The sequence below is a fragment of the Candidatus Accumulibacter sp. ACC005 genome, from assembly GCF_907163215.1.
Classification (GTDB): domain Bacteria; phylum Pseudomonadota; class Gammaproteobacteria; order Burkholderiales; family Rhodocyclaceae; genus Accumulibacter; species Accumulibacter regalis.
This window is the reverse complement of record NZ_CAJQUB010000012.1, coordinates 114776-345461: the sequence shown is the minus strand read 5'-3', so window position 1 is coordinate 345461 and position 230686 is coordinate 114776. Positions and strand designations below refer to the sequence as shown.

General features: G+C 63.0%; 198 protein-coding genes, 2 tRNA genes and 11 pseudogenes (2 of these 211 cut by a window edge). 93 read left to right on the top strand and 118 right to left on the bottom strand.

What is annotated here, in order from left to right:
* Positions 1-480 carry the 5' portion of a GntR family transcriptional regulator gene (locus tag QZ613_RS15365; RefSeq protein WP_291983113.1) on the bottom strand. 192 nt of this gene lie to the left of the window's left edge, so only the first 480 of its 672 coding nucleotides appear in the window; the start codon lies at positions 478-480; the stop codon falls past the left edge of the window.
* Positions 481-682: 202 nt separating this feature from the next.
* Here QZ613_RS15365 and scpA point away from each other — a divergent pair, with 202 nt between their 5' ends.
* The 4 genes from scpA (at position 683) to accC (ending at position 7514) form a co-directional block, all read left to right on the top strand.
* Positions 683-2851, top strand: coding sequence for a methylmalonyl-CoA mutase (gene scpA, locus QZ613_RS15360; RefSeq protein ID WP_291983111.1), 2169 nt, complete (start codon positions 683-685; stop codon positions 2849-2851).
* A gap of 55 nt (positions 2852-2906) precedes the next feature.
* Complete coding sequence (gene meaB / locus QZ613_RS15355; RefSeq protein ID WP_291983110.1) at positions 2907-3881, top strand: methylmalonyl Co-A mutase-associated GTPase MeaB; 975 nt, start codon at positions 2907-2909, stop codon at positions 3879-3881.
* A gap of 92 nt (positions 3882-3973) precedes the next feature.
* A complete protein-coding gene (locus QZ613_RS15350; RefSeq protein ID WP_043566185.1) occupies positions 3974-5506 on the top strand; it encodes an acyl-CoA carboxylase subunit beta in 1533 nt (510 codons plus the stop codon).
* Positions 5507-5525: 19 nt separating this feature from the next.
* Positions 5526-7514: an acetyl-CoA carboxylase biotin carboxylase subunit gene (gene accC, locus QZ613_RS15345; RefSeq protein ID WP_291983108.1), complete on the top strand. Its 1989-nt coding sequence runs from the start codon at positions 5526-5528 to the stop codon at positions 7512-7514.
* A 267-nt stretch (positions 7515-7781) separates the two neighbouring features.
* On the opposite strand, the gene QZ613_RS15340 is transcribed toward accC, so the two are convergent.
* From QZ613_RS15340 to polA, 10 genes are all read right to left on the bottom strand, one after another.
* On the bottom strand, positions 7782-8243 hold the full coding sequence (locus tag QZ613_RS15340; RefSeq protein WP_291983106.1) for an ion channel: 462 nt from the start codon (positions 8241-8243) through the stop codon (positions 7782-7784).
* A 22-nt stretch (positions 8244-8265) separates the two neighbouring features.
* Positions 8266-9288 carry a DUF2955 domain-containing protein gene (locus tag QZ613_RS15335; RefSeq protein ID WP_291983104.1) on the bottom strand — a complete coding sequence of 341 codons (1023 nt, stop codon included), beginning with the start codon at positions 9286-9288 and terminating at the stop codon, positions 8266-8268.
* A gap of 7 nt (positions 9289-9295) precedes the next feature.
* On the bottom strand, positions 9296-10426 hold the full coding sequence (locus QZ613_RS15330; protein ID WP_291983102.1) for an HlyD family secretion protein: 1131 nt from the start codon (positions 10424-10426) through the stop codon (positions 9296-9298).
* Entirely contained in the window at positions 10423-11988 is a 1566-nt protein-coding gene (locus QZ613_RS15325) for an efflux transporter outer membrane subunit (RefSeq protein WP_291983100.1), read from the bottom strand. Before QZ613_RS15325 ends, QZ613_RS15330 begins: the two co-directional genes overlap by 4 nt.
* Positions 11989-11992: 4 nt before the next feature.
* Positions 11993-13129, bottom strand: coding sequence for an AI-2E family transporter (locus QZ613_RS15320; RefSeq protein WP_043566193.1), 1137 nt, complete (start codon positions 13127-13129; stop codon positions 11993-11995).
* 387 nt (positions 13130-13516) lie between these two features.
* A complete protein-coding gene (locus QZ613_RS15315; RefSeq protein ID WP_042331811.1) occupies positions 13517-14029 on the bottom strand; it encodes a DUF2242 domain-containing protein in 513 nt (170 codons plus the stop codon).
* On the bottom strand, positions 14029-14235 hold the full coding sequence (locus tag QZ613_RS15310; RefSeq protein WP_042331813.1) for a hypothetical protein: 207 nt from the start codon (positions 14233-14235) through the stop codon (positions 14029-14031). The genes QZ613_RS15315 and QZ613_RS15310 overlap by 1 nt, the downstream gene beginning before the upstream one ends.
* A gap of 53 nt (positions 14236-14288) precedes the next feature.
* Positions 14289-14969 carry a glutathione S-transferase family protein gene (locus tag QZ613_RS15305; RefSeq protein WP_043566274.1) on the bottom strand — a complete coding sequence of 227 codons (681 nt, stop codon included), beginning with the start codon at positions 14967-14969 and terminating at the stop codon, positions 14289-14291.
* 75 nt (positions 14970-15044) lie between these two features.
* Complete coding sequence (locus tag QZ613_RS15300; protein ID WP_291900702.1) at positions 15045-16442, bottom strand: glutamate decarboxylase; 1398 nt, start codon at positions 16440-16442, stop codon at positions 15045-15047.
* 118 nt (positions 16443-16560) lie between these two features.
* Positions 16561-19320, bottom strand: a complete 2760-nt coding sequence (gene polA, locus QZ613_RS15295; RefSeq protein WP_291900698.1) for a DNA polymerase I — start codon at positions 19318-19320, stop codon at positions 16561-16563.
* Positions 19321-19558: 238 nt separating this feature from the next.
* Between polA and QZ613_RS15290 the strand changes: the two genes are divergently transcribed.
* From QZ613_RS15290 to QZ613_RS15245, 10 genes are all read left to right on the top strand, one after another.
* On the top strand, positions 19559-19927 hold the full coding sequence (locus QZ613_RS15290; protein WP_291868718.1) for a DUF2782 domain-containing protein: 369 nt from the start codon (positions 19559-19561) through the stop codon (positions 19925-19927).
* A gap of 81 nt (positions 19928-20008) precedes the next feature.
* Complete coding sequence (locus tag QZ613_RS15285; RefSeq protein ID WP_043566202.1) at positions 20009-20974, top strand: homoserine kinase; 966 nt, start codon at positions 20009-20011, stop codon at positions 20972-20974.
* A 36-nt stretch (positions 20975-21010) separates the two neighbouring features.
* Complete coding sequence (locus QZ613_RS15280) at positions 21011-21748, top strand: BPSS1780 family membrane protein (protein WP_291868721.1); 738 nt, start codon at positions 21011-21013, stop codon at positions 21746-21748.
* Positions 21749-21764: 16 nt separating this feature from the next.
* Positions 21765-22547, top strand: coding sequence for a BPSS1780 family membrane protein (locus QZ613_RS15275; protein ID WP_043566205.1), 783 nt, complete (start codon positions 21765-21767; stop codon positions 22545-22547).
* On the top strand, positions 22540-23214 hold the full coding sequence (nadD, locus tag QZ613_RS15270; RefSeq protein ID WP_291900693.1) for a nicotinate-nucleotide adenylyltransferase: 675 nt from the start codon (positions 22540-22542) through the stop codon (positions 23212-23214). The genes QZ613_RS15275 and nadD overlap by 8 nt, the downstream gene beginning before the upstream one ends.
* A 7-nt stretch (positions 23215-23221) precedes the next feature.
* A complete protein-coding gene (gene rsfS / locus QZ613_RS15265) occupies positions 23222-23605 on the top strand; it encodes a ribosome silencing factor (protein ID WP_043566210.1) in 384 nt (127 codons plus the stop codon).
* A complete protein-coding gene (gene rlmH, locus QZ613_RS15260; protein ID WP_043566212.1) occupies positions 23602-24072 on the top strand; it encodes a 23S rRNA (pseudouridine(1915)-N(3))-methyltransferase RlmH in 471 nt (156 codons plus the stop codon). The genes rsfS and rlmH overlap by 4 nt, the downstream gene beginning before the upstream one ends.
* On the top strand, positions 24072-24695 hold the full coding sequence (locus QZ613_RS15255) for a Maf family protein (RefSeq protein ID WP_043566215.1): 624 nt from the start codon (positions 24072-24074) through the stop codon (positions 24693-24695). The genes rlmH and QZ613_RS15255 overlap by 1 nt, the downstream gene beginning before the upstream one ends.
* Positions 24696-24744: 49 nt before the next feature.
* Positions 24745-25407, top strand: coding sequence for a response regulator (locus tag QZ613_RS15250; RefSeq protein WP_043566217.1), 663 nt, complete (start codon positions 24745-24747; stop codon positions 25405-25407).
* Positions 25407-26798, top strand: coding sequence for an ATP-binding protein (locus QZ613_RS15245; protein ID WP_043566221.1), 1392 nt, complete (start codon positions 25407-25409; stop codon positions 26796-26798). Before QZ613_RS15250 ends, QZ613_RS15245 begins: the two co-directional genes overlap by 1 nt.
* Before the next feature lie 45 nt (positions 26799-26843).
* Here the strand turns inward: QZ613_RS15245 and ubiB are convergent, their stop codons facing one another.
* On the bottom strand, positions 26844-28391 hold the full coding sequence (gene ubiB, locus QZ613_RS15240; RefSeq protein ID WP_043566223.1) for a ubiquinone biosynthesis regulatory protein kinase UbiB: 1548 nt from the start codon (positions 28389-28391) through the stop codon (positions 26844-26846).
* 138 nt (positions 28392-28529) lie between these two features.
* Here ubiB and argS point away from each other — a divergent pair, with 138 nt between their 5' ends.
* The 6 genes from argS to QZ613_RS15210 all read left to right on the top strand — a co-directional run bounded on the left by argS (position 28530) and on the right by QZ613_RS15210 (position 37886).
* Positions 28530-30314 carry an arginine--tRNA ligase gene (gene argS, locus QZ613_RS15235; protein ID WP_291983097.1) on the top strand — a complete coding sequence of 595 codons (1785 nt, stop codon included), beginning with the start codon at positions 28530-28532 and terminating at the stop codon, positions 30312-30314.
* Positions 30315-30347: 33 nt separating this feature from the next.
* Positions 30348-31091, top strand: coding sequence for an SPOR domain-containing protein (locus tag QZ613_RS15230; protein WP_291900690.1), 744 nt, complete (start codon positions 30348-30350; stop codon positions 31089-31091).
* A gap of 63 nt (positions 31092-31154) precedes the next feature.
* Complete coding sequence (locus QZ613_RS15225; RefSeq protein ID WP_291983095.1) at positions 31155-31802, top strand: thiol:disulfide interchange protein DsbA/DsbL; 648 nt, start codon at positions 31155-31157, stop codon at positions 31800-31802.
* Positions 31803-31815: 13 nt separating this feature from the next.
* Entirely contained in the window at positions 31816-32616 is an 801-nt protein-coding gene (locus QZ613_RS15220; RefSeq protein ID WP_291983093.1) for an SDR family oxidoreductase, read from the top strand.
* 118 nt (positions 32617-32734) lie between these two features.
* On the top strand, positions 32735-33871 hold the full coding sequence (locus QZ613_RS15215; RefSeq protein WP_043566238.1) for an FIST N-terminal domain-containing protein: 1137 nt from the start codon (positions 32735-32737) through the stop codon (positions 33869-33871).
* A gap of 76 nt (positions 33872-33947) precedes the next feature.
* A complete protein-coding gene (locus tag QZ613_RS15210; RefSeq protein WP_291983091.1) occupies positions 33948-37886 on the top strand; it encodes a PAS domain S-box protein in 3939 nt (1312 codons plus the stop codon).
* 61 nt (positions 37887-37947) lie between these two features.
* Here QZ613_RS15210 and QZ613_RS15205 read toward each other — a convergent pair whose 3' ends face one another.
* Positions 37948-38673 (bottom strand): SDR family NAD(P)-dependent oxidoreductase, encoded by a 726-nt coding sequence (locus tag QZ613_RS15205; RefSeq protein WP_043569352.1) that lies wholly within the window; start codon positions 38671-38673, stop codon positions 37948-37950.
* A 36-nt stretch (positions 38674-38709) separates the two neighbouring features.
* Here QZ613_RS15205 and QZ613_RS15200 point away from each other — a divergent pair, with 36 nt between their 5' ends.
* The 5 genes from QZ613_RS15200 to QZ613_RS15180 all read left to right on the top strand — a co-directional run bounded on the left by QZ613_RS15200 (position 38710) and on the right by QZ613_RS15180 (position 43043).
* The gene (locus QZ613_RS15200; RefSeq protein ID WP_043569350.1) at positions 38710-39531 is read left to right on the top strand and encodes a helical backbone metal receptor; all 822 of its coding nucleotides are present in this window, start codon (positions 38710-38712) and stop codon (positions 39529-39531) included.
* Positions 39532-39638: 107 nt separating this feature from the next.
* Entirely contained in the window at positions 39639-40652 is a 1014-nt protein-coding gene (locus QZ613_RS15195) for a peptidase U32 family protein (protein WP_043569349.1), read from the top strand.
* A gap of 14 nt (positions 40653-40666) precedes the next feature.
* Positions 40667-41587, top strand: coding sequence for a U32 family peptidase (locus QZ613_RS15190; RefSeq protein ID WP_291983089.1), 921 nt, complete (start codon positions 40667-40669; stop codon positions 41585-41587).
* Positions 41584-42036, top strand: a complete 453-nt coding sequence (locus tag QZ613_RS15185) for an SCP2 sterol-binding domain-containing protein (RefSeq protein ID WP_043569348.1) — start codon at positions 41584-41586, stop codon at positions 42034-42036. The genes QZ613_RS15190 and QZ613_RS15185 overlap by 4 nt, the downstream gene beginning before the upstream one ends.
* A gap of 20 nt (positions 42037-42056) precedes the next feature.
* A complete protein-coding gene (locus tag QZ613_RS15180) occupies positions 42057-43043 on the top strand; it encodes a DMT family transporter (protein WP_291900675.1) in 987 nt (328 codons plus the stop codon).
* A gap of 55 nt (positions 43044-43098) precedes the next feature.
* Here QZ613_RS15180 and QZ613_RS15175 read toward each other — a convergent pair whose 3' ends face one another.
* Both QZ613_RS15175 and crcB read right to left on the bottom strand, forming a co-directional pair.
* Positions 43099-43452 carry a DUF190 domain-containing protein gene (locus QZ613_RS15175; RefSeq protein WP_291900672.1) on the bottom strand — a complete coding sequence of 118 codons (354 nt, stop codon included), beginning with the start codon at positions 43450-43452 and terminating at the stop codon, positions 43099-43101.
* A 46-nt stretch (positions 43453-43498) separates the two neighbouring features.
* Entirely contained in the window at positions 43499-43885 is a 387-nt protein-coding gene (crcB, locus tag QZ613_RS15170; RefSeq protein WP_291866174.1) for a fluoride efflux transporter CrcB, read from the bottom strand.
* A gap of 332 nt (positions 43886-44217) precedes the next feature.
* Between crcB and QZ613_RS15165 the strand changes: the two genes are divergently transcribed.
* Positions 44218-44844 (top strand): hypothetical protein, encoded by a 627-nt coding sequence (locus QZ613_RS15165; RefSeq protein WP_291983087.1) that lies wholly within the window; start codon positions 44218-44220, stop codon positions 44842-44844.
* A 172-nt stretch (positions 44845-45016) separates the two neighbouring features.
* Here QZ613_RS15165 and QZ613_RS15160 read toward each other — a convergent pair whose 3' ends face one another.
* The 5 genes from QZ613_RS15160 to QZ613_RS15140 are packed head-to-tail and all read right to left on the bottom strand — an operon-like array spanning position 45017 to position 50199.
* The gene (locus tag QZ613_RS15160; RefSeq protein WP_043569341.1) at positions 45017-45523 is read right to left on the bottom strand and encodes a hydrogenase maturation protease; all 507 of its coding nucleotides are present in this window, start codon (positions 45521-45523) and stop codon (positions 45017-45019) included.
* Between the two features lie 19 nt (positions 45524-45542).
* Positions 45543-47024 (bottom strand): Ni/Fe hydrogenase subunit alpha, encoded by a 1482-nt coding sequence (locus QZ613_RS15155; protein ID WP_291983085.1) that lies wholly within the window; start codon positions 47022-47024, stop codon positions 45543-45545.
* A 10-nt stretch (positions 47025-47034) separates the two neighbouring features.
* Positions 47035-47601: an NADP oxidoreductase gene (locus tag QZ613_RS15150; RefSeq protein ID WP_043569337.1), complete on the bottom strand. Its 567-nt coding sequence runs from the start codon at positions 47599-47601 to the stop codon at positions 47035-47037.
* Position 47602: 1 nt separating this feature from the next.
* Positions 47603-48349: a 2Fe-2S iron-sulfur cluster-binding protein gene (locus QZ613_RS15145; RefSeq protein ID WP_291868492.1), complete on the bottom strand. Its 747-nt coding sequence runs from the start codon at positions 48347-48349 to the stop codon at positions 47603-47605.
* Positions 48346-50199 (bottom strand): NAD(P)H-dependent oxidoreductase subunit E, encoded by a 1854-nt coding sequence (locus tag QZ613_RS15140; RefSeq protein WP_291983083.1) that lies wholly within the window; start codon positions 50197-50199, stop codon positions 48346-48348. Before QZ613_RS15140 ends, QZ613_RS15145 begins: the two co-directional genes overlap by 4 nt.
* A gap of 185 nt (positions 50200-50384) precedes the next feature.
* On the opposite strand from QZ613_RS15140, the gene QZ613_RS15135 reads away from it, so the two are divergent.
* From QZ613_RS15135 to QZ613_RS15120, 4 genes are all read left to right on the top strand, one after another.
* Positions 50385-51803, top strand: coding sequence for a bifunctional enoyl-CoA hydratase/phosphate acetyltransferase (locus tag QZ613_RS15135; protein WP_043569330.1), 1419 nt, complete (start codon positions 50385-50387; stop codon positions 51801-51803).
* Between the two features lie 606 nt (positions 51804-52409).
* The gene (locus QZ613_RS15130; RefSeq protein ID WP_043569329.1) at positions 52410-55295 is read left to right on the top strand and encodes an adenosylcobalamin-dependent ribonucleoside-diphosphate reductase; all 2886 of its coding nucleotides are present in this window, start codon (positions 52410-52412) and stop codon (positions 55293-55295) included.
* Positions 55296-55795: 500 nt separating this feature from the next.
* The gene (locus tag QZ613_RS15125) at positions 55796-56395 is read left to right on the top strand and encodes a hypothetical protein (protein ID WP_291983080.1); all 600 of its coding nucleotides are present in this window, start codon (positions 55796-55798) and stop codon (positions 56393-56395) included.
* Positions 56396-56914: 519 nt separating this feature from the next.
* Positions 56915-57979 (top strand): C4-dicarboxylate ABC transporter, encoded by a 1065-nt coding sequence (locus tag QZ613_RS15120; protein WP_291983078.1) that lies wholly within the window; start codon positions 56915-56917, stop codon positions 57977-57979.
* 101 nt (positions 57980-58080) lie between these two features.
* Here the strand turns inward: QZ613_RS15120 and QZ613_RS15115 are convergent.
* Positions 58081-58299 (bottom strand): annotated as a pseudogene (locus tag QZ613_RS15115) (hypothetical protein); the annotation flags it as partial.
* 154 nt (positions 58300-58453) lie between these two features.
* Between QZ613_RS15115 and QZ613_RS15110 the strand changes: the two are divergent.
* Positions 58454-60154, top strand: a complete 1701-nt coding sequence (locus QZ613_RS15110; RefSeq protein ID WP_291983076.1) for an IS1634 family transposase — start codon at positions 58454-58456, stop codon at positions 60152-60154.
* 67 nt (positions 60155-60221) lie between these two features.
* On the opposite strand, the pseudogene QZ613_RS15105 reads toward QZ613_RS15110, so the two are convergent.
* From QZ613_RS15105 to QZ613_RS15095, 3 genes and pseudogenes are all read right to left on the bottom strand, one after another.
* Positions 60222-60581: pseudogene (locus QZ613_RS15105) on the bottom strand (hypothetical protein); the annotation flags it as partial.
* 220 nt (positions 60582-60801) lie between these two features.
* A complete protein-coding gene (locus QZ613_RS15100; RefSeq protein WP_291868705.1) occupies positions 60802-61395 on the bottom strand; it encodes a PEP-CTERM sorting domain-containing protein in 594 nt (197 codons plus the stop codon).
* Positions 61396-61619: 224 nt separating this feature from the next.
* A complete protein-coding gene (locus QZ613_RS15095; RefSeq protein ID WP_291868703.1) occupies positions 61620-61757 on the bottom strand; it encodes a hypothetical protein in 138 nt (45 codons plus the stop codon).
* Between the two features lie 527 nt (positions 61758-62284).
* Here QZ613_RS15095 and djlA point away from each other — a divergent pair.
* Both djlA and QZ613_RS15085 read left to right on the top strand, forming a co-directional pair.
* Positions 62285-63058: a co-chaperone DjlA gene (djlA, locus tag QZ613_RS15090; RefSeq protein ID WP_043569322.1), complete on the top strand. Its 774-nt coding sequence runs from the start codon at positions 62285-62287 to the stop codon at positions 63056-63058.
* Positions 63059-63180: 122 nt separating this feature from the next.
* Positions 63181-63981 (top strand): class I SAM-dependent methyltransferase, encoded by an 801-nt coding sequence (locus tag QZ613_RS15085; protein WP_291983063.1) that lies wholly within the window; start codon positions 63181-63183, stop codon positions 63979-63981.
* Between the two features lie 30 nt (positions 63982-64011).
* Here the strand turns inward: QZ613_RS15085 and QZ613_RS15080 are convergent, their stop codons facing one another.
* The 4 genes and pseudogenes from QZ613_RS15080 to QZ613_RS15065 form a co-directional block, all read right to left on the bottom strand.
* A complete protein-coding gene (locus QZ613_RS15080) occupies positions 64012-64347 on the bottom strand; it encodes a cytochrome c (RefSeq protein WP_291983061.1) in 336 nt (111 codons plus the stop codon).
* A 10-nt stretch (positions 64348-64357) separates the two neighbouring features.
* Positions 64358-64534: pseudogene (locus tag QZ613_RS15075) on the bottom strand (cytochrome c); the annotation flags it as partial.
* A gap of 311 nt (positions 64535-64845) precedes the next feature.
* On the bottom strand, positions 64846-65586 hold the full coding sequence (locus tag QZ613_RS15070; RefSeq protein ID WP_291983074.1) for a tyrosine-type recombinase/integrase: 741 nt from the start codon (positions 65584-65586) through the stop codon (positions 64846-64848).
* Between the two features lie 177 nt (positions 65587-65763).
* A complete protein-coding gene (locus tag QZ613_RS15065) occupies positions 65764-66096 on the bottom strand; it encodes a hypothetical protein (protein WP_291983073.1) in 333 nt (110 codons plus the stop codon).
* Positions 66097-66272: 176 nt separating this feature from the next.
* Here QZ613_RS15065 and QZ613_RS15060 point away from each other — a divergent pair.
* A pseudogene (locus QZ613_RS15060) lies at positions 66273-66491 on the top strand (transposase domain-containing protein); the annotation flags it as partial.
* 130 nt (positions 66492-66621) lie between these two features.
* A complete protein-coding gene (locus tag QZ613_RS15055) occupies positions 66622-66798 on the top strand; it encodes a hypothetical protein (RefSeq protein ID WP_291983071.1) in 177 nt (58 codons plus the stop codon).
* A 147-nt stretch (positions 66799-66945) separates the two neighbouring features.
* On the opposite strand, the gene QZ613_RS15050 is transcribed toward QZ613_RS15055, so the two are convergent.
* A complete protein-coding gene (locus QZ613_RS15050; protein WP_291981530.1) occupies positions 66946-68199 on the bottom strand; it encodes a transposase in 1254 nt (417 codons plus the stop codon).
* A 438-nt stretch (positions 68200-68637) separates the two neighbouring features.
* On the opposite strand from QZ613_RS15050, the gene QZ613_RS15045 reads away from it, so the two are divergent.
* Complete coding sequence (locus QZ613_RS15045; protein ID WP_291983069.1) at positions 68638-69750, top strand: hypothetical protein; 1113 nt, start codon at positions 68638-68640, stop codon at positions 69748-69750.
* Between the two features lie 283 nt (positions 69751-70033).
* Here the strand turns inward: QZ613_RS15045 and QZ613_RS21225 are convergent, their stop codons facing one another.
* Positions 70034-70177 carry a group II intron maturase-specific domain-containing protein gene (locus QZ613_RS21225; RefSeq protein WP_366144473.1) on the bottom strand — a complete coding sequence of 48 codons (144 nt, stop codon included), beginning with the start codon at positions 70175-70177 and terminating at the stop codon, positions 70034-70036.
* 538 nt (positions 70178-70715) lie between these two features.
* Here QZ613_RS21225 and QZ613_RS15040 point away from each other — a divergent pair.
* From QZ613_RS15040 to QZ613_RS15030, 3 genes are all read left to right on the top strand, one after another.
* Positions 70716-72437, top strand: coding sequence for a DUF2235 domain-containing protein (locus QZ613_RS15040; protein WP_291983067.1), 1722 nt, complete (start codon positions 70716-70718; stop codon positions 72435-72437).
* A 585-nt stretch (positions 72438-73022) separates the two neighbouring features.
* Positions 73023-73601, top strand: coding sequence for a hypothetical protein (locus QZ613_RS15035; protein WP_291983065.1), 579 nt, complete (start codon positions 73023-73025; stop codon positions 73599-73601).
* A 278-nt stretch (positions 73602-73879) separates the two neighbouring features.
* Positions 73880-74680, top strand: coding sequence for a class I SAM-dependent methyltransferase (locus QZ613_RS15030; RefSeq protein ID WP_291983063.1), 801 nt, complete (start codon positions 73880-73882; stop codon positions 74678-74680).
* 30 nt (positions 74681-74710) lie between these two features.
* Here QZ613_RS15030 and QZ613_RS15025 read toward each other — a convergent pair whose 3' ends face one another.
* From QZ613_RS15025 to QZ613_RS15010, 4 genes are all read right to left on the bottom strand, one after another.
* Entirely contained in the window at positions 74711-75046 is a 336-nt protein-coding gene (locus QZ613_RS15025) for a cytochrome c (RefSeq protein ID WP_291983061.1), read from the bottom strand.
* Positions 75047-75056: 10 nt separating this feature from the next.
* A complete protein-coding gene (locus QZ613_RS15020; RefSeq protein ID WP_291900631.1) occupies positions 75057-75377 on the bottom strand; it encodes a c-type cytochrome in 321 nt (106 codons plus the stop codon).
* 316 nt (positions 75378-75693) lie between these two features.
* Complete coding sequence (locus QZ613_RS15015; RefSeq protein ID WP_291983060.1) at positions 75694-77445, bottom strand: DUF389 domain-containing protein; 1752 nt, start codon at positions 77443-77445, stop codon at positions 75694-75696.
* Between the two features lie 16 nt (positions 77446-77461).
* Positions 77462-77989 (bottom strand): hypothetical protein, encoded by a 528-nt coding sequence (locus tag QZ613_RS15010; RefSeq protein ID WP_291983058.1) that lies wholly within the window; start codon positions 77987-77989, stop codon positions 77462-77464.
* A gap of 544 nt (positions 77990-78533) precedes the next feature.
* Here QZ613_RS15010 and QZ613_RS15005 point away from each other — a divergent pair.
* The gene (locus QZ613_RS15005) at positions 78534-80198 is read left to right on the top strand and encodes an NAD-binding protein (protein ID WP_291900623.1); all 1665 of its coding nucleotides are present in this window, start codon (positions 78534-78536) and stop codon (positions 80196-80198) included.
* Positions 80199-80250: 52 nt separating this feature from the next.
* Here the strand turns inward: QZ613_RS15005 and QZ613_RS15000 are convergent.
* Both QZ613_RS15000 and QZ613_RS14995 read right to left on the bottom strand, forming a co-directional pair.
* A tRNA-Phe gene (locus QZ613_RS15000) sits at positions 80251-80326 on the bottom strand.
* Between the two features lie 173 nt (positions 80327-80499).
* The gene (locus QZ613_RS14995) at positions 80500-81360 is read right to left on the bottom strand and encodes a PEP-CTERM sorting domain-containing protein (RefSeq protein ID WP_291983056.1); all 861 of its coding nucleotides are present in this window, start codon (positions 81358-81360) and stop codon (positions 80500-80502) included.
* A 328-nt stretch (positions 81361-81688) separates the two neighbouring features.
* Between QZ613_RS14995 and QZ613_RS14990 the strand changes: the two genes are divergently transcribed.
* Positions 81689-83857, top strand: coding sequence for an exonuclease domain-containing protein (locus tag QZ613_RS14990; protein WP_291983054.1), 2169 nt, complete (start codon positions 81689-81691; stop codon positions 83855-83857).
* A 68-nt stretch (positions 83858-83925) separates the two neighbouring features.
* On the opposite strand, the gene glmS is transcribed toward QZ613_RS14990, so the two are convergent.
* The 4 genes and pseudogenes from glmS to QZ613_RS14970 form a co-directional block, all read right to left on the bottom strand.
* The gene (gene glmS / locus QZ613_RS14985; RefSeq protein WP_043569183.1) at positions 83926-85755 is read right to left on the bottom strand and encodes a glutamine--fructose-6-phosphate transaminase (isomerizing); all 1830 of its coding nucleotides are present in this window, start codon (positions 85753-85755) and stop codon (positions 83926-83928) included.
* 7 nt (positions 85756-85762) lie between these two features.
* Positions 85763-87122 (bottom strand): annotated as a pseudogene (gene glmU / locus QZ613_RS14980) (bifunctional UDP-N-acetylglucosamine diphosphorylase/glucosamine-1-phosphate N-acetyltransferase GlmU).
* 260 nt (positions 87123-87382) lie between these two features.
* Positions 87383-88825 (bottom strand): glutamate synthase subunit beta, encoded by a 1443-nt coding sequence (locus QZ613_RS14975; RefSeq protein WP_043569186.1) that lies wholly within the window; start codon positions 88823-88825, stop codon positions 87383-87385.
* A 2-nt stretch (positions 88826-88827) separates the two neighbouring features.
* Entirely contained in the window at positions 88828-93507 is a 4680-nt protein-coding gene (locus QZ613_RS14970) for a glutamate synthase-related protein (protein WP_291983052.1), read from the bottom strand.
* A 680-nt stretch (positions 93508-94187) separates the two neighbouring features.
* On the opposite strand from QZ613_RS14970, the gene QZ613_RS14965 reads away from it, so the two are divergent.
* The 3 genes from QZ613_RS14965 (at position 94188) to QZ613_RS14955 (ending at position 97853) form a co-directional block, all read left to right on the top strand.
* Positions 94188-95777, top strand: a complete 1590-nt coding sequence (locus QZ613_RS14965; RefSeq protein ID WP_043569187.1) for a Re/Si-specific NAD(P)(+) transhydrogenase subunit alpha — start codon at positions 94188-94190, stop codon at positions 95775-95777.
* Positions 95778-95789: 12 nt separating this feature from the next.
* Entirely contained in the window at positions 95790-97205 is a 1416-nt protein-coding gene (gene pntB, locus QZ613_RS14960) for a Re/Si-specific NAD(P)(+) transhydrogenase subunit beta (protein ID WP_291983050.1), read from the top strand.
* A 186-nt stretch (positions 97206-97391) separates the two neighbouring features.
* Positions 97392-97853 (top strand): CBS domain-containing protein, encoded by a 462-nt coding sequence (locus tag QZ613_RS14955; RefSeq protein WP_043569188.1) that lies wholly within the window; start codon positions 97392-97394, stop codon positions 97851-97853.
* 66 nt (positions 97854-97919) lie between these two features.
* Here QZ613_RS14955 and QZ613_RS14950 read toward each other — a convergent pair whose 3' ends face one another.
* The 8 genes from QZ613_RS14950 to QZ613_RS14915 form a co-directional block, all read right to left on the bottom strand.
* Positions 97920-99041 carry a deoxyguanosinetriphosphate triphosphohydrolase gene (locus QZ613_RS14950; protein WP_043569189.1) on the bottom strand — a complete coding sequence of 374 codons (1122 nt, stop codon included), beginning with the start codon at positions 99039-99041 and terminating at the stop codon, positions 97920-97922.
* Complete coding sequence (gene aroB, locus QZ613_RS14945) at positions 99034-100122, bottom strand: 3-dehydroquinate synthase (protein ID WP_043569190.1); 1089 nt, start codon at positions 100120-100122, stop codon at positions 99034-99036. The genes QZ613_RS14950 and aroB overlap by 8 nt, the downstream gene beginning before the upstream one ends.
* Positions 100110-100601, bottom strand: coding sequence for a shikimate kinase (locus QZ613_RS14940; RefSeq protein ID WP_043569233.1), 492 nt, complete (start codon positions 100599-100601; stop codon positions 100110-100112). The genes aroB and QZ613_RS14940 overlap by 13 nt, the downstream gene beginning before the upstream one ends.
* Positions 100602-100734: 133 nt before the next feature.
* Positions 100735-102792, bottom strand: a complete 2058-nt coding sequence (pilQ, locus tag QZ613_RS14935) for a type IV pilus secretin family protein (protein WP_043569191.1) — start codon at positions 102790-102792, stop codon at positions 100735-100737.
* On the bottom strand, positions 102793-103308 hold the full coding sequence (locus QZ613_RS14930) for a pilus assembly protein PilP (RefSeq protein WP_043569192.1): 516 nt from the start codon (positions 103306-103308) through the stop codon (positions 102793-102795).
* Positions 103305-103982 carry a type 4a pilus biogenesis protein PilO gene (locus QZ613_RS14925; RefSeq protein WP_043569194.1) on the bottom strand — a complete coding sequence of 226 codons (678 nt, stop codon included), beginning with the start codon at positions 103980-103982 and terminating at the stop codon, positions 103305-103307. The genes QZ613_RS14930 and QZ613_RS14925 overlap by 4 nt, the downstream gene beginning before the upstream one ends.
* Positions 103979-104545: a PilN domain-containing protein gene (locus QZ613_RS14920; RefSeq protein WP_043569196.1), complete on the bottom strand. Its 567-nt coding sequence runs from the start codon at positions 104543-104545 to the stop codon at positions 103979-103981. Before QZ613_RS14920 ends, QZ613_RS14925 begins: the two co-directional genes overlap by 4 nt.
* On the bottom strand, positions 104542-105621 hold the full coding sequence (locus QZ613_RS14915; RefSeq protein ID WP_291863392.1) for a pilus assembly protein PilM: 1080 nt from the start codon (positions 105619-105621) through the stop codon (positions 104542-104544). The genes QZ613_RS14920 and QZ613_RS14915 overlap by 4 nt, the downstream gene beginning before the upstream one ends.
* A gap of 371 nt (positions 105622-105992) precedes the next feature.
* Between QZ613_RS14915 and QZ613_RS14910 the strand changes: the two genes are divergently transcribed.
* Positions 105993-108284 carry a penicillin-binding protein 1A gene (locus tag QZ613_RS14910; protein WP_291983048.1) on the top strand — a complete coding sequence of 764 codons (2292 nt, stop codon included), beginning with the start codon at positions 105993-105995 and terminating at the stop codon, positions 108282-108284.
* Positions 108285-108290: 6 nt separating this feature from the next.
* Positions 108291-110114, top strand: a complete 1824-nt coding sequence (gene msbA / locus QZ613_RS14905) for a lipid A export permease/ATP-binding protein MsbA (protein WP_043569197.1) — start codon at positions 108291-108293, stop codon at positions 110112-110114.
* 52 nt (positions 110115-110166) lie between these two features.
* Here msbA and QZ613_RS14900 read toward each other — a convergent pair whose 3' ends face one another.
* From QZ613_RS14900 to QZ613_RS14880, 5 genes are read right to left on the bottom strand one after another with little or no spacing between them, the layout of a single operon-like run.
* A complete protein-coding gene (locus QZ613_RS14900) occupies positions 110167-111669 on the bottom strand; it encodes a lipopolysaccharide kinase InaA family protein (RefSeq protein WP_291863388.1) in 1503 nt (500 codons plus the stop codon).
* Complete coding sequence (locus QZ613_RS14895; RefSeq protein ID WP_043569199.1) at positions 111656-112423, bottom strand: lipopolysaccharide kinase InaA family protein; 768 nt, start codon at positions 112421-112423, stop codon at positions 111656-111658. Before QZ613_RS14895 ends, QZ613_RS14900 begins: the two co-directional genes overlap by 14 nt.
* Positions 112420-113244, bottom strand: a complete 825-nt coding sequence (rfaP, locus tag QZ613_RS14890; RefSeq protein ID WP_291863386.1) for a lipopolysaccharide core heptose(I) kinase RfaP — start codon at positions 113242-113244, stop codon at positions 112420-112422. Before rfaP ends, QZ613_RS14895 begins: the two co-directional genes overlap by 4 nt.
* The gene (locus QZ613_RS14885; protein ID WP_043569200.1) at positions 113241-114362 is read right to left on the bottom strand and encodes a glycosyltransferase family 4 protein; all 1122 of its coding nucleotides are present in this window, start codon (positions 114360-114362) and stop codon (positions 113241-113243) included. Before QZ613_RS14885 ends, rfaP begins: the two co-directional genes overlap by 4 nt.
* 52 nt (positions 114363-114414) lie before the next feature.
* Complete coding sequence (locus QZ613_RS14880) at positions 114415-115308, bottom strand: lysophospholipid acyltransferase family protein (RefSeq protein ID WP_043569201.1); 894 nt, start codon at positions 115306-115308, stop codon at positions 114415-114417.
* A gap of 202 nt (positions 115309-115510) precedes the next feature.
* On the opposite strand from QZ613_RS14880, the gene metK reads away from it, so the two are divergent.
* Both metK and QZ613_RS14870 read left to right on the top strand, forming a co-directional pair.
* The gene (gene metK / locus QZ613_RS14875; RefSeq protein ID WP_043569202.1) at positions 115511-116677 is read left to right on the top strand and encodes a methionine adenosyltransferase; all 1167 of its coding nucleotides are present in this window, start codon (positions 115511-115513) and stop codon (positions 116675-116677) included.
* Between the two features lie 109 nt (positions 116678-116786).
* A complete protein-coding gene (locus tag QZ613_RS14870; protein WP_043569203.1) occupies positions 116787-118025 on the top strand; it encodes an HD-GYP domain-containing protein in 1239 nt (412 codons plus the stop codon).
* A 53-nt stretch (positions 118026-118078) separates the two neighbouring features.
* On the opposite strand, the gene QZ613_RS14865 is transcribed toward QZ613_RS14870, so the two are convergent.
* The 7 genes from QZ613_RS14865 to glnA form a co-directional block, all read right to left on the bottom strand.
* Complete coding sequence (locus tag QZ613_RS14865; protein ID WP_043569204.1) at positions 118079-119095, bottom strand: SPFH domain-containing protein; 1017 nt, start codon at positions 119093-119095, stop codon at positions 118079-118081.
* A 97-nt stretch (positions 119096-119192) separates the two neighbouring features.
* The gene (locus QZ613_RS14860) at positions 119193-119918 is read right to left on the bottom strand and encodes a type III pantothenate kinase (protein WP_043569205.1); all 726 of its coding nucleotides are present in this window, start codon (positions 119916-119918) and stop codon (positions 119193-119195) included.
* On the bottom strand, positions 119915-120793 hold the full coding sequence (locus QZ613_RS14855) for a biotin--[acetyl-CoA-carboxylase] ligase (protein ID WP_291863380.1): 879 nt from the start codon (positions 120791-120793) through the stop codon (positions 119915-119917). The genes QZ613_RS14860 and QZ613_RS14855 overlap by 4 nt, the downstream gene beginning before the upstream one ends.
* A 37-nt stretch (positions 120794-120830) precedes the next feature.
* Positions 120831-122267, bottom strand: a complete 1437-nt coding sequence (gene ntrC / locus QZ613_RS14850) for a nitrogen regulation protein NR(I) (protein ID WP_043569206.1) — start codon at positions 122265-122267, stop codon at positions 120831-120833.
* A 60-nt stretch (positions 122268-122327) separates the two neighbouring features.
* Complete coding sequence (glnL, locus tag QZ613_RS14845; RefSeq protein WP_043569207.1) at positions 122328-123401, bottom strand: nitrogen regulation protein NR(II); 1074 nt, start codon at positions 123399-123401, stop codon at positions 122328-122330.
* 38 nt (positions 123402-123439) lie between these two features.
* Positions 123440-123916 carry a DUF4124 domain-containing protein gene (locus QZ613_RS14840; protein ID WP_043569208.1) on the bottom strand — a complete coding sequence of 159 codons (477 nt, stop codon included), beginning with the start codon at positions 123914-123916 and terminating at the stop codon, positions 123440-123442.
* A 179-nt stretch (positions 123917-124095) separates the two neighbouring features.
* Positions 124096-125511, bottom strand: a complete 1416-nt coding sequence (gene glnA / locus QZ613_RS14835; protein ID WP_043569209.1) for a type I glutamate--ammonia ligase — start codon at positions 125509-125511, stop codon at positions 124096-124098.
* Positions 125512-125817: 306 nt separating this feature from the next.
* Between glnA and QZ613_RS14830 the strand changes: the two genes are divergently transcribed.
* Genes QZ613_RS14830 through QZ613_RS14815 form a run of 4 tightly spaced genes read left to right on the top strand, consistent with a single transcriptional unit; the run spans position 125818 to position 128731 of the window.
* Positions 125818-126267: a rhodanese-like domain-containing protein gene (locus QZ613_RS14830; protein ID WP_043569210.1), complete on the top strand. Its 450-nt coding sequence runs from the start codon at positions 125818-125820 to the stop codon at positions 126265-126267.
* A gap of 56 nt (positions 126268-126323) precedes the next feature.
* The gene (gene nadA, locus QZ613_RS14825) at positions 126324-127421 is read left to right on the top strand and encodes a quinolinate synthase NadA (protein ID WP_043569211.1); all 1098 of its coding nucleotides are present in this window, start codon (positions 126324-126326) and stop codon (positions 127419-127421) included.
* Between the two features lie 27 nt (positions 127422-127448).
* On the top strand, positions 127449-127841 hold the full coding sequence (locus QZ613_RS14820; protein ID WP_291863375.1) for an arsenate reductase: 393 nt from the start codon (positions 127449-127451) through the stop codon (positions 127839-127841).
* The gene (locus tag QZ613_RS14815) at positions 127838-128731 is read left to right on the top strand and encodes an Hsp33 family molecular chaperone HslO (RefSeq protein WP_291863373.1); all 894 of its coding nucleotides are present in this window, start codon (positions 127838-127840) and stop codon (positions 128729-128731) included. The genes QZ613_RS14820 and QZ613_RS14815 overlap by 4 nt, the downstream gene beginning before the upstream one ends.
* Before the next feature lie 19 nt (positions 128732-128750).
* On the opposite strand, the gene QZ613_RS14810 is transcribed toward QZ613_RS14815, so the two are convergent.
* Positions 128751-130169: an FAD-binding oxidoreductase gene (locus QZ613_RS14810; protein ID WP_291983045.1), complete on the bottom strand. Its 1419-nt coding sequence runs from the start codon at positions 130167-130169 to the stop codon at positions 128751-128753.
* A 360-nt stretch (positions 130170-130529) separates the two neighbouring features.
* On the opposite strand from QZ613_RS14810, the gene glk reads away from it, so the two are divergent.
* From glk to QZ613_RS14785, 5 genes are read left to right on the top strand one after another with little or no spacing between them, the layout of a single operon-like run.
* The gene (glk, locus tag QZ613_RS14805; RefSeq protein WP_291983043.1) at positions 130530-131561 is read left to right on the top strand and encodes a glucokinase; all 1032 of its coding nucleotides are present in this window, start codon (positions 130530-130532) and stop codon (positions 131559-131561) included.
* Positions 131551-134052 carry a glycogen/starch/alpha-glucan phosphorylase gene (locus QZ613_RS14800; RefSeq protein ID WP_291983041.1) on the top strand — a complete coding sequence of 834 codons (2502 nt, stop codon included), beginning with the start codon at positions 131551-131553 and terminating at the stop codon, positions 134050-134052. The genes glk and QZ613_RS14800 overlap by 11 nt, the downstream gene beginning before the upstream one ends.
* Positions 134049-136232, top strand: a complete 2184-nt coding sequence (gene glgB / locus QZ613_RS14795) for a 1,4-alpha-glucan branching protein GlgB (RefSeq protein ID WP_043569216.1) — start codon at positions 134049-134051, stop codon at positions 136230-136232. The genes QZ613_RS14800 and glgB overlap by 4 nt, the downstream gene beginning before the upstream one ends.
* The gene (gene glgX, locus QZ613_RS14790) at positions 136220-138238 is read left to right on the top strand and encodes a glycogen debranching protein GlgX (RefSeq protein ID WP_043569217.1); all 2019 of its coding nucleotides are present in this window, start codon (positions 136220-136222) and stop codon (positions 138236-138238) included. Before glgB ends, glgX begins: the two co-directional genes overlap by 13 nt.
* Complete coding sequence (locus tag QZ613_RS14785; RefSeq protein WP_291903646.1) at positions 138238-139080, top strand: VCBS repeat-containing protein; 843 nt, start codon at positions 138238-138240, stop codon at positions 139078-139080. The genes glgX and QZ613_RS14785 overlap by 1 nt, the downstream gene beginning before the upstream one ends.
* Positions 139081-139142: 62 nt before the next feature.
* Here the strand turns inward: QZ613_RS14785 and QZ613_RS14780 are convergent, their stop codons facing one another.
* Together QZ613_RS14780 and QZ613_RS14775 are read right to left on the bottom strand one after the other, a co-directional pair.
* Complete coding sequence (locus QZ613_RS14780) at positions 139143-140123, bottom strand: Nudix family hydrolase (RefSeq protein ID WP_291867970.1); 981 nt, start codon at positions 140121-140123, stop codon at positions 139143-139145.
* A gap of 40 nt (positions 140124-140163) precedes the next feature.
* Positions 140164-141120: an ATP-binding protein gene (locus tag QZ613_RS14775; RefSeq protein WP_291867967.1), complete on the bottom strand. Its 957-nt coding sequence runs from the start codon at positions 141118-141120 to the stop codon at positions 140164-140166.
* Positions 141121-141168: 48 nt separating this feature from the next.
* Here QZ613_RS14775 and QZ613_RS14770 point away from each other — a divergent pair, with 48 nt between their 5' ends.
* The 7 genes from QZ613_RS14770 (at position 141169) to QZ613_RS14740 (ending at position 148553) form a co-directional block, all read left to right on the top strand.
* Positions 141169-142419, top strand: coding sequence for a murein transglycosylase A (locus QZ613_RS14770; RefSeq protein ID WP_043569220.1), 1251 nt, complete (start codon positions 141169-141171; stop codon positions 142417-142419).
* A gap of 176 nt (positions 142420-142595) precedes the next feature.
* Positions 142596-143798, top strand: coding sequence for an ammonium transporter (locus QZ613_RS14765; protein ID WP_291983039.1), 1203 nt, complete (start codon positions 142596-142598; stop codon positions 143796-143798).
* Positions 143799-143928: 130 nt separating this feature from the next.
* Positions 143929-144363: a hypothetical protein gene (locus QZ613_RS21220; RefSeq protein ID WP_366144472.1), complete on the top strand. Its 435-nt coding sequence runs from the start codon at positions 143929-143931 to the stop codon at positions 144361-144363.
* A 20-nt stretch (positions 144364-144383) separates the two neighbouring features.
* Positions 144384-146471 (top strand): hypothetical protein, encoded by a 2088-nt coding sequence (locus QZ613_RS14755; protein WP_291983037.1) that lies wholly within the window; start codon positions 144384-144386, stop codon positions 146469-146471.
* A gap of 243 nt (positions 146472-146714) precedes the next feature.
* Positions 146715-147197 (top strand): hypothetical protein, encoded by a 483-nt coding sequence (locus QZ613_RS14750; protein ID WP_291983237.1) that lies wholly within the window; start codon positions 146715-146717, stop codon positions 147195-147197.
* 5 nt (positions 147198-147202) lie between these two features.
* A complete protein-coding gene (locus tag QZ613_RS14745) occupies positions 147203-147775 on the top strand; it encodes a flavodoxin (protein ID WP_043569240.1) in 573 nt (190 codons plus the stop codon).
* Between the two features lie 301 nt (positions 147776-148076).
* A complete protein-coding gene (locus tag QZ613_RS14740) occupies positions 148077-148553 on the top strand; it encodes a VOC family protein (protein ID WP_291903658.1) in 477 nt (158 codons plus the stop codon).
* Positions 148554-148810: 257 nt separating this feature from the next.
* Here the strand turns inward: QZ613_RS14740 and QZ613_RS14735 are convergent, their stop codons facing one another.
* The 3 genes from QZ613_RS14735 to QZ613_RS14725 form a co-directional block, all read right to left on the bottom strand.
* Entirely contained in the window at positions 148811-149446 is a 636-nt protein-coding gene (locus QZ613_RS14735) for a DUF47 family protein (protein WP_043569226.1), read from the bottom strand.
* A gap of 230 nt (positions 149447-149676) precedes the next feature.
* The gene (locus QZ613_RS14730) at positions 149677-150690 is read right to left on the bottom strand and encodes an inorganic phosphate transporter (protein ID WP_043569227.1); all 1014 of its coding nucleotides are present in this window, start codon (positions 150688-150690) and stop codon (positions 149677-149679) included.
* Positions 150691-150703: 13 nt separating this feature from the next.
* On the bottom strand, positions 150704-151342 hold the full coding sequence (locus tag QZ613_RS14725) for a DUF47 family protein (RefSeq protein ID WP_291903661.1): 639 nt from the start codon (positions 151340-151342) through the stop codon (positions 150704-150706).
* Positions 151343-152337: 995 nt separating this feature from the next.
* Between QZ613_RS14725 and QZ613_RS14720 the strand changes: the two genes are divergently transcribed.
* Together QZ613_RS14720 and mepA are read left to right on the top strand one after the other, a co-directional pair.
* Entirely contained in the window at positions 152338-152967 is a 630-nt protein-coding gene (locus tag QZ613_RS14720; protein WP_291867953.1) for a class I SAM-dependent methyltransferase, read from the top strand.
* Between the two features lie 166 nt (positions 152968-153133).
* The gene (mepA, locus tag QZ613_RS14715) at positions 153134-153979 is read left to right on the top strand and encodes a penicillin-insensitive murein endopeptidase (protein ID WP_291983035.1); all 846 of its coding nucleotides are present in this window, start codon (positions 153134-153136) and stop codon (positions 153977-153979) included.
* A gap of 48 nt (positions 153980-154027) precedes the next feature.
* Here the strand turns inward: mepA and QZ613_RS14710 are convergent, their stop codons facing one another.
* From QZ613_RS14710 to QZ613_RS14695, 4 genes are all read right to left on the bottom strand, one after another.
* A complete protein-coding gene (locus QZ613_RS14710) occupies positions 154028-155485 on the bottom strand; it encodes a hypothetical protein (RefSeq protein WP_291983033.1) in 1458 nt (485 codons plus the stop codon).
* Positions 155486-155602: 117 nt separating this feature from the next.
* Entirely contained in the window at positions 155603-155857 is a 255-nt protein-coding gene (locus tag QZ613_RS14705) for an acyl carrier protein (RefSeq protein WP_043569250.1), read from the bottom strand.
* The gene (locus QZ613_RS14700) at positions 155857-157362 is read right to left on the bottom strand and encodes a hypothetical protein (protein WP_291983031.1); all 1506 of its coding nucleotides are present in this window, start codon (positions 157360-157362) and stop codon (positions 155857-155859) included. Before QZ613_RS14700 ends, QZ613_RS14705 begins: the two co-directional genes overlap by 1 nt.
* Positions 157359-158954 (bottom strand): amino acid adenylation domain-containing protein, encoded by a 1596-nt coding sequence (locus QZ613_RS14695; RefSeq protein WP_043569249.1) that lies wholly within the window; start codon positions 158952-158954, stop codon positions 157359-157361. Before QZ613_RS14695 ends, QZ613_RS14700 begins: the two co-directional genes overlap by 4 nt.
* Positions 158955-159293: 339 nt before the next feature.
* On the opposite strand from QZ613_RS14695, the gene QZ613_RS21215 reads away from it, so the two are divergent.
* From QZ613_RS21215 to QZ613_RS14680, 3 genes are read left to right on the top strand one after another with little or no spacing between them, the layout of a single operon-like run.
* Positions 159294-159992 (top strand): Arm DNA-binding domain-containing protein, encoded by a 699-nt coding sequence (locus tag QZ613_RS21215; protein ID WP_366144471.1) that lies wholly within the window; start codon positions 159294-159296, stop codon positions 159990-159992.
* 16 nt (positions 159993-160008) lie between these two features.
* Positions 160009-160275, top strand: a complete 267-nt coding sequence (locus tag QZ613_RS14685; RefSeq protein ID WP_043569248.1) for a type II toxin-antitoxin system prevent-host-death family antitoxin — start codon at positions 160009-160011, stop codon at positions 160273-160275.
* Positions 160272-160703: a type II toxin-antitoxin system VapC family toxin gene (locus tag QZ613_RS14680; RefSeq protein ID WP_043569247.1), complete on the top strand. Its 432-nt coding sequence runs from the start codon at positions 160272-160274 to the stop codon at positions 160701-160703. Before QZ613_RS14685 ends, QZ613_RS14680 begins: the two co-directional genes overlap by 4 nt.
* A 181-nt stretch (positions 160704-160884) precedes the next feature.
* Here QZ613_RS14680 and QZ613_RS14675 read toward each other — a convergent pair whose 3' ends face one another.
* Together QZ613_RS14675 and QZ613_RS14670 are read right to left on the bottom strand one after the other, a co-directional pair.
* On the bottom strand, positions 160885-161169 hold the full coding sequence (locus QZ613_RS14675) for a type II toxin-antitoxin system mRNA interferase toxin, RelE/StbE family (RefSeq protein WP_043569246.1): 285 nt from the start codon (positions 161167-161169) through the stop codon (positions 160885-160887).
* On the bottom strand, positions 161166-161444 hold the full coding sequence (locus QZ613_RS14670; protein WP_043569245.1) for a hypothetical protein: 279 nt from the start codon (positions 161442-161444) through the stop codon (positions 161166-161168). Before QZ613_RS14670 ends, QZ613_RS14675 begins: the two co-directional genes overlap by 4 nt.
* 282 nt (positions 161445-161726) lie before the next feature.
* Between QZ613_RS14670 and QZ613_RS14665 the strand changes: the two genes are divergently transcribed.
* The 3 genes from QZ613_RS14665 to QZ613_RS14655 are packed head-to-tail and all read left to right on the top strand — an operon-like array spanning position 161727 to position 163166.
* Entirely contained in the window at positions 161727-162005 is a 279-nt protein-coding gene (locus QZ613_RS14665) for a type II toxin-antitoxin system ParD family antitoxin (RefSeq protein ID WP_291983024.1), read from the top strand.
* 2 nt (positions 162006-162007) lie between these two features.
* Positions 162008-162316 (top strand): type II toxin-antitoxin system RelE/ParE family toxin, encoded by a 309-nt coding sequence (locus QZ613_RS14660; protein WP_291983022.1) that lies wholly within the window; start codon positions 162008-162010, stop codon positions 162314-162316.
* A 13-nt stretch (positions 162317-162329) separates the two neighbouring features.
* Entirely contained in the window at positions 162330-163166 is an 837-nt protein-coding gene (locus tag QZ613_RS14655) for a tyrosine-type recombinase/integrase (RefSeq protein WP_291983226.1), read from the top strand.
* Here QZ613_RS14655 and QZ613_RS14650 read toward each other — a convergent pair.
* Positions 163076-166024 (bottom strand): Tn3 family transposase, encoded by a 2949-nt coding sequence (locus tag QZ613_RS14650; protein WP_291983020.1) that lies wholly within the window; start codon positions 166022-166024, stop codon positions 163076-163078. The two genes, QZ613_RS14655 and QZ613_RS14650, sit on opposite strands and share 91 nt — an antisense overlap.
* A gap of 4 nt (positions 166025-166028) precedes the next feature.
* Complete coding sequence (locus tag QZ613_RS14645) at positions 166029-166619, bottom strand: recombinase family protein (protein WP_291983018.1); 591 nt, start codon at positions 166617-166619, stop codon at positions 166029-166031.
* Positions 166620-166807: 188 nt separating this feature from the next.
* On the opposite strand from QZ613_RS14645, the gene QZ613_RS14640 reads away from it, so the two are divergent.
* The 4 genes and pseudogenes from QZ613_RS14640 to QZ613_RS14625 form a co-directional block, all read left to right on the top strand.
* Positions 166808-167185, top strand: a complete 378-nt coding sequence (locus QZ613_RS14640) for a type II toxin-antitoxin system RelE/ParE family toxin (protein WP_043567191.1) — start codon at positions 166808-166810, stop codon at positions 167183-167185.
* Positions 167166-167501, top strand: a complete 336-nt coding sequence (locus QZ613_RS14635) for a helix-turn-helix transcriptional regulator (protein WP_043567189.1) — start codon at positions 167166-167168, stop codon at positions 167499-167501. Before QZ613_RS14640 ends, QZ613_RS14635 begins: the two co-directional genes overlap by 20 nt.
* Positions 167502-167516: 15 nt before the next feature.
* The gene (locus QZ613_RS14630) at positions 167517-167876 is read left to right on the top strand and encodes a transposase (RefSeq protein WP_291983015.1); all 360 of its coding nucleotides are present in this window, start codon (positions 167517-167519) and stop codon (positions 167874-167876) included.
* Positions 167877-168086: 210 nt separating this feature from the next.
* A pseudogene (locus QZ613_RS14625) lies at positions 168087-168323 on the top strand (site-specific integrase); the annotation flags it as partial.
* 74 nt (positions 168324-168397) lie between these two features.
* Here the strand turns inward: QZ613_RS14625 and QZ613_RS14620 are convergent.
* Together QZ613_RS14620 and QZ613_RS14615 are read right to left on the bottom strand one after the other, a co-directional pair.
* Positions 168398-168679 carry a helix-turn-helix domain-containing protein gene (locus QZ613_RS14620; RefSeq protein WP_012806089.1) on the bottom strand — a complete coding sequence of 94 codons (282 nt, stop codon included), beginning with the start codon at positions 168677-168679 and terminating at the stop codon, positions 168398-168400.
* On the bottom strand, positions 168676-169014 hold the full coding sequence (locus QZ613_RS14615) for a type II toxin-antitoxin system RelE/ParE family toxin (RefSeq protein ID WP_291983011.1): 339 nt from the start codon (positions 169012-169014) through the stop codon (positions 168676-168678). Before QZ613_RS14615 ends, QZ613_RS14620 begins: the two co-directional genes overlap by 4 nt.
* Before the next feature lie 405 nt (positions 169015-169419).
* On the opposite strand from QZ613_RS14615, the gene QZ613_RS14610 reads away from it, so the two are divergent.
* A complete protein-coding gene (locus QZ613_RS14610) occupies positions 169420-170073 on the top strand; it encodes a ParA family protein (protein WP_291983010.1) in 654 nt (217 codons plus the stop codon).
* On the top strand, positions 170066-170296 hold the full coding sequence (locus tag QZ613_RS14605) for a hypothetical protein (protein WP_012806092.1): 231 nt from the start codon (positions 170066-170068) through the stop codon (positions 170294-170296). Before QZ613_RS14610 ends, QZ613_RS14605 begins: the two co-directional genes overlap by 8 nt.
* Positions 170297-170331: 35 nt before the next feature.
* Here the strand turns inward: QZ613_RS14605 and QZ613_RS14600 are convergent, their stop codons facing one another.
* Positions 170332-171393 carry a replication initiator protein A gene (locus QZ613_RS14600; protein WP_291983008.1) on the bottom strand — a complete coding sequence of 354 codons (1062 nt, stop codon included), beginning with the start codon at positions 171391-171393 and terminating at the stop codon, positions 170332-170334.
* A 58-nt stretch (positions 171394-171451) separates the two neighbouring features.
* Between QZ613_RS14600 and QZ613_RS14595 the strand changes: the two genes are divergently transcribed.
* The 6 genes from QZ613_RS14595 to QZ613_RS14570 all read left to right on the top strand — a co-directional run bounded on the left by QZ613_RS14595 (position 171452) and on the right by QZ613_RS14570 (position 176949).
* Complete coding sequence (locus QZ613_RS14595) at positions 171452-174418, top strand: Tn3 family transposase (RefSeq protein WP_291983006.1); 2967 nt, start codon at positions 171452-171454, stop codon at positions 174416-174418.
* Between the two features lie 141 nt (positions 174419-174559).
* A complete protein-coding gene (locus QZ613_RS14590; RefSeq protein WP_291983004.1) occupies positions 174560-174820 on the top strand; it encodes a type II toxin-antitoxin system VapB family antitoxin in 261 nt (86 codons plus the stop codon).
* Positions 174814-175203, top strand: a complete 390-nt coding sequence (locus tag QZ613_RS14585; protein WP_291983002.1) for a type II toxin-antitoxin system VapC family toxin — start codon at positions 174814-174816, stop codon at positions 175201-175203. The genes QZ613_RS14590 and QZ613_RS14585 overlap by 7 nt, the downstream gene beginning before the upstream one ends.
* Positions 175197-175775 (top strand): recombinase family protein, encoded by a 579-nt coding sequence (locus QZ613_RS14580; protein ID WP_291983000.1) that lies wholly within the window; start codon positions 175197-175199, stop codon positions 175773-175775. The genes QZ613_RS14585 and QZ613_RS14580 overlap by 7 nt, the downstream gene beginning before the upstream one ends.
* A gap of 155 nt (positions 175776-175930) precedes the next feature.
* A complete protein-coding gene (locus tag QZ613_RS14575; RefSeq protein WP_291982998.1) occupies positions 175931-176521 on the top strand; it encodes a hypothetical protein in 591 nt (196 codons plus the stop codon).
* A gap of 143 nt (positions 176522-176664) precedes the next feature.
* Positions 176665-176949 carry an integration host factor subunit beta gene (locus tag QZ613_RS14570; protein WP_291982996.1) on the top strand — a complete coding sequence of 95 codons (285 nt, stop codon included), beginning with the start codon at positions 176665-176667 and terminating at the stop codon, positions 176947-176949.
* 211 nt (positions 176950-177160) lie between these two features.
* On the opposite strand, the gene QZ613_RS14565 is transcribed toward QZ613_RS14570, so the two are convergent.
* The 6 genes from QZ613_RS14565 to QZ613_RS14545 form a co-directional block, all read right to left on the bottom strand.
* Positions 177161-177763, bottom strand: coding sequence for a hypothetical protein (locus QZ613_RS14565; protein WP_291982994.1), 603 nt, complete (start codon positions 177761-177763; stop codon positions 177161-177163).
* Entirely contained in the window at positions 177763-178563 is an 801-nt protein-coding gene (locus tag QZ613_RS14560; protein ID WP_291982992.1) for a hypothetical protein, read from the bottom strand. The genes QZ613_RS14565 and QZ613_RS14560 overlap by 1 nt, the downstream gene beginning before the upstream one ends.
* A gap of 3 nt (positions 178564-178566) precedes the next feature.
* On the bottom strand, positions 178567-179499 hold the full coding sequence (locus QZ613_RS14555) for a hypothetical protein (RefSeq protein WP_291982989.1): 933 nt from the start codon (positions 179497-179499) through the stop codon (positions 178567-178569).
* On the bottom strand, positions 179472-179960 hold the full coding sequence (locus QZ613_RS14550; protein ID WP_291982987.1) for a hypothetical protein: 489 nt from the start codon (positions 179958-179960) through the stop codon (positions 179472-179474). The genes QZ613_RS14555 and QZ613_RS14550 overlap by 28 nt, the downstream gene beginning before the upstream one ends.
* 234 nt (positions 179961-180194) lie before the next feature.
* Positions 180195-181001: an FRG domain-containing protein gene (locus QZ613_RS21210; RefSeq protein ID WP_366144470.1), complete on the bottom strand. Its 807-nt coding sequence runs from the start codon at positions 180999-181001 to the stop codon at positions 180195-180197.
* 185 nt (positions 181002-181186) lie between these two features.
* Positions 181187-181633, bottom strand: coding sequence for a hypothetical protein (locus QZ613_RS14545; RefSeq protein WP_291982985.1), 447 nt, complete (start codon positions 181631-181633; stop codon positions 181187-181189).
* Between the two features lie 621 nt (positions 181634-182254).
* Here QZ613_RS14545 and QZ613_RS14540 point away from each other — a divergent pair.
* Positions 182255-182662, top strand: a pseudogene (locus QZ613_RS14540) (transposase); the annotation flags it as partial.
* A 477-nt stretch (positions 182663-183139) separates the two neighbouring features.
* Here the strand turns inward: QZ613_RS14540 and QZ613_RS14535 are convergent.
* The 8 genes and pseudogenes from QZ613_RS14535 to QZ613_RS14500 form a co-directional block, all read right to left on the bottom strand.
* A complete protein-coding gene (locus QZ613_RS14535; protein ID WP_291982983.1) occupies positions 183140-183628 on the bottom strand; it encodes a TIR domain-containing protein in 489 nt (162 codons plus the stop codon).
* Positions 183629-183643: 15 nt separating this feature from the next.
* Positions 183644-184258, bottom strand: a complete 615-nt coding sequence (locus QZ613_RS14530) for a hypothetical protein (RefSeq protein ID WP_291982982.1) — start codon at positions 184256-184258, stop codon at positions 183644-183646.
* 3 nt (positions 184259-184261) lie between these two features.
* Positions 184262-184579 (bottom strand): annotated as a pseudogene (locus tag QZ613_RS14525) (toll/interleukin-1 receptor domain-containing protein); the annotation flags it as partial.
* 110 nt (positions 184580-184689) lie between these two features.
* The gene (locus QZ613_RS14520) at positions 184690-186048 is read right to left on the bottom strand and encodes an IS1182 family transposase (RefSeq protein WP_291863770.1); all 1359 of its coding nucleotides are present in this window, start codon (positions 186046-186048) and stop codon (positions 184690-184692) included.
* Between the two features lie 75 nt (positions 186049-186123).
* Positions 186124-186951, bottom strand: a pseudogene (locus tag QZ613_RS14515) (toll/interleukin-1 receptor domain-containing protein); the annotation flags it as partial.
* Positions 186952-186962: 11 nt separating this feature from the next.
* A complete protein-coding gene (locus QZ613_RS14510; protein WP_291982980.1) occupies positions 186963-187472 on the bottom strand; it encodes a toll/interleukin-1 receptor domain-containing protein in 510 nt (169 codons plus the stop codon).
* A gap of 161 nt (positions 187473-187633) precedes the next feature.
* The gene (gene brxL / locus QZ613_RS14505; RefSeq protein WP_291982978.1) at positions 187634-189682 is read right to left on the bottom strand and encodes a BREX system Lon protease-like protein BrxL; all 2049 of its coding nucleotides are present in this window, start codon (positions 189680-189682) and stop codon (positions 187634-187636) included.
* A 3-nt stretch (positions 189683-189685) separates the two neighbouring features.
* Complete coding sequence (locus QZ613_RS14500) at positions 189686-190819, bottom strand: hypothetical protein (protein WP_291982976.1); 1134 nt, start codon at positions 190817-190819, stop codon at positions 189686-189688.
* 770 nt (positions 190820-191589) lie between these two features.
* Here QZ613_RS14500 and istA point away from each other — a divergent pair.
* Both istA and QZ613_RS14490 read left to right on the top strand, forming a co-directional pair.
* A complete protein-coding gene (istA, locus tag QZ613_RS14495; RefSeq protein ID WP_291982975.1) occupies positions 191590-193089 on the top strand; it encodes an IS21 family transposase in 1500 nt (499 codons plus the stop codon).
* Positions 193079-193654: pseudogene (locus tag QZ613_RS14490) on the top strand (ATP-binding protein); the annotation flags it as partial. The gene istA and the pseudogene QZ613_RS14490, both read left to right, overlap by 11 nt.
* A gap of 81 nt (positions 193655-193735) precedes the next feature.
* Here QZ613_RS14490 and QZ613_RS14485 read toward each other — a convergent pair.
* Genes QZ613_RS14485 through QZ613_RS14475 form a run of 3 tightly spaced genes read right to left on the bottom strand, consistent with a single transcriptional unit; the run spans position 193736 to position 196916 of the window.
* Positions 193736-194761 carry a tyrosine-type recombinase/integrase gene (locus QZ613_RS14485; RefSeq protein ID WP_291982973.1) on the bottom strand — a complete coding sequence of 342 codons (1026 nt, stop codon included), beginning with the start codon at positions 194759-194761 and terminating at the stop codon, positions 193736-193738.
* Positions 194758-195669 carry a tyrosine-type recombinase/integrase gene (locus tag QZ613_RS14480; protein WP_291982971.1) on the bottom strand — a complete coding sequence of 304 codons (912 nt, stop codon included), beginning with the start codon at positions 195667-195669 and terminating at the stop codon, positions 194758-194760. The genes QZ613_RS14485 and QZ613_RS14480 overlap by 4 nt, the downstream gene beginning before the upstream one ends.
* Complete coding sequence (locus QZ613_RS14475; protein ID WP_291982970.1) at positions 195663-196916, bottom strand: site-specific integrase; 1254 nt, start codon at positions 196914-196916, stop codon at positions 195663-195665. The genes QZ613_RS14480 and QZ613_RS14475 overlap by 7 nt, the downstream gene beginning before the upstream one ends.
* A gap of 48 nt (positions 196917-196964) precedes the next feature.
* On the opposite strand from QZ613_RS14475, the gene QZ613_RS14470 reads away from it, so the two are divergent.
* Together QZ613_RS14470 and QZ613_RS14465 are read left to right on the top strand one after the other, a co-directional pair.
* On the top strand, positions 196965-197249 hold the full coding sequence (locus QZ613_RS14470) for an ATP-binding protein (protein WP_291982968.1): 285 nt from the start codon (positions 196965-196967) through the stop codon (positions 197247-197249).
* Positions 197246-197458 carry a hypothetical protein gene (locus QZ613_RS14465; protein ID WP_291982967.1) on the top strand — a complete coding sequence of 71 codons (213 nt, stop codon included), beginning with the start codon at positions 197246-197248 and terminating at the stop codon, positions 197456-197458. Before QZ613_RS14470 ends, QZ613_RS14465 begins: the two co-directional genes overlap by 4 nt.
* 128 nt (positions 197459-197586) lie before the next feature.
* On the opposite strand, the gene pglZ is transcribed toward QZ613_RS14465, so the two are convergent.
* From pglZ to QZ613_RS14350, 23 genes and pseudogenes are all read right to left on the bottom strand, one after another.
* Positions 197587-198906 (bottom strand): BREX-1 system phosphatase PglZ type B, encoded by a 1320-nt coding sequence (gene pglZ / locus QZ613_RS14460; protein WP_291982965.1) that lies wholly within the window; start codon positions 198904-198906, stop codon positions 197587-197589.
* Positions 198903-199502: a hypothetical protein gene (locus tag QZ613_RS14455; RefSeq protein ID WP_291982964.1), complete on the bottom strand. Its 600-nt coding sequence runs from the start codon at positions 199500-199502 to the stop codon at positions 198903-198905. The genes pglZ and QZ613_RS14455 overlap by 4 nt, the downstream gene beginning before the upstream one ends.
* On the bottom strand, positions 199499-200794 hold the full coding sequence (locus QZ613_RS14450) for an ATP-binding protein (RefSeq protein WP_291982962.1): 1296 nt from the start codon (positions 200792-200794) through the stop codon (positions 199499-199501). Before QZ613_RS14450 ends, QZ613_RS14455 begins: the two co-directional genes overlap by 4 nt.
* A complete protein-coding gene (locus QZ613_RS14445) occupies positions 200788-202617 on the bottom strand; it encodes a DUF262 domain-containing protein (RefSeq protein WP_291982960.1) in 1830 nt (609 codons plus the stop codon). Before QZ613_RS14445 ends, QZ613_RS14450 begins: the two co-directional genes overlap by 7 nt.
* Positions 202614-203579, bottom strand: a complete 966-nt coding sequence (locus QZ613_RS14440) for a DUF932 domain-containing protein (protein WP_291982958.1) — start codon at positions 203577-203579, stop codon at positions 202614-202616. Before QZ613_RS14440 ends, QZ613_RS14445 begins: the two co-directional genes overlap by 4 nt.
* 4 nt (positions 203580-203583) lie before the next feature.
* Positions 203584-207030, bottom strand: a complete 3447-nt coding sequence (locus QZ613_RS14435) for a DNA methyltransferase (RefSeq protein ID WP_366144469.1) — start codon at positions 207028-207030, stop codon at positions 203584-203586.
* A gap of 13 nt (positions 207031-207043) precedes the next feature.
* Complete coding sequence (brxC, locus tag QZ613_RS14430; RefSeq protein WP_291982956.1) at positions 207044-210493, bottom strand: BREX system P-loop protein BrxC; 3450 nt, start codon at positions 210491-210493, stop codon at positions 207044-207046.
* 18 nt (positions 210494-210511) lie between these two features.
* A complete protein-coding gene (locus QZ613_RS14425; RefSeq protein WP_291982954.1) occupies positions 210512-211063 on the bottom strand; it encodes a BREX protein BrxB domain-containing protein in 552 nt (183 codons plus the stop codon).
* Positions 211050-211862: a hypothetical protein gene (locus QZ613_RS14420; protein WP_291982952.1), complete on the bottom strand. Its 813-nt coding sequence runs from the start codon at positions 211860-211862 to the stop codon at positions 211050-211052. Before QZ613_RS14420 ends, QZ613_RS14425 begins: the two co-directional genes overlap by 14 nt.
* Before the next feature lie 664 nt (positions 211863-212526).
* A complete protein-coding gene (locus QZ613_RS14415; protein ID WP_291982950.1) occupies positions 212527-212817 on the bottom strand; it encodes a DUF3892 domain-containing protein in 291 nt (96 codons plus the stop codon).
* A gap of 181 nt (positions 212818-212998) precedes the next feature.
* Positions 212999-213304, bottom strand: coding sequence for a hypothetical protein (locus QZ613_RS14410; protein WP_291982948.1), 306 nt, complete (start codon positions 213302-213304; stop codon positions 212999-213001).
* 875 nt (positions 213305-214179) lie between these two features.
* Positions 214180-214794, bottom strand: a complete 615-nt coding sequence (locus QZ613_RS14405; protein WP_291982946.1) for a muramidase — start codon at positions 214792-214794, stop codon at positions 214180-214182.
* Between the two features lie 31 nt (positions 214795-214825).
* Positions 214826-215389, bottom strand: a complete 564-nt coding sequence (locus QZ613_RS14400) for a TrbM/KikA/MpfK family conjugal transfer protein (RefSeq protein WP_291982944.1) — start codon at positions 215387-215389, stop codon at positions 214826-214828.
* Entirely contained in the window at positions 215386-217017 is a 1632-nt protein-coding gene (trbL, locus tag QZ613_RS14395) for a P-type conjugative transfer protein TrbL (protein ID WP_291982942.1), read from the bottom strand. Before trbL ends, QZ613_RS14400 begins: the two co-directional genes overlap by 4 nt.
* Before the next feature lie 7 nt (positions 217018-217024).
* Positions 217025-217237, bottom strand: a complete 213-nt coding sequence (gene trbK, locus QZ613_RS14390; protein ID WP_291982940.1) for an entry exclusion lipoprotein TrbK — start codon at positions 217235-217237, stop codon at positions 217025-217027.
* A 12-nt stretch (positions 217238-217249) separates the two neighbouring features.
* A complete protein-coding gene (trbJ, locus tag QZ613_RS14385) occupies positions 217250-218026 on the bottom strand; it encodes a P-type conjugative transfer protein TrbJ (protein ID WP_291982938.1) in 777 nt (258 codons plus the stop codon).
* 21 nt (positions 218027-218047) lie between these two features.
* A complete protein-coding gene (locus QZ613_RS14380; protein WP_291982936.1) occupies positions 218048-219454 on the bottom strand; it encodes a TrbI/VirB10 family protein in 1407 nt (468 codons plus the stop codon).
* A 6-nt stretch (positions 219455-219460) separates the two neighbouring features.
* Positions 219461-219934: a conjugal transfer protein TrbH gene (locus QZ613_RS14375; RefSeq protein WP_291982934.1), complete on the bottom strand. Its 474-nt coding sequence runs from the start codon at positions 219932-219934 to the stop codon at positions 219461-219463.
* A 2-nt stretch (positions 219935-219936) separates the two neighbouring features.
* The gene (gene trbG, locus QZ613_RS14370) at positions 219937-220827 is read right to left on the bottom strand and encodes a P-type conjugative transfer protein TrbG (protein WP_291982932.1); all 891 of its coding nucleotides are present in this window, start codon (positions 220825-220827) and stop codon (positions 219937-219939) included.
* Between the two features lie 13 nt (positions 220828-220840).
* The gene (locus QZ613_RS14365; RefSeq protein ID WP_291982930.1) at positions 220841-221533 is read right to left on the bottom strand and encodes a conjugal transfer protein TrbF; all 693 of its coding nucleotides are present in this window, start codon (positions 221531-221533) and stop codon (positions 220841-220843) included.
* 77 nt (positions 221534-221610) lie between these two features.
* Positions 221611-223446: pseudogene (locus QZ613_RS14360) on the bottom strand (conjugal transfer protein TrbE); the annotation flags it as partial.
* 586 nt (positions 223447-224032) lie between these two features.
* Positions 224033-224290 carry a replication protein RepA gene (locus QZ613_RS21205; protein ID WP_366144468.1) on the bottom strand — a complete coding sequence of 86 codons (258 nt, stop codon included), beginning with the start codon at positions 224288-224290 and terminating at the stop codon, positions 224033-224035.
* Between the two features lie 1179 nt (positions 224291-225469).
* A tRNA-Ser gene (locus tag QZ613_RS14350) sits at positions 225470-225557 on the bottom strand.
* Positions 225558-225756: 199 nt separating this feature from the next.
* Between QZ613_RS14350 and QZ613_RS14345 the strand changes: the two genes are divergently transcribed.
* Positions 225757-226449 carry a Bax inhibitor-1/YccA family protein gene (locus QZ613_RS14345; RefSeq protein WP_043565520.1) on the top strand — a complete coding sequence of 231 codons (693 nt, stop codon included), beginning with the start codon at positions 225757-225759 and terminating at the stop codon, positions 226447-226449.
* Between the two features lie 89 nt (positions 226450-226538).
* On the opposite strand, the gene QZ613_RS14340 is transcribed toward QZ613_RS14345, so the two are convergent.
* Positions 226539-226910 carry an Mth938-like domain-containing protein gene (locus QZ613_RS14340; RefSeq protein ID WP_043565521.1) on the bottom strand — a complete coding sequence of 124 codons (372 nt, stop codon included), beginning with the start codon at positions 226908-226910 and terminating at the stop codon, positions 226539-226541.
* A 145-nt stretch (positions 226911-227055) separates the two neighbouring features.
* Between QZ613_RS14340 and alaC the strand changes: the two genes are divergently transcribed.
* The 3 genes from alaC to QZ613_RS14325 form a co-directional block, all read left to right on the top strand.
* Entirely contained in the window at positions 227056-228273 is a 1218-nt protein-coding gene (gene alaC, locus QZ613_RS14335; RefSeq protein WP_291982925.1) for an alanine transaminase, read from the top strand.
* Positions 228270-229502, top strand: coding sequence for a pyridoxal phosphate-dependent aminotransferase (locus QZ613_RS14330; protein ID WP_291865254.1), 1233 nt, complete (start codon positions 228270-228272; stop codon positions 229500-229502). The genes alaC and QZ613_RS14330 overlap by 4 nt, the downstream gene beginning before the upstream one ends.
* A 93-nt stretch (positions 229503-229595) precedes the next feature.
* Positions 229596-230686: the 5' portion of a homoserine dehydrogenase gene (locus QZ613_RS14325; protein ID WP_291982922.1), read on the top strand. Its footprint extends 220 nt past the window's final position; the window shows 1091 of its 1311 coding nt (coding positions 1-1091); it begins with the start codon at positions 229596-229598; its stop codon lies beyond the right edge, outside the window.

Here is a 230686-nt window from a genome sequence, read left to right as displayed (position 1 = left end):
CACCTTGCGCAGGTCCTGGATCACCTGGCGCAACCTGCGGTTGCCGGACATTTCCTGGATCTGGTAGTGAAACGCCTGGTTGGCCTCGAAAAACCGCGCGATCTCGTTGCTCTCGGCGAACTGCTCCAGTTGCCCGTGCAGCGCATCTAGCCTGTCCAGGTCCTCGGGCTGGGCCCGCGTCGTCGCTTCGAGGGCGCAACGGCCTTCGAGCATGGCCATCAAGGGGAAGATGTCATCGAGATCCTGCTCGGAAACCTCGGTCACAAAGCAGCCACGGCGTGGGCGCAGCGTCACCAGACCTTCGGAGGCCAGCACCTTCAGCGCTTCGCGCAGCGGCGTCCGGCTGATCCCGTAATCGAGCGCCAGCGCCTGCTCGTCGATCCTTGCCCCGGGGAGCAACTCATGCGCAAAGATTCTCTGCCGTAGTCGTTCAGCGACTTCCTGATAGAGGGCAGTCTGGGCGATTTGACTCGGATCCATCGATCTCTTTAATGCCGATTCGTTCAGGGTCTCAGGCGAGACCTTGCTTTCATAATTATGGATACAGTATTATTCGTCGGGCGGGGTGTCAAGCGTTACAGGCATCTGTCAGCCGTTGTGGCTCTCCTGGTCGGTATAATTCTTAGAGTCGTCGGGGGCGACAGCCCCACCCCATTCCTCTGATTCCGTGAAAGGTTCCGTCATGTCCAACGAGAACAATGCTGCACCCGCTGATTCGTCAAATCTCGATGCCTGGAAAAAGGCAGCCGCCAAGGCGCTGCGCGGCGCCGACCTTGAAACACTGAACTGGGTCACTCCTGAAGGAGTGGTCGTCAAGCCGCTGTATACCCGCAAGGATCTGGAAGGCCTGCCCTACACCGATACGCTGCCCGGCCTCGCCCCCTTCGTTCGCGGCCCGCAGGCCACGATGTATACCGGCCGGCCATGGACCATTCGCCAGTACGCCGGCTTCTCCACCGCCGAAGCGTCGAACGCCTTCTATCGCAAGGCGCTGGCCGGCGGCGGCCAGGGTGTCTCGGTGGCCTTCGACCTGGCCACCCACCGTGGCTACGACTCCGACCATCCGCGCGTCACCGGTGACGTCGGCAAGGCTGGCGTGGCAATCGACTCGGTCGAAGACATGAAGATTCTCTTCGACGGCATCCCGCTCGAGAAGATCTCGGTATCGATGACCATGAACGGTGCCGTCCTGCCGATTCTTGCCGGCTACATCGTCGCCGCCGAAGAACAGGGCGTGCCGCAGGACAAGCTCTCGGGGACCATCCAGAACGACATCCTCAAGGAGTTCATGGTCCGCAACACGTACATTTACCCGCCGCAGCCGTCGATGAAGATCATCTCCGACATCATCGGCTACACCGCCCAGCACATGCCGAAGTTCAACTCGATCTCGATTTCGGGTTACCACATGCAGGAAGCCGGTGCGACGCAGGCGCTCGAACTGGCGTTCACCATTGCCGACGGTCGCGACTACGTGCGCACGGCGATCGCCTCCGGCCTGGACGTCGACGCCTTTGCCGGCCGACTTTCGTTCTTCTTTGCCATCGGCATGAACTTCTACCTGGAAGTGGCCAAGCTGCGCGCCGCGCGCCTGCTGTGGTGGAGAGCGATGCAGGAGTTCGAGCCGAAGAATCCCAAGTCGAGCATGTTGCGTACGCACTGCCAGACCTCGGGCTGGTCGCTGACCGAACAGGACCCCTACAACAACGTCGTGCGTACGACCATCGAGGCCATGGCGGCCGTTTTTGGCGGCACGCAGTCGCTGCACACCAACGCCCTTGACGAGGCGATCGCCCTGCCCACCGAGTTCTCGTCACGCATTGCCCGCAACACGCAGCTGGTCATCCAGGAAGAGACGCACATCACCAACGTCATCGACCCGTGGGCCGGCTCGTACATGATGGAGAAACTGACCCAGGACCTCGCCGACGAGGCCTGGAAGATCATCGAAGAAGTCGACAGCATGGGCGGCATGACGCACGCCGTCGAATCGGGCTGGGCGAAGATGAAGATCGAGGGCTGCGCAGCCGACAAGCAGGCGCGCATCGACTCCGGCAAGGACGTCATCGTCGGCGTCAACAAGTACAAGCTGGCGAAGGAAGATGCGCTCGAAATCCGCGACATCGACAACAACGCCGTGCGCGACTCGCAGATCGCCCGCCTCAAGAGCGTCCGCGCCAACCGCGATAGCGAGAAGGTCAATGCAGCGCTCGCCGACCTGACGCGCTGCGCCGAGACCAAGGAAGGCAACCTCCTCGACTTTGCGGTCAAGGCGATGCGCCTGCGCGCTTCGGTGGGCGAGGTTTCCGACGCCCTGGAAAAGATCTACGGACGTTTCCGCGCCACGCAGCAGACCGTCTCTGGCGTCTATGGCGCGGTCGTCGAAGGCATCGCCAGCTGGGAAGCGCTGAAGGCCGAGATCGCCAAGTTCAATGACGACGAAGGCCGGCGGCCGCGCATCATGGTCGCCAAACTCGGTCAGGACGGCCACGACCGTGGCGCCAAGGTGGTGGCTACCGCGTTTGCCGACCTCGGCTTCGACATCGACGTCGGCCCGCTCTTCCAGACCCCGGAAGAAGCGGCGCGGCTGGCGATCGAAAACGACGTCCATGCGGTCGGTGTATCGTCGCTCGCCGCCGGACACAAGACGCTGTTGCCGGCGCTGGTCAAGGCACTCAAGGATCAGGGCGCCGACGACATCATCGTCTTTGCCGGCGGGGTGATCCCGGCGCAGGACTATGACTTCCTGTACAAGTCGGGCGCCAAGGCCATCTTCGGACCGGGAACGCGTATCGAAGATTCGGCGATGACCATCCTCAGCGAGATCCGCAAAGCCCGCGCTTCTGCCTGAACCGGCCCACCCACTGCTGTCAGCCATGGATATGACCCACTCTTCAACCGCTAGTATGGCCACGGCTGACCAGCATCTCGTCGACGGCGTCCTCGCGCGCCGTCGGCGAGCGTTGGCGAAAGCCATCACGCTCGTCGAGTCGACGCGCAATGATCATCAGCGTCGTGCGCGACAGGTGCTCACCGCGCTGCTCCCGCATACCGGACGAACCATCCGCGTCGGCATCTCGGGCGCACCGGGCGCCGGCAAGTCCACCTTTATCGAATCGCTCGGCCTGTACCTGATCGACGCCGGCAAGCGCGTCGCCGTGCTCGCCGTCGACCCGTCGTCGTCGGTCTCCGGCGGCTCGATTCTGGGCGACAAGACGCGCATGGAGTTGCTCTGCCAGCGCGACGAAGCTTTCATCCGCCCCAGCCCCTCGTCGGGTTCGCTGGGCGGGGTTGCCGACAAGACGCGCGAAGCGATGCTCCTTTGCGAAGCCGGCGGCTTCGACGTGATCATCGTCGAGACCGTCGGTGTCGGCCAATCCGAAACCACGGTCGCCGGCATGGTCGATGCATTCGTCCTGCTGCAGCTGCCGAGTCAGGGCGATGACCTGCAGGCCATCAAGAAGGGGATTGTCGAGATTGCCGACCTGATCGTCTTCAACAAGGCCGACATCGACGAACGCGCCGCCGCCGCCGCACGCAGTCAGATGCGCGCCGCGCTGACCATGCTGCGCAGCGCCAGCCCCAACTGGCGGCCGCCGGTGCTCACCTGCAGCGCGCTGGGCAAGCGCGGCATCGCCGAGTTCTGGGGCGAAATCGAGCGCTACCAGCGCCTGATGAGCGAAAGCGGCGAATTCGAACAAAAGCGCCGCCGCCAGGCGGTGGACTGGATGTGGAGCCTGATCGATTCCGGTCTGCGCCGCTACTTCCGCTCGCACCCGAAAGTCCGCGCCGCCCTGCCCGATCTCTTGAGCGACGTCGCCGAGGGGCGGACGACACCCGGAGCGGCAGCGTCACGGCTGCTGACGCAGATGAAGGAATGATTTCCCGAGTCGGATCAGGATAGTCCGACTCGCAAGCGCAGTTCTGATGTTTGAGTAGTTCTGATTGACCCGACCGTTAGGGAGTAGACCTTATGCACGACATTATTCGCCAGCTTGCAGAAAAGCGTGCGGCGGCGCGTCTGGGTGGTGGCCAGAAACGCATCGACAGCCAGCACAGCAAGGGCAAACTGTCCGCCCGCGAGCGCATCGAGCTGTTGCTCGACAGTGGCTCCTTCGAAGAATGGGACATGTTCAAGGAGCACCGATGTCACGACTTCGGCATGGCCGACCAGTCGGTTCCCGGCGACGGGGTGGTGATTGGCTGCGGGACGATCAACGGTCGTCTGATGTTCGTGTTTTCGCAGGACTTCACGGTCTTCGGCGGCTCGCTGTCCGAAGCGCACGCCGAAAAGATCTGCAAGGTCATGGACCACGCGATCAAGGTCGGAGCGCCGGTCATCGGTCTCAACGACTCGGGTGGGGCGCGCATTCAGGAAGGGGTCGCTTCGCTGGCCGGCTACGCCGACGTCTTTCAGCGTAACGTTCTCGCCTCCGGCGTCGTTCCGCAGATTTCGCTGATCATGGGGCCCTGTGCCGGCGGCGCCGTCTATAGCCCGTCGATGACCGACTTCATTTTCATGGTCAAGGACTCGTCGTACATGTTCGTCACCGGCCCGGAAGTGGTCAAGACGGTGACCCATGAAGACGTCACCGCTGAAGAACTGGGCGGCGCCGTCACCCATACCAGCAAGTCCGGCGTCGCCGATCTGGCTTTCGAAAACGACGTCGAAGCGTTGATGATGATGCGCCGCTTCATCAGTTTCCTGCCGTCGAACAACCGCCAGAAACCGCCGCGCCTGCCCTCGCAGGATTCCGCCGACCGCCTCGACTACTCGCTCGACACGCTGGTCCCGGACAACACCAACAAGCCGTACAACATCAAGGAACTGATCATCAAGGTCGCCGATGACGGTGATTTCTTCGAGCTGCAGCGCGAATACGCCAAGAACATCGTCATCGGCTTCGCACGCATGGACGGCTCGACCGTCGGCATCGTCGCCAACCAGCCGCTGATCCTGGCCGGCTGCCTGGACATCAAGAGCTCGATCAAGGCCGCCCGCTTCGTCCGCTACTGCGACGCTTTCAACATTCCGGTGGTGACCTTCGTCGACGTCCCCGGCTTCATGCCCGGCACCGCCCAGGAATACGGCGGCATCATCAAGCACGGCGCCAAGCTGCTCTACGCCTACGCCGAGTGCACGGTGCCGAAAATCACCGTCATCACCCGCAAGGCCTACGGCGGCGCCTACGACGTGATGGCTTCCAAGCACCTGCGCGGCGACGTCAACTTCGCCTGGCCGTCGGCCGAGATCGCGGTCATGGGCCCGAAAGGCGCGGTCGAAATCATTTTCCGCGAGGAGAAGAACGACCCCGCCAAACTCGCCGCGCGCGAAGCCGAATACAAGGAAAAGTTCGCCAACCCCTTCGTCGCCGGAGCACGCGGCTTCATCGACGACGTGATCATGCCGCACGAAACCCGCAAGCGGATTTGCCGCTCGCTGGCCATGCTGCGCGACAAGAAACTGGAAAACCCGTGGCGCAAGCACGGCAACATTCCGCTTTGATCCACGGGGAGAAATAGAGATGTTCAAGAAAATACTGATCGCCAACCGCGGCGAAATTGCCTGCCGGGTCATGAAGACCGCCAAGCAGATGGGTATCCAGACAGTCGCCGTGTATTCCGAAGCCGACAAGGACTCGATGCACGTGCTGATGGCCGACGAAGCAGTGTGTATCGGCCCGGCGCCTTCCAAGGAGTCGTATCTGGTCATCGACAAGATCATCGACGCCTGCAAGCAGACGGGCGCCGAGGCCGTGCACCCCGGCTATGGATTCCTCTCCGAGAACGAGGAATTCTCACGCCGCCTCGAAGACAAAGGCATCACCTTCATCGGCCCGAAGCACTACTCGGTGGCCGCGATGGGCGACAAGATCGCCTCGAAAAAGCTGGCCCTGGAAGCCAAGGTCAACACCATTCCCGGTCACAATGCGGCCATCGAGGACGCCGCCGAAGCCGTTGGCATCGCCCAGAAGATCGGTTATCCGGTAATGATCAAGGCCTCGGCTGGCGGGGGTGGCAAGGGCCTGCGCGTTGCCTATAACGACAAGGAGGCGTCGGAAGGCTTCGACGCCTGCCGCAACGAGGCGCGCAACAGCTTCGGCGACGATCGCGTGTTCATCGAGAAGTTCGTCGACGGACCGCACCATATCGAAATCCAGGTCATCGCCGACTCTTTCGGCAACACCGTCTACCTGCTCGAACGCGAGTGCTCGATTCAGCGCCGGCACCAGAAAGTCATCGAGGAAGCCCCGTCGCCGTTCATCGACGACAGCATCCGCAAGGCCATGGGCGAGCAGGCCGTGGCACTGGCCAAGGCGGTGAAGTACCAGAGCGCGGGCACCGTCGAGTTCGTCGTCGGCTCCGACAAGTCGTTCTACTTCCTGGAAATGAACACCCGTCTGCAGGTCGAGCACCCGGTCACCGAAATGATCACCGGCGTCGATCTTGTCGAGTTGATGATCCGCGTCGCCGCCGGCGAGAAGCTGCCTTTCGTGCAGGAAGACATCAAGCCCAACGGCTGGGCGATCGAGTGCCGGATCAACGCCGAGGACCCCTTCCGCGGCTTCCTGCCCTCGATCGGTCGCCTGGTCAAGTATCGGCCGCCCGAGAGCGTCGACGGACAGGTCCGTGTCGATACCGGTGTCTTCGAGGGCGGCGAGATATCGATGTACTACGACTCGATGATCGCCAAGCTGATCTGCCACGGGGCGACCCGCGAACAGGCCATCGGGCGCATGCGCGACGCGCTGAACGCCTTCGTGATTCGCGGCATTGGCTCGAACATCCCTTTCCAGGCGGCGCTGATGCAGAATCCGCGTTTTCTTTCCGGGATCTTCACCACCGCGTTCATCAGCGAAGAGTTTCCGAACGGCTTCGTCGCCGCCGACGTGGTGCACGACGATCCGGGCCTGCTCGCCGCAGTCGCCGCCTTCGGCCGTCGCCGCTACATCGACCGGGCAGTTCAGGTCAGCGGCCAGATGCCGGGGCACGAGCGCAAGGTTGGCAGTGGCTGGGTGGTGCAGATGGAGGGCAAGGACTACCCGGTGGTGGTCACCTCCATTCCTGGCGGTTACTCGGTGACCTACGGCGCGGATCGCTACGACCTCGTTTCCGACTGGAAATTCGGCGAACTGGTTTTCCGCGGCACCTGTAACGGCACGCCACTGTGCCTGCAACTCGAACGTATCGGCCTGCTCTACCGCGTCGTCCACTTCGGCAAGCAGGTCAAGGCGACGGTAATGACCGCCAATGCCGCCCGCATGCTGGCCCTGATGCCCAAGAAGGTGCCGCCGGATCTCTCCAAGTTCCTGCTCTCACCGATGCCCGGCCTGCTGCGTGAAGTCTCGGTCAAGGCCGGCGAGCAGGTCGCTGCCGGCGAAAAACTCGCCGTCATCGAAGCGATGAAGATGGAGAACGTGCTCAAGGCCGAACGCGATTGCAAGGTCAAGAAAATCGTTGCCACCGCCGGCGAAAGCCTGTCGGTCGATCAGGTGATCATCGAGTTCGAATAGGTCTGAGCCGGCGGCAGTTCGCCAACCTTCGAAGCCCGCCTCCCGGCGGGCTTCTTTCGTTGCGCTGCGCGCATTCTTCACCACCGCGCCTCGCCCACGGTGGTCCGTAGAGGCGCGTGGCGTCAAGCCCTGCTGGCGGAAAATGGATTGCCGGCGCCGGCCGTGATCCGGCTGCACGCTTCTCCGCGGTCGACCGCCCAGAGTCGACGGGCAGGCTCGCGCGCGCTGCGAACGAGCCAGGCGCCGCCAGAAAGGCGCAGTGCAGCCTCATCGGGTAGGCCGTTCGTGCCGATCGTCGTCGCGCGCGAGGTGTACCTTGATAAGGTGCTGCAGGACGGCCATCAGGGCCGCGCTGGTGATACCGAACATCAATACACCGTTGGCCGCCTCCAGTGCCCCCAGCAACTTCCACCGCTCGCTCATGACCACGTCGCCATAACCAAGCGAAGTGTAGTTCACCGCCGAATGGTAGACGGCCTGGTAAAAGGCGTCGAACTCTCCGAGGGCTATGAAGACGCCTCCCCAGAGGGCGATCTGCAGCAGGTTCCCGGCCATCATGATGATCATCACCACCAACAGCGGCCTGACGCCGGCCAGGACGCCATGCCGCGCCAGCTTGCGGGCGGACTGACGCATGTAGTAGCGGACACTCCAGAAGGTCACCGTCGCCTGCAACACCAGGCACACCAGCATCGTCGGCAAACCGATTGCCATATTCATCCAGGTCATGCCCATTCCCCGAGATCAGCTGTCATTGGAAAAACAAGGCCCGCGATCGCGCGGCGCGCCAGCGTTCGAGCGCCCAGACCATCGCCCAGGCGTACAGCGAAACCCCGATGAAGAGTCCGACGCGCACCGCTGACGCCTGCAGGACGGCGCTGCCGTTGGCGCTGTCCTCTACTGCCGGCCCGATCAGGATTATCGTCGTCACCAGCGCGTTGCTCCAGAAAGCCGGCGAAAGCGCGCTCGGCACGACGCGGTAGAGGCGGGCGCCGACCCACAGGGCGGCAGCTGTCATCCACAGCACCAGCATCCACAGGTTCGCCCACAGCGACAGGCCGACCCAAACGGCCAGCGCGATACCGGCCGCGGCCAGCGTCGATCCCACCAGTTCCAGGCCGGCCCTGCGCGTGTCGGTCGAACCCGCCTGCTGGCCCAACTGGGCGCTTTTAATGATCGTCGCCAAATACGACGACGGGTCGGTCAGCGCCAGAACGAACGCTGGCAGAACGACCAGCGTGCCGCGCAGCGCAATCCAGTTCGCCGTCTCGCGGTCAGCCACTGGCGGCGGCTTCTTTGCGGCTGGGCGCGGCGGATCAGGGAAAAACGCGTACGAGACGCCGCCGACCAGGCTGCCGAGGGCGACACCGAGCGCCAGCGCCACGGCGATGGCGGTCACCAGAGCCTGCTCGGCGACACCGGCGACCGGGATCATCGTGAAAGCGACCACGAGCACCATGGTCAGCGGATTGCCGGTGCGGATGCCGACGAAGAACAGACCGTAGAGGATGACGCCGGTCAGCAGAACGCCGGCCAGCGCGTAGTTTTCGAGCAGCGGCACCATCAGCACGCCCACCGAAACGAGTGCCGCAAGCACGGCGGCGATCGCCAACCCCCTGGCCGGCGGCAGCGGCGGACCCGGTTTGGACAGAACCATGACGGCCAGCAGGCAGACGACGTAGGGCAGCGGAAGCGCCGCGCCGTAGGCGACCAGCACGGCGAGGCCGAGGCCGACCGCCAGCCGCAACACCGCCTTGTCTGCCGGGGCAATCATCGGCGCTTCAGTAGAGGTAGGAGAGCAGGCTCATCAGCCGAATGTAGGCCGCGCCGAGCAGGTTCATGATGACGTTGTCACCGCTGTAGACCATCACCTCGGCCTGCCCGCCGGGGCGAACCCGGCCCAGCCGTGCCGCTTCGCCGGCGTCGAACTCGATCGCCACCGGGAAGCGCTGCGCCTGGCGCAGCCAGTCGCGGCTGTTCTCGATCGTCGGCAGCGTCCCCGTAGGCGCCTGCTGGCCCGAGCTGACGCCGCCGCCGACACTACGGACGCGGCCCTTGAGCACCTCGCCGGGGAGCACGTCGAGCACGATCGCCACCGCGTCGCCGGGATCGATGTTGCCGAGATTGTTCTCGGTCATGTCGGCACTGATCCACAGGTCGTGGTTGGCGATCAGGGTCATCGCCGGCGCACCTGCCTGGGCGAAATGGCCGACATCCGTGCGCAGGTCGGTGACCGTGCCGCGGGCCGGGGCGAGCACTTTCGTGCGCGCCAGGTCGAGCTCGGCATTTTCAACCGCCGAGCGTGCGCTGCGCAACTGGGCGTTACCCTCGCCGCTCTCGCCGAGCGCTTCCTGAGCCTTGCGCAGCTCCGCTTCGGCGGCCTTTGCCCGACTGCGTGCCTCGACCCCTGTCGCCTGTGCGACTTCGAGTCGGCGCACCGATATCGCGCCCGGGTCTTCGGCGTAGAGCGCCTCGTGCCGTGCGGCATCCTTTTCCGCCTTGACTTGATTGGCCTGCGCCGCCTGCAGCGAGGCGCGCGCCGCGTCCACCCCCGCCACCGCGGCATTGACCGAACTGCGCACCGATTCCAGGTCCGAGCGGCTGCGCTGCAACGCGATCCGGTATTGCTCCGGATCGATGTCGAACAGCGGCTGGCCGGGCTGCACCTCGTCATTATTCCGCACATGTACCGCCAGCACCTTGCCTGCCACCTCGGCGGCGACAGGCACGACGAAGGCCTGCACGCGCGCCTGCGTGGTATGCGGCGTCAGCCGGTCGGCGACGAAGTACCAGAGCAGGCTGCCGGCGATCAGCGCCAGCACGACGCTCGCGCCGACCCGCGTCGCCTTGCCCGGTTGCGCTTCGGCGTCGGTCGCGGGCGACGGGTCCTGGCTGGGCGATTCCTGGATCATCGTTCTTCCCTCTCCGGTGTGATCTGCGGCGGGGCGGCATCGGGTGGCGGCAGCGGCGCCGCCAGCAGGTCGTGCCACTCGCTGCGCTCGGCCATCGTCCCGCGCGTCGCGTCATCGACCAGTGGCCGGCTGCGCGCCTGCTGCCAGCCACCGCCCATCGCCTTGTATAGCGTGACCAGACTCTGTGCGACATTGCCCATGGCGTTGATCTGCCGCTCCTGCTGGCTAAACAGCGCGCGCTGCGAATCGAGGACGCGCTCGAAGCCGGCCATTCCCTCGCGGTACTGGAGAGTGGCAATATCGAGCGAGCGCCGCGCCGCCTTGACCGCCTCCTCGAGTAGGGGCACCTGGTCGCGGTTGGCGACGAAGCCGGCGGCGGCGTCATCGACTTCGCGCGCCGCCGCGAGCACCGTCCCCTGGTACTGCTCGTAGAGTGCCTGGAAGCGAGCGTCCTGGACCAGCACCTCGTTGCTCAGGCGGCCGTGATCGAAAACGTTCCACAGCAGGCTCGGGCCTATTCCCCAGGCGAGCGTGCGCGGCGCGCCGGACAGCGACGTCGCCGAAACACCGAGCGATCCCACGAGCGCGAGCGACGGGTAGAGGTCGGCGACGCTGACGCCGATCAACGCCGACTGCGCCGCCAGTTGCATCTCCGCTGCGCGCACGTCAGGGCGGCGGCGCAGCATCCCGGCCGGCATGTCGGCGACGACGGCGATCCCGGCCTGCGGGATGCGTTCCCGGCCCTCCGCCATTTCCGGCAGTGGGCCCGGCGGGCGGGCGAGCAGCACGGAGAGTGCGTTTTGCGTCTGGCGCAGGCTGCCCTCCAGTTGCGGGATGGAGGCAAGCGTGCTCAGGTACTGCGACTTCGCCTGCTGCACGTCGAGTTCGGAATCGGTTCCGTGCTTGAACAGCCGCTCGGTGATCTCCAGGCTGCGCTTCTGCAGCGCGGCGTTCTCGCGTGCGATCGTCAGGCGCAACTCGAGGGTGCGGATCGCGGCGTAGTATGAGGCCGTCTGTGCTGCCACCAGAACCTGTAGGTCGTCATACTGGGCGATGCTGGCGAAGTAGGCGGCATCGGCCGCTTCGATGCCGCGCCGGAATCTCCCCCAGAAATCGATTTCCCAGCCAACGCCGACACCGATGCTGTACGCCGTCAGCACGGTGTCCGGCCCGCTGCTCGCCTCGGTTCCAGTGCGCAGCACGGTGCCGGTCAGCTGCTGCTGTTGCGGATAGAGAAGGCTACCGGCGATAGCCAGTTGCGCGCGCGCCTCGAGGATGCGCATGCCGGCTGTACGCGCGCTCGGGTTGGCGCGCTGCGCCTCGGCGACGAGCGCGTCAAGTACCGGGTCGTCGAAATTGCGCCACCATTCATCGCCCGCCGCACGCGGACGCTCGCGCTTTTCCGCCGTCAGCGTCGCCAGCGAACCGCCCGACCAGCCGGCCAGCGCCGGCACCTCGGGCCGCTTGAAGTCGGGCCCGACCGCTGCGCAGCCGCCGAGCAACAGCGCGGCGGCAAGGGCGGGCAGGCGCGGACCGGTCGTGCCGGCGAAGCACCGCCGCATCGGCTCAGGCGGCGGTGGGGGATGAGTCGTTGGCGGCGGCGTGTGGCCGTGTCCGTTCCGGGTTGTCTGCCACCCAGCGCATGAAGATCTGGTAGCCCAGCGCCAGCAGCGTCGCGCCGATGAACATGCCGAGGATACCGGTCGTCGCCATGCCACCGAGCGCGCCGATCAGGATCACCGGCATCGGCGCATCGACGCCACGGCCGAGCATCAGCGGTTTGAGAACGTTGTCGGCCATGCCGCCGACGAACAACAGTACGGAGTAGGCGGCGGCAGCGACCGTACCGTAGTCACCGCTCGCCCAGATCCAGCCGATCACCGGCAGCGTGACGAGCAGCGCCGGCAACTGCGCGATGCCGAGCACAAGGATGACCACGGCCAGCACGCCGGCGAACGGGACGCCGGCGACCATCAGCGAGACGCCGATGATCAGCGCCTGGATACAGGCGATGCCGATGACGCCCGAGGCGACGGCACGCACCGTCGCCGTCGACAGCGCGGTGAACTCCTTGCCGCGGGCCAGCCCGGCGATACGTTCGAAGATCTCCAGCATCGCCTTGGCACCCGCTTCGCCCCAGGCCATCATGATGCCGGCGATGATGAACGAGAATATGAACATCAGCAGGCTGCCGCCGAGGCCGGCGACCATGCCCAGCGCCTTGGTCGCCAGTTCGCCGATCTTGGGCTGCATGGTCTTGACCAGTGCCGGCAGGTCAGCGTGCGCCTGCGACCAGAGCGCATGCGCCTTCTCGCCCACCAACGGCCAGGAGGCCACCCTGTCGGACGGCGCCGGCACCTGGAGCGTGTTGTCGCGCACGCTGTGGACCAGGCCTTGGACCGAATCGCCGAACTGGCTGGCCAGCATGATCGTTGGCGTGATGATGACGGCGACGGCGAGCAGCACGATCAGCGTCGACGCGAGCCCCTGCCTGCCGCCGATTCGGGCGGCGAGCATCTGGTGCAGCGGGTAGATCGTGATCGCCAGGATCAGCGCCCACAGCATCATCGTCATGAATGGCGAGAAGATCTTGTAGCACAGCAATACCAGCGCCAGCACCAGGGCGGCACGGATGAAGACGTCGAGCAGGCGACGTGACAGACGGTCTTCCAGTTCGTGGTCGGGTTCGCGGGGGGCGGTCATCGGGGTTTTCCTTCTCTGCGGCGGTGAACGGGACCGGCAACGCTGATGGCGGCACACCACCCCATGTGGTGGCGGCGTGAATGTAGCACACCGCGGCGCCGCGAGCAGCCGTCAATGGCCGATCCCGTGCCGGCATGCATCGCCACTTGCCGAAGAGCCCTCCCGTATGGCACCCGTGCGCACGAAGTGACGAAACGCCAGCTGGACGCGACGACCTTGTTGCATTGGCGTATTCGAAGAGAGACCGGACTGCTCGGCGACATGCCGGAAACGGGGGGAAAATCCGGGCCCGACGAACCTCTTGCGCAGGTAGACGGTCGGAGTGCGTTCCGCCGCTGGCGGGAGCTTGCAGCGCCCCGCCGAAGGCTAGCCCTTACTTGGCGGGCGCTACCGCTCGCCAGACAGCCCCCGCAGATTGTGCTCCATCAGCGAGAAAAAGCGCTCGTAGAAACGCCCGGCGGGGATCGTTTCACTGCCCACCTTGACCAGCGAGTCACCGGACGCCGTGAGCGGGATCGACAGCGAGCCGATCGCCGCAAGGCCGACGCTCGCCGAGTTCGGGTTCTTCTTGAGCGTGTAACGGTCCTGCACCGCGCTCACGTACGCCGTCGCCAGCTTGCCGCCCGTGCCCACCGGGGCGCAGACGACGTTGAAGACGATCTGCACATGCACCTCGCCCTCGGGCTGGAAGCTCTTGCTGCCGCTGACGAAATCGTGCACCTGCGTGGTCAGCCGGTAGCCCTGGCTAAGCAACGCGCGGCGCGCCGCTTCACAGGTTTCTTCGACGCTGGCGTCGAAGAGCCGCGAGAAGGTCTCGTCGGGTTCGAAACCTTCCTTCTGGTAAACGGCAATGCGGCTCGGCTCGGTCGTGCAGGCGGCCAGCAGAGCGAGCAACGCCATCACGGCCAGTCCTTGGCGAACCCGGGATGGCCGGCGGCACTTTTCCAGCCCGGGTGGTTGTTGCGAGGATTTCCTGCAAGTAGGCATCGCCATTCTCCGGTCGGCGGTAGTGCAAACAGCACATTATTCCAAAGCAATTCGGCGCCAGACTGCCGGCACATGGCGATGAACAGTACGCGCGCTGCGCGCAATTCGACCTCCTGCAAACCCCGCTCCCGCCATGATAGCCGACGCGCCACTGGATTCTCGCCCCACCGTCTCAGGCACGCGTTCGATAGGGCTCCTCGAAGTCCAGGAAGTCGTGCTCGGCCAGCGCATCGGTGGTCCAGGCGACGACAGCGGGGAGCGCCTGCACCTGCTCGACATAATCGTCGATCACCGGCGGAAGCGGTACGCCGTAGGTCACCAGCCGCTTGACCACCGGTGCGAAGAAGGCATCCGCGATGGTGAACCCGCCGAACAGCAGCGGACCACCATGTGCAGCCAGCAGTTCGCTCCACATTTGCACGAGTCGATCGACATCGCCTTGCACGTCCGCCTGCTCACGCAGAATGCGCTGCCCCACCTCGGGCAGGCCGGCCTCGATATTCATCGGGAAGTGGCTGCGCAAGGCGCCGAAACCGGCGTGCATCTCGGCACAGACACTGCGGGCGCGGGCGCGCGCCTGCCGATCGGCGGGCCACAGCTGCCGATCGGGATACTTCTCGGCGACGTACTCGGCGATCGCCAGCGTGTCCCAGACGGCAAAACCTTCATCCACCAGCACCGGCACGCGTCCGGCCGGACTGTGAAGGGCGAGTTCGGTCTTGAAGCGGGAGTCGGGCGTGAAGGAATCGAAGCGAAGCATCACTTCTTCGAACGGAATCTCCGCCTGGCGCAGCAGCACCCACGGGCGCATCGACCAGGACGAGTAGTTCTTGTTGCCGATAAAGAGCTGCATGGACATGGGTAAGATCCTTTCATTGACATGACGATCATGAACGGCGGCCGACACCGGGGGCGAAGCGCGCCTTGCTCAGTGATGGAATCCCGACGCCTCGGCGGCGCTCATTGGCGTCGGCAGCCGGTGTTTGCCGAAGTAATCGATGGCCCGCTGGATGTCCTCCACCAGCAGCGTCGCCAGATCGCGGCTGACGCCGTGACGGACGAGAATCCGCTGGATCACCAGATCCTGACGATTGGCCGGCAGCGCGTACGCGGGCACCTGCCAGCCACGACTGCGCAGGCGATCGGCCAGATCGTAGAGACTGAAGCCCGGATCGACGCCTTCCTTCATCCTCCAGCACAGGGCCGGAATTCCTGCGCCGCGATCACCGCCGTAGATGACCTCGAAAGGCCCTAGCCTGGCGATCCTGGCCGCCAGATAGGTGGCCGTTTCGTAGCAGGCGTTGTGAACCTTGCCGTAGCCCTCCCGGCCGAGACGGAGAAAGTTGTAGTACTGGCAAACGACCTGCCCGCCCGGCCGCGAGAAGTTCAGGGCGATGTCGCGCATGTTGCCGCCCAGGTAGTTCACCCAGAACACCATTTCCTCGGGCAGGTCCGTGGCTTCGCGCCAGATGATCCAGCCGACACCGAGCGGCGACAGTCCGAATTTGTGGCCCGAGGTGTTGATCGACCTGACGCGAGGGAGGCGGAAGTCCCAGACCAGATCCGGCGCGCAAAAGGGCGCGAGAAAACCACCGCTGGCTGCGTCCACATGCATCGGGATGTCCAGGCCCTGCTCGTTCTCCAGCTCGTCGAGCGCGTCGGCAACCGCCTGCACCGGTTCGTACTGGCAGGTGAAGGTCACCCCCAGGGTGGGCACGACGCCGATGGTGTTCTCGTCACAGCGCGCGAGCACTTCGTCGGCAGTCATCAGCAGGCGGTCGCCGTCCAGCGGAATCTCGCGCAGCTCGATGTCCCAGTAGCGAGCGAACTTGTGCCAGCAGATCTGGACCGGCCCGGTGATCAGATTCGGCTTGTCGATCGCCTTGCCCGCCGCTCTGCGTTTGCTCTCCCAGCGCCGCTTCATGGCCATTCCGCCAAGCATCGCCGCTTCGCTCGAACCGGTCGTCGAGCAGCCGACGGTATTCGCCGCCGCCGGCGAGTTCCAGAGGTCGGCGAGCATGTGCACGCAGCGCGCCTCGATTTCGGCGGTCTGCGGATACTCGTCCTTGTCGACCATGTTCTTGTCCATGCACTCGTCCATCAGCTGATGGACTTCGGGCTCGGCCCAGGTCTGGCAGAAGGTCGCCAGATTCTGTCGCGCGTTGCCGTCGAGCATCAGCTCGTCATGGACCACCGAGTAGGCATGGCGGGGATCGTGTTCCACCGCCGGGAAGCGGTACTTCGGCATGCTGACCGACAGGTCGGCCGAGGCGTAGACCTCGTCTTCGAGTTTCTCGCGAACGCTTTCTTTCTCGTGTAGGGGCATGCTTTCCTGCCTTTCGCGGTTGGTGAAGCGGGTTGTCAAGAGACGAAAAAGCGGTCGTTCTCCGCGGCGATCGCCGGCCAGCGGCAGACAGGGCGCTGCCGCGACCGCCGGCCCGGATTCAGTGTGCCTGGTCCCAGTTCGCGCCGACGCCGACGTCGACCAGCAGCGGCACGCGCAGTTTCGCCCAGTCGGTCATCAACCGCGGCAGCTCGCCGCGCACGCGCGCGAGTTCGCCGTCGGGGACTTCGAGAACCAGCTCGTCATGCACCTGCAGCAGCAGGCGCGAGTGCAGCCGCTCGGCGTCGAGCCAGCCCTGGACGACGATCATCGCCGACTTGATCAGGTCCGCCGCCGATCCCTGCATGGGCGCGTTGATCGCCGCCCGCTCGGCGCCCTGGCGCCGAGCGGCCTGACTGGAACGAATTTCCGGGAGCCACAGCCGACGCCCGAAAACGGTGTCCACGTAGCCCTGCGTTCTGGCCATCTCGCGCGTTCTCGCCATGTAGCTGGCGACCCCCGGGTAACGCGCGAAATAGCGCTCGATGTACGCTTGCGCGGCGCTGCGTTCGAGGTCCAGCTGGCGCGCCAGTCCGAAGGCGCTCATGCCGTAGATCAGGCCGAAGTTGATGACCTTGGCGACGCGCCGCTGATCGGGGCCGACGTCGCTCGAGGCGACGCCGAAAATCTCGGCGGCGGTTGCCCGGTGCACGTCTTCCCCCCGCGCAAAGGCTTCCAGCAGGCGCGGGTCCTGCGAGAGATGAGCCATGATGCGCAGCTCGATTTGCGAATAGTCGGCCGAGACGATCGAACTGCCCGCCGGGGCAATGAACGCCGCGCGGATACGCCTTCCTTCGGGAGTGCGCACGGGAATGTTCTGCAGGTTGGGATCGCTCGACGCCAGGCGACCGGTGACCGCCACCGCCTGCGCGTAACTGGTATGCACGCGCCCGGTCTGGCGATTGACCATTTTCGGCAGCTTGTCGGTATAGGTGCCCTTGAGCTTGGCCAGCTGTCGCGACTCGAGAAGGATCTTCGGCAGCGGATAGTCGAGCGCCAGCTCCGAGAGCACTTCTTCGTCGGTCGACGGCGTTCCCGACGGCGTTTTCTTCTTCACTGGCAGTCCCAGCGTACCGAAGAGGATTTCAGCCAGCTGCTTGGGCGAGTTCACATTGAACGGCTGCCCGGCCGCCGCGTGCGCCTGCGCTTCCAGCTCGAGCAGGCGCCTCCCGATCTCGCCACTCTGCGCGGCGAGCAATTGCGCATCGATGAGCACGCCAGTCCGCTCCATGCGGAACAGGATGTCGCGCACCGGCATTTCGATCGTCGCGTAGACGCGCGCCAGACCGGCATCGGCGGTGATCTGCGGATGCAGCCGGGCGTGCAGGCGCAGGCACAGATCGGCGTCCTCGGCAGCGTATTCGGCCGCCTGCTCGATGGCCACCTGGGCAAAGCTGATCTGCCTGGCGCCCTTGCCGCACAGCTCCTCGTAGGGAATCGTCGCCAGCCCGAGATGGCGCGTCGCCAGGCGACCGAGGTCGTGGCCGCGGGCGCCGTCCTTGCCCGACTCGAGGACGTAGGATTGCAGCAGCGTATCGTGCGCGACGCCGGCCAGCGCGATGCCGTGGTTGGCCAGGACGTGCTGGTCGTACTTGAGATTCTGGCCGATCTTGGCGTGCGCAGCCGATTCCAGCCACGGCTTCAGACGCGCCAGGGTCGCCTCGCAGGGCAACTGGTCCGGCCCGCCGGGATAGTGATGGGCAAGCGGCAGGTACGCCGCCTCGCCTTCGGCGACGGCCAGCGAGACGCCGACGATGCGTGCCGCGAAAGGGTCCAGGCTGGTCGTTTCGGTATCCAGGGCGGTCAACGGGCTGGCGCTGATCTTCTCCAGCCAGCGTTCGAAGGCCGCCTCGTCGAGGATCGTTTCGTAGCCTGCACGGTGCGCGTCGTCGGCCAGCAGGTCCGGCTGCGCCGGCGGGGTCAGCGCCGGCGGCAGCGCCCTGCCCGCCGCCGCGCCGCCATCCGGCCCCTCCTGCACCTCACGCAGCCAGGAGCGCATTTCGTAGCGGGCAAACAGCTCGGCCAGACGTTCCCGGTCGACCGGGCGTGGCCCGAGGTCAGTCAGCGCCAACGGCAGGTCGAGGTCGCAGCGAACGGTGACCAGGCGCCGCGCCAGCGGCAGGAAGTCGAGCGCGCGGCGCAGGTTCTGGCCGACAACGCCACCGATATCGGCCGCGGCGGCAATGACGCCGTCGAGCGAGCCGTACTGGCCGAGCCACTTGACCGCCGTCTTGGCGCCGACCTTGTCGACGCCGGGGACGTTGTCGACGCTATCGCCGACCAGCGCCAGGTAATCGACGATGCGCTCGGCGGGAACGCCGAACTTGGCGAGCACGCCGGCTTCGTCGAGCACCTCGTTGCTCATCGTGTTGACCAGCTTCACATGCGGACCGACCAGTTGCGCCAGATCCTTGTCGCCGGTCGACACCACCACGGCGACGCCCTGCGCCGCCGCCTGCTGCGCCAGCGTGCCGATGACGTCGTCCGCCTCGACCCCGTCGACGCTCAGTAGCGGCCAGCCGAGCGCGGCGATGGCGGCATGCAGGGGCTCGATCTGGCAGGCCATGTCGTCGGGCATCGGTGGCCGGTTGGCCTTGTACTGCGGGTACCAGTCGTCGCGGAAGGTCCGCCCCTTGGCGTCGAAGACACAGGCCTTGTAGGCGACGTCCGCGGCCTGGTAGTCGCTTTCCAGTCGGCGCAGCATGTTCAGCACGCCGTGCAGCGCACCGGTCGGCTCGCTGCGCGTCGTGCGCAGGTCGGGCATGGCGTGGAAGGCGCGGTAAAGGTAGGACGATCCGTCGACCAGGAGCAGGGTGGGCATCAGCGGCGAGAGAGCGAAGCGAAAGGGAAGCAAGGCGCAGCGAGGAAAAATCGGCTCTCCGCAGCGCGATGGCTGCGGCAAATCGCTGGCCGGCGATCAAGTGCTGGCAAATCCGCAAGCATTATCGCAGACTTCCGCGCGGCCACCGCGATCAGCGCCGGTGACTTGCCAATCTTGTACTGAGCACGACTTTGGCCGATGATGCTCACCGTTGGCTCAATCACTCGGAAACATGCCCATGCGCCGCATCCAGACCGCCCTCGTCGTGCTCTTCGTACTGTGCACACCCCTCGTCCTGACCTTCGCCGCCCTGCCCGCACTGGCGCAGGACAAAGCCAGCGCGCAGCCCTTGCCGGCAGTCCCGCCACCGCCCCCCGAAATGGCGCCGCTCGACGCCAGCTTCGAGCCCGAGGTGACGATCAAGAAACGCGAAGGCGACACCATCGAGGAACACCGGATCAACGGCAAGCTGTTCAAGATCAAGGTGACCCCCGCACACGGCGTTCCCTACTATCTGATCGACCGCAACGGCGACGGCAACTTCACCCAGACGACGATGGGCTCTGCCGATGTCAGCGTCCCGCAGTGGGTGATCGGCACCTTCTGACGCGCGACGGGTGACCGGCGCTGGCAGGCCCGGGCCTGCCGGCAGCGTCTACCACCACTTTTCACGGCTCGCGGGAACGCCATGTCGGTATTCACCCAGCTGACGACCACGCAGGTGGCCACCTGGCTCGACGCCTACCCCCTGGGAAGCCTTGAAACGCTGACCGGGATCGCCGAAGGCGTGCAGAACTCCAACTTCTTTCTGAGCACCAGCACTGGCGACTACGTGCTGACCATCTTCGAGGAAGTGGCGCCCGACCAGGCCCCGTTCTACATTCGGCTGATGGCCCATCTGGCGGCACACGCCATCCCCTGCCCGGCGCCCGTCGCCAACCGCCGCAACGAGTATCTGACCTGGCTCGGCGGCAAGCCGGCCGTCATCGTCAGCCGGCTTGCCGGGCGCTCCGAACGCGCGCCGAACCTCGCGCAATGCGCCGCGGTCGGCGCCATGCTCGCCGCGCTCCATCTCGCCGCGCGCTCGTTCCCGGCGCCGCAACGGCATCACCGCGACACCGACTGGTGCGCACGCGCGGCAAAGGAAATCGCCCCCTTCCTGGCGGCAGACGACGCCCGCCTGCTCGACGACGAGCTGCGCCATCAACAGGCGGCTCGCCCGGACGAACTCCCGCAAGGGCTGATCCACGCCGATCTTTTTCGCGACAACGTGCTCTTTTCCGGCGATCGCGTCAGCGGCGTGCTCGATTTCTATTTTTCCGGCGTCGACGATCTGCTCTTCGATCTGGCGGTGACCGTCAACGACTGGTGCGTCACCGCCAAGGCAACGCTCGACGGCCAACGCTGCGCGGCGCTGCTCGGCGCCTACGACGCCCGGCGACCGCTGTTGCCTGCGGAACAGGCGGCGTGGCCGACGCTGCTGCGCGCCGCAGCGCTGCGCTTCTGGGTCTCGCGCCTGCACGATCATCACCTGCCGCGCCCTGGCGACCTGGTCGCCCGGCGTGACCCGGACGCCTACCGCAGCATCCTGCAGGCGCGTGTTGCCAGCGGCGACGAGGCTCCCTGGCTTGCCTCGCCCGCCCAGGGCGACTAGCATCTGCATCCTTTTCCCGACCCCCCCACGACAAGCATGCAGGCCTTCCCGATACCCGCGCCGCAGTTCAACGGCGCCAGCCGCCGCGTCGGCGCCGGCAGCGCGCTGAACTGGCTGCAGCAAGGCTGGGCCATGTTCATCGCCAGACCCGGAGCGTGGATGGCGATGACGGTCATTGTCATCGTCATTTATGTTGGGCTGGCGACCGTCCCCCTGATCGGCCCACTCGCCGCCCACCTCCTGGCGCCGGTCCTCGCTGCCGGCATGCTCATCGCGTGCCAGAAGCTGGCACATGAGCAAGACCTGGCCATCAGCGACCTCTTCGCCGGTTTCCAGCAGCACACGTCCGCGCTGCTGACGCTGGGCGTGCTGTATATGCTCGCCATGCTGGCGCTGGCGGTGCTGGCAATGCTGCTCGCCGGCAGCGGCATGGCCGGGGCAATGATCATGCACAGCCCACTTGCCGCCGGTATCGCCTTCGGCGGCGTCGCGCTCGCCGGCCTGCTGTGGCTCCTGCTCTCGGTACCCATCGTGATGGCCATCTGGTTTGCCCCGGCGCTGGTCGTTTTCAACGCCATGGCGCCGGTCGATGCGCTCAAGGCCAGCTTTAACGCCTGCCTCAAGAACATCCTCGTGTTTCTGGTCTATGCTCCGCTGGTCATGGTCCTGTGCTTTTTCGCCACCCTCCCCGTTGGTCTCGGATTCCTGGTCCTTGGACCGGTCCTGGCCGGCTCCGTGTATGCTTCCTATCGTGACATTTTCCTCTCTGCCTGAACGGGCTGACTACAACATGCAAGCACTGACTCTCAACACCGCGCACGGCTGGCGCTGGCTGACCGAAGGCTTCCGGATTTTCCGGAAGAATCACCTGATGCTGACCTTCCTGGTCGTCAGCTACTGGATGCTGATGGCCATCGTGAATGTCATCCCGATGATCGGCACCGTCGTCACCACGCTGTGCATCCCGGCCTTCTCGGTCAGTCTGATGAACGCCTGCCGGAATATCGACAAAGGCGGACCGCTGGGCCCGCAAACGCTGTTCTCGGGGTTTCAGAAGAACCTGCGGGCGCTGATCACCCTGGGCGCCATCTACCTGGCGGCGACGGTCGGCATTCTCGCCGTCTCGTCCCTTGCCGACGACGGCGCGCTGATGCGCCTGATGCTCGCCGGCCACAAGCCCGACGAGGCGGTGCTGGCCAGTGGCGAACTGATGCGGGCACTGCAGGTGGCGCTGATTCTGCTCTGCCCGCTGATCATGGCCTACTGGTATGCGCCGATTCTTGCCAGCTGGCACGGGCTGTCGCCGGGCAAGGCCCTGTTCTTCAGCTTCGTCGCCTGCGCCCGCAACTGGCGCGCCTTCCTCGTCTATTCGCTGGCCATCGTCGTCGCGGCAACGGTCCTCCCGGGGCTGCTCCTCGGCACGCTCGCCGCCCTCCTGCCGGACGGTGCGGCGCTGCTCACGGTCCTGCTGACCGTGGTGTTGATCCTGATTCTCGCGCCAACGCTATTCGCCAGCTTCTACGTCAGCTACCGGGACGTCTTCGTCAGCAGCGACACGGCAAGCGATGCCTGAGAACCCGCGCGAGCGGCCACTGGGAATATTTGGCGGCACTTTCGACCCGGTCCATTTCGGCCACCTGCGGCTCGCCGAAGAAGCCACCGACCAGCTCCAGCTGGCCGGCGTGCGCTGGATTCCGGCCGGCCGGCCGCTGCTCCGCGAAGCCCCCGAGGTGACGGCGCGGCAGCGCCTGACGATGGTCCGCCTGGCCACCGCCGGGAACCCCAGCTTCGACGTCGACGCGGGCGAAGTCGACACCGACGGGCCAAGTTACACGGTGCTCACCCTCGAGCGCCTGCGTCAGGCCAGTCAGTTTGGCCACCAGCGCCCCCTGCTCCTGCTGCTCGGCGCGGACGCCTTCGCCGCCCTGCCCAACTGGTACCGCTGGCGGTCGCTGCTGGAACTGGCGCACATCGGTGTCGCCCATCGCCCAGGCTTTCCGATCGACGCCGCCAGCCTGCCGGCGGCACTGGCCACCTGCTATCGTGAGCGCTTCTGCGCCCAGCCGGCCGATCTGCGCCAAGCGGCCGCCGGCTGCATCGCCACCTTTGCAATGACCCCGCTGGGCATTTCGGCAACGCAGATTCGCCAGCTGCTGGCGCGCGGCAGCAGTCCCCGCTATTTGCTCCCCGATGAAGTCATCGCTTACATTCGCAACCAGAACCTTTACCCGGAGTATTGACTCGCCAATGAAACCTGTGCAGCTGGAAAAACTCGTCGTCGACGCGCTCGAAGACATCAAGGGCCGTGACATCGAGGTCATCAACACCACGCGACTGACCTCGCTCTTCGACGCCATCGTCGTCGCCTGCGGCGACTCCAACCGCCAGGTCAAGGCGCTGGCCCGCAACGTCCAGGAAAAAGCCCGCGAGGGCGGTTTTGAGGTCCTCTCCTGCGAAGGCGAGGAAGCCGGCGAATGGGTACTCGTCGACCTCGGCGATATCGTCGTACACGTCATGCAGCCGGCCATTCGCAGCTACTACAAGCTCGAGGAACTGTGGGGTGGCAAAGGCCCGGAACGGGTGCGCCGGGCAACTTCGGGAACGAAAGAGGCGGCTGCAGGCAAGGAATGAAGCTGGCCATCCTCGCCGTCGGCCACAAGCCGCCCGCCTGGGTCGCTCAAGGCTGTGCCGAATACGTCAAGCGCATGCCGCGCGAACTGCCGCTGGCGATCGTCGAGATCAAGCCCGAAGCGCGCGGCTCGAAAACCCGCGAGCAACTGTTGGCCGCCGAAAAGACCCGCCTGCTGGCGGCGCTGAACGGCTACCCGCGGCTGCTCGTCCTTGACGAGCGCGGTGCCGATCTGACCACCGTGCAGCTTGCCGAACGCCTGCAGGGCTGGATGCGCAGCGGCGGCGCGACGGCTTTGGTGATCGGCGGCGCCGACGGCATCGACGCCGAGATCAAGGAACGGGCCGACGAAACCATCCGCCTGTCGAGTCTGACGCTGCCACACGCACTGGCTCGACTGCTCCTCTGCGAACAGCTCTATCGCGCCATCAGCGTCGTTCGCAATCACCCCTATCACCGGGAGGGCTGATGTCATTCTCTCTACAGCACCGCCGCGTTCACCTGGCGTCACGCAGCCCGCGCCGACGGGAGCTGCTGGCGCAGATCGGCGTCGGTTTCGACACCATCGCCTTCCGCGATGCACAGCGCGGCGACCCCGAACTCGACGAAACGCCGCTGCCTGGCGAGGAAGCAGCGGCCTACGTCGAACGCGTCGCGCGTAACAAGGCCAGCCTCGGCTGGCGCATCGTCAACTGGCGCGGACTGCTCCTGCAGCCGGTGCTGGCCGCCGACACGAGCATCGAAATGGACGGCGAACTGATCGGCAAGCCGCTTGACGTGGACGACGCGCAACGCATCCTGCGCCGCCTTTCCGGGCGCACCCACCGCGTGCTGACCGCCGTCGCGGTGAGCTTCGACGGGCGTAGCGAACTGCTTTGCTCGCTCAGCGAGGTGCGTTTTCGTGAACTCGACGACGACGAGATCGCACGCTACGTGGCCAGCGGCGAACCGATGGACAAGGCCGGCGCCTACGGCATCCAGGGGCGGGCGGCGATGTTCATCGAGCATATCGCCGGCAGCTACACGGGCGTGATGGGTCTGCCGCTGTGCGAAACGGCGCAGCTCCTGAAACGCTTCGGCTACCCGCTCTAGCCGCGCCAGAGCGCGGCGCCGAGGAACGCGAAGAAAGGACACCGCTCCAGTGCGCATCCTGCTCGTCGAAGACGACGCCCTGCTCGGCGACGGCATCCGTGCCGGTCTCAAGCTCGCCGACTACGCGGTCGACTGGGTTCACGACGGCGACGCCGCGCGGCTGGCCCTGCTCGACCACGACTATCAGGCCTGCGTTCTCGATCTCGGTCTGCCCAGGCGCGACGGCCTGGCCGTACTCAGGGAACTGCGCGGACGCGGCAGTCAGCTGCCGGTACTGATTCTCACCGCGCGCGACACCAGTGCCGACAAGATCGCCGGCCTGGACGGCGGCGCCGACGACTACCTCACCAAGCCTTTTGATCTCCCCGAACTGCAGGCACGGCTGCGCGCCCTGATTCGCCGTGCGCGCGGCGCCGCGACGCCGACCCTGGCACACGCCGGAGTACTCCTCGACCCGGCCAGCAAGCGGGTCACCCGAAACGGTCAGCCGATCGCTCTCTCGGCCCGCGAGTACGCGCTGCTGTTGGACCTGCTGCGCCACAGGAACCACATCCGCAGTCGCAGCCAGATCGAGGAAAGCCTCTACGCCTGGGGCGAGGAGACCGGCAGCAATACGGTCGAGGTCCATATCCACAATCTGCGCCGCAAACTCGGCGCCGACTTCATCCGCACGGTGCGCGGCATGGGCTACCAACTGAGCGACGAAGGCTGATGGCCAACGAGCGCCGGGAGACCGGCCTGCACTCGCTGCGCTGGCGCCTGCTCGCCACCGTCGGCGTCGCCGCGCTGCTGGGCCTGGCCATCAGCGGCGTGCTCAGTTACGGACAGGCGCAGCACGAGGCCGAAGAAATGATGGACGGGCATCTGGCGCAATCGGCCAGACTCCTGCTGGCGCTGGTGAGCGACAACGAAGCCCATCTCGCCGAACTGGCGAAGCGCCTGGCGACGGTCAGCAACGAGCACGGCAGTGCCTACGAGCCGCCGCTGGAGTTCCAGATCGGCCGCGCCGACGGCTCGCTGCTGCTGCGCTCGGCGCACGCACCCGACGCACCGCTGTCCGGCACACCCGGCTATAGCGTCATCGAACACGACGGCCTTCCCTGGCGGATGCTGACCCTGGCGGCGAGCGCCGAACCCTCCGACTACCGCGTTCAGGTCGGCCAGTCGATCGCCCTGCGCGACCGTGCCGCGCTCGAGGTTGCCGGCCAGGCGGTGCTGCCGACGGCGCTGATTTCGCCGCTGCTGCTGGTCCTGCTCTACTTCTCGGTACGACGCGGGCTGAAGCCTCTCGACGAGCTCGCCGCCGACGTCGCTTCGCGCTCGCCGGAAAATCTCCGCCCACTGGCCACGGTCGATGCCCCACTCGAAGCGCAACCGCTGCTGCTGGCCCTCAACCGACTTCTGGGCCGGCTGCAAGACACGCTGGACAACGAAAGGCGCTTTACCGCCGACGCCGCGCACGAGTTGCGGACGCCGCTGGCAGCGGTCAGGATTCAGGCGCAGGTCGCCCAGCTGAGCAGGGACGCCGACGATCGTCAGCACGCCCTGACGCAGATTCTGGCGAGCAGCGACCGCGCCACGCGGGTCCTCGAACAACTCCTGCGCCTGGCCCGGCTCGACCCCCTGGGCGGACTTCCCAGCCGACAGGAAATCGACCTCGCCGCCCTGGCGCGACAGCTGTTTGCAGAATGCGGCGAGGGCACTGGCGCGTCGCCCGCGCGCCGTGTTCGCCTGCAGGCCGACGACTCGCCGCTGCTGGTCAGGGGCGACGCCGAGCTGCTGAAAATCGCCCTGCGCAATCTGCTCGATAACGCCTTGCGCTATACGCTGCCGGGCAGCACGATCACCGTCTTCGCCTGCCGCCATGCCGACGCCCTGTCGCTGGGGGTGGCCGACGACGGGCCCGGCGTTGCCGGCGAAGACCTGCCGCGACTGGTCGAACGCTTCTATCGCGGTGGCGATGCGCGCGGCGAAGGAAGCGGCCTCGGTCTGGCCATCGTGCAGCGCATTGCCGAACTGCACGACGCGCACGTGCAGCTGGAGAACCTCGCTGCCGGCGGCTTCACCGCTTCCCTGCGCTGGCCGCTGGCAGACGCGGGCTGAGGGGCAGACCTCGCGCGTCGTCGCTAGCGACCACGCTGGACACGATCAGCCGAGGTGCGGCGCGAAGTACTGGCTCAGCAGCAGCGCCGCCAGGAGCACGACGATGACCGCCAGCAAGCGGTTCTGCTGCCGCTGCGTGCGCACCAGCTTGGCCAGCTGTGGCGCCACATCTGGCGCCTCTGGCCGCGCCAGCGCCTGGTGCACCAGGCGCGGCAGCTGCGGCAGCATGCGCGCCCAGTTGGGCGCTTCCTGCTGCACGCCGCGCTGGAAGGCGCGCCGGCCCACCTGTTCGTTCATCCAGCGCTCGAGGAAGGGCTTGGCGGTTTTCCAGAGGTCGAGATTGGGGTCGAGCTGACGACCGAGGCCTTCGATGTTGAGCAGGGTTTTCTGCAGCATCACCAGCTGCGGTTGAATCTCGACGTTGAAGCGGCGCGAGGTCTGGAAGAGTCGCAGCAGCACGCGGCCGAACGAGATTTCGTGCAGCGGGCGGTCGAAGATCGGTTCGCAGACGGCGCGCACGGCGGCCTCGAACTCGTCGGCGCGGGTATCGGGCGGCGCCCAGCCGGCTTCGATATGCGCCGTCGCAACACGCTTGTAGTCGCGCTGGAAGAAGGCCAGGAAGTTCTGGGCCAGGTAGTTCTTGTCGGAATCGGTCAGCGTCCCGACGATGCCGAAGTCGAGTGCGATGTACCGGCCGTGGTGCGCCGGGTCGGTGGCGATGAAGATGTTGCCCGGATGCATGTCGGCGTGAAAGAAACCGTCGCGGAAAACCTGCGTGAAGAAAATCTCGACGCCCGCGCGCGACAGGGCCGGCAGGTCGACGCCGGCGACGATCAGCGCCCCGGTCTGGCTGATCGGGATGCCACGCATGCGCTCCATGACCATCACCGTCGTCGTGCACTGATCCCAGTACACCTCGGGGACCTGCAGCAGGTGCGAGCCGTGGAAATTGCGCCGCAGCTGCGAGCAGTTGGCCGCTTCACGCATCAGGTCGAGTTCGTCGTAAAGGTACTTGGCGAATTCGGCGACGACCTCGCGCGGCTTCAGCCGCTTGCCGTCCGACCACACGCTTTCGAGCAATCCGGCCAGGGTATCGAGCAGGGCCAGATCGTTGGCGATGACGCTGCGCATTTCCGGACGGAGGACCTTGACCGCCACCTCGTGGCCCCCGTCTTCGGGGCGCAGGCGCGCGAAGTGCACCTGCGCAATCGACGCACTGGCGACCGGTGTCGAGTCGAACTCGGCAAAAACTTCGCTGGCCGGCCGGCCGTAGGCGGCCTCGATCTGCGCCAGCGCCAGCTCGGACGAGAAGGGCGGCACGCGATCCTGCAACTTGGCCAGTTCGTCGGCGATGTCCGGCCGCAACAGGTCGCGGCGGGTCGACAGGACCTGTCCGAACTTGACGAAAATCGGCCCCAGCGCTTCCAGCGCCAGGCGCAGGCGAACCGCCGACGGCGTGTCGAAGCGTCGCCAGAAGTGCAGCGCGCGCGACAGCGCAGCCAGGCGACCACTGGGCTCGTGTTCGAGAATCATCTCGTCGAGGCCGAAGCGGCTGGAAATGCTGAGGATTTTGGCGAGGCGGAAAAGTCGCACGGCGGAGGGGCGCCCGGTGGTCGGCAAAGCAGCGAGTTTACACAGAAACGGGCTGCATCGCGCCGGCTATCGTCGCTGGCCGTGCCTTGGCAACGTATAATCGACGGCTCGATAGAATCGATCACCCGACGCGCCCTGATGAGCCAAGACCTGAAATATCACCTTGCCGAGCTGATGCGTGCCGCGCTGCGCAGCGTTGCACCGGCCGAAGTTGCGAGCAGCGAAATCCACATCGAAAGGCCAAAACAGGCCACACACGGCGATTTCTCGTGCAACCTGGCCATGCAGTTGGCGCGTTCGCTGAAACGCAATCCACGCCAGCTCGCCGAGCTGCTGCTCGCCGAACTGCCGAAGTCGGAGCTGCTCAGCAGCGCCGAAATCGCCGGCGCCGGCTTCATCAACTTTCACCTGCACCCTACTGCCCGCCTCGAAGCGGTGCGCAGCGCGCTCGAAGACGGCCCGGCGTTCGGCCGCTCGTCGGCCGGAAGCAAGGAGAAAGTGCTGGTCGAATTCGTTTCGGCGAACCCGACCGGGCCGCTGCACGTCGGCCACGGCCGCGGCGCAGCCTACGGTGACAGCCTCGGCAAGCTGCTCGCCTTCGCCGGCTGGGACGTGACCAGCGAATACTACGTCAATGACGCCGGCCGGCAGATGGACATTCTCGCCTTGTCGACCTGGTTGCGCTATCTGGAACTCGCCGGCGAGGAAAGCGACACCGACGAGGCGATCGTTTTCCCGAGCAACGCCTACAAGGGCAGCTACGTGACGGAGATGGCGAGGCAGTTGCTGGCGGCCCGCGGCCCGCGCTTCCTGCGTCCGGCGGCCAGCGCCATCGCCGGCACTCCCGGCCTGCCCGACGCGGAGCGCACCGACGCCGAAGCGGCGCAGCAGCGCGAGGCGCATCTCGACGCGCTGATCGCCAATGCCAAGCACCTGCTCGCTGGCGACTGGAAATACGTGCACGACCACGTCCTCACCGAACAGCTCGCCGACTGTCGCAGCGACCTCGAGGAATCCGGCGTGCATTTCGACGTCTGGTTCTCCGAACAATCGCTCTTCGAGACCGGCCTGGTGGCGCGCTGCGTCGAGCAACTCGACAGGGCCGGCCATCTCTACCGCCAGAACGGCGCACGCTGGTTCCGGTCGACCGCTTTCGGCGACGAGAAGGATCGCGTCGTGCAGCGCGAGAACGGCCAGTACACCTACTTCGCGTCGGATATCGCCTATCACGTCAACAAGTACGAGCGTGGTTTCCAGCGGATCATCAACGTCTGGGGGGCCGACCATCACGGCTACATCGCGCGCGTCAAGGGCGCCGTCGCTGCGCTCGGGCTCGATGCACAGCGGCTCGATGTGGCGCTCGTCCAGTTTGCGATACTCTATCGCTCGGGCCGCAAGGCGCAGATGTCCACCCGTTCCGGCGAGTTCGTGACGCTGCGCACGCTACGCGAAGATGTCGGCAACGACGCCTGCCGCTTCTTCTACGTTCTGCGCAAGTCTGACCAGCACCTCGATTTCGACCTTGACCTCGCCAAGAGCCAGTCGAACGAGAACCCGGTCTACTACATTCAGTACGCACACGCCCGCGTCTGCTCGCTGCTGGCCCTCTGGGGAGGCGATCCGGAAACGCTCGCCGGCGCCGACCTTGGCCACCTCGACGGTCCGCACGAGCTGGCCCTGGCCGCCCGCCTGGGCCAATTTCCGGAGACCGTCGAGACCGCCGCCGGTGAGCTGGCACCACACCTGATCGCTTTCTATCTCAAGGATCTGGCCGGCGAATTTCACAGCTACTACAACGCCGAGCGAATGCTGGTCGACGAGCCGGCGCTGCGCGATGCCCGCCTCGCGCTCGCGGCTGCGGTCCGCCAGGTGATTCGCAACGGCATGGCGATTCTCGGCGTCAGCTGCCCGGAATCGATGTAATCAGAGAAACAAAGGACTGGCATGAGTCGTGACATGAAACCCCGCAAGACACCGCCGCAGAGGAAGTCGGGAGGCGGCACCCTGCTTGGATTGTTCATTGGCCTGGTCGTTGGCGTCATCGCTGTCGCTGGCGTGGTCTGGTACGTCAACAAGGTGCCCCTGCCCTTCACCACGACCGGCCAGCAACCGAAGCTGCCACCGCCGGTCACCGACGCGCCACGCCCGGAACCGACGCCCGATATGCCGGCGCTGGCCCCGGCGCCGGTCGCGCTGCCGGGCAAGCCTGGCGACTCGACGGCGCCCGAAAAACCGCGCTTTGACTTCTACAAGATTCTGCCCGGTAACGCCGAAGCGATTCCCGACCCGACGCAGCGCGTTCCCGGTCCGACGGCCAGCATTCCCGCGACCAGCCCGCCCCTGGACGGAAAACCCCTCGAAATCAAGCCGCTGGACGTCCGGCCGGCGGAAGACAAGAAGGCCGAGGAGCGCAAGGCCGAGGAGCGCAAGGCGGAAGACAAGAAACCCGAGGCGGACCCCTTGCTCAAGAAACCCATCTATCTGCAAGCCGGCTCGTTCCAGAGTGTCGCTGAAGCGGACAACCAGAAGGCGCGGCTGGCGTTAATGGGGGTGGAAGCGCGCATTCAACAGGTCATGCTGCAGGACAAGGTGTGGTACCGCGTTCGCCTCGGGCCGTACCCGCGCATGGACGAAGTGAATATTCTGCGCGGTGAGTTGGCCAGGCAAGGTATCGACGCCCGCGTCGTCAAGAAGGACTGAGTCAAGACCCCTGGCGCGCTGACGCTTCCACACTCTCACCCCGCCTACAAGGAGAAACAAACAATGCAAGGACGTATCAGTGGATGGTTTGCCGCGATCACCCTGGCGCTGCTGGCCATGGCCCTGCCCGCCCGCGCCGAACTGGTGGCCGATCGCGATTACGTGGCCATAGTCCCGGCGCAGATCAGCGACAATCCGGCCAAGATCGAAGTGCTCGAGTTCTTCTCCTACGGCTGCCCGCATTGCGCGGACTTTCACCCCCTGGTCAGCAGGTGGGCCGAGGCCCTGCCGAGCGACGTGGTCTTCAAGCGCGTCCCGGTCTCCTTTGGCCGTCCGCAGTGGGCCAGCCTGGCCAGGCTCTATTACGCGCTGGAAGCGAGTGGCGATCTGGCCAAGCTCGACGGTGCCGTATTCCGCGCCCTGCACCAGGAAAACAAGCGCCTCTTTGACGACAAGAGCATCATCGCCTGGGTGACTGCGCAGGGGGTCGATGGCAAGAAGTTCACCGCTGCCTACAACTCGTTCGGGGTTCTCAGCCAGGCCAAGCGTGCCGATCAGATGGCCCAGGCCTACAAGATCCAGGGCGTTCCGGCACTCGCCGTCGCCGGCAGGTATCTCGTTGCCGGCAAGGATCTCAAGGGCTACGGCGACCTGCTGGCATTGACCGACCAGGTGATCGCCAAGGCGCGTAGCGAGCAGCAGAAGAAGTGAGCCAGCCGGCGCGATGAGTGCCCTCGGCGCAGCGCCAGCGCCACCGGTCCGCACGCTGTTCATTACCGGCGCCTCGTCGGGAATCGGCCAGGCACTGGCCGAGTACTACGCCGCGCGGGGCGCGCAGCTCGGCCTTTGCGCGCGCCGCGCGGAAGCCCTTGAGCAGCTCGCCGCACGCTGGCCGGGGCAGGTCCATTGCTACCCGCTTGACGTCACCGACGCGGCTGCCTTGCGCGCCGCCAGCGACGACTTCATGGCCCGTCTCGGCGTTCCCGATATCGTCGTCGCCAACGCCGGCATCTCGGTGGGCACGCTCAGCGAACACGCTGAAGACCTGGATGCCATCCGCCGGGTCATGGACACCAATTTCTTCGGCATGGCGGCGACCTTCTCGCCGTTCATCGGCAACATGCGTCGCGCCGGTGGCGGGCGGCTGGTCGGTGTCGCGTCGGTGGCCGGAATTCGCGGCCTGCCCGGTTCGGAAGCGTACAGCGCGTCGAAAGCGGCGGTGATCACCTATCTCGAAAGCCTGCGTGTCGAACTACGCCCTTCCGGGATCAAGGTGGTGACCCTCTGTCCCGGCTACATCAGGACGGCGATGACCGCAGCCAACCCCTTCCCGATGCCCTTCCTGATGTCCGCCGACGCCGCCGCAGCGCGCTTTGCGCGGGCCATCGACCGCGGCCGCAGCTACGTCGTCGTCCCCTGGCAGATGGGCATCGTCGCCCGCGTTCTGCGGCTACTGCCGAACGCCGTCTATGATCGGCTGATGGTCGGCGCACCGCGCAAACCGCGACAGGCCTCCGGCGAATAGGCGGCGACGTCCCTGCCCGTCGTTCAACAGCCTGTACTGCCTTGCCCAGCAAGCCCGCGCACAGTATTCTGCACGGCTGATTGCTGCGCCTCGGAAAGCGAACCAGGGAGTGTTGCCCATGCAGATTGCTCAGCTCGTCCTGCGCGATGCGACAAACATCACCGACAAGCTGGCCCCGCTGACGCGCCTGCAGCCCGATCTGCTGCTCGCCTTCGGCGCCAGCCACCTGCTCAGCGCCGTGGCCGCGCCACTGGCGGCGACCTTTCCTGCGGCCAGGCGGATCGGCTGCTCGACGGCCGGGGAGATCTCGGCTGCAGGCGTCAGCGACGAAAGCTGCGTGCTGACCGCCATACGCTTCGCCAGCACGCAGCTCGTGCAGGCATCGACCCGACTGAGCGGAATGAACGACTCGCTGGCTGCCGGCCGGCGGCTGGCCACACAGCTGCCACCGGAGGGCCTGCGCGCGGTACTGGTCTTCGCTCAGGGCGTATCCATCAATGGCAGCGCCCTGCTGCTCGGGATTGGCGAAGTCCTGCGCAGCGAACTGCCGGTTGCCGGTGGCCTGGCCGGCGACGGCAATGCTTTTCGCGAGACCTGGGTGCTCGACGACGGCGGCATCCGCCGCGACGGCGTCGTCGCCCTTGGCTTCTACGGCCCGGCGCTGCGCTTCGCACACGGCTCCTTCGGCGGCTGGTCGCCGTTCGGGCCGGCGCGCAAGGTGACGCGCAGCGCGGGTAACCTGCTCCATGAACTCGACGGCGAGCCGGCTCTGGACGTCTACAAGCGCTACCTCGGCGTGCACGCCAGCGGCCTACCCGCGTCAGGCCTGCTCTTCCCGTTTGCGATGCTCGGCAGCGACCACCGCGAGACCGGTCTCATCCGCAGCATCCTCGGCGTCGATGAGCGCGACGGCAGCCTGACGCTGGCCGGCGAGATCGATCCGCATGGCTACCTGAAGCTGATGCACGCCAGCACCGACGCCCTGGTCGGCGGCGCCGAAGCCGCCGCCGAAGCAGTGCAGGCGAGCATCCCCGCGCAGGCGCAGGGACTGGCCCTGCTGGTCAGCTGTGTCGGCCGCAAGCTGGTCATGGGCGGGCGCGTGGAGGAGGAGGTCGAAGCGGTCGGCAGTGTGCTCGGCCCGCAGGCGCTGCTCGCCGGCTTCTATTCCTACGGCGAAATCGGCCCGCTTGCCGCAAGCGGTGCGTGTCGGCTGCACAATCAGACGATGACCGTCACCTGGATCGGTGAGGGCTGAAGGTTGCCCGACCAGGTTTCTCGCCAAGCTCCTGCCCCTCTCCACATCTCCACCTCCTACCCACTCGCCCCCTGGCATGCACAAACTTCTTAACCGGCAAATACGGCGTGTCCTCGCAGTCGACGGGGAGGGCGCAGCGTCGGTCCTTGACGAACTCCGGCAACTGGCCGCAAGTGGCGCCGTCTCGCCGCAGGCTGCGCTCCTGCTCAACGGGCTGGACAGCTTTCTGGCGCAGGTTGACCGTGCCTACGAGCAGAACGATCGGGACCTGGCCCTGCGTACGCGCAGCCTCGACCTGAGCTCGAACGAACTACTGCAGGCGAATGACCGCTTGCGTGACGACCTCGCCAGTCGCGCGCGCGCCATCCACTCCTTGCGCAGCACCGCCGCCGGCCTGCTGCGTGGCGACGACCGCGGACTGCTGCCGGCGGAAGGCGACGATCTTGAATCGCTGTCGACGCTGATGGCCGATCTGGTGCGCCAGCGCGAGCGCGTCGAAGCGCAACTCGCCGACAGCGAAAAGCGCTTCCGTTCGGTCGTCGAAAGCCTCAAGGAAGTGATCTTCAGAACCGACGCCGACGGTTTCTGGACCTACCTCAATCCGGCGTGGCGCGAAATCACCGGCTACGCGGTCGACGAAAGCGTCGGCCGCCAGTCGCTGGCCAGCGTACCGGTCGAAAACCGCGCCTACGCGACGGCGCGCTTTGCGGCACTGGCGCAGGGGAAAATCGACTTTGTCCGCGAGGAAGCGCGTTACCGGACGCGCCACGGTGACGATCGCTGGCTGGAGGTCTTCGCCCGCGCCGAATTCGACGCCGCCGGCAACTTCACCGGCTGCGCCGGAACGCTCAACGACGTCACCGAAAGACGGCTGGCGCTGGAACAGTTGCAGGAGCAGCTGCACCTGGTGCAGGAACTGTTCGAGGTGGTGCCCTTACCGATCTACCTCACCGACACCGGCGGGCATTATCAGCACCTCAACCGCGCGTTCGCCGAGTTCTTCGGCATTGCGCGCGACGAGTGGACCGGGAGAACCGTGCACCACCTCCTCCCGGCCGAACTCTCGCAAGCGCACGCGGAAAAGGATCGCCAGCTCCTGCAAGCAGTCGGCCAGCAGGTCTACGAGGCGCAGGTCGAGTTGCCCGATGGCAGCCGGCGCGACACGATCTTCCACCGGGCGACCCTGACCAAGGCCGGCGGCAGCATCGCCGGCCTGCTTGGCGCGATCGTCGACATCACCGAGCGCAAGGCACAGGAGGCGGCGATATCGAGCGCCGAGTCGCGCCTGCGTCAGATCACCAACAGCGTCCCGGCCGTGGTCTTCCAGTGCGAGATTGGTCCGGCGCGGATTCGCTATACCTTTCTCAGCGAGCGCCTGCACGAAATCCGCGGACTGGAGCGCAGCGCCCTGCTCGCCGATTCCGATCTCGCCACGCGACAGGTCATAGACGCCGACGTGCAACGCGTCGAGCATGGAATCCGCGGCGCGGCGGCGCGCCGTGAGGCCTGGCAGGGCGAGTACCGGATTCGCCTGCCCAACGGCGCGCTGCGCTGGATTCGTGGCGAGATCAACCCGGCGCCCGAGCCGCCGGCGGCGGACGGAGCGCCGATCTTCACCGGCATCTGGCAGGACGTCAGCCTGCTCAAGGAGAGCGATGCGCGCCTGCGCGAAGTGACCGACAACATCCCGGTGGCCGTCTATCAGTACCAGCGCTCGCGCAGCGCGCACGTCTTCCACTTCTTCAGCCGCGCCATCGAGCAGATCTGCGGCGTCCCGGCCGAAGAAGCGATGGCCAGCGCGGACACCCTGTTTGCGCTGGTGCATGCCGACGACCGGCAACGGGTCGAGACGTCGATGGCCACAACGCCCGCCGGTCAGTCGCGCTGGTCGGTCGACTTTCGCCTCGTTCATCGCCAGCACGGCGGCAGCGTCTGGGTACACGGCGAAGCGCAGGGAACGCCGACGGCCAGCGGCGGCATGCTGTGGAACGGTTACCTGGCCGATATTTCAGCCGCCAAGAACGCATCCGAGGAGTTGCGCCGCGCCAAGGAAGGCGCGGAAGCCGCCAACCGCGCCAAGTCCGAGTTTCTGGCCAACATGAGCCACGAGATACGAACGCCCATGAACGGCGTCATCGGCATGACCCATCTCCTCCTCGACGGCGAGCTCAGCGATGAACAGCGCACCTGCATGCAGATCGTCAAGGACTCGTCCGACGCGCTGCTGACGATCATCAACGACATCCTCGACTTCTCCAAGATCGAGGCCGGCAAGCTGGTCGCCGAGCACTGCGCCTTCGATCTCTGGCGCAGCGTTGGCGAGGCACTCAAGTCTCTCGCGCTGCGCGCGCACGACAAGGAACTGGCGCTGATCTGCGACATCGCCCCCACGGTGCCGCGACTGGTGCTCGGCGACGCCGGTCGCCTGCGCCAGGTGTTGCTCAACCTGGTCGGTAACGCGATCAAATTCACCCCCCGCGGGGAGGTGCTGCTGCGCCTGGAAAGCGCAGATCGACACGCTGATGGCGAGCTGGATCTGCACTTCGCGGTGGCCGACAGTGGCATCGGTATTCCCGAAGAAAAACTGGCGACGATTTTCGACCCCTTCGCGCAGGCCGACGGGTCGGTCACCCGCAAGTACGGCGGCACCGGTCTCGGACTGAGCATATCGGCGCGCCTGGCCGAGCTTCTCGGCGGGCGCATCTGGGTCGAAAGCCAGGTCGGTCGTGGCAGCACTTTCCATTTCACGATCCGCTGCGGCGTCGACGGACTCGAGCAGCCAGCGCCACTTCCGCAGCTGACCGACAGACGCATTCTCATCGTCGACCCGCAGCCGCTCAGTCGCGCCGTCGTGACACGCACGCTGCAAGCCGCCGGGGCGGCGGTGAGCGCCGTCGAATCCGGCGCGGCAGCCGTGGCGCGGCTTGCGACAGCGCCAGACTCGGTCGACCTGGCGCTGCTCGACGCCGATCTTCGCGACGGCGACGCGTACGCGCTCGCCGGACGGCTGCGCGCACTCCCCGGCGGCGAGTCGATGCTCCTGTTGATCGTCTCCGCAGCCCCCTGGCAAGGCGACAGCGAGCGTTGCCGGCGCCTCGGAATCGCCGGCCAGCTGGGCAAACCGCTGACCGGCGACGAGCTCCTGCACGCGCTCGCTCGCGCCTTCGACAAGCGCTCGACGGCGACCGCAGCGCGCGCGGACGAGCAGGCGCCGCCTGCTGCAGGACCGTCGCTGGCCGTTTTGCTCGTCGAAGACAACGCCATCAACCAGCAACTGGCGATCAGGCTGCTCGAACGCCGGGGTCACCGCGTCACACTGGTGGAGGACGGCCAGGCCGCCGTTGATCGGCTGCGTGGCGAAAGCTTCGACGTCGTGCTGATGGACATGATGATGCCGATCATGGACGGGCTCGAAGCAACGCGCCGGATCCGCGCGGCCGAAATGGCCGCTGGCAAGCGGCGACAGCCGATCGTCGCGATGACCGCCAACGCCATGCACGGTGACCGGGAAAGCTGCCTCGCCGCCGGCATGGACGATTATCTGGCCAAGCCGATCGACGGCCAGCAACTGCAGCAGTTATTGCTCAAGCATGGCGCCGGCGCGGCCGACGGGGAAGGCATCGGCCCGCGCGCGGCGGCGTCCGGCCCGACCAGCGCCGAGCAGCAGGCGAGCCGTCCTGGCAGCGCCGCCTTCGACTACGGCGCGGCGCTGGCGACGGCCGACCAGGAGACGGTGGCGCTGATCAGCGACCTGTTTCTCGAACATTCGCAGCGTGATATGGACGCACTGCGCCACGCGCTCGCCGAAAGCGAGCGCCGCCGGGCGGCGACGGCCGCCGCCAGCCTCAAGGGAACGCTGGCGATTTTCGGTGCGCGACCCGCCGTCCAGCTGGCGCAGCGCCTGGAACAACGCAGCCCTTTTGGCGAGCCCCCGGAACTCGACGCGCTGGTCGAGCAGCTGGGGAAAGAAATCGAGCGCCTGCGCGCCGCGCTCGGGGCGCCGCCCGGCGCCTGAGCGCGGCGCGGGCATCGGCGTAGCGGGCCGCGCCGGGAAGGTCGCCCGCGCTCGCCCGGCCCTACCAGTCGATCGGCTGGCCGTCGCGAAAGAAGCCGCCGCTCGGACCGTCGTCGGGCAACAGGGCTGCCCAGACGATCCCCTTGGCCCCTTCATCGACGCTACGCGTCGCGTCCTGGCCACCCATCGCCGTCCGACACCAGCCGGGACAGACCGAATTGACCTTGATCGGGCTGTTCTCGAGTTCGGCGGCGGTCAGTCGGGTCAAGGCATTGAGCGCCGCCTTCGACATCCGGTAGGCCGGCCAGGAGCCGCCCATGGCGGACAGTTGCCCCATGGTCGACGAGACGTTGACGATGCGCCCCCAGGCGTTTTCGCGCATCAGCGGGACAATCGCCTGAATCAGCCGCAGCGGCGCCAGCGCATTGCCGGCGTAGGCGGCGGCGGCCAACTCCGGGTCGACGACGAGGACGCTGGCCGCCTGTGGTTGCGCGAAGTCCTTGCGCTCGAGAAACACGCCGGCGTTGTTGACCAGAATATCGGCACGCCCGAACTCGCGGCGCAGGCGTGCCGCGAGGGCCGCGACGGCACCGGCGTCGGTCACGTCGGCGGTGTGTGCGAGGACGTCGTGACCGCTCGCGCACAACTGCCGCGCGGCGTCTTCGATCGCCTCGGCATGGCGGCCAACCATCAGCACCTGGCATCCGGCGGCGGCCAGATCGCGCGCCACCGCCAGGCCAAGCCCGCGTGCGGCGCCGGTAACGACAGCCAGTTTTTGCGTTAGCATCGGCTCCTCCGCTTCTCTCACCTCAAAACGCCAATCATGCAATGGTCTGACGCGATCGGCAAGCAACACGCTCGCTGCGCGGACACCCCGCGCATCGTCTCACTGGTGCCCAGCCTCACCGAACTGCTGGTCGACCTTGGCCTCGCCGAATACCTCGTCGGCCGAACCGGCTTCTGCATTCATCCGCGGCAGATCGTTCGGCGACTGCCGAAAGTCGGCGGCACCAAGGGCTTCTCGATCGACAAGCTGCGCGCCCTGGCGCCGACACACGTGCTCGTCAATATCGACGAGAACCGCCGCGAGGAAGTCGACGCCCTGCACGCGTTCGTGCCGCAGGTGATCGTCACCCACCCACTGACGGTTCGCGACAATCTCGCTCTCTACGAGCTGCTCGGTGGCATCTTCGGCGGCGACCCGCAAGTCGAGGCGCGAAGCAGGGCGCTGGCGGCCGACTTCGAGCGCGAATGGGCCGCCCTCTGCACCCAGACCGGGACCCTGCCGCGACAAAGCGTTCTCTACCTGATCTGGCAGCAGCCCTGGCTCAGCGTCGCCCGCGACACCTATATTTCGCGCATGCTGGCCGCTGCCGGCTGGGATAGCCTGCCGGCAGACAGCGCCCTGCGCTATCCGGAAGTCGATCTGCCGGCACTGGCGCGAGAAGCCGACTGGCTGCTGCTGGCCAGCGAACCGTACGCGTTTCGCGAACGGCACCTGAGGCAGCTGGCCGAGCAGCTGCCGGGCGCACGCGCCACGCTGATCGACGGGGAAATGGTCTCCTGGTATGGCAGCCGGGCGATCCGCGGCCTGGCCTATCTGCGTCACCTGCGTGCCCGCCTGGCGTCATCGCCGCGCAGCTGACCCGCGTTCACCCGAATCCGCCCGAGTTGACCCGAATCAAGGGCCAAAGGCTGGCGCTGACTATACTGGCCAGTTCCCGTCACTGGCCGGCTTCGCCGAGGTTTCGCATGTCGCGCACGCAAGTTCCCGAACTGATTTGCCCCGCTGGCAGCCTGCCGGCACTCAAGGCGGCGGTAGACCACGGCGCCGACGCGGTCTACCTCGGCTACCGCGACGACACCAACGCGCGCAACTTCGCCGGCCTCAATTTCGACCACAAGGCGATGGTCGAAGGTATCCGTTACGCCCACTCGCGCCAGCGCAAGGTATTGATGGCCATCAATACCTTCGCCCAGCCCGGACGCGTCGCCGACTGGCAGCGCGCCGTCGATGGCGCGGCCGATCTCGGCGTCGATGCGGTGATCCTCGCCGACGTCGGCCTGCTCGACTACGCCAGCCGCCGCCACCCCGAGCTGCGTCTGCACCTCTCGGTGCAGGGTTCGGCGACCAGCTACGAAGCGGTCAATTTCGCGCAGCGCGAATTCGGCGTCCGCCGCGCGGTGCTGCCGCGCGTGCTGACGCTGGCGCAGGTCGAGACGGTGATCCGCAACACGCCGGTGGACATCGAGGTTTTCGGTTTCGGCAGCCTGTGCGTGATGAACGAGGGCCGTTGCTGGCTGTCCTCGTACGCCACCGGCGAGTCGCCGAATACCGTCGGCGCGTGTTCGCCGGCGAAGTACGTCAAGTGGGAAAGGTCGCCCGGCGTGATGAGCACGCGCCTGAACGGCATCCTCATCGACCGCTTCGGCGACGACGAGCCGGCCGGTTACCCGACGCTGTGCAAGGGACGCTTCGAAGTCAATGGCGACACCTACTACGCACTCGAGGAACCGACCAGCCTCAACGTCCTCGAAGTGCTGCCGCAGATTGCCGCCATCGGCGTCGCGGCGATCAAGGTCGAGGGGCGGCAGCGCAGTCCGACCTACGTCGCGCAGGTGACGCGCGCCCTGCGCGCAGCGCTCGACGAACTGGCCAGGAGCCCCGGAAGCTTCTCCGTCAAACCCACCTGGCAGGCCGAGCTGGCGCACGTCTCCGAAGGCAGCCAGGTCACGCTCGGCGCCTACAACCGACCGTGGCGCTGAGCGCCGGGATGGCCATGAAACTCTCTCTCGGGCCGCTGCTCTACTTCTGGCCAAAGCACGAAGTCTTCGAGTTCTACGCCGAGATGGCGCACAACCCGGCGATCGACATCATTTACATCGGCGAAGTGGTCTGTTCGCGACGCCAGCAGATTCGTGTCGCCGACTGGCTGGCGCTGGCGCGCGACCTCGCCGACGCGGGCAAGGAAGTCGTCCTTTCCGCGCAGGCGCTGCTCGAATCGGAGGGCGACCTGAAAGCGCTGCGCCGCCTGTGCGCCGAGCTGCGCGAAATCCGCGGCGCTCGCCTCGAAGCCAACGATCTCGGTGCGGTGAATGTCGCCGCCGGCAGCCCTTTCGTCGCCGGACCGCACCTCAACATCTACAACGAAGCGACGCTGGCCACCTTCGCCCGCTACGGCATGCAGCGCTGGGTGCCGCCGCTCGAAGGCGACCGCCGGCTGATCGAGACGCTGCACCACAGCCGCCCGACCGGTGTCGAAACCGAGGTCTTCGCTTTCGGCAAACTGCCGCTGGCGTTTTCCGCGCGTTGCTTCACGGCGCGCTATTACGACCTCAACAAGGACGACTGCCAGTTCAAGTGCCTCGACCACCCCGAGGGGATGACCCTGCGCACGCGCGAAGGACAGCCCTTTCTGGCCATCAACGGCATCCAGACCATGTCCGCACAGACGTACAACCTCTTGCCTCAGGTACCGGAACTGCTCAAGATGGGCGTCGAAGTGCTGCGCATCAGCCCGCAGCCACACGCCATGGCAGCGATCATCGCTGCTTTCGACGCCGCCCGGAACGGGCAGGCATCCGCTCCCGATACCAGCGCCTGGGCCAGTGCAGGCCTGGTCAACGGCTACTGGTTTGGCGACGCCGGTATCGCGCAACACCCGCCGGCTGCCGCCGCAACGAAAGGAATTCATTCATGAGCCAGGGATTCTCGATTCCTCGTTTCAAACTCCCCGCGCTGGTCGCTTCGCTCGGCTCGCGTCTGCCGCAGTGGCCGCACTCGCTGGTTCTGGCGACGGCGCTCAACCTTGCCGCCAGGATCGGCCTGCTGCCGGAAGACAGCCTGGTCCTGCTCGAAGGGCGAACCTTTCTCGTCGAGGTACTCGACGCCGGAGGGCAGGCCAGTTTCACCTATCGCGACGGCCTTTTCCGGCCGTTGTCGACAGTGCCGGAGACGCCTGACCTGGCGTTCAGCGCCAACCTCTCGGCCTTCCTGCAGTTGCTCGCCCGCCAGGAGGACCCGGACACGCTGTTCTTCAACCGTGAGCTGGCGATCGTCGGCGACACCGAACTGGGCCTGGTGATCAAGAACATGCTCGACGCCGTCGAGCTGCCGCAGCTACCCCGCCTGCCGGCTTTTCGCCACTAGACCGACGCCCGCGCGCCGCCATGACCGTGGCCGCCAAGGTCAGTACGACGCGCGCTCGGCCACCGCTGCCCGCCGGCCGCATCGTGGTCGAAGGCGTCGCCTGCGCGCTCGGCGCCGGCCTGCTCTGGGGACTGGTCTTCGTCGTCCCGCTGATGCTGCCCGACTATCCGCCGGCGATGCTCTCTTTCGGCCGCTACCTCGCCTTCGGGGTCATCGCCCTGATGCTGGCGTGCACCGACTGGCCGCGACTGCAGATCCTGCAGCGCCAGGACTGGCAAATGGCCTGCGAACTGGCGCTGGTCGGCAACATTCTCTACTACCTCTTCCTGTCGGCCGCCATCCAGCTCGCCGACGCCCCCTTGCCGACGATGCTCATCGGCACCCTGCCGATCGTCATCGCCATCGCCGCGAATTTCAGTGCCGAGGCGCTGCCGTGGCGCCGCCTGCTGCCATCGCTGCTGGTCATCGCAGCCGGTATCGCGCTGGTGAACAGCCACGAGATGGCACTGCTCGACGACCGGCGCAGCGCGCAGGATTATTTTCTGGGAACGGTCTTCGCCCTGGCGGCGGTCTTCGCCTGGACCTGGTACCCGCTACGCAATTCGCGCTGGCTGCAGCAGCGACCAGCGCTGGCTTCGGGCACCTGGGCCATCGCGCAGGGTCTGGCGACACTGCCGCTGGCGCTGCTCGGCATGGCCGCGGCCGGACTGTATTTCCGCGCCCACGGCGGCTTCGATTTTCCGCTCGGTGCAGACGCCGGGCGCTACGTCGGCCTGATGCTGTTGCTCGGCTTCTGCGCCTCGTGGCTCGGAACGCTGCTCTGGAATCGGGCCAGCCGCTTGCTGCCCGCCGCCCTCGTCGGCCAGCTGATCGTCTTCGAAACGCTGGCCGCCTTCGCCTATGCGTTCATCCTGCGTGGTGCGCTGCCCGGGAGCACGGCGCTGATCGGCATCGCCCTGCTCGTCGGCGGCGTCATCCTCGGCGTGCGCGCCTTCCGCGGCAACTGATCCGCACGCACAGGCGGCACGGGATGGCGGCCTCGCCGCGCGCCGCCCGCGGTCGTCAATCGGCGCTGCCGAGCTCGGGCGGGTCCTTGGCGTCGGGATTGAGCACCCCGAAGTGGGCCGGGAGGCGGACGTAGAAAACCCGGACCTGCGCCTGGCGAATGAGCTCGAACAGGCGCTCGGCCTCTTCCGCGGTGACGACGAACTCGACCTCGATGCTGGTCGTTCCAGCCAGTTCGAAGAAGCTGCCTTCGTGCACGGCATGTGATCGCCCGAAGCCGCCAATCGAGCGGAATGCAGAGCCCCCGCGGACGCCGAGCCGGTTACCCTGGTCGAGCAACCACTCCCAGAGCAGGCGACCGCCGTGCTTGTCGCTTTCGCGCACGTACAACCTCAGGAAAGAGCCTTGCATGCCTGCCTCCGTTGCTCGCGCGCCTGCCGGACGGGCAGCGCACCGTTCACCGCGAACCTTGCGCCCAGACGACGGTGGCCATGCCGGCGAAAGTCATCAGCACCGAGCCGACGACATGCGCCGCGGCCGCAGCGAGCGCCCAGGATAGCCTTCCCTGCTGCAGCAACAGCGTGAGTTCGGCGGAGAAGGTCGAGAAAGTCGTCAGCCCGCCGCAAAAACCGGTGATGATCAGCAACCGCCATTCCGGCGAAATCGCCGGGAACGAGGTGAAGAAAGCCACCGCCAGGCCAATCAGGTAGGCGCCGACGAGGTTGGCGACCAGCGTGCCCGGCGGAACCGTCGGAAACAGGCTGTTGAGCCGGATGCCGAACTGCCAGCGCAAGAGCGCGCCAAGCGCGGCACCGATCGAAATGGCGAGAACTGATTTCCACATACCCTGCCCTGAAAACACACGCCGCTTGCGCAGCGAAGGACGAAACCCCATACCTGCCCGGCGTCGCGGATTCAAGCCGGCATCATCCGCGGCAAACGCCCGTGCCCCCGCCGCGGCAGAACCCCGCGTCCTGCGCGGCCAATATAGCACTGTCGTTCGCGCGCTGCCCAGGCATCGGCCCGATCAGCGCATAGACCCTCCGGCACGCGCGCCACGACGACGGGAAGCGACAGGGCAGTCTAACGCCGCCGGTTCTTGCCTTTCGCGAGCTGCCGCTGTCGGAATTCCTTACAGCGGCCCGCCAAACGAGGCGCACGAGACGGTCCAAGCGATTGAAATCAATAGACATGCCGTTCATGGCGTGGAACTTGCTAAAAGTCCCGTGCGGCGGAGGATCCGCCTTCGCCGGCAGCGGCTACAGCCTGCTGCTGCCAAGCAAGGTCGATCGCGTCAGCGACGAGATCTGTCTCGCCGGTTGCGCGTCGTTCGACGACTTGATCAACAACAACGTGGCGTCGTCCAGTGCGCGCAAGGTCTCGTCCGCTTTCGGCGCCGGAGGCCTGGCCGCCGAGTGGCAGACCGACGCCCATACTGGCCGCCCCGTCGACCCGGGTGATCGTGGGATCCCGGACAGCGGACCGGGCGACGGCGGCGGAACGGTTCACCACAGTCCACGGCGCCGGCCGCATCCTGACTCGTGTAGTGCTGCATTCTTGATGCGACTTTTGGCGACTGCTGAAAGCAGGGCGAAAACCCTGTGGTGGCTGAGATTCGCAGGGTCCATGGCGGGGCGGCCCTCGTCGCCACCCCTTGCGCTCATGCCCCACACACCGTCATTGCGAGGAGGCGAAGAGCCGACGCGGCAATCCAGAGGTTTTGCGCTTCGCGTCGTCGATGCGGCGGACGATAGTAAGACGATGGAACTGGATTGCCGCGTCGGCTGCGCCTCCTCGCAATGACGAGCGGGCTGGCGGGCTGGCGTGTTGCCGCCTTCCCGACGCGACTTTCAGCCAGCCCGACAGGAGCGCGCAATCCCTGCGGTGGCCGGGATGTATACGTACGTTCCATAACGCGTGCAACACTACACTCGCAGGGCGGCGCCTGCCCGTACTCCTGCCCTTACTCCTGCCCTTACTCGCCAGCGCCCAGCCGTGTCAGCCAGACATCGCGCTCGGCGGCACGGCACAGGAACTGCAACAGCTCGAACGCAGCATCGGCGTGGCTGCTGGCCGCCGCGCTCAGGCCTTCGCCAAGGGCGAAGCTTTCGCCGCGCACACAGAGCACGAAGGCCGGCGGCGGCGCTTCGTGATCGATGCGCGGCAGCACCGCCAGCACCGCCTCGGGCGATAGCGCATGCGTGCTCGGACTGGCGGCGCCGGCGCCAGCGGCACGTGCCTGGCGAAAGACATAGGGCGCGGCGGTCTGCTCGCCGGCGTCGATGAACAGCACCAGATGCCGGCCAACGAGGTCCAGCGCGTGCTCGATCTGGAGCTGGAAGTCGCCGATCAGTTCGAAGCCGGCGGCCAGTCCCGCGCCGTCCAGCCAGTTCTGCAAGCGCTCGAGAAGCAGCGGCCCGAGCGCGTCGTCGCCGCGGCTGGGATTGCCGCAGGCGAGAACGAGGACCGGGGGCAGGGGCATCGGCGTTCTTTCGTGGACGTCAGGAGGCGCTGCTCAGGCGCCCGAGCAGCGTCCCCGCCGCATCGCGCAGTTCAAGCTGCAGCGGCATCTTGCCGAGCGCGTGCGTGGCGCACGACAGACAGGGGTCGAAGGCGCGGATGGCGACTTCGATATGGTTGAGCAGGCCTTCCGTAAGCTGGCGACCGTCGAGGTAGCGGCGGGCCACGCGGCGGATCGCTTCGTTCATCGGCTGATTGTTGTGGGTCGTCGACACGATCAGGTTGCAGCTGCTCACCAGATCGTCGTCGTCGACCTGATAGTGATGGATGAGCGTGCCGCGCGGCGCCTCGATGACGCCGATTCCTTCGCGGCCACGCTCGCCGCGGGTGGTCAGCTCGCTGCCGGAAAGGTCGTCGTCGGGCAACAGCTCGGCGATCGTCTCGGCGGCGTGCAGCAGTTCGATCATCCGTGCCCAGTGGTAGGCCAGGGGTGCGTGGATCGGCTTGCCCTGCCCGTAGTCGATGAATTCGCGGCGTTCGGCTTCGGCGAGCGGCGTCGTGATGCGGTCGCAGTTCTGCACCCGTGCCAGTGGCCCGACCTTGTACCAGCCCTGCTGCGGGCCAAGCGCGGCGAGGAAGGGAAATTTCATGTAGCTCCAGGCCTTGACCTCTTCGCGAATCAACTGGTGGTAGTTGGCGACGTCAAAGGCGTCAACGAGAATGCCGCCGTCGGCGTCACGAACGCGCAACTGGCCATCGTAGAAGTCGAGTTCGCCGCCGGCGCCGACCAGCGACAGCATGTGCGAGCGAAAAGCGCCAAAAACATCGTACAGCGCCGGGTCGGCGGCATGCAGACGCTTGACCAGCTGCACCGCGTCGCGGCCCCAGCCGACGATCTGGCCGACGTCGGCGAGCAGGCCGTCGCGTTCCTCGCGGCTCAGCGCGCGATTGACGCCGCCCGGGATCGCACCCGTGCCATGCACCCGCTTGCCCGCCGTCAGGCGGATCACCTCCTGGCCGAACTTGCGCAGGAGCACGCCCTGGCGGGCGATCTCCGGGTAGGCGGCGGCGACGCCGACGATGTTGCGCCGGCCGGCCTCGCTCTCGAAGCCGAAGAGCAGATCAGGCGACGAGAGGTGGAAGAAATGCAGGGCATGCGACTGCAGGATCTGCCCATAGTGCATCAGCCGGCGCAGCTTCTCGGCGCTCGCCGTCAGGCGGCCGGCACCGACGACGTGGTCGAGCGCCTTGGCCGCCGCCAGGTGATGCGAGACCGGGCAGATGCCGCACAGGCGCTGCACCATCACCGGCACCTCCCAGTACGGTCGGCCCTGGATGAACTTCTCGAAGCCGCGGAATTCGACGATGTGCAGGCGAACCTGCTGCACCTGGTCGTTCTCGTCGAGCAGCAGGGTCACCTTGCCGTGCCCTTCGACCCGCGAGACCGGGTCGATGGCCACGCGACGCAGCGTGCCCGCGTCGGCAGCGGCGGTTTCCAGTGCGAAGCCTTGCCCTTGTTGCATCGCTGCGCTCCTAGTCGAAATGCAGCATCGGATGCCCGAGACGTGGCGTGCGCCCGTCGAGAAGGTCGGTGAGGAACTTCCAGATGGCGTCGCCCGACGGCGGGCAGCCGGGGATGAAGTAGTCGATGCGCACGATCTCGTGGATCGGATGCACCTTGTCGAGCGGCAGCGGCAGTTCCGGGTCATTGGGAATCTGCCCGCTGACGACATCCGGCGCCGTCAGGTAGATTTCCTGCAGGCACTGGCCGAGGTCGAGGTGGTTGCGCTGCGCCGGCAAACCGCCATTGACCGCGCAGGCACCGACGGCGATCAGCACCTTGCAGTGGCTGCGGAACTCGCGCAGCACATGGACGTTCTCGGCGTTGCAGATGCCGCCCTCGATCAGGCCGATGTCGCAGGGACCGCAGTGCTTGATGTCGGTCAGTGGCGAGCGGTCGAATTCGACGCGTTCGACGAGTTCGAAGAGCCGCTCGTCGATGTCCAGGAACGACATGTGACAGCCGAAGCAGCCGGCCAGCGACGCGGTCGCCAGGCGCACCTTCCGGCGCCCTTCGCGGTTCCCTGCGACAGCGTCCATCTCAGCCCTCTCCACAGTCTTCGTACGCTTCGCCGGCGCTGCGCGTCGCCAGGCGTTCGACCTGCATGCCGATCGGTTCGACGTCGTAGCGACGCTTGCCGATGGGCACCGCGAAGCCCTCGCGCTTCCTGAGAATCACGCCCACCGGGCAGACGTGCGCCGCCTTGTCGGCCCAGGAAAAATCGCTGTCGGCGAGGCGCCCGGACTCGGCATTGACGATCAGGTGCTTGTCGATGCCGCGCCCGGACAGCGAAAAAACGCTCTTGCCGTCGACGTCGCGACTGGCGCGCACGCACAGCTCGCAGAGAATGCAGCGATTGAAGTCGAGCAGCACCTCCGGGTGCGACGCGTCGACCGGCCGGTTGGGGTAGAACTGGTCGAAGTGCGGGCTGAGCATCTCCAGCTCGTAGGCCAGCGCCTGCAGCATGCAGTTGCCGCTCTTCTCGCACGACGGGCAGAAGTGATTGCCTTCGACGAAGAGCATCTGCAACAGCGTCCGGCGCTTGTCGTTGAGGTCCGGCGAGTTGTTCTCGACCTCCATGCCGTCGCGCGCCGGCATCGTGCACGCCGAGACGTAGCGCCCGCTGGCCTTGACCGTGCACAGCTTGCAACTGCCCTGCGGCTTGAACTCGGGATGGTGACAGAGATGCGGGATGAAGATGTCGGCGGCCATCGCCGCGTCCATGATCGTCTGCCCGTCGGCGAAAGGCACCGGCTGGCCGTCAAGGAGGATGCTCGGCTGCGTCATGGGGTGACTCCGGGAAGGCGGGCGGCGAGACCGAAGTGCGCCGCCGGATCGTCGCGACCGGTCATCTGGCGCGCCGCCGCCAGCGCCTGGTCGAGGTCGAAAGCCGGCTCGAAGTCGAGCGAGCACAGACGCCTCTCGTACGCCGGGCGAAACTTCTGCAGGGTGTCGAAGAGCGGGTTGCACGCCGCCTGGCCGAGGCCGCAATGGCTGGCCGCGTGCAGCAGGCGGTGGATCTTGAAGACCTGGTTGATCTCGTACTGCGTTCCCAGGCCCTTGGCGATCTTGTCCATGCAGTTGGCGACCAGCGAAGTGCCCACCCGGCACGGGGTACAGAAGCCGCAGCTTTCGTGCCGGAAAAAGTGCGCGAAGTTGCGCGCCACCTCGAACATGTCGCGATGCGTGCCGAAGACCATGAAGGCGCCCGCCGTCGGCACGTCCTCGAAAGCGATGCTGCGCGAGAATTCGTGCATCGCCAGGCAGATCCCGGAAGGGCCGCTGACCTGCACCGCCTGCGCGTTGCCGGCGCCGCAGTCCTGCAGCACCTGGTTGACCGAAACGCCGAACGGATACTCGTAGATTCCCGGTGTCTCGACGTCGCCCGAAATCGACAGCAACTTGGTCCCGGTCGATTGCTTGGTGCCCAGGCCGGCGAACCAGGCGCCGCCCCTGAGCGCGATCAGCGCCGCCTTGCACAGCGTCTCGACGTTGTTCACCACCGTCGGCTGACCGCGATAGCCGGCGGTGACCGGGAACGGCGGGCGAATGCGTGGAATGCCGCGCTTGCCTTCCAGCGACTCGAGCAACGCCGTTTCCTCGCCGCAGACGTAGGCGCCGGCGCCGACATGGATGTCGATCTCGAAGTCCAGCCCGGCCTGGCCGCACACCGCGCGGCCGAGCAGGCCGCTGCGCCGGCGGCGCTCGAGGTTCTCGCGCAGCGCCGGCAGCAGATAGGCGTACTCGCCACGCAGGTAGAGCAGCCCCTGGCGCGCGCCGATGGTCAAGGCGGCGACGCTCATGCCGTCGAAAACGAGGTCGGCGTAGCTGTTGAGCAGGACGCGATCCTTGAAAGTGCCGGGCTCGCCCTCGTCGGCATTGCAGACGACGTAGCGTGCAGCGGGCCTGCCGTCGGCCTCGGCATGGCACTCGGCGCGGCGCGCCGACTCCCATTTGATGGCCGTGGTGAAACCGGCACCGCCACGCCCGCGCAGGTTGGAGAGCTTCATCTCGGCAAGCATCGCTTCGCCGCCGCGCGCGATCGCCGCGCGCAGCGCCGCGCCGGCCGGCCATTCGGCAGAGAGCAAGGTATCGCGGCGACGGATATTGTCGTCGACGCGGAAGTATTCGGCCGGCCAGTCGGCGAGCGGCGCCTGCGCGCGAATCAGCTCGCCGATGCGCTCGACGCGCTCGCCCGACAGCCGGGTCAGCGCCTGGCCATTGACCAGCAGCGCCGGCCCCTGATCGCACATGCCGGTGCACGACGTGGTGTCGACGCTGACCAGCCCGTCTTCGGAGACCTTGCCGCGCTCGACCCACAACTTGTTGCACAGCCGGTCGAGCAGTTCGCCGCTGCCCAGCATGCGATCGGTGATGTTGTCCGAGAACAGCACCCGGTAGCGACCGGGTGGCGTCAGATGGAAGAACGAGTAGAAACCGGCGACGCCTTCGACCTGCGCCCGCGGCAGCCCGAGCGCCCTGGCGATGGCGGTCAGCGCCGCCGCCGGCAGATAGCCGACGACGCCCTGCGCCTCGCGCAGGATCTGCACCAGCTGGCCCGGCTCGCCGCCGTGACGGTCGACGACCGGCCGCAGCAGCGCGTCGAGTCGTCCTGCGTCAAAACCTTCTTCGCTCACCGTCGTCTCCCACTGCGGAGCAGCTGCCCATACCCTGGCAAAGCTTAGGCGCTCTGCCGCCGGCAGGTACTGATGCACGTCAACAAGCGCCACCGGCGCACGCGGAGAATTCCGGAAATCGCCCTACATTTTCGTGCTGCATTGCAGCATAATGTGATCTGAGCAGCACCACAGGGAGCCCCGCCATGCACTTCGAAACCCCCCTCGAATTTCTCGAAAGTCGAACCTACGACGAAATCAGCGTCGGCGACAGTTCGTCGCTGGTCCGTACCTTGCGGCCCGAGGACGTCAAGCTGTTCGCGCTGATGTCGGGCGACATGAACCCGGCGCTGGCCAACGCCGAATTCAGCCACAGCGGCGTTTTCCAGGATTTCATCGCGCACGGCATGTGGTGCGCCTCGCTGCTGTCGACCATGCTCGGCACGCAGTTCCCCGGCCCGGGGACGGTGATGGTCGAGTCGTCGCTCCATTTCGCGCGACCGGTGGCGATCGGCGACACGATCACCGTAACGGTCACCGTCGGGCAGAAGTTCGCCCGCAACCGGCACATCGTGCTCGACTGCAACTGCCATAACCAGGACCATCTGCTCGTCGTCTCGGGGAGCGCCGAGGTGCTCGCGCCGCGTGAGAAAATCATCACCAAGCGCAAGGCGATGCCGGAGATCACCATTTCCGACAAGTACGCGCGCCTGCAGGTGCTGGTGTCGCGCGCCGCGGGCCTGGCGCCGATCGACATGGCGGTGGTTCACCCCTGCGACCGCGAGTCGCTCAAGGGCGCGCTGCTGGCCGCCGAAGCCAAGCTCATCGAACCGATCCTGATCGGCCCCGAGCAGCGCATCCGCGCCGTCGCCGAAGAGAACGGCCTGGACCTCAAGGACTACCGCATCGTGAACTGCAAGCACAGCCACGAATCGGCGGCGATGGCCGTGACGCTGATCCGCAGCGGCGACGCCGAAGCGCTGATGAAAGGCAGCCTGCACACCGACGAACTGATGGCCGAAGTGATCTCGAGCAGTTCGGGTCTGCGCACCGGCCGCCGCATCAGCCACGTCTTCCTGATGGACGTGCCGACCTATCCCCGGCCGATCATGATCACCGACGCCGCCGTCAACATCGCGCCGACGCTGATGGAGAAGGTCGATATCGTGCAGAACGCCATCGATCTCGCGCACACCATCGGCACGCCGGAACCGAAGGTGGCGATTCTCTCGGCGGTGGAAACGGTCAACGCCAAGATCCAGTCCACGCTCGACGCCGCCGCACTGTGCAAGATGGCCGACCGCGGCCAGATCAAGGGCGGCCTGGTCGACGGACCGCTGGCTTTCGACAACGCCGTGTCGCTGGTCGCCGCCAAGACCAAGGGCATCGTCTCGGCGGTCGCCGGGCGCGCCGACATCCTGGTCGTCCCCGACCTCGAATCGGGCAACATGATCGCCAAGCAGCTCGAGTACCTGGCCAACGCGCTGAGCGCCGGGATCATCCTCGGCGCGCGCGTGCCGATCGTCCTCACCAGCCGCGCCGACAGCGCCGAAACGCGCCTCGCCTCGTGCGTCATCGCCGCCCTCGTTGCGCACGCCACCCGCGCCAAGCAAGCGCCTGCCTGAGACCGTCGCCGGGGCGAGTGTCGCGCGCCCCGGCCGCTGCAGCACCGCACCCGCCGACCTGTCCACCCGCCCACCCGCCCACCCAAGCGTCATTGCGAGGAGGCGAAGCCGACGCGGCAATCCAGTTCCATTCCCTGACTGCCTGTCCGCCACATCAGCCAGGCGAAAGGCAAAACCTCTGGATTGCCGCGTCGGCGTCGCCTCCTCGCAATGACGGCGGGAAAGGCCGCGTCGAGAACCCGACACGACTCTGGCAGGTCTTCCCTTCCCTCGCGTCTTTCCCGATCCCGGGCACGGTGCCCTTTTTGCCGACGCCGCCCGCGGCAACCCCGAAAAAAAGTTCAAGCGCCCCGAGCAGCCGCAAGGCCGTGATTTCACGGCCTTTCCCGGGCCGCGCAAAGCTGCGGCGCGAAAACTACATTTAGTCAAGTTATTGCCTTTGCACACTACATGCAGTAGCTTTACGCCATTGCGCGCTTGGCTGCGGGGAAGCAGCAGCTCGCTTCGGCAGACTCGCCCGGCGCGCCTCGTACCGCCAGCACGCTTGGCCAGCAAGACCATCAACCACAGACAACGTCAACACAATAAACATCGGAGGGACTACCCATGAGCCAGCTCGAACACCAGCTACCCCTGTCAGCCGTCGCCGAGGCACCCGCCTTCACGCCACTCGCCGAGCAGGAAATCTCCGTCGAGGTGCTGGTCGAGAAGTACGCCAAGGGCAAGGAAACCTCGGTTCACGACGTGCGCCGCCGCGTCGCCCGCGCCCTCGCCGCCAACGAGGACGAAAAGCAGCGCGCGCACTGGGAAGAGCGCTTTCTGTGGGCGCAGGAAACCGGCTTCGTCCCCGCCGGACGCATCAACTCGGCCGCCGGGACGCCGCTCGCGGCGACGCTGATCAACTGCTTCGTGCAGCCGATCGGCGATTCGGTGGTCGAGATCGTCGACGGCAAGCCGGGCATCTACAGCGCGCTCGCCGAAGCCGCCGAAACGATGCGCCGCGGCGGCGGTGTCGGTTACGACTTCTCGTCGATCCGCCCGATCGGCGCGCTGGTCAAGGGCACGCAGTCGCGCGCTTCCGGCCCGGTCTCGTACATGCGCGTCTTCGACCGCTCGTGTGAAACCGTCGAATCGGCCGGCGCCCGCCGTGGCGCGCAGATGGGCGTGCTGCGCTGCGACCACCCGGACGTCGAGGTCTTCATCCACGCCAAGGACCACGGCGACCTCTCCAACTTCAACGTCTCGATCGCCGTCACCGACGGCTTCATGGAAGCCGTCGAGGCCGACGCCGAAGTCGAGCTCACGCACCGCGCCGAGCCCAACGCGGACATGAAACGTTCCGGCGCCTTCCAGCGCGACGACGGCATCTGGGTCTATCGGCGCGTGCGCGCGCGCGACCTGTGGGACCAGGTGATGAAGTCGACCTACGACCACGCCGAACCGGGAATCCTCTTCCTCGACCGCATGAACAAGGACAACAACCTCTACTACTGCGAAGTGATCGAGGCCACCAACCCCTGCGCCGAACAGCCGCTGCCGCCGTACGGCTGCTGCTGCCTGGGGTCGATCAACCTGACCCCCTTCGTCAGGAACGCCTTCAGCCAGCACGCCGAGTTCGACTTCGCCGCTTTCGGCGAAGTGGTCAAGGTGTCCACGCGCATGCTCGACAACGTTCTCGACGTCACCGCCTGGCCGCTCGAACGGCAGCGCGAGGAAGCCAGCAACAAGCGCCGCGTCGGCCTCGGCTTCACCGGCCTCGGCGACGCGCTGTGCATGCTGCGCCTGCGCTACGACCGCCCGGAAGCGACCGCGATGGGCGCGCGCATCTCCGAATACATGCGCGACGCCGCCTACCTGGCGTCGGTCGAACTGGGCAAGGAGCGCGGCGCCTTCCCGCTCTTCAACGCCGAGCTCTACCTCTCCGGCGGCAACTTCGCCTCGCGCCTGCCGAACGAGATCAAGAACCAGATCCGCAAGCACGGCCTGCGCAACTCGCACCTGCTGTCGATCGCCCCCACCGGCACCATCTCGCTGGCCTTCGCCGACAACGCGTCGAACGGCATCGAACCGCCCTTCTCCTGGACCTACAGCCGCAAGAAGCGCATGGCCGACGGCACGCTCAAGGAATACGCCGTCGAGGACTACGCCTGGCGCCTCTACAAGCACCTCGGCGGCGACGTCGACAAGCTGCCCGACTACTTCGTCACGGCGCTGGAAATCTCGGCCAAGGCGCACAAGGACATGGTCGCCGCCGTCGCGCCGTACATCGACACGTCGATCTCGAAGACGGTCAACGTCCCCGCCGACTACCCCTACGAGGAATTCCAGGACCTCTACATGAGCGCCTGGAAAGCCGGCCTCAAGGGCCTGGCCACCTATCGCCCGAACAGCGTCATGGGCTCGGTGCTCTCGGTCGAGTCAAAGAAGCAGGCCGACGAGAAGAAGCAGCCGCAGGACTTCGTCAGCGGCGACGCCAACCGCCGCCTGTCGATCAAGACGCTGCCGGCGCCGGTCCTCGCCAGCCTGCGCTGGCCGAACCGCCCGAACCTGCCGGAAGGCAACATGGCGTGGACCTACATGATCGAGCACATGCACGGCAAGTTCGCGCTCTTCGTCGGCCACGTCGAGCAGGAAGGCCGCAGCTGGCCGTTCGAGGCCTGGGTCAACGGCCCCGAGCAGCCGCGCGGCCTCGGCGCCGTCGCCAAGACGCTGTCCATGGACATGCGCGCCAACGACCACGGCTGGCTGGCGCTGAAACTCGAATCGCTGGCCAAGACCCCCGGCGACGAGGGCTTCGACATGGCCTTCCCGCCGCACGGCGAGCGCAAGCGCATGCCCTCGGTGGTCGCCGCCGTCGCGCAGCTGATCCAGTACCGCGTCGAGAAGATCGGCGCCTTCAACCACGAAGGCCCGACGCCGGTGCTCGACGCCATGTTCAGCCTCAAGGAGCCGAAGACCGGCACCGACGGCACGCTCTCGTGGACCGTCGATGTCTTCAATCCGGCGACCGGCGAGGACTTCGTCCTCGGCCTCAAGGAAATCACCCTGCCCGACGGCGTCACCCGCCCCTATTCGGTGTGGCTCGCCGGCAACTACCCGCGCGCCCTCGACGGCCTGACCAAGCTGCTGTCGCTCGACATGCGCGTCGTCGACCCGGCGTGGATCGGCATGAAGCTCAGGAAGCTGCTCGACTACCCCGAGCCCCTCGGCGACTTCATGGCCTTCGTCCCCGGCACCCGCCGCCAGACCAACTACACCTCGACCGTCGCCTATCTCGCGCAGTTGATCATCCACCGCTACGCGATGCTCGGCATCCTCGACGAAAACGGGCTGCCGCTGCAACAGATGGGGATTCTCGAAGCGCCGGCGGGCGGAACGGCGGCGAAACCGACCGCCGGGAAGCTTTGTGGGGAGTGCGGGAACCGGACGATGATCAGGAAGGATGGCTGTGACTTTTGTACGGCTTGTGGGGCGGTGGGGAGTTGCGGGTAGGTTAGTGGGCGGGTAGCGCGTTGCGCTGCCCGGATACATCTTCACACCGCAAAAACATCCCCAATTGTCGCGTGTGCATGGCCAGAAACAAGCCTCGAATATCATTCGACATCAGGAAGCTTATCATGTCTACAAAAATACACCCCAAAACCACAGCGCAATTCCGAGTCCGCGGCCCAAGCATTGGCATCGTAACGATCCATGAAACCACGTACTTTCACCACTTTAGCATGCAGGATGGATCTGTCCAGATAATGGCGGGCAGGAAAGCGTACCACATCCAGCCCGGCGAACCCGTTACTCTAGATGATTCCGGATTTACGTTGGCACGGACGGGAGAGCGCTTGGTCTCTTTGTAGGGCAATGAAGCAAGACGCCGGGGTCAGGCATTTCCTTTTTGTATTCTTTATAAAACCCGGTGGCGCGTATGGCGAAAGAGTAAATAACTGACCCCACGTTCCACACCGAAATCGGTGTCGACCAAACGTTAGAGCGCACAAATGAGCGACGACCCAAAGTCCGTTGAGTTTTACGCAGCAAACGTCAACGCGTGGCTCAATACCAAGTTTGAGCACGACAAGAGCTTGCTTACGCTAAGTGCAGGTGGAATTGGTTTGCTCATTACACTGCTCACGACCACAGGCGTGAAATCGATTGAATCTCTTGTCCTTTATATTGTCGCCCTGATGGCATTCATTTCATGCTTAGGGGCACTACTATGGATATTCCGCAGGAATGCCAAACACTTGGAGGGGGTCGTACAGGGAAGGGAAACCTCTGATCCTCTGCTGGCCACACTCGACACAGCCGCCCTTGCTACGTTTCTGCTTGGCGTCTTACTTTCTGCACTTATTGGTATCTCAACCGCCGCCAACTCTTACCAAGAAAAGGATCGCAAAATGGCCGAGTATAAATCTCAGACACCCCAACCTACGGCTTTCCAAAAGTCTCTTAACGGCATCGCCTGCATGGCTCCATCCAATATAGGTATTGCAAAGTCGAGCGTTGATGGAATTTCAAAACTCAACCCAACAAACACAGCTCCTGTTCCCACGACTGCTCCGGCAACACCCTCCACGCCAGCGAGTGATAAGAAGTAGGCTCTAAAACGCAAGGGCTGGCCTTTCTTCTTGCCTTCGTTATAAAACCCGACGGCACGCATAAACCTGGCCCCACTCGCACACTGAGCACGCCGGACTATGCGCCGAAATCGGCACGAGCGCAACGCCGGGGTCACACAGAACCCCCGGGTCAGGTGTTTCCTTTTGCCTTCGTAATAAAAACCGATGGCACGTACGAGGCAAAAGTAAAGACCTGAACCTATGTGCATCCTCAAAAAAAGGGGGCTCGACGCGCACACACGGGGTTTAGGTCGTTTCGAAGAAACCGGAAGAATAGGGACAGAAACCGGGTAGAGTGGAGGACAGGTTTTCGCCTGCCCTCTCTCATCAAACCGTGCATGCAGTTCTCCTGCACTGCACGCCGGTGTCAGGTCGCTCCTCTTGCCTTCGCGATCGAAACCACGTGCGCTGCAAGCGTCGAGGCCTGACCCCACCTGTGCACGACAACGCCCTCTTGAGCGATAATTAGCGTTCGCTTATGCACGAGGGTGACTTCCGATGTCCGCCGCCATGCCCGCACAGCCCAGCTACCCAAGGTTCTCCGAGATCGTCCGTCACTTCGCTCCCGGCTGGTTCGCTGCAGTCATGGGCAGCGGCGTGCTGGCCATCACCACCTTGACGCTTTCTGCGCGTTGGCCGCTGCTCGCGCCACTCGCATGGAGCCTTCACTACTTCAACCTGCTGCTGTTCGGCGTGCTGGCTGTGCCTTGGCTGGGCCGCTGGCTGGCGCACCGCGAACTGGCGCTGGCGACCTTGAAGCATCCGGTGCAGGTGAACTTCTATCCCACTTTTTCGATTGCCATGCTGGTCATCGCGGCGCAGTTTCTCGCCTTTGGCGGCCAGGTCGAGCTGGCGCTGCTCTTCTGGTGGCCGGCGATGGTCCTCACCTTCGTCTTCAGCTTTGCCGTGCTCTACGCGATCTTCGGCGGTGAGCACGTCGGACTGGAGCACGTGACGCCAGCCAACTTCATTCCGGCGGTCGGCCTGGTGGTGATCCCGATTGCCGGTGCGCCGCTGCTTGGCCACCTGCAGGGAAGCGCGCGAGAACTGGCGCTGCTGGCCAATGTCGTCGGGCTCGGGGCCGGTTCGCTGATGTACCTGGGTCTGCTGGCCCTGACGCTGCAGCGCAACTATCTGGCCAAGCCGGCCTTCGGCCCCCTGGCGCCGACGGTGTGGACGCATCTCGGGCCGATCGGCGCCATCCCCCTGAGCCTGCTGAACCTTGCCGCGCAGCTGCCGGTGGCGGTGCCAGACGGCACGCTGCTCTTCGCCAGCCTGCTGCTGTGGGGCTTCGGCGCCTGGTGGGTAGTGATGGCCGCAATGCTCACCGCCGCGGCATGGCGGCGAGGGATGCTGCCTTTCGCGCTTTCCTGGTGGGGCTTCACGTTTCCGCTCGGAGCCTTCGTCTCGGCCAGCTTCCGGCTCGCCCATGACGCCAGCCTGGGGGGAGTCGAACTGTTTGGAATCGGCTGCTGGGGCCTGCTCCTGGCGATCTGGCTGCTGACGTTGCTGCGCACGGCGAGAGGGATCGCCAGTGGCGCCTTGCTTCGCCCGCAGCCCTGAGCGAGGCCCTGAGGTCAGGTCTTTCCTCTTGCCTTCCTGATAAAACCCGACGGCACATACAGGACAAGAGTAAAGCCCTGACATACTTGCAACTTCTGCTTTCAACTCTTGGTAATCAACTCCAGCAGTTCCGGGGATGAAAAAACATCCCTGTAGAACGTCAATTGCTCGCCCTTGAAGTGGCAACCGCCTCGATGCCCGCGCCTGACCCAGACGCAGCTTCCTTTGGCAAGGGTTTCGTTGGTATCGTCATCGATGCAGCTCCATTCGAACCATACGAACTCTCCATGGAACATGACGATCGGCCAGGTCATCCCGAGTTCGACAGTTCGCCGCCAAAAACAGCGTTTTTCGGGAGGCATCCCACGTAACCATGCGGGTTGCAGGCCGTTTTCTGTCAAAGTCGTGTAGTGGCACGTTTTGGTGTTTTAGGTCTTTACTTGACAAGGCGTTATCGAGTGATAAAGTCGAGGCATGTTCCTCAAGATCACGCGCTCCGGGCCACGCCAGTATCTTCAGCTGGTCGAGGCGTTTCGTGACGATGCCGGCAAAGCCAAGCATCGCACCCTGGTCACCTTGGGCCGTCTCGATCAGATTACCGGCGACCTCGATGCCGTCATCTCCGGCCTGCTGAAAGTCACCGGCCGTCCCGACTTTCTGAATGCCCCGTTGCCGCGCGTCGAATTCGAACCGGCCCGCGCGTTGGGCAACGTCTGGGCCTTGAACGAATTGTGGGAAACCTTGGGCTTTGGCGAACTGCGCCGGGTCTTTCGCAAGACGCGGCACAGCATCGATGTTGAAGCGCTGATTCGCGTCATGGTCTTCAATCGCCTGTGTGACCCGGAATCCAAGCTCGGCGTCCTGCGCTGGCTGGAAACCGTAGCGATGCCGGGCATTGAGGTGGAATCGATCACCCACCAGCATCTGCTGCGCAGCATGGATGCCCTGATGGAGCATCAAGGGGATGTCGATCGGGTGGTGGCCGGTTTGCTCCGCCCCCTGATCGATCAGGAACTGTCGGTGGTCTTCTACGACATGACGACGATACGGGCGGAAGGTGTCTCTGAGCTGGAGGGTGATCTTCGCCAGTTCGGCATGGCCAAGGAAGGACTGATTGCCCGCCAGTTCATGCTGGGAGTGGTGCAGACCGGCGACGGGTTGCCGATCTACCATGAGGTCTTTGCCGGCAATACGGCGGAGTCGCCGACCTTGCTGCCGACGTTGAAGACGGTGCTGGAACGCTTCCCTTCGATTCGCCGCGTGGTGCTGGTGGCGGACCGGGGCTTGCTGTCGCTCGACAATCTTGACGCCTTGTCCGCCATCCGACTGGACAGCGCAGAGCCCCTGGAATTCGTACTGGCCGTGCCGGGTCGGCGTTACCGCGAATTCGTCGAGATCCTGCGTCCCTTTCATGCGCAGCACTGCGTCGAGGCGACCGCGGAAGTGGTTGGCGAATTGTCGTGGCGGGACTTGCGTCTGGTCGTTGCCCACGACCCTGAGGGGGCGGCGGAAAGCCGGATACTGCGGCGGGAGAAGATTCAGGCACTGGAAACGCAAGCGGCGGCTTGGGTCGGCAAACTGGATGCGCAGGATGCCGGGGTGAAGGCACGCGGCAAGCGGCTCTCGGATAGCGGGGCCAAGGCGCGGTTGTATCACGCCGTCAAGGACGGGCGCCTGGCGCATATCGTTCGTGTGGATTTGAAGAACGAGTTGTTCTCCTACGACATCGATCAGGAGGCGCTGGCCTTGACGGAGTTGATGGATGGCAAGTTGTTGCTGGTGACCAACTGCAAGGATCTGTCGCCGCAGGGTATCGTCGATCGGTACAAGTCACTGGCCGATATCGAACGAGGCTTCCGGGTGCTGAAGTCCGAGATCGAGATCGGTCCGCTGTTTCACCGCTTGCCTGAACGCATCAAGGCGCACGCCTGCCTTTGCTTCCTCGCGCTGATCCTCTACCGCGTGATGCGCCAACGGCTCAAGGCCGCCGACAGCGATCTGTCGCCGGAGCGGGCCCTGGACCACTTGCAGCGCCTGCAGCATCATCAAATCCGCATCAACCCGTCGGCAAAACCCATCCACGGGATCTCCCGTCTGTCTGAAACCCACAACCGCGTATTTGCCGCCCTGAATCTGAAAAAACCCGCTCAGCCACAGCAACTTTCTCTGTTGTAGTACACGTTTTTGAACCCCGGTTCATAACAATCAATAACTTGCGCGTTTAACTGTCGAACTCGGGGGTCATGGTGACGCCCGGCTGGGCGATCAACGCCCACCAATGCTGTTCCCTGACCTTTTGCTCTTCAATGCCGTAGTAGGCGCCATCCTGGCAGAAGTAAACCAGGTCTTGCCGGTATTCACCGATCAGGATGTCACCGCGGCCCTGCCGCAATGCCTCGCAATGCGTCGGCCACCACTGCTTGTTTTCCTGCTCGACCTGGGACATCGTGTAGTCGTCACCAATCACGGGTGGCGACTTTTCCTGCATCCCGTTGATCTTCAGGGAAAGCGCGATAAGCTCGCTTTGCAGCGACTCCGCGACCAGACCCGGTCTTGAATAATCGGCCGCGAGATCCTTGTAGTAGTTCGTCCTTCTTTTCATATTGACTCCGGAGTGTTCTGGAAGGCGGGTGCCTGCATTCGGGCGGTGCCTGCAAGCGTGCGTTCCCGACTTGAGCGAAACGAAACCCCGTTCGTCAGAATGGAACTCGAAACCGAGACGTTTAAGTAAGCCCGGGGGCTTTCTCCTTGCCTACCGCATAAAACCGGGCGGCACGAAGAGGGCAAGAGTCAGGAAACGACCCCTCGCGGAGCCGTGACCACTAAGACGATTGAGCTGCCAGGTCCCGCTTACGGCGGGTAAAACCAATTCCGAGCAGACCGATGCTGACCAGGCTCAGTGCGATCGGTTCCGGGACGGCCTGGCCAACGAGAACTTCGGCACGAACGCTGCCAGAGTTGTCGGAGTTGTTGCTGTCCCAGTAGTAGAGGCTCAGGGTCCCGGCAACGGGTGCGGGGCCGGAGAAGTGGGTGCCAAGAAGAAAATACGTTCCGGCCAGCTCGCCGACGAGGGCGCCAAAGGGCGCGCTGAGCCCGTGCTGAGTCCATTGCACGAAGCTTTGCCCAATCTGCGTCCCTACGGAGTACCCCGAGTCGTCCGAACCCGTGGCAAACAGATCTGCGACGAGGCCGTCGGCATTGGACCAGCGCGGCAAGGCACCGGCGTTCCAGAGGTCGCCCGTGGCTGCCGTCACTGAGAATTGCTGGTTGGCGCTCAGGACGATGCCCGTGTTCAGTCCGACGCCTCCGGACGAACTATTCGCCAACGCTGCGACATCGAAAAGGGCGGCGTTGGCAGTGGCGGCACCGCCGAGAGCAAGCGCGGCGATCGCCACGCGGATCATCTTGTTGTTCATCGCCAACTCCTTCAGGAAATAGGGCTCTGGCGCGCTGCGAACGCACCACTTTTTTGGCTCCCTGCAAGCGTCGTAATGATTGTTTGCCGGCGCCTGGAAGACAGGGTTCATTAGAACAGGGGCGCCGCTGCACTTGCGTGCGATATCGCACGTCTTGCCGGAATCTGGCTGGCGAGCTCGACGGCGCGGCTTCCGAGGTCGGCCGCCATGGCTGCCGTGCGTGGTCAGCAGGGGCGCAGGCCATCCCGGTTGCCGCGGAAGTCGGATTGACGCCACTTCCCTTCATCCAGGCCGTAAAGGATCACGCTGGCCGGTTCAGTCTCTTCTTTTGCCATCGCGGCCTGGCCGTGGGCAGGATTCAAGACGCCGCTTCTCGTCGGCCGAACTTGGCGGTTGCTGCCCGCAACCGGCCGCGTTAGACTCCGCCGATCATCACATGGAGCTGTGCCGCGATCGGCCACCCTGACGATCAATCCTGAGCTCGCTGCACGCCGCAAGCGAAGGCTGCCCGCTGGGAAATCTGCGCTCATATCGCCCGATAAATCGGGCTCCTACATCGGCTCGGGGGGTGTTGCACGCAGTGTCGAGCTTATGAATTCCAGCCAAGTCGACGATCGTGCGCCGTTTGCAGGTCTGCTCTGCTGCAAGCCTCGTCAGCGATGCCGCAGCACGACATCAGCCGACGCGTCATTGCGAGGAGGCGCACGGGATTCCCACGTCGGCTGCGCCTCCTCGCAATGACGGTGGGAGCGGGAGGGCGCCGGATTACCCGTTGCCTGCGCGCGTTCTTAAGGTCGCATCAAGAAAGCCACACTACACTCGCGCGAGGCACCCGGCAGGAGCCCGATTCGTCGGGCGATGGAAGGCTTGAATATTATCTGGAGTCGCTTTGTATAAGCTAATTGGCGTCATTGCGGGGTTCTACTTTTTCGGGTTCTTCGGAGCGCTGCTCGGTCTGTTGCTGGGGTCGATCATCGATCGCGCGCGGGCGTACGGTGCGGGCGGTATCAACCCGCTGCAGAATGCGCTTCGGCAAGGCGTTTTCCTCGAGACGATGTTCATCTCGATGGGCAAGCTGGCGAAGGCCGATGGTCAGGTCTCGCAGGCAGAGATCGAGCATGCCGAGCTGTTGATGCAGAAACTGGGCCTGACCGCGGAACACCGCGTGCAGGCGATTGCCCTGTTCAAACGCGGCGCCGACCCGGGTTTCACCCTCGAGGCGACCTACGCCAGGTTCATGTCGGTCTGCGGCCACACCCGGCACCTGAAGCAGGTGTTGCTGGTTTACCTGATCGCCATGGCGACGGCTGACGGCCCTATCCATCCGGCGGAGGAAGGTGTGCTTGCCGACATCGCCAACCGCCTCGGCTTCGATCCGACGGCGTTCAGGCAATTGATCGACATGGTGCTGAACCAAGCCCATTTCGCCGCCGGGCAGCCGAGCACCGAAGCGGCCCTCGATGACGCCTACCGGGCGCTGGGGGTGAGCAAAGACAATACCGACCAGGAAATCAAGCGCGCCTATCGCAAGCTGATCAGCCAGTACCATCCGGACAAGCTGATCGGGCAGGGCCTGCCGGAGGACATGATCGCGCTGGCCAGCGAAAAGGCCAAGGAGATCCAGCTGGCGCACGACCTGATCGAGCGGCACCGGAAGATCTGAAGCAGGGGATCGCCACGTCGGCCGCGCCACCTCGCAATGACGGTCGCAGGCTGTCGGCTTGGCCGGGGGCAGCAGGGCTGGCGCCATTCGTGAAGAACATGCTGCTCGACAAGGAGAACGCAATGAACAGCGAGACCAGGCCGCGGACCGCCGGAATCAATGCCCGTCCATGGGGCGCGCGGGCGCGCGACTGGGCGGACATTCAGGAAGGAGGGTGCCGCCCGGTGTACCTGGCGGTTTTCGAGCGCGTCGGGCTGCGCTCGGGCGCGGCGTATCTCGACGTGGGATGCGGGGCCGGGATGGCCTCGCAGATCGCCGCCGAACGCGGCGCTCGGGTTTCGGGGCTGGACGCTGCCGACAATCTGCTGGCCATCGCCAGGGAGCGGGTACCGGACGGCGACCTTCACGTCGGCGAGCTCGAAAGCCTGCCCTTCGCCGACCACAGCTTCGACCTGGTCACCGGATTCAATTCGTTTCAGTTCGCCGGAAACCCCGGCGTGGCGCTCGCCGAAGCGCGGCGCGTGGCCAAGCCCGGCGCTTATGTGGTGATCGTCACCTGGGGAAGGCCCGAGGGCATGGAAGCGGTTTCGCTGCTGGCCGCGCTCAGGCCGCTACTGCCCCCGCCGCCGCCCGGGGCGCCGGGTCCGTTTGCCCTGTCGGACGAAAACGCACTGCGTGCCTTCGCCGACGCCGCGGGCCTCGACCCGGCCGAGGTGTTCGACGTTGACTCACCCTGGCAGTATCCCGATCTCGCCACTGCGCTCAGAGGACTGCGCTCTTCGGGCGTTGCGGCGCGAGCGATCGAAACCCACGGCGAGGGAGTCGTCGATTCGGCTCACTCGCGGGCGCTCCTGCCCTTCCGACAAGCGAATGGCAGCTACACCATCGGCGCCAGCTTCCGCTGCCTGCTTGCTCGCGCCTGAGATCTGCCCGGGAAGCTGCCGCCGAGGTCGTTAGCGAATGAAGCGGTGCAGCGGGAGGACCTTCAGGCTGCCGGGAAAACGGCTGATGTAGGCGGCAAGCTCTTCGATGTCCTGCGCCGAGAGGCCTTCTGCCTGGCCGTTCATCAGCGCGTTCTTGCGCGCACCGGATTTGTAATCGGTCATTGCGCGCGCCAGGTAGTCCGGATACTGGCCGGCGAGACGCGGGATGTCTTCCGAAACCGGGGTATTGAAGTCGGCGCCATGGCAGGCCGCACAAACCTCGGCCTTTTGCGCCGCTGCGCCAGCGCCGGCGTGGGCCGACGAAGCGACGAAGGCCAACAGGGCGATAAGCAAGCTCGCTTTCATGGTCGATCCTTTAGTTCTGCACGGTGGAGTAGTAGGCCGCAAGGTCCGCCATGTCCTGCTCGGACAGGCTCGCGGCGATGGCGCGCATCGTCGGATGGCTGCGCGCCCCCGTCTTGTACGCCTGCAAGGCATTGGCGAGGTACACGGCCTGCTGCCCCCCGAGCTTCGGCACCTGATAGATGTGCGGAACCAGGCGCCGGTGCGCCGGGCCGAAGAGACCTCGTGGTGGCATCTCCGTCGCCGGATCGTCGCGGAGGCAGAAGCGTGCGAAGCCACGCAGAACGTCAATACGGCGTGCCCACGTGAGCGGATTCGGGCGCTGCGAAGACCGTGCCCATGCGATGGCCAGCGCCACCGTCAGGTGATCTGCCGGGCCGACTTCGTCAGCAAAGCGAGCAAAGGATTGAAGCTGCGTGGCATCAATGCTGAGCTTGAATCCGTGATGGCGGCGATACGCCAGATATTTCTCGACCTGAGTCATCCAGGAAACCGGGGTGTTCATGGCCGACTCCCGGGCCACGGCAGGGCCACGGCCCGCAAGCCTTCCAGATCGACGCGCGCGTAAGTGTTGGCCGTGTCGAGGCTTTGGTGGCGCAGGAGATCGGCGATTTCTTTGACGGAAGCCCCCGAGCGCTGCAGTTGCGTCGCCATGGTCCGCCGAAGCACATGGGTGTTGCAGAACCGATCGCGCAGACCGCAGCGAACAAAGGCGCGATTCATCGAATTGCGGATCGCCGGTACGCCCAGCGGTTTGTCGTAGGGCGCGCGGTGTCGTACGAACAGTGCCCGGTTCACGGTCTGCGGTCGTCCCCGCCGTAGGTACTGAGCGATGGCTTCGCCGGTGGATACCGGCAGAGGCAACTGCTGCACGCGTTTGCTCTTGGTGCTGCTGATCGTCAGCGTTGCGCTGCGCCAGTCCACCGACTCCAGGGTCAGGTAGGTGACTTCATGGCCGCGCAGGCCAAGGTCGAGCAGGCAGCGCGCGATGGCGTAATCGCGCAGTCCGACGGGGTCAGTGCAATCGAATGCCTTCAGGAAGGCATCCAGTTCGGCGTCCACGAGCACTTTGGGCAGGGTGGTGCGGCGCCAGTCCGCAATTCTTGGCAGGGAGGCCACCAGGGCAGCGGTCGACTCACCCAGCAGGGCACGGTAACGAAAGTAGCTGCGCAGACTGTTGCCGACGACACGCAGCGATGCCGGCCGCAAATGTGAACTCAACTCGGCAAAGAATGTATCCAATCGCGTTGCGGATAGCTGCGCGATCACGGGAGTTGAAACTCCAAACTCGCGAACAAGGAAGGTGCCGACATAGTGAACTCGGCGGTCACGGGTGACGGGAGCCAACCCGCAGATGTTCGAGAGGTACTCGCCAAACCGTTCGAGTTCAACCGCCACCGGATCCGTCAATGTCACCGCTTATGGGTCGCAGGGCAGCAGGCGGAGCATATGCCGTAGCGCTGCGCCTGAACTGGCGACAGAGGGATAGCAAGGCGCCGGGCATGTGCAGGCAGGGAGGTGGTCCCGCAAGAAGCGCCTGATGAGCGCAGCATCAAGGCTCGACATCCTGATCTCGTCAGTCTTGATCCAGTGGCTGAAATGGGCCAGACAGCCCAGATAAGCGCGGATGGTGTGATCGGGATAGCGCTGGTTGCGCAACGCTTCGATGTAGGGGGCGACGACGTCGTTGAGCGGGCCGTCAGTCAGCCAGTCGCGACGAGCAAAGTTCGTCAGGCATGCATCCATAGGCATGGTGTGCTCCTGTGGTGAGGGATCGGACTCACAGGAAACACCAATTCTTATGGCAGGTTCGCCGACAGCACCGAGAGCTGAAACCCCGGCTGGCTCTAGGCTTCGTCAGCGGTCGCGAGCAAACCTTGCCTAATAGTTGACCGAGGATAATTTTTCTTATCGAAACATTTGATAACCGAAAAAACTGGCTGTTCTGCTGGACCGAGTTGGGGGCAAAGCAGGTCGGGATTATCCACCGCTTGATCGCGACCTGTCGGTTGCACCAGATCGATCCTTACGACTACCTGGTCGATGTGCTACAGCGTGTCGGCCAGCATCCCGCTGGCCGTGTCCAGGAACTTACGCCACGATGCTGGAGGTCGCTCTTGGCTGCCGATCCGCTTCGCTCGCCTTTGCGGCGCCTCGGCACGCAGGATGTACGCCGCGTAGTTACCGGTAACGCTCGCCGACCGTTTTTGGTCCTCTATTTAAATGGCTTGGTAATTCCCTCACTTCGCAATAAACTCACCTTGAGGATGCATGGGCATGACCGACAACGTAGAGAATCTGATTCTTGAGCCCTTGCGCGGATTGCGCGCCGGGCAGGATCGCCTTGCGAGCGAAATGCAGGAGGTCGCCGCGCGTCTGACCAGCCTCGAAGCAAGCACAGCTGCTGGCCGCCGCGACAGCGCGCATGACTACGAAGAAATCATCCGGCAGTAGCCGAGTATCGACCAGATCAAGGCGAGAATTTACCGGATCGAAAGGCGTTTGGAAATTATTCGTTGAGGGGTCAAGGTCAGGGCACAAGGGAAAACCTGACCCCGCATTTGCGTTTCTTATGCAAAAGTTCAACGGTGTCCGGTTGCCTCATAGATATGCCAACAACAATGGCCGCAACTGGGCCTCATAAAGCGCCTGCGAGGCCGGTTTGTGAAAACAGTGCTTGAAGAACCGCAAGACTTGGCGGCTCACCTTGGAGGTGTAGCGGAATACCGGGCTGCTCCAGTCGGGGCGATCGGTCCCGTCGGTTGCAGAGGTCTGGCGCCGGTCCTGCTTGCGCAATGCTTTCTCGTCCACGATTCCGTGCTGACCCATTCTGCGGTGCAGCAGCAAGGCCACCAAGAGGCTGGTGACAATGGCCAGGCGGACCTGATTCTCGATGGCCGCCAGGCTGGCGCCCCAGGCCTTGGCCTGGCTGAAGTCGTTCTTCCAGGTGTCAAAACACTTCTCCTCCTCCCAGCGGCGCGAGTAGAGGAAGGCGATGAGGCCGGGTTCGAGCTTGAACTCGTTGGTCAGAAACTCCACGAGATGCCCGCGCCGGCTGCGGAAGGTGATCAAGCGCCAGTCTTGCCGGGAACTGCGCAGGGTGATGCGCAGATCCTTGAGCACCCCTTCGTTGGCCGGCACGTCCGCCACCGCCAAGCCCTCGGTAGAATCGATGCACAGGCTGCATTTCATGCGCGTGATCATGGTCACGCCCAAGCGCTTTTTCCGGCCATCCCAAAACGCCGCGTCGATGAAAGCGCGGTCGACCAACCACAGGGCACCCTTGTGACGGGTCATGGCTTGCGCGGATTGGTCGTAGTCGCGCAACAGCGCCGTCTCGTGGCGACTGCGGGTATCGACGTAAACGTCGGCGGGACAGCCCAGGCGCACGTCGTAGAAGCTCAACAGCGCGTGTCCCTTGGGATTGTCCTCGCCGCCCTGGCGGGGCGTACACCGCCCGTAGTGGGCGCTTTCGCTTTGATAGGTCCCATCCATCGCATACACCGGGCGTCCTTGCAGTGCAGGGAATTTCGCCAGACGATCCGGCAACACCGCCCGGGCCTCGGTAAGCAACGGCGGCATCGCCGCCTGCAAGACCGCGCGGCGGCGGCGCGAGGACAGCGCGTCCGACCACGTCGAACGTGCCAGCGGCACGCGCAGCGCCGTTCCCGGTTCCCAATGCAGAAGCAACTGCACCTGCTCGCGCAGGGTGCGCATACCCTGCAGGTGACGCAGTACTCCCAAGCCGATAAAATCCGCCATACTCAACACGCGCGATACGGCGTCGGTACCGCGCACCTGCGCCAGGGCACGCGCTATCGGCGCCAACAATTCCCCCAGGACGGTTTGATTCATGAGGCTATCCATGACCGCAGTTAATCGTTCGGTATCCACAAGACACTCCAATAAGCTGTTGTTTATACAGCCTAAATGTCGAGCATTTTGCCAAACCCTTGTCAAGTGATTTTTCGTTATTTTTCGAATTATTTTGCCAACCCATTATCCGCTTCATAGAGCGGATAGATTCCGCACCTGCCGTCTTTCTATTGAATGATTCCATTATCTGCGTACAACACGACTGCTGCTGCCTCATGGGTAGCATGCCTACTCCGGCTAGAAATACAAGCCGGACACCGTTGGCAAAAGTTAGTAAACCTTGCTGCTCACGATGCATGATGGCAGAACCTTGACCTACAAGTTCGGCGCCATATGAAGCGACGTGTCCTGCCAGTTGAGTCGCAGCCGTCACATCAGACGAGAAGCGCATTTGGTTTCACTCTTAAGGACTGAAGCATGCCAAGCGTCGCGTACCTCATTCACGGCACCTATGCTACGGACGCTGCGTGGACCCTGCCAGAGTCGCCAATCGCACAAGCGATCTCAAGTACACTTGGCCCGAAAACTCAACTAAAGCGATTTCTTTGGGACGGGAAGAATGCGTTTGCATCCCGCATTGCCGCGAGCGAAGCGCTTACGGCAGAACTCGATGCTACTGCGAGTTCCAACAAGTACTCCGCAATATATCTGATCGCACATAGTCACGGCGGCAACATGGCCCTTCAAGCGGTCAATCAGATGGCCCATGGCGACAAAGTGCGCGCAATGGTTTCACTTGGAACGCCGTATCTGCGAATTAAGCGAAAGGCATGGGCTCCACCAGTCCTGCTTTCTATTGGCCTTGCATTCTGGACTAGCTTGCTTCTAACAATCGTTCTACCTGACCAACTTCAGTTTGGGGGCATATTTCTGCTCACGTTCTTGGTCTCGTCCTTTGCCTTTTATTTCTTGCTGATAAACGCGCGAGACGAATCGCACAAATTGACTGCCATGCAAAGTGGCAAGAGTGCAGCGAGACTCTCAATACTCTGCCTCCGCCATGGAGGTGATGAGGCGTCGCTCTGGCTGACTCTCCTCTCACTGCCTCGTGCTTCGGAGCGTGTCTTGGCAGAAATCGGCAGGACATTGGTTGGTAAGAACGCATTTCTTACTGTACTTAAGCTACAGCTGCTAGCATTTGGGATAGGTGCACTATTACTTTTCACTGTTCCCATTCCCATCGTCATATATTTTATTACGGCTTTAGATCTTCTCACGGTCACATTGCCGTTGTTTTCTTTTGCCGGAACGATTCTCACAGCTCATAGATTTGGATACGGCGGGCGTCCCTCCTTGCGATCGTTTTTCGTTGATGTACAAATCACAAGCACGCCGTGGAGTGGCGAAACACCATTTGAAACCAAGTTCTCTGGCGTGTGTGGGATGATTCGGGCATCCACCCTGCGCCCGCTTAAAATTATCACGCCACACTCGCTCGGTTACTCAGATCCGAAGGCTATTGAGCGTCTTTGTACTTGGCTCAAAGTCATGGACACGTTCCTGTCGAGGCGGCCGACTTCGCTGCCCTGAATTCGAACCAACGGATCGAGTAGGGGACGGAGTCACCCCAGTCGCCCTCTCCCACCACCGACGCAGAACCCACGCCGACGCCGGCTAGAGTAGAGGACAGGCTTTCGCCTGCGCCCCTCATCAAACCCTTCATGCGGTTTTCCCGCACACGGCTTTCCGATGTTCTTCACGCCAAGGCATCCGCCGAGTTGCAACCCGCCCTGGTAGGGGTTTCGTACAACCCGTGGCGCAGGTAGAGATGAGCACTTGGAAACAGGCGGAAGCCAGCTCCTCGGCCCTTCACCTAGTGACGCGTCATCAAATGGATCCGCAACCGGTCTTCCGCAAGGTATCTGACTTCGTTCATGGCCTGGCTTGAGTTCCGGTAGTGGAAGTAGTTTGCCCAGCCTCGCAGGCTGCGGTTCACGGTTCCCACGACGTCACTCAAAGGGATAAGCCACAAACAGACGTCAGGCAGAAATGAAAAACTTGAATTTTTTTATTTCGTTCACCGTATTGCGCTAATTCTACCGTGATATATTACCGAATTTTAGGCGAGAGAGTCATGGAGCGATTTTGGCACTCAGGAGATCAGGTTCTCGAGTGGTTCAGAGAGGACTGGGGCACAGGAGCTATTTTTTTTACCCTTGTGAGTTTCATTGCGATTGCCCTAGCTGCGCTGATCGGCATAGTTCTGTTTGAGTTTCTGATTTGGGTATTGTGCAAGGCTAGAACAAGAACTGGTCACAAACTGGTCCCTTCTAGAATTAAAATCTGTGGCCTGGTTGCGATATCACTCTCCTCTGGCTTAGCCGTATGGTTTACTGGCTTTCCATTTCAGTTGAGTTGCAAGGAGATCCCTTGGCTATTGGTGGTTTTGGCCGGCCCAATCTCGATTCTGTCTGTAATGGGAAAGCGATTGGCTGAGCACACCAGAATGTGCCTCATTTTGGCTGACCCATCGAGCATTCCTTGAGGCAACGACCATGAGCAAGAACATCGTGATCTGCTGTGATGGGACCAGCAATAGCCCTACTGACCAGGAAGATGGAAAGCCTTGTCCTTCGAATGTATGGAAGTTCTACGATGCGCTGCTGTCTTCTGCTGACAGCAACTGGAAACAAATTGGGTTCTACGATGCCGGAGTGGGTAGTGGAACCTCATCGGTATCGCGCGCATTGGACAAGTCCAGTGCCCTGCTGACTTCGTTAGGAAAATTTGGAACAATTCTCGGAAAGATGCTTGGCACTGGAAATCGCTTGCTTGAAGCGGGCACTGGAACGGGAATCCGAGAAAATATTCTGGATGGCTACAGCGCAATCGTTCGACTTTATCAACCAGGAGACCGAATATTCTTGATTGGCTTTTCGCGCGGCGCCTACACCGCTCGCTGTATTGGCGGTGTAATCCGAAACGCAGGCTTACTAAGGGCAGAGAACGCTCGTTACGCACCAGACTTGGTGAAGTTGTACGTCAATCGCCGCCCGGAGGCGTCAGTAAGCCTTCGCGACGGGATTTGCTACGAAAATTCTACCGTCGATATCGCTTTTATTGGCGTTTGGGATACTGTCGCTTCGCTAGGCTTGCCACTTTGGGGTTGGTGGTTCCGCCCTCTTGGTTTTGGCTCAAATGAAGGATATCGCGATAGCCGCCCGGTTGCATGCGGCTTAGCGTGCCACGCCATGTCGATTGATGAGAAACGTTCTCAGTTCTTCGTGACCCCATTTGATGAAAACCAAGAAAACAACTCGCAATCCCCGGCATTAATCGAGCAACGTTGGTTTCGGGGTACACATGCCGGGGTTGGCGGAGGTTATGCGGATGACGATCTTTCAAACATTCCTTTGCTCTGGATGATTGAGCGAGCATTCAGCCAAGGGTTGCGCTTCGACAGAGGAAAAATAGCTGCAATTCAAGGAAATCCATTGGGGGACGTACATGACGAGTTGCTTCGTCGGCCTTTTTGGCAAGCATTTGGTAGCTGGCCCCGCTGGTTCCCCTGCAACCGTCCCGAAGAGCAGAATCACCTGCCTAAGCACTCGGGGTTCGGGGTTGTCGATTCAAGCGTGATGATTCGCGCAAACAATGCTTTCAGTCAGCGTTTTCAACCAAACGCCGTTCATCCTGAGGAGTTGTGCTGGCTTGATTTGGGCCAAAGTGTGGAGATCCAGGTGAAAGCAAGCCGCCCGTGGAACTGGAGCGGCGTCGTTCTTGAACCTGGCGGCATTTACAGAATAGACTATAGCCCTGGAGTAGGGGGTAGATGGCGAGATAAGGAAGAAGACGAATGCGGGCCAGAGGGTCAAGCGAATGTGGGATTTGTCCGGGAGCGTCTGAAATACGCAAAACGCGCTCCGAATGCGCATTGGTTTGAGCTCATGGCATATGTGGCCGTTCCTCAAGCTTGGCCATTGATCGAAAAGAGCATGGCCGACTTGCTTAAACTCCTCTTGATTGCAGATCCAAAGGAGCTGACCGATCAATACCTACGCCTTGGCAATAAAATGGTCAGCACTCAAAATGGCAACGTGCTCTCGGCAGTCATCCAAATGGAACCAAACTCACCTGCGGGAATGCTTTACACGTTTGCTAACGATCACTGGCTGTTTTATGGCAATAACTCAGGTGCGTTAAGGCTGTCTATCACACGGATAGGTACTCCCTTGGAATTTTCGTCTATTCGGGTTGGAATAAAAAGTCGGTCATAGGGTTTAAAGAGATAGGGGAAGTTTTCGACCCTTTCCGAAGACTGCTTATGGCTGGGAAAATTCACCCCAACTTTGCTTATCTTGCTCGGGTGTGTCGATTATTCAGCTCTTGGAACGGTGGCACGCTATAGGCGCGCAAGTACGCCCCCCCTAAGCCAGGCTTGACCCAGACCAGGCACCCTTCATTCCGTTCGCGGCAACGCAATCGAGGCATTTCCAATGTCAGTGCTCATTGCCATCGGTGTCATCCTAGTCTTCATTTCGTCTTCGATCATCATTAACGGAATCAACGAGTGCTTTGACCAAGACTTTCGCCCGCTCCGTTCGTATGCCTTGTTTTGGCCACCCCCAAGCTAGAGCCTTAGTCGAGCGGTCAGACCACCTCTCAGCCTAACCCATGTAGACGAGTGCGGAGCGGAATATACTGACGCGCAGTTATTGATTGATGGAAATTGCTCGTATCTATTTGCAAAGGCAGTGCTTGGAAAAACAAAGTCGACCAGAAAGTTAATCCAATAAGGAACTTCAGCTTACTTTGATGGCAACGCATTTCGATTAAATTCTGAAAAGATGGGAGAGAACAATATGGCAGATCCGCTCGAGTCGGCTGGGAAGATTGTCCCCGACATGTACTACGATCTCATTGCTAGGATTATACCAGGAGGGGCGTATCTATCGGCAATTGTATTTTCCAGCGATGACAAGTCTTTACTAGCACAACTTGACACTAAATATGGCTTTGTATTTATTGTGATTGGCGGATACATCATCGGCATGATCTTGACTGGCATCTCTTCACTAGTAGTCGATTTGTTGGTGCCCGCAGCGCTGAAATGGGCATGGGCGAGAGGGGCTTCAGCAATTGGCGGGGCTTCGTACTATGTCAATCTCGAAAGAGCGGTTGAAAATGAACCTCAGCAAGCTGCGCGAACATGGAAGATGGCTGCCGAAAAAGTCTGTTTCGAGAATGGCCTTGTGGCCTGCGCGCTGTTATATTTTTTTTTGCCGCCAACTGCTGCCGGGATGCAAGTGCATGAACACCTTCTCATATTTTCCACGGGTGTAGCGATTGCATGGCTGCTGCGTACGGCGGCACTCTATGGGCGCGTGATGACAGCAAACAGCAAATACTTTCTAGACCGTTTGACCAATAGACCAAAGTAGGCGGCTGGCCAGCTTGCTGATAGTCTCGTCGGAAACACAGCACCACACCCGCGTACGCGTCATTGCGGCGAGGCGTCGCCGACGTGGCAATCCAGAGGTTCATTTTTTCGCTGGGCTGGTATGGCGCAGCAATAGTAAGAGAGCGGAACTGGATTGCCGCGTCGGCGACGCCTCCTCGCAATGACGGTGGCAGGCTGTGGACTTGGCGGGGCCGGGGCCGGGGCCAGGCAGTGCTGGCTCGATTCGTGAAGGGCATGCTGCTCGACAAGGAGAACGCAATGAACAGCGAGACCAGGCCGCGGACCGCCGGAATCAATGCCCGTCCATGGGGCGCGCGGGCGCGCGACTGGGCGGACATTCAGGAAGGAGGGTGCCGCCCGGTGTACCTGGCGGTTTTCGAGCGCGTCGGGCTGCGCTCGGGCGCGGCGTATCTCGACGTGGGATGCGGGGCCGGGATGGCCTCGCAGATCGCCGCCGAACGCGGCGCTCGGGTTTCGGGGCTGGACGCTGCCGACAATCTGCTGGCCATCGCCAGGGAGCGGGTACCGGACGGCGACCTTCACGTCGGCGAGCTCGAAAGCCTGCCCTTCGCCGACCACAGCTTCGACCTGGTCACCGGATTCAATTCGTTTCAGTTCGCCGGAAACCCCGGCGTGGCGCTCGCCGAAGCGCGGCGCGTGGCCAAGCCCGGCGCTTATGTGGTGATCGTCACCTGGGGAAGGCCCGAGGGCATGGAAGCGGTTTCGCTGCTGGCCGCGCTCAGGCCGCTACTGCCCCCGCCGCCGCCCGGGGCGCCGGGTCCGTTTGCCCTGTCGGACGAAAACGCACTGCGTGCCTTCGCCGACGCCGCGGGCCTCGACCCGGCCGAGGTGTTCGACGTTGACTCACCCTGGCAGTATCCCGATCTCGCCACTGCGCTCAGAGGACTGCGCTCTTCGGGCGTTGCGGCGCGAGCGATCGAAACCCACGGCGAGGGAGTCGTCGATTCGGCTCACTCGCGGGCGCTCCTGCCCTTCCGACAAGCGAATGGCAGCTACACCATCGGCGCCAGCTTCCGCTGCCTGCTTGCTCGCGCCTGAGATCTGCCCGGGAAGCTGCCGCCGAGGTCGTTAGCGAATGAAGCGGTGCAGCGGGAGGACCTTCAGGCTGCCGGGAAAACGGCTGATGTAGGCGGCAAGCTCTTCGATGTCCTGCGCCGAGAGGCCTTCTGCCTGGCCGTTCATCAGCGCGTTCTTGCGCGCACCGGATTTGTAATCGGTCATTGCGCGCGCCAGGTAGTCCGGATACTGGCCGGCGAGACGCGGGATGTCTTCCGAAACCGGGGTATTGAAGTCGGCGCCATGGCAGGCCGCACAAACCTCGGCCTTTTGCGCCGCTGCGCCAGCGCCGGCGTGGGCCGACGAAGCGACGAAGGCCAACAGGGCGATAAGCAAGCTCGCTTTCATGGTCGATCCTTTAGTTCTGCACGGTGGAGTAGTAGGCCGCAAGGTCCGCCATGTCCTGCTCGGACAGGCTCGCGGCGATGGCGCGCATCGTCGGATGGCTGCGCGCCCCCGTCTTGTACGCCTGCAAGGCATTGGCGAGGTACACGGCCTGCTGCCCCCCGAGCTTCGGCACCTGATAGACGTGCGGATAAGCGGTCCGGTAACCCGGGACGGCGTGACAGCCTTCGCACATCGAAGTCTTGGCCTTCGCCGCCTCGGCGTTGCCTGCCAGCGGCTGCGCGAGCGCTGCGCCGGCCAGCGCAAACGCGATCAAACCGAGAATTGTTTTCATCGTTATCTCTCTCAAAAAAGGCGGTTTGAAAACCAGGCCCACGAGCCATTCAAGGATGGAAAATTCAGCCCGGCAGTATATGAGGCTCCATCAAGCGGCGTCAATCGTCGATTTGTCCTCGCCAGTGGCAAGGTTTTCTCCAGCCGTGAACAAGCTTGAGTCTGCCCGGCAGGGCTCGCGAGCGGGCGGACATCGGGAAGGGAGACTGCCGCCCGGGGTCGCTGGCAGTCTTCGGGCGCGTCGGGGGCAGCTTCGGCGCGGCGTATCCCGACGCTGGACGCGGCGCCGGGATGGGCGTCCCGAATGGCTGTCGGCGCTACCTCTTCTGCTCGACGGCTTCGTTCCCCAGTGCGGCAAGCCTGCGGGCAAACGCGTCCTCGATCGAGCGTTGCACGGTGGTGAAGCCGGTCCGCGTGACGATCAGCCCGGTCGGTGCGAGTACCGAGAGCGTGACCGGAGTCCCGGCAACCGCGGCAAGCTCCTTTTCCACCCGACCGACGACGGCCGGCTGCAGGGGTTGGGCACTGACCACTTCCGCCCGCACTTCCCAGCCGCGCTCACCCTTCGCGGCGTCGATGCTATCGACGAAGGTGTCGGCAAGACGTTCCAGATCGGCCTTGCCGCGCGCTTCCACCTCGCGTTGAACGGCACGCTCGGCTTCCGTCATCGGTGCGAACTGCGCTTCACCAAGCAGCACGCGGCCCTTCGCCGTGATATCGCTGGTCGTCGTGGCGCGCACCAGCAGGGTGGCCGTCGGATCACCGAGTCGCGCACGGATCTTGTCTTCGGCCAACCTGACCTGCGCGGGAACCGGCGGGCGGGCGCCTGAAACGGTCGCCACAATAACAGCGCCCGTCGGCAGGTGAACGAGTTGCACGTCACCCAGTTCGAAGGCTTGACCGTGGCTCACCAGTTCGCGGAGAGTCTGCTCGGCGGCTTCGGTCATGCGCACGTTGGCGGTCACCCTGGAGGCAATGAAATGGCCATTGAGATCGACCGTCGGCAGCAGGTTAGCCGAACCCGCCGCCGCCACGTCGTGCGTGATCGCGCACCTGACGAAGAGGTTGATGTCGCGCTGGACCTCGTCGGCGATGGCCTGCTGCATGGCCTTGACCGCCAGCGGCGAGAATGAGCGCGGCGTATTGACCGTGGCCAGGACATTGACCGCGCCGCTGCCGTCCTGGTCGTAGACCACGCGCGCAAGCCGGGCGCCGGGATCGTCGGCCAGAGCCTTCTCGATGGTTTGGACAATCGCCTGGTTGAGCCGCCAGTCGTCAATGACGACGACCAGTTGATGGGTGAGGATGGCGGCAACGGCCAGCAGCCCGATGCCGGCCGCGGAGAAACGCTTCAGGAAATCCGTCCGCGTGCCCAGCTCGGCGCGGGTGACGAAGCCGGCGACGATGAAGATCGTCGCGGAAACGGCGAGGATGGCGAGGAAGTTGGCAAAGAAGAGCAGGAAGGCACCCCAGGCGCCATCGAAAGCCCCGAACGCCAGCGACAGGCCGCAGGTGGCGAGCGGTGGGGTCAGCGAAGTGGCGATCGCCACGCCCGGGAGCGCGGGACTGGTTCGTTCATCGACCAGCGCCAGGCCACCGGCCAGGCCCGCCAGGGTGGCCACGAAGAGATCGATCAGCGACGGCTTGGTGCGCGCCAGCATCTCGGGCGTCACCTCGAGGGCAAACGGCAAGAGGCCCAGGACCACGGCAAAGCCGATGATCAGCAACACGCCACCAAACTCGGAGACCACGGCGTGGCGCAACAGGCGCAGGTCGCCGCGGGACAGCGCCAGTGCGATGCCGAAAATCGGCGCCATCAGCGGCGAGACGAGCATGGCGCCGATGACCACGGCAGCGCTGTTGGCCAGCAGTCCGAAGGCGGCGATTCCCGCCGAGGCAAGCAGCAACACGTAGTACAGCGGACGCGGTATCGAGCCGTGAACGATGTCGTCGATCACCTGGGCCTTGCGCAACGGGGACACGGCCAGCAGCATCGCCAGCGGCTGATCGAGAGGGTGGGCCGGCGGGTCGGGACGAACCGGGTCGGCCGCTGCGCTCGCGCTGTTCATGGCCACCGGCGCCGGATTAGTAGGGGTTGAAAATCGACGGCGCGACCGTCGATTTCGCAGGCGCGCTCGACGATGATGCGGCCGCTGGCGACGGCGACTGCTGCGGCTTGACGGCTTGCGCCGCCCGCTCCGGTTCCGGCGACTCGACGACTGGCGCCGCCGGCACCGCCTCGGCCTCGGCCTCGCGCAGGGGTTCGCGGACCTGTTCCGAAGACTCGTGCGCTGGCAGGCGCCAGATCAGCTTCGCGTTCTCCACCCAGCCCGCTTCGCCCGTCGCTTCGACGCGGACGTGAGCAAAGCCGCGTTGCAAATCGCTCCGATACAGCTTCGCGTACTGGGGCAGACGGCTGATGAGCGCACCGCCCGGTGTGCGGTAGAGCGGTAGATCGGCCGATCCGGCGTAGTAAACGCCTGCCGTTTGCCCGGCGCCGCCCGCAGCGCTCTTGCCCGCGACGGTATTCTCCAGCGTCGAACAGCCCCCCAGGATGGCGACAAGGGCGGCCGAGCACAGTATGGAAGTGAGCTTTCTTGAAGTGTCGATCATCCGTGCAGATCTCCGGAAACCACGCTATCGGGGACGTACGCGGGTGGCAACGGATAGCGGAAGCGTTGCGCGCCGCGAATGATGCCGCCGATCGGAGCAAGCCGCAAGTGGCCAGGACAACACGAATGGCATGCTTCCTGGCGAAGGGCCACGCGGAAAAGGCCGCCGCCGCGGCAAATTTCGGCCCACGGCAACGAAGGAGCGGCCCCTTTTTCGCGCCAGGGAAGACCACTGTGGGCAGGCATTCCGACGGCCGGCGGAGGCCATCCCGGCTATCCCTTTCGCTGCCCGATCGGCACGCCCGGGCCGCTTCGACGCCCGCCCGCCGGTCGGCGGGCAGAAGGCGGCAGAGGACGCCGGCGTCATGGGCAAAATTGTCCATTGACGGCCTCTATCGCGCCGCCGATACTTTCGGCCCTACGGTGACTCGGCTGTACTCGCCACCGCAGCAGGAAGAGGGAACCCTCCCACCCCAGCGCGTGCCCCCCTGCGCGCTCGGCCCGGGCTTGTCCTCCCGCCCCTTCACGATTACCGGAGATGCCCCGTGATTGGTCATTTCAAGCGTTCGACGCGACGCCTGTTCGCCCTGCTGCTCAGCATTCCCCTGGTGATCCTGGCCGGGGCGCTGCTGTACATGTTCCTGATGACCCATCTGGAGAATTCTCCGCGCGACTTCTGGACCAGCCTGGAATGGGCTTCCGAAACGCTGACCACCACCGGCTACGGAAGCGACTCGCACTGGACCCATCCGGCGATGATCCTGTTCGTGATTTTTTTCGAACTGGTCGGCATGTCCTTCTACGTGCTGATTTTCCCGGTCTTCTTTCTGCCCTACTTCGAGGAACGCTTCGAGCAGCGCCTGCCGGGAAATCTGCCCGAGATGAGCGGGCGCGTGCTCATCCACCGCTATGGCCCGGCGGTCGATTCGCTGGTCGAGGAGTTGCGCCGCGTGGGCACGGCCTTCGTCATCCTGGAGCAGGATGAACGCCAGGCCCGCCGCCTTCGCGATCGTGGCTACGACGTGGTGTTCGGCTCCCTCGACGAACAACCCGGGATGCTGGCCGGCGTGGAAACGGCGCTGGCGCTGATCACCAACGCCGACGACCACGCCGACGCAACGTTCATCATGATGGCCCGCGAACGCGGCTTTTCCGGAACGATTCTGGCGCTCGCCGAAGAGCCCCTGCACCGTCCGGCGATGGAAAAGATCGGCGCCACCGCGGTGTTCACCCCTTCGCACGTGCTGGGTGCGGCCCTGGCGGCCCGCGCCAGCTCGCGCATCAGCCCGAAGGTGGAAGGGCTGCAACTGCTCGGCGAAAGAATAGGCATCGCCGACTTTCGCGTGCAGGCTGGCAGCCCGCTGGCCGGGCAGCGGCTCGGCACCCTGCGCATGCGCGCGCGCTACGGGGTGACGGTGATCGGACAATGGAACGGCGGCCGTTTCGCCCCGGCCGAAGGCCCCGATACGCGGGTCGAGGCAGGCGCGATCCTCGTGGCGACCGGCGCCTACGCCAACCTGGCCCGGGTCGAACGCCTGGCCACGCCACTGCGCCGTTACGGCCCGATCGTCGTCGCCGGCTACGGTGCGGTCGGCCGCAAGGTGGTCGAGATGCTGCGCGACGCGGGTGAAACAATCATCGTCATCGACGATGTCTCCGACCCGGCCGTCGATGTGGTCGGCAACGTCCTCGAACACGCCACCCTGGACCGCGCCGAGGTGCGCAAGGCGCGTGCGGTCGTCCTCGCCCTGAGCAACGACAGCGCCGGCGTTTTCGCCACCGCGGTGGTGCGCGATTATGCCCCGGACGTGCGCCTGATCGCGCGCGTGAACCTGGCACCGAACGTCGCCCGCCTCTACCAGGCGGGCGCCGATTTCGCGCTCTCGGTGGGCCAGGTCGCCGGCCAGATTCTCGCCCACCACCTGCTCGGCGAGGACGCCGTCAGCGTCGAACAGCGGCTCAAGCTGGCCCGTGTGGGGCCGGGTGCCTTGGTCGGGGGGCACCCCTGGCAGGTGGGTATCCGCGAGAAGACGGCGACGGCGGTGGTGGCGGTGGAACGTGGGACCGACGTCCTGGTGGAGTTCGACCAGGCGTTCAAGGTGCGCGCGGACGACGTCCTCTTCGTCTGTGGGACAACCGCCAGCCTCGAGAAATACATGCGCGAGTTTGGCGCCACGCCGGCAGAGCGACCCGTGGCGCCGACGACATAGCGGGCCGCCCAAACGCATTCAGCCCGACCAATGGCCGGGCTGAATTTTTTTCTGGTGGCCAAGCGCGGAATCGAACCACGGACACGCGGATTTTCAGTCCGCTGCTCTACCAACTGAGCTACTTGGCCAACGAGTGCGGCAGTATATCGAATCGATTCTCTGTCGTCAAAGCCAACAGGGCTATCGCGTGAATATCACGCCCAACGCACACGGCGGGCACGGCGGCCAGCGCCGGGCGCGGCGATCGGTTGACCAAAAACGGGGGCGGCTGCCCCCGAAAACTGCGGCTACACGCAGCGCATCAACTCGCTGCTTTCTTCTTCTTGCACCCGACGAGCAATCCCGCTGCGGCGAGAGCGAACAGCGCCAGGGTCCCCGGTTCAGGGACGCTGCCCGGAGGATCAACGACAATGCTGTCGTTGGCGCAGTTCTGCGTCCAGTGAATGTCGAATGCCTCGCCGTTCCAGCGGGCATCGCGCAGCAGCTCCAGAGGGATACTCATCTCGTAGATGTAGTGCGCGTCGCCCTGATTGCTGCCGTAGCCGGTCACCGGAGCCAGGGTGTAGGAAAGCGCGCTCACCATGCCGATCAGGGTGCCGCCGGTGAGATGGGTGGGATGCCTCCGATCGGGGGAGTAGGCTGCGCCGCTGCCCGGATCGGTGTAATTGCCGGCGCTGTCCCAGAGGCCGTAGGCCCAGGCGGGATTCATGTAAACGCCGCCTTCGACACCGAAGGACTCGAAACTGTAGACCCCACCGGCGCTGACGCTGGTGGCATGCTTGATGTTGATGCCCAGCTCAAAGGTGCCGTCGCGTCCGAAATCGATGGCGAAGTCACCCGCGCCGTAGCTGTTGCGGCCGGGTTGCTCCAGCGTGCGCGGGTTGTGGCCAGTGACCAGGGCGATGAACAGGGTGTCGCCTTCCTTCTGCGCATAGAGCGCTTCGGCGTCGTAGGCCTGCCCGCCCCAGCCGGGACCCAGGCGGAAGTTGCCACTGCCTGTCTGATCCTCGATCTTCGCCTGGATACCGCTCCCGGGCGTTGGCTCCCAGGTCGAACGATTGATCCCCCAGTCGGAAAGATCGCCGTCAATGGTAATCGCCGCGGCCGACACGCTGCCGAAGATGCCGAGAAGGGCGATTGTGCGCGAGAGGATTCGCTTCATGGTTTGCCTGTGCTCCAGAGGGTTTTCGAAACGCTGGCGCCGTAGCACCACGTCGAGTGGCAGTGTCCCCCGAGCAGGCAATCGTCGGTTATGAACTAGTGCACAGCGCGGGGAATTCTGCCGCATCCCGGCACGAACTCGCCGCCCCCGACCGGCGAGCTAGTGAGCGCAGTGGCAAGGACCCGCTCTCACCTGCTCATTTCCGCTGCCAGTCGGCTAAAGTGATGGCTCGTCGCCTTTCCGGCGACTTTTCTGGGCCGATGCACGCCACTATGGGAGGGCGGTGATGGGAACCAGAGCACCCGCAATCGTTGAACAGGTCCAGTGAATGAATGCACGTATCCGCTTCGCCATCTCGGTGGTCATCCTCGGTCTGCTGATGACCGGCCCCTTCGTCGTCACGGCGCTGCTGATCTGGGCGGGAGCGAAAGCGCCGGAGCGCGCGATGCTCGTCCAGCTGATCGTTCCGCACCTGTCGCTGGGCGCGATGATGACCACTTTCGGCTTCGTCCTCGGCCTGCTGGTGATCCGCTACCTCTTCCGCCAGTATGTGCAGGGCCTGCTCAAGATGGCCGAGAGCCTGCGCCTGATGCTCACCGCCAACCGCAACTTCCGCGTCGTTAGCGAAGGCCCGCCGGAAGTCCGCCAGCTCGCCGCAGCAACCAACGATCTGGCGCAACAGCGCGACGGTCTGCTCGACGACGTCGAAACCCAGATCGCTGCCGCCAAGGCGTCGGTTGAGGAAGAGAAGAATCGCCTCGCAGCGCTGATGTCGGAGCTGGCGCAGGCGGTCGTGGTGTGCAATCTGGACGGCCGCATCCTGCTCTACAACAGCCGCGCCCGGCTGCAGTTCAGGGCGCTGGCGCAGGGCAGTACGACGCTTGCCGGAGGGGGCGCGCTGATCGGCCTCGGGCGTTCGATCTTCTCGATCCTCGAACGCAACCAGATCGATCACGCACTCGAAGTGGCGCGCCAGCGTCTGCAGAAAGGCGCCGGTACGGCGATCGCCAACTTCATCACCACCGCCCGCGGCGGCCAGCTGTTGCGCGTGCAACTGGTGCCGGTGTTGTCCATCGCCGACGACTCGCCGAGCGACGCGATCAGCGGCTACGTGCTCACCGTGGAGAACATCACCCGCAACCTGGAGCAGGAGTCGCGCCGCGATCAGGTCCTGCAATCGCTGACCGACGGCAGCCGCGGCAGCCTGGCCAACATCCGCGTCGCCGTCGGCAACCTGATGGACTACCCGGACATGGAAGCGGCGGTGCGCGAGCGCTTCGTCGGCATCGTCAGTGACGAGGTCGTACGCATGAGCCAGCGCCTCGACCAGACGATGAACGAGTTCGCCGATTCATTGAAGACACGCTGGCCACTGGAAGACGTGCTGGGAATCGACATCATCGCCGCCGCCCAGCGCCGCATCGAGGAACAGCTCGGACTGCCGACCAAGACCGAGGAAATCGACGATGCGCTCTGGCTGCGCGCGGAGAGCTTTTCGCTGGTCTTCTCGATCTGTTGCCTGGCGTTCCGCCTCATCGAACATTATCAGATCAAGGAGCTGCGCTTCCGGCTGCAGCCTTTCGGCAAGCTGGCCTACCTGGATGTTATCTGGGCCGGGCACGCCATGTCGTCGGAGACCTTCTGCACCTGGGAAACGGAACCGATGCAGGTCGGCAGCGAGCACTCGCCGCTGTCGCTGCGCGACGTCATCGACCGGCATGGCGGCGAAGTCTGGTACCAGCGTGACAAGGCCGCGCATTGCGCCTTCTTCCGGCTGGTTCTGCCGGTGGCCATCCCCGAAACCCTCGCCGAGCCGGAAGGCAGCGACGATAGCCAGGTGCGCCCCGAGTACTACGACTTCGACCTCTTCGATTTTCGCGATCAGAGCATCGACCTCGACCGACCGCTGGCGGACCTCAGCTACACCGTCTTCGATACCGAGACCACCGGCCTCGAACCGGCGGCCGGCGACGAGATCATCCAGATCGGTGCGGTGCGCATCGTCAACGGCCGCATGCTGCGCCAGGAAAACTTCAACGAGCTGGTCGATCCGGAGCGCCTGCTGCGCGCCGAAGGAACCCGCATCCACGGCATCACCGACGACATGGTTCGCGGCCAGCCGACCATCGACGCGGTCCTGCCGGCCTTCCACGATTTCTGCAGCGACACCGTCCTCGTCGCGCACAACGCCGCCTTCGACATGCGCTTCCTGCAACTCAAGGAGGAGAGCACCGGCGTGGTCTTCAGCCAGCCCGTCCTCGACACGCTGCTCCTCTCGGCAGTCCTGCACGCCAACCAGGACTCGCACCAACTGGAAAAGATCGCCGAACGCCTGGGGATCAGCATCGAAGGCCGGCACAACGCGCTCGGTGACGCCATCGCCACCAGCGAAGTCTTCCTGAAGATGCTGCCGCTGCTCGAACAGATGGGGATCAGCACCCTGCGCCAGGCGCTGGAAGCGTCCCAGAAGACCTACTTCGCGCGCGTGAAGTACTGACCGCCCGACAGCGGTTACCGGGAAACCGGCGGTTCAGGGCCGCCCGGCGCGAGCCATGCCGGTGGCGCCTACTCGACGGTCACCGACTTGGCCAGATTGCGCGGCTTGTCGACGTCGGTGCCGCGGACCAGTGCGACGTGATAGGCGAGCAGCTGCAGCGGCACGACGTGCAGCAAGGCCGACAGGGCGCCATAGTGCTCGGGCAGGTGCAGGACGTGGATGCCGTCCGACTCCTGCATCTCGCTGTCGGCGTCGGCAAAGACGTAGAGTTCGCCGCCACGGGCGCGCACTTCCTGAAGATTCGACTTCAGTTTCTCGATCAGCGCGTCGTTGGGCGCGACGGCGATCACCGGCATGTCGCGGTCGACCAGCGCCAACGGGCCGTGCTTGAGTTCGCCGGCCGGGTAGGCCTCGGCGTGGATATACGAGATCTCCTTGAGCTTCAGCGCGCCTTCCATGGCGATCGGGTAGTGACGACCACGACCGAGGAACAGGGCGTGCTGTTTCATCGAGAATTGCTCCGACCACTCGCGAATCTCGGGCTCGATTTCGAGGATCTTGGTCACCGCGATCGGCAGGTGCCGCAAGGCGTTCAGTTCGGTGGCCTCGGCCCGCTCGTCGAGCCGACCGCGCAGCTTGGCAAGCACCAGGGTGAGCAGGTAGAGCGCGGCGAGCTGGGTGGTGAACGCCTTGGTCGACGCGACGCCGATTTCCGGACCGGCACGGGTGATGAAACGCAGGCTGTTCTCGCGCACCAGCGAAGACTCGGGAACGTTGCAGATGCACAGCGTACGCAGCATGCCGAGCGTCTTGGCGTGGTGCAGGGCGGCCAGGGTATCGGCGGTCTCGCCGGATTGCGAAATGGTCACCAGCAGCGTCGCCGGATCGGGCACCGAGTCGCGGTAGCGGTACTCGCTGGCGACTTCGACCGAACACGGGATGCCGGCGATCGATTCAAGCCAGTAACGGGCGACCAGACCGGCGTGGTAGCTGGTTCCGCAGGCGATGATCAGCACCTGCCGGACATCCTTGAGGGTTTCCTCGCTGGCTGCGCCAAACAGGCCGGGCTGGATGCTGTGCGCGGTACCGAGCATTTCGAGCGTATTGGCCAGAGCCACCGGTTGCTCGAAGATCTCTTTCTGCATGTAATGCCGGTAGTGGCCGAGTTCGACGGCGTCGGCAGACAGTTGCGACTCGCTCTCGGCGCGATCGACCGGCGTGCCGTCGATGCGCGTGATACGGTAGCCGTCGCGCGTCAGTTCGGCACAATCGCCGTTTTCGAGGTAGACCATGCGCCGCGTGACCTGCAATAGCGCCGAGGCATCCGAGGCGGCGTAACAGCCGTCGTCGGTCAGGCCGAGGAGCAGCGGCGATCCTTCACGGGCAACGACGACGCGGCCCGGATCGGCCTCGCGCAGCACGGCAATCGCATAGGCGCCGTGCAGCTGCTTGATGGCCTTGCATACGGCGGCGAGGAAATCGGGGGTCGTCTTCAGCTCGTAAGCGATGAGATGGGCGACGACCTCGGTGTCGGTCTCGGAGGTGAACTCGTAGCCGGCAGCCTTGAGGCGCGCGCGCAGCGCTTCGTGGTTCTCGATGATGCCGTTGTGCACGACGGCCAGCCCTTCAGAGATGTGCGGATGGGCATTGCGCTCGCTGGGTATGCCGTGCGTCGCCCAGCGCGTGTGGGCGATGCCGACGTGGCCGGAAACCTGCGAACCGTCGGCCTGTGCGGTCAGCTCGGCAACCCGGCCAACGGAGCGCAGGCGTTGCAGGCCGCTGGCGTTGATCAGCGCCAGCCCGGCCGAATCGTAGCCACGGTATTCGAGCTTGCGCAAGCCTTCGAGGAGGACGGGGATGATGTTGCGGTCGGCGACCGCGGCAACGATGCCACACATGGTCAGCTCACTTCTTCACTTTTTGTGGCCGTTTCCAGCCGCTAATCGAAACCTGCCTGGCACGCGAGATGGTCAGCGTGTCCGGCGGCGCGTCCTTGGTCAGCGTCGTCCCGGCGCCCAGCGTTGCCCCGCGACCGACGGTCACCGGGGCCACCAGCTGGGTGTCGGAACCGATGAAGGCGTCGTCCTCGATGATCGTCTTGAACTTGTTGGCGCCGTCGTAGTTGCAGGTGATCGTTCCGGCGCCGATATTTACCCGACTGCCGATGATCGCGTCGCCGACGTAGGCCAGATGATTGGCCTTGGATTGTGCGGCCACCTTGGTGTTCTTGAGTTCGACGAAGTTGCCGACGTGCACGCCGGCACCGAGCTCGGTCCCCGGGCGCAGGCGCGCGAAAGGCCCGATGACGCCATCGGGTCCGACGATCGCGTCCTCGACGTGGCTGAAGGCGGCGAGGCGCGAGCCGGCGCCGATGCTGGCGTTCTTGAGTACGCAGCAAGGACCGATGTCGACCGCTTCCTCGAGAACGACGCGACCTTCGAAAACGCAGTTCACGTCGATGAAGACGTCGCGCCCGCAGAGCAGCTCGCCACGCACGTCGAGGCGTGCCGGGTCGGCCAGGCGCACGCCCTGCTCCATCAGCCGCTCGGCGGTCTGCCGCTGCGCGACGCGTTCGAGTTCGGCCAGTTGCACCTTGCTGTTGACGCCGAGCACTTCCCACTCCCCTTGCGGCTGCGTGGTCCGGATCGGCACGCCGTCGGCGACCGCCATGCCGACGATGTCGGTCAGGTAGTACTCCTGCTGCGCGTTGTCGTTCGACAGGCGAGCGAGCCATTCGGCCAGGCGCGCGGTGGGCAAGGCGATGATGCCGGTATTGACTTCGCGGATGCTGCGCTCCTCGGCGGAGGCGTCCTTCTGCTCGACGATGCGCACCACCTCGCCGGCGGCGTTGTGCACGATACGCCCGTAGCCAGTGGGGTCGGCCAGTTCGACGGTGAGAATGGCCAGTGCGCCGCGCGCCGCGTGCACCAGTTTCCTGAGCGTTTCGGCCTGGATCAGCGGCACGTCACCGTAGAGCACGAGCGTCGTTTCGGCAGCGCTGAGTTGCGGGACGGCCTGCATCACCGCGTGGCCGGTACCCAGCTGCGGTTCCTGCACGACCCAGTGCAAATCGGGCGCATCGACACTCGTGCGCACGGCGTCACCACCGTGACCGTAGACCAGGCAGATGGTCTGGGGAGCGAGGCTGCGGGCGGCAGTCGATGACGTGCGCGACGAGGGCCTTGCCGGCCACCGGATGAAGAACCTTGGGCAGGTTCGAATGCATGCGCTTGCCTTGGCCGGCAGCGAGAATGACGATATTCATTGGCGAACACCCCTAAACAGCCAGTTGGACGGTGCGCTAGTGTCGCGCTCCCGCAGCCTTCGGTGGCGGGTATCCGGCGCTCGCCGGCGGGCGCCAAGCGCGCGCGCCAGGTTGATTCCGAAATACCCCTGCCACAAGGCCGTATTGTTGCAGCAGCGGGCAAGCGCAACCCGGCACTAAGTCACGGCGCGGAGTTTGCGGCGCTGCCCGCCGTCTCGTCGTCAGACCGGAACAACGACGTCGGCGCCGCCGCCGGATGCTCAGCGGGGCAGATCGGAACGGCCCATCAGGAAAGCATCGACTTCGCGAGCGCACTGGCGGCCTTCGCGGATCGCCCAGACGACCAGCGACTGGCCACGCCGCATGTCGCCGGCGGCGAAGACCTTGGCAACGCTGCTGGCATAGCAGCCGTCGCCATCGGTGGTCGCCTTGACGTTGCCGCGGGCGTCGAGTTCCAGCGCCAGCTGTTCGAGCAAGCCGTTCTTGACCGGCGAAACGAAACCCATGGCCAGCAACACCAGATCAGCAGGGATCTCCACCTCGCTATCCGGAACCTCGTTCATGCGACCATTCTGCCAATCGACGCGGACCATCTTCAAGGCCTTGACCTTGCCGCTTTCGCCGATGAATTCCTTGGTGGACACGGCGAAGTCGCGCGCGCAGCCCTCTTCATGCGACGACGAAGTGCGCAGCTTCAGCGGCCAGTACGGCCAGGTCAGACTCTTGTTCTCGCTCTCCGGCGGCTGCGGCATCAATTCGAACTGGGTCACCGACAGGGCTCCGTGCCGGTTACTGGTACCGACGCAGTCGGAACCGGTATCGCCACCGCCGATCACCACCACGTGCTTGCCGGTGGCCTTGATCTGCTCCGGAACCTGATCGCCGGCGTTGACCTTGTTCTGTTGCGGCAGGAAGTCCATGGCGAAGTGCACGCCATCCAGATCGCGGCCCGGCACGGCCAGGTCGCGCGGCGACTCGGCGCCACCGGCAAGAATCAGCGCGTCGAACTCGGCCAGCAGGCGTTCAGCCGGAATCGCCTCGGGCCCACTGCCGCCGATCTCGTGGTTCACGCGAAACTCGACGCCTTCGGCCTCCATCTGCACGATGCGCCGGTCGATATGCACCTTCTCCATCTTGAAGTCGGGAATGCCGTAGCGCAACAGGCCGCCGAGGCGGTCGCTTTTCTCGAAAACGACGACGCTGTGACCAACCCGTGCCAACTGCTGCGCGGCCGCCAGTCCGGCCGGACCGGAGCCGACGACGGCGACGGTCTTGCCGGTCTTGACCTTCGGCGGCTGCGGCAGAATCCAGCCTTTTTCCCAGCCTTTGTCGACGATCGCATGCTCGATGGACTTGATGCCCACGGGGTCGGTATTGATGTTCAGGGTGCACGCGGCTTCACACGGGGCCGGACAGATGCGGCCGGTAAAATCGGGGAAGTTGTTGGTCGAGTGCAGGACGGCCAGCGCCTGTTCCCATTGACCGCGGTACACCAGGTCGTTCCAGTCGGGAATGATGTTGTTGACCGGGCAGCCGGTATTGCAGAAGGGAATGCCGCAGTCCATGCAGCGCGCGCCCTGCTGGCTGGCCTGTTCATCGTCGAGAGTGACGATGAACTCGCGATAATGCTTGAGACGCGATTGGGCGGGCTCACTGACTTCCGCCAGACGCTGATACTCGATGAATCCAGTCGGCTTACCCATGCTTATGCTGCCTCCAGTTGCTTTTGCGCCGCCATCTCGGTGAGTGCCCGGCGATACTCGTGCGGCATGATCTTGACGAAGCTGGCGCGATACTTCGCCCAATCGTCGAGCAGCCGCCGCGCCTGCAGGCTGCCCGTGCAGCGATGATGCTTCTCGATCAGGCCCTTGAGCAGGACTTCGTCGGCAACGCCGAGGTGACGCACGTCGACCTTGCCGTGGCCTTCGAGTTCGTCGCCGGCGTCGCTGCCCTGGCGGGCAGCGAACTCCTCCTCGACCGGTTCGAGCGAGACCTGCGCCATGTTGCAGCGCGACTCGAAGCTGCCGTCCTCGTCGAAGACGTAGGCCACGCCACCGGACATCCCGGCGGCAAAGTTGCGCCCGGTGATCCCGAGCACGACGACCGTTCCGCCGGTCATGTACTCGCAGCCGTGATCGCCAACGCCCTCGACGACCGCCGTGGCACCCGAATTGCGGACGGCGAAGCGCTCGCCGGCGACGCCGGCAAAAAATGCTTCGCCTTCGGTTGCCCCGTAGAGAACGGTATTGCCGACGATGATGTTGTGCAGCGCTTCACCGCGGAAACCGGCATTCGGACGAACGATGATCCGCCCGCCGGAAAGACCCTTGCCGACGTAGTCGTTCCCCTCGCCAACCAGGTCGAGGGTCACGCCACGCGCCAGGAAGGCGCCAAAGCTCTGTCCGGCGGTGCCCGTAAGATGGATGTCGATGGTCCCGTCCGGCAAGCCGGCGTGACCATAGCGCTCGGCCAGGCGGCCGGAGAGCATGGCCCCGACGGTGCGGTTGATGTTGCGCACCGGCAGCTCGATGACCACTTTCTCACCGCGTTCGAGGGCCGGTCGAGCAAGCGCGATGAGCTCGTTGTCGAGCGCCCTGGCAAGACCGTGATCCTGTTCCTGCTGGTGGAAAACGGGCGTCTCGCTGGCTGCCGCTGGGCGGGTGAAGATGCGACTGTAGTCGAGCCCCCTGGCTTTCCAGTGGGTGATCCCCTTGTGCATATCGAGCAGGTCACAGCGGCCGATCAGTTCGTTGACCGTGCGCACGCCGATCTGCGCCATCAGCTCGCGCAGTTCCTCGGCGACAAAGAAGAAGTAGTTCACGACGTGCTCGGGCTGGCCCGAGAACTTGCGGCGGAGCAAGGGATCCTGCGTGGCCACGCCCACCGGGCAGGTGTTGAGGTGGCACTTGCGCATCATGATGCAGCCTTCGACGACCAGCGGCGCGGTGGCGAAACCGAATTCGTCGGCGCCGAGCAAGGCGCCGATGAGCACGTCGCGGCCGGTTTTCATCTGCCCATCGACCTGTACCCGAACGCGGCCACGCAGGCGGTTGAGAACCAGTGTCTGCTGCGTCTCGGCGAGACCGAGTTCCCACGGCGAGCCGGCGTGCTTGATCGACGACTGCGGACTGGCACCGGTGCCGCCATCGTGGCCAGCGATCACCAGGTGATCGGCCTTGGCCTTGGTGACCCCGGCGGCAACGGTGCCGACACCGACTTCGGAGACCAGCTTGACGCTGACCGAGGCCTTCGGGTTGGTGTTTTTGAGGTCGTGGATCAGTTGCGCCAGGTCTTCGATCGAATAGATGTCGTGGTGCGGTGGCGGCGAAATCAGGCCGACGCCGGGCACCGAGTGGCGCAGGAAACCGATATATTCGGAGACCTTGTGGCCGGGTAACTGACCGCCTTCACCGGGCTTGGCACCCTGCGCCATCTTGATCTGGATCTGGTCGGCGTTGACCAGGTATTCGGCGGTGACGCCGAAACGCCCGGAGGCGACCTGCTTGATCGCCGAGCGCAGGCTGTCACCCGGTTGCAGCTGGTAATCGCGCTCGACGCGCGACGCGCCGATGACACCGGCCAGCGTCTCGCCACCGCTGAGGACCTTGAAACGTGCCGGGTCCTCACCACCTTCGCCGGTGTTCGACTTGCCGCCGAGACGATTCATGGCAATCGACAGGGTGCTGTGCGCCTCGGTCGAAATCGACCCCAGCGACATGGCGCCGGTGGCGAAACGCTTGACGATCTCTTTCGCCGGCTCGACCTCGTCGAGCGCGATGGCAGGTCCTGCCGCCCTGACCTCGAAGAGGCCACGCAAGGTCATGTGGCGCTGCGTCTGGTCGTTGATCAGAGCCGCGTACTCCCGGTAGGTCTCGGTCTTGCCGGTACGCGTCGAGTGCTGCAGCTTGGCGATCACATCGGGCGTCCACATGTGTTCTTCGCCGCGCACGCGATAGGCGTATTCGCCACCGGCGTCGAGCATCGTCGCCAATACCGCGTCGTCGCCAAAAGCCTGGCGGTGCAGGCAGATGGCTTCTTCCATGACCTCGAAGACGCCGATTCCCTCGACCTGCGTCGAGGTGCCGGTGAAATACTTGTCGACGAGCGCCTTCTGCAGGCCGACGACTTCGAAGATCTGCGCTCCGGTGTAGGACATGTAGGTCGAAATGCCCATTTTGGACATCACTTTGAGGAGCCCCTTGCCGACCCCCTTGATGAAATGCTTGATCGCCTTGTCGCCCTTTTCGGCGTCGCCTCCGGCCAGATGCTGCAGCGTTTCCAGCGCCAGGTAGGGATGTACGGCTTCGGCGCCGTAGCCGGCGAGCACGGCAAAGTGGTGCGTCTCCCGCGCCGCCCCGGTTTCGACGACCAGGCCGACGCGCGTGCGCAGACCTTTGGTGACCAGATGCTGATGCACCGCCGAGGTGGCGAGCAAGGCCGGGATGGCGACGTGCTCGGCGTCGAACTTACGATCCGAGACGATCAGGATGCTCGAACCGCGATGAACGTGATCCTCGGCTTCGTGGCACAGCGAGGCCAGGCGCGCTTCGACGCCTTCATTGCCCCAGGCCAGCGGATAGCAGATGTCGAGCTCGGCGGAGTGGAACTTGTTGCCGGTATACGCGGCGATGCGGCGCAACTTCGCCATGTTGTCGAAGTCGAGGACCGGCTGGGCGACTTCGAGGCGGTACGGCGGGTTGATTTCGTTGATTCCGAGCAGGTTCGGCTTGGGGCCGATGAACGAGACCAGCGACATCACCAGCTGTTCGCGGATCGGGTCGATCGGCGGATTGGTGACCTGCGCGAAGAGCTGCCGGAAGTAGTTGAACAGCGGTTTGCTGCGGTTCGAGAGGACGGCCAGCGGCGAGTCGTTGCCCATCGACCCGGTGGCCTCTTCGCCGGAATTGGCCATCGGCTCAAGGATGAACTTGACGTCTTCCTGGCTGTAACCGAAAGCCTGCTGGCGGTCGAGCAGCGACGCCGAGTAGGTCCGTGCCGGCCCCGTGGTCGGCGCCGGCAGATCGTCGAGCTTGATGTTGATGCGGCTGAGCCAGTCCTCGTAGGGCTTGAGGTGCGACAGCGTGTCCTTCAGCTCGCGATCCTCGATGATGCGCCCCTGATCGAGATCGATGAGGAACATCTTGCCCGGCTGCAGGCGCCATTTCTTGACGATCCGCTCTTCGGGGATCGGCAGGACGCCGGCTTCGGAGGCCATGACCACCAGATCGTCGTCGGTCACCAGATAACGCGCCGGACGCAGGCCGTTGCGGTCGAGCGTCGCGCCGATCTGGCGGCCGTCGGTGAAGGCCACCGCCGCCGGACCATCCCAGGGCTCGATCATCGCCGCGTGGTATTTGTAGAAAGCGCTGCGCTTGGGATCCATCAGGGTGTGCGACTCCCATGCTTCGGGAATCATCATCATCATCGCGTGCGCCAGCGAATAGCCGCCCATGACCAGCAGCTCGAGCGAATTGTCGAAGGCTGCGGAATCGGACTGCCCGGGGTAGATCAGCGGCCAGATCTTTTCCAGATCGGCACCCAGCATCGGCGACCAGGTGCCCTTCTCGCGCGCGCGCATCCAGTTGTAGTTGCCGCGCACCGTGTTGATCTCGCCGTTGTGCGCGATCATGCGGTACGGGTGGGCAAGCTGCCAGGTCGGAAAGGTATTGGTCGAGAAACGCTGGTGAACCAGGGCCAGCGCCGAAACGCAGCGCGGATCCTGGAGATCGGTGTAGTACTCGCCAACCTGCGTCGCCAGCAGCAGGCCTTTGTAGACAATGGTCCGCGCCGACATTGACGGCTGGTAGAACTCCTTGCTGTGCTTCAACCCGAGCGCCAGGATGGCGTTGGCGGCACTGCGGCGAATGGCATAGAGCTTGCGCTCGAGGGCGTCGGTGACCATGATGTCCGGACCACGGCCGATGAAGATCTGGCGAATCACCGGTTCGCGGGCCCGCACCACGGGCGACATCGGCAGATCGTGATCCACCGGCACGTCGCGCCAACCGAGGACGACCTGACCCTCGGTGCGCACCGCGCGCTCGATTTCTTCCTGACAGGCCAGGCGGGACGCCGACTCTTTCGGGAGAAAGACCATGCCGACGCCGTAATCGCCCGCGGGCGGCAGGCGCACGCCTTTGTGGGCCATTTCCTCGCGAAAGAGCGTATCGGGAAGCTGGATCAGGATCCCGGCGCCGTCGCCCATCAGGGGATCGGCACCCACGGCGCCACGGTGATCCAGGTTGTCCAGGATCAGCAACCCCTGCTCGATGATCGAGTGACTTTTCTGCCCCCGGATGTGCGCTACAAAACCGACGCCACAGGCGTCGTGCTCGTTGGCGGGGTCGTAGAGCCCCTGCCTTTCAGGTATGGTCGAATCGATCACGCTCGAATCCTCATAAAGCAAAGCTGCATGTACCCGGGCGAGTGGCACCGGCAATCTCACGAAAAACGGGCGCGAAGGCGGCTAGCCGGCCACTCCGGGCGACCCGCGACTATACCCCGAATGCCGCCCGCGTTCAACATGCTGCGCCGCACCAACGGAGTGCGGCGCAGCCGCGCGCGAGCACCGAAATACAGCGCTGGCGACCATCGCCGGCCTGTGAACGTTGCTTCGCGGCGCACACAGATCGTTCTGCAAGCAATTTTCACGCCATCTCCACCGCCGATCGCCAGGCGCAGCTTGCTGGGTGCGCCTGCCGACGGCGAAGGCAATGACTGCCCCCGGCATCGCCACCCATGGCGGCGCAAGTGCGCAGCAACCCGCCTTCGTCGTCCAGCCCGGCTGCCCATATAGAACGGCGTTTTTTCAGGGTGTTCCGCATGCTGAATTCCTTTTTGCGCTTGTGGTAAGCTGCGGGCGCTAGGCGCTTGACGGGGGCGTCTGTGCCGGCCGGCAAGGCCGAAGCCAGGGGGAGGTCGTTCCGCGCCCCGCGGAACGGGAAATTCTTCGACCGTTTTCAGGATAGAGGCTGGCGATTCGCATTCGTGCGGGAGGCGAACTCCGCAGCTTGCGGACCGTTTTTTTGAACACTGGCACCAACGAGACAAGAGATGGAGGACTGAATGCCGTTAATAATCGGAGTTCCGAAAGAGATCGCAGCCGGGGAAAAGCGCGTTGCGACCGTACCAGAGGTCGTCGAGAAGCTGATCAAGCTGGGTTTCGCTGTTCAGGTCGAGGCCGGCGCAGGTGATGCCGCGACGGTGTCCGACGACGCCTATCGCGCCGCTGGTGCGCAAATTATCGAAGACACGGCCGCCTTGTGGTCGTCTTCCGACATTATTTTCAAGGTGCGTGGACCGTCGCCCGAAGAGGTCGGCTTGCTGCGCGAGGGCGCCACCCTGGTGAGCTTCATCTGGCCAGCGCAGAATCCTGAATTGCTCGAACAGCTTGCCGCGCGCAAGGTGACCGTCCTGGCGATGGACAGCGTGCCGCGCATTTCGCGGGCGCAGAAACTGGACGCGCTGAGCTCGATGGCCAACATTGCCGGCTATCGGGCGGTGATCGAGGCGGCGCATCAATTCGGTCGCTTCTTCACCGGCCAGATCACTGCCGCAGGCAAGGTGCCCCCGGCCAAGGTTTTCGTGATTGGCGCCGGCGTTGCCGGGCTGGCCGCGATCGGTACGGCATCGGGCCTGGGCGCCATTGTCCGAGCCAACGACACGCGCCCGGAAGTCGGCGACCAGGTGACTTCGATGGGTGGCGAGTTCGTCCCTGTCGACTACGTGGAAGAAGGCTCCGGCGTTGGCGGCTACGCCAAGGTGATGAGCGAAGGCTTCCAGAAGGCGCAGCGCGAGGTCTTCGCCAAGCAGGCGAAAGACGTCGACATCATCATTACCACGGCGCTGATTCCCGGCAAGCCGGCACCCAAGCTGATCACCGCCGAAATGGTGCAGTCGATGAAGCCGGGCAGCGTCATCGTCGACATGGCGGCCGAGCAGGGTGGCAACTGCGAGCTGACCGAACCGGGAACGGTCACCGTCAAGCACGGCGTGACGATCATCGGCTACGCCGACCTGCCAAGCCGCCTGTCGAAACAATCGAGCACGCTGTACGCAACCAACCTCTTTCGCCTGACTGAGGAACTGTGCAAGAACAAGGACGGCACGATCGACGTCAACATGGACGACGAGGTGATCCGCGGCACGACGGTGGTCAAGGACGGCGCAATCACCTGGCCGCCACCCGCGCCCAAAATTTCCGCCGCGCCGCCCAAGCCAGCGGCGGCCAAACCTGCTGCCGCGGCCACGAAATCCTCGGGTCACGGCAAACCCGGCGCGCCGTCGTCGGCGAAACGTGCGGGGGTGATTTTCGGCGTTGCGGCGCTGTTCTTCCTGCTCATCGGCGCCGGAGCACCGCCGGCCTTCCTCTCCCACTTCACGGTCTTCGTACTGGCCTGCTTTGTTGGCTACATGGTCGTCTGGAACGTCAAACCGGCGCTGCATACGCCGCTGATGAGCGTCACCAATGCGATCAGCAGCATCATCGCCATCGGCGCATTGGTGCAGATTTCGCCACCTATGGATGGAGGCAGTCTCGACCGGCCTGACGGCTGGATTCGGCTGCTGGCGTTCGTGGCCATCGCCCTGGCGACGATCAACATGTTTGGTGGCTTCGCTGTAACTCAGCGCATGCTGGCAATGTTTCGCAAATAGGAGTCGATGAATATGTCTTACAGCTTGGCAACCGCCTCCTACATTGGAGCTACGATTCTTTTCATTCTCTGCCTCGGAGGACTCAGCAACCAGGAGACCGCCAGACGCGGCAATCTCTACGGCATGATCGGCATGGCCATTGCCGTCGTGGCGACGATTTTCGGCCCCTACGTTGCCGGCTTCGGCGGCGTGGTGTGGGTCATCTTTGCGATGCTGATCGGCGCCAGCGTGGGCCTTTACGCCGCACGCAAGGTGCAGATGACGCAGATGCCCGAACTGGTCGCCCTGATGCACAGCCTGGTCGGTCTGGCGGCAATGCTGGTTGGCTTCGCCACCTACGTTGATCCGATCGCGGCCTCGCACCTCGGCGGCGCCGAGAAAACGATTCACGAAATCGAGATCTACGTCGGCATCCTCATCGGTGCGGTGACCTTCTCGGGATCGGTGATCGCCTTCGGCAAACTGTCGGGCAAGATTTCCGGCAACCCCCTGCTGCTGCCCGGACGCCACTGGATCAATCTCATTGGTCTGCTGGTGGTCATCTTCTTCGGACGGCAGTTCCTGCACGCCGACACTACCGGCGAGGGAATGGCCTACCTGATCGTGATGACCATCATCGCGCTGGCTTTTGGCGTGCACATGGTTATGGCCATTGGTGGCGCCGACATGCCGGTGGTGGTGTCGATGCTCAACAGCTACTCGGGTTGGGCGGCGGCTGCGACCGGCTTCATGCTCTCCAACGACCTGCTGATCGTTACCGGCGCACTGGTCGGTTCGAGCGGCGCGATCCTCTCGTACATCATGTGCGAGGCGATGAATCGGCACTTCATCAGCGTCATCGCCGGCGGCTTTGGAACCACCAGCGGCGCTGCCGCGGCTGGAGGCGCGCAACCGACCGGGGAAGTGGTGCCGATCCTGGCGCCGGAGACCGCCGAACTGCTGCGTGACGCGAAGAACGTGATCATCATCCCCGGCTACGGGATGGCGGTCGCGCAAGCGCAGCACACGGTGTACGAGATCACGCGCTTTCTCCGCGACAAGGGCGTAAACGTTCGTTTCGGCATCCACCCGGTCGCCGGACGCATGCCTGGTCACATGAACGTGCTGCTCGCCGAAGCCAAGGTTCCCTACGATATCGTCCTCGAAATGGACGAGCTCAACGACGACTTCCCGAAAACCGACGTGGCCATGGTCATCGGCGCCAACGACATCGTCAACCCCGGCGCGCAGGACGACCCGAACAGCCCGATCGCCGGGATGCCGGTACTCGAGGCATGGAAAGCAACCACGTCGATCGTGATGAAACGCAGCATGGCCTCCGGCTATGCGGGAGTCGACAATCCACTCTTCTACAAGGAGAACAATCGCATGCTCTTTGGCGATGCGAAGAAGATGCTGGATGAGGTGTTGGCGGCGCTGAAAGCCTAACCACAGGGCCTTCGTTTCTCACCCGGCACGACCCCACAACGCCCGCCTTCGCGGGCGTTGTGCCTTCTCCGCACGATCCGTTTACGCTCGGCACGAGCAGGTTTTCGGATGTCGATCGACATCTGATAGAATCAGCCCGAGCAGTCAAGAAGCGCGTCAGCCAGCTTTCCTATCCCAGGGGGTAACATGGAGGTCAAAGAAGTTCTGCAGGTCAAAGATACCGCGCTGTTCGCCGTCAAACCCGACTCGCCTCTCTCCGAAGCGGTGATCATGATGGCGGAAAACGACATCGGCTCGGTCATCGTCATGGAGGGAGGCAAGCTGGCAGGGATGCTGACCTTCCGCGAGGTGATGCTGATCCTCGCCAAGCGCCAGAGCGAACGTCGCGTTGGCCCGACGCCACCGATCGCCGAGATCCTGGTCGTCGAGGCAATGGATACCCATCCTCCCACCGCGACTCTGGAAATGGACGTCGACGAGTTGCGTCGAGTGATGGTCGATACGCACACCCGCTACGTACCGGTCATGGAAGGCGACACGATCATCGGTATCGTCTCGTTTCACGATGTTGCCAAGGCGGTTCTCGAAGAACGCAATATGGAGAACAAGCTCCTCAAGGCCTACATCAAGGATTGGCCATCGCCTTGACCGGTTGCGCCGGCTGCAGGATTTGCCGAGACGACGAAGGCCTTTGCTGCGCACGCGCGACCGGCGTCAGCCCTCGCCGACCGCGAACAGGCGCCGATGCTCCTTGATGGCATAACGGTCGGTCATCCCGGCAATATAGTCGGCGACCTGCCGCGCCTGATCGCCCTCGCCAGCCAGCTGATACTGCGGGGGTAACATGCGCGGGTCGCTGCTGAAGGCGGCAAACAGATCGCTGACGATACGCCGCGCCTTGCTGGCCATTCGCAAGACCTGATAGTGCTGATAGAGCTGCGTGCGCAGGAAGTGCTTCATTTGCCGCTGCGCCTGAAAGGACTCGTCCGAGAAAGCGACCAGGGCCGGCCCTGACCTGGCCTCGGCAAGGTCACGCGGTGCATGTTGGCGGATCTTGGCGGCGGTCGTTTCGATCAGATCGCAAACCTGGGCGTTGATCATTCGCCGTATCGTCTCGTGAATCAAACGGCGCCCGCCAACGGCGGCATGGAGCCGCCGGACGTCGGCGACGTGGCGCGCAAAAAGGCGCAGCTCTTCGAGCTGCTCGACCCGTATCAGCCCCGAACGCAAGCCGTCGTCGACATCGTGGTGGTTATAGGCGATTTCATCGGCAAGGTTGCAGATCTGCGCTTCCAGCGACGGCTGCCGGCGCACCAGGAAGCGTTCACCGACCTCACCCAGCTGGCGGGCGTTTTCCAGGGAACAATGCTTGACGATTCCTTCGCGCGTCTCGAAGCAGAGGTTGAGTCCGTCAAATGCAGCATAGCGCTCCTCGAGCGTATCAACGATGCGCAGGCTTTGCAGATTGTGTTCGAAGCCGCCGTGATCGCGCATGCACTCGTTCAGCGCCTCCTGCCCGGCGTGGCCAAAGGGCGTGTGGCCGAGGTCATGGGCGAGCGAAATGGCTTCGACAAGGTCCTCGTTGAGCGCCAGCGAACGGGCGATGGCACGGGCAATCTGGGCGACCTCGAGACTGTGCGTCAAGCGCGTACGGAAGAGGTCGCCTTCGTGATTGACGAAAACCTGCGTCTTGTATTCAAGCCGACGGAAGGCCGTCGAATGCACGATCCGGTCTCGATCGCGCTGAAACTCGCTGCGATGAAGCGGCTCGGTGTCCGGGTAGCGCCGGCCGCGCGAGTTTTCAGCGCTTACGGCGTAGGCAACGAGCTCAGGCATGCGGGGACCGCGCCAGGATCGCCGTTCTGACTTCGTCCTGCGCCGCCGCGTCGCTGACCACCGCCTGACCTATTCCTTGCAGGAGGACGAAGCGAAGCTTGCCGTCGCGCACCTTCTTGTCGTGCTGCATCAGCGCGAGGTAGCGCTCGACTTCCAGCGCCGGGCCGGACACCGGCAATCCCGCCCGCCGAAACAGCCGCTCGATGCGGTCGAGCTCGGACGAGCCGATCCAGCCCAGTTGCAACGAGAGTTGAGCGGCGATCATGGTGCCCGCGGCGACCGCTTCTCCATGCAAGCATTCGCCATAGCCCATACCGGTTTCGATGGCGTGCCCGAAGGTGTGGCCAAGGTTGAGCAAGGCCCGCTCGCCGCTCTCGTGCTCGTCGGCAACGACCACTTCCGCCTTGTTGCGACAGGAACGGGAAATGGCCTCGGCGAGCGCCGCCGGCTCGCGCAGCAGGAGGCGTTCGAGGTGTTCTTCCAGCCATTCGAAAAACGGCAGGTCGCGGATCAGACCGTATTTGATCACTTCGGCCAGCCCCGCGCTCAGCTCACGATCGGGCAGCGTCGTCAGGGTGTCGGTGTCGGTCAAGACCAGTTTCGGTTGATAGAAGGCACCGATCATGTTCTTGCCGAGCGGGTGGTTGATCGCCGTCTTGCCGCCCACCGACGAATCGACCTGGGCGAGCAAGGTGGTCGGAACCTGGATGAATGGTATGCCGCGCTGAAAACACGCGGCGGCAAAACCGGTCATGTCGCCGACGACGCCGCCGCCAAGCGCCAACAGCGTCGTTGACCGCTCACAACGGCGCTGCAGGAGAACGTCAAAGATGAGGTTCAGCGTCTGCCAGTCCTTGAATTGTTCGCCGTCGGGCAGGATGATTTCGACGACTTCGACTCGGGCACGACGCAGCGAGTCCGACAGGCGCTCGAGGTACAGGGGTGCGACGGTGGTATTGGTGACGATCGCCACCTTTCTTTGGCGAAGGAAGGGCAGCAACAGTTCGCTCTTGTCGAGCAGCGCGCGCCCGACATGAATCGGATAGGCGCGGTGACCAAGGGCGACGCTCAGCGTTTCCATGTTTTTTCCATTTCCTTGACCAGCAGTTGCAGGACCGCTTGCGCACTGATTCGAGATCCGCTGACCACCAGGTCGGCGATGCTTCGATAGAGCGGGTCGCGCTGCTCGTGCAGCTCCTTTAGTTTCAGCAGGGGGTCGCTGACCTGCAACAGCGGCCGGTTCTTGTCGTGTCGCGTGCGCTCGCAGAGGGTTTGCAGTGGCACGTCGAGGTAAATGACCAGGCCGCTGCCGCGCAAGCGCTCCCGGTTCTCCGGGCGCAGCACGGCACCGCCGCCGGTGGCCACGACGCGGCCGGACAAGGAGGCGAGGTCGGCAATGACCTGTGCCTCGCGTTTGCGAAATCCCTGCTCACCCTCGATCTCGAAGATTGTCGGCAGGCTGACGCCGGTACGAGCCTCGATCTCGTGGTCGGAGTCGACAAACTGGTAAGCCAGCCGTCTCGCCAGAACCTTGGCAATCGTCGTTTTCCCGGCCCCCATCAGGCCAACCAGGTAGACGTTGCGTTTCTCGTCCGCGATGTTCACCGATCCATTCTATCGCAAGCTGAAATAACCGAGGCGGGCCGGAAAAAAGCCGGCTCGACGCCGGCTTCGCGTGCTCGCCAAGCCCCGGTCAGCGTACCGAGAGGTTGTCGGCAACGATCCGCGGCGTGATGAAGACCAGCAGTTCTGTCTTGTCGTCGATGATCTCCCGGTTCTTGAACAGGAAGCCAATGTAGGGAAGATCGCCAAAGAACGGAATTCGCGTGGTGTTGTTGCGGGTTTCCTGCGTGTAGATGCCACCGATGACGACCGTGCCGCCGTTCTCGACCAGAACCTCGGTCTTGACGTGCTTGGTGTCGATGGCCACACCGGCGCCGGTCGACAGACGGGTGTTCGGGGTGTCCTTGTTGACGTCCAGTTTCATGGAAATCTTCCCATCCGGCGTGATCTGGGGCGTTACTTTCAGCGCCAGGTTGGCCTTCCGGAACGAGACGCTGGTGGCACCCGAGCTGGTCGCCTGCTGATAAGGAATTTCCACGCCCTGCTCGATGATCGCCTCAACCTGGTTGGCGGTCATCACGCGCGGACTGGAGATCACCTTGCCGCGACCGTCGGCTTCGAGCGCGGAAATTTCGGCCGTCAGGAACTGCGTCAGGGCGTTGTTGAAGAGCAGGAAGTTCAGCGTACCGGCGTTTCCGGTCCGCGGCGTCGCGGGCAGGTTGACCTGCGTTCCGCCCATGTCAAGCTGACCACTGACGGCTCCCCCTCCGATGCTGACCGCGCCGTCGGGGAAGGTTTGCCGCCAGCCCAGGCGGACGCCGAGGTTCTTCGCAAAACTGTCGCCAGCCTCGACGATCCGCGCTTCGATCATTACCTGCCGAGCGGCGATGTCGACCTTGGCAATCATCGCTCGCACTTCGTCCAGGCGGCTCGGCGTGTCCTTGACGAAGAGAATGTTCGAGCGCTCCTCGACAACGGCGCTGCCACGCTTGGACAGCACGGTCTGCTTGGGGTCGATGAGCAGTTTCTGCACCGCGTCGGCCTTGATGTAGTTCATCTGGAAGCTCTCGGCCACCAGCGGCTCGAGGTCACCAATCTGTATTCTCGATTCGAAGTCGAGCTTTTCCTTGGTCGCGATCTCCTCGCGCGGCGCAATCAGAATGACGTTGCCATTCTTGCGCATGTCGAGGCCCTTCTGCTGCATGATGATGTCCAGCGCCTGATCCCAGGGAACGTCCTTGAGGATCAAGGTAATCGCACCGCCGACGGAATCGCTGACCACCATGTTCATGCCGGTAAACTCACCGATCACCTGCAGCAGGCGGCGGACATCGACGTTCTGGAAGTTGAGCGACAGCTTTTCGCCCTGATAGCCGCCGCGACTCCCCTGCACCAACTTGTTCGGGTTCTCGATGATCGGCTTGACTTCGATGACGAACTGCGTGTCGCTCTGGTAGGCGTTGTGCTCCCAGAGCCCCTGCGGGGTAATCGTCATGCGCGTATTGGGCCCTTTTTGAACCGTATTCACCTTTACCACCGGCGTGGCAAAATCGGTCACATCGAGCTTCTTCTGCAGCGCACCCGGAACCGTCACGTTGGCGAAATCGACGACCAGATTCGCGCCTTGCTGGCGGATGTCGATACCGGCGTTGGCGTCGCTCAGATCGACGGTAATCCGGCCCTCGCCGTCCTTGCCGCGCCGGAAGACGATGTCGCGAACGGTGTTCGCGCTGGTCGACGGGAGCGCTTTGGCGAAATGCTCGACGGCGGCGGTGGCGCCCTGCGTCGTGGCGCTCGGCACCAGAGCGAGCAGCAGGCTGTTGCCTTCAATGGTCGCTTCATAGGTCATCGGCTTGTGCAGGTTCAGGACCAGGCGCGTGCGGTCCTCGGCCTGGACGATATTGGCGCTCTTCAGATCGCCCTCGTTATACGCTTGACTCGATCTGCCCAGGCCGTTGGTCGTATTCGAAAAATCGAAGGCGATGCGCGCAGGTTTGGCGACACTGAATGCCGGTGGCAATACCTTCAATGGTTCCTTGAAGGTGAGCTTGACGTTGAGCACCGAGCCCTGCTGAATGACATTCATCGACTCGATCGAATTCGAGCCAGCGTCCTGCGCGCTGACCATCCCGGAGGTCAATAGCACGGCTCCGACCAGGCCGAGAAGGTATTGTCTGATCTGCTTCATTTACTTCGCTCCCTTTTCCTGCAACAGCAGGCTGCTCGTCCTCTCCACCCAATCACCGGCGGAATCCTGAACAAGCTCTCGCAAAACCACCTCGGATTCGGAAACGTCGACCACCACGCCGAAGTTCTGCCCCATGTAGTTGCCGATCTTGACCTGATACAAGGCGCTCTCGACCTGAATGATGGCATACGACACCTTTGCCCTGGTCATCACGCCGACATACTTCAGCGATTCCAGAGGGTACAGCTCCAGGGGTTCCTTGGGTCGGTCGAGATCAGGCTTGAAGCCACCACCGCCCTTTCTGGTATCCGACCCCAGCTTGGCTGGCTTGAACGGGTCGATCAGGTCGCCCACGTCGTAGGGCACGGGCTCGTAGGCTTCGACCACCGGCAGCGGCGGTATTTTTCCTTTGGCATCCTGCGCGACCGTGCTCATCCACTCGCGGATATCGTCATGATCGCCGCTCGAGCAGGCGACCACAAAGGCGCTAGCCAGCAAGGCAAGGAGTTTGCTCATCGCCTGCCACCCTTGGCCGCCGCCTCGGCAGCCCTCTTCTTCGCCGCCAGTTCTTCCGCATCGAGATAGCGGAAAGTCTTGACAACTGCATCGAGCACCAGGCTTCCATCCTTGCGCTGCGGGTTGTCGACGATCGAGATATTGTTCAAGGTGACAATTCGGGACAGCTTGCCGATATCTCCCGCGAAAGCACCGAAGTCATGGTAGGTCCCCGTCAGGCGCACGTCGACGGGCAGTTCGGCATAGAAATCCTGCACCTGCTCGCTACCGGGCTTGAAGAGATCGAACTGCAGGCCCCGGCCCATCCCCGCCTGGTTGACTTCGACCAGCAACGCCTCTACTTCGGACTTGTTGGGCAGCTGCTTGAGCAGCGCACCGAACGAGCGGTCGATTTCATCCAGCTGCTGAACGTAGAGGTCGAGGTTGACGGCCTGCATCTTCTTGGCCACGAACTGGTCTTTCAACCTTTGCTCTTCGTGACCCTTGCTCTCCAGCGCGTCGAGCTGGTCAGCCCAGACAAACCACCAGCCAGCGAGCAGGAGGATCACCAACAAGCCGACCAGCACGGTCACCCGCGGCGCAACGGGCCACGCCCCGGGATCCTGTGGATCGAGATTCTCGAAGTCTCTGAGCATCTCGCGGAAATCGATCGATGGCAGCTCGGGCTTCTTCATTTCTGCCCCTCCTGGCCCGCAGCAGCCCTTTTCAGGTAGGCGTACATGCTGAATTCGTTGAGGCGACGCTTGTCAACCAGCACCGCCTTGATCTCGATCAAACGAGGTTTCTCAAGCCACGGTGACGCCTCGATGTTGCGCATCAGCGTCGAAACGCGAGCGCTCGACTGCGCGTAGCCAATCAGATGGATGCTCTGCCCGACCTGCTTGAGCGAGCGAACATACACCCCCTCAGGCATCTGCTTGGTGAGCTCGCTGAGCAAGCGCACGGCTTCCGCCCGGTCGCGCTGCAGGGATTCGATGATCCGCTTGCGCGCCATCAGGGCGTCGCTTTGCGCCTTGAGCCGCTTGATTTGATCGATCTGCTTGTCAAGGACGGCGATCTCGGTCTGGAGAAACGCGTTCTTGGCGTCCTGGGCGGCAATATAGCCGCCAATCACGGAGTACACGAGAAAGACGATCAGCCCGGAAAGAACGCTGATCAAGCCGAACAGGGCATAGAACTGCTGTCGCCGCGCGCGTCGCTTCTCTTCCCGATGCGGCAGGAGGTTGATGCGGATCATTCGTCGAACCTCCGCAGCGCAAGACCACAGGCAACCATCAAGGACGAGGCATCCGTCAACAGATTCTTGGTGCGCACGCGATCGGAAAGCAGCATATTGGCAAACGGATTGGCAATGATGGTGTTGATCTGCGTGCGCGACGCGACGACTTCGTCGGCTCCGGCGATGACCGCACAGCCGCCGGCCAGAACGATGTGGTTGATCTGGTTGAACTGGGTCGACGTAAAAAAGAACTGCAGGGCACGCGACAGCTCCAGCGCCATCGACTCAAGAAACGGCCGCAAGAGCTCAGTTTCGTACTGCTCGGGCAGGTTGTTGCGGCGCTTTTCCGCTTCTGCCTCCTCGAAGCTCATGCTGAACAGGCGAGCAATATCCTGCGTCAGCTGGTTTCCGCCAAACGCCTGCTCGCGAACGTAAAGCTGCTGGCCGTTGCGCAGGACGGTCAGGTTCATCACGTTGGCACCGACATCGACCAAGGCGACAATCTGCCCCTGACCACCCTCGGGAAGCTGTTTTTCGATCAGCTCGAATGCCGCCAGTACCGCATAGGACTCGACATCGAGCACCACAGGCTTGAGACCGGCCGCTTCGGCAACGGCGACACGGTCCTCCACCTTTTCCTTGCGCGACGCGGCGATCAGCACCTCGATTTCGTCCGGAGACGATGGCACCGGCCCGACAACCTGAAAATCCAGATTGACCTCTTCGAGCGCGAAGGGAATGTACTGGTTAGCCTCGGACTCGACCAGCACTTCCAGCTCTTCTTCCCTTTGGCCAGCCGCAACGATGATCTTCTTGGTAATGACGTGCGACGCCGGCAGGGCAATGGCAACCTGCTTGGTCACGGTCGCCAGCCTCTTCCACGCGCGCCGGACCGACTCGGCCGCAGCCTCCAGGTTGACAATGTTGCCATCCGAGACGACGTCCCTGGGCAAGACCTCAATCGCATAACGCTCGACGCGGTAACCGCCTTTTGCGTCGCTGGCCAGTTCCACCATCTTGACCGACGATGAACTGATATCCAGACCGATCAGGGAGCGCGCCTTGGGATTGAAGATCGAAAGATCAAGCTGCAAATCGCCACCCTCCGACAAAAAACCCTTCAAAAATTTGTAGTTAGCGTATTTATTGATACTTTACTTTAGATGCTAGCAACAAGCTCCCGACGTGTAAAGCAATTTCATGGTTGTTACTGGGGACATCGCTCATTAGGCCAGGAGTGTAGCGTAAACCACTAAAACTATTGGCTTTCCATCGCTTTACCATGACCAGGAGATGGCCAGCGTGAAAGACCCTGGCGGCAGCGGGCAGCGACGTCGAGGGCAGCACCGTCGCTTCCGGCGCTTCGCCGCTCGCCTCCGGACAGCCTAGCCGCGCCGATCTTCACGCCTTTTTCACGGCCGCGCCAATATAATAGCGGGATCTGCCTTTCATTCCGGACGCCGTGTTGCCTACCGCCCTCCGCTGGATCCTGTACCCGCTCGTGTTTGTTGCCGGCCTCGCCGCCATAGCCCTGGCCATGGTCGCCGTGGTCCTCAGCCTGGCGTACCCGAACCTGCCGTCGCTGGAGATTCTTACCGACTACCGCCCCAAAGTGCCGCTGCGGGTGTACACCGCTGACGGCTATCTGATCGGCGAATTCGGCGAGGAACGTCGCGCCGTGGTCAGCATAAACGAGGTTCCGGCGATCATGAAGCAGGCCATCCTTGCCGCCGAAGACGAGCGCTTCTATCAGCACAGCGGCGTGGACACGCTGGGCATCCTGCGCGCACTGCAAGCCAACCTGGTGGGTGGCGGCAAACGCCAGGGCGCTTCGACGATCACCCAGCAGGTAGCCAAGAACTTCTTTCTTTCCTCCGAGAAGACCTACACCCGCAAGCTCTACGAAGCGCTGCTCTCTTTCAAGATCGAACACAACCTGAGCAAGGATCAGATTCTCGAACTCTATATCAACCAGATATTTCTCGGCCAGCGCGCTTACGGATTCGCCGCTGCGGCGCAGACCTACTTCGGCAAACCGCTGGCTGACCTGACCATCGCCGAGGTGGCCATGCTTGCCGGGCTGCCGAAAGCCCCCTCGGCCGACAACCCGGTCGCGAAACCAAAACGCGCGCGCATTCGTCAGCAATACGTTCTGCGGCGCATGAACGATCTGGGGTTCATCACCGACGAGCAGCACGAAGCGGCCCTGGCGCAAGCACTGGTGATCAAGCGCGACGTCAGCGAGACGCCAATGCACGCCCAGTACGTCACCGAAATGGCGCGCCAGATCGCCGCCGAGCGTTTTCCGGAAGATGTCTACACACGCGGCCTGCGCGTCTACACGACCATTCTCAAGGCCGATCAGGAAGCCGCCTACGACAGCGTGCGGCGAGGCGTCCTCGACTATGACCGCCGCCACGGTTACCGGGGTGCCGAGGCCTACGTCGACATCAGCCGGATCAAATCAGAACAGGACGAAGGTCTCGAAGAGCTGCTGCAGGATTTCACCGACGCCGAAGACATGCACCCGGCGATCATCCTGCAAGCCAGCAGCAAGGCGATTCGAGCCTACCGGCGGGGCGGCGAGATCGTCACCCTCAGTGGTGAGGGGCTGAAGTTCGCAGCACGCATGATCGATGACAAGGCTCCGGCCAACAAACGCCTCAGCAGGGGCGCGGTCATTCGCGTTCAGAGCGACGAGAAAGACAACTGGCGCATCGTTCAGATGCCCGATGTGGAAGCAGCCTTCCTGGCCGCCGATCCGCGCGACGGCGCCATACGCGCACTGGTGGGCGGCTTTGATTTCAACCGCAGCAAGTTCAATCACACGACGCAGGCGTGGCGCCAGCCGGGTTCGAGTTTCAAGCCGTTTATCTATTCAGCGGCGCTCGAACGGGGCTTCACCCCCGCCTCGGTGGTCAGCGACGAACCGATCAGCTTCCCGGCAACGGTCACGGGCAGTCAGGCCTGGGAGCCGAAAAACTACGACGGCAAGTACGAAGGGCCGATGCGCATTCGTCGAGCGCTCGCCAGATCGAAGAACATGGTCTCCATCCGTCTCCTGCAGGCGAGCGGCGTGCGCTTTGTCCAGGACTACGTGACGCGCTTTGGCTTTGACGCCGACAAACACCCGCCCTACCTGACCATGGCACTGGGCGCCGGCGCGGCCACCCCCTGGCAGATGGTCGCCGGCTACGCGATCTTCGCCAACGGCGGCTACCACATTCGGCCGTACATCGTCAGCCAGATACTGGATGACAAGAATCAGCTGCTGGCGCAGGCGGCGCCAACGACTGCCGGCGATGAACGCCTGCGCGCGATCGACCCCCGCAACGCCTTCCTGATGGACAGCCTGCTGCGCGACGTGACCATCTACGGAACCGGGGCGCGTGCTTCGGCGACGCTCAAGCGGCGCGACCTCGCCGGCAAGACGGGAACCACCAACGATCAGGTCGACGCCTGGTTCTGCGGCTACCAGCAAACCGTCGTTGCCTGCGCGTGGATCGGCTTCGACCAACCGAAGAACCTTGGCCGGCGAGAGACCGGCGGCTCGGCAGCGCTGCCGATCTGGATCAGCTACATGGGCAAGGCACTGAAGGATGTCCCCGAGTCGTTTCTGCCCACTCCGGACGGAGTCGTCTCGGTCGCCATTCCCGATGGTGGCAAAGGACCTGGCAGGGAATGGTTCTACAAGGAAAACGCGCCGGCCGAAATAGAACCCGTGTCTCCCGTCGACGATAGCGAAGCCGTGGACTGAGTTCCTTTGACCGCCGCCAGCAAGCCCGCCAAAGCAGCCACCTCTTCGCTACGAATCTATTTTCGCCTGCTCGGCTATTTGCGGCCGTTTCTCGGCATGTTCGCCATCAGCCTGGTGGGCTACATGATCTTCGCCTCGTCGCAACCGATGATGGCCGGGATTCTGAAGTACCTTGTCGACGAACTGAACGAACCGAGCAGCGTCACGCGGCACGCCAATGCCTTCACCGGCGACCTCGACCTGACCTACGGCGTACCGCTGCTGCTGGTCATTGTCGTCACCTGGCAGGGGGTCGGCTCCTTTCTTGGCAACTACTACCTGGCGAGGGTCTCGCTGGGCCTGATCCACGACCTCAGGCGCGCCCTCTTCGACAGCCTGCTACACCTGCCGAATGGCTATTTCGACCAACACAACACCGGTCATCTGATCTCGCGAATCACCTACGACGTAACCATGGTCACCGGCGCGGCGACCGACGCGATCAAGGTCGTCATTCGCGAGGGACTGACGGTCATCTTCCTCTTCGGCTACCTGCTGTGGATGAACTGGCGACTGACGCTGGTGATGGTGGCCATCCTGCCGATCATCGGCGTGATGGTGACCCGGGCCAGCCGCAAGTTTCGCCGGCAAAGCCTCAAGATCCAGGCGACCATGGGCGACCTGACGCATGTCGCCTCGGAAACCATCCAGGGCTACCGTGTGGTACGCAGTTTCGGCGGCGAGAATTACGAGTCGACGCGCTTCCGGGTGGCCAGCGAGGACAATACCGCCAAGCAGTTGCGCATGGTCAGGACGAGCGCGACTTACACCCCGGCGCTGCAGTTGGTCACCTTTTCCGCGATGGCTGTCCTGCTGGTATTGGTCCTGGCGCTGCGCGGCGACGCCTCGGCGGGCGACCTGGTCGCCTATCTCACCGCCGCCGGGATGTTGCCCAAGCCCATTCGCCAGTTGTCCGAAGTCAGCTCGACGATTCAGAAAGGGCTGGCCGGCGCCGAAAGCATTTTTTCCCAGATCGACCAGGAGCCGGAGCCCGATAACGGACGCATCGAAAAGCAGAGAGTCAGCGGCCGGCTCGAAGTCAAAGACCTGTCCTTCGTCTATCCGGGCAGCACTGCGCGCGTTCTCGACCGGATCAGCTTCGCGATCGAACCCGGACAGATGGTCGCCCTCGTCGGGCGCTCGGGTAGCGGCAAGTCGACACTGGCCAATCTCATTCCCCGCTTCTACCATCACGACTCGGGCCAGATTCTCATCGACGGCATCGACGTCGAGGACTTCACGCTGCGCAACCTGCGCCAGCATCTAGCCCTGGTCACCCAGCAGGTGGTGCTGTTCAACGATACGGTGGCCAGCAACATCGCCTACGGCGACCTTTCCGACTCGCCACGCGAGGCCATCGAAAACGCCGCCGAAGCCGCCTTCGCTCGCGAGTTCATCGACCGTCTGCCTGACGGCTTCGAGACCATGGTCGGGGAAAACGGCGTCATGCTGTCCGGCGGCCAGCGGCAGCGGCTGGCGATCGCCCGCGCCCTGCTCAAGGATGCGCCGATCCTGATCCTCGACGAGGCAACTTCAGCGCTCGACACCGAGTCCGAACGCCATATTCAGAACGCTCTCGACCGGGTGATCGCCGCCCGGACGACGCTGGTCATCGCCCACCGCCTGTCGACGATCGAAAAGGCCGACCTGATTCTGGTCATGGATCAGGGACGCATCGTCGAGCGCGGCAGTCACGCCGAGCTCCTGGCCAACGACGGCCACTACGCACGCCTGCACGCGACGCAATTCGGCGAGCCGGCGGCGGACAACACCCCGGCCGCCGCCGGCTGATCGTCTGCCGCAGGCGAGCACCGGGAGCGGGTCAGTCGCACAAACCGTCGCTTCAGCCGCAGGCGGCCGGCAGCTGCTCGTCGAGCCAGCGCCGCAGCGCACAGGCCGACGGCCAGTTGCGCAACAGGCGGGCGCGATCCCGCCGCCACGCGCGCTCGTACGCGGCGACCGACCGATGCTGCACGACGCCATCGAGATCGATGAGCAGAACGCGCTCGCCGTCCCAGAGAAGATTGGTCGCCTTGAGATCACCATGACTGATCCGATGCCGACGCAATGCTCCGAATAGATCCCGGATGGCGTTCGCCTCGGCTGGCGATGGCTCGCAATCCGCTGCCAGATGGTTGAGCAGATTGGGGCCAGGGCAATACTCGCAGATCAGCCAGGCACGCCGGCGCAGCGGCCCGCAGCGCTCCTCGACCAGCGCCAGCGGCCTTGGCGTCGGGATGCCGAAGAAGAGCAGCCGATGCGCCTCGCGCCACGAATGCCAGGCGCGACTCGGACGCCACAGACGGCCGAACGCGTGGCGCAGGTTCTTGAGGTTGTAGCGTTTGATGAGCAGCGGCCGCGCATTCACCACGATGCGCGCGACCGTGGTCGTGCCGCCGTCCTTGAATACCCTGCCGCTCGCCACGGCGCTGTCAAGCGAGGCCAGCGAGGCCAGCACGGGAGCCAGCGTTTCGGCTTCCTCGCGGCGTACGGCGCTGAAGCGCGCGCTGGTGTGCTCGACTGCAAACAGCGTGCACTCGCGCACCGTCTTGGCCAGGAAGTCACCCAGCCGCCAGGCTCTGACGCGTTCGATATTGCGTCGCATGACCGCCTGCTCGGGCAACAACGGCTGCTCGGCCGTGTAGGCCGGCAGCAAGGCGGCGAGCTGCCCGTCCCACACTGGTGGCAACTGCGCCAGCAGAACCGCCAGGTTGGCGCCGGCGTCCGCCGGCGGCAGGCGCTGTCCCCGGCTGATCACGCGCACCGCATCGCCGTCGACGACCAGCATCCGGCCCTGATGACGCAGGAAATTGCCGAGGTGCAGGTCGTCCTGCACCAGGCCGGCGGCATGCAGACGGCCAAGCATGCCCAGTGCCGGCGCCAGGACAGCCAGCGCTTCAGCGTCCCCAGCAGCTCGTTCAGAGACTTCCGCCCAGGCTTCGGCAAGGCTCTGCGCGGGTTCGAGAAAAACCGTCAGCAAAGCGTAGCCGCCGGCGGCCATGGCCGTCGCAACGACCAGTTCCGGGGTCGACACGTCCGCCTGACGAAGCGCATCGAGACCGCCACGTTCGTGCCGCCAGTGTTTTTCGCAGCGCCGCCCGACGAACAGTTTGGCGAGCACCCGCCGGCCGTCGAGTTCCGCTTCGCCAACCAGCCGCTTGCCGGGAAGGACGCGCAACAGGCGGTGCATGGTCAACGGGCGGCCGTCGGCAAGGGCCACGCAAAACGGCAGTGGCGGCTGGCGACCGGCGGCGCGCAGCGTTGCCGCATCGCTCGCCACGGGCAAGCCGGTTTCCGCCGCGCCCATGCGCCGGGGCACTGGCCCGCCGCGCCTAGTCTCGGCCATCGAAGAAGCCGACGATCTTGGCGATTCGCTGCCGATCGCCATTGTCCAGGCGCGAGTTCCGCGTGTAGGCAAGATAGAAACGCAGACGCTGACTGCGCGAAAGCGTCTTGCTCGCCAGTTTGTCGAGGCAGGCAAGGTCCTTGACGATGCGGTACTCGAGAATCGTGCCGCGATAGTAATTGCCACTCGGGCAATCGATCAGATAAACGGTCGGCGACGGTCCGCCATCGACCAGCAGGTTGCGCCACTTCAGATCGTTGTGCGCGAAACCGGCGTCGTGCAGAGTCCGCGTGAGCCTGGCGATCTGTCGCGAGACCTGGGTCAGCCAGGCACGATCGGCCAGGCGCGGATCGTTGCTCTGCGCCAGGTAGGCGAGATCCATGGTATCCGGGATTTCCTCGGTGACCAGCGCACCGCGAAGGAAGCCACCAAAACGCCGTTCCAGGCCGTAGGCAACCAGGGTTGCGGTCGGAATGCCCCAGGCTCGAAAAGCCAGCAGGTTGCGCCATTCGGCACGCACCCGCGGCGGCCCCAGCCAGCGCCGCAGGCCAAACCAGCGACGGCGCAGGTTCTTGCCGTTGCCAGTGTAGCGTTTGACGTAGTAGCGCTTGCCGCCAACGCCGACGCGCAGCACCCGACTCAGGGAATCCTGGGCCATCGTCTCGCCATCCAGCGCAAAGACATGGTCGATGTCGCCAAAGCGCTCGCCCGCTTCGCTGCTCGCGTACTGCGGATTTATCCACCACTTCCTCATGTCATCTCCCCTGCCGCCACCTTGCGTTCGAAACGCGCTTGCAAGCGAGGCGTTTCTCTTTCCAGGTGGGCGAGCAATGGCGCTTCATCGCGCAGAACCTGCCGCAAGGGGCAGGCAAAATAAGCGCCCAGAAAGCGCAGCAGGTCACGCCTGCTCAGGCCGATGTCGAGCGCCGAAAAATAGAGTGCGGCCAGGTCCTTGTCGCGCCAGCGCCGCGGCAATTGCCTTCTCAGCTGCGCCCGGTGCAGGTCGATCAGAGACAGCCTGAAGCGGTCGTCCGTCGGTGCGGGATCGAGGTGCAGAAGGAAATGACAGAGATAGAAATCGCGATGGTTTACTCCCCCCCGATGCATTTTTCCCGCCATGCCGGCGACGCGACCAATCAGCGCGCGTTTCAGGCGCACGCCGGGGGGATGACTTGCCCAGGCGCAACAGAAGTCTTCGAGGCTGAGCGTCGGCGCCAGTTCCTCGGTGATGATGAACGAGTGCTGCCGCCCGGGGTTGCGGCCGCGCACGCCGAAGGCGACGGCGTGCATGCTGTCGACGCCGAGTTCGCTCAGGCGCCGGATTGCCCGCCACTCGTTCGCGGCGCCGAGTACCGGCAGGCGCAGCGAAAGCAGGTTCTTGACGATTTCGCCCCAGCCAACGCCACGATGGATCTTGACGAAGTAGCCACGCCCGGCGATTTCGGTGCGCAGGGTGCGGCGCCCCTCGAGTTCGCGGAAGACCTCGCCGGCGAGGGCCTCGACGGCAACGAAGGGATCCTGCCCCGCCCACAGCGAGCGAAAGGGCTCGTCAAGGACGAGCACGCCGCCGCTCAAGGCGGAGCCTTCAGGATCAGCTCTGCAGCGCGTTCGGCGTTGCTGTAGATGTCCGCGTGCTCGGCAAACGCCAGGGCGTTCGACTGCCATTGCCGACGCGCGGGCTCGTCGCTCAGCATCTGCGCCAGGAGGCGGTCGAGAGACGCCTGTTGAAAAGGCTCGGCAACGACCAGCCCGGCGTCGGCATCACTGACGAAATGCGCGTAGCCGCAAACGGCGGTGGTGAGGACCGGCAGGCCGGCGACCATCGCCTCGAGCAAGACGGTGCCGGTATTCTCGTTGTAGGCCGGATGGATGAGCAGGTCGGCGCCGAGGAGAAAGCGCGGGATGTCGCTGCGACCGCGCAGGATGCGTACCCGCTCGGCCACTCCGAGCGCCCGCGCCTGGGCATGAAAAAGCTTCGCCTCGTCGTCGCCGATGGCGAACAGCCGGCAACGGCTGGCGAGCGCCGCCGGCAGGGCGGCGAGAGCCTTCAGGCTGCGATCCAGACCCTTGGTCCTGAAGCCCGAGCCGATCTGCAGCACGAGCAGGTCATCTTCTGCCAGGGCGAACTCGCGCCGAAAAGCGGCGCGGATCTCGGCGGCATTGCCGGGCGCGCGGCGATCGGACGCGATCCCCGGCGGCAGGAGATGAAAGCGCTCGCCGGGCGTCGCGTAGTACTTCTCGAACAACGGCCTTTGCAGCGGCGAGATGAGCAGGATCTCGGTACACGCCTCGGGCGCGAAAACGGCGCGCTCGTAGGCCGCAAAATGGCGGTAGCGTCCCGTCATCCGATAGAGGGCACCGCGCAGCGTACGCGCCTTGTCCTCAAAGCACGGGTCGGCCGCGAAATAGACGTCCAGTCCAGGCATCTTGTTGAAACCGACGACCCGGTCGGCCGGTCGTCTGGCCAGATCGTCACCCAGCCAGCCACTGAACTTCGCATAACGGCGTTGATTGGTCAGCGCCTTGACGGGCACCAGGACCACTTCGAAGCCCGCCGGAACATCGCCGCGCCATTCCAGCGTGTAGACCCTGACGGCGTGACCACGCGCCTGGCAAGCCAGGGCAATACGCAGAAAATCGCGCTGCAGGCCTCCGAAGGGGAAGTATTTGTACAAACAGAAGGCGATCTGCATCAGGGAATCCCGGCGCCGGAAACAGCCATGCAGCGACGATGGCCAGAAGCACTCACCGCTGCGCCTCGGACTGGGCGCCCTGCTGCGCAGCTTCTGCCGACGTCGGCAAAGCCTCGCTGCTGCGCCGCCGCTTGTAACGGTTGTAGCCCCAAAGGTACTGCTGGGGGCACTGGCGGACCAGCACTTCGATCTGCTGGTTGATCTTCTGCGCGCGCTCTTCGAGGCTGCCGCAGATCGGCTCGGTCGGCGCCTGCAGATGGAAATGGTAGCCTTTCCCAGCGGGTAGGCGCTCGGCCCAGACCATGATCACGCTCGCCCCGGTCTCGACCAGCCTTGCGGCGAGGGTCATCGTATAGGCGGGTCTGCCGAAAAAGTCCAGCCAGCGCCCTTCGCCAGCCCGCGGCGCCTGGTCCGGCAGCATGCCCACCGCTTCACCGCGCTTCAAGGCCTTGAGCAGGCCGCGAACGCCGGAAAGATCGGCCGCCGCCAGGTGCAATTGCGCGCGCGCGCGCCCGGCTTCGATCATCGTTTGCAACCAGGGCTGCTTGGGCGGCCGATAGAGAACGGTAATCGGCGCATGGGTAGACAGGTACTGTGCGGTAACCTCGAAACATCCCAGATGCGGCGTCAGGTAGAGTATCCCCTTGCCCCGCCGCGAAGCCGCTTCGACCAGTTCCCAGCCAGAGACCTCGACGACACGGCTGGCGGTCTCGGCGAGCGGCCGCAACCAGATGCGTGGCAGTTCGAGCATCCCCTTGCCGGCTTCAGCGATGGCTGCCGAGCGGATACGTCGGGCTTCGACGTCGCCCAGTGCGAGCAGCATGTTCTCGCGCAGGTGACGGCGATAGCTTGGCGACAGCAGCCAGGTCAGCCAGCCGAGAACAGAGCCCAGAGCATGCAGCCAGGCGAGCGGCAGGCGGCTGAAGAGGCGAAAAAGTGTAATCACGTAACCATCCGGTCGCTGCCGACGTTTGACCCGCCCGGCAGAGAAAAACTATAATTATCCCTCCGCCGAGTTAATCAGGACAACTTGCAGGGCGGGGAAGCCGTAACAGCGGCCAAAAAAATACTGCTAAAGCGTCGTCTGCTCGAACCCCGGAGCCGGCAACGCCGCCGTTTCGGGGTTTTCCATTGGAGCAGACAGAAACATGAGCACAGAGCACCTCTTTACTTCGGAATCGGTTTCCGAAGGCCATCCGGACAAGGTCGCCGACCAGATTTCCGACGCCATCCTCGACGCCATTCTGGCCGAAGACCCGCCCGCGCGGGTCGCCTGTGAAACCCTGGTGTCGACCGGACTGGTCGTCATCTCCGGCGAAATCACCACCAAGGCACACATCAACTACCGCGAAATCGCGCAGGATACGGTTCGTCGCATCGGCTACGACAATTCCGACATCGGCTTCGACTACAAGAGCTGCGCCATCCTGACGGCCATCAACCGCCAGTCACCGGACATCGCGCAGGGCGTCAACGAGGGCCAGGGCATCGACCTCGACCAGGGCGCAGGCGACCAGGGGCTGATGTTCGGCTACGCCTGCAACGAGACACCGTCGCTGATGCCGCTGCCGATCCATTATGCGCACCGGCTCATGCAACGCCAGGGTGAAGTTCGCCACGACGGCCGCCTGCCGTGGCTGCGCCCGGACGCCAAGAGCCAGCTCACCGTCCGCTATGTGGACGGAAAACCCATCTCGATCGACACCATCGTCGTCTCGACGCAACACGACCCGGACGTCTCGCACGCGCAGATTTCGGAAGCCGTGATCGAAGAAATCATCAAGCCGGTCATCCCGCCGGAACTGCTCAACAGCGCAACCCGCTATCTGGTCAATCCGACCGGCCGCTTCGTCGTTGGCGGCCCGCACGGGGACTGCGGACTGACCGGGCGCAAGATCATCGTCGATACCTACGGTGGCGCGGCCAGACACGGCGGCGGCGCCTTCTCGGGCAAGGACCCGTCGAAGGTCGATCGCTCGGCTGCCTACGCCGCGCGCCACGTCGCCAAGAACGTCGTCGCGGCCGGCCTCGCCGAGCGCTGTGAAGTCCAGGTGGCGTACGCCATCGGCGTTGCCCGCCCGGTATCGCTGATGGTCAATACCTTCGGCACCGGCAAGGTCAGCGACGAGGTCATCGTTGCGTTGATCGGCAAACACTTCGACCTGCGCCCGAAGGGCATCATCCAGGCGCTCAACCTGCTGCGGCCGATCTATCGCACGACCGCCGCCTACGGCCACTTCGGCCGCGAGGAGCCGGAATTCACCTGGGAAGCCACCGACAAGGCGGCGGCCCTGCGCGCAGAAGCCGGCCTCTAGAAGCCGGGCTGACAAGTCAGGAAAGCAGCCCTCGCGGCCGCTTTCCTGTGACTGGAGACAGTGTAGACTGTCGTCGGCTCCAGTGTGGAGCCGCCACCGAGACCCCGCCATGCTCAAGCGAATCGGCGTCCAGCAGCTTATTGTCGGCATGTACCTCAAGGAATTCTGCGGCTCCTGGCTCGAACACCCCTTCTGGCGTTCGTCGTTTGTCATTACCGACGCGAAAGACATCGACACCATCCGCGCCAGCAGCGTCAGGGAAGTGTGGATCGATTGCGCCAAAGGCCTTGATCTGCCGCCAGGCGAGGCGGGCGTTTCGCTCGCCGAGGTGGAAGCCTGTGTCGAGGTCGAACAGGTGGCGACTGCGCGCGCCGTGCGCGACACGGCACGCGTTTCGAGTGCCGCAGAGTTCGCGCGCGCGGCCAGAATCGTCGCCAAGTCCCGGCAGGCGGTGACCTCGATGTTCGAAGAGGCGCGCATGGGCAAGGCGGTCAACACCGGCGGCGCGCAGCGCCTGGTCGAAGAGATATCGGACTCGGTGAGCCGCAGTGCGGGTGCGTTGATCAGCCTGGCGCGCCTGAAGACCGCGGACGATTACACCTACATGCACTCGGTTGCCGTCTGCGCGTTGATGGTCGCCCTGGCCCGGCAACTCGGACTCAACGACGAAGAGGTGCGTTCTGCCGGCATCGCCGGCCTGCTGCACGACCTCGGCAAGGCGGCGATACCGCTCGAAATCCTCAACAAGCCCGGCAAGCTCACCGATGCCGAGTTCGCGATCGTCAAGGAGCATCCGGAGAAAGGGCACGCGATGCTGCTCCCGAGCAGCGACGTCGACCCGGTCGCGCTGGACGTCGTCCTCCACCACCACGAAAAGGACGACGGCTCGGGCTACCCCAGGCGCCTGGCAGGCGCGGCGATCAGCATCTTCGCCAAGATGGCGGCGGTCTGCGATGTTTATGACGCGATCACCTCGAACCGCCCCTACAAGGCCGGCTGGGATCCCGCCGAGTCCTTGCGCAAGATGGCCGAGTGGAGCAAGGGCCATTTCGATCCCGCCGTCTTTCAGGCCTTCGTCAAGAGCATCGGCATCTATCCCATCGGTTCGCTGGTGCTGCTCAATTGTGGCCGCCTCGGCGTGGTCATTGAGCAGAACACGAAGTCTCTGCTCAGCCCTCAGGTCAAGGTCTTCTTCTCGACCGGACGCAAGGCCCGGATTCTTCCGGAAGTATTCGACCTCGCGCGCCCCGGCTGCCGGCAGAAGATCATCAGCCGCGAAGACCCGGCCAAATGGAACTTCCCCGACCTCAACGAAATCTGGTCCGGACTGGCCCCAGCCACACGCTGACAGACACGCGGCCCGGGACGGCCGCCACGCCGATCTCTGCGGAAGTCTCCGCTTCAGACGAGCTTGCCGAGCAGCTCTGCCTTCTTGGCGTCGAATTCGGCCTGCGAAAGGACGCCCTTGCCGACCAGGGCATGCAGCTTCTCCAGCGTCGCCACGATCTCATCCGCGGCGGGCGGCGAGGCGCCTGCGGCTGGCACCGTCGCGGCCGTCATCGCCGACCCCATCGCGGCAGTCATCGTCTGGCCGATGCCGAGCCCGGCACCGAGACCGGCGCCGATGCCGGCGATGCCGCCTTCATTCTCCGCGGCCAGCGGAATGCTGCTCGCCACCTGGTACTGCGTGTAACGCCCGAGGTCGCCGATCATGTTCATGCCGATACGCGTATCGAGAACCTTCTGCAGTTCCTCGGGCAGTGACACGTTCTGCACGACCAGACGATCAAGGAGCAGCCCGTAGCGAGCGAAGGTCGCGTCCAGCCTGGCCTTCAGCGCCCGACTCAACTCGTCCTGGTTGGCGGCCATATCGATGAAAGGCACGCCCGATTCAGCGAACAGGTCGGTCATCGAGCTGATCACAAGGTTGCGCAACTGGCCGTCAAGATCCTCTACCGTGTATTCGGCTCGCGTTCCGGAAATCTCGCTGTAGAATTTCTGCGCATCGTTCAGCTGGTACGAGTAGATGCCGAAAGCACGCATCCGCACCATGCCGAAGTCCTGGTCACGGAGGGTGATCGGATTCGACGTTCCCCATTTGCGATCGAGCTGCAGCCGGGTCGAGAAGAAATAGACGTCCGACTTGAAAGGCGACTCGAAAAGCTTGTCCCAGTTTTTCAGATAGGTAAGCACCGGCAGCGTGCGTGTCGTCAGCGTGTACAAACCGGGAGCAAAAACGTCGGCAATCTTCCCTTCATTGACGAAAACCGCGATCTGCGAATCGCGCACCGTCAGCTGCGCCCCGTATTGAATCTCCATGTCCTGCATCGGATAACGCGTGGCGAGGAGTCCGTCACCCTCTTCCGTCCAGTGGATGACATCGATGAACTGCTTCTTGATGAAGTCCATGAGGGCCATTGCGGTCTCCTGAAATCAAGCGTTGATGATCCGGCGCGGCCAGAGGGCGGGCGGCACCGGCAAAGGGTCGGTCGACAGATCGCGCAGGCAGCGCTGCTCAGCGCCCCGGCGAAGCGGCAAAGCGGCGCAGCCCGTCGAGAATCAGATTGTCCATCAACCGGAAGGGGATCTTCAAGTGCGCAGCCAGGCGCGGGGCGGCGCCGCCGGTCAGCAGACAGCGTGCCGCGGGTTCGTCGGCGATTTCCTGGAACATGCGTTCGACCGCGCCCAACTGCGCTTGCAGGCAGCCACTGACAATGGCGTCCATGGTGTTGCGCGGCAGCGCGCGGAAGACGCCATCGGCCAGCGGCAGTTGCGCCGTATTACGCGCCAGCGCCGTACACATGAGGTCGAATCCGGGAAGGATCAGTCCGCCCGCAAAGATCCCGCCGACATCGAGCCGATCCACGGTGGTCGCCGTTCCGGCGCAGACCACCAGGCAGGCGCTATCGAGAACGGCGCGCGCGCCGATCAGCGCCGCCCAGCGGTCGGCACCAAGTTGCTGCGCACTCTCGTAGCGGCTGCGCACGCCACAGGCGGCGGCACTGGCGTGCAGAAAAACCAGGTCGGCGTGGCGGCCGGCAAACAAGCGCGAAATGCTCTCCGCGACTGTCGGCCCGGCGACATTACAGACGACGCCGCGGGCATGCGCCGGCCACTGGTCAGCGACTTCGGCCAGCCTGCCGACGTCAGCGGTCGCCAGCGCGCCGCCGTCAACCCAGGCACTGCCATCGTGAACCCCCCATTTGATGCGGCTGTTGCCGGCATCGATGGCGACGATCATGCGGCGCGCAGCGACACGTCGCCGGACAGACAACGTTCGATGCCCGCTTCCGTCTGCAGCAGCAGTGCGCCGTCGCTATCCGCACCCAGGCACAGCCCCTGTCGATCGACCAGCACGCCGTCGAGCAGGCGCACCTGGCGACCCTGCCAGACGTGATACGCCTGCCAGTCGTTGCGCAGGGCGGCGAAACCGCCGTCCTCAAAACGGTCCATGATCTCTGCCAGGTCGGTCAGCAACTGCGCCAGCAACAGCTGGCGATCGGGGACCGGCGCCATCACCTGCGCCAGCGCTGCCGGCCGGTGGAGAAACTCTTCGTTGCCGTCAGGAGGTAACTGCAGATTCAGACCGATGCCGATCACCGCCCGCGTGCTGGTTGCTGCCGTATCGAGATCGACCAGAATTCCGCCGACCTTGCCGCCTTCGAGAAGGATATCGTTCGGCCATTTCAATCCGACGCCGCCGACACCGCTGTTCGCCAGACCGCGCGCCACCGCCAGACCAACGGCGAGGGACAGGCCGGCGAGCCGCGCCACACCGCCGTCGAAGCACCAGAGCAGGGAGAAGGTCAGGCTGGCTTCGGGCGTCGACAACCAGCTTCGCCCGCGTCGACCGCGCCCGCCTGTCTGCCGGTCGGCCACCAGAACGGAGCCCGACGGGGCGCCCTGAGCCGCGCGTTCGAGGAGCACGGTACTCGTCGAAACGCACTCGGCGAGCGCCGTGACCGTGAAACGCGGGCTTAGAGCGCCGAGCAGGGATTGCACGTGGCGCGGATCGATGCGGCAGGTGCTCCCGGCATTGGTGGCAACGTCGCTGGCAGCAGCAGTGGCAAGATCGGTCACCGACGCGGCAGGCGACCTGGGAGCGGACTCGTTCATGGCTTCGTCATCAGGAACAAGGCGCCATTATCGCCGATTATCGAGACACGCAGGCCTCGCGATCTTCCCCGCCACTGGCGCTGCCAGCATCGAGTCCGAGCTCCTGAATCTTGCGGGTAATGGTATTGCGACCGATGCCGAGGGTCTGCGCGGCCTCGATCCTGCGTCCACCGGTGTGCGCCAGCGCGCGGTTGATCAACACCCGCTCGAAAGCCTGCGTCAGCTTCTCGTGCACCTGCCCGGCGTCACTGACCAGCATTCGCTCGACTTCCGCGGCCAGTGCGCTCTGCCAATCGTTTGCCGCCAGCGCCGGCGTCGCCTCACGCAGCTCCGGCGGCAGATCGGCGAGTTCGACGAGTTGCCCCGGGGCCATGACCGTCAGCCAGTGACAGAGATTCTCGAGTTGCCGGACGTTGCCCGAAAAATCGAGCGCGCAGAGGTGCTTCAAGGACGCTTCGGAAAAACGCTTGCCCTCGACGCCGAGTTCCTTGGCGCTTTTCTGCAGGAAGTGGCGGGCCAGAATCGGAATGTCCTCACGCCGTTCGCGCAGGCAGGGCAGGCGCACGCGGATGACGTTCAAGCGATGAAAAAGATCCTCGCGAAAGAGCCCCTGGCGAACTCGCTCCTCGAGATCCTGGTGCGTCGCGGCAATGATCCGGACCTTTGTTTTCAGGGGGGAATGGCCGCCAACCCGATAGTAATGACCATCGGAAAGCACGCGCAGCAGCCGCGTCTGCAGCTCCGATGGCATATCTCCGATTTCGTCGAGGAACAGCGTCCCTCCCTCGGCCTGTTCGAAACGCCCTTGCCGCTGCGCCGCCGCACCGGTAAAGGCACCGCGTTCATGGCCGAAGAGCTCGGACTCGAGCAGATCGCGGGGAATGGCGGCGGTGTTGATGGCGATGAACGGTTGCTCGGCGCGCGGACTGTGACGATGCACGGCGCGCGCCACCAGCTCCTTTCCGGAACCCGACTCACCGGTGATCAGAACCGTGGCGCTCGATTGACTGAGCCGGCCAATGGCGCGAAAGACTTCCTGCATCGCCGGCGCCTGGCCGAGAATCTCGGGCACCAGGCCGACTTCATTCGGCGCACCGGTCTGGTGCATGCTTTCGCCGATCGCGCGCCGTATCAGTTCCAGCGCCTGATCGACATCGAAGGGCTTGGGCAGATACTCGAAGGCGCCGCCCTGAAACGCCGACACGGCGCTCTCCAGGTCGGAGTAGGCGGTCATGATGATCACCGGCAATGCCGGAAAGCGTTCCTTGAACGATTGCAGCAGCTCGAGCCCGGACTGCCCCGGCATGCGGATATCGGAGACCAGCACCTGTGGCGGCTCGGCGCCGGCGTCGAGTTCGGACAGGGCTTCGGTGGCCGAGGAAAAGCTCCGCAGGGGTATCTTCTCGCGGGACAGGGTCTTTTCGAGCACCCAGCGAATTGATTTGTCGTCGTCAACGATCCAGACTGCTTTCATCGATTCCTCAGGGTGTGTGGCCAGTGTTACCGACGATAAAAGCAAGAAACCTGCCAGACTTCAGCCAAGCGGCAAGCGAATCGTAAAACAAGTGCCGCCCGGCCGGCTTTCACAATCGATCGTTCCCTGGTGCTGCTGGACGAAGCTCTGGGCCAGCGTCAGACCCAGGCCGCTGCCGCCCTCGCGACCGGAAACCAGCGGATAGAACATGCGCTCGCGTATGTCTTCGGCGATACCTGGGCCATCGTCGATCACTTGCACTTCGAGCGCCAGGCGATAGCGACGCTTGAACAAGGTCGTCTGGCGGGCGACACGGGTGCGCAAGGTGATCTGGCCCGAGCCGCGCGCCCCGTCATCGGGCTGACGCTGAATCGCCTGTGCTGCGTTCCTGGCCAGGTTAAGGAAGACCTGAATCAACTGCTCGCGGTCGCCGATCAACTCCGGCAGGCTGGTATCGTAATCGCGTTGCACGGTGAGCAAGGTCGGAAACTCGGCGGTCAGCAAACTGCGCACGCGCTCGAGAATCTCGTGAATATTCACCGGTCCGGGCTGCATCGGACGGTGCGGCGAGAGCAGGCGCCGCATCAGATCCTGCAGGCGGTCTGCCTCCTTGATGATCACCTGCGTGTACTCGCGCAAACCGGGGTTGTTGAGTTCGTGCTCGAGCAACTGCGCGGCACCGCGGATGCCGCCCAAGGGGTTCTTGATTTCGTGCACCAGGTTTCTGATCAGCTCGCGATTTGCCTGCTGCTGCTCGACCAGTCGCTCTTCCCGGGTTGCCCTGAGCTGCTGATCTATCGGCCACAATTCGAGCAGCAGACTGGCTTCCCGCGTATCGACCGGATTCACCGCGCAGTTCAGGCGCAGCAACTCGCCCGCGGTAAGGCGCAGGTCGATGTTCTGCCCGGTGTAGTCCCAGCCATGCTTGAGCGCGCTGTCGAGCGCCGCCAGGAAGCGGCTGGGGCACTCGATGACGCTGGCCAGCGGGCAGCCGACAAAGACTCTGCTGCTCATCGCCAGCAGGCTCTCGGCGGCCGGATTCATGTGCCGGATGGCCAGATTCTCGTCGAGCAGGATGACTGCCGACGAGAGCAGGTCGAGCCCGCCGAAGGGGTGTGGGGAAGATTCAGACATGGCTGGTGACGGGCGCCGGAGACGTCCCGCCCGCGCGCTCAGCGTAGATTGGCAATCTCTTTGCTGATCGCCTCGATATTGCGATCGTGCAGCGCCACCTTGTCCTTGTACGGCTGCAGGCGTTCCTCGACCTTGCCGCCACTGATCGCGCCGCCTTGCATGCGCTCGTTGGGCAGTACGATGGCCTCCTGCTCGGCGAGCGCTTTCTTTGCCTGCTCGGCGTTTTTCTGCTCGGCTGCAAGCTCGTTTTCGAGAATCCGTCGGCGGTCGCCATCGCGCGCCTTCTGCGTCTGGTCGTCGACCTTCGGGAAGTTGGTCGGCGTTGGCGTCCGCGCCGCCTTTGGAGCCGGCGACAGGTTGACCGGGTCGAGAATGAGCTTTCTGCAGTTCCTGGTCGGGACATTCGAGTAGGTAATTCGCCCATCGACGTCGCACTTGTAGATATCCTGCGCGTAAGCAGGCCATGCCAGCAACGAAAGCAGTGCGCTCGAGATAAACAGTTCCTGCGCTTTCATCTTCGTCCCATTCCTTGGTCGCAGCCCGCCACCCGGTGATTGCAGGCTCGCATCATGCTCAATCGCGAATCACCTACGAGTGTATTGGATGACCCGAACTAATACAAACGCACAACCGGGGCATTCGGCAGACGAAAAAAAAGGACGGGCAAGCCCGTCCTCTTCCCCGCGCTGCGTGATCAGCAGCTGTAATACAGGTCGAACTCGACCGGATGGGTGGTCATGCGCACCTTGTTGACCTCGTCCATCTTCAGCTCGATGAAGGCGTCGACCCACTCGTCCGAAAAAACACCGCCACGGGTCAGGAACTCGCGATCGACGTCGAGCGCGCCCAACGCCTCTTCCAGGCTGGCGCAAACCGTCGGGATCTTGGCATCCTCTTCCGGAGGCAGATCGTAGAGGTTCTTGTCGGCCGGATCACCCGGATGGATCTTGTTCTGGATGCCATCGAGGCCGGCCATCAGCAGTGCCGCGAAACACAGATAGGGGTTGGCGATCGGATCCGGGAAGCGCGTCTCGATGCGCCGCCCCTTGTCCGACGCGACGTGCGGCACGCGGATCGACGCCGAACGGTTCTTGGCCGAATACGCCAGCTTGACCGGAGCCTCGTAGTGCGGCACCAGACGCTTGTACGAGTTGGTGCCCGGATTGGTAATCGCATTCAGCGCCTTGGCGTGCTTGATGATCCCGCCGATGTAGAACAGCGCCAGTTCCGACAGCCCGGCGTAGCCGTTACCGGCGAACAGGTTCTTGCCGTCTTTCCAGATCGACTGGTGGACGTGCATCCCCGAACCGTTGTCGCCAACGATCGGCTTGGGCATGAAGGTGGCGGTCTTGCCGTACTGATGGGCAACGTTGTGCACCACATACTTCAACTGCTGCGTCCAGTCGGCACGTTTGACCAGCGTGTTGAACACGGTGCCGATCTCGCACTGACCGGCCGTGGCGACTTCGTGGTGATGGACTTCGACCGGCACGCCGATCGACTCGAGCGTCAGCACCATTGCCGACCGGATATCGTGCAGGCTATCGACCGGCGGCACGGGGAAATAGCCGCCCTTGACGCCCGGACGATGGCCGGAGCCACCGCCACCTTCGGCTTTCTCGCCATTCGACCAGGCGGCCTCCTGCGAGTAGAGCTTCAGCGAGCAGCCCGACATGTCGACACTCCAGGCCACCGAGTCGAAGATGAAGAACTCGGGCTCGGGACCGAAATAGGCCGTGTCGCCGATGCCGGACGACTTCAGATAAGCTTCGGCGCGTTTGGCAATCGAGCGCGGGTCGCGGTCGTAGCCGCGGCCGTCAGCCGGATCAACGACGTCGCAGGTCATCACCAGGGTCGTTTCGTCGAAGAAGGGATCGATGTAGGCAGTGCTCGGATCAGGCATCAGCTGCATGTCCGAAGCCTGAATTCCCTTCCAGCCGGCGATCGACGAGCCGTCGAAGGCGTGGCCATTCTCGAACTTGTCTTCGTCGAAAGCGCTGACCGGCACGGTTACGTGCTGCTCCTTGCCACGGGTGTCGGTGAAGCGGAAGTCGACGAACTTCGCCTCGTTTTCCTTGACCATGTTGATCACGTCTTGCGGGCTTGCCATTGCAGAGTCTCCTGAACAGGTGCCGGATCAACCGGCGGCAGTAGAAAATAGGTACGAGGGAAAGGAGAGCAGAAAACGTGCCAACCCCTGTCCTGCAGGTTTTTATTGTGCCACAAGCCAATTGAGCGTTCCTGGGCTTTTTTCTGCACCGCGACGGTGCAACCACTGCGAGTGACGCACCTTTCTGGTGCGTAGCGACTCGCTCGCTTGCGCCCGCGCCGCTGCCAGCGCGCGCGCAAGCGAGCAGTCACAGGCCGTTTCTCGGTTTATACTGCGCCCCTGGTGCAACTACACTTGGCAGGCCCCATGGGAAGATTGACCGATCTGCTTCAGCTGGCCCGAGAACGCGGACGCGAACTGGGTCTCCCCTACGCAGGCGCCCTGACGCCGCGGGAAGCCCACGAGGTGTGGCAACTGGCGCCGGGAGCCAAGCTGGTCGATGTGCGCACGCGCGCCGAGTGGGATTGGGTCGGGCGCATCCCCGGGGCCATCGAGATTGAGTGGATGAGCTACCCGGAGAACAAGCCGAACAGCCACTTCCTGGCGCAACTCAAGCAACAGGTCGATCGCGAAGCGCTGCTGATGTTCATCTGCCGCAGCGGTGCGCGTTCGCATAATGCCGCGGCACTGGCCGGCCAGGAGATGCAGGCCGATTGCTACAACGTGCTCGAGGGCTTCGAGGGCGACAAGGACGCCAACGGCCAGCGCGGTACGATCGGTGGCTGGCGTCAGGCCGGCCTGCCGTGGCGCAGCTGAACTTTCTTGCCGCGAACCCGGTCTGGGTTCTGTGCGATTGCCCCGAGTAAGCGAACATGCCAACCGCCACCATCAGCTTTGACAAATTCAACCAGTTGCAGGACGACGCCTGCCACCGGCGCATTCGCGCTGCCCGCGAACGGCTGGGTACCAGGGCCGTGCTGCTCTGTCACCACTACCAGCGCGCCGACGTCTATCAATACGCCGACCTCACCGGTGACTCGCTGAAACTCGCCCGTCTGGCGTCGCAGACCGACGCGCAGTACATCGTCTTCTGCGGCGTGCATTTCATGGCCGAAGTCGCCGACATCATGTCGAAGCCGGAGCAGACGGCGATTCTTCCCGACCTCGCCGCGGGCTGCTCGATGGCCGACATGGCCAACCTTGCCAAGGTCGAACGCTGCTGGCGCGAACTCGGCGAAGTGCTCGACGTCGAGCAGCAGGTGACGCCGGTGACCTACATCAACTCGGCCGCCGACCTCAAGGCTTTTTGCGGCGCCCGCGGCGGCATCGTGTGCACCTCGTCGAACGCCGGGACGATAGCCGCCTGGGCCTTCGGGCGCCGGGAGAAGATCCTCTTCTTCCCCGACCAGCACCTCGGCCGGTGGACCGGCCACAAGATGGGCATCCCGCTCGACGAGATGGAGGTCTGGGACCCCGACCTCGAAATGGGCGGCCTGAGCGCCGAGCAGATCCAGCGCGCGAAACTGCTGCTCTGGAAAGGGCATTGCTCGGTGCACCAGATGTTCCAGCCGGCGCACATCCTGCGCTTCCGCAATCAGCATCCGGACGGACTGGTCATCTCGCACCCCGAATGCAGCTTCGAAGTCTGCCGGCAGTCCGACTTCGTCGGCTCGACCGAACACATCGTGCGGACGATCAAGGAAGCCAGCCCGAATACCCGCTGGCTGGTGGGCACCGAACTCAACCTCGTCAATCGCCTGGCCGAAGAAGTCAAACACGAGGGCAAGATCGTCCAGTTCATGGCGCCGACGGTGTGCATGTGCTCGACCATGCAGCGCATCGACCCGCAGCATCTGGCATGGACCCTGGAGAACCTCGCCGACGGCAGGGTGGTCAACCCGATCCAGGTTCCCGCGCACGAAGCCGAACTGGCCAGAGTCGCGCTCGAGCGGATGCTCGCCGTCTCGTGACATTCCGGGCCGTCCAGCCCCGAACAGATGACCGCCGACCCGCCCCCGCCTTCGCGCCACCTGCGCATTTTCGGCATCCGGAACTGCGACACGATGAAGAAGGCCTGCACCTGGCTGAGCGATCATGGCGTCGCTTTCGACTTCGTCGACTACCGCCGGCAAGGCATCAGCGCGGACCAGATCGCCGAGTGGAGCCGGCGCAGCGACTGGAAGCTGCTCCTCAACACGCGCGGAACGACATGGCGAAAACTCGCCGAAGAGCAACGCTGCAATGTCGACGAAGACCAGGCGCTGCGGCTGATGGCGGCGTATCCGAGCCTGATCAAGCGGCCGGTAATCGATTGCGGTGACCGCCTGCTGATCGGCTTCGACGCGCAAAGCTACGCCAGGGAATTCCTGGAACCAACGGACAACGAATGAGCAACGACACCCTCCACCGCTTTCTCCTCGACGACCTCGACATCTCCGGAGCAGTCGTCCGCCTGGGCCCGGCCTGGCGGCTGATGCTCGACAATCGTGGCTATGCGGCGGCGGTCGCCCAACTGCTCGGTGAAATGACCGCGACGACGCTGTTGCTCGCCGGCAACCTCAAACAGCCGGGTCGGCTCACCATCCAGCTCCGCGGCAGCGGCGCGCTCTCGCTGCTGGTCATCGACTGCAACGAACAGTTGCAGATCCGTGGCATGGCCAAATGCACGGCCGCCATCGAAGCCGGCGCGGCGTCGGAGCTGCTCGGCGACGGGCAACTGCAACTGGCTCTTGACATGGCGTCGATGCGCGAGCCCTACCAGAGCATCGTGCCGCTCGCCGGCGACAGCATTGCCGAGATTTTCGAGCACTACCTCGCGCAGTCGGATCAGCAACCCGCGCGCCTGTTTCTGGCCGCATCGCAGGATGGCGCCGCCGGACTTTTCCTGCAACGCCTGCCCACCGCCGAGCAGCGCGACGCCGACGGCTGGACGCGCATCGAGGCGCTTGCGGCAACGGTCAAGCCCGCCGAGCTGCTCTCACTCCCCGCCGACAAACTTCTGCTGCGCCTTTTTGGCGAAGAAACGGTGCGCCTCTTTGCCGCCAGGCCAGTCGCCCACAACTGCCCGGAGGACTGGGACAAGGTGCGCTCGATGCTCCTTTCGCTCGGCCGCGAAGAAGTCTATGCGGCACTCCACGAACAGGGTGAGGTGCTCATCAAGGACGACATCTGCAATCGCGAATACCGTTTCGACGCGCAGGCGATCGACGAACTGTTTGCCGGCCAGCCGCCCGCAGCGGCCACCGCCAGCACACCCGCCGCGCCGCCGACGCTCCACTAGCCTGCTGGCGGCCGTTCGCTCAGAGTACCTTGCCGGGATTCATCAATCCTTGCGGGTCGAGCGCGCGCTTGATCGCCCGCATCATCTCGATCTCCAGCGGGCTCTTGTAGCGCAACAGCTCGTCGCGCTTCAGCTGCCCGATGCCGTGTTCGGCGCTGATGCTGCCGCCGAGTTCATGCACCAGGTCATAAACGATGCGGTTGACCGCCGGCTGCGCGGCGATGAAGACGGCGTTCTCGCCGGCCTGCGATTTCGACTGGTTGTAGTGCAGGTTGCCGTCGCCGATGTGCCCGAAAGCAACGATGCGGATCTCGGGGAAAGATTGCGCAAGCTCGCGGCCGGCACGTTCGACGAACTCCGGGATGCGCGAAATCGGGACCGAAACGTCGTGCTTGATGCTCACTCCTTCAAGTTTCTGCGCCTCGCCAATGTTCTCGCGCAGGGCCCACAGGCGCCGCGCCTGCTCGCCGCTCTGGGCGACGACCGCGTCGCTGACCGTGCCGCTTTCCAGGGCTTCGCCAAGGAAGGCCTCGAGCGTCTGCCGGAGCGACTGATCGTCGTCGCCGCCCGAGAGTTCGACGAGCAGATACCAGGGGCTGGCCGAAAAGCTCGCCTGCGAACCCGGGAAATGCTTGCGCACCAGGCCAAGGGCAAGGTCGGAGACCAGTTCGCAGGCGGTCAGCAGGGCCCCGAAACGGGCCTGCAGGTCACCGAGCAGACGAACCGCCTGCGTCGGCGAGGCAATCGCCAACCACGCCGTGGCGATCGCCCGCGGCAAGGGAAAGAGCTTCACAACCGCGGCGCTGATAATCCCCAGGGTTCCTTCGGCGCCGATGAACAACTGCTTCAGATCGTAGCCGGTGTTGTCCTTGCGCAGGCCGCGCAGGCCATCCCAGATCTCGCCGCTGGGCAGCACCACCTCCAGTCCCAGGGTCAGCTCGCGCGTGTTGCCGTAGCGCAGGACCTGCACCCCGCCGGCGTTGGTCGACAGGTTGCCGCCGATCTGACAGCTGCCTTCAGCCGCCAGCGACAGCGGAAACAGGCGCCCCGCCTGCGCCGCGGCTTCCTGCAGCGTCTGCAGCACGCAGCCGGCCTCGACGGTCATCGTGTTGTTCGCCGGATCGATCGCCCGCACCCGCCGGAGACGACTCAGGCTGATCAGTACCGCGTCGCCTTCCGGCGCCGGCGTCGCCGCGCCGCAGAGGCTGGTATTGCCGCCCTGCGGCACCATTGCCACCCCGACCTGCGCACAGGCGCGAACCAGCGCCGAGACCTCGGCCGTGCTGGCCGGACGAACCACACAAATCGCGGCACCACGATAGCGCCCTCGCCAGTCGGCGAGGTGGGCGGAGATCGCCTCGTCCGCGGTGAGAACGTGATCGGCGCCGACGACTTCGACAAGCCGGCTGATCAGAGACGCGTGCTGGGCTGACTTCACTGCGGGTCCTCGGGCTGGAAAGCTGGAAAGCATGAAAACGAGAGGGGAAAGTGCCGACGCTGGAACGGCGGGCGACGATCCCTGCTGATTGTACGGATCTGCGAGCCGCGTGGCTGCAAGCCCGGCGTGCTGCCGGCTTGACAGAACGAGCGTTGAACCGACAGACTCGCGACAGGCTTGCACTCGTTCGACGGGGATCGTCCGGCCTGGCAACATGAATCGTTGATCGGCGCAGCAGGTGGTGCGAGGATTCGCGCCCCGGCCTTCGCTTACCGCCCTCCGGGCATTTTCCTCTCGAATCTGCAGCAACCTTGTCGCCAAAGGGGCAAGTGTCGGCTGCGCACCTTTCGGCAAACCTCCATGGAATCCACTCACCCGTCCAGCCCTTCGACTCCGACGAACGCGGCCGACCCCGCCACCGGCGCGGGCAGGTCAGCGGCGCTGCTGGTCGCCGACATCGGAGGCACCCGCGCCCGCTTCGCGCTGCTCGACGAGCACGGCACGCCGCAGCGGGTGCGCATTTTCGCCGTCGCCGACTTCGCCGGACCGATCGAGGCCATCGAGGCCTATCTCGCCGAGGTCGCCTGCCCCGGCTTGCGCGCCGCCGCCATTGCCCTCGCCGCGCCCATCCACGAGCAGGTGATCCGACTGACCAACGCCGGGTGGAGCTTCGCGCGCGAGGAAATAAAGTCGCGCCTCGGGCTGAGCCGCCTGCTCCTGCTCAACGACTTCACCGCCCTGGCGCTTTCCTTGCCGCGACTTGCCCCCCGTGACCTGCAGCAGGTCGGCGGCGGCACAAGCGTCGCGCTGGCCCCCAAGGCAGTGCTTGGCCCGGGAACCGGCCTCGGCGTCTCCGGAGTGATCTTCGGTCGCGGACACTGGCTGGCGCTGAGCGGCGAAGGCGGACACTGCTCGCTGGCACCGGCAGACGGACGCGAAGCAGCGATTCTCGGCCTCGCCTGGCGCGAACTTCAGCACGTCTCGGGCGAGCGGCTGATTTCCGGAAGCGGCCTGCCGCTGCTGCATCGCCTGGTCGCCGAAGTCGACGGCCGGGCCAGCGAATCCCTGACCACCGCCGAGATCGTCACCCGCGCGCTGAGCAACGAAGACGTCCAGTGCAGCGCGGTCCTCGACACCTTCTGCGCGATGCTCGGCTCGCTGGCCGGGAATCTGGCGTTGACGCTCGGCGCACAGGGGGGTGTTTATATCGGCGGTGGTATTATTCCCCGCCTCGGCGAGCGCTTTGCGCGGTCACCCTTTCGCGCCCGCTTCGAGACCAAGGGGCGTTTCGCTGCCTACTTGGCCGCAATTCCGACCTATGTAATGCTCTCGCCTACGCCGGCCCTGCTGGGCGCCGCCCATGCCCTGGCCGAGAGCGAGGATGGCCTATGAAACCTACTACTGGAGTACTTCCCTGATGTCCAAAGCCATTGAATCGCAACCTGACGGAGAACCGCTGCGCGCGCAGATCGACCACAAGCTGCTCTGTCAGGTGGCTACCGACCGAGATGTCGCCGGCAAGGCGGAGTACTACCATGCGCTGGCGCAGGTGGCACGCGAGCAACTGGCAAAACGTTGGGTCGAGACACAACACGCCGACCGTGCCAACAAGGCACGGCGGGTCTATTACCTGTCGATGGAATTCCTCATCGGCCGGGCAATGAACAACGCCCTGTCGGCACTCGATCTTCGTGAGCAGGCAGCGACCGTGTTCACGCCGCCGGGTCCGTCGCTGAACGAGGTGATGGAATGCGAACCCGACGCCGCACTGGGCAACGGTGGCCTGGGACGCCTGGCGGCGTGCTTCCTTGATTCGATGGCCACCCTCGGACTGCCTTCCTGGGGCTACGGCGTACGTTACGAATACGGGATGTTCGCGCAGTCGATCGTCAACGGCCAGCAGGTCGAAAAACCGGAAGCCTGGGTGCAAGATCGTTCGCCATGGGAATTCCCGCGCGCGGGCAGGCACCATACGGTGCACTTCGGCGGCAGCGCCGAGCACAGCGGCGACTGGGCCGAGTGGCATCCGGCCGACTCGGTCGAAGCCAAGGCCTTCGACCACGTCATCCCCGGTCACGGCACTGACCGGGTGAGCACCTTGCGCCTGTGGAAGGCGGCTGCCCCATCGGAAATCGACCTCGGCGCCTTCAATACCGGCGACTACCAGCGTGCCGCCGAATTCAAGAACCGCTTCGAGAACATCTCCTGGGTTCTCTACCCCAACGACAGCACCTCCGCCGGGCGCGAGCTGCGCCTGCGCCAGGAGTACTTCTTCGTCTCGGCGTCGATGCAGGACATCCTCAGCCGCCACGACGACGAGTACGGCAGCTTTGACAACCTCGCCGACAAGGTCGCCATCCACCTCAACGACACGCACCCGGCGATCGGTGTCGCCGAGTTGATGCGCCTGCTGGTCGACGAACACGGGCTGAAGTGGAATGCAGCCTGGGAGCAGTGCCGCCGCATCTTCTCCTATACCAACCACACGCTGATGCCGGAAGCGCTGGAGACCTGGAAGGTAACGCTGATGCAGCGCGTACTGCCGCGCCACATGCTGATCATCTACCGCATCAATCACGAGTTCCTCGACGAGGTGGTTCGCCTCTACCCTGGCGACATCGACCTCATGCGACGCGTGTCGCTGATCGACGATGGCAACGGCCATGAAAAAGACAAGCGCGTGCGCATGGCGCACCTGAGCATCGTTGGCAGCCACCGCATCAACGGCGTCTCGCAATTGCATTCTGACCTCATGGTGCAAACCATTTTTGCCGACTTTGCCCGCCTTTACCCGGAACGCTTCCACAACAAGACCAACGGCGTCACGCCGCGGCGCTGGCTGGCGCAATCCAATCTCGGCCTGTCGGCGCTGCTCGACGAGCGCATCGGCAAGGAGTGGCGTCTCGATCTCGACCGCCTGGAAGGCCTGCGCAGCGTCGCCGACGATGCTGCGTTCGGCAAGGCGTTTGCCGCCGCCAAGCGAGACAACAAGCTGCGCCTGGCCGACTACGTGGCCCGCGAAGTCGGCGTCAGTCTCAACCCGGACAGCCTCTTCGACGTGCAGGTCAAACGCATCCATGAGTACAAGCGGCAGTTGCTCAACGTACTGCACGTCATCACCCGCTACAACGCGCTGCTCAACGGCGAGACGGCCGGCGTTGCGCCACGCAGCATCATTTTCGCCGGCAAGGCCGCCTCCTCGTATCACATGGCCAAGCAGGTCATCCGGCTGATCAACGATGTCGCTGCGGTGGTCAACAACGACCCACGCACCCGCGACCTGCTGCAGGTCGCGTTCATTCCCAACTACGGGGTTTCCGTCGCCGAATTGATCATGCCGGCGGCCAACCTTTCGGAACAGATTTCAACCGCCGGAACGGAAGCCTCCGGCACCGGCAACATGAAGCTCTCGCTCAACGGCGCGCTGACCATTGGCACCGAAGACGGCGCCAACATCGAGATTCGTGACCAGGTCGGCGCCGATAACATCTTCATCTTCGGCAACAATACGGCGCAGGTCGCCGCGCTCAGGCAGACCGGCTATCAGCCCAGCGAGCTGTACCAGAACGACCCCGTACTGAAGGAGGCGCTCGACAAGATCGACGGCGGCTTCTTCTCGCCCGGCGAACGCTCGCGCTATCACGACGTCTTCAACTGCCTGGTCCATTACGGCGACCACTACCTGCTGCTCGCCGACTACGCCGACTACGTCGCCACTCAGGCGCGCGTCGACGCGCTCTACCTGACGCCCGCCGAATGGCAGCGCAAGGCGATCCTCAACGTCGCCGGAATGGGCACCTTCTCGGCTGACCGGACGATCCGCGACTACGCCGACGATACCTGGAAGCTGCAAACGCTCACCAATCGAGGAACTGCCGAATGATTGACAACGCAGAGATCATTTCCCTTTGCCGGGCCGAACACGGCAACCCCTACGCCGTCCTGGGGATGCACACCGATGCCGACCAGCGGCTGTGGGTGCGCAGCATGCAGCCGGGCGCGCGTGCAGTGGCGGTGGTCGACGCCAAGACCGGCAAACAGGTTGCCGAGCTCAAGGAGCGTGACGTCGAGGGCGTCGAGGGATTTTTTGAAGGCGTCATCCCGCGCCGTCGCAGCAGTTTCCCCTACCGCCTGCGCATCACCTGGGAAAACGGCGTCCAGGAAACCGACGATCCGTATCGTTTCTGGGCCGTGCTCGGCGAGATGGACGTCTGGCTGCTCGCGGAAGGTTCGCACCTGCGCCCCTTCGAGCGCCTCGGCGCGCACCTCTGCGAAATTGACGGTGTCGCCGGAACGGCTTTCGCGGTCTGGGCGCCTGACGCCCAGCGGGTCAGCGTCGTCGGTGATTTCAATGGCTGGGATGGCCGCCGCCACCCGATGCGCCTGCGCCGCGAATGCGGTGCCTGGGAGATCTTCCTGCCCGGCGTGACCGCCGGCGCCCGCTACAAATACGAAATCCGCTCGCGCCACGGCCATCTGCTGCCCCTCAAGTCCGACCCCTACGGCTTCGAAGCCGAGATGCGGCCATCGACCGCCTCGGTGGTCTGTGCCCTGCCACCACCGGTCGAAGCCACGCCCGTTCCGGCCGGCAATCAGCTCGGCGCACCCGTGTCAATCTACGAAGTGCACCCGGCTTCGTGGCGGCGCGCCGACGATGGCGGCTTTCCCGACTGGCAACTCTTGACCGAAACGCTGATTCCCTACGTCGTCGACCTCGGCTTCACGCACCTCGAACTGCTGCCGGTTTCCGAGCATCCCTTCGACGGTTCCTGGGGCTATCAGCCGCTCGGGCTCTACGCACCGACTGCCCGTCACGGCAGCCCGGCCGGCTTCCGCCAGTTCGTCAGCGCCTGCCACAGCGCCGGCCTGCGGGTGATCGTCGACTGGGTACCGGCGCATTTCCCGACCGACGAACACGGTCTGAGTCGCTTTGACGGCGACGCGCTCTACGAACACGCCGACCCCCGTGAAGGCATGCATCAGGACTGGGGCACGCTGATCTACAACTTCGGCCGTCGTGAAGTGAGCAACTACCTGATCGGCAACGCATTGTTCTGGATCGAGCGTTACGGCGTCGACGGCCTGCGCGTCGATGCGGTGGCCTCGATGCTCTACCGCGACTACAGCCGCTCCGAAGGGCAGTGGGTACCGAACGTGCATGGCGGGCGCGAGAACCTCGAGGCAGTCGCCTTCCTGCGCCGCATGAACGAGGTCCTCGGTCAGGAGCACCCGGCGGCCGACACCTACGCCGAGGAGTCCACCGCCTGGCCGATGGTCAGCCGGCCGCCGTCGATGGGCGGTCTCGGTTTCCACTACAAGTGGAACATGGGCTGGATGCACGATGTGCTCTCCTACATGTCGCAGGATCCGATCTATCGCCGCTACCATCACAACAAGCTCAGCTTCGGGATGATGTACGCCTTCACCGAGAACTACGTCCTGCCGCTCTCGCACGACGAAGTGGTACACGGCAAGGGCTCGCTGATCAACAAGATGCCCGGCGACACGTGGCAGAAATTCGCCAACCTGCGTTCGCTGTATAGCTTCATGTGGGCACACCCGGGCAAGAAGCTGCTGTTCATGGGCGGCGAGTTTGGCCAGTGGAGCGAGTGGAACGAAGCCGTCTCGCTCGACTGGGCCTTGCTCGACTTCCCGAATCACGCCGGCGTCCGCAATCTAATTCGCGACCTCAACAGCCTCTACCGCAGCCGCCCGGCCTTGCATGAGGTCGATTTCGAACCGGCCGGTTTCGAATGGATCGCTGCCGACGATGCCGACAGTTCGGTCGTCGCTTTCGTGCGCTGGACGCGTGATCGCTCACGCGCCATGCTCTACGTCGGCAACTTTACCCCGGTCGTTCGCCAGGGCTACCGCGTCGGCGTACCGAATGCCGGCAGGTACTACGAGCGCATCAACACCGACTCGCAGCACTACGGCGGCAGCAACGTCGGCAACGGCCCGGACGGACTGGTCGCCGAACGAGTCCCCGCGCACGGCCGTGAATACTCGCTGAACCTCACCTTGCCACCACTCGCCGCGCTGTTCCTCGAATGGGTACCGTGAGCGAGAACGCGGACAAGCTCGCCGCCGGACGGCCGTCACCGCTCGGCGCGACCTGGGACGGCCAAGGAGTGAACTTCGCGCTGTTTTCGGCGCATGCCGAAGGCGTCGAGCTGTGCCTCTTCGAAGGCAAGCGGATGCGCGTCCTGCCCCTGTCCCGCTGCAGCGACCAGGTCTGGCACGGCTACCTCGCCGGGGCGGAGCCGGGCCAGCGCTACGCCTACCGGGTGCACGGCCCGCAGGCGCCCGAGAACGGCCAGCGCTTCGCCGCCGGACGCCTGCTGCTCGACCCCTACGCGCGCCAGGTCGTCGGTGACTTTTCGTATCCGACGGCGGCAGAACCGGCACACGGTCTCGAGTGCTGCGTGGTGGATGAGCGCTTCGACTGGCAAGGCGACACCCCACCGGCGACGCCATGGGCCGACACCGTGCTGCACGAAGTGCACGTCAAGGGCATCAGCCAGCTGCACCCGGACGTGCCGCAGGCACTGCGCGGCACCTACGCCGGGCTCGCCACAGCGGCGATGATCGCCCATTTCCAGCGCCTTGGCGTCACCGCCGTCAGCCTGCTGCCGGTGCACCACTTCCTCGACGAACAACGTCTGCTCGGCGAAGGACGGGTCAATTACTGGGGCTACAACTCGCTCGGCTTTTTCGCCCCGGAACCGCGTTACGCCGCCACCATCGACGGGCAATCGGTGATCGCCGAGTTCAAGACCATGGTCCGCACGCTGCACGCCGCCGGTCTCGAAGTCATCCTCGACGTGGTCTTCAACCACACCGCCGAAACCGACGAGTTCGGTCCGACGCTGTCGTTTCGCGGAATCGACAACCAGAGCTACTATCTGCTGCGGCCGGGCAATCCCGCCGCCTACGAAAACTACAGCGGCTGCGGCAATACCTTCAACCTCACTGAGCCACGCGTCCTGCAACTGGTGATGGACGCGCTGCGCTACTGGGTCGGCGTGATGCACGTCGACGGCTTCCGCTTCGACCTCGCCGCCGCACTGGCTCGCGACAGCGCCTTTCTCGCCGCCGTCCGCCAGGACCCGCTGCTGCAGAATGTCAAGCTGATCGCCGAGCCCTGGGACATGGGCCCCGACGGCTACCGGCTGGGCCGCTTCCTTCCCGGCTGGAGCGAATGGAACGACCGCTTCCGCGACGACGTGCGCGCCTTCTGGCTAACCGGCGAGGTCGGCGTCGGCGCACTCGCGCAGCGGCTCTCCGGATCGAGCGAACTGTTCAAGGGCGCGGGCCGCGCGCCGCAGGCCAGCGTCAACTTCCTCACTGCACACGACGGCTTCACCCTGCGCGACCTGGTCAGTTACCAGAACAAGCACAACGAACTCAACGGCGAGCAGAATCGCGACGGACACGGCCACAATCTGTCGTGGAACTGCGGCGAAGAAGGCGAGAGCGACGACCCGGCAGTGCTCGAAAAGCGCCGTCGCCTGCAGCGCGCGCTGCTGGCCACGCTGCTCATCGCGCAGGGCGTGCCCATGCTGCAGGGCGGCGACGAGCTCGGCCGCACGCAAGGCGGCAACAACAACGCCTACTGCCAGGACAACGAAATGACCTGGCTCGACTGGCAGCATGCCGACGGCGAGCTGATCGACTTCGTCGCCGGCCTGGTTGCCTTGCGCAAGCGTTTCCCGCAACTGCGGCAAGTGAACTGGCTCAGCGGCGAAGCGGGCGACCACGCGCAGCCCGACGCGCTCTGGTGGCATCCTGCAGGCCGACCGATGGGCGTCGCCGACTGGCAGTCGAACAAGCTCGGCGCCTTCGCGCTGCAACTCGCTCCCCAGCCAGGCAACGGCACGTCTGCGCCGAGCAACGCGACACTGCTCTGCCTGATCAACCGCGACGAGATTCGGGTTCCCTTCCTGCTCCCGTCTGGCGTCTGGAAACAGCTCTGCGACAGCAGCGCGCAAGAACCATTTGCAAGCTTCCGACGCGAAAAGACGAGCCCGGTTGCGGCGCGCAGCGTGCAGCTTCTCAGCCTGGAGTGATGCCTGCTGGCGGCGTGGCGGCAGCGGCCGGCAAGCGGGCCACTGCGCGCCGATCGCTGCGCAGACCGCTCGCTTTCGCCCTCCTCGCGCTGAGCGCCGCGGCGGCGGCCGATGGCGAAACGATGACCGGCGCGCACTATGCAGCGCCGGCCGAGCGCTATGGCCATTTCGCGCTTGGCCGACCCCACGAATACGCCCGCTTGGTGGTGAGCACCGACGCCGGTCAACGCCATTCGCTCGCCCTTCCCGACGATGAAGTCTTCGAGGACCTGGCGCCGCGCCTGGTCACTCTGGCGACCGGCGAGCCCCCGGAACTGCTGACCATCGTCAGCCAACGCGACAGCGGATCGCGCCTGGCGCTGATCGGCTTGCGCGATGGGCGCCTCGCAATCAGCGCGCAGTCGCCACCGATCGGCACGCCGATGCGCTGGCTGAACCCGGTTGGCGTTGCCGACCTCGATGGCGACGGGCAAGCCGAGATCGCCGCGGTGAGCACACCGCACCGCAGCGGCACGCTGCGCATCTACCGACGCCACGGACAGCAGCTGGTCGAGATTGCCGCGCTGGCCGGCGTGTCGAATCACGTCTACGGATCACCCGAGCTGGGCCTGTCGGCGCCGGTCACCATCGACGGTCGAACGCTGCTCGTGGTCCCCGGCTCGACGCGCCGCCAGCTGCGCATCATCGCACTGCAGGACGGGCGCCTGGTCGAAACGGCTCACTGCCCGCTCTCCGCGCCGCTGACCGGTGCCATCACGCTGGCATCAGGGGCGCAGCTTTCGGTCGGACTGCTCTCCGGGCGCGCACTGATTGCTCTGCACGATTGCCCGGCCAGCAAGTAGTCGACGCGCGCTGATCGGCACTGCCTGCGGGCCGGGTGCTCGCCACTTCGGCCAACGCTCGCTCAGCGCCAGCCCCGCATCAGCGCGACGCCGTGCGCCCCGGCGCGGCAGGCGGTTTCGAGCATCTCCGGCTGCAGCCCGCCAAGCGCGTAGACCGGAAGCGGCGAACGTTCGACGAGGCGCGAGAACTCCGCCCAACCGAGACCGGCGGCACCGGGATGGCTGAGGGTCGGCAGCAGCGGACCGAGAACGACAAAGTCCAACCCCAGTTGTGCCGCCCGCGCGAGGTCGGCGGCGCTGTGGCATGAAGCGGCAACACGCGCGAAATCCGGCCGGCAGTCGAGCTGCCAGAGCTGCTGCGACGACAGGTGCAAGCCGCGGGCGCCGACCGAACGGGCCAGTTCCTGATCGTCGTTGATCAGCACGCAGACCCTTGGCGCGCAGCCCTCTTCGTAACGCTCGTAACGCTCGTAGCGACGTGCAAGGGCCATCACGGCGCGCGCGAATTCCGCACGCCGCGCCGGTGCCAGCGTCTTGTCGCGCAGCTGCAGCAGGCGCAGCCCCCCGGCCAGCGCGCGCTCGATGCGCAGCAGTTCGGCTTCGACGCCGTTCTCCTCGGCGTTGCTGAGCGCATACACGGGCGGCAGCGCGAGCGCCTGCAGGATCGGGCCATTGGCCGGCAGAATCGGCTCGACACAGGCCGCCGCGCCCGCTTTCAGCCAGGCGAAAGCGCTGTGCTCGATCGCTGCGATCGCGCCCTGCCACGCGTGAATGCGATAGAAGCGCAGGCGGACGGTGGCGTGCGGATAGGTAAACTCGCAGCAGACCCACGGCCAGACGTCGTTCACCGTGATCCCCAGCTCTTCCTGCAGTTCGCGGACCAGCGCCTGATGGAGCGTCTCGCCCGGATCGACCTTGCCGCCGGGAAACTCCCAGTAACCGGCGTAGACCTTTCCGGGCGGGCGTTGCGCAAGCAGGAACTCGGGTGCGGCCGCATCGCCGCGCAGCAGGACGGCGGCGACGACTTCGGTGATCTCCGTCATCGGCGAGCCCATTGCACGGCGCCGCGCGGCACGCCGACGATCATGCGCCGCGCGGGCGCTTGCGCGCCACCACCGATGATCCGGGCACCGTTTTGGTGCGCGAGCGCTGCGGGCGAGCGGGCGCCACGCGCTGCCGACCCGCCCAGTCACGGGCAAACTGCCAGGCGACGCGGCCGCTGCGCGAACCGCGCTCGAGCGCCCAGTTGAGCGCGTCGCGCTCGGCGCCGGGAATCTCGTCCGGCGCACAGCCAAAGGACTTCAGCCAGTGGGCGACGATGTTCAGGTAGGCGTCCTGGTCGAACGGGTAGAACGAGATCCACAGCCCGAAGCGTTCGGAAAGCGAAACCTTCTCCTCGATCGCCTCGCCGGGATGGATTTCCTCGCCGACGCGCTTGCTCTCCAGATTCTCGGCGAAATACTCGGGCATCAGGTGACGGCGGTTCGAAGTGGCATAGATCAGCACGTTTTCCGGCGCGGCGGCGATCGAGCCGTCGAGGACGACCTTCAGCGCCTTGTAGCGCGCGTCGCCGGAATCGAAGGAGAGGTCGTCGCAGAAGACGATGAAGCGTTCCGGACGCCCGTCGACGAGCTCGACGATATCCGGCAGATCGGTGAGCTCCCCCTTTTCCACCTCGATGACCCGCAAACCGTCGGCCCCATAGGCGTTCAGCAGCGCCTTGATCAGCGACGATTTTCCCGAACCGCGCGCGCCGGTGAGCAGCACGTTGTTGGCCGGCTTACCGGCGACGAAGTGACGCGTATTGGCGTCGATCCGCGCCTTCTGCTCGTCGATGTCGTGCAGGTCGTCGAGCCGAATGGCGGGCAGGCGGGTGATCGGCTGCAAATAGCCGACACCGTGGCTCTTGCGCCAGCGAAAGGCTTTCGCCGCCCGCCAGTCGGGCAGCGCCGATGCGGGAGGCAGCAGGGGTTCGATGCGCTCGAGGAGAGTCTCGGCGCGCAGCAGAAAGCTGGCAAGTTGCCGGAAGAGGTCGGTCATCGAACGGTATACTCCGCGGTTTGACGAACCCGATACTCTAGCCAAACGATGCTCAAAAGCCAACCACGGACAACAGGTCCACTCCGCGCTCTTGCCGCCGCCCTGCTGGTCTTGCTGCTCACCGCCTGTGGCACGCGCAGCGAGGCACCGCAAGGCGACTGCCCCGCCTGCCCGGCTTGCCCGGGGTGCGAACCCGGCGCGACGGGCGAACCGGGCAAGCCGGCCACTCCCGCCTACAAGCCGCTGCAGCCGGCACGCTGGAGCGACCTGCCGGCGTGGAACGACGACGATCTGCGCGCCGCCCTGCCGGCGTTTCTGCAATCCTGCCGGGCGCTTGCCAAGCGCCCGCAATGGCCTCTGTGGCGTCCTGCCTGCGAGCAGGCGCAAGCGCTGAGCGCGCCATCGGCGGCGGCCATCCGCAAGCTCTTCGAGGCCCGCTTCCAGCCGTGGCTGCTGACCAACCCGGACGGCAGCAGCGACGGCCTGGTGACCGGCTACTACGAACCCCTGTTGCGCGGTTCGCGAACCCGCGGCAAGCCCTACGTCGAAGCCGTTCTCGGCGTTCCGCCCGATCTGCTGAGCATCGACCTCGGCGCCGTCCAGCCCGAGCTCAAGAACCTGCGACTGCGCGGCCGCCTGCAGGGCAACAAGGTCGTCCCCTACTACTCGCGGGCGGAAATTACCCGCGGCGAGCAGAGTAACGGCGGCCGGGTCCTGCTCTGGGTCGACGACCCGGTGGAACTGTTCTTCCTGCAGATACAGGGCTCCGGGCGCGTCCGCCTGCCCGACGGCAGCATGACGCGACTGGCCTTCGCCGACCAGAACGGCCACCCCTACCAGTCGATCGGCAAGCTGCTCGTCGAACGCGGCGAAATGACCCTCGACCAGGCTTCGATGCAGGGAATCAAGCAATGGGCGCGCGCCAACCCGACGCGCCTCGCCGACCTGCTCAACGCCAACCCGCGCTACGTCTTCTTCAGCGAGCAGGCGATCAGGAGCGGCGACGGCGAGGGTCCGAACGGCGCACTGGCCGTGCCCCTGACGCCCGAGCGCAGCATCGCCGTCGACCCCCGCCACGTCCCCCTCGGCGCGCCCGTTTTCCTGTCCACCACCCGACCGGCAACGACCACCCCCCTGCGCCGCCTGATGCTCGCGCAGGATACCGGCAGCGCCATCCGCGGCGTCGTGCGCGCCGACTTCTTCTGGGGCTTCGGCGACCAGGCCGGCAGCGAGGCCGGGCGCATGAAGCAGCAAGGAAAGATGTGGGTTCTTCTGCCGCCGGGCGCCGCACCAGAATAGGTTCGGCACGGCACGGACTGGTGCATCAAGCCCCATAAAGGGGCGACAGCAAGCAAAAAGCGCACAAGACTGGTGCGCTTTTTGTCTTTGTGGCGCGTGCTTCCTTGATTACACGCACCGTTTGGCATCGGCACGCATCTTGCTTGATGGCTTCGACACGATTTTCAGGAGAAACCATGGAAGCCCTCAAGTCTGGTAGCGACGTTCTCTTCATTCTGCTCGGCGGCATCATGGTCCTGGCAATGCACTCCGGTTTTGCCTTTCTCGAACTGGGCACGGTGCGCAAGAAGAGCCAGGTCAATGCGCTGGTGAAAATCCTTACCGATTTCTCGGTATCGACGATCGCCTATTTCTTCATCGGCTACAGCGTTGCCTACGGCATCGGCTTCTTCCACGGCGCAGAAACCCTGATTCAGAAGAACGGCTATGAGTTGACCAAGTTCTTCTTCCTGCTGACCTTTGCGGCGGCCATCCCGGCCATTGTTTCGGGCGGCATCGCCGAGCGCGCCAAGTTCAATCCGCAACTGGCAGCGACGTTCATGATCGTCGCCTTCATCTACCCCTTCTACGAGGGCATCGCCTGGAATCAGGCCTTCGGCGTGCAGGCGTGGCTGAAGGCAAGCTATGGCGCCGAGTTCCACGACTTCGCCGGATCGGTGGTGGTACACGCCATGGGCGGCTGGATCGCCCTGCCGGCCGTACTGCTGCTCGGCGCGCGCCACGGGCGCTACACCAAGCAGGGCGGAATTTCGGCGCACCCGCCGTCGTCGATCCCTTTCCTCGCCCTCGGTGCATGGATCCTGACCGTCGGCTGGTTCGGCTTCAACGTGATGAGCGCGCAGACGATCGAAAACATCTCCGGGCTGGTGGCGATGAACTCGCTGATGGCCATGGTCGGGGGAACACTGGCGGCACTGGTGGCGGGCAAGAACGACCCCGGCTTCGTGCATAACGGCCCGCTCGCCGGTCTGGTCGCGGTCTGTGCGGGGTCGGACATCATGCACCCGATGGGCGCACTGGTCGTCGGCGGCGTCGCCGGCGGACTGTTCGTGATGATGTTCACGCTCACCCAGAACCGCTGGAAGATCGACGATGTCCTCGGCGTCTGGCCACTGCACGGCCTGTGCGGTGCCTGGGGCGGTATCGCCGCCGGCATTTTCGGCAGCAGGGCGCTCGGTGGCGTCGGCGGAATTGCCTTCATGCCGCAGCTGATCATGACCGTGCTGGCCATCGTCATCGCCCTCGTCGGCAGCTACATCGTCTATGGCGTGCTGAAAGCCAGCGCCGGCCTGCGCCTCGATCCGGAGCAGGAATACAACGGCGCCGACCTCTCGATCCACAACATCACCTCGACGCCGGAGCGGGAGAGCAACTGGTAAGGGCTCGTCACAAGAGTAGAGCCTGTCGGGCAACGACAAGGCACCGGACAGCCTTGCTGGCCATGTAGACTTCTCCATCGGGAAGCCTGTTATTCTTTTCAGACTTCGCAAGCAACGGTCGGGGAGGCGCATGGCAGTCAGAAAAATGACCACGAAGGCCCCCCCTGCAACGGGGAATTCCCGGCACAGCAGCCCTGACGCAACCGCGAGCGTCGCGGAGACGGCGGTCCCCGATGTCGGCGTCGGCCTGGTCGATTGGGCGCTGCCGCCCGCCGAGATTCCCGCGCAACTCATCGCCTATTCGGCACACGCCGTTGGCAGACTCCCGGCGCTGGTCGCCAACCCGGCGCCGAAGATCGAGGCGCTGGACGACTACGTCAAATTTCTGCAGCGGACCCCGTGCGAAGTGGACGCCTTGTTTCGTGACCTACTGATCGGCGTGACCGCTTTCTTCCGCGATCCGGAAGCCTTCAGCACGACGACAGCAGCGCGGCTTCCTCCGCGTAGCGGCTTCGTCCAACCACCGCAATCGCGGCGGCAGATAAGCGCTATTCGTAATAAATAACCACAGGGATCGAAATTGCTATGAATCTTGTCAAGGGTCAATCTCTGATTTTTGCCGTCCTGTTTTCCTCGTCACTTTCATGGCCCGCATCGGCCTCCGCCGCAGATCGCATTGAAGGCCAGGTCAAAGGGGGTGGTAGCCCTATCGCCAAGGCCGACGTCACCCTTTGGGTGACCACAGCAGGTGGTCCCCGAAAGCTTGCGCAGACCAGGACGGCCGACGACGGCAGCTTCCAGTTATCGACCACGGGCAAGAATGATATCGCCAGTGTGCTCTACCTTACTTCCGAGGGCGGCATTGCGAAGGCGGCAGCCAGCACCAAAATCAACCCCGCGATCACGATGATGGCCACATTGGGGACCAAACCCCTGCCGCACGTAACGATCAACGAACTCACTACGGTAGCGTCCGCATGGACCGGAGCACAATTTCTGAACGGTAGCTCGCTAAGCGGCAACGCGCTTGGGCTGCGCATCGCTGCCGGTAACGTGCCGAACCTGGTTGATCTCGATACCGGCGGCTGGGGAGCAGTAATCGTGAATCCCCTGAACGGGCCGCAAACCAGCACATTGGCCAAGTTCAATACGCTGGCAAATATCTTGTCGGCCTGCATCGTGGCGAAAGCCGGTGCCTGTAACAAGCTCTTCGAAGCGGCCACCCCGCCGGGCGCGGTTGCGCCGACCGACACGCTATCCGCAGCGCAGAACATTGCCCGCCACCCGTGGCACAACGCAGACAAGATCTTCGGACTGCTGAACGAGTTCTATCCAGTCCCCGCCGGAAAGCGCTACCGCGAAGTTGCATTCATCCCGTATCTCTACTTCGCGCCCAGTGCCTGGACCCTGTCGCTGGTCTATTCCGGGGGTGGCTTCTACGGGGTGGGCGGCGCGGCCATCGACAGCGAGGGCAATTTCTGGTCCAACAACAACTGGCTGGTCGGCTCGCAGACGACGATTTACCAGCAGTTTGGCGGCGGCAACGGAAAGTTCGCGCCCGACGGCACGCCGCTGTCGCCAATGATCACCGGCTATCGCGGCGGCGGGATCGACAGCCCCGGCTGGGGCATCGCCTTTTCAGCCGATGACAAGGTCTGGGTCACCAACCTGATCGGCCGCACGATTTCCGTGTTGGACCGCAAGACCGGCAAGCCGCTGTCGCCCGAGACCGGCTACGATTTCGACGGCAGACTCGGGCAGATGCAGGGCGTCCTCGTCGCCCCGAATGGCGATGTCTGGACCGTCGACAACGAGAATAGCCAGGTCGTACATCTGCCAGGGGGCGACGTCTCGAAGGGCCGCATTCTCGGCCGAACCGTGGACGGCAAGCCGGTCGATGGCACGCTTCGCGTCAAGGGGCCCTTCGGTATCGCCATCGACCAGCAGGACCGGATCTGGATCACCAACAGCGGCTCCAACACCGTGACCCGCTTTCCGGCCAGCGACCCCGGAAGGGCCGAGGAGATCGAGGTCGGCTTCAGCCCGCATGCTGTTGCAATCGACAGCCGCGGCAACGCCTGGGTCGGCAACCTCCTTGGGCATCCGGGCACGATGGAGAAAATAGCTCTGATCAAGCAGAAGCTCGAAAGCAAGGCTGAGGCGTTGGAAGGGTCGATGTCGGCTGACGCAATGGCAGCCAACATGTGGGTCAATCTATGGAACATCCTCAGCGAAAACCCCGGCGGCGATGTGTCGATGATCCGCCCGGACGGCACGGTGCACGGCCCCTTCAACGCCGGCGGCGCCATCACCGGCCCATGGGGGATTGCCATCGACGGCAATGACCACGTCTGGGTGGCGAGCTCCACCAGCCATTCGGTGACCCAGCTGTGCGGCGTGCGCACCGAGACCTGCCCACCAGGGCTGAAGACCGGCGATCCGATTACCCCATCCGAGGGCTACATCGGCGGTCTGCAGATTGTTGCGCCAATCGCTCTCGATCCCGCCGGCAATGCCTGGGTTGGCAACGGCTGGAACGACACGAAAGCAGGATTCAGCAAAGTCCCGCCCGAAGCGCAGTCCACCCAGTTCCCCGCCCACACCATAGTGGTCTTCGTCGGAGTCGCCAAGCCGGTGCGCACGCCCCTGATCGGGCCGGCCAAAGCTCAGTAGGTTCGGGGGTTTGGCGTCGGCCAGCATCACAAGAATCGCGCATAACCAGCCAAGGTAGAATGCAGCCACGCAACCGGACGTGGCCATGCCACGCCGCAGGCTTACCGGTTACGATCGTACGCCTCGTCGGGAACGTTCTTCCGGGCCAGGGTCGTAGGCATGGCAGGCTCCAGCCAGAGTGGAACCACCATGGTGCCGTCTTGCCAACGCGTCAAACTGTGGGCTAACGGATGGGGATGGATCGTGCGCAGCCACGATCCGATCCGTTCGTTGGACCAGCCCGGGCCGGAGCGCTGGGCGGCGCTGCCGCTGGACAGTCAGCGAAAACCTTTCGAAACGGGCCGTTTTAGCCTGAAGTTCCGCCCGATTCATCACCGTCTCGCGGATCGGGTGCGTACGCACATCTTCCTTTGCATGCTCGCGTACTACGTCGAGTGGTACACGCGCGAGTCCTGGCGCGACCTGATGTTGGCCGATAGCGACCAGGAGGCCAAGGCAACCCGTGACCGGGACGCGTCGACTGACGGCCGATTTCGACAACCGGCAACCCACAGAATCGGACACGCTGGAACACGGCATGCTCCTTGCTTGGTAAGTCTTATTTACCAGGGGATCAACATGGCGAACATTCACTATCCGATAACCGATCTGCTCGACGCCGCTGACTTCATCAGCCATGGCGGCCTGGCGAGGACCCCACCGCACAACCCGGCCTTGGCGGAGTGACGACGATGACCAGGATCGGCATTTTTTTTGGCACCGAGAGCGGGCGCACGCAGATGGTTGCCAGGTACATCGCCAAGAGCCTGGGCGACGCTGCCAGCCCACCCATCGATATCGGTCGTGCAACCCTGGCCGATTTTCTCTCCTACGACGCGCTGATTCTTGGCAGCCCGACGCACGGCGGCGGCCAGCTGCCAGGCCGCTCGCTTGCCGCGTGTCCGCCAAGCTGGCAGGCGTTTCTGCCGCAGCTGGCCGGCGTCGACCTGTCCGGCAAGGTGGCTGCCATCTACGGTGTCGGCGACCAGAAGCAATATCCGGGTGCCTTCGTCGATGCGATCGCCGTTATCCAGGACACGCTCCTGACAGGCGGAGCGCGCATCGTCGGGCGCTGGCCGACCAGTGGCTACGATTTCACCGCATCGCGCGCCGTCGATGGCCGGCATTTTCTCGGGCTGGCACTTGACCAGATCAACCAACCGGGATTGACCGGACAACGTGTCGAGAGCTGGCTCGCGCAAGTCCGACCGGCACTGCTGCCCAAGCAGGGTTCCGGCATGCCGGCAGCCTTGCGCAGCGCCTGAAAGCAAGGGAACGGGGTCGGCAAGCCCCCTCTCGGGCGCCCGAAACTGGGGCTTCTCAGCGCGGCGTTGCACCACCATCGTGCACGCACAGCCAGGCCCAGATGGCGCTGGAGCGGCTCCTGATGAAGAACCGCGGATCGTGAAGCCAGCGCCCCACCAACCCGCGCGGCAAGGGCCGGCCGAAAGCGACCGAGGGTGGCTGTGCTATCTTGGGAATTTCCCGTCGTCGGGTAGCGTCGAACGCTTCAAGGCACTGGACACGCCCGCCTGAATTTCAAACAGAGACAGCCAGGAGACCACCATGAGCCAAGCCATTCCGCCAGGCATGACGGCAATCACCCCCCACCTGACCTGCCGCGACGCGGTCGAGGCAATCGACTTCTACAAGCAGGCCTTCGACGCCAGCGAAGAAGCCCGCCTGGCCAGTCCCGACGGCAAGCTGGCGCATGCCATGCTCCGCATTGGCGGCGCCTGCGTGATGCTGGTCGACGAGTATCGGGAACAGGGAATGCTCAGCCCGCTGTCGCTGAACGGCTCGCCGGTAAGCATCCACCTCTACGTCAGCGATGTCGATGCCACCGTCGCCCAGGCCGTCGCTGCCGGCGCACATGTGACCATGCCGGTTGCCGACATGTTCTGGGGAGACCGCTACGGACGCCTGGTCGACCCTTTCGGCCACCACTGGTCGGTCGCCACCCACCAGCGCGATCTCAGCCCCGAGGAAATCGCCGCCGCCATGATGAGTGACTCCGGCTGTCCGCAGGCGGGAACGAAGTGAAGAAAGGCCACGCCCTGGCTTGCTGATGATCGTTGAGCCGCAAGGCGCGTCGTCATTGCGACGAGGCGCCGGATTGGCCGCTGCCTTCAAGCTTTCCTAAAGTCTCGTCAAGAAGGCAACTCCAAACGAGCACTGGCCGCGCTTGCGCTGGAAACAATGATGTCGCGTGTTTGGCAGCAGCGGGGAGCTCGCCTTGAATAGATCGCGGCGACGACCTGCCAACGGTCAATTGCCGCCCCCGCCACCCAAACCCGCCCTCAGGAGTTTGCGATCAGTATCCCTTCGATGATCTGGGCCGACTCCTTGCAGCGGGCGAGAACCTTTTCCTGCCGTGAATAGAACTGCCGCATGCGAATGGCCAGCAAGGCGGCATCCTCGTCGCCCTCATTCTCGAACAGCGTCTTGATGGCCCCCTGCATCACGGCGTCGGCTTTTTCCTCGATACGTTCGATTTCCACGCACAGGTTGACGGTCTCTTCGCTACGCTCCTTGTCCTTCAGCGAGTTGATGGCGCGATTGAGACGGGTACAGGCGTCGACGGCCATCGAAGCCAGTTCGCGCGAGGCGGCCGTGGCCTCCGAAACGTGGTAGATCGCCACCGACTGCGCAACGTCCTGGACTGCGTTTACGACACCGTCGAGTTCGAGGGTCAGGGCATAGACCTGGTCGCGATTGAGCGGAGTGACGAAGGCCTTGTGCAGCATGGCGAGCATGTCCTGCTTGATCTGGTCGGCGCTGGCTTCGTTCATGTTGACTTCTTCGACCAGGGCGGCGACGTCGTCCTTGCTGACGCCCAGGCTGGTGATCAAACGCAACATGGCATTGGTGCTTGCCAGAACACGCTCGCTATGTGCCGCGAGAAGAGCAAAAAATTCGGAACGCTTCGGTAACATGGTCAGTTCCCCTTGATAGACATTTGTATGACAAGTTTTGGCAACAGGACGCAATGACTGCGGCAGTCCTAGCAGACGCAAGCGGGAGATGACCGGGGGGTCGGCAGGCGAAGCCGGACCGCGGTCAACAGGGGCTCGCAGCCGCCCCTTCTGGAGCAATGCAGCAGGCAAGGCGGGAACGGCGCCCCGTCGCAGCGGGGCGCGTTCTCCACCACTACAGTGAGCAGCGCCTAGAACGACTTGGTTCCGATATACCAGAAGATTGCCGCGATCAGGCCTGAAGCGGGAATCGTCAAAATCCACGCAACCAGGAGATTGGCGGTAATCGCCCAGTGCACTGCCTTGACGTCGGTGGCGGAACCTACACCGATGATCGCACCGGTAATGGTGTGCGTCGTCGACACCGGAACGCCCCCGAACGTCGCCATTGCGAGAGTGATCGCACCACCCATCGACGCACACGAACCGCTCACGGCGTTGAGCTTGGTGATCTTGGTGCCCATCGTCTTGACGATTCGCCAGCCGCCTAGGTAGGTCCCCCAGGAAATGGCGAAGTAGCACGAGTAAATCACCCACATCGGCAGCGTCGCCACGTCCTTGGTCGCCACACCCGCGGTGATCATCAACAACCAGATGATGCCGATGGTCTTCTGCGCATCGTTGCCGCCGTGAGCCAGGCTATAGGCGCCCGCCGCGAACAACTGCGCGCTCTTGAACCATTTCCCGGCCTGATGTGGCGAGTGGTTTCGAAAAATCCAGGAGACCAAGACCATCAGCAGGCCACCGATGATCATCCCCACCAGCGGAGAAATGATGATGAACGCCAGTATCTTGCCAAAGCCCTCCCAGACGATGGGCGCACCCGAGCCCGACTTGGCGACCGTTGCGCCAACCAGCCCACCGACCAGGGCGTGCGACGAGGACGACGGGATCCCGTAGTACCAGGTGATGATGTTCCAGGCAAGTGCTCCCACCAAGGCGCCGAAAATCACGTAGTGATCGACGAACTGCGGGTCTACCGTGCCCTTGCCGATCGTCGCCGCCACCTTGAGCTGAAAGACCCATAAGGCGGCAAAGTTGAAAAAGGCGGCGAAAAGCACCGCCTGCTTCGGTGTCAGCGCACCCGTCGCAACAATCGTCGAAATGGAATTCGCGCCATCGTGAAATCCATTCATGAAGTCAAAAGCCAAAGCGACCGCGATCAGCAGCCCCAGCACCCAGATGCTGATATTCAGACCTTCCATCTTGGCTTACCTCTCAGGAGTTTTCGATCAGGATCTCTTCGATCATTTTGGCTGCGTCCTGACAGCGATCGAGGACGCCCTCTTGGAGCGAGTAGAACTCCCGCATCTTCATGGCTTGCCAAACATTGACCCCCTCCTGGAAGAGGGCGGTGATCGCCTTGCGCTGAACGCGGTCGGCCTTGCTCTCGATCTCCTCGATTTCCTTGCACAGATTGAGCGTTTCCGCGCTGCGCGTCTTGTCGGACAGCGCCATGACGGCACGGTTGAGGCGCATGCAGGCGTCGGCACTGAGGGACGCCATCTCACGGGCCTCAACGGTCGATTGCTTGATGCTGTACATGCCCAGGGCGTTGGCAACGTCCTGCAGAGCATTCAGCGTCTTGTCGAGATCCGTGGTCAGTGCGTGAATCTGGTCACGGTTGATCGGCGTGGTAAAGGACTTGTGCAGCCGCTCGATCAAGGTGGCCTTGATCTTGTCGGCCTCTTTCTCATTGAGGTTAACCTCGGCGACCAGGGCCGGAATATCCTCGCCACCCTCGCCCAGGCCGTTGATCAGGCGCAAGGTCGCGTTGGCTCCCGCCACCACTCGTTCGGAGTGCGCAGCGAGAAGCTCAAAAAACTCTCGACGCTGCGGCATCAGACTACTAAACATACGACTACCCCCTCATGATCTCTGCCCCTTCGGGCACCCACCAGTCATAACCCCCACGCCGAGCGAACCTCGGCACCCTTTGCAGCGACTACCAGATACACGCCAGGCACTTCCCTAGCCTTTGCCGACTCCCCTCGGCGTAGAAACCCGCCTGGACGGCGACTCCAGGGAATCGCTTGTCCCGCGAGCTGATTGCTAGGTCAGCCCTCTTCCTGCTCTTACGCTTGCTCCACCCTTTCGCGCTGACTAGGCGACGAGCGAGCCGTTCCAGCCCTTCTTTACCTGTGGGGGACGGCTTGCTCACCGCGCCCCTTCCTTACTTCTGCGGACGCTCGACCGCCGCGTACACGTTCCCGCGCGCTGCGCCGAGGTCGAAACCGGCAGCAGGCCCGTTCAACAGGCAGGGGAACTGCCGGCCCTGATCCTTGGGGTAAATGCTGGCTTTGGGGTCGCCACCTGCCTTGTGGCTCGGACGAGCACCTGCACGGGCGTTGCGATCATGACTTGGTAGCCTATCGAGCTGTAGACGTGGCAAAGGCCCCCACGGGCGCGCCCCGACAACCACGAGACATGACTCGCGCGTGAACACGACAACGCCATAAAGTTCCTAGGCTAATAGTTTTACTGGCGAAACACAAATTGGCCGCCATTATGTCACTCCCAAAAAATGGGGACAAGAAAAATCACCCTTGTTTAGGTCCTTTTTTTGTACCTCCCGCAAGGAGGTTTCTGCTCACCGCCAAGAGCCCATTGAGAGCACTGTTTGCCGCCGTCGAAGGGGCTTCCGGCGCGCGGGCCGCACCCGCCCTGAGCAATGAGCCAAAGGCCGAAGCCGCCGCCTCGCTGGCACGCCACGTGGACCAGGCGTGCGCGGCGAAGCACTGGCCCGCATGCAACGCCCGGGCCAGGCCTGCCCCGAACTCGAACGCAGCGCACGGCTCACCCACAACACCGGCGAAGCTGCGTTACTATTGGACGAAATGGCTGGAAGTCACATGACAGGCACACGCGCAACCAATCACTTCGACGTCAACGCCGCCACCTGGGACGCCGATCCCGTCAAGCAGGCGCGGGCGCTCGCGGTGGCCCGGGAAATTCAGAAACGGGTGCCGCTGTCGCTGCACATGCAGGCGCTGGAATACGGCTGTGGAACGGGCTTGCTCAGCTTTGCCCTACAGCCAAAGCTCGGGCGCATTTCCCTGGCCGACAGCTCGCCAGGAATGCTCGCGGTTTTGAACGAGAAAATCACCGCCAACGGCATCACCAACATGCGTGCCGCAAAGCTTGACCTGGTTACCGACGCCCTGCCGGCGGAACGCTACGACCTGATCTACACCTTGATGACCTGTCATCACATCACCGACACCGACGCCCTGCTGCGCAGCCTCTACGCCCTGCTGGCGCCGTCGGGCTATCTCTGTATTGCCGACCTCGACGCCGAGGACGGCTCTTTTCATGGCCAGGGATTCGACGGCCACAACGGTTTTGATCGTCGTGAGCTGGCGGCAAAGGCCGCCTCGGCAGGATTCCGGAAAGCGCGCTTCACGACCGCCTTCAGCATGACCAAGGGCGAAGGCCCGGCACAACGCGAGTACCCGGTCTTCCTGCTGGTGGCACAGAGGTAGAGCCGTCAACATACGGCGAAATTGCTCGTGGCCTGCCTTGCCGACGATAGAAGGCGTTCGGTGGCTGCCGGCGCCGCCTCGATTGTTTCACCACCCGGCAAGGAACGCCGCCGACCGAAGCCACGTCTTTCCCGCAGCCAGCCCTGTGCCACCTGGACCTTCCGCCATGAACCGACACCTTCTCCTCGCCACCAAGGCCCCCGCCCTATTGCTCGCCACCTGGCTCACTGTCGGCGCCACCGCGTCGGCGCTGGCCAGCCCCTGGGCGCAGGTAAAGCTCCCCAGCGACGGCCCCCCCCGGGTCATCGGCGCAGTCTCCAACGGCTGCATAGCAGGCGCCCAAAGCCTCCCCGCCGAAGGCGACGGATATGTCAGTATTCGCCGCTACCGCAACCGCTTCTACGGACACGCAGAGCTGTTGCACCTGGTCGCCGACCTCGGCCGCGAACAGGCGAGGCGCGGCCCCGGCCTGGTGATGATCGGCGATCTGAGCCAACCCAGGGGCGGATTGATGTCCACCTCGCACCGCAGCCATCAGAACGGGCTGGATGTGGACATCTGGTTCCAGCTCGCGCCCTCTGCGGCAGCCGCCAACCGCGATACCGCAAACCAGCCCGACCCGCCCAGCATGGTCACCGCGGACGGCGAAGGCTTGAGCACGCTGTGGGGCGACGATCAGCAGGCCCTGCTCAAGGCAGCAGCCGAGGATCCCCGGGTCGACCGCATTTTCGTCAACGCCGCCATCAAGCGTGGCCTGTGCGCGAGCGAGAACGACAGGGCGTGGCTGCGCAAGCTCCGCCCCTGGTTCGGACACGACGCTCACTTCCACGTCCGCTTGCACTGCCCCGCCGATAGCGGACAATGCCAGCAGCAGGCCGTCATCCCGGCCGGCGACGGCTGTGGCGATGAACTGGACTGGTGGTTCAGCGCCGAGGCCCGTCAACCGGCCAAGAAAGGCGCAGCCCCCCGCGCCGAGCCCGTCACCCTCGCCGCCTGCCGGTCGCTGCTCTGATTCGATTGCGCGGCGACTACGGCCGCGCTCACTTGCCGGACGCCGAGATCAACCGACGCCAAAAAGACTGGCCAGGAATGACGAGCGTTCGAGCAGCGTGTGGCGGCGCGATTCGTCGCTGAAGACGTGCAGGCAAACGACAAAACCCCAGACCGAGACAAACGACCACAGCCTTCCCGCGAGCGTGGACGAGGGGCGGTAGCCCGCGTTCGCACGCACCTGAGAGATTCCGATGCCTGTCGCCAGGACGAGGCAGTAGAACGCGTAGCTGGTGAACGACTCGATCGCCGCCGACACACCCATCGCCGCGACCAGGTCGACTTCGCGGACAAAGTGAAAAATGACATTGCCGACGCCGGCGGCCATGAAGGTCGCGAAGAACATGCGTAGCCGCGGGTGCCTGCGAAACACCCTGAAGAAGGTCGGCACGAAGAAGAAGTCGACCAGCAACTCCTTGAAGTAGTAGGAGAAGCGATTGAAGTACTCGATCAGTGTCCGTGCTTCGAGTGGACGCCATGTGGCGCGTGGCAAGCGGAAGCCGGCAAGCCGTGCGCCACCGATAAAGAGATGTCCCCAATACGCGGTCCGCAAACAGAACTTTGCCGTAGACCAGAACAGCGCCGACCAGCCAATCAGAACCGGGAAGGCCTGACCATCGAGGTAGGCGCCCAAAGCCATTTCGACACTGGGAATATTCAGTTTCTGCTCACAAATCCACGTCAGCGCCACCTTCATGGCCAGGAGGACGTTGGACCAGAGCAGCAACTTGACGCCCTTGATCTGCGTGATCGCCAGATCTGCCGGAGTTTTCGACAGAGTCTTGCGCAGGAAGCCAGCTCCCTTGCCAAACGGAATCGAAGACGGCCCGCCCCAGAAGGGATGGAAAGTCCCGAGTTGAAAAGCGTCGGGGCTGCGATCGCGCGCGCGCTGGTCGACGATGGCATAGGCCAGGAACCAGATATAGGGGGTATAGACGCTCAGGAAAGACCACAGCGCCAGACGCGGCAGGCCGTGCACCAGGTCCAGGGAAGTCAGCCCGCAGAGAGCGAACTCGACGGTCAGCAGCGCGACCACCGGCCGGCGGGCGAGGATGAAGCCCTTGTGGCTGCGGACGACCACCAACGTCAACCACGAGAAGATCATGAACGTGATGAGCGCAAGATGTGCGAGCAGCAACGGCGAGAACTGAGCGGCCCTTTCCTGCGCAGCGACGACGGCGATGCTTTCCTCGATAGCCGTTTCCGACAGCCACAAGGCGGAAAATGCCATCAGGTAAGTGGCGGCAAAGAGGATCAGCTGGCGCTGCTTCTCCAGGTAGGCAAAGGCCATCGCCGCGCCGACAACGAAGGCAGCTTCCCACCAGGCGTTGTAGGTCGAGACAGCCAACACGGCAACGGCAAACAGAAGTACGCGGCCACGAACCGTCTGCGCCAGCTGGACAAGCGTCTCGCGTTCATCGATCGCCAGGAAGCTGCGCAGGGTCGAGCGGCCCGCTGCACCGCTCATGCAGAATGCAATCCGTATCCGTCATTGCCCCGGCGCGCCGGGCGGTGCCACTTGAGCCCCGTGACCCGGTCCGGAAAGCTGCCGTCGATCTTCAGCGCGGCGGCCTTCCCTGTGAACTCAACTACTCGCGTTGGCATCGACAAACGCCTCGATCTCGTCCAGAGAATCAATCAGGCTGACGTCGAAGTCGACCGTCGAGAAATCGAGCCCAAAGCTTTCTTCCAGCTGCATCACCAACTGCATCATGGAAAACGAGTCGAGCCGGCCACTGACGAAAAGCGATTCACTGTCATCCAGCTCGCCGTGGTCACCATGCTTTTCCAAGGCTTCCTTGAGAAACTTGCGCAACTTCAACTTGCCATCACTGTTCATTAGCTCACTCCAAAAAGACTACCGACAAAGGCGAGTCGCTCGCCAAGCGTGTGGCTGCGCGACCCATCGCTGAAAGCATGCAGACAGACGACGAAAGACCAGACGAAAAGGAACGACCGCAGCCTCCCCGCAAGGCTCAACGAGGGCTTGAAGCCCATGTTCATGCGCACCTGCGACAGGCCAAGACCAGTGGCCAGAACCAGGCAGTAGAAGGCGTAGCTCTCGAAGCTCGCCAGTACGCCGCCAAGTCCCATCGTCACGATGAGGTCGATATCGCGCAGGAAGTGCCAGATCGCATTGCCCACCCCGGCCGCCATGAAGGTGGCAAAGAACAGACGCAAGTGCGGATGACCACGAAACATCTTGAAGAACGTCGGCACGAAGAAGAAATCGACCAGCAGTTCCTTGAAGTAATAGTGGAAACGGTTGAAGTACTCCATCAAGGTCTTCGAGCCGAGCGGACGCCAGGTGCTGCGCGGCAATCTGAAACCGGCAAGGCGTGCGATGCCGATGAAGAGATGCCCCCAGAAGGCGATCTGCAACGAGTACGTCGCCGTGGACAGGATCACCGCTGCCCAGGCCTGCGCAAGCGACTGGGACTGCTGGGCCAGAAACGCATCCTGGGCGGCCGCCAGACTCGGCACCTGCAGTTGATCGTGAAAGACGCCGACCAGAACGATCTTCATGGCCAGCAGGACATTGGCCCACAAGAGCAGCTTTACACCCTTGATCTGCGTCACCGCCAGATCTTCCGGGGACTTGGCGAAGGTCTTGCGGAGGAAGGCTGCGCCCTTGCAAAAGGGGAGAAAGGTAGGCGACCAGAAGGGCCGCAGCACGCCCATTTGAAAAATCGGCGGACTCGCGTCACGTGACCGTTGATCGGCCAGCGCGTAGGCGAGGAACCAGAGGTAGGGGGTGAAGACGATGAGCAGTGACCACAGGAGCACGCGCGGCAGACCGTCGATCGAGTTCAGCGAACAGAGCCCACAAAGGACGACCTCGACACCCAGCAAGGCGAGCACCGGACGACGCGCAACGAACAGCGTCTTGTCGCGGCGGCTCATCGCCAACACGCTCCACGCACCGACGAAGAAGGTCGCCATGGCCAGCAGACCGAGCGCCAGCGGCGACAGGGCGTCCACGTTTTCCACGACCATCATCTGGCGGATGTTCTCCTGGATATCGTTCTGCGCCAGGCACAGCGCGAGAAGCGCTGCCGTCCAGGTGCCGCCCAGGAGGATCCAGTCACGATACTTCGGCAAACGCGCGTAGGCCATGGCCAGAGCGACCAACAGACCCGCCAGCCACCAATCCTCGAAGCTGCAGGCGGCAAGCGCGGCGACCAGGAAAATGGCCAGCTGACCGAACCAGGTCTGCGCCGCGGCGACGACCTGCGGGCGCTCGTCGATGGCCAGCAGGTCGCGCAGATTTGCTTGCCCGAAGAAAACCCTGCGCTGGCCTGTTTGCGCCCGTGCCGGGCTATCCGCCGCCGGCTGCAAGCTCATAGCGGATCTTGCTCAAGCCGTTTTCTCAGCGCCTGCCGGTCGACTTTCCCGCTTTGATTGAGCGGCATGCTCGCGAGAGCGACCAACTGATTGGGAACCATGTACGCCGGCAGCCTCGCCTTCAGGTCCCGGATGACCTGGACCGAGTCGAGCGAGCTCGCGGCGACGAAACCGACGATCCCGCGTGCCATGCCGTCAACCGTCGGCCAGGCGACGGCGCCGACGAGGTCGATGCCGCTCACCGCTCGCAAGTGCGCGTCGATTTCCTCGAGCTCGACGCGGTAACCGAGGACCTTGACCTGGTTGTCGATTCGGCCAAGGCAGTGAAAGGTCCCCGCGGCATCGACGCTGGCCAGGTCGCCGGTCAAATACCAGCGCTTGCCGTTGATGGTCGGAAATCGCTCCGCCGTCAGTTGCGGTTCGTTGAGGTAACCATCGGCCAACTGCACGCCGGCGACTGCCAGTTCACCCGCTTCCCCGTTGGCCAGGACCTGCTTGTGGCCATCGACGATCATCGCTTCGTTCCCCGGCAAGGGCGTACCAATGGCGATGAAGTCTCGCCCGGCGGTGATCGCCGTATCGTGCTCAACCGCCTGCCCCAGGCAGAAGACAGTCGCCTCGGTCGGGCCATAGAGGTTGAAGATCGCCGTGTTCGGCGCGGCCACTCGCCACGCCGCGACGGTTCCCTCCGGCAGCGCCTCACCGCCGAAGACAGTGACCCGGAGGTCTTTCAAACTGTCCGCATGCAGGGTCTTGACCTGACGCAGCATGCCCACCAGCGAGGGCACCGAATTCCACACCGTCAGCTGCGCATTGCGCACAAACTTGACGGCATTCATCACCACCGTCGCCGGCAGAATGTGCAGCGCGGCACCCGCTTCCCAGGTGCTGAACATGTTATGCACCGAAAAGTCGAAAGTGAGTTCGCAGGTCTCGAGCGCGCGATCAGTGGCGCGCAGGTCGAGATGGCGCGCGATCATCTGCGCGTAGTGCCTCGCCGCAGCCGCCGAGATCATCACCCCCTTGGGTACGCCGGTCGTTCCCGACGTGAAGATGATATAGGCGACATCGCCGGCGGCCATCGGCTCGGGCGCCGCAAGGCCTTGCGGCGACGATGACCCTCCGCCAGGCGCGGCGGCGGGGCTTTCCCCGGGCTTCGCCAGCGCAGCATCCGGATCACTCGCCGTGCAAATGACCAGCGGCGGACAGGCGGCTCGCACGCGCTCGCTGAGCAACTTGACCCCGTCGGCGTCAGCAACGATTGCCGTCAGCTTGCACAGCGAGAGAATGGTGAGGATCCGCTCCTCGGGAAGCTTCAGCCCGATCGGCACGTAGCTTGCGCCTGCCCAGCAAGCGCCAAGCAAGGCCACGCAGGCGTCGATCCCACGCGAAGCCAGAATGCCGACCCGCGGCGGCTGGCCGTCATCGGCTGACCAATGCCCGCTCTGTCTGAGCTCCTGCGCGAGGCGCGCCGCGCGCTCGGCGAGTTCTCGGTAGCTGACCGACTGGCCCTTGTAGGCAACGGCGACGGCATCGGGCGTCTGCAGGCCATGACGATGAATCGCGCTGGCCAGATTGTAGTTCGTGCTCATTGTCCGGGAAGAACTTGAAATCGTCGGCAGGTGGCCCTGGTCACCCACGCGCAGCGTGTGGCCGGTGCGCTTTGCGCACCCTGGCGGTCGTGCATGTCGTTCACCTCAGAATTTAGTGAAGAGGGGCGGGGAAAGTGGCGAACTGGCTGCCAGTTGCGCAGATTTGCGGTTTGGCCTGGGGGCCAGGGGCTGACGCCAGCGCGCGGATGAAGAGAGTGACGAGAAGCCAGGCGCAAGCGTTCGCGATTGTCAGGCAAGCGATCATTTACTGATTGAAGCGCTGGCCAGGACCATCAAGAGGTTGACGCAGTTAGCCGTTGCAAAAACATCAAGCGCGGATTGTATCCCGATGGAGCTGGATTGTATCTCCAGGTCGGGCCGACTGGCGCCAAGTCGTGGATTTTCCGCTTCATGCTTGACGGCAAGGCGCGCGCCATGGGAATGGGACCGACACATGCGATGACCATGACAGAGGCCCGAGCCGACGCAGCCGAATGCCGAAAGCAGCTGTTGCAAGGTCACGACGCGATAGACGAGCGCAAGGCTGCCAGGCTCGCAAAGCGGCTGGACGATGCGCGTGCAATCACCTTCAAGCGATGTGCCGAGCAGTACATCGCGACGCACCGGGCCGGCGAGTGGAATGCCAAACACGCCGCTCAATGGGAGAGCACCCTGCAGGGCGATGTCCATCCCGTGATCGGCGAGCTCGCGGTTGCGGCCATCGACACCGACCTTGTAATGAACTGCCTGTCCGGGATTTTGACCAAGAAGACCGAGGCCGCCTCGCGAGTTCGCGGGCGAATTGAGTCCGTCCTGGATTGGGCGACAAGCAGCAATTACCGCCGGGATGCGCATGTGCGGCGGGAGTGCGTCGGCCGGCTCTGGGTCGGCCTGAAGCAGACGCACGCCCGGGTAAGTGGCTGTTGCAGAAGGCCTGCCTGGCCGAAAGCGCACGCAACGCCTGGGGAACGGATTCGTGACATCACGAGGCCTGAGGCCACAATTGTCGCGAATGGATTTAGAATGAGACCACATTAGTGCACGAGGAACGACCATGCCCATCGCCATTCGCGAACTCAAAGCCAGCCTCTCGCGCGTACTGCATCGCGCGCAGGCAGGCGAAGTCATCGAAGTGACCTCCCATAACAAGACGATCGCCCGCATCGTCGGCATTCCGCCGCAGGCGGACGAAGGGCTCCGCGGCCTGATCGCCAGCGGCGGCTTGTCGTGGAGTGGCAGCAAGCCACAGCTGCAGCCCCCCGTTGAAATGGTCACGGGTGGAACAGCCGTCAGCCGGATCGTGCTGGCGGATCGCGGTTGATTCTCTTCTGTGACACCTCGGCGCTGGTCAAGCTGTACGTCAGAGAAGAGGCCAGCGAGCTCATGGTGGCGCTTGCCGGGTCGGCCGATACCATCGCCGTGTGCCGCCTGGCCTGGGCTGAAGCGATGGCGGCGCTGGCACGCCGCGCGCGTGAGAACCCGGCCGATGCCGAACTGATCACGGCTATCCGGACCCGTATGCGTAGCGACTGGCCCCGCTATGCGATTGTCGAGGTCACGCAGTCACTGGTGGAACTCGCCGGTGAGTATGCCGACACCTTTGCCCTGCGCGGCTACGACAGCGTTCAACTCGCCGCCGCGCGCATTTTGCAGGAAGCCACCGACGAAGAGTTCCACTTCGCCGTTTTCGTTACCCGGCTGGAGAAGTCCGCCAGGGTGCTGGGCATGCGTACCCTGGCCAGCGGTTGACAGGGCGAGCTCAAGCGTGGCGCTCGCGCAAGCAGCGCGCGAACGCCGCCTCGGCGATCCGGCGAGGCTCGCGTCGTGCAACAGGTCGACGACGCCGGTCGAGCCAGCGCCAGCTCCCTTGGCGAGCTGGCGGACAGTGTCGTGGTAGTCGCGCATACCAACAGGGGACAGATGGCCCTTTTTAAGCACGCACAGGCGGCCACTGGCGGGCCGTATTAACAAGCGTCAGTATCCACACTGTTTCGGCGTCGATCTCATACACCAGGCGATAGCTTTCGTGCGGAATCAGCTCGCGGGCGCCGGGAATCCTTCCCGACTTGCCACAATGGGGATGTTGGGCCAGCCGGGTGGCTGCGTCGCTGAACAGTTCATCCATTCGCGCGGCCGCACGCGGGTTTTCGGCAGCGATGTAGTCCCATACGTCGGTGCGGTCCTGCTGCGCTTCTGGTGTCCAGACGACCCTCACGGGCGATTCGTCACATCGGCGCGCCGTGCGGAAAACTCGGCTTCAACCTCATCGTTCGATCGCCCCTGCCCGGCACGCATCGAGGCCCGGCCGGCCTCGACCTTGTGGCGCAGGAACTCATCGTAGTCCCGTGCCTCGCGCTGACGGTGAACAAACTCGCGCATGAGCTCACGCAGCACCTGCGACGCCGGGCGGTGGGCGGCTTCGGCTTCCGCCATGAACTCGGCGCGCAGCTCGGGTTCCAGCTTCATCGTGAAAACGGCTTCTTTCGACATGATCAGGTCTCCTGCCAAAGGGTACTTGCAAAGTATATACATAATCATCACAACGCGCGCACTCGAAAAGTGCAACAAGGCGAGTTGTGCTGTATCAGCCGTGCCGGCAAAGATCTGCTTGGCAATGGGCTCGGCAAGGTTGTCGAACTATTGTTAACCTATTTTATCAATAGTAAAGTGTGGTTTACGAAGGAGGCCGACCCGCGCCGGACGCATTATCAAAGATTGACAATCATTGACAATGCGGATAGTTATGATGCGACATGACCACTGGAGACACTCATGACGATGAACATCAACCTGACCCCACAGTTGGAACAGCTGGTGCGCTCGAAAGTGACCACTGGGCTGTATAACTCCGCCAGCGAGGTGGTGCGCGAGGCTTTGCGGCTGATGGAGCGCGAAGACCAGTTGCGCGCGGCGGCGCTGGCGCAGCTTCGGCAAGACATCCAGGCCGGTCTTGATAGCGGACCTGCGACGCCGCTCGATATGGAAGAGATCAAGGCCGAAGGCCGCCGTTTGCGCGCGGCGCGGTTTGCGAGCACCGGCGAGCAGACCTGACGATGCCCCGTGTCCTCAAACGGCCGCTTGCCTATTCCGACCTAGCTGAAATTTGGTCGTTCATCGCAGATGACAGCGCGGACGCCGCTGACCACTTTCTCGCAGTCCTGGAGCAAAAGTTCAGGCTACTGGCCACGCAGCCGCAGATGGGGCGGTCGCGGCCGGAACTTATGCCAGAGCTGCGGAGCTTTCCGGTCGGTCGCTATGTTGCTTTCTACTTGGCCATGGCGGACGGCATCGACTTGTTGCGTGTTCTGCACGGCGCGCGCGACATAGGGGGACATGATTTTGAAGACGACAACCTCGAATGAAGTGACCAACCCACTGTCAGCGCCGGCGACCTCCGCCGGCCGGCTGCTGACCGCCGACCAGTTTCAACGCCTGGCCGACGTGCCGCCCGAAATCGAATGGTTCGCCAATCTCGGCAACAAGGCCACCCGCCGCGCCTACGAAAACGCCCTCGGGGATTTCATGAAGTTCACCGGCATCGTGAAGCCCGAGGAATTTCGCGGCGTGACCCGCGCCCATGTCATCGCCTGGCGCGACGACCTGGTGCAGCGCGCCTTGAGCGGCATGACGGTAAGGCATCGCCTGGCAGCGCTGTCGTCGCTGTTCGAGTCCCTGTGCGAGAAGAACGCCGTGACCCATAACCCGGTCAAGGGCGTCAAGCGTCCGTCGGTGGAAAGCTACGAAGGCAAGACCCCGGCCCTCGGCGACCACCAGGCGCGCAAGCTGCTGGACGCGCCCGACGGCGCGTCGCTCAAGGGCAAGCGCGACCGCGCCATCCTGGCCACCCTGCTCTATCACGCCCTGCGGCGTGACGAGCTGTGTCGGTTGACGGTCAAGGACTACAAACACGAGCGGCGCGGGGTGCCGCACCTGAAGGTGTTCGGCAAGGGCGGCAAGATCCGCTATGTGCCGCTGCACCCCGCTGCCAGCGGCTTGATCGGGGACTATCTTGAGGTCGCCGGGCATGGCGCGGACGATGCCGGTGCCCTGTTCCGGCCGCTACGCAACAACTGCACTACTGGGGGTAGAACAAGCAGTCGTGTCACCGGCCGCCATTTCGATCATGACAAGTCGAGCCGAGTGTTCATGTCCAGATCGAACCGCCCATACGGGTTGACGTGCTCCCAGATCAGCGGCGTCAGAGCGGCGTAGTCGCGTGGCGTGAACTTGCCCTGCCAATGGGGTTGAGCCAGCACCTTCTGGATCATCAGCGTATTGATGTAGACCATGCAGTTTTGGAGCAGGTGCAGTGCGAGCATGCTGACCTCGTGATCCTCGCGGCGGTTGCTCGCCATTTCGCCACGACGCGCGAAGAACACAAAGTCGGTCGCGCCGTTCCACTGCTCGACCACGTTCAGCCCCTCGTTGATCTCGCGCCGCAGCGCCTCGTCGTGCAGGTAGTGGCACAGGAAGATAGTCTTGATCGCCTTGCCCAACTCGGCGAAGGCCTTGTAGGTTGGGTGCTGCACGTTCTTCTTGGTGAATCGGCGCAGAATGGCTTCAGTTTCCGCCGTGCCAAGGCGAAGCGCCGTGGCGTACTTGACCATCTGGTCGTATTGCTGTCGCACTGACTCAAAGTCAATGGGCTTGGTCAGAATTTGTTGCAGGTTCGCGTAGGCGTCGACCTTGCCGGTCGCCGGCCGGTACAGTTTCTGCGAGTGGATCGCTTTGAGCCGTGGCAGCAACTGGAAGCCGAGCAGTCGGCAGAAGGCGAATGCGACCGTGCTCTGACCGTGTGAATCGACGTACTGGCGATCCACCTCCATCTCGGTGCAGTGATGAATCACGCCCTCGATCATTGATGCCACTTCCGACGACGAAGGTGATTTGAGCTGCGAATGGATGCACAGCGAGCTGCGCTCGACGTGCCAGTAGATCATGATGCCGCGCCCGCCGTAGCGCACGTGCCATTGCGTGGTGAGGTTTTGATCCCACGCGCCGAAGTGCTTGGAGTCGGAGGCGCAGGCGGTCGTGCTGCTGCCCCAGATGGCAGGGTTGCGAGCATGTAGCGCGCCATTGGCAACGACAGCGATCGCGCGGCGCATCGCATCGACGCTGATGTAGCGCCGCCGCACGTAGGCCAGCTCTCGCGCCGTAGTGCCCGAATCCAGCCCGGCCATGCGCTGCAAGCCGGCATTGGTGCCCAAGCCATGCAGGCACAGCAACAGGCGTGGTTGCAGTACCGCGCGATCCATCGTCTCGTAGGAGGTCGGGCTTTTCAAGGCGTCCGTAAAACCCAGCCGCAGGTCGGTTTCCTTGACCATGTCGAGCAGGCTGGTCATCGGCCAGATGGCGTTGAGTTCTGCCTTGAGCGCGGTCAAGTTAGGCGGATCGGGCTGCGCATCGAGCGGCGTCAACGTGATCCAGCCGCCGCCTTTGCTGCTCAACCGGACGGAGGGATTCTTCTTCAGGCCGGCGTCGAAGGTGGACAGCGCCTCGCGCATCGCCGACTGCAAGTCGGCGATGAAATGATCCGCGTCAAGCGGGAGATTCAACGCCTGGTAGTAGCTCTCGCGGTTCTCGTCAAAGTCGGCTGGGAGGTCGTCGTCGGGATCGCGGTAGCGGTTTGCGCCAACCACCCAAACTTCCTTGCAGCGCAGTCGCTCGCGCAGCGCTTCCAGCACCGCGATTTCGTAGGTGACGCGGTTGACCCGATCCCGGCCGGCAGCGTCCTTCTCCATCACGGCTTCGCGCCACAGGCCACGCACCACGCCGTCGAGCGGGACGTCCTCGTCGGCCGGGAAGGTATGCACCTTGGTATTGGCGAAGCGTTTCACCAGTTCGAGCGCATCCATCACCGGGCGGTGGCGGTCGTTGTTGGAACGGAATTCCAGCGCAGCCAGCAAGGTCGGCACCATGCGCCGATAGTGGCCCTGGTATGAATTGCGGATCACGGTACGCAGCGTGATGCGATAGGTTGGCCCGCTGGCCTTCCATTCCTTGACCAGATCGCGCAGGGTCTGTTCATCGACCACCGGGAACACCACGTCGCGCACCACGCCATCCGGTTGGGCCAGCGTAGCGTCGGCCAGGCTGAACAGGAGGTTCTGCTTGCCGGTGACACGCTTCAGATCTTCCAGCAATTCCCGCTCGACCTTGCGCTCGGCACGCGCGCCGATCTGGTGGATGGTCTCGATCAGCAAGTCCACCAGGTCATCGGTCAGACTGCGGGCGCGCAGATAGACGAAGGCCGCCAACCAGGTGATGCGAGCAGCATCTGGATGCCGGCGCAAGTCGCGAGGAACCTCGACCGAAACTCGCTGGCGGCAACGCTCTAGGTCGCGCGGTGAAGTTCGGTCGAACAGATCGGCGGGCAGGTTGATTCCCCGGATCAGTTCCAGCCTCGCCAACTCGTCCTGCATGCTGGCAAGGCTAGGTCGACCAGGACTGCCACGTAGCTTCAGCAGGACAGCCGGTGCGCTGCCTATCGCGTCGTCTTGGTTGAGTTCTTCGCTGCCGTCACCCTCTGGACGCAGTAGGGCATCCAGGTTCTTGCGTGTTGCGAGCGACAGCCGTGCATAGACGCCGTTATGGAAGCGGCCTTCGTGAGCGCGCAAAGCGCTGCGCGCGATACGCTCCACCCTGTCGGCCGTCGGCGGCTCGATGGCGAGTTCCCGGCAACGCGCTTCCAGCCGCTCAATCATCGAATCAATGTCGCCGGCGAGCTCGCCGGCGACATGATCGCGCAGCCAAACCGTCAGCATCTCCGAGTCGGCGACTGTGGCTTCGCGGAAGCCGAAGCGCCCGCGAATTTCAGCGCGTAGGCGCTCCTCCGTGCGCCCGGTGAGGAAGGCTTCGCCATCGATTGGCATCGGCACATCGAGTTGCTGGCGCAGTGAGGCGACCCCTTGCGCCTCGATTTCATCCTTGTCGCGCGGGAACCGGCCACGCTCACGGAAGAAGGTCAGCAGGACGGCAAAGCCCAGCCGGTTCGTCCAGTTCTTTGTCATCACCAACTCGCGCTCAGCCGATGCCAACAGCCACTGATCTTCTGCGCTGCCGTTCGCCATGCCGCTACGCTCCTGGACGCGAGGACTCGGGCCAGCCGACCCGCGCCAGGGTCTCGATCAAGGTGGTGCGTTTGACGCCGAAATTCCGACACACCGCCGCCTTGGACATACCGCCGTCGAGTGCGGCGACGATCGCGTTCAGCTTTTCGCCAGTGATTGCCTGTGGTCGGCCGCCGATCCGGCCACGTTTGCGTGCGGCGGCCAGGCCGGCGACGACACGCTCTTGAATCAAGGCGCGCTCGTACTGCGCCAGTGCACCGAATACCTGGAACAGGAACTCGCCCGATGGCGTTGTTGTATCCAGGCTCTCCGTCAGCGAGCGAAACGCCACCTGTTTGCCCCTGAGTGAGGTCACGATAGCGAGCAGGTGCGACAGCGAGCGGCCGAGCCGGTCCAGCTTCCAGACGACCAATACATCGCCAGGGCGGACAAATTCTAGCGCCCGAGCTAAGCCCGTGCGGTCATCCTTCGCGCCGGAAGCGTGATCCTCGAATAGGTGACGTGGATCGACGCCGGCCGCGAGCAGCGCGTCGCGCTGCAAGTCCGTGCTCTGCCGGTCGGAGTCCGACGACACGCGCATGTAGCCTACCAACATATCGGATAACCCATAAATTTAGTTTCCGTATAGTAGCGCATAGCGACATGGTTTCCCGCACATTATCGAGGCCTGTCGTGAGCCGTTTCGTTGGCAGTTTTCTACGTGTCGTAAAACACTTGTTTTGCGACATCGGCTCTATTGGTATCGTGCTTTATATTTTACCTGAACAGGTATAAACTGCCGCCATGACCCATAAAGAAAAAGCGCTCGAATGGATCGCGAGCAGCTACAAGGATCTGATGGCGTTGCCACCTGACGTGCGCAGGCGCTTCGGTTACGCACTGTCGTTGGCGCAGATGGGCGATCAGGACGACGCGGCAAAGGTGCTCAAGGGCTTCGGCGGAGCCGGCGTGCTTGAGGTTGTCGAGGACGATGCCGGCGGCACGTACCGGGGCGTCTACACGGTGAAGTACGCGGAAGCAGTGTTCGTCCTGCACTGCTTCCAGAAGAAGAGCAAGAGGGGGATCGCCACACCAAAGTCAGATATGGACATCATTCGCGCTCGGCTGAAAGTGGCCGACGCATTGGCACAGGAGCTACGAAATGCAAAAACGAATCATTGAAGGCGTCGAGGTTCAGCGCAGCTCGGGCAACGTCTTTGCCGACCTTGGACTGCCAGACGCCGAAAAACTCAAGATCAAGACCGGCTTGGTGGTCGAGATTAGGAAGGCGATGCGCGCCCTTGGGCTGACTCAACAAGAGGCGGCGAAACGCATGGGCATCCCGCAACCGAAGGTGTCGGGCATGATGCGTGGTGACTTCACGAACCTGTCCGAGCGCAAGCTGATGGACTGCTTGAACCGCCTCGGCTACGACATCGAGATCAAAGTGCGGCCGGCCGCCGAGCCGGTCGGACACCTGACGCTCGCGGTCGCTTGATCAGGTTGCCAGCCGATGGTAACCCGCATTACCGATGAAGAGTGGGACAAATTGTCTCCGGAGAATTTCGAGACGCATTCGCTGCTGCGTGCCGTCGATGCCGTGGACGAACTGCGTGCCGATCTCAACGATGGCGAATACGCCACCCCGCCGCAGCTTCGCACCGACCTGCTGAAGCTGCACCAACTGGCAATGGCCGTCATCAACGAGGGATCGCGCAGCCAGGTCGCTTCTCTATTCGAGCTGGCCAGCGATCTGGATGAGCAGGTTTCTCACATGATGACCAATCTGGAAGAGGTGCAGGCAACGCTATCGCAATTGACGGCGCTGTACCCGGACAGCTTGTGCTATGAAGGCCTGGACGACGACGGATGATGGCTGGCCGCTCCTACTCTGGCCCATTAAGCGTCAGGTCGCCACGGCGAATCGCATCGTCGCCAACCACAAGGGACGCAATCCGCAGGAGGAACGCGCCTCCTTGAAAGAGCGCCTGCCACGCTATGGATGAGCAAATAAAGTCTGGCTTACTCCAAGGTGGCGGCTGGTGACACAACTGCTTGTTCTACCCCTACTGGCGGACTGGAAAGGGCGATCACGCCCGACGCGGTTTACAAACTGGTGCGGCAATATTCAGCGGCGCTGGGTTTCGCGATCGGGGCGCACGCGTTGCGGGCGACCGCTGCGACCAATGCGCTCGACCACCAGGCCGACATTGCCAAGGTGCAGGAGTGGCTGGGTCATGCCAACATCGCCACGACGCGTATTTATGACCACCGCAAGACTAGGCCGGAGGATAGTCCGACCTTCAAGGTCGCCTACTAGCAGCCGCTGTGGCCGGGGTGTTCTCGAAAACCGCTCTCGCTTGAAGCGGCGTTAAATGGCGAGCTTCGAGAAGGTCAGGCAGCTTCAAGCACTCGCATTTCGATGTGAAGCCCGGCAGCCGTCGCCATGTTCACCAGTGCATCGAGGCCGAATAGGTTGATCTTGCCGCGCATCAGGTCAGAGACACGCGGCTGAGTCACACCAAAGAGTTTGGCGGCCTGCGTCTGGCTCATTTCGGTCCGGGTAAGGTGGTTCTTCAGCGCCGTCAGCAGGACAGAACGCAGCTTCATGTTTTCCGCTGCTTCAGGGGTGTCCTCGATGGCATCCCAGACGCTGGCAAATCGTTCGTTGCTCATTGGTTTAGCTCCTTCAACAAATCGCGGTAACGCTTGGCGGCCAAGTCCAGATCGGCCTTGCTGGTCTTCGCGGTCTTCTTCTGGAAGCAGTGAAGCACGTAGACGGCATCAGCGAACTTGGCGACGTAGATGATCCGAAACGCCCCGGCTGCATCCTGAATCCGAATCTCCCTTCCCCCCTGGCCCACGGTGCTCATAGGCTTCCAGTCGTCCGGTTCCTGGCCGTTCTGTATCTGGTCGAGTTGATGGCCTGCCTCGCGTTTTGCCGCGATTGGGAAGGCGCGAAGGTCATCAAGGGAGCATCCACGGAATTCGACTGGCTTGGGATTGATCATGCCTAGACTATACAAAAACTTGTATGTGCTGACAAGATGGATTGGAACCGCGGCACAGGCAACCGGCTTAGCGCACGACTTTTCCGACTCCTACGCGTCTCGTTCCTTGAGCTACGCTGCGCGGACCTCCGCCTGTCCAGTGACGCGCCCTATCGCAAAGTAAGACGCGACAGCTTCGCTCCCGCGTAAGCCAATGGTAGGCGCAGTGTTCGAGCTTCGCTCAGACATTGCGCCCAACCCCGCAGCCACACGGCCCCGAGCTGAACTCGGGGCCGTGTGGCTGGCGCCTTCCGGTCACTTTGCCGCCAAGAAAAGCAACTCTGCTTCTATTCAGGTTGACCACCTTCCAGAATTTGGTTAATTTCATGAAATGTTTATTTCCTTCATTCATGAACGGTGGTTTTCATGAAAACAATCGTAATCACATCCCAAAAAGGCGGCAGCGGTAAAACGACCCTTGCCGCTCACCTCGCAGTCGAAGCTGAACGCATGGGCGATGTCCCCGTGTGGCTCATTGATACCGATGAGCAAGGCACACTCAGCCAATGGCACGCGCGACGGGAGCAAGACACCCCCAACCGCGCCGAAATGCCATTTGCCCGTATCGCAGAGGGACTGGCCAACATGGCTCAACGTGGCGCGGCCTATTGTTTCATTGATACCGCCCCCACGATCTCCGGTCAGAGCTCCGCCGTCATCAACATGGCCGATCTCGTGTTAATCCCCGTTCGCCCTTCTCCCGCCGATCTTTGGGCCGTTTCGGAAACCGTTGCCTTGGTCAAGCAAGCGGGGAAACCTTTCCTCTTCGTCATCACTCAAGCCAAGCCCCAGGCCACCATCACCGCCCAAACGATCGCCGCTCTTTCCGAGCATGGTCGGGTTGCTCAAGCTTTCATCGCCGACCGCGTTCCCTACGCAGGCGCGATGACCGGAGGCCGCACCGCCCCAGAGCTTGCCCCGAAGAGCCCAGCCGCCGACGAAATCGCCCGTTTATGGCTTAGCGTGAAATCATGTTTTCATGAAAACATTAAATCAGTAAGGAAAGTTAAGCATGGCTAAGACTGTTGCTATCACCGCCGCCGACCTTTCGCCGACCAAGCCACGCCAGCAGAGCATCACCCGTCAGCGCGGCGTGACCTCATCCGCCGAGCTCGTGCCTTTGCAATTCCGCATGCCTCCAGATTTCGTGCGATCCTTCAAGCAAGCGGCTCTCGATCGAGGCCTGAAGCTTAATGAATTGCTGAATGAATGTTTTCATGAATTCATTAAAAAAACAGGCTAGCCACCAAGCAGGGTAGGGCGGTAGTGCAACCGCGCTTAAGAAAACCCAGGATACTTGCCCCGCCGCTTACAGAACGCCAGAAAGTGAGCCTGAGCATGAAGCGGGCTGATCTTCTTACGATCAATCCAAGCTCGCCACTCTGCTTCAATTCTGTGAATGTCCCAGCCAGGCGCGTAGTTACGCCCCAGCGCGTAAGTATCCTCACTCAAGCGGATAAAAACCCCGCGCTCGGTAAAGGATGGCAGCTTGCTCTTGGTTCGCATTTCAACCATATCGCCATCAAGCATGAAACCGTACCCTGGCATGTGATCATGCAACTGGTCGGCATCAATGATCGTCTGCAACAGGCGCCGAAACTCTTTTAGCGTGGATTGTGCCCCGCACTTTGCCCGCAGCTTCTCCAAGCCAATCTTAAACGAAATCTGTTGCCCTACATGCTTGCGTGCCAGCTCGTAAAGTCGCCGTTCGAGCGGCTTGGCGAGTTGAAAATACTGGCGATCAAGCGTTAGTACTTCATGAGCTTCGACCGCCTGAAACACCCAATCCGAAAGAACAATTTCGATTTCCTGCATTCGCCCTTCGCGGCTCTCCCGCACGATCCGCGCCCGATCAATCAGGCTGAACAAATCGAACGTCTCCTTGCCACCCGTAATGATGTTGGTCGCAATCTGCGTGCCCTGCAGCCGTTCGAGAGCTTCCCTGAGCTGCAAGTAGCCACGCCCGCTTGTGTCCCGATTGGTCGCAATCAAGAGATCATGCGCCCGCAGCCGCAGGGTTCGCGACACCGGACGGCTATCATTCACCGCCGCCATAAGCTGGCTTATGCAATAAATCAGAATGTCTCGGTCAAAGACCGTTGCTAACCCCTTCGCGCCAGGCCGCACCTCCGCCCAACTCGCCCCGTTCTCATAACGACGGGTCTTCATGTCTGGTTTCTTCGACAGCGAAAATATCGGGTGCTCCATCGAGGCGCTATCGCCCTTCAGGGCAGCATCAAACACGTCGCAAACGAAGAAATCCCGCTCGTGCCGAATTGGCCCAGTGGGAGCGAAGCTGCAATTTGAGGCCATATAAGCCGCGGCTGATGTTTCCGTCATCGTTTTGTCCACCTGCTATCTCTATAATCCGTCCAAATCGACCTCGACGGAGCTTTCCTTGGTGCAATCGTGGACTGATATCGACTTGCAAGAACAATGGGCACTGAACGCTGACGAGCTCGCCCTGCTACCCGGCATGACCAACACGGGACGCCTTGCCTTCGCGGTCCAACTAAAGTTCATGGAAATCCATGGCCGCTTTCCGGAACGTCATGATGAGATTGATCCGGCCGTACTTGATTGGCTCGCGACTCAAGTCGGTAGCGGTAGTGCCACCGATGGTTTCGTAGCCTTCGAACTCGATGGCCGCCAAGGACGCCGGCAGCGCCGTACCATTCGTGGGATGTTGGGATACCGTCCCACGACGGGCGGCGACCTTCAGCGCCTGAGCGAGTGGCTGGCCAACGACGTGCTGCCGTTCGATCCGCAGGCCCGCCACGGCCGCGATCTCGCGCTGGAATGGTACAAGGCGCAGCACCTTGAACCTCCGGCGATCGATCACCTCGATCGCGTCATCCGCTCGGCAGCCCATGGTTTCGAGACGCGGCAGCAGGAAGCTATCCATAGGCGCCTGTCCGCTGCCAGCAAGGCGGCAATCGACGGGCTCCTGGCAAGCGAAGACCCCGACACCGGCAACGAAAGCGAAGAGGTATCGACCACCCCTGCCTCCGCATTGACGTTCTCCCAACTGAAGGCCGATCTCGGCAAGGCCAGCCGCGACAACCTCCTGGTCGGCATCGCCCGGCGCCAATCGATCGACGCTATCGGCCTGGTCGCCGACGTGTTCAAGGGCGTGCCCGCCAAATTCATCGACCAATTCCGTCAGCGCTGCGCCACCGAATCGATCCGCGAGTTGCGTCGCCATCCGGCGTCGATTCGCTACAGCATGGTGGCTATGTTCTGCTGGCGCCGCCGGCAGCAATTGACCGACGCGCTGGTTGACATGCTGCTGCAGCTCATCCACAGCATTAGCACGCGCGCCGAGAAGAAGATCGACAAGAAGCAGTTCGCCGCCTTCAAGAAGGTGCGCGGCAAGGCGCGACTACTGTTCAAACTGGCCGAGGCGACGGTGGACCAGCCGGAAGGCGTGATCAAGGACGTGGTCTACCCGGTGGTCAGCCAGAATACGCTAAAGGAGCTGGTGTCCGAGTTCGAAGCCATGGGCTTGGACTTCGAGCGCGAGGTGCAGGAGACGATGCGCTCGTCCTACGGCCGCCACTACCGCAGCATGCTCGCACCCGTGTTGGATGCGCTCACCTTTCGCTCCAACAATACGGTGCACCGGCCTGTGATCGATGCGCTCGCCGTCCTGCAGGCGAATCGCGACAGCAAGCGTCAATACTACGAGGCGGACGAAGTGCCGCTCGAAGGCGTAGTGCCGAAGAAGTGGCGTCACATCGTCATTGATACCGCCAAGGACGGCGCCGAGCGCGTCAACCGCATCGACTACGAAGTCTGCGTGCTGCAGGCATTACGCAAGCGCCTGCGTACCAAGGAAATCTGGGTCGAAGGCGCGGACCGCTACCGCGACCCAGAACAGGATCTGCCCGCCGATTTCGACGAGAAGCGCGACACCTACTATGACATGCTCAAGGTGCCGAAGGACGCCCAAGTGTTCATCGAGCAGGTCAAGGCCGCCATGCGCCAGTGGCTCAAAACCTTCAACGACGGCCTGCCGAGCAATCCCAAGGTCAAGCTGCGCAAGCAGGGCAAGAACATCATCCACTTGTCGCCCTATACCGCGCAAACCGAGCCGCCCAACACCGCCGCGCTCAAGCGCGAAATCGGCCGGCGCTGGTCCGACGTCGAGCTGATCGACATCGTCAAGGAGGTCGACCTGCGCCTCAACTTCACGTCGGCGTTCCGCACCGCCGCTAGCCGCGAAGTGCTAGACCCGCCCGTGCTGCAACGGCGCCTGCTGCTGTGCCTGTTCGGCATCGGCACCAATGTCGGCCTCAAGCGCGTGGCCAGCCAGCAACCGGGCGTCACCTTCGACGAGCTGCGCTATGTGAAGCGCCGATTCGTCAACAAGGAGGCGCTGCGCGCGGCCGTCGCCGAGATCGTCAACGGCACCTTCCGCATCCGCCAAGCCGCGATCTGGGGCGACGCCACCACCTCGTGCGCCTCCGACTCCAAGCAGTTCGGTGCCTACGACCAGAACCTGATGACGGAATGGCACGCGCGCTACGGCGGGCGCGGCATCATGATTTACTGGCACGTTGACCAGAACTCGACCTGCATTTACTCGCAGATCAAGCGTTGCTCATCGTCCGAAGTCGCGGCGATGATGGAAGGCGTGCTGCGCCACTGCACGACCATGGAGATCGAGCAACAATACGTCGATACCCACGGGCAGAGCGAAGTCGCGTTCGCCTTCAGCTACATCCTGGGCTTCGACCTGCTGCCGCGCTTCAAGCTGATCGCCCGCCAGAAGCTGTCCATGGTCGATGCCGATGACGCCAAGCAGTTCGCGAACCTGGAACCGATCCTGGTGCGCGCCATCAAGTGGGATCTGATCGCGCAGCAGTACGACGAGATTATCAAGTACACCACCGCCTTGCGGTTGGGCACTGCGGATTCGGAGGCCATCCTGCGCCGCTTCAGCCGTGCCGACCCGGTGCACCCGACCTATCAGGCGCTGGCCGAGTTGGGTAAGGCGATCAAGACCCTCTTCCTCTGCCGCTACCTGCACGAGGAATCGCTGCGCCGCGAAATCCACGAAGGCTTGAACGTGGTCGAGAACTGGAACAGCGCGAACAGCTTCATCTTCTACGGAGAGAAGAGCGAGATCGCCACCAACCGCGTCGAGGACCAGGAACTGGCGATGCTGTCACTGCACCTGCTGCAAGCCTGCCTGGTGTACGTGAACACGCTGTTCATCCAGGAGGTACTGGCCGAGCCGGTGTGGCGCGAGCGCATGACGGCCGACGACTGGCGAGCGCTGTCGCCGCTGATCTATCACCACGTCAATCCGTACGGGCGGATCGAACTGGATATGAACCGGCGGCTACCCCTGGCCGCATAACCTCCCGGAAACCCTCGTTTGTGGGAGGTCCGCTGGTGATTTTCCAGATCGATCCAGTCGAGGCCCTCGAGTCTCCCAAAACTATCCCTTGATTGGCTCTCCCGAAACGTCCACTATGTAGTCGAGTAACAGGAGAAAATCATGGCCATCGTGATCGAAGACATTCAAATGGAGCGCCTGGCGGAGCAAATCGCCGTTGCCGAAGGCGTGTCCGTCACCGAGGTATTGCGGGAAAGCCTGATATCGCTGGCTGGCCTACGCGGCTTGACCACGCGGAAGGCCCCGTTGCGTGAGCGGTTGGCGGCGCTGGCGAAAGAGGTCGACGCGGTTCCCGCGCCCGTTCCGACCGACCTGCGCAGCGATGATGAAGTCCTGGGCTACAACGAGCACGGCGTATGGTGATCGACACCTCCGCCATCCTAGCCTGGCTCAAGCACGAACCGGAGCGCGAGCGCATCGTAGCGGCGCTGGAAGCGAACCCGGTTTGTCGCATCTCGGCGGTGAGCCTGCTCGAAGCGCATATTGTCGTGCGCGCCCGCGAACATCCGACCATGGTCGGCAAGCTGCAGCGCTTCCTGGAGGAAATCGGCGCCGTCGTCATGCCGTTCGATGAACGCCAGGCGCGGCTCGCTGATGCAGCTTTCATACGTTATGGCAAAGGTCAGGGACACCCGGCTCAGCTCAACTTCGGCGACTGCGCCGTCTACGCCTTAGCCGCCTCGCTCGGCGAGCCGCTGCTGTTTGTCGGCAACGACTTCGCGCAGACGGACATCCAGCGATGCTGATCGGCTACGCACGGGTCTCCACGCGCGATCAGAAACCGCACCTGCAACTTGATGCGCTGCAGGAAGCCGGTTGCGAGCGCATCTTCGAGGAGACCGCCAGCGGCGCCAAACGCGACCGCCCGGAATTGAAGGCGGTGCTCGACTTCATGCGTGCCGGCGACAACCTGGTGGTGTGGAAGCTCGATCGTCTGGCGCGGTCGACGCGTCAGTTGCTTGAGACGGTTGAGGCGCTTGAGCTGCGCGGCATTGGACTCAAGATTCTGACGCAGAATATCGACACGACCAACGCCGGCGGGCGGCTGATTTTTACGGTGTTCTCGGCGATCGCCGAATTCGAGCGCGAGATCATCCGCGAACGCACGCGCGCTGGGCTCGATGCGGCTCGTTCGCGCGGGCGTACGGGTGGCCGTCCACGAGCGCTGTCGGACAAGGATTTGAAAGAGGCACGCGTGTTGCTGACCGACCCGGAAATCACCGTCGAGGATGTGGCGCGGCGACTCGGCGTCGGGCCGTCAACGCTGTACCGCTATCTCCCCGCCGCTAGGCACTCCATCCGTGACGCTGGCTTGTAAGGCGCCGCATACAAACCTTCGACCCTTAGGCGTCGCTGCCCGAGATCAGCGCCAGCGCGCGTTCCGGCATCATCCCCCAAGAGCCTTCCTGAACTGGCATCGGGACTGGCGGGATTTCGAATGAAAGCTGTTTCGGTCACGAGGGAAGGTTGGCTGTGAGCAACGTCTACCCGCTGCTGCCTAAACTGGCGCTTAACAGGCGCTTTGTCCGCGATTTTCTTGGCGCCGCCGAGCCCTGTTGCGCGCTGGGTGTGATCGAGGAGCGCAAGCAAGCCTCCCCACTGCTGGCCCTACGGCCAGGCGTCGTGCTGCCGGATCATTGCACCGAACACGGCTTCGAGCTCGGCCATTCGGTGCTCGGCGACAGCAAGTACGAGATCGTGCACTTCGCGTTCGAGTTTGGCGGCTTCGCGACCTACAACGTCCTGCTCAACCCGAGCGACCCGCTGGTGCGTGCCGTGCTGTGGCGCATGGTGGACCAGGGGTGCTACTTCGTTCTGGCGATCGGCCCAGACCAGCAGGTAACCGCCTTCCGCGCCAATGTCGGCGAGGCGGTGCTGGCCGGTCTGCACGAACACTTCCCGCGCATCGAGCGCTCGACCACCAGCAGCATGCAATACGACAAGGCGCTCGCGCAATTCCGTCGGCGGCCGGAACCGCCAGGCCAGATGCTGGGGTGGGTCTGCCGCGGCGACCCGTCCTACCTCGACCTGGCAAACGACCGGATGGAACTGGTGCCGCACTGATCGTGGAAAGCAATGCCCGCGTGCCGGCTGGACCGACGGTGTTTTGAGAGCAGGAGGAAGGGCGCCGTTTGTCAGAATCGGCCTCTTAAGGAACAGCAAATGCTTATATGGCCTCAAATTGGAGCTTCGCTCCCACTGGGCCTATGATCCGCTCCGAACTCATCAACCGACTCGCTGCCCACTTCCCGCAGTTCACAACCAAAGATACTGAACTTGCGGTCAAGGCCATTCTAGAAGCGCTGAGCAACACGCTGGTGAAGGGGGACCGCATTGAAATACGCGGTTTCGGAAGCTTCGGGCTCAACCACCGGCCGCCCCGCACTGGGCGCAACCCAAAAACCGGTGAGGCCGTGCAGGTCTCAGCAAAAGCTGTGCCCCACTTTCAGGCGGGGAAAGAACTGCGTACCAAGGTCGACTCGGGCAGATAAGGGCGTCTTGATCGGGTTCTGCGCGTGCGCAGACATGCAGAAGGCATGTATTGTAGAGCGGAACTGGCCGACTCAGATCGGCCACTATGCTCAGTAGGAAACTATGTGTGGCCCTAGTGAAGCAAAGGGATCCCTTGTTGGTGGCTGCTGCCACCAACAACAGGCGCGCCTCGCCTGTGTTCGTTCACACGAACCTCTACCGGCTTGCAACTCACTGAAAGTGGGACGTAACAGACGTGCAGGGCAGGCCCAGGCCACGTTTGTGCTTCATGCGCGTGAGCTCGCCGTTCTGGTAAAGCCAGTTTTCGCCAGGAACGACGCCCTCACCGCGGTTGCGTGGACCGCCAGGAATCGATATTACTATCCGGTCCTGCTCGACGGCGATCGATGGTTGGGCGCCGCCGCAGAAATCGACATTCGTCGATAGGCTGGCAGGGCCGTCCGCTCGAAGCCCGAGCAGCCATAGCGGCCCGCCGTCGCACGCGTTGCCTGCCATCTGCTGCTGAAAGATCACAACTTCTGAGAACGGTTTGGCGGGTACTTTGGAGTAAACGAGGATTTCCGGTCTCGGCGCGCTGGCGTTTGGATCCTGTTCATCGTCGCAGTCAGTCGCGATCAGCCTTTTTCCGTTGATGGTCACCTCGTAGCGACAATTTCGCTCAAGTTCGACGATCCTGAGTTCACCGGCGACGGTATGTAAAGTGTCCGCATACGACGCTTGGGGCCTGCCCTGCGCAGCCACGTCAGCCAAACCCCAAGCCCAAAGAGAAGAAATCGCAAGGAGAAAAGCGGCCTTTGGAGTGCTCAGCCGCATCAACCTTTGCTCGCCGGTTTTAGACCCTCATCGAGCTTGGCCCTGACTTTCGCGGCCGCTTCAGCCTTGGTGACCTTGCCATCCTTGTTGCTGTCGAGGCCCTTGTTCTGCTGGTACGCCGTTGATGGGGCCGCAAAAAGAACGAAATCATTGTCTTTACCGACAGCCTTCGGCCAAAGTATTGCCATGTAGACGTCTTCGAGTTGCTTCAGCCTGCCTTGATAAGGAAGAAAGTATTTCTTTACGTAGTCGAGTTGTTTGACCGCCGTCATTTTGGCGAGGTCATCGGTGCTTGTCCCAAGGCCTATCGCCGTTTTCGGCATGAACTGGATCAAGCCCGTCGCGCCACTGCCCGCTAGATTCTTAACCGCGGGATTGAACGTACCGCCAGTCTCGAACGCCATAGCCGCCATCAGATAGTCAACGTTCACGCCAAGCTCAGCCGCGATGAAGATCACCTTGGTTTTGAATTCCTCCGATACCTTCTTGCCGAAGGCGATCGCCGGTTCGCCGGCTGCACGAAGCGTGGGTGTAATCGGTACAGTCTCGATGTCGATACCGGCGTGCGGGGCCGCGACCGCCGCATTCTGCCCTGTCCCGCTACCGCCAGCCATCACGGACAGCGTGGCTCTTGCTGCGCTCGCGTTCGACACTGTCCACACAACGGTGAGCGTGCCGTCACCATTGTCCGTCACTATTATTGTGATTTCCAGTCCTTCGATACGGGCTTGTCGCCGGAGGTCGGCTTCCATCGCCTGCCGATCGCTCTTGGGAAGAGTCCGATGCTGTCCGCTTTTCATGGCTTATCCTTTCGAACAAGGAATCAATGGTGACTCCTGCAACCGTCGGAAGACCTTCGCCTGCCATAGCTCAGTCGCCGGTCTGCCATCCCTGATGAATGATCCGATGACCAATCCATCCGGATCGGGTCCTCCTACGCAAATATAGGCTTCCTTTATCGCTCTGAAGCGATTATCGATTTCTGCTTCCTCGGTGATTCCGGGCGGGTTGGCATAAAGACGTAGCGCCCTCGCCGTCTCAGATTGGGATAGCCCCGATGCAACGTCCATGGAGCGCTCCGCCTGATTCTCGAAGTCCATCCTGACTTGAGCGTTTGTAGCCAGGAAGCGGGCAGCCTGGCCAGTCGCGAAGAACTGGGCGTTGCGAAGCCCGGTCTCACTTGCTGTTCCCGCGGTAGCCGCAGTGTCGATGGAGGCGAGTATCGAAGGGTAGACGTCGTAAGCATCGTCACCGGTGCCAACGGTTCCGATCGGAATATATGAGAATTCCTTGCGTCTGAAGCCGAAGGTCAGGCTGTCCGGCAAACCGGTAGTGAAGCCCACTTTCAGGCCGGTAGTCGTCGCCGTACCAAAGAACATGAGTTTCTTGCCGCCGCTGAGCTTCGGGCCCCTCTCCGTAGACGGGGCAGGATCGGCTCTGGCCTTGACGACGATCTCTGCGGCGTCGCCGGTCGCGTAGACCTGGCGGATTCGCGGGTTGAAGATCGCTCCGTCGGACTTGACCGATGCGATCACGGGCGGGATCTCTCCATTGTCGTAGCGCGGGCCCATATACCCCTCCACCCGGTCATAGGCGAGGCTTGCCGACGCCGGTTTCGAATCCAGGTCGATTCCGATCGAAGTTTTTGTCACGAACAACACGTGGTCGGGTGCCGCACAAGCGGCCACAACCAGTATCGACCCGACCATCAGCGTGACGTTGGCGTAATCTCGCATGGCTTTCCCTCCGTGCAATATTGCAAGCTAACAACATGGACATCATTACCCGCGTACTCGATATAGACCGATTCGTCGCTTGGGAGTCGGGCGCTGAGCGTGTTGTGACTGTAGCCCAGAGACACGCCTGCGAGCGGAGTGACCGCCGAAATCTCGAGTCCGATCGTCATGAGCTCCTGCGCCAGCGCCGTGTGATGTGTTGCGGGAAACCACAGGAAGTACCACCCCGGACGCAAGGTGTCGTCGGCAGGGAAAACGTAGGTTCGATGTGAGTAACCAAAGTGTGCGCCAAAATCGTCAGGACGCGTGCGCAGATGCAATCCGGCGGAATACAGATCCAGAATGCAAGCATCACCGTTTATCTCTACCTTGGCGGCAAGCGTTCCGACGTTCCCAATGGCGCATGCACTCAGAGCACCAGAAAACGTTAAGAGGAGAGCGACTTTCGGAGCACGATTCATTTTTCGAGTGGCCGGCTGTTATTGTTCGTGTTAGTTCTTGGCATCGTTGCCGACGTTTTGGAGCGCGACGCCGGCTCAAGAATCTCTTATTCGAGTGCTTCTAATAGCGAGGCCATTTCTGCTTCATCAGGGCTGACGGCTGGCATTAACTCGCGTTAAATAACCAAGTTGGGCCGCATCAGACAGGCGGCTGCGAGAACCAATCATCTTCGTCTGCAGCGCCGCTTCGAGCGACTATCTTTTAAGGCCGAACCTATCGGATACCGATCGAGCAAGTCCATCCAGATCGGGGAACATCGTCCGATGATCGATTCCAGCTAGCGCAAGGAACTCTCTTGCACCTGGAATTGCGGATTTCGGAATCTCAATCTTGCGGAGGATGGCGGACCGATCGCGAAAAGTGTCCTCCAGCGGGCGCTGGTCTAAACCATGAATTGTGAACCATCCGCATTGAGCGAACATTCGCTCACTTCTTTGGTGTGTGTATATTGCAAGTGGCGTTTCCCATAGCAGTCGCTCACCCCAATCATATGGGTGCGTTCCGAGAAGCAGCTCCCCGTAGTCGTAGGACCGATTGGCGCCCTCATCGCGCGCAAGGTATTTGGGGTCGAAGAGTCGATGCAACTTCCAGGTTGCTTGGTTTAGTGCGTAGGGGTTCAGCATCCAGACGCAAGGGCTGCGCGTGGACCCTTCATCGTGTTCCAGCGTCGCAAAGTACACCGCTACTCCGAAAGTCGAAGTCCAGTCGAGCAGCCTCGTCGGAAGGCCATGATGCTGCATATGAAAGAGGACGTCCCAATCAGTGTGCTCGTCGCCATAGAGCTGCCTGGCCCGAGCCCTAAATTCAAAGAATACACGTCGCTCCAACTTCCAATATTCGTCAAACGATTTCGCCCCTTGCCGATAGAGTGATGGCAACAGCTTGTACGCGACATCGCCGTGCCCCCGAAAAAAACACTCCTGATGCTCTCGAAGGCCAAGGCTCTGCCTAGCTTTGCGAACCTCGTCAACAACGTTGGCGAACGCCGTCGACCCGGTCATACCGTCCTCAGAACATGTCATTGGCGCGATCCTAAGCTCGATGGTTCGTGCACGTCCGCTCGGTCTGCCCAACGAATAGCATTTATCTGTCGCCCTGAAAGCGCCCGGCTCAACCGCTGGCGGCTCGTGGTAAATGAACGCAATTCGTTAAACCTAAACTCTAGGCAGTCGATATTATAATATAGCTATAATTTGGCAGTTTCTGAAACTATCGCATTCGTTATCCATCCCACAGCTCTCGTATTCCGCGACCCGTCTTCGGTGACGAAAATATCCGAACAATTTGGATTGCCGTCCATTGCTTCCTTCGCTGAGAGCAGTTTCGCAGTTTTTTCTACAGTTGCAAACGATAGGAAAGCGTTCTCATACTCTTTCTCTGCGAGGAGGTTAGTGAGCGTTAGCTCTCTGACCTTGATATTTTCCTGCCCTGCTTTCTTGGAAACAAATTTATCAAAGAAACTACGATGCAGGAGATACAATACTTTCCCTCTTTCATCCACGATTGGCAAACGATTTTTGGAGCGTTTGTCAAGTATTTCCTCAATTATGTTAGACATTAAAAGTATGGTGTCTGTATCGCCTGGCTTAGATAGGATAAGCTTTATTGTACTCGCATCATCCATCTTTATCATTACGTCTGCAACAGATATGCTTTGTAGCTTTTGTTCGGTCGTTAACTGCTTAACCAAGTCCGAAGTCTGTTTGGCCGCAGCAACGAAGTTTTCCTTGGAAAATTAGAAGGCTAGGACAGTTCCGACCCAAGTGCCTACAAGCGGCAAGATTATTGCTAATATGTCTTTAACGTAGGAGAAACGCGTCTCAGGAGGAATGTCTGTGCCCGGGAATAGGGCGACCATTATTGCGGCAAACCCCAAAATAGCGGTAACTATAAGCGCGAAATATGTTACATTGCGCCCAATCATTGCCCTAAAAACTGCTTCTTCCTGAGAAACTTGTGGAGGGACGACCTGTCCTCCTGGCGGCGTAGCGGCATTAGACATAACTTTCCCCTTGTTGGTGGCAAAAACATTTTTATACTCAGGCCCGGAATTAACGGCCATGACTTGTCGAGATACCCCAGATGATGAAAGTCGTGACCGTTTCCCCCTCTTCCCCCGGCCCTTCTCCCGCAAGGGGAGAAGGGGGCTTCGTGAGTCGCTTGCGCGACTTTCACATTAATCTGAGAAGCATTGGTGCAGTATAAGAACATGATCCCCAGATTCTGGGCCGACCGGCAATAGAGGAAAGGTCGGATGGCAGTGAGGGTAAGGCAGGACACTGGCGAGGCGACGCCAGAACAGCGGTATGGGGTGAGGAACTGCTCTGATTACGATCGCGCGCAGGCCAATTGAGGCAACGGCACGATCTGGTTCGACGACGCCAATATCAAAGACAATTGGACGACGGCGGCGCCGGTTGGTCGGCGCAAGCCCGGGCTGTACTCGGAGACGGCCATCCACACCTGTTTGACGATCAAGGCCCTGTTCCAGTTGCCTTACCGCGCCACCGAAGGTCTGATGGAGTTGTTGATGCGCCTGTGCCAACTGAACCTTCCCGTACCGGACCACACCCACATGCCCCGGCCTGCGGGTGCGATCTCGGTGAAAGTTCCGCGTCGGCCGAGCAAAGGGCCGACACATGTCGACTCGGCCAGACTGAAAACTGGCGGCGGTGTCGTTGTCAGATAAGAAGCGATCAACCTTCATTTGCATTTCACGCGGGGCTGTTCGTATCCGGACAATGGAGCATCAATTGGTATTTGTCTATTTGTGAGGACGTTGCCCTCAAGCTCGACGGTCTGCTAATCCAATTGGTTTAGAAGCTACACAGTGATGTTTTCTTGCAATACGGTCGTTGAATCTTGCTAGTGGAAAACGCAGGGACGTGCACACCCTCATAGCGCACTTGCGCTGCTTGCCAACGGGAGTCCCGTCAAGGTACAAGACGTGCCATTAACGTCTAGACTTGCTGCCTGGTGTTGTCGACGACAAAAGTGTCCGAACCGATTTACATTAGGCGATCACGCGTCGCGCGTCCAATAGATAAAGATTATAAGGTTAGGCGGTTTCTGGCGTGTCAGTGTGTATTCCACGCAACTGGACAGTGGAAGAAGCCGAGGAAAACGTTGTTTGCCATGGTTAGCGGCCCGCAATCGAAGTTGCAATCCACTGCCCGATGTTCTGGCTTATGTGCGCATAGACATCGCCACTAGCGGTGTAGGGCGGGTCATAGAGCTTCACGGCTGCCGACAACTTGCGTCCATCGTTCAACGTGAACTGATCGAACGGGTTGCTACCAGCAACCGTCGCCTGCTGGCTGTGATCAAGAAGACGATGGATGCGGATGCCAAAGAGTCCTTTATTTCCATCGTTCCAGGACTTCTCGATTTCGTATTTTACCCACCGACGGCTTGCTGTTTCGGCACCAACCAACACGATGGTGCAGCTGCGGCTAGTCATTTGTTCGTCAATCCATCTGCGGATTGCTGCGTCACCGCCGCGTTTCACGTCTTCCCACTTGTTGTCCGTGGCCGAGGGGTTGCCCTCGACGGCGCCAATATTCCGAACCTGAGATGCGCGCCATGAGTCTCGCTGGTAGTGAAAACTGAAAAATACCCTACGCGCCATACCGGTTTCCTTGAATTACCTATTGTCGTTCGTCGACTGATGCGTGGTCGGGTCTTGCTTCGGCGAAGGGAGCAATTCCGAGTAAAACAGACGGGCGAAGTCCACGCTGGAGAGTACGGACTCGTTAGAAATTCCGATCCGTTCGGCAAGTTGGCGTGCAGCGCCGCCGGGTGCTGCAACTGCCAGAGTTTTTGCACCAGGATGAAAACTTCCAAACAGCTCAAATTCCGCTTCGACGCCCTCCATGCCGCCAATGAACACCGCCGCGGTCAGGTCGGATCGCGATAGCATGGCCTTACGCATTCTCAAGAGACTGGCCTCCCTGTCATTGGGAACGGCATCGACAAATACGACATTGCCGAAGTTTTTGTTCTCCTCAGGGAACCGGTCCTCAAAAAACCGGCTCTGGTACAGCACGACCGACTTTGCGTAGTCGATTCCGAGGTCCTCGCAGATGGACCAGATCATCGGCGTGATGGCGGGATGCCCACCCCAGATGATCTGCTGGGTCTTGATCACGGCCATCACTAGTTCACGGACGGCGCACTGGATCAAAAATGGGTCGGCCGTTTCGTGGTAGTTGCCTCGGCCAACCAAGGGCACACTGGCGGACAGGAAGATAGCGCTCACCTCTTATGTCTCCCAATCTGCAAACTGCCACGCGGCTTCGCTGGCCTTGACCCAGCGAGCGCCACGAACATGGCTTCCTAACCAATCGAGGTGCCCGAGCCAGCTGGGGTGCAAGCCGATCGGGTCATACACTACGGCGACAGAGCGATCAGGCGCATTGGTCGTCGCATCATGCAAGGTTATCGAAGTAGGTACGCCGACAGTGGGGTAGACCACGACTTCCCGCCCATCTGGCAAGTTAACATAGACGGCCTTGTTCAGACCAACGCCCACAATCTGTCCACCAAGCTGCTCTACCGCATTGCGGATGTTGCTCACTAGCAGCCTGTCGGACTGACCGCCGGCCTGGCCGGCGCGTTTCACCATACGCAACAAAAAAGCCGAATTTCGTCGGTTTTCAGGCTTTTCCGAGGGTTTTCCCCTCATTTTCCCTACTGCAGGCGCAATACGGCCAGGCGCTTCAAATTCCACGCCATACAAACCAACGTCCACTCGCCGGTGACCTTGTTCAAACCGCGCAGCGAGAAGCGGCGAAAGCCCATCACCGACTTGATGATCCCGAACACCGGTTCGATGGTCTGCTTGCGTAACGCATAGCGCGCCCGTCCTGCCTGGGTCTTCAGGCGATGAGACATGGCCTGCACGGGGGTGGCATTGTCGGGCAAGGCTGCCGGCTCACTGTGGCGCTCCCGCCAGCCCGGGTGGTGCTCGTCACGAGCGACGGCGATCAGGGGATCGATGCCGGCCGCCTCACACGCCTTGATGTTCTTCTCGCTGCAGTAGCCGCTGTCAGCGATCAGGCATTCCACGGCGCCGAGCACCACCGCCTGCGCCTTGAGGGTCGCCAGCATCGGCTCGACTTGCTGTTTGTCGTTGGGCGCTTGCGTGACCCCGGTGGCGACGATCAGCATCGTTGCCGCATCGGCCGCCGCCTGGGCGTTGTACGCCTGTTCGAAGCCGCCACCGGCCACCGGCAGGATGCGTGACTCTTCGTCAGTCAGATTGAGCTGATCTTTGTCCCGCGGTCCAGGCTCGGGCGCCCTGGGCGGCTTGCCGCCCGGCTTCTTGCCGGTGGCTTTTTCCTTGGCGGCGCGGCAGGCCATCTTCTCGTCATATTCGGCCTTCTCACGCTGATCGCGCTCCTTGGCCCGGGCGACTATCGTGGCCTTGGCGGCGGCCATGGCCGCCAGCCGATCTTCGCGACGCTTGAGTTCCTCGGGCAGGCTGACGCCATTCGGGATATCGGCTCGATCCGCTTGTTCCGCCAGCGCCAGCAGTTCCTGAATTTCGCCCTTGAGCTGCACTTCCAGCTTTTCGATGTACCCGTGCGACAACGCACTGTGCCGCGAGGCGTTGGCTTCGATCTTCGTGCCGTCAAGGCAGATGTTCCCCACCTTGAGCACCTTCATTTCCTTGGCCATTTCCAGGACCTGCAGAAACAGGTCGCTCAGTTCGTCAAGGAAACGTCGGCGGAAGGCCGCCAGGCTGTCGTGATCGGGATGCCGGTTGGCGGCAAGAAAACGGAAGGCGACCGAGTCGTAGGTGGCCTGCTCCAGCCTGCGGCTCGAGAAGACACCGGTGGCGTAGCCATAGACCAGAATCGCCAGCAGCGTCGCCGGGTGGTAGGCTTTCGATCCGCGCCCCGCGTACTGACGCGTCAGCTTCGACAGATCCAGCTGGTCGATTACCTCGACAATGAAGCGCGCCAGATGGTCCTGGTTCAGCCAATCGTCCACCGACGGCGGCAGCAGATAGTCCGTCTGGCGGTCAGCAACGATAAAGTTGGACATGCGATGACTCGGTTGCTCGAAGAAGTATGATTATAGCATGTTCGGATCTGGCGCCGGGAAAGTCCGACAGGCTGCTAGGTTGAGATTGCGAACTGCATGGCTTTGGCTGCGCACGGCCTCGAGTTGCAGACAGATTCGCGCTACGGCTTCCTCCGTCAATCGACCCGTCGTCGGGTCGATCTCATCGGGAACGAGCTCAGCCCGGCTCGCAGTTACGGTGCGTACCGAAGGTGTTGAATCCGGCCAGCCGACGCGGAGCACCGATATACCCTTGGCCAACGCACGTCCGAATTCGGCGCTCGTCCAGCGGCTAGCGAAATAGTTAGGGGTGTCGAGCATGACCAGAACATCGGAGTCGCACAGCCGATGCCATAGCGTGGCCTGGAAATCCTCGGCCGGAGCGATGCCGTGGGTGTCCAGGAAAACATCGAACAGCCGAGCGGAAAACGCATCGAACAGCTGCAATGCCGCCTGGCGTGCCTCGTCTCGGCGATAGCTTACGAAGATGCGGCGTTGGCGGGGCAACAAGCCTGCGCATTCCAACAGCGCTGAGGTGGTCCTTTGAACACCGCCGACGTTATAGGCAAGGCAATTCAGAGGGCGCAGCAGTGCCGGAATCTCATCATTCACTTTGGTGACGTCAGAGACGACAGGTAGAATCGGAATTCCGCGGCGCAGCAAACGTTCCACATTGGCCACAGGGGCACCTACCGCGCCGAAGAATACTGCAGCGGCAGACTTCGTCTCCGCGGGGTCGAACGCGTTTGGGCGCACATGCCAAGCAATCTCGTCGCCTAAGCGCAGTCCGAATGGCGCCGTTGCCGCCGAGATGCTGCTTTCAAGTTCACCGAGCATCGCGTCCGTAGGTGCGCCGAGGACAGCCAGTTCGTAAAGGACGGTCAAGGCAGTCCCCTTCAAAGATTCTTAACGAGCACACCGTCGGTGTTTTGGCCGGGCTGCCATACAGCGAGTTCGTTCTTGTCAGACAGAGTAATTTGGCGATACAACTGCAGATACTCGTTGCCGTGCGTCTGTGCGCCGTCTTCCGTGGGAACGATCAAAATCCGGTCGAGCTGCTTCTTCCCGTCGGCATAGCCAATTTCCCAAGGGCACCAGCGCGACGCCATCGAATTCTGCGTCGCCAGAAACAGAAAAAAATCCAGGTCAATGATCTTCTGCTTGATGCGTTGGGCGGTTTCTCGATTCGGTGTGTTCGGCATTTCGGCGTCCTGCCAATCGATGTAAACACGCCAGCCGGCGTCAGACAGCAGATGGACCAAGCCTTTCGCCAAGTCCGCATCCTGGTGACTATGGCACAGGAAAGCCGTCTTGACATCCAACGTCCGAGCCTCGTCCAATGAACGGGCGACAACGGTAGCTTGTCGCGTCGCCGCCGAACGCAATGCGTCAATCCTGATTGCCATCTGGTTTCCCTCGTTCCTCGTCTATCCGTTCAGGGGTTGTAGGCCGAAACCCCAGAATATCCGTGAATCTGAAGCGTGAGCGCAAAGCGAGATGTTGTGCCATCTGATGCCAGCACCTGGGCATCTCTACGCTTCCTGCTCGTTCTACCCTCCCGTTTGGCTCACTCTGCCATTGCTTTCAGCAGCGCATCTTTGGCGTCAGAATAGAACTGGATGTCGATCTTGGTAGCCATATCATCGGATAGGTCGACCAACTGACGCCGACAGGCTACAGGCATAAGCAGGGAGGTGGCCCCCTTCTCGACGGCGATTTCTGCAATCGTTACTGCGTTGTGCACCGGCTCAATAGATCCGCCGAGGTTGATCTCGCCGACGATGATGAGGCCACCGCGTACACCGCGTTTCAGCAGCGATGTGCTCAGCGCGACCAGTGACCCCACGCCAAGTTTCGCGCCGGACTTCGCCGCGTCAAAGGCTCGGAGCTGTACAGTGAACTCGTGTTGCCTGGGGTCTTTGTCACCGACAAGTTGTGACGCCCGGGCGTAGAGATTCTGCTCGGCAAAGCTCAGGCTCTCGCGAAATGCTTGCGGAATCGGCTTGTTAAGCACCTTCACCCCCGAGCCCGGCCCTTCATTCACATCGACACGGTACAGCCCTGAGTTCTCGTCGTTGCCGCCTGGGCTGATGCTCCACACCTGTCCTGGTTCCAGTGGATCACCGCCGATGCTGTTGTCGCATTGGAGTTCTGGCGTTGACACAAACTTCTCAACACCATCAGCCCCCATGGTGTAGCTGAAATGCGTGTTGCGGAACTCGGCTGCACCCACACGCTTTTGCTGCTCCTTAACGCGGCGGCGCCCTTCCATCGCAATGCGCACCGCCCATTCCAGGTCGCCCTCCGGCACCGCGTCCTCGCCGCTCGGGTAAAGTAATTTCAACAACCCACTGACTGTCTTGTTGATCGCATTCGTGTCACGGCCGGATAGCGCACCGCCAAAGAAAACGCGGTTTTGCAGCTCGCTCACGCGACTCTGGTTTCGCAGCTGGCTCCAGCATTCGGACAGGAAATCGCTGACCAGACCGAAGTGGTCGGTGACTAGGTCTTTGTTGATCTTCGGCACGTCCCAACCAGGCAGAAACGCGTGGATCCGGTCCATGAAGGCGGTGTCGTCGCGCATTTCTGGCGGCATCGGGCCAAACAAGTGCCCCACGCGCTGTTGATGTTCAACGTCAACGTCGAAATTGCCGACCAGGACAATGCTGCCGTCCGCGCGGATACTCTCCTTGCCGCGGCTGAACTCGCCGGATTCCATGTAGCCCTTCATGATGTTCACGCCATCCTTCTGGTCGAAGGAAATGCCTGACACCTCGTCGAAGCAGACCACGTCGTACTGGCACACCAGACCCCGGCGGCCCTTGGCCGTGTTCTCCACGAACATCTTGGCCACGGTGGCCTTGCCACCTGAAATGAGGTGGGCATAAGGCGAGACCTGCTGGAACAGATGGCTCTTACCGGTGCCACGCGGTCCGAGTTCCACCAGGTTGTAGTTGCGCTCCACAAACGGAACCATGCGCAAGAGAAGCGCGTTGCGCTGGCGGTCGCTCAGATCTCCGGATTCAATGCCGATGGAGCGCAGCAAAAAGCACTTCCATTCTTCGGTGCTGAACGCCTGGCGTGCCTTGGCCAGGGTATCCAACACATCGCGCTTGGAGAGCTGAATTTCGCGCAGTGACGTGATGCCAAACGGACGCCCTTTGCTTTCCTGGGCGATTGCCACATCGAACGTTACCCCCAATTCGGCATAGAAGCCCCCGGTCAGCATGCGTTCATGTTGATTGACCAACTCGCTACTAATGCGCACGTCGGTCAGGCGCAGGCTCGGCAAGCTCGCTACGTACTCGCCTTTGTTGTCCACCCGCGCCGTGACAATGTCGATGATTTTGACCTCGCCAGTTTCCAGCGCCTTGGCCTTGAACAACTCTTCCTCACCGGCCCGCACGGTGCGGGATTTGAGCTGTCGTTGAACAATCTCCAGCCCTTCGTCGATCTCCTCCTGATCGGTACTGGCGCAATACCGACCGAGCATGAATTCGACCACGTAGGTGGGTACCGGGAACTGCCGACTGAAGGTGCGAACCAAGTCTTTCCGGACCAGATACCCGTCCAGCACCGAGGCGGCTTTTCTGTCGAGATGATCCAATTCAATCATTCATCATTCTCCGCCGATCACGGTGTTTGCTTCGGCCACCAGCTCGCCAGATGTGCTGAGCAGGACGAGAAACGCTTCGTGGCCTTGCAAGTCTTCGTTCTCAACAACCACCGATGCGGTGCCATTGTCCTTGAGCGGTTTCACGCTCACCACCACGCTGGAGGCCGGGTCGCCCGCCTGCGTCCGAATGTCCAGAGACAGATTCGCGTACTGGCCATCCACGCCAATCGTGCAACGCAAACCTCTCCACGCGATGTCAGTCACCTCGGCTACCGGTTTTCCCGACGCGTTCCCGCCTCGGGTCACTACCAGATCCAAGGTGAGACATTCCTGGAGGCTCAACCCTCCGTGGTTATAGTCCACCGACTTGCTGTAGCAACTCACCCCATCGGCCAAGGCGAACTGCTGATTTGGATTCCAGAACCAGGGGTACAAACGCTCACTGGTGGAAGCGCCGGGCTTGATCGAGGCGCAGCGCCCCCATTTGTTCTCGGTGAGGTCCTTGGACATCTGAATCGTGGGTAACTTGCCCGGCATGAGTAGCCAGCCGTGATCGGTCACCACCCGAACGCTGTTCCAACCGACAGCCAACAGGGCGGCGATACGTTCCGCAATTTCTGCGAGAAGCGGGTCGATGTGCTTGGCCAGCTTCCAGCCGCGCGCATGTCCTTCGCTGTCGATGTCGCCGAATTCGCACCATGCGTTGCCCTGGCCGTCGCCGTTCTCGGTACGGTCCAGTACCTTCCAATGGTTGTCGTTCAGGAGCTTCTTCAGATGGTAGCCACCCTTGAGCGACTGCCCTGTGGCAGCGACACAAGGCTCAAAGTCATCGCAGTCATCGGTACCGCTGATCTTGGCCCGCACAGGCGAAGCAGCTGCCTTGCCGGTTGCGGTCACACTGGGTAAGGCCGTCCAGATCATGGTTTCAGCAACCTGGCAGCCACCCGCCTCCAGGGTGGCCGAGAGTCGGCGAGCCGCATCAAAGCGCAGGCCATCGACGAACAGAACGCATTCGCCCTTTGAGGCGGCAAAGGTCTTGGTGTTAACGGTGTCGCTTTTCCGCCGAAATCTGGCGTCCACGGCCTGACGTGGTGGAAAGGCCAGTCGGTTTGGTTTTTGTTTTTGACTTTTAGCCAAGCATGAATATGCTGGTTTTCCGGTTTGCCGCCGGCTAGGCTCCCGGCGGACGGGTTGCGCAGCAAACCGTCGTCTGGCAAGCGAAGCGCGGCAGGAATGGGCAACCAGGAATCGATGAGCGCCGTCGGGTATCGACGTCCCGGGGTTTGAGCGGGAGGTGAGCTGCGGCCCGGCATGACCGGCGCGGCAGTAGCGTTCGCGTGGCCGATGCGGTAGAACGCCCGGCGGCCGGTGGAGACGCAGGCGCGACACCGGAGCCAACCGCCAAGCCAGACCCGATGCCGCGCCCCGTAGCCCCATAGCGGCGACGTTGCCTGCCTAGTATTTCACGAAGCGCACCTCGCCGTCAGATTCCCATTGGCCGGGACGGCCAATGGATCTCCCTGGAAGACGCTACCTGTGCGCCGCTTGCCGCACAGCCGTGCTCATTTGCAGCCACTGTGATCGTGGCCAGCGCTACTGCACCACGAGGTGTGCCGACCAGGCCCGCCGACAGTCTGTCCGCGCCTCGGGTGGCCGCTATCAAGACAGCTTGCGCGGCCGTCACGCCCATGCCGAACGCCAGCGCCGTTACCGGGCCCGGCAGCAGAAAGTGACGCATCAGGGTTCCCCACCCAGGGCCACCCCTGTTCAACTCTCCTGCGAACCGACGTTGCCGGCCGCACCGCTGCCAGGGCACTGCTGTCGTTGTCATCGTTCCTTGCCGGACGGAGTGCGCCAGGACTTTTTGCAGCGTCGGATTCGCCGTCACCCACCCGACCGGAGAAGACATGGCCCTCAGCCCCGAGATTGAAGCGCAGATCCTGCGTTATTACCACGCCGAACGCTGGCGTATCGGCACCATCGCGACCCAACTGCACGTGCATCGCGACAGCGTCGCCCGCGTGCTCGCCCAAGCCGGCTTGCCGGCACTCGGACCGGTTCGCCGCGCTTCGGCGATCGATCCTTATCTGCCGTTCATCCTCGAGACCCTGACGCAGTTTCCGCGCCTACGTGCCTCGCGCGTGTACGACATGGCCAAGGGTCGCGGTTATCCGGGACGCCCGGATCACTTCCGGCACCTGATCGCCCGCCACCGACCGCGCCCGAAAGCCGAAGCCTACCTGCGTCTGCGCACCCTGCCGGGCGAACAAATGCAGGTCGACTGGGGTCACTTCGGTCACCTGGAAATTGGTCGGGCACGCCGGCCGCTGATGGGCTTCGTCGCTGTCCTCTCCTGGTCGCGGCAGATCTTCCTGCGCTTCTACCTGGGCGCCCACATGGAGAACTTCCTGCGGGGCCATGTCGGCGCGCTGACCGCCTGGGGCGGCTGCCCGCGGGTCGCCCTGTACGACAATCTCAAGAGCGCGGTCCTTGAGCGCCAGGGGTCGGTCATCCGCTTCCACCCGACACTGCTGGCCCTGGCCGGTCACTACCGCTTCGAGCCGCGCCCCGTGGCAGTGGCGCGGGGCAATGAGAAAGGTCGCGTGGAACGGGCCATTCGTTTTATCCGCGATGCGTTCTTCGCCGGCCGCCGCTTCACGGATGTGGACGATTTGAATGCGCAGGCCGACGCCTGGGTCATCGGGCCTGCCGGCGAGCGACGCTGCCCGGAGGACGAGGCGCTGACGGTGCATGAGGCTTTCGAGCAGGAACGAACACGCCTGCTGACGCTACCGGGGAACGCCTTCCCGACCGACGAGGTCAAGGCCGTCTGCGCCGGCAAGACGCCGTACGTGCGCTTCGACCTGAACGACTACTCGATCCCGCATACCTGCGTGGCGCGCACGCTCAGCGTCGTCGCCAGCCTGGATCAGGTACGCGTCCTTGATGGCCAGACCGTGGTCGCAACGCATCGGCGCAGTTATGACCGCCGGCAACAGATTGAAGTCCCCGAGCACATCGCAACCCTGGTCGCGCATAAGCATCAAGCCGCCGCGCATCGCGGCACCGATCATCTGGTGCAGGCGGTGCCGACGAGCCGTGAGCTGCTGACGCAAGCGGTCGAACGTGGCGAACCGCTGGGACGCACGGTGCGCGCGCTGACCGAGCTGCTGGAAGCTTACGGCGTGGCCGAACTGACGGCGGCGATTGCCGACGCGCTGGGGCGCGGCGTGCCGCATCCCAATGCGGTTCGTCTGGCCCTGGAGAAGCGCCGCCAGGCGAAGGCGGAACCGCCGCCGTTGGCGGTGCCTTTGCCGGAACACGTGAAACGGCGCGATGTCCCAGTGCGCCCGCACAAGCTCGATGACTACGACCAGTTGATGGAAGGGACACCGGATGACGAATGATGCCCGCCGCCAACGCGCAGCCGCTTTGCAGTTGCACGGCCTCCTCGCGCATTGGGCCGAGTGTGCGGAGCAGGCCTGGCTGGATCCTTTGCTGTCCTGGGAAGAAAGCGAACGTGCCCGCCGCTCGCTCGAACGGCGGCTGCGCTGCGCCCATATCGGACGCTTCAAGCCCTTGGCCGATTTCGACTGGACCTGGCCGCAGCAATGTGATCAGCGCGCGATCGCCGAACTGATGACCCTGGACTTCCTGCAGGCGACGACCAATGTCCTCCTGGTCGGCAGCAGTGGCCTGGGCAAGACGATGATCGCTCAGAACATTGCGCATCAGGCGGTCCTGGAGGGACACACGGTGCTGTTTGCGACCGCAGGGCAGTTGCTCGGCGATCTGGCCGGCCTGGACAGCGACTCGGCGCTGCGCTATCGGCTACGTCGCTATGCGGCGCCCGACCTTCTCGTCATCGACGAGGTTGGCTACCTTTCTTACTCGAACCGTCACGCGGACCTACTCTTCGAGCTGATCAACCGGCGCCACGAGAAGAAGAGCACCCTGATTACGACAAACAAGTAATGCGGTGCACCGCATTATTTGTTTAATGCGGAGTTGAAGATTATGCAGAGCCCCTTGGTCAGAGGCTCTGATTTGATGCTATTTCTTGGGCTGTTGGCTGCGCATAAGGGAGCGGGTCTTGAGCAGGGCGATCAAGTGATCGGTCGCCTTGAAGCGCCCGGCGCGTAGTTTGGGCGGGATGATGGATTCGAGCGCTTCGAGCTTTACCGAAGGATCGACGCGAGTGTACATTTCGGTAGTCTGTAGATGCGTATGTCCTAACCAAAGAGACACTTTCCGAAGATCTTTGGTCGCCTGCAAGACCGTCAGCGCGCAAGTGTGTCGCAAGACATGTGGGCTTACGCGTTTGGTCGCCAGCGAGGGACAGCGCTGCGATGCCTTTGCCACGTGTTTGTGCAGGATGTACTCGAAGCCGGAACGTGTCATCGCTTCGCCTTGAGCATTTACAAACAGTTCGGGCACCCGCACGTCTCCGCGGACCGCCAACCATGCACGTAGTGCGGAGGTGGTTTCCTTCCACAGCGGCAAGCAACGTTCTTTTCTGCCCTTACCATGAACGAGTACGCTTGCCTGCGGCTGTAAACTCAGATCGGCCAGTTGCAAGCCGACCAACTCCGACACGCGCAATCCTGCCGCATAGCAAAGGTGGAGCATGGCGCGGTCGCGGATGCCTTCTCGATGCTCGGGCAGTGGCGCGTGCAGAAGCGCTTGCATTTCATCACCTGTAAGGTGACGAACCAGCCGCGTATCGGCCTTCTTGAGCGGAATCGCCAGGACGCGCTGAATCTGCTCCATCGCCGAAGGAACGCGATAAGCCATGAAACGCATGAACGAGCGGATCGCGGCAAGCCGCGTGTTTCTCGAAGTCGCTCCATTGCCGCGCGTGGTTTCCAGGTGATTCAGGAAGGCGCTTACCAGACAGGCGTCGAGCTGCTCAAAGTTGAGCGCACACGGAGCCACCTTGAGGCGATCGCTGGCGTACTCAAACAGCAGCTTGAATGCGTAGGCGTACGACTCACAGGTGTTGTCGCTGGCATTCCGTTCGAGGAGCAGGCGTTGTTGGAGAAAGGCCGTGATGTGGGGCGCGATCGGAGTCGTGGTCATGGCCGCTCTCCGGTGAGGAAGCGTTCGCACCGCTCGGCGATGTTTCGCATCAGCTCCGGCGTTGCTTCAAGGTACCAGTACGTGTTGGCCGCCTGGGCATGACCGAGATAGGTTGACAGCGACAACAGATGTTGCGTGATGTGATCGCGATCATCCGGACAAGTCTCCAGGGCTCTGACGGCGAAGGTATGACGCAGCGAATGCGGCGTCGCACGAGGCTGCCCGCGGTTGCACGGCAGACCGATTTTTCGAGCGGCCGTCTGGAATGCGGATTCGACATTCCCCAGGCGCAGCGGCTTTCGATGCATGGAGACGAAGAGGTGAGGATCATCGAATGGAGGCTGACGACGTCGTCGTTCGAGATAGCGCGCGAGCTGCGCTTGGGCGGTGTCATGGAGCGGAACGAGGCGGCTCTTGCGGAATTTGGAGGATCGAATCACCAGCCCATCAGCGGTGACGTCCTCATAGCACAAGCCGATCGCCTCCGAGACGCGAAGACCCGTGCAGGCAAGTAACGCGAAAAGCGTGCTGTAAGTGTCGCGCCGCAAGCCCTGGTAAACCGGCTGAAACGCTGCCGCCACCAAGCGCTCCACTTCGTTTCGGGAGAGGATGTAAGGCGTCGGCCTTTGCCGCGACTCGCCGCCAAAAACGGGCTCGGGTAGCTCGTGGCGTGGGTCTTCCGCTCGCATGTAGCGGGCAAAGCGGATCACTTCGCCGAGCCGGCGGGCGCGTTGGTGAAGCGTTTGGGAAAGTCCGGCCCACTCGATGGCGATTCGTGAGCAAACGTGCTCTTCGCCTCTCGCGCTGGAGAAAGCCGCGAAGCTGTTCAGCAGGTGGCCCTCGGAACGTAGCGCGAATCCGCACGCACGGCGTACGGCCAAATACGATTCAACCGCCTTCCTTAACATGATGGCATCTCCGACCACGGTTGGGCAATCTGCCGCAAAGCACTGACATCCACCTTGGCGTAAATCTGCGTGGTCTCGATCGAACGGTGGCGCAGCACCGTGGCGATATCCTGCAATGACGCTCCTTGCCGCAACATTGAGGCGGCCAGCGAGTGGCGAAGTACATGGGCGGCGCCCCGGCTCGGGCATTTGACCTGAGCTCGGCGCATCGCTTGTTCGACGATCACGGAGACGGCACTATGATTCGCGAAGCCTCGAAACGGCGCACGAGCACGAAGAAAAACGGCGTCGGCATCGCTTTGCGGTCGTCCCTCCAGCAGGTAATCCGCAAGGGCTTGGCCGACCTCTTGGGTAAGCGGAAAACGTGTGGTACGTCGGCTCTTCCCACAGACCGTAATCCAGGCGCCCTTCCAGTCGATATCAGCCAGCTGTAGTTCAACAATGTCGCCAGCCCGAAGGCCGAGGCGGGCCAACAGAAGCAAAATGGCGCGATCGCGCTTCCCGAGCGGAGTGCCCAGATTGCACGAAGCGATCACACGCTCCACGTCATCACTTGGCAGATAGCGTGGTAGCGACGAAAGACGCCAATGCGCGACAACCGGAATCGCCGCATCCAGACCCGCGGGGCACTGACCTTCAGCGATCAGAAAACGCAGGAACATGCGCACCGCTGTTGTACGCTTCTTGGCCGCCGCCCACCCGGACTTCTGGACTGCTTCAAGGACAAACTGGCGCAAACCCTGCGCATCCAGTCGACGCGGATCACCGCCGACACGCGCGATCAACCGCCGCAGCGGGATGCTGTAGTTATACAAGGTCGCCGCACACGTTCCGCGTTGCTCACGCATCCACTGCTCGAATGCACAGAGCAAAACCGGTTCGGTAGAGCCCGGTGTCGTCGCCCGCGCGCAGGCGACGACACTGCCCGCACGCTGAAGCTGTTCGACGAACAAGCGTGCGCCGCGCAACACGTCGCGCTGGTTGCTATGACCGTAACCTGGGCACCGACATTGCTTCAGATGAACAGCGAAGCGTGAAACGACCTGATCGTCAAAACCGTCGGCGGTTATGCCCGCCTTGTCTGCCCAAGACAGAAAGTGTTCCGCCCCACGAATATGCCTACGCGCCGTAGTGCGCGCATACCCCGCCTCGCTCAGCGCTTCCGCAAAGCCAGCGAGCAAATCTCCGCCAGGACCGCCGCGAAGCGCTCGCATTCGTTCACAAGAATCGAAAAATCTCTCGAACATGACCTCTCCTTTCATGGATACCTTTGGCCGGATGACCATCGATATTATGTGGAGTGGATCAGCCTGGGCTGCCGCCATGCTCTCTTGATTCAACAGGAAAATCTTACCGCTCAGACTCCTTGGCTCTGCATAATCTTCAACTCCGCATTAAACAAATCGTTCTCGGAATGGTCGGAGGTGTTTCCCAACGCCAGCTGCGTGGTGGCGATGATCGACCGCCTGATCCATCACGCGGAGATACTCGCCATCAAGGGAGAGTCTTACCGGCGCAAGGAGGCCCAGGAACAGGCCGCTGCCAGATCCAGGAAGCGCACGGCGAAGGCGGCGACGTGAAGCTCATTCATCAACCTTCCGGTTTGCAGGACGGTCTCGACTTGCTCATCGACTCCCGCTGGTCACCGGATCAGGCGATGGCGGTCATCGAGCTGCTTGATGATTTGCGTGATCGCATCTGGGCGCATTACGAGGTCGCTTTGCAGACCCGATTCCGCGAGCTGCGGGTGACACACCGCGACGTCGAGACCCACCATCCGCCGTTCTAAACCAATTCCACACCATCAAGACTCAGGGGCCCGCCGGGCCCCTGTTTCGTTCACGTCGCTCCGCTCATGTCGCCGCCAAATCCCGCCGCCATTTAATGCCGCCAGATTTCTGCGGATGTACGCAGCCGCTAACACTTGGCGTCGGCGATCGTTCCACCGGGGTAGCTCGACCCGGCCACCAGCATTTGCAGGTAGCGCGCAGACTCCTCCAGCCAGGGCAAATAGATCGCCCGCGTCGCTGCTGTCACCGCTTCGATGTCAGCAGCTTTGTCCGCGCAGGCGAGCGCCGACAACACCGCGTCGTCGGCCCGCCAGCCATGGGTGGCGTAGCCGGCCTGCAAGTCTGAAACCGAGCCGGCCGCCAGGGCTGTCTTGGTCATCTCCGCCACTACGGCCAAGTATTTGGTGGCCAATGCCAGTGGCGATTCACCCAGCTCTGCCCAGATCAGGTCACGGCGGGGTGCATGGATCTTCTCAATCTCCAGCACCCGTTTCCTCGCTTTGTGCGCAGGTAGGTGGTTCAAGGCCAGCAGATCATGCTGTAGCAACTTCTCCTGCTCCTCGTTCCATTGCGGCCAACCACTCAGCTTCTCGACGGGCGTGTCGAAGATGCCCAGATCCGGCGGTTTGCATTGGCGGATTCGGCTCGGGATGTTGGGGTAGCGCTTTGGTGCCTCGCTGTACCGCTCCCACACCGAATGCCAAGGCCCCTCGCGCATCGCCAGTTTGCTGGCGCCCGCGAGAATGCCGTCGCGCTGGGGGTTGAACGCCAGTTGCGACTTGCAGACCTCAACAAAGGCTTTCCATTCGTTCGCACCGCGTGTGGTTTGAAACGCATCGCCCAAGTCCAGCCACTGCAGCAAGTCACGAACCGGGTCGCCACCGGTCAGCAAGGTGTTGAAGTAGTCCTTGTTCAGCCGCTTGCCTTTCAGCAGCTCCAGCTCTTCATCCAGCAAGCGGTATAGCGCCAGTTGCATGGCGTTCTTGGCTTCATTGTCCTGGGCCACATCCAGACCCATGCCGCCTTGGTCCGACTTCAGAAAGGCCATGATGGTCCAGTCCTTGGCGTTCGCCTGCGACCAGATCACCCCCCGGTACTGCAATTCAGCCAAGGGTTTCAACAGGTCCGGGCAGTCTTCGATCGCCCGCAAGTCCTGGCGGCTCACCCCAGGCAGGTAAAGCACCGGTACCCGTTCGGCCGGTAAGGATACATCCGGCGCTTTGCCAGCGATCACGCAGCGCAGCCAAATGGCCGGTCCGACGCGTTTCTCTGGCACGTAGTCGCCCAGCACCAGCAGTTCGCCCAGCTCACTCTGCAGGCGCGAAATCACCGCCTCCCACTGGCGGTCTTTGTCTGACCACAAGATGCATGAGGGCGTGACTTGAACCTCTGGGTTGAAGATCGCCGAGTCGCGCAGGTTGAAGACCAGGTGTTCGATTACCCTCATAACAGTCCCTGGCGATTCGCTTCAGCCCAGACAAAGGGGGACTTGCTCTTCAAGTACTCCGAAGGCAGGCCGTGCTCCAGATACTCTTGGTACCAGCGAGCGCGCAGCTCTCTACATTGCGGATCGTCAAGCCCAAGTCGTTCTATAGTTTCCTCGACAAGGCGCATCGGCACGGCACCCAAATTCTGGTTCGGGTAAACATGACCTGTCGAAAGTTGTAAGCGAAACAGGTCAGATGCAAGGTGGAACGGGTCTAACATGTCGCTGAACTCGCGCTTTCGACTGTTCATGGTCGAGCACGCCAGCCGATAGTTGCTCCACTCATAGGCAAGCCCCGCATTGGCTGATTTGGCGATGAAATGATCAACGCTCCCGCCTCCCATCACACGCTCAAAAAAGATCCCAAGGTATGCGCAAACCCCTCCGTACGCTTGGTGCAGGTCTGTCAGACAAGCGCGCCAGTAGGGTTTAATTTCCGCCTTGGAGGGCAAGGGTTGCCCCCGTGGAAATCCCTTCTCGATGAGGTGGGTCAAACCTTTCTGGCGTACTGCCGCATCGAAAGCAGCGGGTTCTGGCTGCGCAGCAACTGGAATCATTGCAACCACCCCTGCTTTTCACCGACATAACGCCAACGAATCCAGAACGGATCAGTGTCGCCCAGCAGTTTGCGCAAGCTCGCATCCAGAGTCGTTGCCTTCGCGTGATCAATCTCCTTTTCCGACAGGATCAAGGCTGCTTGCTGCAGTACCTTTTCTGCCTCAAGAGAGCGCGCGCTACCAAGATCGAAAGCTTCGCTTACGAGCCATCTCGACACATCTCCCAGCCGCACAAAGGGACGGCGGCTGAACGCTACAGTGGCCACGTCATTCTCGTGCGGGCGCAATAAATCCAGATCCCACCAGGCATCATGCTGCTCGTCAAACATGGGCTCGACCGAGGCCATCACCAACGGCGAATGCGTTACCGCAATCAGTTGCACTTGGGCAGACGCGGTCAGTTGCGACATCACCTGCAGTAGGGTTGGAATAACCGTACGTTGCCACCTTGGATGAAGATGAGACTCCACCTCGTCAATCAGGAAGGTGGTCTTGGATTCAGGCTCCTCGCCCATCAACTCCTTGGCCTTAAGGTGTTCTTCCCAGCACCAGACCAGAAAATAAGCCAAAGAGATGACCCGACGCATGCCAGAAGACGCATGCACCACCGCGACTTCTTGCCCATAAGGCATCTTAAGCGTCGGCATGTCACGCACATCATTCAAACTAATACGGGTCAGCGCCCCAGGCAGCAGAATCTCAGCCGTTGAGGGCGAAAGCGCAGCCAGAACCGCCGCCAGGCTCTCGAAAGCCCGGCCTTTTTCCTTCTGCCAGCCCGCCCAGTCGCGAATTAGGCCATTGCACAGCCAGGTGCCATCGTCACGCTGAAGGCCATCCCAGACCTCCTTGGGGCTGAACACATATGCCGGCGGACGATCCAGGGCTTCTTCCGCTTTGGTTCTCCAGTAGTTGCGCGCCGGGTCCCATACGGCAAAACTGCCGTCCGCCATAGCGTAGAACACCAGCCCCGGATTCGCGGGTCGTCCCGGTGGGATACTCCAGTTCTGCAATCGGGGCTCGAAGGTGCTGACATGCTTCTTGGTCTTTACGACACCGGTAAAGGAGAAATCAATCTCTGCCTTCTTCTTTTTGTCGGTTGGCAACGCCACCCTGCCCGACGTCAGTCGAGAATTCAACTCGCCGGGCCACTTTCGCGTCATCGCCCACCATGCGATATCGAGCAGAAAGCTCTTGCCCAAGCCGTTGTCCCCAGTGATCAGGTTAAGCCGGTCGGCAAAATCCAGCTTGGTATCGGCAGGACCAATGTTCGTCAGTTGCAAGTGTTTCAGCATGACTTTCCCCCAGATAGGGCAAATAAACTCATGACCCGATCCACCAGCGCGGTCGTCCGCGCATCGATCTGCTTCACGCTCCACGCCTCGGCCGTTGCCAGCTCGGCGTTCAGCTTGAGGCCATTCTTGTAGCCCACTTCACGGCCGTTGCTGTCGGTGCGGTCGCGCTTGTCTTCGAAGCTCTTGTTGCCCAGTGCGCTGTTGAAGCCCGAAATCGTCAGGTTGCCCAGCTTGTGGACATGGGTCTCCTGAATGGCCTGGGCTTTCTTCGCATCTCCGTCCGCAATCATGGTCACCCAAGACGCGGGAATCTTGTCGCCCTGCGGGAAGATGTGCTCGATGGTCCACACGAAGAGCTTGCCTTCGTACTTCCAGAGGTCCACCCAGGTTTCCTTGGTCATGCTCTGCTCGGCCAAGGCGCAAAGCACAAACCGGGTGACCCCAGCGTTCTCCTCGTAGATGGCGCCTTCCAGCTTGCTGCGGAAAGTCTCGTCGCTGGCTGACACCGCCAGCAATTCGTCGCGGATGATCTTCACCACGGCGTCACCAGAAAGCTCTGCCACCTTGTCGATGGTGGCCATGAACAGGCGCGTCAGGTCGCGAGTGGGCGGCGTGTCGGTGAGGTTGCGTCGAACGAAGAAGCAAACCAGCAGCCGCGCAATCTCTTCCAGTTGCGCCACGTCGATGCCTAGCGCTTCACGCCGCACCAGCAGGTACAGCATCAACAGGTATGACGGGGCGCCCTGAATGCGGTCCAAGTCCTTCAGCGGCTTGTCCAGCGGAGCCCAGGCCTCGTCGGTGTTCCGGGCCAGCATCAGTGCATACAGCTGGCCGGCGGAACGAATGGCCTGCAGATGGTGCTTGGCATCCTGGTTGATCAGCTTCTCGTAGATCTGGATCAGGTTGGACCTCGTGGCCACCGGGCCCAGGGGGTCCTTCTTCTTGTCGTCGTCCTTGCGGAACGGCACGTTCAGCGGGTCTTTGAACGCGTTGTAGTAGTGCCGGAAGAAGCGCTCCTGGACGCTGTAGTCATCGCCCAGGTAGCCCAGCAGCTTGTTCCACACGCCAAAGTAGTGGTCCACCTTGCCAGGCTCGGTGGTTTCCAGCCGCGCCAGCAGCTTGTTCTTGATCAGGTCGATGGCCGTGAGCGGCATGCCCCGGTTGTTGAGCGACTCGAACAGCGTGTAGGCATCGGCGTGGCTGGCCACCTCGATCTTCACCAGGCAGGCCTGGCTCACCTTGTCGAGGAAGGCCATGATCGACGCCAGGCGATCGTTCTCGCCGTCCACCATCTCTTCGATGCGACCCTGGAAGTACCGGAAGGCGCGGAAGATCTTCCGGTTGCCCGCGTAAGCCGGCGTATCGAACGGGCTGATCACGCCCACGTCGGACAAGACGGCGCGGTAGTCGATCTGGTTGTTGTTCTGAATCTGCGGGATGACGCGCAACTGGTCGTCTCCCTTCTTCAGCACCAGCTTGCGCTTGAGGTTGATCAGCTCAACGCGCTGATCGTCATCCAGGTCTTTCTCGTGCAGCTTCAGCGACTGGTACAACGCCGCGAAGAGCAGCGACAGCGTCGTCAGCCGCTGCTGGCCGTCCACCACCTCCAGCCGCTGCACCGCCAGGGTATCGGTGGTCTGGTTGATGCAGATGATCGAACCCAGGAAGTACCCGGGGTCGTTCTCTTCGACGTCATCAAACAGCGTCTCCCATTGGCTCTTGCTCCAGGTGTATTCGCGCTGGTAGCGCGGGATCGCATAGACCACGCCCGCCTCGATGTCGAAGAGCTGCGAGACCGGGTAATTGTTGACCGACTTGATCATAGGGACTCAATCACCTCAGCCGTTTGGCGGTAGTCGGCCAGGTAGCTGTCAAAGGAAAAATCAGGGTTCTTGATGGCCGCAATGAAGTCGTCCATCCAGCTGCCCGCCTTTTGCTGCAAGCCATGCATGCTGGCATCGGGTGCGATCACGCCCGCGGGGCGCGACGCGTAGTCCGTCAGCACGTTCAGCGCGGCATAGCCGTGGGGTCCCATCTCCGTGAAGTAGGCCGTGGTCAGGCTCTTGGCCTGCTCACGCAGCGCCAGAAGGTCGTCGACGCGTCTTGGCTTTTCAACCACGTCCTTGGTCGCCTTGATGTCGAAGGCGCGGCAAAGCAGGGGCAGCATCTCCTTCTCAGGCACGTGGTAGCGCTTGAGCTGGTGCAGCTTCTCGGTCAGCGAGGTTTCCAGCTTGCGGATGTCGCCGATGTTCTCGACGAAACGGACAACTCGGTCCATGCCGCGCCGGGTGTGGGCGTAGCTGAACTCGATGCTCTTGCTGCCAAAGATGATGCCGTTCAGGCAGATCCAGCGGCAAAAGCCCAGCTCGAAGCGCAGCAGCCGGGTGCGGTTGTAGCTGTTACTGATACGCAGGAACGCCGTCCACTTGTCCCTCTCCCACGGCGAGAAGTCGGCGGTCTTGTGGATCAGGTCGATGTGGCAGAACGACCGAGTCTTGGGCATGGTGATGTTCAAGCACTCCATGTCGCCGATCTGCGTGGTGTGGAACACCTTCTTCATCACCTCGGCGGCCATGTCGTAGGCCGCTTTGTTCGTCACCAGCTCGTAGTCGTCGGTCACCACCGCAAAGGGGTTCTGCCGCTCCACATCGACCAGCGCGAAGTGGCGCTTGAGCTGCTGATATTTCTCGAGGCCGTCTGCAGTCGGCATGAACAGGGGGCGCATCTCCACTGGGAAGAATGCCTCTGCGGGGTCTCTGGCCTTCCAGGCTCGGGCGGTTGTCATGGTCTTATGCCTTTCCCTGTTTGGCGCGAGCTGCGCGCTTCTCGGCGAGCGTCAGGTGGTGATCGTTGATGCGGTCGCCAACCTTGCCGTCGTATTGCAGCCCGAGCTCGTACCAAGGGGCTAACGGCACATCGCTGCCACGGTCTTTGTCCCAATGCAGGCTTTTCGGCTTGTCGCGCAAAACGCCCGCGCCGCGCTTGCCCACGTCCGGCACCGAAAGGAAGGGGCGAATATTGAGGCGCACTCCGTCGTTCAGATCGGGGTTCCAGCCAATCGGCTGCTTTTCAATCGGCTTCCAGCGAACGAAGATGTCGTAGGGAGCCTCGCCGGCAAGGATCAACTCCAGGCGCTTCTTCAGCACCTCTGCGGCGGCGAGCTTTTCCTGAGCACCGTCGACGCCGTTGTCAGCGTCACGCTTCTGACGACTGATCCAGTCCCCCAGGTAGGTGTAGATCAGGGCTTCCAGCGTTTTGTAGTCGAGCTTGTGATAGTTGACTAAGGCAGCAAAGCCATCGCGCAGACCGTCCCAGATATGCCACACAAACGGGCGATTGCCGAACAGCGCACAGTGCTGGGCAAAGAACTTGTCGCGCAGCCAGGTTTCGAGCGACTTGCCAGCATGGTCGGCGCTTTTGAGCAGCGTAGCCAGGGTGTCATTGGACCATGCCCCACCATAGGCTGCCGCCAGCAGGTTCAGCAGACGATCGGAAGCCGACGCCTCACCCCGTACTGGCGGGATGCAGACGATGCCATCATCATCGGCGTAGCTGGCCAGGGCTTCACAACGTTTGACCCATTCACGCTGTTCATCAGCCAGTTCCATGCTGGTGTCCAGTTCGGCAGGCCAACGGTAGCCGAGGAGACGGGCGACAGCGACTTGCAGCACGCTGTCATCAGTGCGTAGAGGGCCGTGGACAGTCCATTTTTTCTCCTCATCCCAGATCACCGAGCCGCAGGGGTGGCCGTGAAAAAGCCATTGGTTGGGACTGTTGGAAAACGGAGATGGCAAACCGTGGGGAAATTCTTCACGCGCGGTGTCACGCCAATTTTCTAAATTCAGTTTAAGCTGCAGTAGGGTCTTTGGTGATTTCAGGTTCCACGTTGGATTTATTTGCTTTAGATCTTTCTTGAGATTGCCACTCTGCGAGTACGCTACAAGAGCGGCAACATCATCCTGGTCATTGGGAACGACTGCAAAACAGCTGCCATCGTATTTTTCGCCTGAATAAATCGTCGTTATTGCGCCGATTTGATTTACCACCACACCCCACTTCCACCAGAGTGGCTTGCCTCGTCTCCAATTCTGCGCGGCATGATTTAAGTGTTTCACCGATTCGGCAAGGGCAGCCATCTCGCCTGTTTCTTTTTCCCAGCGAATGATTTTATCTCTTCCCAAGAAGAGCTGGACGCTAGCCGCCGAGCTTTGAAGGTATTCCCAAACTACCCCACGCCTGTCAATTTCCCAGAAAACCGCTTCAAATCTGGCGCCATCCCCTGCTGACATTCCATTTCTTGCATCACAAAACTTCGAAACCTCCACTTCTTCATCATCAATATCGGAGCGCGAGTTAACAAGGAAGCGGCAATCGACTTGCTCTTCCCATTCCCTTTGATGCGTAATATCTAAATCCGACCAAATAAGCCCCACAGGCTTTTCTTGGAGCGGCATGTTCGATATGTCTAGAGATATTGTTCGCGAATTTGAATGGCCAAGAGATGAAATTATAAGAACAGGATTGGCTCTAATTCCTGTAACGAAACTATTAAACCCTAGCCTTGCTATCGCGTGAATGCTGCTTGTTCTAAGCAGTTTTTCACGGAATTTTCTATTGGATCTTACAAAAGTCCACTCTCCGGGCAGCACAAGCGTTGCTGTTCCATTATTTGCCAGTAGCGCCTGTATTCTTTCGAACATGCATAGTGCGAGTTCTCTCTTCGCAAACGGAAAGTTTTTCTTGATATATTCTTCAAGTCTTGAGTCTTGACGTTCAAGACCGAGGAATGGCGGATTAGTAAACACACAATGGAATTTATTTGTGAGCAGCTTGGCGGCTTGGCTAAGACCTTGGGCTACAACTTCCATCTCCGCTCTCTCGTAGTCCTCTTCTCCAGCTAACGCCTTAGTCAAAACCGGGCCAACTTCGTCCCATTTCAGTTCGAACAGTGAACCTTTACCCAGACTTGCTTCTGGGTTGATCAGGCTGCCGAGTGTTGGTGCGTCTTTGAACAGCTTATAAAGCTCATCGAGCGTTATCCGCAGATTGGTGTTGTCCCCCGCTAAAGCTAGCCATTCCTCTTTCTTTGCGCTGATCGACAATCCGGAGCAGGCGACATTAAGTCCCGGCAAAACGCGGTAGCCGCCAGCGCCCGGGTATTTCCATGCGGTCAGCGCCAAGGCGAAGGCGGCTAGTTCCACGCAACGGTGGTCTAGCTCCAAGCCATGGATGTTTTCCCTCAACACCGCATCCACGGCCTCTCTGGCCGGCAGACGGTCGTGCTCCATGCGCATAGGTACCAGCATCAAGAAAGCTGCCACCAGGAAGTGGCCCGAACCACAGCAGGGATCGAGGGTTTTGAGGTCAGCAAGTTGCTTCGGCCAGCCGTCGAAAGTTCCTGCTGCAGGTGTCCAGGTTCCGTCTTCCCGCTGCACAAAGCGCAGATTGTCCAGTGGCACACCTGGAATGGCCGCTTTCTTACGAAGTTCCTCTTCGTTGCTGGCGTTCTTAATGTCGGCCTCTGTGAGCCTTCTTGCTGCCCACCAGGCACCGAGGGAGTTATGCAGTAGGAAGTCAACCATGTAGGGCTCGGTGAAGAGTTGGGTGACGGCGGGCAATTCGTCAGCGCCGATCTTCACCTCCGAGTCGTTGACCTCGTCCTTGCGCTTGGCCTGCCAGAACTGGTAGACCCAGCCCAGGCTGTCGCTGGCCTTGAACACCTCGGTCGGCAGCCCGGCCAGCAGACGCTCCAGCTCACGCTGGTACTCAGGCGCGAAGGCTAGTTCGAACACAGCGCTCTGCGGCTTGAACACCTGAGGCAGCATCCGCGCCGCCAGCCTGCCGGCAAGCTCCCAGCCATTCTTAGCGCCCTCATCGGGGGCCAATTCATCGCACTCTTCAATGGTGACGGCGACGCCGTCGTACATCAACAAGTTGTTGTCGGCCAGGAAACGCGCGAACAGCATACGGTTCCAGTGCTCATAGGCAATCTCCCACACCAGGTGTTGTGTGGTTTGGGTGCCATCTGCTCGGCGATGATCGCCTAAACTCCGTCCGTGCGCTCGCAAACGGCGTCGCAGTTGTTTGTCTGTGTCTACCAAGAAACCATCGGGCGTGGCAGCACCGACGGCCAACTGGAGTAGCGCCGCATCAGCAGCGCTTTCCGCGATGTCTCGGGCCTTTTTGATGGCTTTTTCCAGCGCGCTGCGCAGGTCTTTATCCAGTGCTTGCATCATGCGTGTTCAGACCTCAATGAAGAACGACCGGGCCGTTTTTCAGGGCCTGCGCTATGGTTTGTCGGGCATCGTTCAGCCAGGCGTCGATCTCGGCCTCAGACTTGATGGTGCGGCTGGGCAGCTTGACGAATTGCGCCTTGGGTTCCATCAGCTCGGCGGCAGCCACCAGCACGGCGTCGAATCGCGAGTCAATGGCGGCCACGCGGTCCGCGAACGACGAGAGCGACAGCCGATCCACAGTGGCTAGCACCTCGTCGGTGTTGGCCACTTGCACCTTGGGTGCATCAGCGAGAGTGAGCTTCTGGGCGGCCAGCAGGCTGTTGCGCTGCTCGGGCTCTAGCTGCTGCCAGTTGGTGTCGGCGTCCAGTCGCGCCATGCCGCTCTTGTGGCGGGTCTGGTAGTCGGTGTGCAGACGGTTCAGTTCGTCGCGCAGCAACTGGGTGAGGCTGGACACGAGCGGCGTGACCGGATCTGGCTCTTCCAGCAACTGGCGCTGTTGCTCCAGGTGCGTGACCTGGGCCACCAAGACTTCGGCACCCGACAACCCATTGGCCTGGGCCAACAGGCGCTTGAGCGTGTTCCAGGCGGGCAGGCGCTTGTCGATGCGCTCGGCCAGATCCGTCCAGGTGTCGATGGCGGCACTGAGTTCATCGCGCTGGTTGTACAGGGCCAGCAGCTGCTCGTTGCCAGCGGTGAGGCGGATCTCCTCCAGTCCCTTCGTTTCCGGGTGCGCCGGACGTGGGGCGTCGCCTCCGGCGCGGTTGGCCAGCTCTTGCGCGCTGACCAGGAACTGCGGCACGTGGGCCAGCTCTTCGCCCTGCTTGGCGGTGAGGCCGACCTTTTGCAGCACCTTACGGATCTGGATGCGCTGCGCCGCCGACACCGTGGCCGACTCGACCTTGAACATGGTCTTGCCGATGACCTTCCGCTCTAGGTCTTTCGGGTCGATGGTTTGGCCCTTGTCGTCGTGGGCACGGATCAGCCCGGCCACCATCAGCACCTGCAAGCCACCGTCCACCGCGTCGCCCGGCCAACCGTAGGTGGCGCCTTCAAAGTTCTTGCGGATGTCGATGCCCTTCTTGCCGCCGGCAATGAAGGCCAGGACGGCTTTGCACACCGGGTTTTTGGCGGGCTCACCGTCGTCGCCCACGCTCTTGAGCGCATCCGGGGCGCCTTTTTGCGCCTTCTCGTAGACCTTAGTCCATCCGGCGGGGTCAGTGTGGTCAGCAATGTGAAACAGTGGATAGAGCCGTTGCAGCGCGTTGCCGGCCGCTTCTAGCACCATCTCGTTCAAACTATTGCCAAGGATTTCGTTCCCACCGCCTTGAAAGACACGAGCGCCGGAGAAGGCTTCTTGCAGCAGTTCGCGGATCTTTCCCTCCGCTGTCTGCTTGATTGTCTCCATAGCGGCCCGCGCCTCAGTTCCATCGCCGGGAACAGGCACCCCGCGCTTGTCCAGCGTCGCGCTGGCGGCTTTGAAGTCGATCAGGTAGTGGCGCAGGTCATCGGCCGAGCGCTTGGGAATGAACACGAACACGGTGGGCGACTGGTTGCCCGCCTGGCGTGCGTCGGCGCGCACCGAGTTTTCGTCGATGCTCCAGCCATCGCGCACCCAGACGCAGACTTTCTCGCTGGCGTCACCGGGCAGCAGGGCATCGAACACCGGGAAGATGTCACGCATGACCTTGGACGTGCCTTGGGTCAGCGACAGCTTGCGCACCAGTTCGCCGAAGTGGCGGCGTATGCGGTCGCCGCGCTCCGAATCCACACGGTGGGCTTCGTTGGCTAGGCTGTTGCGCTGGCTGAGGAACTCGTCATTCCAGGCAGTGCTTTCCTCAGTCTGTATACGGTACTCGTCGCCGACCTTCATCAGCAGCTCGCATTTGTCGAGTAGGCTTGGGAGCTTGCTGCGCAGTGCACTGCTGCCTTGGGTGAGGTCTTCCACCAACAGATCGGCCAGTGTGTCGACCGTGGCGCGAATGCCGATTTCGTTGTTGCTGCTGGCCAGTTTGTTGATCAGAAATACCAGGCCGCAGGCGCGGCCCATCAGGCGCTCGGCATCGGTGCCCTTGGCCCAGACCATGGTTTTTTCATGGACCTTGCGCGGCAGGATGCGCGACTGGAGCAGTTTGTCGGCCGCGTCGAAGTACAAGTAGTCCGCTGGCACCACGCTGCCGACGGGTGCGTCCACATTGGTTTGAATGACCTTGTGGATCATCGAGAGCTGGTTTCGCAATTGGCTGTCGGTGCCGGTCTGGTCCAGCACGCGCAGGGTATTCTCCCAAAACCGACGGCGCACCGGCAGGATCGGATAATCCTGCGGGAAGAATTGAATGTCGTCGGAGCGGTGTCCGATGGTGGTGCCGGCCAGGTGGCGGGAGATCTCGCCCAGGTTGGTCTGCATCACCTTTTCGACCGGGGCCTTGGCTTCTGGCTTCTTGGCCAGAATGACCTGCCGGATCACGGCATCGACGTCGGCGTCGGACAACTCAACGCGAACGGTGAAGCGGCCTTCGAGCTTCTTGAGGTTGGCGATGCCGGTCACGGCGGTTTGGCCGGTGCCGATGATCAGAATTTTGGCGCCGATGTTCTTGCAGCAAGCTTCGACCACTTCCTGTACATCAATGGAACGCTGGCTGTCCTCGCCAATGTACTGCTGCACCTCGTCCAGCACCACCAGGGTGAGTGGGAACTTGCCATCTCGGATAAGCGCCTGGCGAATGGCTTTGAGCATGTCGCCGCTGGAGACGTCCTGCACATAGGGGTACAGGTTGTTCAGAGTCTCGACGCAGGACGCCGGCGACGTGAAGAGGTTGGGCTTGGCCTTGACCAGGGCTTCGTGCAGACCCTCGGCCACGTAGAAGTTGTCGAGTTCTTCGTTCCAGTCAAAGCCGCTCTTTTCAACGTGGCCACGCACGGCGTCGTAGATGCGCTCGTGCTGGAGCCACATGACAAAGCGCGCCACCGGGTACTGTTCGGGAAGGTCAACGGATCGGAACAGGATGCCCAGCAGCGCCATGCGCACTGACTTGTCACGCGAGCTGGAGCCCAGCGTTCCCGATGCGGCGTGCAGCCCACCATGGCGTTTGGCCTGGGTGGTGAGCTCTTTGAACTGATCGCTCACGCTTTGCGGCAAGGTGGCAATGCCGCGGGCGGTGGCGCCATCGTCAAACGCGCTGTCCACCCAAAGTGCCCGCAGCATCTTGACCAGATGAGACTTGCCCGAGCCGTAGAAGCCGCTGACCCACACGGCAGGTTGCTCAGCCTGCTCGATGTTCTTCAGGTAAACGTCGAGGATGTGCTCCAGGCCCTTTTCGTATTGACCATCGCAAACGAAGGTTTCGAGCTCGTACCGCAGAACGGACAGCGCCTGGTTGGTCTTCTCGTCATTGACACTGGCCACGCCCTCGTTGACCAGCTTGCGGGTCGAAGGATCCTTTTGGTAGATGTCGCGATTCAGCATGTTCGACCCTTCACTCAATCAGAATTCTTTGTCTGCGGTGATCGGCACGGCCAGGTAGTTCCAGCCGTCGTACCCATCCAGCAAGCGGTAGTTGTTGTCTTCGTAGCTGCCGGGGAAAAACACCAGCAGGCGGCCCTTTACTCTGGGGGCGAGCTTTTCCACGACTTCTTTGACCTTCAGGAAGCCGAACAGAGAGCCCACGCCCTTGAGCGCCACAACAAAGTTCTCATCGATGGCCTTGTGCTGCAGGAAGGTCTCGAACTCGGTTTCGATGTGGCTGAGGTACTTTGGCAGCAGAGTGGACAACAGCTTGGGCTTTTGGAAGTAGCTCTTAGCGTAGCGTTGGGACGCCAGCCAGTTGGGGAACGAGTCCGTCAGGTCGAACAAGGCCCAGTCATGGCCCGCCGCCCTGGTGGCAAGTTCAAATTCATCGACTTTGGCGCGCAGCCGCAGCTCTTCCGTCTCGTGGTAGACGCAGAAGATGACGCGCTGAGCGGCGGCTGCGTCGTCGCGCCAAGGGACAGCCACGTACTTGTTGTAGGACTGGGTCAATCGCTTAATTCTGCTCACGTAGCCACTCCATTTCCTGCGCAGTAAGCAGGCTCGGGAAAAGCACCTCGACTACCTGGCCAACGCGTTTCAGCGAGATCCAGCCCCGGCGCGAGGCGTCTTCAGCCATCTCGATCGTCTTCTCGAACGAGCAGTCGAGCATCCGGCTAAAGTCGCTCTTGAAGAGCGACTCCCCGCGCAGCCCGCTGACGTAGCCCAGAAGCAGTGCAAAGGACACCGTGCCTGGCGTCGACGCCGCGCGGGCGCGCACCTTGCGAACGCGGCCAACCAGATGGCCTGATTGGGTCCAAGAGGAGTTGATGTTCTGAGCGGTTGACTTGAGCGTGGCCTTGCTGAAGCGACCCGGCTCTTGAGCGTCGATGAACTCCTCCATCGCCTCACGGGTAACGGTGGCCCCTTCCTGGAATCCAAAAACAAAGGGGGCACTGGCCCTGAGAATGGGATCGCGCGAGTACGCGCACAGCGCCGCCAAAAGTGGCTGCCCATCTACATCCCGCTGCCAAAGGAAACGCAGAGCGCGAAACACCAGCAAGTTGGGATCCAGCGCGTAGAGGTCGGCCAGGTGCCGGAAGGTCAGCGCCCGCGTCTTGCCCGAACGCTTGCCGAGGCAATTGGCGGTCTGGATGGCTTCGAGGTATTCGGTCCTGGCCGCGTCGGCCTTGTCTACATAGGACAGCAAGGCGCGCAGTTCGACCAGCATCATCGTCCGGGCGGTATGGACCCCGCCGCGCTCATAACTGAACCCGAGGCGCTCCAGTTTGTTCTCTCCGCTCACTTTGGCGTCAGTCATGATATGCATGCGGCATCGCTCCGCTGTTGCTCTGGCGAGCGGTAGCCAGGTGCCAAAACGGCCTGATGGTTTGATGCATCGTCGTGGTTCACTCGAAAAGGCTGGACTATTTCCAGCGAACGACGGCCGGCTGCCCGATTTTCGGAGTTGTTCGCACTCCTATCTCCCTCGTCACTCTGCCTGGCATTTCTCGCAGCCAGAACCCCGTCAGTATCGCTTTTGCCTTTGCTGAGCGCGGGCATTAGTTCCAATCTGGATGATCTTACCCAAAAATCATAGCGCGGGCCGATATAGTTCCAGTAGGAATGGCTTTTTGGTCTATTCGATGCTCGATTCTTGTTCTTCTTCTGAGTCTTGTTTTCGCCAGAGACCCCAGCATCCTTCGTGACAGACCAACAGGCTTCACGGGCCATGATTCCATGGCGAACTGTACCCATGGGCGGCGCGGGGTGCTGTCCTCTTGCGCGCGGTGTATCCGGCGACGATTTCCAGGCTGTGAACAGGCTTTGATGGAGGGGCTGCAGGCACCTTCAGCTCGTCCTGCCGTCCGTTTGGTGTTTGACGTTGCCGAACAGGCAAGGCTTAACGTGCTTTATTTCCCGTTTTCTGAGGCGCCCCCGATAGCATCAAAAAAAGGGCTGCACGAAGGCAGCCCTTTAACAGCATCAACGAACTACGAAACGCACTCGTAGAGCGAAAGCAGATTGTTCGGATGTTCGCCGTCCGCTTCTGTCTTCAAGTACTTGTTCCCGAATCGGCTAACCGCAATAATGACATTGACAATATGGCCACGCACGGCCACGTAGAAGCTCCATTTCCCGGCCTCAATGCCTTGAATGGCCTGCTCCTGCGTAAGCTTCCAGTTCGTCCCATCATCGTTGATTCCGCCTATCGCGCGGATGCGCTCATGAGCGTTGTAGCGGTCAGTCTTGTTGATGCACTTTACTTCGTGGCGCGATGCCATGGTTGTGATCCTTATAAAGCAACAGCCAGTCCGGGCAACCGGCCATTGACGAAAGAAGGGGACACCGCTTAGACTGTTCGAGCCAACAAGTAGTCCAAGCGGGGCTCCGGCCCCTACGAGAAGCCAGTCGTTAGCGCGACTGGCTTCTTGTTTTTTGCGCTTAGAAAAGCGCGAACTCGTTTCATTCCTTCAGTTTTACGACACCCTTCCGCTTCGGAACACTTTCCAGATGCCCGGCTTTGGTCATCCGGTAGAGCCTGTTCGCCATTGTGCGTCTGTCTTCCGTCACGTACTGAAAATCTCGAAACAGGCCGACCATGATCTCGTCAATGCTCGCGGCTCCGTCGTAGCGTTCCTTGATGGTCCGGAGGATTTTTTCCTCAAGATCGCCCATTTTCGCTGCATTTAATTGCTTGCGCAGCGCCTCCGGCAAGTCGCTCAGGTCGCCCAATCTCTTACCTACATCGCTAAGAACGTCGCCGCCCATTACGCACCCTCCGTGAATTTCGCAAGTCTACAGCAAAGCCTTGTCGGAGCGCAACTGTGCGACGAAATTGCGCGGCAGAACCCGCGTCGCCAGCCGCACGCTTCTAAACACTTTGTTTGGTACATACTAAACAATGCGCTGCGCGCTTCTTACAAAGCGCCGCATATCACCACTAAACTTGCTGTGCGCGACCACAAAAGCATCTGCAAGCCATATTCAAAGGCTCTCTGTCTGCTCTTATCAAACAATCGATAGCGAGCACTCAGGCTGGTATGTATTGCTGTCAGGGCTTTAGTTGCTACGCTCCCCGAGCCTGGAGCAACAGCCATGTAGTAGTCATATGTTTCGCAGAACTCGGCGTCGCCGCTTGTTGTTCTCCACCGGTCTCACCAGCGGACGTGTCACCCGCATATGGTGGTGGATGTGCTGCCACATCGTATTCTGCTGTTGAATAAGGGGCGCAACGCCGGGTGGCAGAGAGGCAACGATGTACGTTCTCTCGGAGACAAGCACGAAGTACTATGGGGTCCGTCTGGTACGCTCAGGGCTATCTTCGTATCAAGCGAAGAGGAAGGCATGAAGATGATCGAGACCGTGGACGAAGTCCGAACTCGCCGCGGATACCTTCGGATGCCTGTTTAGCCGTTCGGCCCCTACGCAGGAGCGCAAGCTGCCACTTCGTCTTCCATCCAGGCGCTCGTGCGGTTCCAGTTGTCCACACAAATAGGGGATAGCCCTGTGCGCCCTGCCCGGCAAGCCAACGCCAGAGTGCCTTGGGGCAATCTGCCCGGAACTTGAGCAACCCACAGCGCGGCCAACAACCTGACCAATTTGCCAGCCACAAAATTTTAGCCGCTAAAATCGGACCCGAACGATCACGGCTGGGCGTTGCGGATCAACTTCCGCGGGACATATCCGGAAATCTCCCACGTTGCTGTGGTCCGTGGCGTTGCGTCCATCGCTACCGCTGCCACCGGCTTACTCCTCTTGGTAGCTACCAAAGAAGGAAGTAATCGAGTCGCCGGCAGCGCGCGCGCAGCACCCGCCTTCGTCACATCCGCCGTAACAAAACGCGCTTCCAGCCAGTCCGCCCACTTGGCAGCTTTCACGCGCAGATCGCTCCGGTACACCGCGTTGTATCGTGGCGTCCGAGAGTGGTAGTTGGCTGCCTTGGTCCAGAGGTCGCCCTTGTCGTTCTTGAGGTGTCCGCGGATCCGCCAGACGGCCAGGTCGAACGCGTAGCAGCCGGCCGCGGCAACATCGTCTGCCGTGATCCCGTAACGGGACAAGTCGCGGAGATAGGAGGTGTTGAACTGCATCGACCCTACGTCATGCGTACCGTTGCTGTTGCGCACCCATTGACCTGGCTTCCCCGCTTCTTTCTCGGCCACGGCCAGGACGATGTTCGCGGGGACCGCGTACTTCACGGCCGCCGAAATCGAGCACACGACGCGCTCTTGAAGCTGCGGCGGTAGATCGACAAAAGGCATTGCCCTTCCTTCTTGCTGGTTCCTGCCGTGATCACAGAAGGCGCCGTTGCGCTTCTTCTGCTGCGATTCTGGCGTTGTACTCCGCCTGTGCCCGGTCGTAGACGTTGGCTTCGACCCAGTACCCTCCCCTTTCTGGCGTCCCCACGTAACGCGGCTGCGTGCCGGAAAAGTCGGTGTAGGCGTGGCCGGCATAGGCTGCACAATAGCCTGGCATCTGGTTGCCGATGAGCACCGTCTCGTTGTCCCAGTTCCATGAAAGAAGCGTGATGTTCAGCGAAGCCGCGTCGCAGCGGCCGGCGCCGTTCGCCATCGCGTTGACCAGCAAACTCATTTCAGGAGTTTGGTTGGCCACCGGGCACAGCTTCAGGAAGTTGCCCCGTGCGCGGATGGTGTCGCTCAGTTTCCGGTGCGAGATACTGAAATACCGGTGCAGCGACGGCGAGCACTCGCCGGGGCGAGTGCCTGTCGATAGGCACAGGATGGCCTCGCACGCCAGGCGAGTATCGCCGGTCAGTACCTCTTCGGCGCTGGCCGATGCCGAGATTGACGCCGCCGCGGCCAAGGCGAGCGAAGCGAGAACAAGTTTTGGTTTCATGTGTAACGCCCCTTGCGTGATGGAGAGTGAGTGTCGCGGTCGCGGAATGCGGAGACTTCCGAGTCAGCGTCCACCGAAGTGTCGCTGGCCCCTGACAGGCTGTTGCCGTCGAATGTGGGTTCCGGCTTGAGCTGCTCGCTGGATGTTGCGGTCGTCCCCTGGGCCTTGATGGCTGCGGCCACTTTGCCGCCGATGGTCTGGCTGAGGCGTTCCTGCGCAGCTTCGGCACCGGCGTTGGCTCTCTCCTTGGCGACGTCCCAAGTGCCTTTGACCAGGTTAGCGGCTGCGTCGGTGGCGACCCGGCCGACCGTACCCAGAGCAGATTTCTCGCCGCCTTGCGGCTGCTGACCTGGTGTCTGTCCTGCGGCCCTGGCTTTGCTGTTGCCGGTCGTGCTGCCCTTGGCTGCTGCGTTGCCCTTGCTGCTGGAACTCGAACGAGAGCCGCTCGAGGTCGCTCCGGATGACGGGCTACCGCTCATCGCCGGGCCATCCATCGCGCTCGCCAGGGGGCTGCCGATGCCGGCCGAGCTGCCGCTCGCTCCGCCACCGCTAACCGCATCAGCCATTCCTCCAGTCATGCGCGAAACAATGTCCGTGCCTCCGGCGACGTTCTGCGATGCTTTCGAGGCGGCGGCCATCAAGGCTTGGGCGCCGCCCGCCGCGTTCGCCGCGCCTGCGGCGATCGCGGCACCTCCCGTGGCGACGGCCGCACCCGCCATGGCCGCTGCGCCCATCGCCGCGCCGGTTCCGAAACCACCGCCCAGAGCATGCGTGCCGCCATGCATCGCCAGCCCACCAATCAAGGCCGGTACCTTGTTCACCAGGGCCAGCAGGACCACGGCGACAATCAGCATCACGCTCAATTCCTTGAGGCTGATACCGGCGCTCATGTTGACGTAGTACTGGTCGACGAAGGACTTGCCGATGCCGACCAGCAGCACCATGGTGAGCAGCTGCGCGGCGATACCCAGAACGGTCTTGTAGTAATGGATCGCCATGTCCGAAGTCCATCGCGAGCCACCAAAGCCGAGGAAGAAAACGCCGGCGTAAGCCAGGATCCAGCCGCTCACCAGGAGCAGCAGCATGTTCACGCCGATCAAGGCCAGGATGATGAGGATTGCCGCGCTGATGAGGATGCCGGCCGCACTATCGACTGGCGACCATCCGGAGGAGCGATCGAGAACCTGGTAAAAAATGGTGAAGCCGATGTCGACGATTCCTGAAGGCGACAGCGCCGGGCCTGTGCCGCTTGCCGTGCCGCCGATCGTGCGCAGCGAATTCATGATGTCGGTGGCGAAAGTCGGGCCGTTGGTCAGCAGCCACCAGAAGAAGCCGGTGAAGATCGTGAAGCGCGCGAACTCTGCGTAGAACTCGCCAATGTCGGCCTTGCGCAAGGCCAGCATGCCGAAGGTCCAGACCATCGAGATCAGCGCCAGGGTCCAGAACAGCCACGAGGCCCGCGCCGTGATCGTTGCCGCCCACATGCTGGCCGCGGCCGAATAACGTGCCAGGACGTTATCCAGCACATCCGAACTGTCGATAGCCGCCTGCGCTTCGACGGAAAAGAGCAGCAGCCACAGCAACAGCGCGCCGGTGGTGGCACCTAATGGGGCGGGCGTTCTTCTCATAGCTACCTCACCAAGCTTTCTGTTGGCTAGGTTTGAACTCTCCTTGTCGTGGGCACTTATCGAGAAGTTCAGCGCGTTGAGCGGGATCTTGCACCTTGTCCAGATCGGCGCAGGCCGGGCTGGCCACGGGATTTTTGGTTTCGGGCTTGTCGCCACAACCCGGGACAATCGCTATCACCATGGCAACCAGCGCCACGCTCGAGAGTTGTCTTGCGTTCATGTCATCTCCTTTTTACCAATTACGCCCTGTGCTGCTGCGGAAAGTGCCACTGCGCAGTTGCTCGCCAGCAGCGGCTTCTTGTGCTTCACGATCGGCCAGCGCCTGATTGCGGGTGGCGATGGCGTTTTGCTGCGCGATCAGGAGTCCCCGGATCTGCAGCAACTGGTTCGCCTGTTGGCTGGCCAACTGGTTGGCGTAGCCGATGGCCTGCATCTGGCCCGTCGCGCCTTGCGCGCTCGACTGCAGGCGCTGCAAGGTGCGTGCATCGGCTTGCATCGCGTCCTGCTGACGGTCGAGGCCTTTGAACAGCGCATCGGTCGCCCTCTTCTGTGCTTCGGATCCGAGGCGCTGGCTGTCCTTGATCGCGGCCCATTCCGCCGCCGTGCAACCGCCAGAGTTGAAGCAAGGCGAACTGCGGTAGTAGGCCGTGTCCTGGAACTTGCCCAGGTAGTTGTCGATGCTGCCGAGGTTGGCCTTGTAGTAGTCCAGGGTGTCGATCGCACCGCGCAGGAGGTTCATCGTGGTGACCGCCTGATCCCAGATGTAGGCGGCCGGCGCAGCGGTATTCCTCAGCATGTTTTCGTACTGCTGCAGTTGCGTCCGGTATTGCTCGATTTGCTGCAGCGTTTGCGCCACGCTTTCCATGGCGGTCATCACGTTCTGCGTGAGGTTGCCGGCATCGAATACAGGGATCCCGGTCGCATGTGCCGGCGCCATCATCGCTGGGCTGGCCGAGAGGGCCATCGCCAGGAAAATTTTAGCCGCTAAAATTTTCTTCCCGGGCTTCATCGTCTTTTCTCCTTGGCGTCATCAGTAGTCAAAGGATTGGTACGGCTTGGAAAACGTCATGTCCTTGGTGACGATGACGTTAAAGCGATAGCCGGGCCGGATCTCCAGCGTCGGCGCAATGTTCATGTTCTTGGCGATCAATTGCGCGGTCACCTGCCCGAGCTGCTGCCCCAGGGCCTCGCTCATGGCGCTACTGGCACTTGGCGTGCCGTAGGGTGTCTGCGTCTGGTTCTGCTGTTGGCTATAGCTGATGCCGGCGGTGACGGCCGACATCAGCAATGCGGACCCGAACAGCCGCAGGTAATGGTTGTTTACCTGGTCCTTGAAGCCGGCGTAGCCGACACCATCGGCACCCGGCATCGAGCCGATGTCCATCGCCTTGCCGTCCGGAAAAACGATGCGCTGCCAGGCCACCAGCACTCGCGCCTGGCCGTAGGCCACGTCGCTCGAATAGCTGCCGACCAGGCGCGAGCCTTGCGGGAGCAACAGGTATTTGCCGGTGGCGGTGTCGAAAACGTTTTGCGCGATCTGGGCCATGATCTGGCCCGGCAGGTCGGAATTGATCCCCGAAATCAGCGTCGCTGCCACCACGAATCCGGCGCGCAGTTCGTACGGCGAACGCGGCGCTTCCGGTTGGGAGTCAAGCCTCCAGCGGTCGCCCGATCCGGTGTTGCCGAATTGCGCAACGCCGTGCTTGCCGCCGGTCGCCGCCGTTGGCAGCAATTGCGGGGCAGACGAGGCGCCGCTCCTCCCTGCCCCACTCATTCCCTGCAGCTGCGCCAGGCGAGCCTTGTAGGCCGCCGTCGGGTCATCCCGGCCAGCGGCATCGATCTGCTGCCGCACGGCAGCCAGCCGGGCAATGGCTTCTTCACGACTCCCAGGAGCGCCGGTCACACCGCCCGGTGGCGAGCCAGCGCTGCGCGGGGCGACGACCGGCACGGTGGTCCTGGCCTTCACCGCCTCTTCGAGCTGCTGCATCTTCACCATGCGGATACGATCCAGCTCATCGTCGCGGGGAGAGCGTTGGAGCGTGCCATCGCCTGTCGAGCGGGGTGGCAGTGGCGGCGCGTCGAGGTTTTCTGGGCGGGCAATCGGGATTGCGCCGAGCGGCGTAGCCGGGCCAGCGAGTTCCGGGACTTGTGGCGGCTTCGCGGCTTCGGCGGGGATGATCCCGTCCTTTTGCTTGCCGGCGATCTCGTTGGCGAACAGGCTGCTGTTGCCGCCCTTCTCCTTCGCGCCCTGCGCCGGCTCGTTCTGCTGAGCCGCGCGATCCGCGGCCACCAGGACCATGACGAGCAGGAACACGCTCATGACGCCGCCGACGAGGTACACGGGCAGGTTGTTCACCCGGCGCACACCCGACCGCCTGGACAGTTCGCCAGGCGAAGCGTCCGGTGACATTTGTTCTTCGGTGAGCTGCTCAGCCATGGCCGCTCACTCCTTCCGAACCCAGGCACCGGCCGGCGCCACGGCATCGTTCTGCGCCACGTAGGCGCGACTCAGAGACTGCGAACCGACCATCACCGTCACGCGGTAGAGGTTCGTGCTGGCCGGTGCGTCGAGCACATAGCGCAGGCTCAGTCCCGGCCTGGCGGTGTTCGGGTTGTCCGGGTTGTCCGCCGATGCTGCCTCGTCCGGTTCGAACTCCAGGATGGCGTAGCCCTTGATGCGCAGCGATTCGACCAGTGCGCTGCCGTAGGCATCGGGCGTCGGCTGGCCAAGATCGAAGCGGGTGCTCGCCGGTGGGTACAGGACCGTGAGCTGCTTCACCGTGTCCGCGGCGAGCTTTTCATTCAAGGTGGCCGGGGCATTGGCGCCAAGGAAGTTGCCGTAAGTCTCGATCGAGGCGCAGCCGGCCAGGCCGGCCAACAGGAAGATGAGGGGCGCGGGGCCCAGGAGCTTGCGCATGGTCATTGCCCCTTCTGGATGGTCACTCGGTCCTGGCCCGATCCGACGCCGGCAATCAGGATGGCCTTGTCGAATACGGCGTCGACGATGTAGCGGTTGCCCTGCACGCGATAGTTGACCATCACCGTTTCGTCATCGGAGAAAAGGCCGCCGTCCTGGCGTACGACGAGAAGGGTCGGCGCTTCGCCCTGGGCCATCGTCGAGGGCATCTGGATGATGGTCTTGCTGCCGTCGTTGTACACGCGCAACGGCTTCCAGGCCGCGCTGCCCGAGACCTCGTAATCGAAGCTCAGGTTGCCCAGGTATTCGCCGGTTTGCGGCAGCGTGTTGTCTCGGCGTTCTCTCCCCTCGCGGGTCTTGATGGCTTCCCACTTGGCCATGGCGTCTTCGGGATAGGTGAAGGCGACTTGCGGCATGTATCGCGTGCGATGCGAGCGCAGCCGGAAGTGATAGGTGCGCCGGTTGGTGGTCACGACCAGGGACGTTTCCAGTCCCACATCCAGCGGCTTGATGATCAGGTGTTGAACCTCGCCGCCACCACTGCCGGTGATCGCCGGTTCAACCGTCCAGCGAGCCGTATCGCCGAGGTTGATCGAGTTGACCTGTTCGCCGGGTTGCAAGGCGACGTCGCACACCTGCAGCACGGCACAAACGATGCTCGGTTGCTGGGCGCCGTACAGGAACTTGATCGAGCCGTTAGGCCCAGCCACCGGAGCGGTGCCCGTTCCACCGGAGGCCTTCCATTTCTCGGCGATGGCAATGGCGACTTTCTCCTGCTTGGTCAGGGTCGGGTTCTTGCCCGAGAAATAGAGGTCGGCGAGGTCGTCGCCAGGAGCCGCCAGTGCGACTGCGGGCATGGCGCCCAGGATCATTGCGTAGAGAACCTTCTTCATGGGGGTGCCCCTCTCAAAGCTGTTTCGACCAGGAGAAATCACGGACATAGAGTCCCAGCGGGTTGTTGCGCATCTGTTCTTCGCTGGTCTCGGTGGTCGGTTCGACGACATAGATCGTCACCAGGGAGCGCATGCGGAAAGGCTGACCCTTGACGATCCCCTGCCGATCGCGGGTGGTCTCCAGCCAATCGACTTGCCAGGTTTCTGGCGTTTGCGCGAGTACCGAGGCGATCTCGATGCTGACCGTCTCCTTTGCCGCCCGCTTGAACGGGCTGGATTCCTCGCTGCCGTTCAGCCATTCATTCATCCTGGCCGTGGCCGGATCGTGCGGGGCCAGCATCGAGTACGCGCGGAACACGGCCTTGCGCTGCAGGGCCACGTCCGGCGTGACCACGCGCGCGTCGCTGATGAACGAGGCCACCGACGCTTCGATCACCCGTACATCGGCAGGCGCCGCCCGTTCGGCCGGTGCCACGGCGAGCGCCTGCCCGAGCTTGTCCACCTGGACGACGTACGGGACGAACTTCGCCTGGCTGCCAATGTGGATGATCCCGCCGACGCCGGCCAGCGCGATCAACAGCGACAGGATGCTGAGCAGTTGCCAGGTCTGGCGCGCAGAAACGACGCTACCGACGTGCTCGTTCCAGGTGCGACGAGCAGCCAGGTAGGGGTTCTCGTTCTCGCCGTTACGGCGCCCCCCGACCATCGGTTCATGGGAACGCCGGGGATCGGCGTCGGGAGTGGCTCGCTTGAATGGCCAGCCCTAGAGTTGATCAGCAAAGCTCATGCGGCGACTCCATATTCGCTAAGGTTCAATCCCCTGCCCTGTAGCCACTCATTCACCCAGCCATAACCAAACTTGGCTTCCAGGTGCTTGATGGTGGCCACTGATTCCTTGTCGGCGGCACCGACGAAGGCCAGGGCCAACGGCCCCAGGGCGAGGTCGTAGAGACGGCGGCCGTTTTCCGAAACGTAGTAGTACTGGCGCTTGGGAATGGCGGTCGCGAGGATCTCGATTTGCCGGGCGTTGAGGCCCATGCGGCGATACAAAGCCGCCGTGTCCTCGTCGCGGGCGTAGATGTTGGGCAGGAAAACCTTGGTCGCGGTCGATTCGACGATCACGTCCAGGATCCCCGAGTTGACCGCGTCGGAGAGGCTCTGCGTGGCCATCAACACCAGGCAGTTCGCCTTGCGCAAGACCTTGAGCCATTCCCTGATCTTGGCGCGGAACGCCGGGTGTCCGAGCATCAGCCAGGCTTCGTCGAGGATGATCACCGCCGGTTGGCCATGCAGGGCGCGCTCGATTCGCCGGAACAGATACAGCAGCACCGGCAGCGCGTACTTCTCGCCCAGGTTCATCAACTCTTCGATCTCGAAGACCGTGAAGTCGGAGAGCGACAAGCCGTCTTCCTCGGCGTCGAGCAGGTGTCCCATCGCGCCATCGACCGTGTACTGCCGGATCGCGTCGCGAATCGCCTCGTCCTGGATGGTGACCGAGAACTCGGAGAGGGTGCGGCCACCGCTGGAATGCAGACTGAGGATCGCATTGCCGATTTCGTTGCGCTGCGCGGCCGAGGTATCCAGACCGTTCAACGCCAGGATGGTGTCGATCCACTCCATCGCCCAGGCACGGTCCCCCTTGGTTTCCAGGAACTGCAAGGGACAGAAAGCCAGGCGCTCATCATCGGCGGCCACCGTGAAATGCTTGCCGCTGCTGCCCCCGGTCTGAGCGCGGATCGCAGCGGCGAGCGGGTACATCGACATGCCCTTGTCGAAGGCGAAGATCGACATCCCGGCGTAGCGGCGCAGCTGTGCGGCGATGATTCCCAGGTGTGTCGATTTGCCGGCGCCGGTTGGGCCGAACATGAAGGTATGGCCGACGTCGCGCACGTGCAGGTTCAGCCGAAACGGCGTCGCGCCGTGCGTCACGCAGTGCATCAGGGCCGGCGCCAGTGGCGGGTACATCGGGCACGGCGCACCGTCACTGCCTGTCCAGATCGTGCTCGTCGGCAGCAGGTCGGCCAGGTTCATGGTGTTGATGAGTGGCCGACGAACGTTCTCGACACCATGTCCGGGCAAGCTGCCGAGGTAGGCGTCCATGGTGTTGATGGTCTCGATGCGCGCCGCGAAGCCGAGACGGTTGATGGCCTTTTCTACCTGGCGTGCAGACGCTTCAAGACGGGTGCGATCCTCATCCATGAGCACGACGACACTGGTGTAATAGCCCTGGGCGACCAGGCCGCTATTCACTTCGGCGATGGCCGATTCGGCATCGGCGACCATCGATATCGCATCCTGATCGATGGACCCGGTGTTGGTGTTGAACACCTGGTCGAAGAAGCCGCGAATCTTCTGCCGCCACTTCTTGCGAAACTTGTCGAGGTGCCGCACCGCCTCGTGCGTGTCCATGAAGATGAAACGCGACGACCAACGGTATTCGCAAGGCAGCTCGCCAAGGGCGGTCAAGATGCCCGGCGTGGACTCCAGAGGAAAGCCCTCGATGGCGACCGTCTGGATGAACTGGCGGCCGACCTTGGGCACCACGCCGGTCCACATTTCCTGCCCACCAATGAGTGCGTCCAGGTACATCGGATTGGTCGGCAACTGCAGCGGATGATTCCAAAACATCCCGATCCACCGCGGGCGGCGCCGATCGGGACGCTATCCAGAACCATTCTACGGATGCAAAGAATGCAGGTCTCGAAAAAGTTTTCCACAGAAATCGACGCGTACCGACGCCGTGCAGCGAACTCCAGGATCGGAAAACAAGAACCCGCCAGCCAAGAGAGAAACAACAATCTCGACGGCCTGACCCGGAGATGGTGAGGGTAGTCGTCGAAAACCCGGTTGCCAAAACGGCGGTGCAGAAGATCGGCGAGGCCAGGGCGCTCGATACCTACGCAACGCACGCCTGAATTGAAGGGTTCGTGACCATGAAAAACTTGTTGCGTAGGGAGTGGTGCGGCGGAAAAACGCCGGCCGTCGAGACGAGCGCTAACCAACCAGGACTACAGGTAAGACAGTCGCGCCCCGCCCGTATGGCCAATACGTAACCGACTGGCCGCCACGAGGAGTCCTGTCGCCGGCGCGGAAACGTTGGCCTCGGGGTAGAACAGCAAGGCATCCTCGAGCCTCTGAAGGAATTGTTTTTTGAAGTCCAGCAAGCCGCGAAGCGAGTCGCCGTAGTCGGAACCGAACTGAAGCTTCAATGACTGCCAGGGGATGAGGACGCTCCGACGCTGGGTGACACGCAGGACAAAGATGCGGTAGAGCAGCCAGGAATAGATGCCATAGCCAAGGGCGACCTGGAGAGGGCGTGCAGCACGCGCATGTCGATCGGCACCGGCGACTCGGTAACATTGCGAAAAAAAGCCTCCGATAGCTTGAGGCTGCTTGCCCACGAAATCCGATCATCCGACCGCTGGGGATCCCGGAAAACGAATGCTTGATCAGCGAGCAGCATGTCTTTGAGGCCGCACCTCTCGGATCGGCGACGATCGATAGTGACACGGGTCCGCTCGTCCGTTCGAAGCTGGACACCCCGGGGTCGCTATGTGGCAAGGTGGTCTGAACCAGGGCCTGCCCCAGGAACGCGAACGAACCCACATCGACCCTGGCAGCGCCGATGTCCGAAGCCAGGGCAATCAGCTTCCCACCGCGCGAGACGCCGGTCAGCAAGCGTGTCCCCTTGGCCGGTCGCGCGTGCCGAAGGCTTGTGGTGATCGAATACCGGGAGAGACGAGAAGGAGGCGGGCGGGCATGCCGGAATTTCTAGCACCCAGGCTTTTGCGGAGGCGGGGGAAAAGCGCCCAACAGGGTCACGTTTCGGACGTCGGTGCGGACGACTTCAGATGGCGCGGGTGGTCGGTGGCAACCAGAGAAGGCGATCATTGGGCGATGACTCCCGCAGCCGGCGATGGCCAAGGTCTCTGGTTTGCTGCTCGAACATCTCTTTCAGCCGGGCTTGCCGCAGTGCTCTGACGTCGCGGATTTACGCTGTCATCGGTAGTTCATGCCCCCTCTCAAAGATAAGGATTGGTCACCCCACCAATCCTTATCAGAAATTCGCCAAAACGCCGTAGCCCGGCCACCCTGGCACGCGACCCATTGCGGACGCCAAGAGCACTTCCCGGCCATCAAGGACGGCCAATTCGCCGATCTGGAGTACTTCACGGCCTCGCAGGGTGTCGACCAGGGGGCAATTCGAGGGCGACGCGTAGGCTTTTTCTTCCATAAGGCTGCGCCCCACCCAATCCTTATGGAAGAAGGATTGGGTGGGTGCAATCGTAGGCACCCCCAGCCTCCCCTTGTGACCGCGAGGCATCTTTTTCGATCACATTTTGAAGCCGTGGCCAGATCAACGACGCAAGAAGCGCAGCGTTTGCGGAAAGCCTCGATCACCTGGCTTGGCATTGCCCTCTGCCGGTGTCGTTACAGGACGAAAGCCGGCCGCTCGGCTCGGCCGTCTCGCAGACCTCTCCACCCGAGTCACTATGCCGGGCAAGGTACAGACGCAGCCTCGGCCTCCGGCGCTCCCTCTTGAGGGAGAACCCATTGGCGCATCTTTTGTTGCGGGTTGTTTGGCGGGTCTGATTTCCTAAAATTTATTCTTTATATTTTTCAGGAACTTAATGTCATTTACTGGCGGAAGCGGTGAGATTCGAACTCACGGACGGTTGCCCGTCGCTAGTTTTCAAGACTAGTGCAATCGACCACTCTGCCACACTTCCTGCAAGCTCACCGTCGGTGTTCGCCACCTGCCGCAACGGCGGGGCGAATGATAGCACGGCGCCGCGCCCCGGACGCGCCACAGTCTACCTGCCAACGACGCTTGCAACCCGGCACCAGACAGCAATAGTGATTGAAACTTTTCACGTAGTTGGCTAGTCTCAGCGCCGTAATCCTAATTCGATCAACAGGAGGAAGTCCATGCAACCCCAGTTTCAGATCACCGGCCAAGCCACTCGCGAGGTGTCGCTGCAGCAGAACCGGGTTCTGCGCAATACGTTCATGATGCTCGCGCTGACCATGGTGCCAACCGTTCTCGGCGCCTTGGCTGGCATACAGATGCAGTTCACGTTCATGTCCGGCAGCCCGCTGATGTCCTTCCTGCTCTTCCTCGGCATTGCCTTCGGCTTCATGTGGGGCATTGAGCGTACCAAGAACAGCGGCATGGGAGTTGTGCTGCTGCTCGGCTTTACCTTCTTCATGGGGCTGATGCTGTCACGCATTCTGCAGGTGGCGCTGGGCTTCAGTAACGGCGGCCCGCTGATCGCCATGGCCGCGGGCGGTACCGGCGTGATCTTCTTCTCGCTCGCCGCCGTTGCCACGATCACCAAGAAGGATTTCAGCTTCCTGGGCCGGTTTCTTTTCATCGGGATGATTGTCGTTCTGCTGGCGATCGTGGCCAACATTTTCTTCCAGATCCCGGCCTTGTCGCTGACCATCTCGGCGGTTGCCGTGCTCGTCTTCTCGGCGTACATCCTCTACGACATCAGCCGCATCGTGAATGGCGGTGAGGACAACTACATCTCGGCGACACTGTCGGTCTATCTGAGCATTTACAACGTCTTCGTCAGCCTGCTGAACCTGCTGCTGATGCTCAGCGGCGAACGCGACTGATCGGCGAGGGCATAAGAAAAAGGGCGGCCTTGGCCGCCCTTTTTCCGTTGACCGGCTGGCGCCGGCGCCGCCTGGGAGACGCCGCGCCGTCAGGCCAGCAGCAGGCCGGCGGCGACCTTGCGGCCCTCGCCAATTAGAACGTTGTAGGTACGACACGCGGCCGGCAAATCCATCACTTCCAGACCCTTCTGCGCCTGTGCCAGCGGACGCATCAGGTCGGGAGTCGGAAAGCGCAGCCGATTACCGGTGCCGAGCAGAATGATTTCGGCGTCGAGCGAGGCCAGCCATGCGAAGTCCTCGACACGCAGGGTGTCGAAAGTTGCCTGCGTCCAATCCGGGATCAGGCGCTCTGGCAGCACCGCCAGGTTACAGCTGTGGCGGATACCGTTCACGCTGACGTAGCCCTCGCCGTAAGCGGTGAAGGTGTTCAGGCCGTCGGGTCTGTCGAGCTGTAGTTTCATGAAAATTGCGGCGCACAAAACCTTAAAGTACGATTATAGCTTTTTTGCCGATCGCCTCCAGAGAGGGACAGTGCGCAAGCGCCGCCCCGTAGCGCTCACCGATCGACGCGTCATCAACAGCGCTGCCACTACTCGAGCCCGGATCATGAGAGAGTTTTCCCGCATCCAACGTTTGCCGCCCTACGTCTTCAGCATTACCGCCCAGCTGAAGATGGCCGCTCGCCGGCGCGGCGAAGACATCATCGACATGAGCATGGGGAATCCGGACGGGCCGACGCCGCAGCACATCACCGACAAGCTGGTCGAGGCGGCGCTGCGCGAAAACACGCACGGCTACTCGGTCTCGCAAGGCATTCCGCGCCTGCGCAAGGCGATTTGCGACTGGTACCAGCGGCGCTACGACGTGAGCCTGGATCCGGAAACGGAAGCGGTGGTGACCATCGGTTCCAAAGAGGGCATCGCCCATCTGATGCTGGCCACCGTCGACCGCGGCGATACCGTCCTGGTCCCCAATCCCTCGTACCCGATTCACATTTACGGGGCGATCATCGCTGGCGCCGATATCCGCTCGGTGCCGATGACGCCCGACGTCGATTTCTTCGCCGAGTTGCAGCGTGCGCTCATCGAAACGACGCCGAAACCGAAGATGATGATTCTCGGCTTCCCGAGCAATCCGACCGCCCGCTGCGTGGACCTCGAGTTCTTCGAGCGCGTCGTCGCGCTGGCCCGCGAGCACGACGTCCTGGTCGTCCATGACCTGGCCTACGCGGACATCGTCTTCGACGGCTATCAGGCACCGTCGATCCTGCAGGTGCCCGGCGCACGCGAGGTCGCGGTTGAATTCTTCACCATGTCCAAGAGCTACAACATGGCCGGCTGGCGGGTCGGCTACATGGTCGGCAACGAAGAGCTGTGCCGGGCGCTGGTGCGCATCAAGAGTTATCACGATTACGGCACTTTCACGCCGATCCAGGTGGCGTCGGTGATCGCCCTCGAAGGATCGCAGCAGTGCGTGGAAGATGTGCGCCAGACCTATCAGCGGCGCCGCAACGTGCTCGCCAAGGGGCTGCACGAAGCCGGCTGGATGGTCGAAGTGCCGAAAGCGTCGATGTACATCTGGGCCAGAATCCCCGAGTTCTACCGGCACCTGGGATCGATGGAGTTTGCCAAGAAACTGCTCCTCGAAGCCAAGGTCGCGGCCTCGCCCGGCGTCGGTTTCGGCGAATTCGGCGACGATCACGTGCGCTTTGCGCTGATCGAAAACGAAGAGCGCACGCGGCAGGCGGTGCGCGGCATCCGCGACATGTTCAGGAAGGACGGCCTGCTGCCGTCGGCTGGCGGTCGCGAAAGAGCCGCGCCATGAAGCCGATCCGCAAATCGAACAAGCTGGACCGTGTCTGCTACGACATCCGCGGCCCGGTCCTCGAACAGGCCAGGAAGATGGAGGAAGAAGGCCACCACATCATCAAGCTCAACATTGGCAATCTCGCCGCCTTCGGCTTCGATTCGCCGGAGGAAATCCAGCTCGACATGATCCGCAACCTGCCCAGTGCGGCCGGCTACTCGGATGCGAAAGGGATTTTCTCGGCGCGCAAGGCGGTGATGCACTACACCCAGCAGAAACACATCCAGGGCGTGACGCTGGACGACATCTACATCGGCAACGGCGTCTCCGAGCTGATCGTAATGGCCATGAACGCCCTCCTCAATGCCGGCGACGAAGTGCTCGTGCCGACGCCGGACTACCCGCTGTGGACCGCGGCGGTGAGCCTTTCCAGCGGCACGCCGCGCCACTATCTCTGCGACGAAGGCAACGACTGGTTGCCCGACCTCAAGGATCTGCGCGCCAAGATCACCCCGCGCACGCGCGCGCTGGTGGTGATCAATCCGAACAACCCCACCGGCGCCCTGTATCCGGAGAACGTGCTGCTCGAATTGGTCGACATCGCCCGTCAGCACAACCTGATCATCTACGCCGACGAGGTGTACGACAAGGTTCTCTACGACGGCGCAACGCATACCGCAATTGCATCGCTGTCGACCGACGTGCTCACGGTGACCTTCAACGGCCTGTCGAAAAACTACCGTTCCTGCGGCTATCGCGCCGGCTGGATGGTCGTCTCCGGCGATCTGCGCGACGCGCGCGACTACATCGAAGGCCTGGACATGCTGGCGTCGATGCGCCTGTGCTCCAACGTCCCCGGCCAGCACGCCATCCAGACCGCCCTCGGCGGCTACCAGAGCATCGACGACCTGGTCGCCCCAGGCGGGCGCATGTGCCGCCAGCGCGATCTGGCGTACGAGCTGATCACCGCCATCCCCGGCGTCACCTGCGTCAAACCGAAGGCGGCGCTGTACATGTTTCCGCGCCTTGACCCGAAGCTCTATCCGATCCGGGACGACCAGAAGTTCATCGCCGAGATGCTGCAGAAGGAACGCGTTCTGCTGGTCCAGGGTAGCGGTTTCAACTGGCCGCACGCGGACCACTTCCGCCTGGTTTTCCTGCCGCACGAAGACGACCTGCGCGACGCGATCGCGCGTATCGCGCGTTTTCTGGAAGGCTATCGGCAGCGCGCGGCCACTCCCGCCTAGGCCGTGGCCTTCCCGCGCCCGCGCACCCTGCTCGCGAATCTCCACCCCCGACCCGCAACTTCCAGACCCTCAACCTCTACTCCTGGCTGCTCTATGAAACCTATCAATGTTGGACTTCTCGGAATCGGCACCGTCGGTGGCGGTACTTTCTCGGTCCTGACACGCAACGGCGAAGAGATCGCCCGCCGTGCCGGCCGGCCCATTCAGGTCAGCGTCGTTGCCGACCGCAACCTCGAACGCACCCGCCAGCTGACCAAGGGTAGCTGCCGGGTCACCGATGACGCGTTCGCGGTGGTCAGCGACCCGGACGTCGACATCGTCGTCGAACTGATCGGTGGCGACAGCGTCGCCAAGGAACTGGTCCTGCAGGCGATCGCCAACGGCAAGCACGTGGTGACGGCCAACAAGGCGCTGCTCGCCAAGCACGGCAACGAAATTTTCGCCGCTGCCCAGAAGAAGGGCGTGATGGTCGCTTTCGAAGCCGCAGTCGCCGGTGGCATCCCGATCATCAAGGCGCTGCGCGAAGGACTGACCGCCAACCGCATCGAATGGATCGCCGGGATCATCAACGGCACCACCAACTTCATTCTCTCGGAGATGCGTGACAAGGGGCTGTCCTTCGACGTGGTGCTCAAGGAAGCCCAGCGTCTCGGCTACGCCGAGGCCGATCCGACCTTTGACGTCGAGGGCGTCGACGCGGCGCACAAGCTGAGCATCATGTCAGCCATTGCCTTCGGTAACTCGATGAGTTTTGACCAGGCGCACATCGAAGGCATCAGCCAGCTCGACGCCGCCGACATCAGGTACGCTGAACAGCTCGGCTACCGCATCAAGCTGCTCGGCATCACCAAGCGCACCAGCGAAGGCGTCGAGCTGCGCGTCCATCCGACCCTGATTCCGACCAGGCGCCTGATCGCCAACGTCGAGGGAGCGATGAACGCCGTCCTGGTCAAGGGCGACGCGGTCGGCCCGACGCTCTACTACGGCAAGGGCGCTGGCGCCGAGCCAACGGCTTCGGCGGTGATTGCCGACCTGGTCGACGTCACGCGCATGCACACCGCCGACCCGGAGCATCGCGTGCCTCATCTTGCCTTCCAGCCCGACGCGATGGTCGATCTGCCGATTCTGCCGATGGCCGACGTGATCACCAGCTACTACCTGCGCCTGCGTGTCGCCGACCGGAC

Excerpts from the sequence above, each read along its gene's own strand:
- QZ613_RS15080 (WP_291983061.1), bottom strand. The coding sequence starts at position 64,347 with ATGAAAGCGAGCTTGCTTATCGCCCTGTTGGCCTTCGTCGCTTCGTCG.
- QZ613_RS14870 (WP_043569203.1), top strand. The coding sequence starts at position 116,787 with ATGCTCAAGCGAATCGGCGTCCAGCAGCTTATTGTCGGCATGTACCTC.
- QZ613_RS14640 (WP_043567191.1), top strand. The coding sequence starts at position 166,808 with ATGACCCATAAAGAAAAAGCGCTCGAATGGATCGCGAGCAGCTACAAG.
- QZ613_RS15125 (WP_291983080.1), top strand. The coding sequence starts at position 55,796 with ATGAGCGACGACCCAAAGTCCGTTGAGTTTTACGCAGCAAACGTCAAC.
- QZ613_RS15335 (WP_291983104.1), bottom strand. The coding sequence starts at position 9,288 with ATGATTGCCCCGGCAGACAAGGCGGTGTTGCGGCTGGCGGTCGGCCTC.
- QZ613_RS15325 (WP_291983100.1), bottom strand. The coding sequence starts at position 11,988 with ATGCGGCGGTGCTTCGCCGGCACGACCGGTCCGCGCCTGCCCGCCCTT.
- QZ613_RS15110 (WP_291983076.1), top strand. The coding sequence starts at position 58,454 with ATGTTCCTCAAGATCACGCGCTCCGGGCCACGCCAGTATCTTCAGCTG.
- QZ613_RS15085 (WP_291983063.1), top strand. The coding sequence starts at position 63,181 with ATGAACAGCGAGACCAGGCCGCGGACCGCCGGAATCAATGCCCGTCCA.
- QZ613_RS21210 (WP_366144470.1), bottom strand. The coding sequence starts at position 181,001 with ATGACCGGGTCGACGGCGTTCGCCAACGTTGTTGACGAGGTTCGCAAA.
- QZ613_RS14765 (WP_291983039.1), top strand. The coding sequence starts at position 142,596 with ATGGAAGCCCTCAAGTCTGGTAGCGACGTTCTCTTCATTCTGCTCGGC.
- QZ613_RS14330 (WP_291865254.1), top strand. The coding sequence starts at position 228,270 with ATGAAGCCGATCCGCAAATCGAACAAGCTGGACCGTGTCTGCTACGAC.
- QZ613_RS14780 (WP_291867970.1), bottom strand. The coding sequence starts at position 140,123 with ATGACGGAGATCACCGAAGTCGTCGCCGCCGTCCTGCTGCGCGGCGAT.
- QZ613_RS14485 (WP_291982973.1), bottom strand. The coding sequence starts at position 194,761 with ATGACCACGACTCCGATCGCGCCCCACATCACGGCCTTTCTCCAACAA.
- QZ613_RS14475 (WP_291982970.1), bottom strand. The coding sequence starts at position 196,916 with ATGTTCGAGAGATTTTTCGATTCTTGTGAACGAATGCGAGCGCTTCGC.
- QZ613_RS14720 (WP_291867953.1), top strand. The coding sequence starts at position 152,338 with ATGACAGGCACACGCGCAACCAATCACTTCGACGTCAACGCCGCCACC.
- QZ613_RS14995 (WP_291983056.1), bottom strand. The coding sequence starts at position 81,360 with ATGAAGCGAATCCTCTCGCGCACAATCGCCCTTCTCGGCATCTTCGGC.
- QZ613_RS14545 (WP_291982985.1), bottom strand. The coding sequence starts at position 181,633 with ATGATAAAGATGGATGATGCGAGTACAATAAAGCTTATCCTATCTAAG.
- QZ613_RS15035 (WP_291983065.1), top strand. The coding sequence starts at position 73,023 with ATGGCAGATCCGCTCGAGTCGGCTGGGAAGATTGTCCCCGACATGTAC.
- QZ613_RS14925 (WP_043569194.1), bottom strand. The coding sequence starts at position 103,982 with ATGAAGAAGCCCGAGCTGCCATCGATCGATTTCCGCGAGATGCTCAGA.
- QZ613_RS14775 (WP_291867967.1), bottom strand. The coding sequence starts at position 141,120 with ATGACCGACCTCTTCCGGCAACTTGCCAGCTTTCTGCTGCGCGCCGAG.
- mepA (WP_291983035.1), top strand. The coding sequence starts at position 153,134 with ATGAACCGACACCTTCTCCTCGCCACCAAGGCCCCCGCCCTATTGCTC.
- QZ613_RS14855 (WP_291863380.1), bottom strand. The coding sequence starts at position 120,793 with ATGAACGAGTCCGCTCCCAGGTCGCCTGCCGCGTCGGTGACCGATCTT.
- QZ613_RS14440 (WP_291982958.1), bottom strand. The coding sequence starts at position 203,579 with ATGACAACCGCCCGAGCCTGGAAGGCCAGAGACCCCGCAGAGGCATTC.
- QZ613_RS15100 (WP_291868705.1), bottom strand. The coding sequence starts at position 61,395 with ATGAACAACAAGATGATCCGCGTGGCGATCGCCGCGCTTGCTCTCGGC.
- QZ613_RS15195 (WP_043569349.1), top strand. The coding sequence starts at position 39,639 with ATGTCGCGCACGCAAGTTCCCGAACTGATTTGCCCCGCTGGCAGCCTG.
- QZ613_RS14555 (WP_291982989.1), bottom strand. The coding sequence starts at position 179,499 with ATGCGAGATTACGCCAACGTCACGCTGATGGTCGGGTCGATACTGGTT.
- QZ613_RS15220 (WP_291983093.1), top strand. The coding sequence starts at position 31,816 with ATGAGTGCCCTCGGCGCAGCGCCAGCGCCACCGGTCCGCACGCTGTTC.
- QZ613_RS14800 (WP_291983041.1), top strand. The coding sequence starts at position 131,551 with ATGGCCTATGAAACCTACTACTGGAGTACTTCCCTGATGTCCAAAGCC.
- QZ613_RS14340 (WP_043565521.1), bottom strand. The coding sequence starts at position 226,910 with ATGAAACTACAGCTCGACAGACCCGACGGCCTGAACACCTTCACCGCT.
- QZ613_RS14965 (WP_043569187.1), top strand. The coding sequence starts at position 94,188 with ATGCCGTTAATAATCGGAGTTCCGAAAGAGATCGCAGCCGGGGAAAAG.
- QZ613_RS15200 (WP_043569350.1), top strand. The coding sequence starts at position 38,710 with ATGCAATGGTCTGACGCGATCGGCAAGCAACACGCTCGCTGCGCGGAC.
- QZ613_RS14605 (WP_012806092.1), top strand. The coding sequence starts at position 170,066 with ATGGCTAAGACTGTTGCTATCACCGCCGCCGACCTTTCGCCGACCAAG.
- QZ613_RS15340 (WP_291983106.1), bottom strand. The coding sequence starts at position 8,243 with ATGACCTGGATGAATATGGCAATCGGTTTGCCGACGATGCTGGTGTGC.
- rsfS (WP_043566210.1), top strand. The coding sequence starts at position 23,222 with ATGAAACCTGTGCAGCTGGAAAAACTCGTCGTCGACGCGCTCGAAGAC.
- QZ613_RS14670 (WP_043569245.1), bottom strand. The coding sequence starts at position 161,444 with ATGTCGAAAGAAGCCGTTTTCACGATGAAGCTGGAACCCGAGCTGCGC.
- QZ613_RS15225 (WP_291983095.1), top strand. The coding sequence starts at position 31,155 with ATGCAAGGACGTATCAGTGGATGGTTTGCCGCGATCACCCTGGCGCTG.
- QZ613_RS14950 (WP_043569189.1), bottom strand. The coding sequence starts at position 99,041 with ATGCCTGAGCTCGTTGCCTACGCCGTAAGCGCTGAAAACTCGCGCGGC.
- QZ613_RS15280 (WP_291868721.1), top strand. The coding sequence starts at position 21,011 with ATGCAGGCCTTCCCGATACCCGCGCCGCAGTTCAACGGCGCCAGCCGC.
- QZ613_RS14590 (WP_291983004.1), top strand. The coding sequence starts at position 174,560 with ATGGCCATCGTGATCGAAGACATTCAAATGGAGCGCCTGGCGGAGCAA.
- QZ613_RS15145 (WP_291868492.1), bottom strand. The coding sequence starts at position 48,349 with ATGACGCAGCCGAGCATCCTCCTTGACGGCCAGCCGGTGCCTTTCGCC.
- QZ613_RS15230 (WP_291900690.1), top strand. The coding sequence starts at position 30,348 with ATGAAACCCCGCAAGACACCGCCGCAGAGGAAGTCGGGAGGCGGCACC.
- QZ613_RS14480 (WP_291982971.1), bottom strand. The coding sequence starts at position 195,669 with ATGTTAAGGAAGGCGGTTGAATCGTATTTGGCCGTACGCCGTGCGTGC.
- QZ613_RS14580 (WP_291983000.1), top strand. The coding sequence starts at position 175,197 with ATGCTGATCGGCTACGCACGGGTCTCCACGCGCGATCAGAAACCGCAC.
- metK (WP_043569202.1), top strand. The coding sequence starts at position 115,511 with ATGAGCACAGAGCACCTCTTTACTTCGGAATCGGTTTCCGAAGGCCAT.
- glk (WP_291983043.1), top strand. The coding sequence starts at position 130,530 with ATGGAATCCACTCACCCGTCCAGCCCTTCGACTCCGACGAACGCGGCC.
- QZ613_RS14725 (WP_291903661.1), bottom strand. The coding sequence starts at position 151,342 with ATGTTTAGTAGTCTGATGCCGCAGCGTCGAGAGTTTTTTGAGCTTCTC.
- QZ613_RS14745 (WP_043569240.1), top strand. The coding sequence starts at position 147,203 with ATGACCAGGATCGGCATTTTTTTTGGCACCGAGAGCGGGCGCACGCAG.
- QZ613_RS14455 (WP_291982964.1), bottom strand. The coding sequence starts at position 199,502 with ATGATTCCAGTTGCTGCGCAGCCAGAACCCGCTGCTTTCGATGCGGCA.
- QZ613_RS14380 (WP_291982936.1), bottom strand. The coding sequence starts at position 219,454 with ATGGCTGAGCAGCTCACCGAAGAACAAATGTCACCGGACGCTTCGCCT.
- QZ613_RS15155 (WP_291983085.1), bottom strand. The coding sequence starts at position 47,024 with ATGCAACAAGGGCAAGGCTTCGCACTGGAAACCGCCGCTGCCGACGCG.
- glnA (WP_043569209.1), bottom strand. The coding sequence starts at position 125,511 with ATGGCAAGCCCGCAAGACGTGATCAACATGGTCAAGGAAAACGAGGCG.
- QZ613_RS14740 (WP_291903658.1), top strand. The coding sequence starts at position 148,077 with ATGAGCCAAGCCATTCCGCCAGGCATGACGGCAATCACCCCCCACCTG.
- QZ613_RS15120 (WP_291983078.1), top strand. The coding sequence starts at position 56,915 with ATGTCCGCCGCCATGCCCGCACAGCCCAGCTACCCAAGGTTCTCCGAG.
- QZ613_RS14400 (WP_291982944.1), bottom strand. The coding sequence starts at position 215,389 with ATGAAACCAAAACTTGTTCTCGCTTCGCTCGCCTTGGCCGCGGCGGCG.
- QZ613_RS14975 (WP_043569186.1), bottom strand. The coding sequence starts at position 88,825 with ATGGGTAAGCCGACTGGATTCATCGAGTATCAGCGTCTGGCGGAAGTC.
- QZ613_RS15045 (WP_291983069.1), top strand. The coding sequence starts at position 68,638 with ATGCCAAGCGTCGCGTACCTCATTCACGGCACCTATGCTACGGACGCT.
- trbL (WP_291982942.1), bottom strand. The coding sequence starts at position 217,017 with ATGAGAAGAACGCCCGCCCCATTAGGTGCCACCACCGGCGCGCTGTTG.
- QZ613_RS14635 (WP_043567189.1), top strand. The coding sequence starts at position 167,166 with ATGCAAAAACGAATCATTGAAGGCGTCGAGGTTCAGCGCAGCTCGGGC.
- scpA (WP_291983111.1), top strand. The coding sequence starts at position 683 with ATGTCCAACGAGAACAATGCTGCACCCGCTGATTCGTCAAATCTCGAT.
- QZ613_RS15160 (WP_043569341.1), bottom strand. The coding sequence starts at position 45,523 with ATGCCCCTGCCCCCGGTCCTCGTTCTCGCCTGCGGCAATCCCAGCCGC.
- QZ613_RS14710 (WP_291983033.1), bottom strand. The coding sequence starts at position 155,485 with ATGAGCGGTGCAGCGGGCCGCTCGACCCTGCGCAGCTTCCTGGCGATC.
- QZ613_RS14585 (WP_291983002.1), top strand. The coding sequence starts at position 174,814 with ATGGTGATCGACACCTCCGCCATCCTAGCCTGGCTCAAGCACGAACCG.
- crcB (WP_291866174.1), bottom strand. The coding sequence starts at position 43,885 with ATGTGGAAATCAGTTCTCGCCATTTCGATCGGTGCCGCGCTTGGCGCG.
- QZ613_RS14450 (WP_291982962.1), bottom strand. The coding sequence starts at position 200,794 with ATGCTGAAACACTTGCAACTGACGAACATTGGTCCTGCCGATACCAAG.
- QZ613_RS14365 (WP_291982930.1), bottom strand. The coding sequence starts at position 221,533 with ATGGTCGGGGGGCGCCGTAACGGCGAGAACGAGAACCCCTACCTGGCT.
- QZ613_RS15285 (WP_043566202.1), top strand. The coding sequence starts at position 20,009 with ATGTCGGTATTCACCCAGCTGACGACCACGCAGGTGGCCACCTGGCTC.
- brxL (WP_291982978.1), bottom strand. The coding sequence starts at position 189,682 with ATGATTGAATTGGATCATCTCGACAGAAAAGCCGCCTCGGTGCTGGAC.
- QZ613_RS15315 (WP_042331811.1), bottom strand. The coding sequence starts at position 14,029 with ATGGCGTTGCTCGCTCTGCTGGCCGCCTGCACGACCGAGCCGAGCCGC.
- QZ613_RS14345 (WP_043565520.1), top strand. The coding sequence starts at position 225,757 with ATGCAACCCCAGTTTCAGATCACCGGCCAAGCCACTCGCGAGGTGTCG.
- alaC (WP_291982925.1), top strand. The coding sequence starts at position 227,056 with ATGAGAGAGTTTTCCCGCATCCAACGTTTGCCGCCCTACGTCTTCAGC.
- glmS (WP_043569183.1), bottom strand. The coding sequence starts at position 85,755 with ATGTGTGGCATCGTTGCCGCGGTCGCCGACCGCAACATCATCCCCGTC.
- QZ613_RS14410 (WP_291982948.1), bottom strand. The coding sequence starts at position 213,304 with ATGGGCGGCGACGTTCTTAGCGATGTAGGTAAGAGATTGGGCGACCTG.
- rlmH (WP_043566212.1), top strand. The coding sequence starts at position 23,602 with ATGAAGCTGGCCATCCTCGCCGTCGGCCACAAGCCGCCCGCCTGGGTC.
- QZ613_RS14435 (WP_366144469.1), bottom strand. The coding sequence starts at position 207,030 with ATGATGCAAGCACTGGATAAAGACCTGCGCAGCGCGCTGGAAAAAGCC.
- QZ613_RS14375 (WP_291982934.1), bottom strand. The coding sequence starts at position 219,934 with ATGCGCAAGCTCCTGGGCCCCGCGCCCCTCATCTTCCTGTTGGCCGGC.
- QZ613_RS21205 (WP_366144468.1), bottom strand. The coding sequence starts at position 224,290 with ATGCTGCTCGCTGATCAAGCATTCGTTTTCCGGGATCCCCAGCGGTCG.
- QZ613_RS15020 (WP_291900631.1), bottom strand. The coding sequence starts at position 75,377 with ATGAAAACAATTCTCGGTTTGATCGCGTTTGCGCTGGCCGGCGCAGCG.
- QZ613_RS14610 (WP_291983010.1), top strand. The coding sequence starts at position 169,420 with ATGAAAACAATCGTAATCACATCCCAAAAAGGCGGCAGCGGTAAAACG.
- QZ613_RS14620 (WP_012806089.1), bottom strand. The coding sequence starts at position 168,679 with ATGAGCAACGAACGATTTGCCAGCGTCTGGGATGCCATCGAGGACACC.
- istA (WP_291982975.1), top strand. The coding sequence starts at position 191,590 with ATGGCCCTCAGCCCCGAGATTGAAGCGCAGATCCTGCGTTATTACCAC.
- QZ613_RS14550 (WP_291982987.1), bottom strand. The coding sequence starts at position 179,960 with ATGAATCGTGCTCCGAAAGTCGCTCTCCTCTTAACGTTTTCTGGTGCT.
- QZ613_RS14445 (WP_291982960.1), bottom strand. The coding sequence starts at position 202,617 with ATGATCAAGTCGGTCAACAATTACCCGGTCTCGCAGCTCTTCGACATC.
- QZ613_RS14885 (WP_043569200.1), bottom strand. The coding sequence starts at position 114,362 with ATGCAGATCGCCTTCTGTTTGTACAAATACTTCCCCTTCGGAGGCCTG.
- QZ613_RS14955 (WP_043569188.1), top strand. The coding sequence starts at position 97,392 with ATGGAGGTCAAAGAAGTTCTGCAGGTCAAAGATACCGCGCTGTTCGCC.
- QZ613_RS15050 (WP_291981530.1), bottom strand. The coding sequence starts at position 68,199 with ATGAATCAAACCGTCCTGGGGGAATTGTTGGCGCCGATAGCGCGTGCC.
- QZ613_RS14695 (WP_043569249.1), bottom strand. The coding sequence starts at position 158,954 with ATGAGCACGAACTACAATCTGGCCAGCGCGATTCATCGTCATGGCCTG.
- QZ613_RS14510 (WP_291982980.1), bottom strand. The coding sequence starts at position 187,472 with ATGGCAATCAGGATTGACGCATTGCGTTCGGCGGCGACGCGACAAGCT.
- QZ613_RS14630 (WP_291983015.1), top strand. The coding sequence starts at position 167,517 with ATGGTAACCCGCATTACCGATGAAGAGTGGGACAAATTGTCTCCGGAG.
- pntB (WP_291983050.1), top strand. The coding sequence starts at position 95,790 with ATGTCTTACAGCTTGGCAACCGCCTCCTACATTGGAGCTACGATTCTT.
- QZ613_RS14685 (WP_043569248.1), top strand. The coding sequence starts at position 160,009 with ATGCCCATCGCCATTCGCGAACTCAAAGCCAGCCTCTCGCGCGTACTG.
- QZ613_RS14900 (WP_291863388.1), bottom strand. The coding sequence starts at position 111,669 with ATGGCCGAGACTAGGCGCGGCGGGCCAGTGCCCCGGCGCATGGGCGCG.
- glnL (WP_043569207.1), bottom strand. The coding sequence starts at position 123,401 with ATGTCTGAATCTTCCCCACACCCCTTCGGCGGGCTCGACCTGCTCTCG.
- QZ613_RS14535 (WP_291982983.1), bottom strand. The coding sequence starts at position 183,628 with ATGGCGCGTAGGGTATTTTTCAGTTTTCACTACCAGCGAGACTCATGG.
- QZ613_RS14415 (WP_291982950.1), bottom strand. The coding sequence starts at position 212,817 with ATGGCATCGCGCCACGAAGTAAAGTGCATCAACAAGACTGACCGCTAC.
- QZ613_RS15135 (WP_043569330.1), top strand. The coding sequence starts at position 50,385 with ATGCACTTCGAAACCCCCCTCGAATTTCTCGAAAGTCGAACCTACGAC.
- QZ613_RS14735 (WP_043569226.1), bottom strand. The coding sequence starts at position 149,446 with ATGTTACCGAAGCGTTCCGAATTTTTTGCTCTTCTCGCGGCACATAGC.
- QZ613_RS14930 (WP_043569192.1), bottom strand. The coding sequence starts at position 103,308 with ATGAGCAAACTCCTTGCCTTGCTGGCTAGCGCCTTTGTGGTCGCCTGC.
- trbK (WP_291982940.1), bottom strand. The coding sequence starts at position 217,237 with ATGAACGCAAGACAACTCTCGAGCGTGGCGCTGGTTGCCATGGTGATA.
- QZ613_RS14755 (WP_291983037.1), top strand. The coding sequence starts at position 144,384 with ATGAATCTTGTCAAGGGTCAATCTCTGATTTTTGCCGTCCTGTTTTCC.
- QZ613_RS14420 (WP_291982952.1), bottom strand. The coding sequence starts at position 211,862 with ATGCATATCATGACTGACGCCAAAGTGAGCGGAGAGAACAAACTGGAG.
- aroB (WP_043569190.1), bottom strand. The coding sequence starts at position 100,122 with ATGGAAACGCTGAGCGTCGCCCTTGGTCACCGCGCCTATCCGATTCAT.
- QZ613_RS15245 (WP_043566221.1), top strand. The coding sequence starts at position 25,407 with ATGGCCAACGAGCGCCGGGAGACCGGCCTGCACTCGCTGCGCTGGCGC.
- QZ613_RS14560 (WP_291982992.1), bottom strand. The coding sequence starts at position 178,563 with ATGAAAAGCGGACAGCATCGGACTCTTCCCAAGAGCGATCGGCAGGCG.
- QZ613_RS14700 (WP_291983031.1), bottom strand. The coding sequence starts at position 157,362 with ATGAGCTTGCAGCCGGCGGCGGATAGCCCGGCACGGGCGCAAACAGGC.
- QZ613_RS14730 (WP_043569227.1), bottom strand. The coding sequence starts at position 150,690 with ATGGAAGGTCTGAATATCAGCATCTGGGTGCTGGGGCTGCTGATCGCG.
- QZ613_RS15025 (WP_291983061.1), bottom strand. The coding sequence starts at position 75,046 with ATGAAAGCGAGCTTGCTTATCGCCCTGTTGGCCTTCGTCGCTTCGTCG.
- argS (WP_291983097.1), top strand. The coding sequence starts at position 28,530 with ATGAGCCAAGACCTGAAATATCACCTTGCCGAGCTGATGCGTGCCGCG.
- brxC (WP_291982956.1), bottom strand. The coding sequence starts at position 210,493 with ATGCTGAATCGCGACATCTACCAAAAGGATCCTTCGACCCGCAAGCTG.
- QZ613_RS14895 (WP_043569199.1), bottom strand. The coding sequence starts at position 112,423 with ATGAGGAAGTGGTGGATAAATCCGCAGTACGCGAGCAGCGAAGCGGGC.
- QZ613_RS14860 (WP_043569205.1), bottom strand. The coding sequence starts at position 119,918 with ATGATCGTCGCCATCGATGCCGGCAACAGCCGCATCAAATGGGGGGTT.
- trbJ (WP_291982938.1), bottom strand. The coding sequence starts at position 218,026 with ATGAAGCCCGGGAAGAAAATTTTAGCGGCTAAAATTTTCCTGGCGATG.
- nadA (WP_043569211.1), top strand. The coding sequence starts at position 126,324 with ATGCCAACCGCCACCATCAGCTTTGACAAATTCAACCAGTTGCAGGAC.
- QZ613_RS15330 (WP_291983102.1), bottom strand. The coding sequence starts at position 10,426 with ATGATCCAGGAATCGCCCAGCCAGGACCCGTCGCCCGCGACCGACGCC.
- QZ613_RS14865 (WP_043569204.1), bottom strand. The coding sequence starts at position 119,095 with ATGGCCCTCATGGACTTCATCAAGAAGCAGTTCATCGATGTCATCCAC.
- QZ613_RS14615 (WP_291983011.1), bottom strand. The coding sequence starts at position 169,014 with ATGATCAATCCCAAGCCAGTCGAATTCCGTGGATGCTCCCTTGATGAC.
- QZ613_RS14660 (WP_291983022.1), top strand. The coding sequence starts at position 162,008 with ATGCCCCGTGTCCTCAAACGGCCGCTTGCCTATTCCGACCTAGCTGAA.
- QZ613_RS15015 (WP_291983060.1), bottom strand. The coding sequence starts at position 77,445 with ATGAACAGCGCGAGCGCAGCGGCCGACCCGGTTCGTCCCGACCCGCCG.
- QZ613_RS14920 (WP_043569196.1), bottom strand. The coding sequence starts at position 104,545 with ATGATCCGCATCAACCTCCTGCCGCATCGGGAAGAGAAGCGACGCGCG.
- QZ613_RS15150 (WP_043569337.1), bottom strand. The coding sequence starts at position 47,601 with ATGGACGCTGTCGCAGGGAACCGCGAAGGGCGCCGGAAGGTGCGCCTG.
- QZ613_RS14940 (WP_043569233.1), bottom strand. The coding sequence starts at position 100,601 with ATGGGGGCCGGGAAAACGACGATTGCCAAGGTTCTGGCGAGACGGCTG.
- glgB (WP_043569216.1), top strand. The coding sequence starts at position 134,049 with ATGATTGACAACGCAGAGATCATTTCCCTTTGCCGGGCCGAACACGGC.
- QZ613_RS14815 (WP_291863373.1), top strand. The coding sequence starts at position 127,838 with ATGAGCAACGACACCCTCCACCGCTTTCTCCTCGACGACCTCGACATC.
- QZ613_RS21220 (WP_366144472.1), top strand. The coding sequence starts at position 143,929 with ATGGCAGTCAGAAAAATGACCACGAAGGCCCCCCCTGCAACGGGGAAT.
- QZ613_RS15040 (WP_291983067.1), top strand. The coding sequence starts at position 70,716 with ATGAGCAAGAACATCGTGATCTGCTGTGATGGGACCAGCAATAGCCCT.
- QZ613_RS15305 (WP_043566274.1), bottom strand. The coding sequence starts at position 14,969 with ATGCAGCTCTTTATCGGCAACAAGAACTACTCGTCCTGGTCGATGCGC.
- QZ613_RS15055 (WP_291983071.1), top strand. The coding sequence starts at position 66,622 with ATGACCGACAACGTAGAGAATCTGATTCTTGAGCCCTTGCGCGGATTG.
- QZ613_RS15290 (WP_291868718.1), top strand. The coding sequence starts at position 19,559 with ATGCGCCGCATCCAGACCGCCCTCGTCGTGCTCTTCGTACTGTGCACA.
- QZ613_RS14600 (WP_291983008.1), bottom strand. The coding sequence starts at position 171,393 with ATGACGGAAACATCAGCCGCGGCTTATATGGCCTCAAATTGCAGCTTC.
- QZ613_RS14820 (WP_291863375.1), top strand. The coding sequence starts at position 127,449 with ATGACCGCCGACCCGCCCCCGCCTTCGCGCCACCTGCGCATTTTCGGC.
- QZ613_RS15065 (WP_291983073.1), bottom strand. The coding sequence starts at position 66,096 with ATGCCTATGGATGCATGCCTGACGAACTTTGCTCGTCGCGACTGGCTG.
- QZ613_RS14565 (WP_291982994.1), bottom strand. The coding sequence starts at position 177,763 with ATGCGGCTGAGCACTCCAAAGGCCGCTTTTCTCCTTGCGATTTCTTCT.
- QZ613_RS14830 (WP_043569210.1), top strand. The coding sequence starts at position 125,818 with ATGGGAAGATTGACCGATCTGCTTCAGCTGGCCCGAGAACGCGGACGC.
- QZ613_RS15300 (WP_291900702.1), bottom strand. The coding sequence starts at position 16,442 with ATGCCCCTACACGAGAAAGAAAGCGTTCGCGAGAAACTCGAAGACGAG.
- QZ613_RS15205 (WP_043569352.1), bottom strand. The coding sequence starts at position 38,673 with ATGCTAACGCAAAAACTGGCTGTCGTTACCGGCGCCGCACGCGGGCTT.
- QZ613_RS15215 (WP_043566238.1), top strand. The coding sequence starts at position 32,735 with ATGCAGATTGCTCAGCTCGTCCTGCGCGATGCGACAAACATCACCGAC.
- QZ613_RS15275 (WP_043566205.1), top strand. The coding sequence starts at position 21,765 with ATGCAAGCACTGACTCTCAACACCGCGCACGGCTGGCGCTGGCTGACC.
- QZ613_RS14785 (WP_291903646.1), top strand. The coding sequence starts at position 138,238 with ATGCCTGCTGGCGGCGTGGCGGCAGCGGCCGGCAAGCGGGCCACTGCG.
- QZ613_RS15180 (WP_291900675.1), top strand. The coding sequence starts at position 42,057 with ATGACCGTGGCCGCCAAGGTCAGTACGACGCGCGCTCGGCCACCGCTG.
- QZ613_RS15320 (WP_043566193.1), bottom strand. The coding sequence starts at position 13,129 with ATGACCGCCCCCCGCGAACCCGACCACGAACTGGAAGACCGTCTGTCA.
- QZ613_RS14840 (WP_043569208.1), bottom strand. The coding sequence starts at position 123,916 with ATGAAAGCGCAGGAACTGTTTATCTCGAGCGCACTGCTTTCGTTGCTG.
- QZ613_RS14770 (WP_043569220.1), top strand. The coding sequence starts at position 141,169 with ATGCTCAAAAGCCAACCACGGACAACAGGTCCACTCCGCGCTCTTGCC.
- nadD (WP_291900693.1), top strand. The coding sequence starts at position 22,540 with ATGCCTGAGAACCCGCGCGAGCGGCCACTGGGAATATTTGGCGGCACT.
- QZ613_RS15030 (WP_291983063.1), top strand. The coding sequence starts at position 73,880 with ATGAACAGCGAGACCAGGCCGCGGACCGCCGGAATCAATGCCCGTCCA.
- QZ613_RS15190 (WP_291983089.1), top strand. The coding sequence starts at position 40,667 with ATGAAACTCTCTCTCGGGCCGCTGCTCTACTTCTGGCCAAAGCACGAA.
- QZ613_RS15210 (WP_291983091.1), top strand. The coding sequence starts at position 33,948 with ATGCACAAACTTCTTAACCGGCAAATACGGCGTGTCCTCGCAGTCGAC.
- QZ613_RS14650 (WP_291983020.1), bottom strand. The coding sequence starts at position 166,024 with ATGGCGAACGGCAGCGCAGAAGATCAGTGGCTGTTGGCATCGGCTGAG.
- QZ613_RS14645 (WP_291983018.1), bottom strand. The coding sequence starts at position 166,619 with ATGTTGGTAGGCTACATGCGCGTGTCGTCGGACTCCGACCGGCAGAGC.
- QZ613_RS15010 (WP_291983058.1), bottom strand. The coding sequence starts at position 77,989 with ATGATCGACACTTCAAGAAAGCTCACTTCCATACTGTGCTCGGCCGCC.
- QZ613_RS15350 (WP_043566185.1), top strand. The coding sequence starts at position 3,974 with ATGCACGACATTATTCGCCAGCTTGCAGAAAAGCGTGCGGCGGCGCGT.
- QZ613_RS14990 (WP_291983054.1), top strand. The coding sequence starts at position 81,689 with ATGAATGCACGTATCCGCTTCGCCATCTCGGTGGTCATCCTCGGTCTG.
- QZ613_RS15130 (WP_043569329.1), top strand. The coding sequence starts at position 52,410 with ATGAGCCAGCTCGAACACCAGCTACCCCTGTCAGCCGTCGCCGAGGCA.
- QZ613_RS14570 (WP_291982996.1), top strand. The coding sequence starts at position 176,665 with ATGATCCGCTCCGAACTCATCAACCGACTCGCTGCCCACTTCCCGCAG.
- QZ613_RS15175 (WP_291900672.1), bottom strand. The coding sequence starts at position 43,452 with ATGCAAGGCTCTTTCCTGAGGTTGTACGTGCGCGAAAGCGACAAGCAC.
- ntrC (WP_043569206.1), bottom strand. The coding sequence starts at position 122,267 with ATGAAAGCAGTCTGGATCGTTGACGACGACAAATCAATTCGCTGGGTG.
- QZ613_RS15255 (WP_043566215.1), top strand. The coding sequence starts at position 24,072 with ATGTCATTCTCTCTACAGCACCGCCGCGTTCACCTGGCGTCACGCAGC.
- pglZ (WP_291982965.1), bottom strand. The coding sequence starts at position 198,906 with ATGAGGGTAATCGAACACCTGGTCTTCAACCTGCGCGACTCGGCGATC.
- meaB (WP_291983110.1), top strand. The coding sequence starts at position 2,907 with ATGGCCACGGCTGACCAGCATCTCGTCGACGGCGTCCTCGCGCGCCGT.
- QZ613_RS14520 (WP_291863770.1), bottom strand. The coding sequence starts at position 186,048 with ATGTCCAACTTTATCGTTGCTGACCGCCAGACGGACTATCTGCTGCCG.
- pilQ (WP_043569191.1), bottom strand. The coding sequence starts at position 102,792 with ATGAAGCAGATCAGACAATACCTTCTCGGCCTGGTCGGAGCCGTGCTA.
- QZ613_RS14405 (WP_291982946.1), bottom strand. The coding sequence starts at position 214,794 with ATGCCTTTTGTCGATCTACCGCCGCAGCTTCAAGAGCGCGTCGTGTGC.
- polA (WP_291900698.1), bottom strand. The coding sequence starts at position 19,320 with ATGCCCACCCTGCTCCTGGTCGACGGATCGTCCTACCTTTACCGCGCC.
- QZ613_RS14665 (WP_291983024.1), top strand. The coding sequence starts at position 161,727 with ATGACGATGAACATCAACCTGACCCCACAGTTGGAACAGCTGGTGCGC.
- accC (WP_291983108.1), top strand. The coding sequence starts at position 5,526 with ATGTTCAAGAAAATACTGATCGCCAACCGCGGCGAAATTGCCTGCCGG.
- QZ613_RS14705 (WP_043569250.1), bottom strand. The coding sequence starts at position 155,857 with ATGAACAGTGATGGCAAGTTGAAGTTGCGCAAGTTTCTCAAGGAAGCC.
- trbG (WP_291982932.1), bottom strand. The coding sequence starts at position 220,827 with ATGAAGAAGGTTCTCTACGCAATGATCCTGGGCGCCATGCCCGCAGTC.
- glgX (WP_043569217.1), top strand. The coding sequence starts at position 136,220 with ATGGGTACCGTGAGCGAGAACGCGGACAAGCTCGCCGCCGGACGGCCG.
- QZ613_RS15185 (WP_043569348.1), top strand. The coding sequence starts at position 41,584 with ATGAGCCAGGGATTCTCGATTCCTCGTTTCAAACTCCCCGCGCTGGTC.